The sequence below is a fragment of the Acidicapsa dinghuensis genome, from assembly GCF_025685685.1.
GTDB lineage: Bacteria > Acidobacteriota > Terriglobia > Terriglobales > Acidobacteriaceae > Acidicapsa > Acidicapsa dinghuensis.
This window is the reverse complement of record NZ_JAGSYH010000001.1, coordinates 230,687-461,372: the sequence shown is the minus strand read 5'-3', so window position 1 is coordinate 461,372 and position 230,686 is coordinate 230,687. Positions and strand designations below refer to the sequence as shown.

General features: G+C 56.1%; 186 protein-coding genes, 1 tRNA gene and 1 pseudogene (2 of these 188 cut by a window edge). 91 read left to right on the top strand and 97 right to left on the bottom strand.

Going from position 1 to position 230,686, the window contains the following annotated elements; translation table 11 throughout:
• The 3 genes from OHL22_RS01790 to OHL22_RS01780 all read left to right on the top strand — a co-directional run.
• Positions 1 to 325, top strand: partial view of a HEAT repeat domain-containing protein gene (locus OHL22_RS01790; RefSeq protein WP_263332575.1) — the final stretch only. The gene continues 737 nt to the left of window position 1, outside the view; the window shows 325 of its 1,062 coding nt (coding positions 738-1,062); the start codon falls outside the window, past its left edge; the stop codon is at positions 323 to 325.
• 74 nt (positions 326 to 399) lie between these two features.
• The gene (locus OHL22_RS01785) at positions 400 to 858 is read left to right on the top strand and encodes an RNA-binding protein (protein ID WP_263332573.1); all 459 of its coding nucleotides are present in this window, start codon (positions 400 to 402) and stop codon (positions 856 to 858) included.
• Between the two features lie 143 nt (positions 859 to 1,001).
• Positions 1,002 to 1,907 (top strand): DUF2076 domain-containing protein, encoded by a 906-nt coding sequence (locus OHL22_RS01780; RefSeq protein WP_263332571.1) that lies wholly within the window; start codon positions 1,002 to 1,004, stop codon positions 1,905 to 1,907.
• Positions 1,908 to 1,992: 85 nt separating this feature from the next.
• On the opposite strand, the gene OHL22_RS01775 is transcribed toward OHL22_RS01780, so the two are convergent.
• The gene (locus tag OHL22_RS01775; protein WP_263332569.1) at positions 1,993 to 2,895 is read right to left on the bottom strand and encodes a hypothetical protein; all 903 of its coding nucleotides are present in this window, start codon (positions 2,893 to 2,895) and stop codon (positions 1,993 to 1,995) included.
• A 339-nt stretch (positions 2,896 to 3,234) separates the two neighbouring features.
• Between OHL22_RS01775 and OHL22_RS01770 the strand changes: the two genes are divergently transcribed.
• The 3 genes from OHL22_RS01770 to OHL22_RS01760 all read left to right on the top strand — a co-directional run bounded on the left by OHL22_RS01770 (position 3,235) and on the right by OHL22_RS01760 (position 5,277).
• A complete protein-coding gene (locus OHL22_RS01770) occupies positions 3,235 to 3,633 on the top strand; it encodes a bactofilin family protein (protein WP_263332567.1) in 399 nt (132 codons plus the stop codon).
• Positions 3,634 to 3,949: 316 nt separating this feature from the next.
• Positions 3,950 to 4,498 (top strand): class I SAM-dependent methyltransferase, encoded by a 549-nt coding sequence (locus OHL22_RS01765; RefSeq protein WP_263332565.1) that lies wholly within the window; start codon positions 3,950 to 3,952, stop codon positions 4,496 to 4,498.
• Between the two features lie 74 nt (positions 4,499 to 4,572).
• Positions 4,573 to 5,277 carry a metal-dependent hydrolase gene (locus OHL22_RS01760; RefSeq protein ID WP_263332563.1) on the top strand — a complete coding sequence of 235 codons (705 nt, stop codon included), beginning with the start codon at positions 4,573 to 4,575 and terminating at the stop codon, positions 5,275 to 5,277.
• 182 nt (positions 5,278 to 5,459) lie between these two features.
• Here OHL22_RS01760 and OHL22_RS01755 read toward each other — a convergent pair whose 3' ends face one another.
• The 3 genes from OHL22_RS01755 to OHL22_RS01745 all read right to left on the bottom strand — a co-directional run bounded on the left by OHL22_RS01755 (position 5,460) and on the right by OHL22_RS01745 (position 8,758).
• A complete protein-coding gene (locus OHL22_RS01755) occupies positions 5,460 to 5,711 on the bottom strand; it encodes a hypothetical protein (RefSeq protein ID WP_263332561.1) in 252 nt (83 codons plus the stop codon).
• 319 nt (positions 5,712 to 6,030) lie between these two features.
• Positions 6,031 to 8,409, bottom strand: a complete 2,379-nt coding sequence (locus OHL22_RS01750) for an APC family permease (protein ID WP_263332559.1) — start codon at positions 8,407 to 8,409, stop codon at positions 6,031 to 6,033.
• 187 nt (positions 8,410 to 8,596) lie between these two features.
• Positions 8,597 to 8,758, bottom strand: a complete 162-nt coding sequence (locus OHL22_RS01745) for a hypothetical protein (RefSeq protein ID WP_263332557.1) — start codon at positions 8,756 to 8,758, stop codon at positions 8,597 to 8,599.
• Positions 8,759 to 8,911: 153 nt separating this feature from the next.
• Between OHL22_RS01745 and lnt the strand changes: the two genes are divergently transcribed.
• The 5 genes from lnt to OHL22_RS01720 all read left to right on the top strand — a co-directional run bounded on the left by lnt (position 8,912) and on the right by OHL22_RS01720 (position 15,203).
• Positions 8,912 to 10,612 carry an apolipoprotein N-acyltransferase gene (gene lnt / locus OHL22_RS01740; RefSeq protein ID WP_263332555.1) on the top strand — a complete coding sequence of 567 codons (1,701 nt, stop codon included), beginning with the start codon at positions 8,912 to 8,914 and terminating at the stop codon, positions 10,610 to 10,612.
• A gap of 53 nt (positions 10,613 to 10,665) precedes the next feature.
• A protein-coding gene (prfB, locus tag OHL22_RS01735; RefSeq protein ID WP_263332553.1) for a peptide chain release factor 2 occupies positions 10,666 to 11,812 on the top strand; the annotation gives its coding sequence in 2 pieces (ribosomal slippage) (positions 10,666 to 10,740 and positions 10,742 to 11,812; 1,146 coding nt in all).
• Between the two features lie 27 nt (positions 11,813 to 11,839).
• On the top strand, positions 11,840 to 12,286 hold the full coding sequence (locus tag OHL22_RS01730) for a CoA-binding protein (RefSeq protein WP_263332552.1): 447 nt from the start codon (positions 11,840 to 11,842) through the stop codon (positions 12,284 to 12,286).
• 93 nt (positions 12,287 to 12,379) lie between these two features.
• The gene (locus OHL22_RS01725) at positions 12,380 to 14,527 is read left to right on the top strand and encodes a protein-disulfide reductase DsbD family protein (RefSeq protein WP_263332550.1); all 2,148 of its coding nucleotides are present in this window, start codon (positions 12,380 to 12,382) and stop codon (positions 14,525 to 14,527) included.
• 40 nt (positions 14,528 to 14,567) lie between these two features.
• Positions 14,568 to 15,203: a redoxin domain-containing protein gene (locus OHL22_RS01720; protein WP_263332548.1), complete on the top strand. Its 636-nt coding sequence runs from the start codon at positions 14,568 to 14,570 to the stop codon at positions 15,201 to 15,203.
• A gap of 586 nt (positions 15,204 to 15,789) precedes the next feature.
• Here the strand turns inward: OHL22_RS01720 and OHL22_RS01715 are convergent.
• The 3 genes from OHL22_RS01715 to OHL22_RS01705 all read right to left on the bottom strand — a co-directional run bounded on the left by OHL22_RS01715 (position 15,790) and on the right by OHL22_RS01705 (position 18,866).
• Positions 15,790 to 16,380, bottom strand: a complete 591-nt coding sequence (locus OHL22_RS01715) for a GyrI-like domain-containing protein (protein WP_263332546.1) — start codon at positions 16,378 to 16,380, stop codon at positions 15,790 to 15,792.
• Positions 16,381 to 16,701: 321 nt separating this feature from the next.
• Positions 16,702 to 18,069, bottom strand: coding sequence for a replication-associated recombination protein A (locus OHL22_RS01710; protein ID WP_263332544.1), 1,368 nt, complete (start codon positions 18,067 to 18,069; stop codon positions 16,702 to 16,704).
• Complete coding sequence (locus tag OHL22_RS01705) at positions 18,066 to 18,866, bottom strand: TrmH family RNA methyltransferase (protein ID WP_377819799.1); 801 nt, start codon at positions 18,864 to 18,866, stop codon at positions 18,066 to 18,068. Before OHL22_RS01705 ends, OHL22_RS01710 begins: the two co-directional genes overlap by 4 nt.
• Before the next feature lie 180 nt (positions 18,867 to 19,046).
• On the opposite strand from OHL22_RS01705, the gene OHL22_RS01700 reads away from it, so the two are divergent.
• Genes OHL22_RS01700 through OHL22_RS01690 form a run of 3 tightly spaced genes read left to right on the top strand, consistent with a single transcriptional unit; the run spans position 19,047 to position 21,580 of the window.
• Complete coding sequence (locus tag OHL22_RS01700) at positions 19,047 to 19,691, top strand: L-threonylcarbamoyladenylate synthase (RefSeq protein ID WP_263332540.1); 645 nt, start codon at positions 19,047 to 19,049, stop codon at positions 19,689 to 19,691.
• Between the two features lie 20 nt (positions 19,692 to 19,711).
• Positions 19,712 to 20,353, top strand: a complete 642-nt coding sequence (locus OHL22_RS01695) for a YdcF family protein (RefSeq protein WP_263332538.1) — start codon at positions 19,712 to 19,714, stop codon at positions 20,351 to 20,353.
• Positions 20,354 to 20,362: 9 nt separating this feature from the next.
• The gene (locus OHL22_RS01690) at positions 20,363 to 21,580 is read left to right on the top strand and encodes an acyltransferase family protein (RefSeq protein ID WP_263332536.1); all 1,218 of its coding nucleotides are present in this window, start codon (positions 20,363 to 20,365) and stop codon (positions 21,578 to 21,580) included.
• A 95-nt stretch (positions 21,581 to 21,675) separates the two neighbouring features.
• Here the strand turns inward: OHL22_RS01690 and OHL22_RS01685 are convergent, their stop codons facing one another.
• Complete coding sequence (locus OHL22_RS01685) at positions 21,676 to 22,260, bottom strand: nucleotidyltransferase family protein (RefSeq protein ID WP_263332534.1); 585 nt, start codon at positions 22,258 to 22,260, stop codon at positions 21,676 to 21,678.
• 110 nt (positions 22,261 to 22,370) lie between these two features.
• On the opposite strand from OHL22_RS01685, the gene OHL22_RS01680 reads away from it, so the two are divergent.
• On the top strand, positions 22,371 to 23,807 hold the full coding sequence (locus OHL22_RS01680) for an APC family permease (RefSeq protein WP_263332532.1): 1,437 nt from the start codon (positions 22,371 to 22,373) through the stop codon (positions 23,805 to 23,807).
• Between the two features lie 14 nt (positions 23,808 to 23,821).
• Here the strand turns inward: OHL22_RS01680 and OHL22_RS24970 are convergent.
• Positions 23,822 to 23,923, bottom strand: a pseudogene (locus tag OHL22_RS24970) (DUF2165 family protein); the annotation flags it as partial.
• Between the two features lie 167 nt (positions 23,924 to 24,090).
• On the opposite strand from OHL22_RS24970, the gene OHL22_RS01675 reads away from it, so the two are divergent.
• Together OHL22_RS01675 and OHL22_RS01670 are read left to right on the top strand one after the other, a co-directional pair.
• Positions 24,091 to 24,573, top strand: a complete 483-nt coding sequence (locus tag OHL22_RS01675; protein ID WP_263332530.1) for a nuclear transport factor 2 family protein — start codon at positions 24,091 to 24,093, stop codon at positions 24,571 to 24,573.
• A 572-nt stretch (positions 24,574 to 25,145) separates the two neighbouring features.
• Entirely contained in the window at positions 25,146 to 29,096 is a 3,951-nt protein-coding gene (locus tag OHL22_RS01670; protein ID WP_263332528.1) for a TonB-dependent receptor domain-containing protein, read from the top strand.
• 83 nt (positions 29,097 to 29,179) lie between these two features.
• Here the strand turns inward: OHL22_RS01670 and OHL22_RS01665 are convergent, their stop codons facing one another.
• Complete coding sequence (locus OHL22_RS01665; RefSeq protein ID WP_263332526.1) at positions 29,180 to 30,013, bottom strand: DUF3891 family protein; 834 nt, start codon at positions 30,011 to 30,013, stop codon at positions 29,180 to 29,182.
• 253 nt (positions 30,014 to 30,266) lie between these two features.
• Here OHL22_RS01665 and OHL22_RS01660 point away from each other — a divergent pair, with 253 nt between their 5' ends.
• The 9 genes from OHL22_RS01660 (at position 30,267) to OHL22_RS01620 (ending at position 38,413) form a co-directional block, all read left to right on the top strand.
• A complete protein-coding gene (locus tag OHL22_RS01660) occupies positions 30,267 to 31,556 on the top strand; it encodes an amidase (protein WP_263332523.1) in 1,290 nt (429 codons plus the stop codon).
• 202 nt (positions 31,557 to 31,758) lie between these two features.
• Positions 31,759 to 32,367: an RNA polymerase sigma factor gene (locus tag OHL22_RS01655; RefSeq protein WP_317890876.1), complete on the top strand. Its 609-nt coding sequence runs from the start codon at positions 31,759 to 31,761 to the stop codon at positions 32,365 to 32,367.
• Complete coding sequence (locus OHL22_RS01650) at positions 32,364 to 32,603, top strand: anti-sigma factor family protein (protein WP_263332519.1); 240 nt, start codon at positions 32,364 to 32,366, stop codon at positions 32,601 to 32,603. The genes OHL22_RS01655 and OHL22_RS01650 overlap by 4 nt, the downstream gene beginning before the upstream one ends.
• 458 nt (positions 32,604 to 33,061) lie before the next feature.
• Positions 33,062 to 33,352: a hypothetical protein gene (locus OHL22_RS01645; protein ID WP_263332517.1), complete on the top strand. Its 291-nt coding sequence runs from the start codon at positions 33,062 to 33,064 to the stop codon at positions 33,350 to 33,352.
• 131 nt (positions 33,353 to 33,483) lie between these two features.
• Positions 33,484 to 34,374, top strand: coding sequence for an MNIO family bufferin maturase (gene bufB, locus OHL22_RS01640; RefSeq protein WP_263332515.1), 891 nt, complete (start codon positions 33,484 to 33,486; stop codon positions 34,372 to 34,374).
• The gene (locus OHL22_RS01635; protein ID WP_263332514.1) at positions 34,371 to 35,264 is read left to right on the top strand and encodes a DNA-binding domain-containing protein; all 894 of its coding nucleotides are present in this window, start codon (positions 34,371 to 34,373) and stop codon (positions 35,262 to 35,264) included. Before bufB ends, OHL22_RS01635 begins: the two co-directional genes overlap by 4 nt.
• A gap of 27 nt (positions 35,265 to 35,291) precedes the next feature.
• Complete coding sequence (locus OHL22_RS01630; protein ID WP_263332512.1) at positions 35,292 to 35,768, top strand: DoxX family protein; 477 nt, start codon at positions 35,292 to 35,294, stop codon at positions 35,766 to 35,768.
• Between the two features lie 96 nt (positions 35,769 to 35,864).
• The gene (locus OHL22_RS01625; RefSeq protein WP_263332510.1) at positions 35,865 to 36,971 is read left to right on the top strand and encodes a glycosyltransferase; all 1,107 of its coding nucleotides are present in this window, start codon (positions 35,865 to 35,867) and stop codon (positions 36,969 to 36,971) included.
• Entirely contained in the window at positions 36,968 to 38,413 is a 1,446-nt protein-coding gene (locus OHL22_RS01620) for a glycosyltransferase family 39 protein (protein ID WP_263332508.1), read from the top strand. Before OHL22_RS01625 ends, OHL22_RS01620 begins: the two co-directional genes overlap by 4 nt.
• Here the strand turns inward: OHL22_RS01620 and OHL22_RS01615 are convergent.
• The 6 genes from OHL22_RS01615 to mutS all read right to left on the bottom strand — a co-directional run bounded on the left by OHL22_RS01615 (position 38,410) and on the right by mutS (position 49,457).
• Positions 38,410 to 41,370: a TonB-dependent receptor gene (locus tag OHL22_RS01615; RefSeq protein ID WP_263332506.1), complete on the bottom strand. Its 2,961-nt coding sequence runs from the start codon at positions 41,368 to 41,370 to the stop codon at positions 38,410 to 38,412. The two genes, OHL22_RS01620 and OHL22_RS01615, sit on opposite strands and share 4 nt — an antisense overlap.
• A 37-nt stretch (positions 41,371 to 41,407) precedes the next feature.
• Entirely contained in the window at positions 41,408 to 42,640 is a 1,233-nt protein-coding gene (locus OHL22_RS01610; RefSeq protein ID WP_263332504.1) for a DUF5666 domain-containing protein, read from the bottom strand.
• Between the two features lie 275 nt (positions 42,641 to 42,915).
• Positions 42,916 to 44,463: an ABC transporter substrate-binding protein gene (locus tag OHL22_RS01605; protein WP_263332503.1), complete on the bottom strand. Its 1,548-nt coding sequence runs from the start codon at positions 44,461 to 44,463 to the stop codon at positions 42,916 to 42,918.
• Positions 44,456 to 45,595, bottom strand: a complete 1,140-nt coding sequence (locus tag OHL22_RS01600) for an anhydro-N-acetylmuramic acid kinase (RefSeq protein ID WP_263332501.1) — start codon at positions 45,593 to 45,595, stop codon at positions 44,456 to 44,458. The genes OHL22_RS01605 and OHL22_RS01600 overlap by 8 nt, the downstream gene beginning before the upstream one ends.
• 14 nt (positions 45,596 to 45,609) lie before the next feature.
• Entirely contained in the window at positions 45,610 to 46,701 is a 1,092-nt protein-coding gene (nagZ, locus tag OHL22_RS01595; RefSeq protein ID WP_263332499.1) for a beta-N-acetylhexosaminidase, read from the bottom strand.
• Complete coding sequence (mutS, locus tag OHL22_RS01590; protein WP_317890875.1) at positions 46,698 to 49,457, bottom strand: DNA mismatch repair protein MutS; 2,760 nt, start codon at positions 49,455 to 49,457, stop codon at positions 46,698 to 46,700. Before mutS ends, nagZ begins: the two co-directional genes overlap by 4 nt.
• A gap of 348 nt (positions 49,458 to 49,805) precedes the next feature.
• Between mutS and OHL22_RS01585 the strand changes: the two genes are divergently transcribed.
• Positions 49,806 to 50,207 carry a response regulator gene (locus OHL22_RS01585; RefSeq protein WP_263333296.1) on the top strand — a complete coding sequence of 134 codons (402 nt, stop codon included), beginning with the start codon at positions 49,806 to 49,808 and terminating at the stop codon, positions 50,205 to 50,207.
• Between the two features lie 48 nt (positions 50,208 to 50,255).
• On the opposite strand, the gene kduI is transcribed toward OHL22_RS01585, so the two are convergent.
• On the bottom strand, positions 50,256 to 51,086 hold the full coding sequence (kduI, locus tag OHL22_RS01580; protein WP_263332497.1) for a 5-dehydro-4-deoxy-D-glucuronate isomerase: 831 nt from the start codon (positions 51,084 to 51,086) through the stop codon (positions 50,256 to 50,258).
• 316 nt (positions 51,087 to 51,402) lie between these two features.
• Positions 51,403 to 52,458, bottom strand: coding sequence for a LacI family DNA-binding transcriptional regulator (locus tag OHL22_RS01575; RefSeq protein ID WP_263332496.1), 1,056 nt, complete (start codon positions 52,456 to 52,458; stop codon positions 51,403 to 51,405).
• 625 nt (positions 52,459 to 53,083) lie between these two features.
• Between OHL22_RS01575 and OHL22_RS01570 the strand changes: the two genes are divergently transcribed.
• Positions 53,084 to 56,680: a TonB-dependent receptor gene (locus OHL22_RS01570; RefSeq protein WP_263332494.1), complete on the top strand. Its 3,597-nt coding sequence runs from the start codon at positions 53,084 to 53,086 to the stop codon at positions 56,678 to 56,680.
• 139 nt (positions 56,681 to 56,819) lie between these two features.
• On the opposite strand, the gene OHL22_RS01565 is transcribed toward OHL22_RS01570, so the two are convergent.
• From OHL22_RS01565 to OHL22_RS01550, 4 genes are all read right to left on the bottom strand, one after another.
• Positions 56,820 to 57,134, bottom strand: coding sequence for a cupin domain-containing protein (locus tag OHL22_RS01565; RefSeq protein ID WP_263332492.1), 315 nt, complete (start codon positions 57,132 to 57,134; stop codon positions 56,820 to 56,822).
• Between the two features lie 103 nt (positions 57,135 to 57,237).
• Entirely contained in the window at positions 57,238 to 58,329 is a 1,092-nt protein-coding gene (locus OHL22_RS01560; RefSeq protein ID WP_263332490.1) for an alginate lyase family protein, read from the bottom strand.
• Positions 58,330 to 59,526, bottom strand: a complete 1,197-nt coding sequence (locus OHL22_RS01555) for a glycoside hydrolase family 88/105 protein (protein ID WP_263332488.1) — start codon at positions 59,524 to 59,526, stop codon at positions 58,330 to 58,332.
• 297 nt (positions 59,527 to 59,823) lie between these two features.
• Positions 59,824 to 60,543, bottom strand: coding sequence for a hypothetical protein (locus OHL22_RS01550; RefSeq protein ID WP_263332486.1), 720 nt, complete (start codon positions 60,541 to 60,543; stop codon positions 59,824 to 59,826).
• Positions 60,544 to 60,718: 175 nt separating this feature from the next.
• Here OHL22_RS01550 and OHL22_RS01545 point away from each other — a divergent pair, with 175 nt between their 5' ends.
• The 5 genes from OHL22_RS01545 (at position 60,719) to OHL22_RS01525 (ending at position 65,207) form a co-directional block, all read left to right on the top strand.
• A complete protein-coding gene (locus OHL22_RS01545) occupies positions 60,719 to 62,125 on the top strand; it encodes an FAD/NAD(P)-binding protein (RefSeq protein WP_263332484.1) in 1,407 nt (468 codons plus the stop codon).
• Positions 62,122 to 63,393 carry a chloride channel protein gene (locus OHL22_RS01540; protein ID WP_263332483.1) on the top strand — a complete coding sequence of 424 codons (1,272 nt, stop codon included), beginning with the start codon at positions 62,122 to 62,124 and terminating at the stop codon, positions 63,391 to 63,393. Before OHL22_RS01545 ends, OHL22_RS01540 begins: the two co-directional genes overlap by 4 nt.
• Before the next feature lie 66 nt (positions 63,394 to 63,459).
• A complete protein-coding gene (locus tag OHL22_RS01535) occupies positions 63,460 to 64,422 on the top strand; it encodes a LysR family transcriptional regulator (RefSeq protein WP_263332480.1) in 963 nt (320 codons plus the stop codon).
• 359 nt (positions 64,423 to 64,781) lie between these two features.
• The gene (locus OHL22_RS01530; protein ID WP_263332478.1) at positions 64,782 to 64,943 is read left to right on the top strand and encodes a hypothetical protein; all 162 of its coding nucleotides are present in this window, start codon (positions 64,782 to 64,784) and stop codon (positions 64,941 to 64,943) included.
• A 78-nt stretch (positions 64,944 to 65,021) separates the two neighbouring features.
• The gene (locus OHL22_RS01525) at positions 65,022 to 65,207 is read left to right on the top strand and encodes a hypothetical protein (protein ID WP_263332476.1); all 186 of its coding nucleotides are present in this window, start codon (positions 65,022 to 65,024) and stop codon (positions 65,205 to 65,207) included.
• Positions 65,208 to 65,303: 96 nt separating this feature from the next.
• Here the strand turns inward: OHL22_RS01525 and OHL22_RS01520 are convergent, their stop codons facing one another.
• On the bottom strand, positions 65,304 to 65,684 hold the full coding sequence (locus OHL22_RS01520; RefSeq protein WP_263332475.1) for a response regulator: 381 nt from the start codon (positions 65,682 to 65,684) through the stop codon (positions 65,304 to 65,306).
• A gap of 278 nt (positions 65,685 to 65,962) precedes the next feature.
• Here OHL22_RS01520 and OHL22_RS01515 point away from each other — a divergent pair, with 278 nt between their 5' ends.
• Positions 65,963 to 66,364 carry a response regulator gene (locus OHL22_RS01515; protein WP_263333294.1) on the top strand — a complete coding sequence of 134 codons (402 nt, stop codon included), beginning with the start codon at positions 65,963 to 65,965 and terminating at the stop codon, positions 66,362 to 66,364.
• A gap of 60 nt (positions 66,365 to 66,424) precedes the next feature.
• Here OHL22_RS01515 and OHL22_RS01510 read toward each other — a convergent pair whose 3' ends face one another.
• Entirely contained in the window at positions 66,425 to 67,189 is a 765-nt protein-coding gene (locus OHL22_RS01510) for a GAF domain-containing protein (protein ID WP_263332473.1), read from the bottom strand.
• 376 nt (positions 67,190 to 67,565) lie between these two features.
• Between OHL22_RS01510 and OHL22_RS01505 the strand changes: the two genes are divergently transcribed.
• Complete coding sequence (locus OHL22_RS01505) at positions 67,566 to 67,838, top strand: HigA family addiction module antitoxin (protein ID WP_263332471.1); 273 nt, start codon at positions 67,566 to 67,568, stop codon at positions 67,836 to 67,838.
• Here OHL22_RS01505 and OHL22_RS01500 read toward each other — a convergent pair.
• Together OHL22_RS01500 and OHL22_RS01495 are read right to left on the bottom strand one after the other, a co-directional pair.
• Entirely contained in the window at positions 67,812 to 68,738 is a 927-nt protein-coding gene (locus OHL22_RS01500; protein ID WP_263332469.1) for an STM4504/CBY_0614 family protein, read from the bottom strand. The two genes, OHL22_RS01505 and OHL22_RS01500, sit on opposite strands and share 27 nt — an antisense overlap.
• 242 nt (positions 68,739 to 68,980) lie before the next feature.
• Positions 68,981 to 69,070 (bottom strand) — tRNA-Ser (locus OHL22_RS01495).
• Between the two features lie 295 nt (positions 69,071 to 69,365).
• On the opposite strand from OHL22_RS01495, the gene galA reads away from it, so the two are divergent.
• From galA to OHL22_RS01470, 5 genes are all read left to right on the top strand, one after another.
• Positions 69,366 to 71,885 carry a beta-galactosidase GalA gene (galA, locus tag OHL22_RS01490; RefSeq protein WP_263332467.1) on the top strand — a complete coding sequence of 840 codons (2,520 nt, stop codon included), beginning with the start codon at positions 69,366 to 69,368 and terminating at the stop codon, positions 71,883 to 71,885.
• Positions 71,886 to 72,337: 452 nt separating this feature from the next.
• Entirely contained in the window at positions 72,338 to 73,651 is a 1,314-nt protein-coding gene (locus OHL22_RS01485; protein WP_263332465.1) for a multicopper oxidase family protein, read from the top strand.
• 246 nt (positions 73,652 to 73,897) lie between these two features.
• Positions 73,898 to 74,719, top strand: coding sequence for a hypothetical protein (locus OHL22_RS01480; protein ID WP_263332463.1), 822 nt, complete (start codon positions 73,898 to 73,900; stop codon positions 74,717 to 74,719).
• Positions 74,720 to 75,359: 640 nt separating this feature from the next.
• Positions 75,360 to 76,679, top strand: coding sequence for a hypothetical protein (locus OHL22_RS01475; protein WP_263332461.1), 1,320 nt, complete (start codon positions 75,360 to 75,362; stop codon positions 76,677 to 76,679).
• A 129-nt stretch (positions 76,680 to 76,808) separates the two neighbouring features.
• Positions 76,809 to 78,884, top strand: a complete 2,076-nt coding sequence (locus OHL22_RS01470) for a M3 family metallopeptidase (protein WP_263332459.1) — start codon at positions 76,809 to 76,811, stop codon at positions 78,882 to 78,884.
• Between the two features lie 20 nt (positions 78,885 to 78,904).
• Here OHL22_RS01470 and feoB read toward each other — a convergent pair whose 3' ends face one another.
• The 3 genes from feoB to OHL22_RS01455 all read right to left on the bottom strand — a co-directional run bounded on the left by feoB (position 78,905) and on the right by OHL22_RS01455 (position 84,756).
• The gene (feoB, locus tag OHL22_RS01465) at positions 78,905 to 80,812 is read right to left on the bottom strand and encodes a ferrous iron transport protein B (protein WP_263332457.1); all 1,908 of its coding nucleotides are present in this window, start codon (positions 80,810 to 80,812) and stop codon (positions 78,905 to 78,907) included.
• Positions 80,809 to 81,117, bottom strand: a complete 309-nt coding sequence (locus OHL22_RS01460) for a FeoA family protein (protein WP_263332456.1) — start codon at positions 81,115 to 81,117, stop codon at positions 80,809 to 80,811. The genes feoB and OHL22_RS01460 overlap by 4 nt, the downstream gene beginning before the upstream one ends.
• 630 nt (positions 81,118 to 81,747) lie before the next feature.
• Complete coding sequence (locus tag OHL22_RS01455) at positions 81,748 to 84,756, bottom strand: WD40 repeat domain-containing protein (protein ID WP_263332454.1); 3,009 nt, start codon at positions 84,754 to 84,756, stop codon at positions 81,748 to 81,750.
• Positions 84,757 to 85,106: 350 nt separating this feature from the next.
• Here OHL22_RS01455 and OHL22_RS01450 point away from each other — a divergent pair, with 350 nt between their 5' ends.
• A complete protein-coding gene (locus OHL22_RS01450; protein ID WP_263332452.1) occupies positions 85,107 to 85,397 on the top strand; it encodes a hypothetical protein in 291 nt (96 codons plus the stop codon).
• Between the two features lie 12 nt (positions 85,398 to 85,409).
• On the opposite strand, the gene OHL22_RS01445 is transcribed toward OHL22_RS01450, so the two are convergent.
• From OHL22_RS01445 to OHL22_RS01405, 9 genes are all read right to left on the bottom strand, one after another.
• Entirely contained in the window at positions 85,410 to 86,876 is a 1,467-nt protein-coding gene (locus tag OHL22_RS01445) for an ATP-binding protein (RefSeq protein ID WP_263332450.1), read from the bottom strand.
• Positions 86,877 to 87,065: 189 nt separating this feature from the next.
• Positions 87,066 to 87,584, bottom strand: a complete 519-nt coding sequence (locus OHL22_RS01440; RefSeq protein ID WP_263332448.1) for a GNAT family N-acetyltransferase — start codon at positions 87,582 to 87,584, stop codon at positions 87,066 to 87,068.
• Entirely contained in the window at positions 87,571 to 89,025 is a 1,455-nt protein-coding gene (gene argH, locus OHL22_RS01435; RefSeq protein ID WP_263332446.1) for an argininosuccinate lyase, read from the bottom strand. Before argH ends, OHL22_RS01440 begins: the two co-directional genes overlap by 14 nt.
• An 18-nt stretch (positions 89,026 to 89,043) precedes the next feature.
• Complete coding sequence (gene argG, locus OHL22_RS01430; protein ID WP_263332444.1) at positions 89,044 to 90,384, bottom strand: argininosuccinate synthase; 1,341 nt, start codon at positions 90,382 to 90,384, stop codon at positions 89,044 to 89,046.
• 51 nt (positions 90,385 to 90,435) lie between these two features.
• Positions 90,436 to 91,449 carry an ornithine carbamoyltransferase gene (argF, locus tag OHL22_RS01425; protein WP_377819801.1) on the bottom strand — a complete coding sequence of 338 codons (1,014 nt, stop codon included), beginning with the start codon at positions 91,447 to 91,449 and terminating at the stop codon, positions 90,436 to 90,438.
• On the bottom strand, positions 91,442 to 92,716 hold the full coding sequence (locus OHL22_RS01420) for an aspartate aminotransferase family protein (protein ID WP_263332442.1): 1,275 nt from the start codon (positions 92,714 to 92,716) through the stop codon (positions 91,442 to 91,444). The genes argF and OHL22_RS01420 overlap by 8 nt, the downstream gene beginning before the upstream one ends.
• 11 nt (positions 92,717 to 92,727) lie before the next feature.
• Positions 92,728 to 93,510, bottom strand: coding sequence for an acetylglutamate kinase (argB, locus tag OHL22_RS01415; RefSeq protein ID WP_263332440.1), 783 nt, complete (start codon positions 93,508 to 93,510; stop codon positions 92,728 to 92,730).
• Positions 93,507 to 94,574 (bottom strand): N-acetyl-gamma-glutamyl-phosphate reductase, encoded by a 1,068-nt coding sequence (gene argC, locus OHL22_RS01410; RefSeq protein WP_263332439.1) that lies wholly within the window; start codon positions 94,572 to 94,574, stop codon positions 93,507 to 93,509. Before argC ends, argB begins: the two co-directional genes overlap by 4 nt.
• 10 nt (positions 94,575 to 94,584) lie before the next feature.
• Positions 94,585 to 95,046 carry an arginine repressor gene (locus OHL22_RS01405; protein WP_263332437.1) on the bottom strand — a complete coding sequence of 154 codons (462 nt, stop codon included), beginning with the start codon at positions 95,044 to 95,046 and terminating at the stop codon, positions 94,585 to 94,587.
• Between the two features lie 310 nt (positions 95,047 to 95,356).
• On the opposite strand from OHL22_RS01405, the gene gltB reads away from it, so the two are divergent.
• On the top strand, positions 95,357 to 99,856 hold the full coding sequence (gene gltB, locus OHL22_RS01400; protein WP_263332435.1) for a glutamate synthase large subunit: 4,500 nt from the start codon (positions 95,357 to 95,359) through the stop codon (positions 99,854 to 99,856).
• Between the two features lie 109 nt (positions 99,857 to 99,965).
• Positions 99,966 to 100,376 carry a DUF302 domain-containing protein gene (locus OHL22_RS01395; RefSeq protein ID WP_263332433.1) on the top strand — a complete coding sequence of 137 codons (411 nt, stop codon included), beginning with the start codon at positions 99,966 to 99,968 and terminating at the stop codon, positions 100,374 to 100,376.
• A gap of 21 nt (positions 100,377 to 100,397) precedes the next feature.
• Here OHL22_RS01395 and OHL22_RS01390 read toward each other — a convergent pair whose 3' ends face one another.
• Complete coding sequence (locus tag OHL22_RS01390) at positions 100,398 to 103,091, bottom strand: ABC transporter permease (RefSeq protein ID WP_263332431.1); 2,694 nt, start codon at positions 103,089 to 103,091, stop codon at positions 100,398 to 100,400.
• A 14-nt stretch (positions 103,092 to 103,105) separates the two neighbouring features.
• The gene (locus tag OHL22_RS01385) at positions 103,106 to 103,450 is read right to left on the bottom strand and encodes a PadR family transcriptional regulator (protein WP_263332429.1); all 345 of its coding nucleotides are present in this window, start codon (positions 103,448 to 103,450) and stop codon (positions 103,106 to 103,108) included.
• A 225-nt stretch (positions 103,451 to 103,675) separates the two neighbouring features.
• Here OHL22_RS01385 and OHL22_RS01380 point away from each other — a divergent pair, with 225 nt between their 5' ends.
• The 7 genes from OHL22_RS01380 to OHL22_RS01350 all read left to right on the top strand — a co-directional run bounded on the left by OHL22_RS01380 (position 103,676) and on the right by OHL22_RS01350 (position 113,765).
• Entirely contained in the window at positions 103,676 to 104,332 is a 657-nt protein-coding gene (locus tag OHL22_RS01380) for a L,D-transpeptidase (protein ID WP_263332427.1), read from the top strand.
• Between the two features lie 179 nt (positions 104,333 to 104,511).
• Entirely contained in the window at positions 104,512 to 105,834 is a 1,323-nt protein-coding gene (locus OHL22_RS01375) for a prohibitin family protein (RefSeq protein ID WP_263332425.1), read from the top strand.
• Positions 105,835 to 105,984: 150 nt separating this feature from the next.
• Complete coding sequence (locus tag OHL22_RS01370) at positions 105,985 to 107,268, top strand: hypothetical protein (RefSeq protein ID WP_263332423.1); 1,284 nt, start codon at positions 105,985 to 105,987, stop codon at positions 107,266 to 107,268.
• Positions 107,246 to 108,583 (top strand): ABC transporter substrate-binding protein, encoded by a 1,338-nt coding sequence (locus OHL22_RS01365; protein WP_263332422.1) that lies wholly within the window; start codon positions 107,246 to 107,248, stop codon positions 108,581 to 108,583. Before OHL22_RS01370 ends, OHL22_RS01365 begins: the two co-directional genes overlap by 23 nt.
• Positions 108,580 to 110,430, top strand: coding sequence for an ATP-binding protein (locus tag OHL22_RS01360; protein WP_263332420.1), 1,851 nt, complete (start codon positions 108,580 to 108,582; stop codon positions 110,428 to 110,430). The genes OHL22_RS01365 and OHL22_RS01360 overlap by 4 nt, the downstream gene beginning before the upstream one ends.
• Positions 110,427 to 111,812, top strand: a complete 1,386-nt coding sequence (locus tag OHL22_RS01355) for a sigma-54-dependent transcriptional regulator (protein WP_263332418.1) — start codon at positions 110,427 to 110,429, stop codon at positions 111,810 to 111,812. The genes OHL22_RS01360 and OHL22_RS01355 overlap by 4 nt, the downstream gene beginning before the upstream one ends.
• Before the next feature lie 99 nt (positions 111,813 to 111,911).
• Positions 111,912 to 113,765: an AMP-dependent synthetase/ligase gene (locus OHL22_RS01350; protein WP_263332415.1), complete on the top strand. Its 1,854-nt coding sequence runs from the start codon at positions 111,912 to 111,914 to the stop codon at positions 113,763 to 113,765.
• Here the strand turns inward: OHL22_RS01350 and OHL22_RS01345 are convergent.
• On the bottom strand, positions 113,698 to 114,345 hold the full coding sequence (locus OHL22_RS01345) for a hypothetical protein (RefSeq protein WP_263332413.1): 648 nt from the start codon (positions 114,343 to 114,345) through the stop codon (positions 113,698 to 113,700). The genes OHL22_RS01350 and OHL22_RS01345 overlap by 68 nt on opposite strands.
• A gap of 134 nt (positions 114,346 to 114,479) precedes the next feature.
• On the opposite strand from OHL22_RS01345, the gene OHL22_RS01340 reads away from it, so the two are divergent.
• Positions 114,480 to 114,863, top strand: a complete 384-nt coding sequence (locus tag OHL22_RS01340) for a hypothetical protein (protein ID WP_263332411.1) — start codon at positions 114,480 to 114,482, stop codon at positions 114,861 to 114,863.
• An 81-nt stretch (positions 114,864 to 114,944) separates the two neighbouring features.
• Here the strand turns inward: OHL22_RS01340 and OHL22_RS01335 are convergent, their stop codons facing one another.
• The 4 genes from OHL22_RS01335 to OHL22_RS01320 form a co-directional block, all read right to left on the bottom strand.
• The gene (locus OHL22_RS01335; RefSeq protein WP_263332410.1) at positions 114,945 to 115,391 is read right to left on the bottom strand and encodes a recombinase family protein; all 447 of its coding nucleotides are present in this window, start codon (positions 115,389 to 115,391) and stop codon (positions 114,945 to 114,947) included.
• 177 nt (positions 115,392 to 115,568) lie between these two features.
• On the bottom strand, positions 115,569 to 116,066 hold the full coding sequence (locus OHL22_RS01330) for a heme-degrading domain-containing protein (protein WP_263332408.1): 498 nt from the start codon (positions 116,064 to 116,066) through the stop codon (positions 115,569 to 115,571).
• A 37-nt stretch (positions 116,067 to 116,103) separates the two neighbouring features.
• The gene (locus OHL22_RS01325) at positions 116,104 to 117,684 is read right to left on the bottom strand and encodes an acido-empty-quinoprotein group A (protein WP_263333290.1); all 1,581 of its coding nucleotides are present in this window, start codon (positions 117,682 to 117,684) and stop codon (positions 116,104 to 116,106) included.
• Positions 117,685 to 117,727: 43 nt separating this feature from the next.
• Positions 117,728 to 118,537 (bottom strand): c-type cytochrome, encoded by an 810-nt coding sequence (locus OHL22_RS01320; protein WP_263332406.1) that lies wholly within the window; start codon positions 118,535 to 118,537, stop codon positions 117,728 to 117,730.
• 243 nt (positions 118,538 to 118,780) lie between these two features.
• On the opposite strand from OHL22_RS01320, the gene OHL22_RS01315 reads away from it, so the two are divergent.
• Positions 118,781 to 119,869, top strand: coding sequence for a c-type cytochrome (locus OHL22_RS01315; protein ID WP_263332404.1), 1,089 nt, complete (start codon positions 118,781 to 118,783; stop codon positions 119,867 to 119,869).
• A 71-nt stretch (positions 119,870 to 119,940) separates the two neighbouring features.
• Here the strand turns inward: OHL22_RS01315 and OHL22_RS01310 are convergent, their stop codons facing one another.
• From OHL22_RS01310 to OHL22_RS01295, 4 genes are all read right to left on the bottom strand, one after another.
• Positions 119,941 to 120,900, bottom strand: a complete 960-nt coding sequence (locus OHL22_RS01310) for a sugar phosphate isomerase/epimerase family protein (protein ID WP_263332402.1) — start codon at positions 120,898 to 120,900, stop codon at positions 119,941 to 119,943.
• A gap of 28 nt (positions 120,901 to 120,928) precedes the next feature.
• Positions 120,929 to 122,101 (bottom strand): Gfo/Idh/MocA family protein, encoded by a 1,173-nt coding sequence (locus OHL22_RS01305; RefSeq protein WP_263332401.1) that lies wholly within the window; start codon positions 122,099 to 122,101, stop codon positions 120,929 to 120,931.
• Between the two features lie 27 nt (positions 122,102 to 122,128).
• Positions 122,129 to 123,013: a ThuA domain-containing protein gene (locus OHL22_RS01300; protein WP_263332399.1), complete on the bottom strand. Its 885-nt coding sequence runs from the start codon at positions 123,011 to 123,013 to the stop codon at positions 122,129 to 122,131.
• A gap of 216 nt (positions 123,014 to 123,229) precedes the next feature.
• Entirely contained in the window at positions 123,230 to 125,638 is a 2,409-nt protein-coding gene (locus OHL22_RS01295; protein ID WP_263332398.1) for a glycoside hydrolase family 31 protein, read from the bottom strand.
• 145 nt (positions 125,639 to 125,783) lie between these two features.
• On the opposite strand from OHL22_RS01295, the gene OHL22_RS01290 reads away from it, so the two are divergent.
• Positions 125,784 to 126,281, top strand: a complete 498-nt coding sequence (locus tag OHL22_RS01290) for a methylated-DNA--[protein]-cysteine S-methyltransferase (RefSeq protein WP_263332396.1) — start codon at positions 125,784 to 125,786, stop codon at positions 126,279 to 126,281.
• 103 nt (positions 126,282 to 126,384) lie between these two features.
• Entirely contained in the window at positions 126,385 to 126,924 is a 540-nt protein-coding gene (locus OHL22_RS01285) for a hypothetical protein (protein ID WP_263332394.1), read from the top strand.
• Between the two features lie 89 nt (positions 126,925 to 127,013).
• Here the strand turns inward: OHL22_RS01285 and OHL22_RS01280 are convergent, their stop codons facing one another.
• The 4 genes from OHL22_RS01280 to OHL22_RS01265 all read right to left on the bottom strand — a co-directional run bounded on the left by OHL22_RS01280 (position 127,014) and on the right by OHL22_RS01265 (position 132,555).
• Positions 127,014 to 130,361, bottom strand: coding sequence for a WD40/YVTN/BNR-like repeat-containing protein (locus tag OHL22_RS01280; protein WP_263332392.1), 3,348 nt, complete (start codon positions 130,359 to 130,361; stop codon positions 127,014 to 127,016).
• A gap of 151 nt (positions 130,362 to 130,512) precedes the next feature.
• Positions 130,513 to 131,091 carry a ferric reductase-like transmembrane domain-containing protein gene (locus OHL22_RS01275; protein WP_263332390.1) on the bottom strand — a complete coding sequence of 193 codons (579 nt, stop codon included), beginning with the start codon at positions 131,089 to 131,091 and terminating at the stop codon, positions 130,513 to 130,515.
• A gap of 49 nt (positions 131,092 to 131,140) precedes the next feature.
• A complete protein-coding gene (locus OHL22_RS01270; protein ID WP_263332388.1) occupies positions 131,141 to 131,959 on the bottom strand; it encodes a M48 family metalloprotease in 819 nt (272 codons plus the stop codon).
• A gap of 149 nt (positions 131,960 to 132,108) precedes the next feature.
• Positions 132,109 to 132,555 (bottom strand): BlaI/MecI/CopY family transcriptional regulator, encoded by a 447-nt coding sequence (locus tag OHL22_RS01265; protein ID WP_263332386.1) that lies wholly within the window; start codon positions 132,553 to 132,555, stop codon positions 132,109 to 132,111.
• Between the two features lie 331 nt (positions 132,556 to 132,886).
• Here OHL22_RS01265 and OHL22_RS01260 point away from each other — a divergent pair, with 331 nt between their 5' ends.
• From OHL22_RS01260 to OHL22_RS01215, 10 genes are all read left to right on the top strand, one after another.
• Complete coding sequence (locus OHL22_RS01260) at positions 132,887 to 136,087, top strand: beta propeller repeat protein (RefSeq protein WP_263332384.1); 3,201 nt, start codon at positions 132,887 to 132,889, stop codon at positions 136,085 to 136,087.
• 154 nt (positions 136,088 to 136,241) lie between these two features.
• On the top strand, positions 136,242 to 139,190 hold the full coding sequence (locus OHL22_RS01255; protein WP_263332382.1) for a carboxypeptidase regulatory-like domain-containing protein: 2,949 nt from the start codon (positions 136,242 to 136,244) through the stop codon (positions 139,188 to 139,190).
• Between the two features lie 116 nt (positions 139,191 to 139,306).
• On the top strand, positions 139,307 to 142,066 hold the full coding sequence (locus OHL22_RS01250; protein ID WP_263332380.1) for a TonB-dependent receptor: 2,760 nt from the start codon (positions 139,307 to 139,309) through the stop codon (positions 142,064 to 142,066).
• A 153-nt stretch (positions 142,067 to 142,219) separates the two neighbouring features.
• The gene (locus OHL22_RS01245; RefSeq protein WP_263332378.1) at positions 142,220 to 145,084 is read left to right on the top strand and encodes a WD40/YVTN/BNR-like repeat-containing protein; all 2,865 of its coding nucleotides are present in this window, start codon (positions 142,220 to 142,222) and stop codon (positions 145,082 to 145,084) included.
• A gap of 160 nt (positions 145,085 to 145,244) precedes the next feature.
• Positions 145,245 to 148,460: a WD40/YVTN/BNR-like repeat-containing protein gene (locus tag OHL22_RS01240; protein ID WP_263332376.1), complete on the top strand. Its 3,216-nt coding sequence runs from the start codon at positions 145,245 to 145,247 to the stop codon at positions 148,458 to 148,460.
• A 184-nt stretch (positions 148,461 to 148,644) separates the two neighbouring features.
• Positions 148,645 to 149,721 (top strand): metallophosphoesterase, encoded by a 1,077-nt coding sequence (locus tag OHL22_RS01235; RefSeq protein WP_263332374.1) that lies wholly within the window; start codon positions 148,645 to 148,647, stop codon positions 149,719 to 149,721.
• Between the two features lie 354 nt (positions 149,722 to 150,075).
• Positions 150,076 to 151,017, top strand: a complete 942-nt coding sequence (locus OHL22_RS01230) for a cytochrome C assembly family protein (RefSeq protein WP_263332371.1) — start codon at positions 150,076 to 150,078, stop codon at positions 151,015 to 151,017.
• Positions 151,014 to 152,387, top strand: a complete 1,374-nt coding sequence (hemA, locus tag OHL22_RS01225) for a glutamyl-tRNA reductase (protein ID WP_263332369.1) — start codon at positions 151,014 to 151,016, stop codon at positions 152,385 to 152,387. The genes OHL22_RS01230 and hemA overlap by 4 nt, the downstream gene beginning before the upstream one ends.
• Positions 152,387 to 153,313, top strand: a complete 927-nt coding sequence (gene hemC / locus OHL22_RS01220; RefSeq protein WP_263332368.1) for a hydroxymethylbilane synthase — start codon at positions 152,387 to 152,389, stop codon at positions 153,311 to 153,313. The genes hemA and hemC overlap by 1 nt, the downstream gene beginning before the upstream one ends.
• Positions 153,310 to 154,110 (top strand): uroporphyrinogen-III synthase, encoded by an 801-nt coding sequence (locus tag OHL22_RS01215; RefSeq protein ID WP_263332367.1) that lies wholly within the window; start codon positions 153,310 to 153,312, stop codon positions 154,108 to 154,110. The genes hemC and OHL22_RS01215 overlap by 4 nt, the downstream gene beginning before the upstream one ends.
• Before the next feature lie 94 nt (positions 154,111 to 154,204).
• On the opposite strand, the gene OHL22_RS01210 is transcribed toward OHL22_RS01215, so the two are convergent.
• The 6 genes from OHL22_RS01210 to hemQ form a co-directional block, all read right to left on the bottom strand.
• Positions 154,205 to 154,354, bottom strand: coding sequence for a hypothetical protein (locus OHL22_RS01210; protein WP_263332365.1), 150 nt, complete (start codon positions 154,352 to 154,354; stop codon positions 154,205 to 154,207).
• Between the two features lie 206 nt (positions 154,355 to 154,560).
• Positions 154,561 to 155,055 (bottom strand): nucleoside deaminase, encoded by a 495-nt coding sequence (locus OHL22_RS01205; protein ID WP_263332363.1) that lies wholly within the window; start codon positions 155,053 to 155,055, stop codon positions 154,561 to 154,563.
• 143 nt (positions 155,056 to 155,198) lie between these two features.
• A complete protein-coding gene (gene nth, locus OHL22_RS01200) occupies positions 155,199 to 156,026 on the bottom strand; it encodes an endonuclease III (protein ID WP_317890874.1) in 828 nt (275 codons plus the stop codon).
• Positions 156,027 to 156,109: 83 nt separating this feature from the next.
• The gene (locus OHL22_RS01195) at positions 156,110 to 157,267 is read right to left on the bottom strand and encodes an acyltransferase (protein ID WP_263332361.1); all 1,158 of its coding nucleotides are present in this window, start codon (positions 157,265 to 157,267) and stop codon (positions 156,110 to 156,112) included.
• 153 nt (positions 157,268 to 157,420) lie between these two features.
• Positions 157,421 to 158,194, bottom strand: a complete 774-nt coding sequence (locus OHL22_RS01190; protein WP_263332360.1) for a tetratricopeptide repeat protein — start codon at positions 158,192 to 158,194, stop codon at positions 157,421 to 157,423.
• Between the two features lie 123 nt (positions 158,195 to 158,317).
• Positions 158,318 to 159,148: a hydrogen peroxide-dependent heme synthase gene (gene hemQ / locus OHL22_RS01185; RefSeq protein ID WP_263332359.1), complete on the bottom strand. Its 831-nt coding sequence runs from the start codon at positions 159,146 to 159,148 to the stop codon at positions 158,318 to 158,320.
• Between the two features lie 223 nt (positions 159,149 to 159,371).
• Here hemQ and OHL22_RS01180 point away from each other — a divergent pair, with 223 nt between their 5' ends.
• From OHL22_RS01180 to OHL22_RS01170, 3 genes are read left to right on the top strand one after another with little or no spacing between them, the layout of a single operon-like run.
• Positions 159,372 to 160,295: a lysophospholipid acyltransferase family protein gene (locus OHL22_RS01180; protein ID WP_263332357.1), complete on the top strand. Its 924-nt coding sequence runs from the start codon at positions 159,372 to 159,374 to the stop codon at positions 160,293 to 160,295.
• Between the two features lie 33 nt (positions 160,296 to 160,328).
• Positions 160,329 to 161,327: a UDP-3-O-(3-hydroxymyristoyl)glucosamine N-acyltransferase gene (gene lpxD / locus OHL22_RS01175; RefSeq protein ID WP_263332355.1), complete on the top strand. Its 999-nt coding sequence runs from the start codon at positions 160,329 to 160,331 to the stop codon at positions 161,325 to 161,327.
• On the top strand, positions 161,327 to 161,893 hold the full coding sequence (locus OHL22_RS01170) for a P-loop NTPase family protein (protein WP_263332353.1): 567 nt from the start codon (positions 161,327 to 161,329) through the stop codon (positions 161,891 to 161,893). Before lpxD ends, OHL22_RS01170 begins: the two co-directional genes overlap by 1 nt.
• Positions 161,894 to 161,910: 17 nt before the next feature.
• Here OHL22_RS01170 and OHL22_RS01165 read toward each other — a convergent pair whose 3' ends face one another.
• Positions 161,911 to 163,593 (bottom strand): two-component system sensor histidine kinase NtrB, encoded by a 1,683-nt coding sequence (locus OHL22_RS01165; RefSeq protein ID WP_263332351.1) that lies wholly within the window; start codon positions 163,591 to 163,593, stop codon positions 161,911 to 161,913.
• A gap of 155 nt (positions 163,594 to 163,748) precedes the next feature.
• Positions 163,749 to 164,213, bottom strand: coding sequence for a GNAT family N-acetyltransferase (locus OHL22_RS01160; protein ID WP_263332349.1), 465 nt, complete (start codon positions 164,211 to 164,213; stop codon positions 163,749 to 163,751).
• Between the two features lie 62 nt (positions 164,214 to 164,275).
• On the opposite strand from OHL22_RS01160, the gene OHL22_RS01155 reads away from it, so the two are divergent.
• Both OHL22_RS01155 and OHL22_RS01150 read left to right on the top strand, forming a co-directional pair.
• On the top strand, positions 164,276 to 165,217 hold the full coding sequence (locus OHL22_RS01155; protein WP_263332347.1) for a hypothetical protein: 942 nt from the start codon (positions 164,276 to 164,278) through the stop codon (positions 165,215 to 165,217).
• Between the two features lie 61 nt (positions 165,218 to 165,278).
• Positions 165,279 to 166,439, top strand: coding sequence for an ATP-grasp domain-containing protein (locus OHL22_RS01150; protein WP_263332345.1), 1,161 nt, complete (start codon positions 165,279 to 165,281; stop codon positions 166,437 to 166,439).
• A 15-nt stretch (positions 166,440 to 166,454) separates the two neighbouring features.
• On the opposite strand, the gene OHL22_RS01145 is transcribed toward OHL22_RS01150, so the two are convergent.
• Both OHL22_RS01145 and OHL22_RS01140 read right to left on the bottom strand, forming a co-directional pair.
• On the bottom strand, positions 166,455 to 167,801 hold the full coding sequence (locus tag OHL22_RS01145) for a nucleotide sugar dehydrogenase (protein WP_263332344.1): 1,347 nt from the start codon (positions 167,799 to 167,801) through the stop codon (positions 166,455 to 166,457).
• A 33-nt stretch (positions 167,802 to 167,834) separates the two neighbouring features.
• Positions 167,835 to 168,308, bottom strand: coding sequence for a hypothetical protein (locus tag OHL22_RS01140; RefSeq protein ID WP_263332342.1), 474 nt, complete (start codon positions 168,306 to 168,308; stop codon positions 167,835 to 167,837).
• Positions 168,309 to 168,524: 216 nt separating this feature from the next.
• Between OHL22_RS01140 and OHL22_RS01135 the strand changes: the two genes are divergently transcribed.
• Positions 168,525 to 169,607: a hypothetical protein gene (locus OHL22_RS01135; protein WP_263332340.1), complete on the top strand. Its 1,083-nt coding sequence runs from the start codon at positions 168,525 to 168,527 to the stop codon at positions 169,605 to 169,607.
• A gap of 17 nt (positions 169,608 to 169,624) precedes the next feature.
• Here the strand turns inward: OHL22_RS01135 and OHL22_RS01130 are convergent, their stop codons facing one another.
• On the bottom strand, positions 169,625 to 170,161 hold the full coding sequence (locus OHL22_RS01130; protein ID WP_263332338.1) for an RNA polymerase sigma factor: 537 nt from the start codon (positions 170,159 to 170,161) through the stop codon (positions 169,625 to 169,627).
• A 296-nt stretch (positions 170,162 to 170,457) separates the two neighbouring features.
• Here OHL22_RS01130 and OHL22_RS01125 point away from each other — a divergent pair, with 296 nt between their 5' ends.
• The 5 genes from OHL22_RS01125 (at position 170,458) to OHL22_RS01105 (ending at position 177,696) form a co-directional block, all read left to right on the top strand.
• On the top strand, positions 170,458 to 171,411 hold the full coding sequence (locus OHL22_RS01125) for an SDR family oxidoreductase (RefSeq protein ID WP_396127101.1): 954 nt from the start codon (positions 170,458 to 170,460) through the stop codon (positions 171,409 to 171,411).
• 323 nt (positions 171,412 to 171,734) lie between these two features.
• Complete coding sequence (locus OHL22_RS01120) at positions 171,735 to 174,260, top strand: polysaccharide biosynthesis/export family protein (RefSeq protein WP_263332334.1); 2,526 nt, start codon at positions 171,735 to 171,737, stop codon at positions 174,258 to 174,260.
• Positions 174,261 to 174,293: 33 nt separating this feature from the next.
• Positions 174,294 to 175,526: an O-antigen ligase family protein gene (locus OHL22_RS01115; protein ID WP_263332333.1), complete on the top strand. Its 1,233-nt coding sequence runs from the start codon at positions 174,294 to 174,296 to the stop codon at positions 175,524 to 175,526.
• Positions 175,523 to 176,947 carry a murein biosynthesis integral membrane protein MurJ gene (murJ, locus tag OHL22_RS01110; RefSeq protein WP_263332331.1) on the top strand — a complete coding sequence of 475 codons (1,425 nt, stop codon included), beginning with the start codon at positions 175,523 to 175,525 and terminating at the stop codon, positions 176,945 to 176,947. Before OHL22_RS01115 ends, murJ begins: the two co-directional genes overlap by 4 nt.
• Positions 176,944 to 177,696 (top strand): DUF2334 domain-containing protein, encoded by a 753-nt coding sequence (locus OHL22_RS01105; protein ID WP_263332329.1) that lies wholly within the window; start codon positions 176,944 to 176,946, stop codon positions 177,694 to 177,696. The genes murJ and OHL22_RS01105 overlap by 4 nt, the downstream gene beginning before the upstream one ends.
• 4 nt (positions 177,697 to 177,700) lie before the next feature.
• On the opposite strand, the gene OHL22_RS01100 is transcribed toward OHL22_RS01105, so the two are convergent.
• Together OHL22_RS01100 and OHL22_RS01095 are read right to left on the bottom strand one after the other, a co-directional pair.
• Positions 177,701 to 178,804 (bottom strand): glycosyltransferase, encoded by a 1,104-nt coding sequence (locus OHL22_RS01100; RefSeq protein WP_263332327.1) that lies wholly within the window; start codon positions 178,802 to 178,804, stop codon positions 177,701 to 177,703.
• Positions 178,801 to 179,922: a glycosyltransferase gene (locus OHL22_RS01095; protein ID WP_263332325.1), complete on the bottom strand. Its 1,122-nt coding sequence runs from the start codon at positions 179,920 to 179,922 to the stop codon at positions 178,801 to 178,803. The genes OHL22_RS01100 and OHL22_RS01095 overlap by 4 nt, the downstream gene beginning before the upstream one ends.
• Positions 179,923 to 180,295: 373 nt before the next feature.
• Here OHL22_RS01095 and OHL22_RS01090 point away from each other — a divergent pair, with 373 nt between their 5' ends.
• Positions 180,296 to 181,492 (top strand): glycosyltransferase family 4 protein, encoded by a 1,197-nt coding sequence (locus tag OHL22_RS01090; RefSeq protein WP_263332323.1) that lies wholly within the window; start codon positions 180,296 to 180,298, stop codon positions 181,490 to 181,492.
• On the opposite strand, the gene OHL22_RS01085 is transcribed toward OHL22_RS01090, so the two are convergent.
• The 14 genes from OHL22_RS01085 to OHL22_RS01020 all read right to left on the bottom strand — a co-directional run bounded on the left by OHL22_RS01085 (position 181,448) and on the right by OHL22_RS01020 (position 196,134).
• Positions 181,448 to 182,974: an NADH-quinone oxidoreductase subunit N gene (locus OHL22_RS01085; protein WP_263332322.1), complete on the bottom strand. Its 1,527-nt coding sequence runs from the start codon at positions 182,972 to 182,974 to the stop codon at positions 181,448 to 181,450. The two genes, OHL22_RS01090 and OHL22_RS01085, sit on opposite strands and share 45 nt — an antisense overlap.
• Positions 182,971 to 184,530 carry a complex I subunit 4 family protein gene (locus OHL22_RS01080; protein ID WP_263332320.1) on the bottom strand — a complete coding sequence of 520 codons (1,560 nt, stop codon included), beginning with the start codon at positions 184,528 to 184,530 and terminating at the stop codon, positions 182,971 to 182,973. The genes OHL22_RS01085 and OHL22_RS01080 overlap by 4 nt, the downstream gene beginning before the upstream one ends.
• Before the next feature lie 3 nt (positions 184,531 to 184,533).
• Positions 184,534 to 186,519: an NADH-quinone oxidoreductase subunit L gene (nuoL, locus tag OHL22_RS01075; protein ID WP_263332318.1), complete on the bottom strand. Its 1,986-nt coding sequence runs from the start codon at positions 186,517 to 186,519 to the stop codon at positions 184,534 to 184,536.
• 8 nt (positions 186,520 to 186,527) lie between these two features.
• Complete coding sequence (gene nuoK / locus OHL22_RS01070) at positions 186,528 to 186,830, bottom strand: NADH-quinone oxidoreductase subunit NuoK (protein WP_263332316.1); 303 nt, start codon at positions 186,828 to 186,830, stop codon at positions 186,528 to 186,530.
• Positions 186,827 to 187,327, bottom strand: coding sequence for an NADH-quinone oxidoreductase subunit J family protein (locus OHL22_RS01065; RefSeq protein ID WP_263332314.1), 501 nt, complete (start codon positions 187,325 to 187,327; stop codon positions 186,827 to 186,829). The genes nuoK and OHL22_RS01065 overlap by 4 nt, the downstream gene beginning before the upstream one ends.
• 150 nt (positions 187,328 to 187,477) lie before the next feature.
• Positions 187,478 to 188,536, bottom strand: coding sequence for an NADH-quinone oxidoreductase subunit NuoH (gene nuoH / locus OHL22_RS01060; protein ID WP_263332312.1), 1,059 nt, complete (start codon positions 188,534 to 188,536; stop codon positions 187,478 to 187,480).
• Between the two features lie 20 nt (positions 188,537 to 188,556).
• Positions 188,557 to 191,010 carry an NADH-quinone oxidoreductase subunit NuoG gene (gene nuoG, locus OHL22_RS01055; RefSeq protein WP_263332310.1) on the bottom strand — a complete coding sequence of 818 codons (2,454 nt, stop codon included), beginning with the start codon at positions 191,008 to 191,010 and terminating at the stop codon, positions 188,557 to 188,559.
• A gap of 18 nt (positions 191,011 to 191,028) precedes the next feature.
• Entirely contained in the window at positions 191,029 to 192,339 is a 1,311-nt protein-coding gene (gene nuoF, locus OHL22_RS01050; RefSeq protein WP_263332308.1) for an NADH-quinone oxidoreductase subunit NuoF, read from the bottom strand.
• Positions 192,332 to 192,865: an NADH-quinone oxidoreductase subunit NuoE family protein gene (locus tag OHL22_RS01045; protein ID WP_263332306.1), complete on the bottom strand. Its 534-nt coding sequence runs from the start codon at positions 192,863 to 192,865 to the stop codon at positions 192,332 to 192,334. Before OHL22_RS01045 ends, nuoF begins: the two co-directional genes overlap by 8 nt.
• Positions 192,862 to 193,281 (bottom strand): hypothetical protein, encoded by a 420-nt coding sequence (locus OHL22_RS01040; protein ID WP_263332304.1) that lies wholly within the window; start codon positions 193,279 to 193,281, stop codon positions 192,862 to 192,864. The genes OHL22_RS01045 and OHL22_RS01040 overlap by 4 nt, the downstream gene beginning before the upstream one ends.
• The gene (locus OHL22_RS01035; RefSeq protein WP_263332302.1) at positions 193,268 to 193,717 is read right to left on the bottom strand and encodes a hypothetical protein; all 450 of its coding nucleotides are present in this window, start codon (positions 193,715 to 193,717) and stop codon (positions 193,268 to 193,270) included. Before OHL22_RS01035 ends, OHL22_RS01040 begins: the two co-directional genes overlap by 14 nt.
• The gene (gene nuoD, locus OHL22_RS01030) at positions 193,714 to 194,868 is read right to left on the bottom strand and encodes an NADH dehydrogenase (quinone) subunit D (RefSeq protein ID WP_263333286.1); all 1,155 of its coding nucleotides are present in this window, start codon (positions 194,866 to 194,868) and stop codon (positions 193,714 to 193,716) included. The genes OHL22_RS01035 and nuoD overlap by 4 nt, the downstream gene beginning before the upstream one ends.
• Before the next feature lie 346 nt (positions 194,869 to 195,214).
• Positions 195,215 to 195,715 (bottom strand): NADH-quinone oxidoreductase subunit C, encoded by a 501-nt coding sequence (locus OHL22_RS01025; RefSeq protein WP_263332301.1) that lies wholly within the window; start codon positions 195,713 to 195,715, stop codon positions 195,215 to 195,217.
• Entirely contained in the window at positions 195,715 to 196,134 is a 420-nt protein-coding gene (locus OHL22_RS01020) for an NADH-quinone oxidoreductase subunit A (RefSeq protein ID WP_263332299.1), read from the bottom strand. Before OHL22_RS01020 ends, OHL22_RS01025 begins: the two co-directional genes overlap by 1 nt.
• A 351-nt stretch (positions 196,135 to 196,485) precedes the next feature.
• On the opposite strand from OHL22_RS01020, the gene OHL22_RS01015 reads away from it, so the two are divergent.
• Both OHL22_RS01015 and OHL22_RS01010 read left to right on the top strand, forming a co-directional pair.
• Positions 196,486 to 196,830: a hypothetical protein gene (locus OHL22_RS01015; protein WP_263332296.1), complete on the top strand. Its 345-nt coding sequence runs from the start codon at positions 196,486 to 196,488 to the stop codon at positions 196,828 to 196,830.
• 161 nt (positions 196,831 to 196,991) lie between these two features.
• Positions 196,992 to 197,909: a metallophosphoesterase family protein gene (locus tag OHL22_RS01010; protein WP_263332293.1), complete on the top strand. Its 918-nt coding sequence runs from the start codon at positions 196,992 to 196,994 to the stop codon at positions 197,907 to 197,909.
• Between the two features lie 19 nt (positions 197,910 to 197,928).
• On the opposite strand, the gene OHL22_RS01005 is transcribed toward OHL22_RS01010, so the two are convergent.
• Together OHL22_RS01005 and pdxT are read right to left on the bottom strand one after the other, a co-directional pair.
• On the bottom strand, positions 197,929 to 198,693 hold the full coding sequence (locus tag OHL22_RS01005) for a cytochrome c oxidase subunit 3 (protein WP_263332291.1): 765 nt from the start codon (positions 198,691 to 198,693) through the stop codon (positions 197,929 to 197,931).
• A gap of 151 nt (positions 198,694 to 198,844) precedes the next feature.
• A complete protein-coding gene (pdxT, locus tag OHL22_RS01000; protein ID WP_263332289.1) occupies positions 198,845 to 199,453 on the bottom strand; it encodes a pyridoxal 5'-phosphate synthase glutaminase subunit PdxT in 609 nt (202 codons plus the stop codon).
• A 507-nt stretch (positions 199,454 to 199,960) separates the two neighbouring features.
• On the opposite strand from pdxT, the gene OHL22_RS00995 reads away from it, so the two are divergent.
• The 3 genes from OHL22_RS00995 (at position 199,961) to OHL22_RS00985 (ending at position 202,684) form a co-directional block, all read left to right on the top strand.
• On the top strand, positions 199,961 to 200,356 hold the full coding sequence (locus tag OHL22_RS00995) for an STAS domain-containing protein (protein ID WP_263332286.1): 396 nt from the start codon (positions 199,961 to 199,963) through the stop codon (positions 200,354 to 200,356).
• Between the two features lie 200 nt (positions 200,357 to 200,556).
• Positions 200,557 to 201,282, top strand: a complete 726-nt coding sequence (gene aqpZ / locus OHL22_RS00990) for an aquaporin Z (RefSeq protein WP_263332284.1) — start codon at positions 200,557 to 200,559, stop codon at positions 201,280 to 201,282.
• 634 nt (positions 201,283 to 201,916) lie between these two features.
• Positions 201,917 to 202,684, top strand: coding sequence for a class I SAM-dependent methyltransferase (locus tag OHL22_RS00985; protein ID WP_263332282.1), 768 nt, complete (start codon positions 201,917 to 201,919; stop codon positions 202,682 to 202,684).
• Positions 202,685 to 203,140: 456 nt separating this feature from the next.
• On the opposite strand, the gene OHL22_RS00980 is transcribed toward OHL22_RS00985, so the two are convergent.
• Positions 203,141 to 203,818, bottom strand: a complete 678-nt coding sequence (locus OHL22_RS00980) for a hypothetical protein (RefSeq protein ID WP_263332281.1) — start codon at positions 203,816 to 203,818, stop codon at positions 203,141 to 203,143.
• 328 nt (positions 203,819 to 204,146) lie between these two features.
• Between OHL22_RS00980 and OHL22_RS00975 the strand changes: the two genes are divergently transcribed.
• Positions 204,147 to 204,929 carry a TIGR03435 family protein gene (locus OHL22_RS00975; RefSeq protein ID WP_263332279.1) on the top strand — a complete coding sequence of 261 codons (783 nt, stop codon included), beginning with the start codon at positions 204,147 to 204,149 and terminating at the stop codon, positions 204,927 to 204,929.
• A gap of 139 nt (positions 204,930 to 205,068) precedes the next feature.
• Here OHL22_RS00975 and OHL22_RS00970 read toward each other — a convergent pair whose 3' ends face one another.
• Positions 205,069 to 205,479, bottom strand: a complete 411-nt coding sequence (locus OHL22_RS00970) for a type II toxin-antitoxin system VapC family toxin (RefSeq protein WP_263332277.1) — start codon at positions 205,477 to 205,479, stop codon at positions 205,069 to 205,071.
• Positions 205,476 to 205,757, bottom strand: a complete 282-nt coding sequence (locus OHL22_RS00965; RefSeq protein ID WP_263332275.1) for a type II toxin-antitoxin system prevent-host-death family antitoxin — start codon at positions 205,755 to 205,757, stop codon at positions 205,476 to 205,478. Before OHL22_RS00965 ends, OHL22_RS00970 begins: the two co-directional genes overlap by 4 nt.
• A 57-nt stretch (positions 205,758 to 205,814) precedes the next feature.
• Here OHL22_RS00965 and OHL22_RS00960 point away from each other — a divergent pair, with 57 nt between their 5' ends.
• A complete protein-coding gene (locus tag OHL22_RS00960) occupies positions 205,815 to 206,369 on the top strand; it encodes a hypothetical protein (RefSeq protein ID WP_263332273.1) in 555 nt (184 codons plus the stop codon).
• 58 nt (positions 206,370 to 206,427) lie between these two features.
• Here OHL22_RS00960 and pdxS read toward each other — a convergent pair whose 3' ends face one another.
• Both pdxS and pstS read right to left on the bottom strand, forming a co-directional pair.
• Complete coding sequence (pdxS, locus tag OHL22_RS00955; protein WP_263332271.1) at positions 206,428 to 207,381, bottom strand: pyridoxal 5'-phosphate synthase lyase subunit PdxS; 954 nt, start codon at positions 207,379 to 207,381, stop codon at positions 206,428 to 206,430.
• A 382-nt stretch (positions 207,382 to 207,763) separates the two neighbouring features.
• Positions 207,764 to 209,212 (bottom strand): phosphate ABC transporter substrate-binding protein PstS, encoded by a 1,449-nt coding sequence (gene pstS / locus OHL22_RS00950; protein ID WP_263332269.1) that lies wholly within the window; start codon positions 209,210 to 209,212, stop codon positions 207,764 to 207,766.
• A 345-nt stretch (positions 209,213 to 209,557) separates the two neighbouring features.
• On the opposite strand from pstS, the gene OHL22_RS00945 reads away from it, so the two are divergent.
• Positions 209,558 to 211,159 carry a GH35 family beta-galactosidase gene (locus OHL22_RS00945; RefSeq protein WP_263332267.1) on the top strand — a complete coding sequence of 534 codons (1,602 nt, stop codon included), beginning with the start codon at positions 209,558 to 209,560 and terminating at the stop codon, positions 211,157 to 211,159.
• Between the two features lie 126 nt (positions 211,160 to 211,285).
• On the opposite strand, the gene OHL22_RS00940 is transcribed toward OHL22_RS00945, so the two are convergent.
• Positions 211,286 to 212,629, bottom strand: coding sequence for an NHL domain-containing protein (locus tag OHL22_RS00940; RefSeq protein ID WP_263332266.1), 1,344 nt, complete (start codon positions 212,627 to 212,629; stop codon positions 211,286 to 211,288).
• Between the two features lie 219 nt (positions 212,630 to 212,848).
• Between OHL22_RS00940 and OHL22_RS00935 the strand changes: the two genes are divergently transcribed.
• Positions 212,849 to 215,296, top strand: coding sequence for an Orn/Lys/Arg family decarboxylase (locus OHL22_RS00935; protein WP_263332264.1), 2,448 nt, complete (start codon positions 212,849 to 212,851; stop codon positions 215,294 to 215,296).
• A gap of 22 nt (positions 215,297 to 215,318) precedes the next feature.
• Here the strand turns inward: OHL22_RS00935 and OHL22_RS00930 are convergent, their stop codons facing one another.
• Together OHL22_RS00930 and OHL22_RS00925 are read right to left on the bottom strand one after the other, a co-directional pair.
• Positions 215,319 to 216,062 (bottom strand): SDR family NAD(P)-dependent oxidoreductase, encoded by a 744-nt coding sequence (locus tag OHL22_RS00930; protein ID WP_263332262.1) that lies wholly within the window; start codon positions 216,060 to 216,062, stop codon positions 215,319 to 215,321.
• Positions 216,063 to 216,095: 33 nt separating this feature from the next.
• A complete protein-coding gene (locus OHL22_RS00925) occupies positions 216,096 to 216,725 on the bottom strand; it encodes a TetR/AcrR family transcriptional regulator (RefSeq protein WP_263332260.1) in 630 nt (209 codons plus the stop codon).
• A 118-nt stretch (positions 216,726 to 216,843) separates the two neighbouring features.
• Between OHL22_RS00925 and OHL22_RS00920 the strand changes: the two genes are divergently transcribed.
• From OHL22_RS00920 to OHL22_RS00900, 5 genes are all read left to right on the top strand, one after another.
• A complete protein-coding gene (locus tag OHL22_RS00920) occupies positions 216,844 to 217,470 on the top strand; it encodes an FMN-dependent NADH-azoreductase (RefSeq protein WP_263332258.1) in 627 nt (208 codons plus the stop codon).
• Between the two features lie 157 nt (positions 217,471 to 217,627).
• A complete protein-coding gene (locus tag OHL22_RS00915; protein WP_263332256.1) occupies positions 217,628 to 217,975 on the top strand; it encodes a PadR family transcriptional regulator in 348 nt (115 codons plus the stop codon).
• On the top strand, positions 217,963 to 218,655 hold the full coding sequence (locus OHL22_RS00910; protein ID WP_263332254.1) for a hypothetical protein: 693 nt from the start codon (positions 217,963 to 217,965) through the stop codon (positions 218,653 to 218,655). Before OHL22_RS00915 ends, OHL22_RS00910 begins: the two co-directional genes overlap by 13 nt.
• A gap of 33 nt (positions 218,656 to 218,688) precedes the next feature.
• Positions 218,689 to 219,783, top strand: coding sequence for an alpha/beta hydrolase (locus OHL22_RS00905; protein ID WP_263332252.1), 1,095 nt, complete (start codon positions 218,689 to 218,691; stop codon positions 219,781 to 219,783).
• Positions 219,784 to 219,869: 86 nt separating this feature from the next.
• The gene (locus OHL22_RS00900) at positions 219,870 to 221,948 is read left to right on the top strand and encodes a glycosyl hydrolase family 18 protein (RefSeq protein WP_263332250.1); all 2,079 of its coding nucleotides are present in this window, start codon (positions 219,870 to 219,872) and stop codon (positions 221,946 to 221,948) included.
• A gap of 43 nt (positions 221,949 to 221,991) precedes the next feature.
• Here OHL22_RS00900 and OHL22_RS00895 read toward each other — a convergent pair whose 3' ends face one another.
• The 6 genes from OHL22_RS00895 to OHL22_RS00870 all read right to left on the bottom strand — a co-directional run bounded on the left by OHL22_RS00895 (position 221,992) and on the right by OHL22_RS00870 (position 229,047).
• Entirely contained in the window at positions 221,992 to 222,663 is a 672-nt protein-coding gene (locus tag OHL22_RS00895; protein WP_263332248.1) for a hypothetical protein, read from the bottom strand.
• Between the two features lie 98 nt (positions 222,664 to 222,761).
• The gene (locus OHL22_RS00890; RefSeq protein WP_263332246.1) at positions 222,762 to 224,909 is read right to left on the bottom strand and encodes a RecQ family ATP-dependent DNA helicase; all 2,148 of its coding nucleotides are present in this window, start codon (positions 224,907 to 224,909) and stop codon (positions 222,762 to 222,764) included.
• Between the two features lie 110 nt (positions 224,910 to 225,019).
• Positions 225,020 to 226,714 carry an exosortase E/protease, VPEID-CTERM system gene (gene xrtE / locus OHL22_RS00885; protein ID WP_263332244.1) on the bottom strand — a complete coding sequence of 565 codons (1,695 nt, stop codon included), beginning with the start codon at positions 226,712 to 226,714 and terminating at the stop codon, positions 225,020 to 225,022.
• A 108-nt stretch (positions 226,715 to 226,822) separates the two neighbouring features.
• Positions 226,823 to 227,104 (bottom strand): LPXTG cell wall anchor domain-containing protein, encoded by a 282-nt coding sequence (locus OHL22_RS00880; RefSeq protein ID WP_263332242.1) that lies wholly within the window; start codon positions 227,102 to 227,104, stop codon positions 226,823 to 226,825.
• A 462-nt stretch (positions 227,105 to 227,566) separates the two neighbouring features.
• Positions 227,567 to 228,049 (bottom strand): PaaI family thioesterase, encoded by a 483-nt coding sequence (locus tag OHL22_RS00875; RefSeq protein ID WP_263332240.1) that lies wholly within the window; start codon positions 228,047 to 228,049, stop codon positions 227,567 to 227,569.
• Complete coding sequence (locus OHL22_RS00870; RefSeq protein ID WP_263332238.1) at positions 228,046 to 229,047, bottom strand: threonine dehydratase; 1,002 nt, start codon at positions 229,045 to 229,047, stop codon at positions 228,046 to 228,048. Before OHL22_RS00870 ends, OHL22_RS00875 begins: the two co-directional genes overlap by 4 nt.
• A 139-nt stretch (positions 229,048 to 229,186) precedes the next feature.
• On the opposite strand from OHL22_RS00870, the gene OHL22_RS00865 reads away from it, so the two are divergent.
• Positions 229,187 to 229,945 carry a superoxide dismutase gene (locus OHL22_RS00865; RefSeq protein WP_449489622.1) on the top strand — a complete coding sequence of 253 codons (759 nt, stop codon included), beginning with the start codon at positions 229,187 to 229,189 and terminating at the stop codon, positions 229,943 to 229,945.
• Here the strand turns inward: OHL22_RS00865 and OHL22_RS25185 are convergent.
• Positions 229,923 to 230,686, bottom strand: the 3' portion of a protein-coding gene (locus OHL22_RS25185; protein ID WP_263332236.1) for a hypothetical protein. It continues 307 nt past the right edge of the window; only the last 764 of its 1,071 coding nucleotides appear in the window; its start codon lies off the right edge, out of view; it ends in the stop codon at positions 229,923 to 229,925. The genes OHL22_RS00865 and OHL22_RS25185 overlap by 23 nt on opposite strands.

Sequence of the window (230,686 nt, the reverse complement as noted above, 5' to 3'; positions counted from 1 at the left end):
GGCGGAAGATGAGCTGATGTCGATGGCGAAGAACGACAGCGATACCAAAGTGAGAGAGCAGGCTATTTTCTGGATCGCGCAGAAGGCAGGGAAGAAGGCAGTGGGCGCAATCTCCGACGCCATCGAAAACGATCCCGAGACAGAGGTGAAGAAGCGTGCGGTATTTGCCTTGAGCCAGTTGCCGAAGGAAGAAGGCGTACCGCAATTGATCCACGTTGCCGATACAAACCGGAATCCAGTGGTGCGAAAGGATGCTATCTTCTGGCTGGGCCAGTCACATGATCCGCGTGCCCTGGCATATCTTGAAGCGATACTGAAGCGCTAGAAGCATCGATTGAGATAGCTTCTGGTCGAAGCCGAGGCCGGTGCATTATATTCAGCACTGGCCAGGTTACGAAGATGAAGTTCAAGAGCTGCCGTAAGCTTGCCGCTTCGATGCTCCCGTTGCTGGCGATCTTGTGTGGCTGCCGGGGCCATGGGCGGCAGGATACGGTGTTATCAACTGCATCCAATCTCAGCCAGACATGGCGTGCAACGGTAATTCTGCGCGGGTATTTTGTCGATGGAAAGCTGGATAAGAGTCCGGCTACGTTTGTGTTACTCGACAAAGACTCAGGCAAACCGAATTACGAAAATGGCCAGGATTTTCTCGATTCTCAGACTGTGATCAAGGCGAGTGATTGTGGACCGCTCGCCGTTCAGTGGATCGATGACAGCACCCTTAAGGTGATTTGCAACCGGTGTGGCCTCGCGCTTTCTGCTGTTGGTCAGCATCCAAGCCTTATGGGTGCGGTTCGTGTCCAGTACGACGGTTTTCCAGCTGTTTCATCCTGGGAGGGCGGATCGAGCTCCAATTGAGAGCGCGCGGCTTGCACCAGCAATACCCGGAACCTGGGCTGGGCGGTTGGCGTAGTATTGGCAGCGGAGCAACTTCACGCGACAGTTTGCGTCTTAGTGTTGAGCGTGGCTGAGTCCGTTTGAAGCCGCTGGAGGATCTTTCCGTGACACCTCAGGAAGAACAAATGTTGAATTCGCTCGTGGAAAAAGTCAATTCCACGCAACTGAGCGAAAAGGATATGACAGCCGAGGCGCTGCTGGCGCGTGGGTTTGCCAACAATCCAGATGCGGTTTACATTCTGGCGCAAAGCGTATTGGTGCAGAACATCGCACTGGAGCAGGCACGCGCCCAACTCTCTCAGGCACAGGAGCAGGTGCAGCAGCTTCAACAGCAGGCGCAACAACCGGCACATTCCACGAGTTTTCTTGGAGGTCTGCTGGGCCACCGCGATCCCCAACCTCCGCCCCCGCCCCCACCGCAGTCAGGCTACCAGCAGGTATATGCACCGCAGCAGCCCGATTACCAGACGCCGTATAACCCTCCTTATCAGGGGCAGCCATATGGCGGTCAGCAGTATGGTGGACCCCAATACGCGGCTGCTCCGCCACAATATGTTGCGGCGCCGTCATCACAGCCTAGCTTTTTGCGCGGGGCAGCGCAGACCGCGGCTGGTGTAGCAGCAGGTGCGCTCGCTTTCGAGGGCGTGGAGTCATTGCTGCATGGTGGATTCGGCCATCCTGGTATGGGAATGGGGATGGGCGGCTGGGGTATGCCAGGCGTCGGGTTCGGCATGGGGCCCGGCGTCGGATTCGAGCGGCCGGTAGAAGAGAATGTGGTCAATAATTACTACGATTCGCCGGCTCCGGAACACCACATGGAACAGGGCAACTATGGTCAGGACTTTGACCGGGGTGGTGAAGAGCACGGGCGGAACCAGGGCTGGGATGATTCTGGGTCGGGAGTGGACGATAACTCCGGAAGCAGCTCGGATTTCAACGAGAACAGTGACTTCGATAGCGGTGGTGGTGACTTCGGCGGCGGAGGTTCGGACGATAGCGGCAATTTTTGAAATGCAATCACATCTCCGAAAAGGGCGGGCTCTTGAGTCCGCCCTTTTCGTTGCTTTAACTGATCTGGTGAAAAAGGCAGGCTCTTTAATATCCGATAGCGGTGGTGGTATGCGAAATCGCTTCCGCCGCAGCAACCGGATGAACTTCCAAAAGTTTGATGGCTTGTTGATAGCTCATACCGGGTGTAACGGGAATGTACTCTGTCATGCCGAGTGTTGTGTCGAGTTTGACTGTCTTGAAGAGGACGCGGGCGTTCATGACCAACACCATGCGTGTTGTGCGCCATTCGTGATCGCCAACATCGGCTTGTTCCAGCAAAAGCGTGCCGCCCTGATCGAGCTTGCCTAGAAGTCCGAAGCCGTAATCGACATCGCGAAGCCGCTTGCACTCCAGGCGTGTTACGCGCTCCTGAGCCACATCGATCCAGAGTTCTCCAGCCATGCCTTTCAGGACCTGTGCTTCGATGTCCTGTGGATCGAAATTCGGGTTTGGCTGGAAGGAGAGACGGTAGCTTGGGCCTTGCGGAGTATTGACCGTACCGGCGTAGGAATAGAGGAAAGCGTCAGGCAAGGCCTGCATGACCTTGCGTGCTCGTTCTGCGTCCCCTTGTTCGCGCTGCTGCCGGTGGCGCTGTTGATCCGGGTTATTTTGCAGCGCTTCCAGCCGGTTCTCCTCGTTTTGTTCTTCCTGTTGGCTGAGAGGGGCGTCGTTGATGGCGATCAGGCGCGCTACGTCTCCATCCTTGGTCTCAACAATCAGTTTGGTAGTAGTGAGCCGGGGACTCTGCTTCCGGAGCCTGTATCGCATGGGATGGGTAGTATCAGCAGCGGCGGCAGCCTCGGTCCGTAATACACGTTTGACCAGTGCCTGTGCTTCATCGCCGGTCAGGGCATGTGTCGTGATCTGATCTGCAGCATGAGCCGCGAGAGCGCCGGCCAGGAGCGCGAAAGCCGCCAACCAGAGCATCTTCAGGAGCGATAGGCTCACTCCGTTGAAAGAAGCTTTTCGTGAGCATGGTTCGGATAATGTTGTCATTCTTGCGCGCAGGCTATTCACGGCTCCTAGTTTTAGACGCTCTCTGCCCCGTCGGGTTGCGGATGTTTCTCTTGGGTTTGGGCTCGAAACAGCATGCCTTCCTGCATCTCAGGACAGCACTTGCAGGCATGGAGGGAGAGCAGCCCTGATCGATGAAACCCGGTTGGGATTACTCAGAAGATTCCGTCTACGCACGCAAATTGAGAGTGTTTCTGCCAGACACCAACGGTTTGCGTGCGGGATGCTATATTGCGGGCAGGGTTCGCAAAGCGACCTTTAAGGACATAGCCCATGGCAATGGAAAATACGCCGGCCCGGATAGGGAAATCAGTCATTATTCGAGGCGAAGTAAAGGGTAGTGAAGATTTGTATATCGATGGCCGTGTCGAAGGCACGATCAGTCTCACTGAGAGCCGTCTGACCGTCGGCCCAAATGCCATACTAGCCGCCGATCTGACCGCGCGGGATGTTCTAGTGCAGGGACAGGTGCAGGGCAACATCGTTGCAACGGGACGGGTAGAGTTACGTGCAGGATGCCAGGTGAATGGCGATGTTCATGCTTTGAGGCTCGCAATCGAGGATAATGCTGTCTTTCGCGGCAAGGTAGATCTTACTCAAGGGCCGGCCAAAGCTTCGGAGGGGACCGCAACCGGCGGAAACGAACCGGCAACCTCAGGAGCGTTGTCCTAGCTGCCGGCGCTTCTCAGCCGCGTTGTACTGCCCGTGTAGATCGTATTTTGCGGCAACCTCGTGGATCAGTCGATCGTACAAATTTGAAGTAATTTCCTCATTTGGGTATTCGAGGCATTTGCCGGTATCCTTCCGGTGAGAGACCGCATCGCATTCGGACGGCATAGTGGCGGCGTTTGCGGGCAGGCTGCGAGGATAACCGCAGAGGGCATAGTTCATGCTGGGCAAGCTGTTTGATCGTCAGTCGGGGACGGGAGTCTCCAATCATGGGGTTGGAGGACCTCGCACTGCGCGTCATTCGGGTAGTTGGGCGGCGATGCGCAAGAAGCTGATGACAGAAGAAGGGCTTCGTGTGCTGGATGTGGGAAGCACTTCCCCTAACAACATCAACTATCTGACGAGTCTTGGACACAGTGTCTACATGGCCGATCTGGTAGACGATGCTTGCTCTCCAGAGTGGGTGACGGGCAGCGATGAGGACGGCAAGCCGGTCTGGAATATCGAGGGATTCGTAAAACAAAACCTGCAATTTTCGGGGCGTATCTTTGATGTAGTCCTTTTATGGACCACGCTGGACTACCTTCCCGAACCACTGGTTGCGCCTATTATTGATGCGCTGCATACCTCGATGGCCCCCAAAGGGCAACTGCTGGCGCTGTTCCACACAAAACTGATTCCCGATCAAGCACCCTATCAGCGGTTTCATGTTACTGCCACTGACGAGATCGAAATGCAGCGAGCAGGGGGCGCGAACCAGCAGCGCGCCCTGACAAATAGAAATATCGAACGGCTTTTCACTGCGTGGGCGGGACTCAAGCAGTTTCTCGCAAAAGATGGGGTATCTGAGGCCATCATTTCACGTTGAGCGCCTTTCCCTGAAAATGTCTGTTTGTCATGACAAATTCGGAACAGGCAAGAGTAGCTTTCATGGAGTGAAGCATGAGTTTTTTGAAAGGCACAAAGATTACCTGGCTTGGGCATGCAACCGTCCTGGTTGAGACGCCAAAGGGAACCAATATCCTGATCGATCCGTTTATCGAACACAATCCCAAATATCCGAAGGGATATCAGTTACCAGAAAAGATCGACTATGTTTTGCTGACTCACGGGCACATGGATCACATTGCCGATGCCACACCGGTTGCGAAAAAGCACAATGCTACTGTGGTTGCCATTGTTGAGCTTGCTGGATATATCGCCAGTCAGGGCGTGAAGTCCACCATTGGCTTCAACTTCGGAGGAACGGTTCAGTTGCCTGGGGTGAGCGTGACACTGGTAGAAGCAAAGCACTCATCCAGCGTTGAGAAAGATGGCGCGCCGTTGTATTTAGGGGAGGCTAGTGGGTTTGTCCTAACCATTGCGGATGGCCCTGTGCTTTACCATGCTGGCGACACCACGGTATTTCGCGATATGGAGCTCATCCATGAGCTGTATGCGCCGGACCTTGTCATGCTCCCGATCGGCGATCACTACACTATGGGGCCGAAAGAAGCGGCGCTTGCAGTGAAGTATCTCAAGCCGAAAGAGGTTCTACCGATTCATTGGGGCACGTTTCCACCGCTGACCGGCAGACCTGCGCAATTGGCAGAGCTGGTTGGAGATAGTGTAAAAATCGCGATGGTGGAACCCGGACAAAGTCTCTAAGTTTGGAGACACGAATTTGCACTGTTTAGGATCAATAATTTTTAGTCACGGAGGCGCTTTTGGGCCTCGATTTCTTCTTGATCCGCATTCGCTGCTTAGTCGCAGGATTTTGTAACGGAAAAATAGAATATGGGCTGGAGAATCTCCAGCCCCCCGGACGAGGTGGCCGCTCGTGTATGAAGCTACTTCGCCGATGCAGCTTTTTTCTGTAACTCCCAGCGCCGCCGGACAGCTTCGGCAATTCTCTTGCGGCCTTCCGGTGACAGGTTCCTCTTTTTCTTGCGCTTTGCAGGACCTTCGGAAGCTACCGCAGATGAGGGGCCACGACGTGAAGATTTTGCGCTCGAAACGCCTTCTCCTGCGAGGATCTTCCGTGCCTGCTCCAGACGGGAAATCTCTGAATCTATCTCAGCCAAAATTTGTGAAAGTTGCATACTTCCTCCTGATAATGCCGACTCTGCGTTCTGGGGGCTTGTGTTGGCAGAAGGCGGTTCGTATTTACTTTTTTATGAAAGAAAGCAGGGACTTGTAAAGGAAAAGCTGTTTCTTTTACGTTTCCACCCCAGATTGTTATCGATTGAGTTAATAGCTGGCTCCGGATTGCCAGATCTAAGATGGATTTTTTGCCTCGAATATGAAAGCTGAGCTGGCGTAGCTACACGGAAGCAGTCGCGGCTACCGCACGCGCGGCACCAAGCTTTCACGAAGCAGCCAATCGGAGGCTGCTGATTCATATTTAGAAACTGGTAAAAACTACTCTTTACCCGCGCTACCTGACCTAAACGGTTTACCGGTGGCGGCCGCCAGCGCAGGAACATTGACCATCGAGTCACTTCCGGAAAGCTTAAGCCCAGCGGGCTGATCGGACGCCTTATAGCATCGCAAGTCCTTGAGGATCTCTTGCTTTTCTCTGGCGTATTGGCTTGCCAGGCGTGTCAAAGCATAGGTGATGATGTCCCGATGGTGCAGATCCTGCATGGAAGGATCACGCCGCATGTTGAGCCATAGACGGTGGACCAATTGCACATCGTCCGGTCCGAGAGATGGAGCGTGTGGTCCTAGATAGTAGACCTTAGATTCACCGTTCGGATTGATAACGTAAAAATTGAGTTGACGCTTAGGCTCGGGAAGAGATTCCCATGCCTGCCCAATGTGAAAAGCCTGCTCCTCTGGGCTCATCTTTGTAGATAGGCCCGAGACAACAGAATCGACTTCGAGCGAATTGGCAGTCTGCATCAAAGCGGCGAAGATATCGCCTGCCGGAACAACCAGCAGGGAGACTTTTTTCCCGAAACTCTCTGCTACGGAGATAGCTTTCGTGAAAACCATCTGCTCATGCTCAGAGAAGATCTGATCTTCAGGTCCCAGAAACTCAGGACCGCCGGCCCCCATCATTCGAACGGTCAGAACGACGACATCCTGTTCGTCTGTATCGGTCCGCGACAAAGCCCACTTGAGTGCGAACGGATTTGCAGCATCTCGCATCGTCACCATCACGCCGCCCGGGCGTACTCCGACTGTATTGCGAGCGACCACGTCCTGATGATCGAGCTGGAAATGCTCCTTCATCTGGCGATTGGCCAATGCGTGCAGTTTCTGATTGTGCTTTTCTGAGTAGCTAAAAATGACAAAAAACGCCGCGGCGAAAATGATGCCGCTGACCGTCGCGACAGATTTGGTAAAGAGGTTAACGATCGCTGTCGTCAGCAGAACGAGGAAAACGGAAATAAGCCCAACAGGAATCTCCGTCTTGCCGATCGTGATATTCGGAGGCACTTTCCAACCGCGTTCGCCCTTGTACTTCCAGCGCAGCACAAGCATGGCAAGGCTGTTGAAGGTAAAGGACCAGATAACACCAAAAGCGTAAGCCTCGCCGAGCATGATGACATTGCCACGGCTGGCGATAATGGTGAACATCTGCATGGCGAAAACGAGATTCACGATCCGGTGGCTGGTGCCGAACCGTTTGTGAGGTTTTCGGAACCAATCGGTGAGGACGCCGTCTTCGGCAACGCGCATCAGAACGCCAGTTGAACCGATGATCGAGGTGTTGATGGCTCCTGAAAGTATCAGAAAGCCGACGATCACCACAAAAATCCGGAAGCCAATCTTGAGCATTACAGGGCCGGTCATGTACATGGCCAGACCGGCGATGAGATTGTCCTGATAGATGTGCGTGCGCGGGCCATCGGGGATAAGCATCGACGCCAGCAGCGTTGCTCCGCCGGTAAAGACAAAGCTATAAATAGCTATGACAATCGCGGCGCGCTTGAGATTTTTGAGCTTTGGGTGCTCGATCTCACGGTTGACCTGGGCCAGCGATTCCTCACCGCTCATTGCAAGGACAGAGTGACCAAAGGCCATAAGGATGCCGAAGAGGCCGAGGACTGGTGCAAAAGATGTGCCGCGCAGGAAACCCAAGGCATCTTTGCTGAAAACGAGATTGTTCGCTGTCGGGGGAGGAGGCAGGTGAGCACCCTGCGCAAAGACCGAATAGAGACCCCAGATGAGCAGAATCACGACCATGACGGAGGTGATCTGCATAACCCGCAGAGCTTTATCGCTCGATTCCTCGATGCCTTTGACGTTCTCCCACCAGTAGTAGATGGTAACCGCGGCAGCAAAGACAGCCGAGGTGTAGTCCATATTGAACTGGAAGGACGCGTGTCCCATCCCGTCAGTAAGGACCAGTGGCAACCAGCCGTGTGTCGCGCAGACGGTGAGGAGCTCATTTAACAGGCCGGTGATGTACTGACCGGCCGACACACCCGAAATTGGCCCAGTCAGGATGTAATCGAACATCAGGGCCGAGACGCTCAGCTTGGCGAAGGTGCCGCCAAGAGCTTCCTTGACTACGCGATAAACGCCGCCGCGCGTAAACATCGAGCAGCTTTCCACGTAGACCGCGCGCACGGCGAAGGAAAAGAGCATGACGCCGAGAATGAACCACGGAGCTGCCTTGCCTACCGCTTCTTCCGCAATGCCTCCGGCATAAAATGCCGACGAGCCCAGGTCGCAGAGCACAATAGCTGCCGCGCGCCAGAAGGAAATGAAGGTGAGCATTACGGATGAGGCCACAACCAGCCGGACGCGGTCGGGCACAGGGGCGTAAGTAGTTTTGGAAGATGCCATGAATTAAAGTGCCCGCCACATGGGGGCTGTCATTCCGTCTTGCCGGCGAGCGTTTTCGTTCCGGCTTCCATGGGCGCCAAAATGGACACGCCCAGCGGTGAGTCTAGTGCGGAGCGGGCAGCCCGTCAACCGTAAGTTTGGTTTCTCGTCGGGAAAGAGATGCAGACAAATAGGCATTTGGGATGAGCTAGTCTTCTCCAAAGAGCTCGTGAATGTCTTCGACGAAACTAATGGCGACCACCACGGCGGAGCCTGCCAGACCGACGAAGAAGAGCACTTCCAAAACGTGCATTGCGAAGAGACCGAAGGCCATGTAAACGATTCTAATCTGAAATTGTTTCCGCTGCATGGAAGGGTTTCAGATAGGGACTCAGGAGATCCCGGCTGCTCAGTCTTTGGTTGGTAAATACTTGTGGAACAACCACTTAAATATTATTCTCGATCGCTGACCTCACGGCTGTGAAGCCCGCTGTATCGGTGCAGCTCTGCTAAACTCAGGCCCATGCGCGCCAACCAATGGAGGCCCATCGTTGCAGGTATGCTGACGGCGGTCCTGCTGGATTTGTCGTTCCCTGTCGCTGGACCACTGCCGCCGTGGCGGTCCCTATTCGCTTGGTTCGCCCTGACGCCTTTTCTGCTCTCGGTGCTTGGCCTGGCGTCCTCGCCCCACAACCGCCCACTGCGGCGGTCCTTTTTTCAAGGGTGGCTCACGGGCGCTCTCTGGTACGGACTCAGTGATTATTGGGTTTACCAGACAATGCATCTCTACGGAAACATGAACGAGGCTATGGCTGCCCTGTGTTTGGTCTTGTTCAGCATCTACCTCGGCTTCTGGTTTGGTGTTTTTGCTCTGATACTGGCGATTGTGCGCAGGGCGACGATAGGGAAGCGATGCTCATGGCTCGGCTTTGTGGCGATTCCGTTCTTATGGATCACCATGGAATTCGTAATTGCGCGAATTCCTCAATTTCCCTGGGACCAGCTTGGTTACTCGCAGATTGATAACGCATTACTGACGGGGCTTGCTCCCTGGACCGGCGTCTACGGCATCAGCTTTGTGCTTGCGAGCGTAAATGCATTGATTGCTGCGGCGGTAACGCTAGGTAGGAACAGTCAAAAAAGCGCAGGCATTCGATTCCCGATAGCCATATATTGCGGCGCACTGGCTGTCATCCTTGGGTGCACGGAAGGATTGCTGATTGCGCCGCCGAAACCACAATCGCAGGCGACTGCGGTTCTGGTACAGCCCAATCTCGATGTCTCCTCCGACGATGCCTGGTTGGGCAAGGAATGGGACCAACACATGGCTCAGTTTGCTGCTTTGGCAAAGAGCTACTGTGGTCACGATTATTTAATTGGTCTGCCCGAGACGTCTTCTCTCAAAGGACAGATCCAATGCAGTCCGTCGCCTATCCCACCGGCACTGGTCGTTTGGCCGGAGTCACCGGCTCCATTTCGTGACGCCGATACCCGGTTCCGCCAAAGTGTTTCGAGTATCGCGCGCGAAACTAACGCCCCGATGATTGTCGGTGACATCGGCATGGACCCAGAATCCGGTCAGGACACGGGGAGTCAGCAATATCACTTCTACAATTCCGCCTCGGTAATTACGGCGGGGGGGCAGTTTTCTGGCAGGTACGACAAGATTCATCTTGTGCCGTTTGGAGAGTACGTTCCATTCCGCAGGCTATTTTTCTTTGTCCATCAATTGACGGATCAACTCTCCGATACGGGCAGTGGCAGCAACCGGCGTAGCTTTGTCATTACGTCTGCAGATGGGCGAACGCATCGCTACGGCATCTTTATTTGTTACGAATCTGTCTTTGCCGATGAAGTCCGGCAGTTTGTACGCGCTGGTGCAGAAGTGCTTGTCAATATTTCGGATGATGGCTGGTACGGCGACACAAGCGCACCGTGGCAGCACCTGAATATGGCGCGCATGCGAGCCATCGAAAACCGCCGCTGGATCCTGCGCGATACCAACAGCGGCGTAACGGCAGTGATCGATCCCTACGGCACGGTGCGCCAAAGCATTCCGAGGCATGTCGTGGACGCGCTGCCAGCTGAGTTCGGTTATCGCTCCGATCTGACCTTCTACACAGTTCACGGAGATGTGCTGCCGGTGATCTGTGCCATACTGAGCTTGGCGCTACTGCTCTGGTCGGTGCGTATTCTGCTTTGGGCAAATAGTCCAAAGCTATGATTCCGGCTTAGATTTGCGCATGGATTCCAATTAAGTCAGGTCCCCGAAGCGAAATGTCGTCTCTGAACGATCTCGAATTTGCATTCGCTCCTCTCCGCGATACCGTACGCGACCTGCGGGAGTATCTTTGACCCCGCCCGTCTCCGCCGCGAACTAACGGAAATCGAAACCAAACTTGCCGATCCAGCGATGTGGTCCAACCCGGCTGCCAGCCAGCCGCTGATGCGCGACCGCAAGCGCCTCGAACAGCTCATCGGTGACGATGACGATCTTGTCCGGCGTACAAGCGATATCGAAGCGTACTTCGAACTGGCTCGCGAAGGCGCCGAGGAAGTACTGCCCGATCTCGAGCGGGAAATGAACACGCTGCGCGAGTTCTGCGAGCAGCTCGAAGCGAAGACCATGCTTTCCGGCGAGACCGATCCGCTGAATGCGATCGTGACGGTACACCCAGGTGCAGGCGGCACGGAAAGCCAGGATTGGGCTGAGATGCTGATGCGCATGTATTTGCGCTGGGCCGAGCAGCAGGGTTTCAAAACCGAAATGAATGACTATCAGGATGGTGATGAAGCCGGAATCAAATCGGCGACCTTTACCATCCAGGGCGAGTTTGCCTTTGGTTTGCTCGCAGGCGAGAGCGGCGTTCACCGTCTCGTGCGCATCTCTCCTTTTGACTCGGCCAAGCGGCGTCATACCTCATTCGCCAGCGTTTATGTTTCCCCCGAGATCGACGACACAATCGAAGTCAACATCCGCTCTGAGGATCTCCGCATTGATACCTATCGCTCAGGCGGCAAGGGCGGCCAGCATGTGAATACTACCGATTCCGCTGTGCGCATGACGCATATCCCGACAGGAATCGTAGTGACCTGCCAGAATGAACGCTCGCAGATCAAGAATCGCGACAAAGCAATGAAGATGCTGCGTTCGCGCCTGTACGAGTACGAGCTGGCCAAAAAGAAAGCCATCACCAAGGACATTGAAGACGCCAAGCTCGACATTAATTTTGGTTCGCAGATTCGCTCTTATGTGCTGCAGCCATATCGCATTGCAAAAGATCATCGGACCAAGGTTGAGGTGGGCGATGTAGACAAGGTGCTCGATGGTTATCTTGAACCTTTTTTGCGTGGCTACCTTCTAATGAAACGTCGTGGCACGGCTGTAACAACGGGTGGCTCAGACGATGATCTGGATGTTTAAGCGCACGGTTGGCAGAGGAAGGTGCGTATGAGCAATGCGAACAAGAGTGATCTGATCGACGAAATGCTGCGCACCGCGAAGACCATTGCGGTTGTTGGGATGAGCAATAAGCCATGGCGCGCCAGCTTTAACATCGGCGGATATCTTGCAAAGCACGGCTATCGCGTAGTCGCGGTCAATCCTACGTTGAGTGAAATCGCCGTCGATGGCAAAGTGCTGACGAGCTATTCCACGTTAGAGGACGCGCAGGTCGCCCTGGCAATTGAAGGCGTAAAAATCGATCTGGTCGATGTCTTTCGTGCTCCCGAGCATGTTCCTGCCATTGTGGAGGATGTCATTCGGCTGCACATTCCTTATCTCTGGCTGCAGGATGAAGTGATCCACGACGAGGCTGTTGAAAAGGCTGAGGCTGCCGGTGTGAAAGCGATCCAGAACGACTGTATCTTTCGTGAGCACGCTGCTCGCGGCTGGTAATTTGGACCTTCTGAAACCTCTGGGTGCTTTTTTCCGTCAGATGGTTGCCCGGTATCCAGCAGTTCCTGTCCGGATTACTCGAATCGAGAAATAATGTCTGTAATGCGAATATTCCGCTGCATTGTCGCTGCGATCTTTGCCCTGGCTGGGAGTTCGGTTGCCTTTGCGGCCACTTCGTCAACGAGTAAGCTGAGCTCGTCGGCAGATGCAGCTCATGTGCATGTGCAGCTTGTGATGCCGCAGTCCATTCTCAACCGTGGCGAAAGCGCCGATATCGGCCTCTACTTCAAGCTTGAGCCAGGCTGGCATGTCTACTGGAAAAACGCAGGCGACTCGGGTGAGCCTCCTCGGATTCGGTGGACATTGCCGGATGGAATAACTGCCGGGGAGATACAATTTCCCGCGCCGAAACGTCTTCCTCTCGGTCCGCTCATGGACTTTGGGTACGAAGACGAAGTGTTATTTCCGATGACTCTGACGGTAGCCAACACGGTCAAGCCGGGACCTGCAGTTTTGGATGCGAAGGTTTCGTGGCTTGTCTGCCGTGAGGTCTGTATACCAGAAAAAGCTGAGCTTGCGCTGACTGAATCGATTCCAGTGCAGCCGATTCGACCGACAGCTTCCGGAGCCGATGAAGATCTCTACAAGCGGCTGTTGAGCCGGCTGCCTGAGCCCACTCCGGCGAATGCCAAAGTTGTCTTCCAACCAACTGCCGACGGTTTCCGTCTTGCCTGGCAGGGCGGCCAACGCGAAGCTTCCGCGCAGTTCTTCCCGGCAGAACAAAACATTCTCAACAATCCCGCTCCACAGGCAGCCACACCACTGGCCAACGGCGTTGTACTCGATCTCAAGAAAGATCCAAACCTGTCTGCCGCGCCTGCCCAGCTCAAGGGGATACTTGAGCTGGCGGATGGGCACGCATACGAAATTGCAGCGGTTCCAGGAACAATCCCTGCGGCTGCTCCTGGCGCAAATGCCAGCGGATTGGTCAAGGCCGCAGGTCTCGCGTTTCTCGGCGGCATCATCCTCAATCTGATGCCCTGCGTCTTTCCAGTGCTCTTCCTGAAAGGGCTCTCGCTGGTCAATTCACATCGGCAGGAGCGAGCGCACCAACGTACGCATGGGCTGGTTTATACGGCAGGCATTGTCGTTTCCTTCTGGTTGCTCGTCGGAGCGTTGCTGGCTTTGCGCGCTGCAGGCGCCACACTTGGCTGGGGATTCCAGTTCCAGTCGCCGATTTTTGTCGCGCTGATGGCGGGGCTTCTGTTCTTCCTCGGGCTTTCGCTGGCCGGGCAGTTTGAAATCGGGCTCACCTTGACCAGCGCTGGCGGATCTCTCGCACAGAAACAGGGGTACGCAGGTAGCTTCTTCACCGGAGTGTTGGCCGTCGTCGTCGCCACCCCTTGTACAGCGCCGTTCATGGGCGCTGCCGTAGGCTATGCCCTGGCGCAGAGTGCGGTCGTCACATTTGCCATCTTTACCGCGCTTGCTCTCGGATTGGCTGCTCCCTATCTACTCCTCACACTGCAGCCCGCGTGGACGCGCCTGCTGCCGAAGCCCGGCGCATGGATGGAAATCTTGAAGCAGGCTACTGCGGTGCCAATCTTCGGCTTCGTGATCTGGCTCACATGGGTGCTTGCTTCCACACGCGGCGCATTCGCGGTGTTGGTACTGCTGAGCCTGTTTTTGTTGCTCGCCATCGCCGGTTGGATTCTCGGACGTTGGCCGGCTAAGCGAGTGCCATCGTTCGCTGTCGGTGTTGTGATCGTTACAGCGATCGGAATTTGCATTTACGGCTTGCAGAAGTTTACTGCGCCGGTCAGCACGGAAGAAAACAGCACAGCATCGGCTACAAACAGCGGAGCACAATGGGAGCCTTGGTCACAGGCAGCCGTAGATAAATATCGTGCTGCAGGCAGACCGGTCTTCGTGGACTTCACCGCAAGCTGGTGCCTAAGCTGCCAGGTCAACGAGCGCGTGGCTCTGCGTACCCCGCAAGTCGAGGCTGCTTTCAAAAAGGCTAATGTAGCCCTGCTCAAGGCTGACTGGACGGAACGCGACGATGCCATCGCGCAGGCACTGGCAGGATTTGGTCGCAGCGGGGTACCTGCTTACGCTCTGTACACGTCCAACTCTTCGGATGGTCCGACGCTGCTGCCGGAGGCGCTTACTCCGGGCATTGTGGTCGATGCACTGAATAAGCTACCCGCTGCTACAGCAGCTTCGACGGCAACCCCTTAGCAGCATTCTTCATCGCAAATCGAAATAAGGGAGATTCGATATGGTTCATAACAGTCATCTTTCGACACTCTCCTCATGGACGGCAGCGTTATTGCTGAGTGCTGCCGGACTATCCCTTCTTGCTTCGGCTCAGGTAAAAGTCGGCGCCCCCGCGCCCGACTTTCAAGCGACGGCTTCGAATGGAAAAACCGAATCGCTCGATCAGTTCAAAGGCAAGTACGTCGTGCTGGAGTGGCATAACCAGGGCTGCCCCTACACCCGCAAGCACTACACCAGCGGCAATATGCAGGCGCTGCAAAAGGAGTGGACCGCTAAGGGAGTCGTCTGGTTCACCGTCATCTCTTCCGCTCCGGGTGAGCAGGGCTATGTGACCGCCAGCCAGGAAAACAGCTATCTCAACCAGATGCACGCCGATCCGACGGCAGCATTGCTCGATTTCCAGGGAAAAATCGGGCATCTCTACAGCGCAAAAACAACACCGCAGATGATCGTGATCGATCCGGCGGGCAAGGTAATTTACGACGGCGCCATCGACAACCGGCCCACTTCAGACGTGGAAGATATTAAAGGCGCGAAGAATTACGTGAATGAAGCGCTGACAGAGGCTATGGCCGGGAAACCCGTAACCACGTCTTATACTCGCCCGTATGGGTGTTCAGTCAAGTATGCAGATTAGTGTGTGACGACAATCTCATATCTCGGCGATATTTCGCCATCGTTCCCAGAACTAGAAAGGCACCTATAAGCATTCCCGAGACCTGCTCCAAGATTAAGGAGCTTCGAAGCATTCCTTCCTGCTGTGCGTTGGTGGAATAGAAACGGGCCTCAATCAACTCATTGGTATCGCCTCGATACTGGATGTGTGTGCGTTCGCCAACTCGTAGGAGTGGACTACGATCGGATACGTGGATGGTAATGTTCTCTCCCTGATCGGTGTGTATCTTCAGATAGGCGCTATAGTGTCTGCTGTCGGAACGCAGAATTTGTAAAGATTCGATTGTCCCGTTGAATTCGAAAACAGGTCGGGTTTTGTCATACACGAACCACGCCAAAGTCAAAAGGAAGAACCAGAGACTGAAAATCATTCTCGCTACGAAACTTGCTTTGATTTTGCGCGATCCTTCGCTATCGGTTGCGGCGACGCATCCGAACCAGATTACAAGCACTCCAGCCAAGACTATCGCTGTCAGGAAAATATCGCGAACGACGGAATTCACAGTCGGAGTATATCCGACGCATAGCATCGCGAATGCAGCGCGGCTTCAGTCGGAATTGGCAGAACGTAATGCCAGATGGATCTCCACCCGCGCATTCTTCGGGTCGGCGCTACGCTGATCATAGACCTCATAATCTTCGGTGAAAGCCCGTCGGCCACCTAGCTCTTCAGGAGTCATTGCCCAGATGCGCCGCCATGCCCCCGGCACAATCTGCGTCACATCTCCTTTGTCCATTTCGATCACGGCATACGTCCCAGGCTGGATGTGGCGATATGTCAGTCCTGCAGGTGGAGCATCCACGCTCGAAACAGGCGCGCCAAGCAAGTAACTGTAGTCTCCCTTCTCGTCACTCGCGTAATCGGAATAGACCACGATCAGCGTCTGGCCCACGCGGTTGGGAATATGAGCCGCGAGGTTCTGCTGCATGAACCGGCCCCATAGCTTACCGATTTCGCCCTGACCGCTCATCTCGCGGGCGTTATTCGTTCGCACCTGGTATCCAGCGACATAGATGGGATTGGACAGTGTGATCTTCGCGGCTGGGGTCATCGCAGTCTTCGATTCCTCCCGAAAGAAAGAAATATGGCCGGTAATCATCGCAAGCATGCCGGCAATGACAACGCGGGAAGCGAACATGCGAATCCAGCCTGTGTTCTTTTGCGCCTATGCTAGCAGCAATCACATTAAGAGCTTTGACAAGTGAGTTTCAACGCCAGACGCCTTGCGTAAAATTAGCCCCGAATCATGCATACTGGCGTTGGGCCGAGTTCACATAGATGTTTTCACGAGGTTGAAGACCAGCACAAAGGTTATTTGTACATTCAAAATATGCACCAAAAGCCCACGAAAAGACTGCTTAAATGCACTCTAAAACAGCATTAAATCATTTACAATCTGCAATATGAAGCCACTTTGCATGTGATGCCCCCGGTTGGTGGCGCACGTAAAGGGCCATTTCTACCCGCCGTGCTTTCGCCGGCGGATCTCGCGAATCTCTTCCAGCCGTTGCGCGAGTTGTTTTTCGCGTCCTTCCTGTGTGGGTAGGTAGTATTGACGGCCAAGCAAAGACGGCGGCAGGCATTCCATGTCGGCGACTTTGTCTTCCTCGTCATGGGCATATTTGTAGCCCTTGGCGTAGTCGAGTTCCTTCATCAGCCGCGTGGGCGCATTACGCAGATGCAGCGGAACAGGCTCCTGGCGGGTATGTTCGATGTCGGCAAGTGCTGCCCCATAGGCGGTGTACAAGGAGTTCGATTTAGGAGCAAGGCACAGATAGACGACTGCCTCGGCCAGTGCAAGATCGCCTTCCGGCGAACCGAGAAACTCCATCGTCTGCCGGGCGCTAAGGCATAGATTGAGCGCTTCCGGTGCGGCCAGACCGATATCTTCAACTGCCATGCGGATAACGCGACGAGCCAGGTACATCGGATCTTCTCCAGCCTGGAACATACGGCCGAGCCAGTAAAGCGCGGCATCCGGATCGCTGTTGCGTACGCTTTTATGCAGCGCGGAGATGAGGTTGTAGTGCTCCTCACCGCTCTTGTCGTAGAGCAGCACGCGCTGCTGCAGTGCCTCTTCCGCAATTGCGCGTGCAATGCGGCGCTCAGGCCCTGCGGGCTGTTCGGCGGCCAATTGTGCGGCCACCTCAAGGGCGTTGTAGGCATTGCGGCAGTCGCCGCTGGAATATCCGGCAAGCATCTCGAGCGCTTCGTCGTCGGCTTGCAGTTCGAGTGAGCCAAGGCCGCGCTCGCGGTCGGCAAGCGCGCGATACAGTAACGCAACGATCTGCTCCTCGGTGAGAGCCTTGAGCACATAAACACGGCAGCGGGACAGCAGCGCGCCAATGACTTCAAACGATGGGTTCTCTGTCGTGGCGCCGATAAGACGGATGGTTCCACGCTCTACATAGGGCAGAAAAGCATCCTGCTGAGCTTTATTGAAGCGATGAATCTCATCAACGAACAGGATCGTGCGCGAGCCCATCTGCGCAGCCTGTTCACTGGCCGCCATCACCTGCTTGATCTCCTTGATGCCCGAGAGAACCGCAGAGAACTCCAGAAATGAAGCGCGCGTAGTTTCGGCAATAATCTTTGCCAGACTGGTCTTACCGACGCCCGGAGGACCCCAGAAAATCATCGACGCAGGATCGTCCCGCTCGATCTGGACGCGCAGCGGTTTTCCAGGGCCAATCAGATGCTCCTGGCCAACATATTCGTCGAGATTGCGCGGCCGCATGCGCTCGGCCAGCGGAGCCGTCCGGCTGATCCGGCGCGCATTGCCGGTCTCCGGAGAACTATCGAAGAGACCGCGTTCAGAAGAACTCATGCCTTAACTCCTCCGCGCAAGCCTCGCTGGCGCGAGGCTTCATATAAAAGTACGCTCGCAGCTACCGCAGCATTGAGACTTTCGACCGGCCCAGGGCAGGGAATCGTGACGCGCGCATCGCACTGGTCCGCGATCTCCGGCTTAAGGCCGCTGCCCTCCGATCCGATGACAAAGGCCGCGCCAGCGGACAGGTCGATCGAGCTACCGGGCTTAGCTTCGTGCGCCATGGCAGCGAGCGTACGTATGCCGGCAGACCGGAGCAAGCCGAAGCAGTCTTCTGGATTCAAATCCAGAACTGGGATGCGGAAGACGCTGCCCGCCGAGGCACGCATGGCTTTTGCATTCCAAATATTGACTGTGCCCGGCAGGCTGATGACACCCGTCGCGCCAAAGGCCTCTGCGGAGCGCAACATGGTACCGAGATTGCCGGGGTCCTGTACTGCGTCAAGGACAAGGATCAGGACCCCAGATGAAAATAGGGAAGAAGGATTCCAGGAGGGGCGGAGCGCAAGCGCCGCAACCGGTTGGGGAGACTCGGTGGAAACGGAAGAATTCAGGATCGTCTGTGGCAGTGAGAGGATTTCCACATCGTTCGGAATATTGAGGTCGTCCAGCAGACGATGGCTGTTGTTTGCGATAAAAACAGTAGCTAGTCGGATACCGCTGCGAAGCGCTTCCTGGATAAGGTGCACACCCTCCAGCCCGATCGGTGCCTGTGAACCGGTGGAGGGGCGTGAAAGAGTCATTCGTAGCTCTTTTACACGCGTATTCTGTTTGCTCTCAATGCTGCGGATCATTATGTTCAGCCGAACCGAACGGCCTTACGCGATTGTAGCTGTGATAAGAGGTCATCTGTCGTGGGTGGGCATTACCCGAAGAAACCGGTATATTACGGAAGACGGCATCCTTTATTGCCTGGGACCGGGGGTAACTGTCCGGGCGGCCCCAATCGAGATTCGGCAGCCGAGGTAGATCATTTGTCCGCGGAAATTCTGCGCGTCCATCCCGACGAACCACAGCAGGAGCGCATCGAGTACATCGTAAGCTGCCTACGTCAAGGCGACGTTGTGGCAATGCCTACGGACACTTTTTATGGATTGGCAGTCGATCCGGTGAACCTGCATGCAGTGGAGCAGATTTACCAGATCAAGTCGCGATTGAAGCATAAGCCTCTTTCGCTTCTGATAGCCTCGGTCGCACAAGCTTATGAACTTGCGCGGGACATCGATGACCGCTTTGATCGGTTAGCGGAAAAGTTTTGGCCTGGGCCACTGACGATCATTGTGCGCGCCGGCAGCAAGCTGCCACTGCGTTCAACCGCAAACACCGGAAACGTAGCGTTGCGCTTACCCCATGCTCCGATTTCACGAGCGGTCGTCGAGTGTTTTGGTCTGCCCATTACAGCAACATCGGCGAATCTCGCTGGAGCAGCCGAGTGTACACACGCCGCTTGCGTCCGAGACCAGATTGGAGACCGCATTCCCTTGATCGTCGATGGAGGACCGTCGGGCCGATCTCTGCCTACTACCATCGTTGATCTTTCGGCAAACGGCAGGCATTGGCAGATATTGCGCGAAGGGGCGATCTCGACCCATGAGATCGCACTTGCTTTGCAACGCTGATGAAAGCGCGGGACGACTCCATGGCCAAAGAAAATGGCGTCCAGGGAACGCGATCTGGCTGGTTCGAGTCTGCGCTTCGTTTTGTCATTTTGTTTGTATTAGCGGTTGGGGTGTCTTTTTCCATCGCCTGGTGTATCTGGGTGTACGTTCACATCGAACGCTATGCCTATCTAGACGAAGCAGCGCCCGCTGATGTGATTTGTGTGTTCGGAGCAGCCGAATACGGCGGTCGTCCTTCACCAATCTTACGCGCGCGGCTCGATCATGCCCTGGCACTTTACGAACACAAGATTGCCCCAACCATCATTACATTAGGCGGGGGTGCTCCTGGCGATACCTACTCCGAAGGCGAAGTAGGGCAGGCTTACCTAATGGCCAACGGAGTACCGGAGAAGGCCATCATCGCCGAAACGCATAGCCGCAATACCGAAGAGCAGGCCATGCGTGTTGTTTCGATTGCGCGAGCCAATGGTTATAAGCATGTTGTGATCGTTAGCGACCCTACGCATCTCTTCCGTATCCGGTCAATCTGCGAAAGGGAAGGATTGCCTGTGCTGACTTCACCTCGACCGCAGATTACCGCGGTGGGTAGTTCAAGCGAATGGCAGCAGGTATGGCATGAAATCGTGACATACACGCTCTGGCGGCTGCACTTGCATTAGAAGTATCAATTGGCGGCTGCGCAATCTCAACGCCAGATTGTGATGACGGGAGAGCACACACTGTTGCCTCGAAGCAAGAGCTCATCAAGTGGCCAGCGAAACTTTCGAATTGATCTGCTGCGCGGGGTGGCGATTCTCTCGGTGCTGGTCTTGCACTTCAACATTGCCTATAGGCTGCTGCAAGGGCCTTTAGGGCGGCTGCTACGTGGCCCATATTTGAGTAATCTCGTCTGGAACGGCAACTACGGCGTCATAATTTTCTTTGTTATTTCCGGCTATCTCATTACCTCAACCTCCTTGCGGAGATTTGGAAGTCTGGGGAACGTTTCTCTTCGCGATTTCTATGCCTTTCGTTTTGCGCGTATATTGCCTTGTCTAGTGCTGGCGCTTGCTGCAATCAACCTGCTTGCCTGGATGGGAATAGAGATCTTCCGGGGAAAAGAAAATCCGCCGTTGTGGCTAAGCGATCTTTCGGTGTTAACGTTTTGGCACAACATTTTGATGGCTAAGTTCGGGTATTTCAACTATTGCCTGAATATCTATTGGTCATTGTCGGTTGAAGAGGTCTTTTACATAACATTTCCGTTGCTTTGTCTTCTGCTGAGGAGAGAGAGATGGATTCTGCCCGTATGGCTTCTGGCAATCGCGATTGGGCCCGTATACCGGCACTATCACAGCCATAACGAGATCCTCTTTCTCTATGGAAACTTCGCCTGTTTTGATGCCATCGCCATGGGATGCTGCGTTGCAGTGCTTGCGCGAAAGCAAGTCATTTCCATAGGACAATGGACGCGCAGAGCGATACAGATTGCAGCGCTGGCCTGGATGCTGTTTGTTTTTCTGCACGCAGGTATCGATTCCGTTCCAGTATGGGGACCTACTCTGATGGCTGGTGGCACGGCAATATTCCTTCTTGCGGAAGGTCCCTCCGCTGACGTCAAAGGAACTGAAGCCTCTGGCGATCTATCACTGCTAACAAGACTCTTATCCCCAATCGCGTGGCTGGGCCAGCACAGCTATGAGTTATATCTTTTCCATATTCTGTTGCTGGCAGGTTTGATGACGAATCTTCCCAGGAGCTTGATGGCTCCCGGCACGCGGTTGGGCTGGTTAGTGCTATTCGTCGCCGTATCTTCTCTGCTTAGTTGGGCTATTGCGCGCTTTTATTCCGAGCCGTTGAATCGTGTATTGCGTAGAAAGCTGGCTCCGGCGGTCGCTGCAAGCTAAGATTCTTGATTGTATTCAGACTTGGGGAGTGATTATCTTATTCTCGTCGGGTTGCTCTGGAAGATTTATGTTTCTGCTCCTGCGGTTTTGACGCACTACGTGTCAAGCAATCGTCTTAGATCCTCAGGGGTATCAATGTCGATTTCGCCATTCGGAAAAGGAACAGCAACGACTTGAAGATCACTTGTGCGTAGAAGCTGACGTGCCCCGTTGTCTCCGGAGAGAGCTTGGAGATCGGCGAAGAGTGCCGCCGGAAAGATCGCGGGGATACCTTCAGTTCCTCCGTAGTGCGAAGCGACGATAGTTTGTCCGTCGCCCGCATCATAAGCAGCCGTGAGCTGCTGCAAGTGTTGCGATGAAAGATTGGGCTGATCGCATACCAGCATCAGAACTGCTCGCGATCGAGGTTCAGTCTTGACTAATGCGCTCACACCAGCCCGGATCGAGGTAGAGATCCCACGCCCCCATTCTGGATTTGAAATAACACGAGCCGCCGATAGGTCGAGAGTTGAAGCGATCGATTCCGAGTTCGCGCCGAGCACGACAAAGATGGGATCGGCTCCGGCCTCCTGGACGATTCGCAGCGTACGTCCGAGCAGTGTCTCTCCACGGGTGGAAAGAAGCTGTTTGGGTTGGCCCAGGCGACGGCTGGCTCCGGCTGCGAGTATGATCGTGGGCATTCCCATCGCATCCAGTGTAGATGTATCGCTCCATGACGCTGCTTGACCTGGAGGACAGCGAGGCTCGACACTAGGATTTCCAGAGCAAACTTTTGCGATTGAGGGAGTGCGTGACCAAGCCAGACGCAGCTGCGAAAGTGTACTCATCGCTTGATCCGGACAGCGAAGGGGAAGACCGGCTGGACAAAGACTATGGGTTGCACAAAGGCGTGCTCTCTGCCGCGGAAACGCTTGCTCAATCCATCTCGGCTATCGCTCCATCGACAACGCCCTCGCTTACCATTCCTCTCGTCTTCAGTCTGGCGGGCAATGGAACATGGTTCGTCTATTTCCTGACAATGCTGGCTATGCTGCTGGTGGGTTATTGCGTCAGCAAGTTTGCACGCATGTCTGCCTCGCCTGGATCGCTGTACACATACACGGCTGATACGCTGTGGCCATCGTTGGGCGCGGTATCCGCCTGGGCATTATTGCTGGCGTATCTTGCAACGGGAGCTTCCGTAGCTGGTGGCGCACTTTATTACTGCAATGTTCTCCTCAACGAGTTTGCCCACTGGACGCCGCCTTCCGTGTTGGTGCTTGCAGTGATTATGATCGCGACCGGAGCTGTGGCATATCGCGATGTAAAGCTTTCTGCCGAGGCAATGCTCTGGATCGAAATTGTCTCCGTGAGCCTTATCGCAATCGTCTTGATCCTCTTGCCGTCCCATTCTGGCTGGCACTTGGACGTGGATCAACTCCGGTTGAAGGGTGTGAAAATTGGAGCACTTGGCCCTGCTCTCGTGCTCGCAACCTTTAGCTTTGTCGGTTTCGAATCAGCAACCACTCTTGGTGCGGAAGCTCGCGAGCCGCTCAAAACAATTCCACGCGTCGTTCTGCAATGTGCCCTTTTGGTGGGGCTGTTCTTTATGCTCTGCTCGTATGCAGAGGTGCTCGGTTTTCAGGGTGAGATTGGAAAGCTGAGTGAGTCAACCAGCCCATTTCATGTTCTTGCACGTAAGGCGGGCCTTTCGGTGTTGGGAACTGCGATTGACATCGGAGTGCTCATAAGCATGTCGGCATGCACGCTTGCTTGCACTACCGCTGCATCCAGAGTGATGTTGCGCATGGCGCACAGCGGCTTGCTTCCGGATGTATTTGGCAGGGGACACAAACGTTTCGGAACGCCTCGAGCCGGAGTGATTCTTTGCTCCGCTGCGATGCTTGCAGTGACGGGCGCCTTGGCTATTTGCGGAGTGAGCGGCAGCAATATATACGAGTGGCTCGGTTCGATATCTGTATTCGGATTTTTGACCGCTTATGCGCTCGTAGCAATCGCACTCCCTTTCGCTCGTAAAGCGTTGGGACAGCATTCACACTTTATCGCAGCGGTGAGCTGGTTTGCTGCATTGGTTATGGCAGCAACGACATTTGGCAGCGTCTATCCAGTACCTGCTGCGCCTGCTCTGTGGTTCCCTTACATCTATCTGAGCTACATGGCCCTTGGCATGGCATGGTATCTCGCACGGCGCAGTGAAATACGCAAACGGCGCACAGCGATTTCTTAGTCTCTAGGATTTGTTCAGGCGTCAGGCCGTGCTATCAAGGTTAATGTGACGACGGCAACCGCGAACATTCTCAATGTGGCGTCCTGACCGTTCCACGTATGAGATTGCCATTTCTCGTATGATCGACCTGTTCAGCAATGTTGGAGAATCGATCCTGTACATGCCAGTATCCTATGTAGTGTCGCGCTGAACCTGTCGATGAGCGAGGCAGTGAACATGCCAATGCTCACTATCAGCGCAGCAGTCAGAAAACAGATACCTCATCCGTTGGAGTAGTTTCCATATGAGCGAACGAGCCGAATCTGCACGCCCTCCCTTACCTCCTTTTACGCATGACTCAGCAATCAAGAAGGTAAGAGCTGCTGAAGATGCCTGGAACTCCCGGGACCCGCAGAGGGTTTCACTCGCGTATACAGTCGATTCGCGATGGAGGAACAGGTCGGAGTTCATCTTTGGCCGCGAGGAGATCATCGAGTTTTTAACGCGCAAATGGCAGGCAGAGTTGGAGTACCGCCTCATCAAGGAATTGTGGGCGTTCACAGAGAACCGTATCGCCGTTCGCTTTGCTTATGAATTTCATAACGATGCGGGCAAATGGTTTCGCGCCTATGGCAATGAGAACTGGGAATTCGATGAACTGGGATTGATGCGGGTCAGGCACGCAAGCATCAACGATCTGGCAATTGCAGACGGAGACCGGAAATTTCATTGGCCACAGGGGCGGCGTCCTGATGACCATCCTGGTTTGAGCGATCTAAGGCTCTAGCTCTGCTTTGGGGCGACAGAAAATCTTTATGGGCCCAATAAATTAAATGAATTTCGAAAAACAAGATTAGCCATGAATCTGACCTGCGACCCCCAAACGATTCGACATCGTGTCCTTTGGACGCGATCATGGAAGCATCGCTCTGGAGTTTGAACGCGATACCCCGACGGGAAGATTGCAAAGACATCCGGGTCAGGCTTGAGCACGATTTTTGCAGGAATGGCGCATCGTTTCATCACATGAGTTCGTCTCTCGCGCGATTCGATCTACGCTCAATCGATATCGGAAGTGATCTCTTCAATGGTTGTTTCACATCTGCGGCACAGCTCATACATCGCTAGGATTCGGCACCGGGGTCGTGTAAATTTTCGATTGAAATTTTTGAGCACTCGGGTATTGTAGTGATAACCCTCAAGTCTTTTAGAGCGGTTTAAGCTGCGAGTTTCACTCGTTTTAACCCTTCCTTTCTTTCATTTGGCCTGCCGCTACGGGCTCGCCATTACATCGACACAAGGCCTCAAAAAATAGATTTTGAGGCCACGGGAAAGCTTTATTTTCGTGAGGTTGTGCCTTTGATTAGTACACGCCGCAATATCTCTATATCGATTTTCCGGCTGCTTGCAATTCTGGCATCCGTCGCGCTTTGTAGTTCGTCTCTGCCGGCTCAGCAAACTCTCGGTGGCATCACGGGTACGGTTACTGACGCCACAGGAAGCGTCATCCCCAACACCGACGTGACAGCAGTAGGAGAGCAGACAGGGCTCACGCGTTCAGTGAAATCAAATGGATCTGGAGAATATCTTTTCGTCAATTTGCCGATTGGCAGCTACACCATTACCTATTCCGCGGAAGGGTTTGAAGTACAGAGTACTCCGCATATTGCTGTGCAGGCCGATAGAACCGCTACTGTAAACGCGGCCCTCAAAGCAGGTTCGAAGGCGCAGACAGTCGAAGTGGATGCTACGCCGCTGATGAACGCTGTCGACACAACCAACGGATATGTTCTCGACTCCGCGCAGATTCAAACAACGCCGCTTCCTACCGGAAGTTTCACCGGCTTGGCAACCCAGTCGACCGGCGTAGATGCGGAATTACCCGGCGGTACCGGAGCCCTTTCCGGTCTTGGCAATCAGCCGATTTGGGCAAATGGTCAACGCGACACGAGCAATAGTTTCTCATTGAACGGTGTAGATGCAACGAATCTCTTCAACGGTAAGAGCACAAGCCAGGTCGGCTCGGCGCGAGTAATCAACAGCTCCGGCACATCGTCCAGCACAGGAGCCGGAGGCGTCATTCACTCTGAAGCGTCTATTTACCTTTCGATCGGCAACGCCATTCCGACACCGGCGCCGGAAACGATCGAGGAAGTGCGAGTCAACGCATCGATGTATGACGCGAGCCAGGGTTCAACCTCGGGCGCACATATCGATCTCAGCACCTCGTCAGGAACAAATAACCTGCATGGAACCACATATTTTCGCCGCGGTACGGATTGGCTAAATGCGGCGCCGTTCTTCTTCAATCAGGATCCAGATGTCATAGAAAAGGTGCCTCAGCTACATCGGTATACATTAGGCGGTGCGGCTGGTGGACCAATTATCAAAGACAAGCTTTTTGCATATCTTGCCTATCAGCATGTCCATGTTTCCGATGATGAAATAGGATCTTCTTTCTTGGATGTTCCCGTCGGGCTAACCGATGATCGCTCTGCATCTGCTTTAGCTAACCTTACAAACACTAACTTCGGCACGAGCATTTCGGCGGCAAATATTGATCCCACTGCTCTGGCGTTATTTAATGCGCCAGCGATAGCAGGCGAGCCTGGAAAATGGCTGATCCCCAACGATCAATATGGATGGCCAAACGCTTACCACACAACGAATGCCTACCTTCCAGGAACAGGCCGTTTCATAGCTGATCTTGGTGTGGCCAATCTCGACTACAACGTCAACGCGAAAGATACCTTAGCGCTCAAGTACTATTACCAGCATGATCCGACGCTTTCACCTTACGCCTATTCGAGCGTGCCTGGCTTCACAGAGCATCTCGACTCGGGTGCGCAGGTGGCGTCTATCATCAACAGTTATCTGATCAAACCCAATCTAAGCACCACGCAAACCTTCGGCTTTATGCGCGAAAAAATCTGGGGAGACAATGAACAGCCTTTTGGGCCATCGTCAATTCCTGGTGGTTCCGTTGCAAACGGGTCAATCAATATGTTCGGCTCGTCCTACTTCCCCGGTATATCCGTGTATAACGTTCTGGGTTCTAATCCGAACGGCGACTATACTCCGACAGGTATTTTGAATATTGGCCCTAATGCAGAGGGGCAATCTGCCCTCACCGGCGTTTTTCAGAACCGCTTCGCACCCTCATCAAACGCGATCTGGACCTTGGGGCATCACACAGTCAGCTTTGGCGGAGCCTATAGCTATACGCAGTTTAACACGATCGATAAGCGTACGGGCATCGGCACCGTCGCTACCGATGATTTCAGCCAGATGATTCAGGGCTATGTAACGCCTGGAAGCTCATCGACAGGTTTTTATGTCAGCTCGTTCCTGCAAGGCGATGCCAGCCGCTACTATCGCGCCAATCAGGTAGGACTTTACCTGCAGGATAAGTATCAGATCACGCCACGACTCTCGCTGACGGCTGGTGTCCGATACGACTGGGATGGAGGCCTTACGGAAAAATATGGCCGCATCTTTAACTTTGATCCCAGCTTGTATAGCTATGATGCTGGCTCGGATACCATCACCAACCCGGGCCTTATCATCGCAGGCAATAACGCTAATGGAACAAAAGGAGTAAGCCCCACTACATTGACTGGCCGTCAATGGGGTTTTAGTCCGCGTCTCGGCGCAGCATGGCAGCCCGCCATGTTTCATGACAAAGTTGTGGTGCGAAGCGGCTTTGGCATGTACTACGACCGTGGCGAGTTGTTCAGCTACTTCTCGCCTGGATACGCGATTGGAACCGTTACTGGTGGTCCTTTCGGCGTGAATCAGCAGCTTCCGTTTGTGAACGCCTCTTCATGTCCATCATCGACGCGGTCATTTTACGAGGACTATATCGTAACTTGCGGCGGCCAAAATGGTGCGCCTCCTACTGCGGAGACCGGAAATCTTTCGAATCCTTACGGAATCGCCTTGTCGCCGCCTCCGAGCAATCCCAAGGCTTCAGATCTGAGCAAGTATCTTCCGAATGCTTACAGCATCGTGAATCAAGGGTCAGGGCTTCCGGACGTTATCAACAACGGTCAGCCGATTTCACTCGGCGTATATGACCGCGATAACACGCTACCCTACACCTTCAACTACACACTCGATATTCAATGGCAACCGCGCAGCGATCTTGCTATCGAAATTGGCTACGTTGGCAATGTAGGCCGTCATCAGGTAATTCCTGTTCCGTTCAACCAGCCTAATATCGCCTCTCCTTCCAACCCATCGCTCGCGAGCGGTCCCTACGCACAGAAGTACAGCTACGGCTATACCGTTGGCGGAGCGACGCTCGACGATGGCACGCCTTATCTGTACAACTTTGAAGGCGGCAACGTCGATCTTCGCGTTCCGTACATCGGCTACGCTGCTGAATCAATCGGCTACAAAGCCGCTGGCGTCGACGCTTACAACGCGCTCCAGTTGCATGTGGATAAGCGGATGAGCAAAGGCGTTCAGCTTGGCTTCTCCTACACGTACTCGCACGCGCTCGACGAGCAGAGCGGTCTGGGTCTCTTCTACAACGGCAACAATGCTCTCGATCTTCGCAGCGGCTATGGCTCGGCCGACTTCGATCGTACTCATGTCATCAACTTCAACTATGTATTCCAGCTTCCGGATACGGTTAACAATCACACGTTGATGGGCAAGGTAGTCAATGGGTGGTCGCTCGTCGGGCAAACAGTGCTGCAAAGCGGTCAGCCCTACAGCGTGATCGACTTCTCGGGTGCGATTGGTTCTATCTACTACTCAACGGCAGACGGCATTACCAACCCCATTGTTCCACTTGCTTCTGGTTGTACTCCCAAGTCTGCGCTGACGAAGCACTCCGGAGCTTTCTTCCCAGTGAATGGTTATGCTGCGCTGGACCCGGCTTGCTTCACGCTGCCATTGCTCCCAGCCGGCGGGCTGGGCGGAGCTATCCCAAGCACGGACACCTTCGAAACTGGCTTCACAACCGGACAGCGCAACATCTTCCGCCAGGCTTTTCAAAAACGAGCCGACGCTTCACTCGTGAAGGTGCTCAATTTGAACGAGCGGTATGGGCTCAAGTACACGTTCGATGTGTACAACCTTACCAACACACCGAGCTTCGATGTTCCAGGAAACGAAGTTTCGCAAAACCAGTACTATGATGCTTTCCCCAATGTAGGAACTACTCCTTTACCTACGGGATGCGCTGCAGATGGCAGTCAGACGAACTCCAGTTTCTATAACTGTCCTGCCGGTCTGGGTATCGTGACGCATAGTATCGGTAGCCCGCGGCAGATCCAGATGTCATTGAGCTTTACTTTCTAACTGAAGAATCACTCGATAATGAAGGGGCAACCTCAATGGGGTTGCTCTTTGTTGTTGCGCTATTTCGCTTTTATGTCAAACCATCAACATTGCGATGGAGCACTGAGGGTGACGGAAAGCATCTCCACAGGTGATGCATCAAATGTGGCTTCTAACGAGGCGTCATCGGGAAAAACATGACCGGATACATGCCGCGCCCGGAAGGAAAACGAAAGTTCAGGGACCAGAAATGGCCATGGAGCAAGCTGAAACCGACGTACTCCAATTGGAGTCACATGAACTTCTCGTTTGCTTCCGTCAGTCAGAGGCAATGGATGCAATAAGGTTGAAGGCGCTTCATGCTCTACGCATGCGAGCAGTGAAAGGGCATCGCATGCCTGCAGAAGGCAGAAGTGCTCCCGTATCGTCAACGCTTCTTTCGCCTTCGCATCCAGCATAGGATGGTTTTGTATCCAGTTGATCAGTTGTGCCCGCCATGCTTCTTGTTTGGCGAGGAAATAATCGAGTAAAGGAAGCTGGTCAGGTGCAATCGTGGAGCGATCAGTGCGGTTTACAAGCAGATCTCGTGTATGCAAGGCAACCAGCAACCCTGCATAAGGGTCTTGCTCGGCGACCACTCGGACTGCCTGTTCTCGGAGAGCGATATAGTCGGCTAGATCGATTTTTTCAACCGCAGAATATTTATCCACCAGCTCTTTTGAAAATGCGGAAGGCTTGCCTTCCCGCGTGATAGTGGGATGAGCATCTCTCGACGCCCATCCGTCATCGTGGGAGGCAATCGCAAAGAGCACGCGGTCACGAGGCTCAGGCCTGCGAAACTGATCGTTACCCCATGCCGCGGCAAATTCGCCAGCCAGACGCGCGTGATCCTGATGCGTGATCAGCCGCCAGCCGGTTTCGGTCTTCATGCAAAGCATGATGCTCTACTCCTGTTCATTACACGTAGTTATTCAGATACATCTGATCAACGGGACTCGTGTCGGTTGTACAAATGAACCAGCCGACCGCTCTTGGAAGGCATTTCCATACCGAACTTAGCATGCCAGGTAGATGCTTTCGCAAGACAGGAATTTGCTCGTAATCGAATCCCGCTGAAGCCATCGCCACCGATAGAATCAAGGCATGCAAGCGTGCGCAGGTACGATTACACGAGCCAGAAGGGAACTGGCCGTGGCACATGATAAGAAGGCGGCGATCGAGGATCTTGTGAACACCGCTTTCTCGCTGTCCAACGGCGGAGCCAACCGCAATACATATCTTTGGCAAGAACAGTCGTGGACTTTTTCGGAAGTGCGCCGCATTGCTTCCATGCCGGCAGACACGTCGACCATCTTTGCGGATGGCCATGAGCCACTGTGGGGAATCCCGGTGTCCGTAAAAGATTGCTTCGATCTTGCGGGTGCGCCAACGACCTGTGGAACGCGATTCTACGAAGCATTGCACGGTTCTGCTGCAGCCGATTCCTGGCTGGTCGAAAAACTGCGCGCTGCCGGAGCTGTGATTATCGGCAAGACTCATCTGCATCCGCTTGCGTACGGAATCACAGGAGAAAATGCAGAATTTGGAGATTGCGTGCAGCCCGGCGATCCGGACAATCTGACTGGAGGTTCTTCCAGCGGAGCTGCAGCCAGCGTCCTCGAAGGCTCTGCCATGGCCGCAATCGGCACCGATACAGGCGGTTCAGTGCGTGTGCCGGCTGCGCTTTGCGGACTGGCGGGGTATCGCGCCTCTTTAGGACGCGGTGACTGGCGCGGAGGCGCTCATCTCGCCCAATCGTTCGATACCATGGGGTGGCTGTTCGCCGATCTTGAAGACGCGCCTCTGCTTGGATCCTTCTTTGCTCCACAGTCTGAAACGACGACAGCGGAACAGGATTCTTTACCAAAACGCTTCGCCATCGTCCACGATGAATTCTTCTCCGATTGCGATCCCGAAGTATTGGAAGGCCTTCGTCTCTGCCGCGCCGAACTGGAATTCCTTGGACTCCGTGCTGAAACCGTTAACGTCCCGTGGTGGAACGACTCGTGCGAGATATACAGCACAATTCAGGCGTGGGAGGCTGCCCGTATCCACGCCGGTTATTATGCCGAATTCGGGCCGGCTATCCAGCAGCGGCTTGAGTGGGGCGCCTCCATAAGCGATGACGAAATTACCAGGCTTCGCAAACGCCATACAGAGTTCCGTGAACGCATGGATATGCTGCTGGCAGATCACGAATTGCTCTTGATGCCGGCGGCTCCGGTAGCAAAACTCACCGTCGGAGCCGACCACAGCCAGACACGCGCACGGCTGTTGCGCTACACCACACCTGTCAGTCTCGCAGGTATGCCTGCAATCACAATTCCATTTAGCAAGGAACACTGTAAAACTGGAGGAATGCAACTGGCCGCGGCACGGGAAGATGACTCGCGCCTGTTGCAGCTTGCCGCGCGCATGGGCTCTGCAAGAAAGGCTCAATAAGGTTCCTCAACGTCATCCTTTAAAGCCGGAGACTCAAAGCAAAGGATCTGTAACCTGCAGAGCAATTGCTCCATCTATAGTTCCAGGAAACCGTAAACCCGATTCGGTATCAGAAGTTCAGCCAAGGAAAGGTTACGCACGCTTCGGCGGTATGACAGGCGAGATCACAGCCAGATTCCAAAACGCGGAAGAGGCTACAGTCATGATCGGGCGCATTCTGGCGGGGGAAAAGCAGCTTTTCCACGACCTGATCCGTCCTCTTGAACGCGCTGTCTTCGTCATGTTATTTAGCCTCCTGCGCAGTGAGACAGACGCGGAAGATGCGGCTCAGGAGGCTTTTATCAAGATTTACCGGAATCTTTCGAGCTTTCGAGGTGAAGCCAAATTTTCGACCTGGGCCCTTTCCATAGCCCGCAATGAGGGTTTGGCCTGGCTCAGGAAACGATCCGCGAGGCCGGAGGAGCCGATCGAGCCGGTCCTTGATGAAGGCAGCGGGGACTTTACTCCGGCTTTGCTTACCGACTGGCGTGAAATCCCGGCGGAGGCTCTGGAACGAAGCGAATTGCGGGAGTGTTTGCGGCAGGCAATCCTCAAGTTGCCGCCGATTTATCGAGATGTGGTGCAACTGAGGGATGTTCAGGAACTCGATATTCAGGAAGCAGCCGGGGTTCTCGGTATCAGTCCTGGCGCCGTCAAAGTCAGGTTGCACCGCGCGAGAGTTATGCTGCAAAAAGAGCTGGTTCCAATCCTCAAAGCATATGTTTCACCTGCAAAGGGAAAAATGCGCTTCTGGTTTGGGAGGCGCGTATGAAGATTGACTGCAAGCACGTATGGCATCACATCTCGGCCTACATTGATGGGGACGTGGATGCGTTGCTGCGCGCTGAGATCGATCGGCATTTGGAGCACTGCGAGATCTGCTCGGCCATACTCGATTCAACCCGGAATATCGTCGTCCTGGTGGCAGATGGACGCATTTTTGAGATTCCGACCGGGTACAGTGAGCGGCTGCATGAGCGTCTCGATGCAGCCATGGCCGAAGGCTGATTCATACGGTTCTTTTTCCCTATGCGTAGCCCTCGCGCCGGGTAAGGCGTTTGTAAAAATCTGACTCCTGGGAGCAGCAAGGAACTTTTCGATGTTCAATCCATTAGCATCCAATCCATTTTTGTTGCAAGTGCGTACTCTCTGTGTGTAAGAAGTGGAACGAACAGTATGGCGCGCGCTGCATCATACACAGGTAAAGTGCTACCGTACTGTCCGGAGTGGAACTATTTCTCGATGGATTCAACTCGATGCAATATTCCTTGTAAGGAAAAACTCTCATCGAGTCTGTTACTTGCCGATCTTGCGCATTTTCTTCTTGCACACTGTAACCTTTGCCTCGTAGCGTCACTCACACGGGGCGAATGCACCTCCTGCGGACGCACTCGGAGCTACCGATGCCTCTGTCAAGTTTCTTCCCCGCGGGTTACTCCGCGACAACTCAAGCGAGGACAAAACCGATGAAGAATTCTTTGAATGCACTGCTGCTCAGCGCCGCTCTGACTGGTCTGGTCGGTGGAACCGCTGCTTCGGCACAGACCACTGGTACTCATCAGAACAGCGTGAATGCAGCGACTGCCGGCGTTCGTCTGGTAGGTCAGAGCACCGACAAGCACTCTTGTAAAGGCAAAAATGATTGCAAGGGCAAGGGCGGCTGCAAGAGCAGCGACAACGGTTGCAAAGGCAAGAACAGCTGCAAGGGTAAGGGTGGATGCGCCACTGACGGATCCAAGATGCCCAAGGCTGTCTAAGCCGCTTGCAAGAGTGGATATGTCGTTTGAGCTGAAACGACTGACCGATCAAAACTGTACGGGGATGGTTTCGCAGCCATCCCCATCCTGATTCAGGTAACTCCAGGGAAAAATCATCAGGGGTGGTAAAGATGTCCGGCAACCGGTTCAACGCATTTAAGGATTACGGAGTCGGCATCGGACTGCGCATCCCTCACTACGAGCACATCTTTGCTCACAAACCAGGCGTCGATTGGTTTGAAATCATCTCAGAAAATTACATGGTTGACGGTGGCCGTCCGCTGCAGATGCTCGATCGCATCATGGAAAATTACCGGGTTGTACAGCACGGTGTTTCCATGTACTTCGGCTCTGCGCAGGCACCAGATCGGGAACATCTGCGCCGCCTCAATTCGCTCGTCAAGCGTACCAATACACCCTGGCTCTCCGACCATCTCTGCTGGGGATCAGTGGATGGTACTTACAGTCACGATCTTCTTCCGTTGCCATATACCTGGGAGGCAGTAGAAAAAACCGCGGCGCGTATCCGCGAAGTACGTGATTTCGTTGAAATTCCCGTCGCAGTTGAAAATGTCAGCAGCTATGCCGAATTCGTAGACTCCGAAATGACTGAGTGGGAATTCCTGAACGAAGTTGTCGAGCGCGCGGACTGCGGCATCTTGCTTGACGTGAACAACATCTACGTTTCGTCAGTCAATCATGACTTCACTCCGATGGACTACGTGAACGCAATTCCAGCAGAACGCGTTGCCCAGATTCACATAGCCGGCCACACGCGCTACGAAAAATACATCCTCGATACACATGACCATCCAGTGATTGATCCCGTGTGGCAGCTTTATGCGCGCGCCATTGAACGCTGCGGGCCTACGCCCACCCTGCTCGAGTGGGATGATCGCATTCCTTCCTTTGAAGAGGTCTGGGCGGAAGCGCGCAAGGCGGAAAGGTATCTGGAGCCCGTAAAGAAGCACAAGGCGGTCGAGCACGAGGAAGAAAAGCAGCTCGCGGAGGTGGCCCAATGACCATGCCTCTCGAAGAGCTGCAGAGAACTATGTGTGCCGCTGTCATGCAGCCTCTTACCGCTGATGAAGACATGCAGCCGCGTGACACGACAGGTCGCTGGAGCGGCCGGGCAATGGATGAAGTAGCCTCCGGATTCATCGCTCCCAATGATCGGCTGACTGCTTTTGAAAGGCTGGAAATCTACAATCGCCAGTACTGGTTCCGTATCCAGTCGGCTTTTCACGAAGATTTTCCTGCTTTGCGTGCTGTCGTTGGTTCTGACCGGTTTGAAGCATTGATGAACGCGTATCTGGCACAACATCCCAGCCGGTCTTTTACCCTGCGCAATCTAGGATCGAAGCTCTGCGATTGGCTCGCGGAAAACCCCGGATACGCTGGACGTCGCCTTACGCTTGCACTTGATGTTGCCAGAGTCGAATGGGCTTATATCGAAGCCTTCGACAGCGCCGAACGCAGGTCCTTGAATGACGAAGAAGTAGCAGCCGTTAACGGCGATTCACGCCTGGCGCTACAACCTCATCTGCAATTGCTTGCCCTAAGCTATCCAGCCGACGATCTGGTGCTTGATATGCACCAGCGGGAGCAGCGTGAGACCAGCGAAGCCGGCACACGGCCAGAGCTTGAAGATGAAGAGGAGAGTACTCCGATTCGCCTGCGCAAGCGTCCTACGTGGTTGGCCGTGCATCGCTCCGATTTCTCCGTCTACTACAAACGTTTGTCAGCTCCTGAATATCGAGTGCTTACTACGTTGCGCGAAGGCAAAACTCTGGCCGAGGCGCTCGATGCTGGTTTCACCGGATCACGCCTCTCCGCAACCACGCAGCTAAGCCGCGTGCGTGAATGGTTTGCCGCATGGGCGCAACTGGGCTGGATCTGCATACCTGAATAGCAATACCCCTTAGAAAGAGGAATCATCATGTCACTGTTTCGCCGCCTCTGCGGCCTGCACGATCTTGTCGCGGGTGCTCTCAACCGATTGCAAAGCCCGCTTCTTCTTGCGATACGGCTCTATTGGGGATATCAACTGGTTCAGACCGGTTGGGGCAAACTGCATAACCTCGACCATGTCACAGACTTCTTCACATCGCTCAATTTACCTCAACCTCATTTCACGGCAATCTTCGTCTCCCTGGTCGAGTTTGTCGGAGGCATCTTGTTCGCACTCGGCTTTGGTGCGCGCATGGTCTCGCTGGTGCTCTTCATCAACCTGACCGTTGCTTATTGGACCGCCGATCGTGAAGCCTTCGGCCACATTTTCGATGATCCAGGAAAATTCTATGCGGCCGATCCATACACCTTCTGGTTCGCCGCACTGATCATTCTTATATTTGGCCCGGGATACCTGGCAGTTGAGACGCTTCTGCGTCGCTTCACGCAGACACAAAATCGCTAAACACTGTCCTGGCGTAATCTTCGCCAATGCTGCAGTGAAGCGGTAAGATGGCTTCATCGCCAGTCGATATATGTCTCTTACGCGGATGTGGTGCGGGTGCGTATTCTCTATGTTTTAACGTCGCTCGGCATCGGCGGGGCAGAAAAGCAGGTCATCGACCTCGCAGCCCGCATGTCTGAGCAAGGACACAAAGTTTCCTTCCTCATCTTGAAGCACTCAGTAGAAGAATGGCCCGTCAAGGGTCCAGTTCTTCGCCTGAACCTGGCAAAAACCGCAGCCTCACTCCTGCGTGGTCTGCGTTTTGCGCGGAGCTTTCTGGCTCTCATCCGTCCCGATATAGTTCATAGCCACACATATCCCGCCAATCTTTTCGCGCGGCTCTTGCTGATAAAGCGATTCAAAGAATTCAGCCGTCCTGGGCTCGTAAACACCATTCACAACGTATACGAAGGCGGTTGGCATCGCATGCTGTTGTATCGGCTAACCAATCGATGGGTCGATAGGATCACAGCCGTCAGTACAGCAGCAGCGGAGAGATTTATCCATCTACATGCTGTTCCTGCGGTAAAGATTACGGTTCTAACGAATGGCATTGATACAGATCACTTCAATCCTGATCGAGCACAACGTCGCCGTGTGCGAAATCAAATGTTGGTCGACAAAGAGTTTGTCTGGATCGCAGTAGGCAGGATTGCACCAGCCAAGGACTATCCAAACCTGCTTCGCGCATTCCATTTACTGCAACAGGCAAAACCTGAAACGCAACTATGGATCGCAGGCGAGGGTAATCCAGCAAGCCTCGCAATCGATTCAGACTTGCAGAACAACCCAGCGATCCGCTGGTTAGGGCTTCGTTATGATATCGCTGAGTTGCTCGACGCGGCAGATGGCTTTGTTCTTTCCTCTGCATGGGAGGGCCTTCCCATCGCTCTCGCTGAAGCTATGGCAATGGCGAAGACCGTTGTAGCTACCGATGTCGGAGGGGTTCGCGAACTGGTCGGTGACGCCGGTTTTCTCGTTCCTCCCCGGAATAGCGAAGCACTTAAAGATACGATGCAGAAAGCCATGTCCACACCTGTCGAGCGAAGACGATTTCTGGAAGCGGCAGCTCGCAGCCGCATTCGCCAGTCTTTTTCATTGCAGTCTAAAGTGAGCGAATGGGAGAAGCTCTACGGGCAAATACTGGAGGGCCGGCACGCTTGAGCCTTATCGCACCATCTTTGCCTTCTACGCCCAAAAAGTTTTCTGCGCCGCAAAGCGAGAAGTCCTGGACTCCAATTCGTTTTCTCATCTGGCCTCTTAGTGCGGCTTTGTTGTTTCGAGTCGGACTGATGCTGGCCGCATATTTCCGCACCGGAACGCAGGTCATGACACAAGGCGATAGCTGGAGCTACCTGATCCCTGGTCGCAATCTGCTTCTGCATGGCTCTTTCGCTAATAACGGACTGCCGGAGATCGACCGCACACCCGGTTATCCGATTTTTGCCGAGCTCAGTGGAATGATAGTCGGAAACGTATTGCTCACCATCGGTGTGCAGATTCTTCTATCCCTTATCTCGATATGGCTCGCCGCATCCATCACAGAAAGACTATTTATCGATTGCCGCGCTGCTGCCATCACCGCGTGGCTTTTGGCGTGCGATCCTCTCTCGATTACGTCTTCCGTAAGGATCATGCCGGAGACACTCTTTGTCTTCCTTCTATTGCTGTGCCTTGAACGCATGATCAGCTTTGCTGCAGATAAAAAGCTCACGCAACTGGCACAAGCCGGAGCGCTTCTTGCGCTGGCAACCTTTGTTCGTCCTGTCAGTTATTATCTGGTGTTGCCATTCGCAGTTGTCGCCGTAGCATGCTCTCCGCAGTGCAAAGGAATGAAATGGAAAGCTCCATTCATCCTTCTTATTGCGTTCATCCCATTCATTGCAGCCTGGCAGCTTCGCAACTATGTTGAGACCGGCTACAACGGCTTTTCCAGCATCGTTGAAAAGAATCTCTATTTCTACCAATCTGCTGAGATACGCGCCGAATTGGATCACTTGTCCCTTGTAGAGGAACAGAAAAAGCTCGGTTACTCAGACAATGCGAGCTATCTCGTGGCGCATCCGGAACAACGCGCCTGGAATCGTATAAAGCAATTGCAATTCATGAAATCCGAAGCCGTAAAAGTTCTCCGACAGCACCCACTGATGTATTTACGGTCGCACTTCATTGGAGTTGCAATCGTCGCGTTCTCGCCCGGATCTACGGAGTTGCTTCAACTTATCAATGCTTATCCTTCCGCAGGCAAGATGCCGAAACGCCTCGTAAGCGATGGAATCAAAGAGCCGTTGAAGCAATTGGTGTTGCGACACTTTACTCTGGTGACGGTAATGTGTCTGTTCTCTGGCTTCACCCTTGCGCTATATCTCGCTGCGTGTACCGGTTTGTTTACGGCAAGACTGGCACCTGAGACCGTCTGGATTCTGGCAGGCACCGCGATCTACTTCCTGCTCATATCCGGTGGCGCGCAAGCTGTGGCACGTTACAGGCTGCCTGCAATCCCTGAGCTGTGCATCCTCGCGTCAGGCGGCATCTGCATTCTTTATGACAAAACAAAACGGAGCCGCCGAAGCAGCTCCGTTCAGGTTGTGGTTTCTGCCGGCTAAAAGCTGAATGAGGCCTGCAAAAAGATGCGCCGCACAGCAGATCCAGAGGAGAAGATCTGCCCCTGAAGGCCTCTTGAATGCCCGAAAGGATTCTCTTCGCCATCCTGCAATGTTCCAGGAGGTGTAATCGTTCCCGAAGGCGTTCCATAGTCCACGTTGTTGAAGAGGTTCAACGCCTGCGCGCTGAAAGTCAGGCTGTACTTGCGCACGTTGACCGGCCCGTTCATACCCGGAGGACGGCCACCGCCGCCTCCGAATCCACCGGGACCAAAACCTCCGCCCGGTCCGCCACCGCCACGACGACCACCACCGCCACCGCCGCCCGGAGGTCCGCCCTCGCCGTTATTTCCTCCGGTGTTGCCGATCTTTGGACCGACGCCGAATGTCTTGCTCAGCCGTAGATTCAATGCGACTGCCGCCGGCCCGAGTCCTTTATCGAAACTCAGAATCGGCTCACCCGCAACCGGCTTGGCGTCGAGACATCCGTATTGTGTCATCTGGTATTGGGTCGAGCTGGCAGTGCAATTCGACGGATCAACAATGCCCGGGCGATCGTTGAGAACCTCATCGCCATTCACATCATCCGGGCTGGTGATGTTGAATGGCCTGCCCGCGTTAGCAACGAGGAAAGGATTGAATCGTATGCCCCATGGGCCGTTGTAGTTGCCCATGATAAAGAGCTGATTTCTGGAAACAAACGATGCAGGACCGTAATCCTGGTGCAGATTTAGCGAATTGGATGCCAGCGTTCCACCCGCTCCATCCGTATGTGCCCAGCTTATTGTGTAAAAGCCAAAGACATTAAAGTTTTTGGAAATGCGCGCATTGGTATTGAGGATCAGTTGGTCCTGTTTGTAAATGCCCTCAGGAAAATACTGGAACACAGGCCCCACACTCGAATTGTAAGTAGGGAAGTAAGGAGCATTCGCGTTGATCTGGGTAAGCTGATGAACGCCCTGAGAGTGCAGATAGGTCAGCGTTGCGGTCTCCGTCTTTGTGATCTGACGTTCTAGACTTGTGCCAAACTGCTGCGCATAAGGAGAACGATAGTTGGGGGAAACTTGATACACAGTTCGGCCATTCGCCGTACCTACCCCGCAAGCTCCGGGATCGAAAGTCGTCACGCTCGCCGCAAAACACGCAGATGTCGGGTTAGAGAGGGTATATTGTTGCTGAATTGTCGAACGGTTAATCGTTAGAAAGTTACCGATTCCCAAGCGATCGTAGAAGATACCATAACCGGCGCGGAAGACCGTCTTTGTCGGCTTACCCTTGCCACCGTCCAGACCGTAGGCCATCGCAAAGCGCGGAGCCCAGTCGCTGTGGTCCGCAACATGGTTCTGCGATTCCCAGCGAAGACCTCCCGAAAGCGTCAGGCGAGGATTAACCTTCCAATCGTCCTGAATATAGAGCGCGGAGTCGAACACATTCGCCAGGGCGCTCTGTTGTCCCGTTGAGTACGACAGCAAGATAGGGGCTGCTGAGGCCGGATTCTGTACTGCCTGGCTGTAGCTCGTGGTCGTATTGAAGGTGAATGTGCCGTTGAATCCTGAGTCAGCGTAGTTGGCATCGCGGCTGTCTCGAACACGCATGCCAAACTTCAATGCGTGGCTGCCAAGCGACAAAGTCGAGAGATTCTGCATCTCCCAGCGATCCGTATGATCGCGTACGCTTTGGGTATTCGATCCGCCGGACGAGAAACCAGCCACCTGAACCTGAAGTGTCGGCGCGGTGCTCACCGAGCTGTCGCTGGACTTGATGCGATTGTATTGAAAGCGTGTCTCATTGACGAAATGATCATTGACGACCTGCGTGTCGCTGATCTGGATATTGTTGTCGTCGGTTGAGGAACTTGTCGCCTCAGTCGGCAGCTGAGTACCACCCAGACTGCCTGTTTCTGAGTCGTGGTAGTACTGATAGCGCACCGTCAGCGTGTTCTTTGCCCCAATCTGGATATCGATGCGCGGGGATACATTGGTTCGTGAATGAGGATTGTCGATCGATCCTGTAATGTCAGCAGAGCAATCGCCGGTCGCATCGCAGGCGGCGTTATATACGCTCAAGTTGTCAATGGAACGATGTTCGGCGGAAACAAAGAACGACATGGATTTGTTCAGTGAACCGTTCAGGGTGCCGTTGTACTGGTAGGTGTGATACGGCGGAACATTCGGCTGTGCCGCGCTTACAGCAAACGGGTTCACGGTGTTGAAGGAACTGTCATTGCCCATGGCAAAAAACTGGCCGTGCAATTTATCCGTACCGGGCTTGGTTAAAATCTCGATGCGGCCAAAACCCAGCCGGTCAAACTCCGCTGAATAAGGATTCTGGTTGACGCGGATTTCACGAATCGAGGATTTCGGCGGAAGCTCTCCGCCAGTGAAGCCATCAATGTAAATTTGTCCGCCGTTCGGTCCTGCGGACGGACCTGCAAGAGCCGACAGTTCATTCGAAAGCTCATCCGGATCGTCCGACAGCGCGTCAAGGTCCTTCCCCTTGATCACCATGCTGTTGGCATTTGAATCCGCTTCAACACTCACAGTAGGCGTATCGTCGCTCACAACCACGTTTTGCTGGGCAGCCTCAATCGCCATGGCGACGTCGACACGCTTCACCTGGCCCCGCTCCAGCAGCAATCCCTGCGAGACATACGGCGCAAATCCTTGAAACGTAATGGTGATTGTGTAGGTGCCAGGAGCAACATGTACATCATAGTTTCCGCTGGCATCCGCGGTCGCTGTCGCAACAGTCTGGGCATTGCTGTTACTGACCGTCACTGTAGCGCCCGGAATCAAGGCGCCCGTCGGATCGGTAACTTTGCCGTGAATGGTTGCCTGTCCTGTTGCCGGAGCCGTCGCGCCCGCAGGCGTGCTTTGCGGCGTTGTTTGCGCCGGTGCGCTCCCTGCCGCAAGTACCAGGGCAAGAGGAAAAATCCATAGGGAACGTAAATTTGCGTACACCTATCCTCATCTCCTAAGAAAGCAAAAAGTATGTGTCTTACTGAGCTGCTTCAGCGCTGCCGGAGCTCATGCTCCAGTTAGAAAGCAGCATGTTTTGTGTTTCAGCAGGCGCTTCAAGCAAGGGTTCTACGCCCGCAAGCAAAGTAATGGCCTGAACGTCATGCGTGCCAACTGTCGACACCAGCATGACGGCGTCGCCTTTCTTCAAATCGGCAATGTGAATGGCAGGAGCACGATTGAGCATGGTCTGCAGATCGCCGCGTCGACCAGAGCCACCCTCACCACCACCAAACGGAGGTCGCGCCCCACCGGGAGGAGGTCCACCTGACGGAGGTCCACCGGCGCTTCTTGGCGATCCCTCCGATCCGCCACCACTCGGCGGGCCATTCGGTGCACCGGATGCCCCCTTCGTCAACGTGGCCAGCATTTTTGCCATGTTCTCGGGCAATTGGTGCATCTGCGTATCCTTACCGACATGCACCGTCACATTCTGTTTCGTAATCAGATCCTTTAGAGTGATCGTCTGGTCCGATGCGTTTACTGCGCTAAGTACGCCGGATATATTGCGGAAGCTTCCAGAGACAACCTCCTGAGCAGTAAGTTCCGTTCCATCGGCGCTCTTTGTGCCGCGGGCGCGCAACTGATCGCCTGCCTGAATCGTTTCGATCGGAGCCGGCTTTGCCTGGTTGTAATCCGTGGAATCTGCGGCATAGCGTTTCAACACCGTTGTAGGGCTGGTATGCACCGCAATGGTCTTTTGCGTCGGTCCCGCTCCGGAGACAACGGTGATGACACCCGTTCCCGCATCTACGCTCTTAACCAGGCCACCGACGCCATTTCTCTGCCAGTCTTCCTGCTCTTGTTGCTGCTTCTGCGCCAGTTCCGCTTTCCCGATCGCGACGATTGACGCAGCCGTAACGGGATCACTCGATGAGTCCGGCGTCAACCGGACCAGCACACGATCGCCCATCGAAAGATCGCTGAACTGAATCGTCTCTGCGCTGCTCAAATCCTTCGCGCCGGGTGGTACCCGTTGAATTTTGACGCCGTCTGGAACAGTAACTTTGTGTTCAACGCCAGCGTCGGTTTTCACCGTCATGGAGCCGGTGCCCAATTCAGAAATGGTGCCGAGGATTCGGCTTGCGGATGCCGCCTGCCCAAACGCCGAGGTCGCGCTCACCGCCGCTATTCCAAACACGCTCGCCACAGCTACGAGAACTGCACAGCTGATGGTCGCGCACCAATTCGCTCTCTTACTTCCTGCTTGCATCGTCTTTCTCCGTAGAACAAAGAGATCCTGGATTTCGAATCTCGTCTTGATTCAGCCATCTTAGACTGCCAAGCTAACATCACAATGATTGAAACTGCAGAAAATAAATGGCTTAGTTGATGGTTGGCTGGAAATCAGGAAGAAGAGCGGAAACGATTCCAGACCATCCATTTCTGCCTGCGGTTCGTATCCGCGGCTGCACAGGTAGACGATGTAAGGAAAAAGAAAGTTTAGGGAAGTCTTTGTAACGAATTGTTGCGAGGCGCAATAGGTGACTACATTTGCACGTGCGCCGACCGGAGAAAATCGAAACTCCCGGAAGGGCTGACGGAAATCCCGGAAATTCGTCGGTTATGAACAACAATCGAATCCTTATACCAGAGATTGAACGCAGGCAAATCCCGCGCTAGGATCTGCTGTACTTGGACATAATCCTTTCTCCTCCGCTCCTGATCAGTTGAACTGCTTGCATCGGCAAGCAGCGCATCCAATTCCGGATTTCGATATCGCCCACGATTCGCGCCTTTCGGAGGAATGCGCGCAGACGAGAACGCATAAGCGAAGATGTCCGGCTGCTCGTTTCCGCCCACCCATCGCAGGGCATATATCTGGAACGAGCCACGGTTCAGATCCTGAATATATGTCGCTGCTTCGTAGCTGCGAATATCCAGATCAATCCCAACTGCGGCAAGCTGTTGCTGCAGTGTGGCTGCGAGTTGCCGGGTTCCCTCGTCCGTGCTGGTCTTCAGAGTCAAGTGCAACCTCACTCCGCCGGCCTTGCGTGGATAACCTGCTTCCTCTAGCAGGCGCTCAGCACGCGAGGGATCAAAATCGTAACGATCCACATCGCCAGTCCACGCCCAATGAGTCGCCGGTAACAGGCTTACCGTCGGCTGCGCGCGGCCGGCCTGTAGCGTTTTCAGGATCAGCGGAATATCGATAGCGCATGCAATCGCCTGACGTACCCGCGCATCCCGCAAAACCGGATCGACTGTATTGAAAGCCAGGTATTGCACCTGTGTTCCAGCCTTGCTGTCGATGGCGAGATCTTTTTCGCGCGCCAGTTCAGGCAGCATATCCGGCGTCAAAGAGTTGCTTTCGAGATCAGCCGAACCCTTGCGCAGTTCAAGTGCCCGCGTCACCGGCTCTGGCACCACAGCAAATCGAACTCGTTCGATGTTGCCATTGCCCTCGGTATTCCAGCTTTGTGGATTGCGTTCGACAATCACTTCCTTGTCGATTTCCTGGCTTACAAATCGGAACGGCCCCGACCCAATCGGATGCCGCCAGAAATCCCGTCCGCTTCCGTAAGGAACGATACCCATTGCGCCGGCAGAAAGATTCGTCAGCAAAAAATTGTCGGGTTCCTTCAAGTGCAAAACGACAGTGAGTGGATCAGGCGCTGCCATGCTCGCCACCGAAGCGTAGCTGGCGCCTTTAGCGGTGATCACTGTTCCATCGCGCATAGACCGGATCGTCCACAATACATCGCGCGAAGTCAGCGGACGTCCATCGCTGAAGTGTACATTCGGGTGCAGATGAAAGATCACCGTTAATGGATCGGGCTGCTCCCAACTGTCCGCCAATCCCGGCTTCACACGGAAGCTCGCGTCTCGCTCCACGAGACCATCGAAGAGCAGTTCGTCGATATGCTCCGACTGCGCATCCGTTCCCACGCGCGGATCGAGGCTTGTAGGGCTGCTCTCAATAAGAAAGACAACTGTTCCCCGATCGGAGCGTTGCCGATGACAGCTCGTGATAGCCAATACTCCAAAGCAGAGAAGAACAAGACAGGAGATGCGCGGGATCAAGAGCCTAGGCATAGCTCACCTGGCCCAGAATTACAGGCCGTGTCGCCCCTGTAGCTGAGGGCAAATTACCGGGACGTTGATGCCATGTCTGCCACGCAAGCAAGGCAAACGCGGCAGCCTCTTTTGCCTGCGCGGGCATACCGAAGCTGTCAATGGTAGCGATGCGGCAGCCATGACCCTGCAGCCTCTCGGCAAGCTGGCGCATTAGCGTGCGATTCCGGGCGCCGCCGCCAGACACAATGTAGTCAACCTTCGCACCACCCATCTTCTTCGCGGAGAAGCGGATATATGCCTCGGCGATAGAGGTCGAGGTCAACGCAGTAGCGGTAGCGACTGCATCCGCTGGGCGTTTGCTTATCTTGCGGCAATCCGCGAGAAACTTCGCTGCGTATTCACGGCCAAATTCCTCGCGTCCCGCGCTCTTGGGCGGCGCTTTGCGGAAGAAAGGATGCTTCAAAGCCGCTTTGAGCACCGGTGCGATCACCGCGCCGGAGGCCGCGATACGGCCATTCCTGTCCATTGTCTTGCTGTAAAGCTTCAGTGTCAGTGCGTCGATCAACATATTGCCAGGGCCGGAATCGAACGCCAGCGTGTCCTGCGGATTTGCTCCAGGCGGAATGGCTGTGAAATTCGCGATGCCCCCGATATTTTGCAACACGCGGCCTCGCGTAGCGTGACGGAAAAGCACATAGTCGAGCAACGGCACCAGCGGCGCTCCCTGGCCTCCAACGGCAAGATCGGCAGGACGAAAATTGGAAACAACCGGAATGCCAAGCTCGGCAGCAATGAGTGAAGCTTCGCCTGCCTGCCATGTACACGCGAAGCGCTCGCCCGCATACAACTGTGTCGTCGCCTGATGATAGAGCGTCTGCCCATGACAGCCAACGAGAGCTGCTTTAAGCTGATGCCGCTCCTGTGCAACGCGCACTGCCTTGGCATAGGCGAGGCCTAGGCGCCAGTTGAGCCGCGCAAGCTCTGCCGTGGACGTTGCGCTGGCATTCATCGCTGCGAGCACCGCTCTGCGCAGCCCCGCCGGATATGGAAATGCTTCATGGGCCAGAAGCCGCAGCTTCGAAAAACCATCTTCCCCGTCGCGAATACGGACTAGCGCAACATCGATGCCATCGGCTGATGTCCCGCTCATAATGCCTGCAACAATCATGCTGCGCCGCCTTGCGATGACTCAACTTTGGCAGCGAACGCACGAATGCTCTCCGCGAGCTTACTTAATTGAGATGAGGACAGAGCAGCGGATTGCGGTGTAGAGAATCGAGCAGCACGAAGTCTGGCGCAGGATCTAGCTCTTTCGATCAAAAGCTTGCGGAATGCAGCAGACTTCTCAGCTTCGCCGATCAGTGCTTCATACGCGCGCAGAATCAACTCCGGGCCGTGGCCTATCTCGATCAGATGCATACCTGCGCGAATAGCCGCAATCGATGCTTCCTCAATCGGCATGTAATTAAGAATGCCGCCCATCTCCAGGTCGTCCGAAAAGATCAGCCCACGATAACCAATCTTTTCCATGAGGACGGTTGTGATCCAGTAGCGCGAAACACTGGCTGGATCGTTATGCCCCGGCGTCTTCGGATAGCGCGCATGATTCACCATCACCATCGGCAGTTCGTTTTTCAATTGCCGATAGGGAACTAGGTCGTCCCGCCAAAGCTCTGCCGTTGATCGATCGATCGCAGGCGTCTCCAGATGAGAATCGAGCGTTCCGCCGCCTAGTCCCGGAAAGTGCTTGCCACATCCGGCGACACTGTGCACTTTGAGCCCGTTAAGAAAAGCGCGAACGTAAAGAACCACCGTTTCCGGATCAGCAGAAGCGGTTCGTGTGCCCATGACTTTGGCAGACTCAGGCAGCGCCAGATCGAGCACTGGAGCAAGCGTTGCATTAAAACCAAACGCAGACGCTTCGCGAGCGATGAGTTCGCCGTGCTTTTGCATCAACGCTGGCTTACCGGTCGCTGCTACGGTCTGCGCCGAAGGCATTGGAGCAACAGCGTCGCGTAGCCGGTCAACTGTTCCGCCTTCGATATCGATGCAGCGCAGATGCGCCGTGGTGCAGTAGTGGGTGGCCTCTTTTAGCACCGCGCGAGTCTGCTTTGCATCGATGATGTTGCGGCGAAAGAGAATGATACCCGCGGGGCGAATCAGCTTAAGCCATGCGCGTTCCAGACCACTCAGTTCTGCAGTCGAAAGGCCAACCACCATGACACTTCCTGCAGCGTGACGCAGATTATCAGTCATGGCTTGGCCAGCTCCTGCTTCAATTCTTCCAGCAGATTCAGAGCCTGCAACGGAGTGAGCGAATTCACATCTGTTGCGTTGAGCCGGTCCACGATGCGTTGCGATAACGGAGTAAAGATCGTCATCTGCATTGGCTCCGCTGTTTCTGATTCAGCCTGTACGCTGCGCCGCTCCTGTCTTTCATGCTGCCGCAGCACATGACGCGCGCGCTCCAGAACTGCCTTGGGCAATCCAGCAAGCCTGGCTACTTCGATACCGTAACTCTTGTTGGCCGCTCCGGGCTCAATCGAATGCAGGAACACAATGCCGGATGGAGACTCTTTCACTCCGACTCGCAGATTGACTACGCGCGGCAGTTTCTCGGCCAGCATCGTCAGCTCATGATAGTGAGTCGCGAACAGTGTGCGTGCGCCAATCTCAGCATGAAGGAACTCAACCGTAGCCCAGGCAAGCGACAGGCCATCGAATGTCGCCGTGCCGCGGCCCATCTCATCCAGCAGTACCAGTGATTTGTTGGTTGCGGTATTGAGAATTGTCGCCGTCTCGGTCATTTCGACCATAAAGGTGGAGCGGCCGCGAGCCACGTTGTCACTTGCGCCAATACGAGTGTAGATGCGGTCCACCAACCCATAGCGCATGCGCGCCGCTGGAACATAGCTGCCCATCTGGGCCATGAGCACCAGCATCGCCGCCTGACGTAGATAGGTGCTCTTGCCGCCCATGTTAGGTCCGGTGATCAGCAGTAGGCTTGGCTGCGTGTTCTCCGTAGTCTCAGGATCATTCTGCGTCTGTCCGCAAAGATAAAGGCTGTTAGGAATAAAGCGGCCTTCATTCGTCGCAGACATCCAGTCTTCGATCACCGGATGCCGTGCTGCAACTGCTTCCAGCACCGGTTCATCAACCAGCTCCGGCCGAGTGTAATTGCGGATCGTTGCGAGATGCGCAAAGCCCGCGAGCATATCCGCTTCTGCGACGACGGCGGAGATTCGCCGAATACGCCCGGCAGCTTCAAGCACGCTGCGGCGAAGCTGCGCAAAAAGTTGCTTCTCGATCTCGATGGCACGGTCATGCGCTGTCAGCACGCGTACTTCATAATCTTTGAGCTCAGGAGTGGTGAAGCGCTCGGCATTCACCAGTGTCTGCTTACGCTCGTAGTCTGCCGGAGCGAGCGCAAGATTAGACTTACTAATCTCGATGTAATAACCGAAGACCGAGTTGTAACGCACCTTGAGCGATGCAATTCCGGTGCGCGCCCGCTCACGCTCTTCGATAGTTGAGATGGATTGGCGTCCATCACGGCTAATGCGCCGCAGATCGTCCAGTTCCGCGGAGACACCCTCGGCAATAACGCCGCCATCAGCCAGCGTTAGCGGAGGCTGCTCCACAAGAGTTTTTGTGATGATGGTTGTAACGTCAGCCAGCGGATCCAGGCGATCCGTCAGATCCCGCCAGAGCGGCGCCGTGAACGCTGTGAGCGTCTTGTGTAACTCCGGCAATTTTGCAAGACTCGCGGCCAGCGCTGCAACGTCGCGCGGACCTGCGCTATCAAGCGAGAGCCGCGCAAGCAGACGTTCAAGATCGAGGATTCCGTTGAAGGCGCGGCGCAGGCCTTCGCGGCACATCAAATCGCCGTGAGCTTCAGCAACCGCTTCATAGCGCGCATTGATCACTGCCGCGTCGTAGAGCGGACGGAGAATCGTCGCGCGCAGCAAACGCTTGCCCATTGGCGTCTGGCTGCAGTCGAGCGTGCTGAAAAGCGTAGTGCGTGTGTCCTGACCCGCAATCAAAGACTCGACGAGTTCAAGGTTGCGAACCGTGACAGGATCAAGCTGCAGCTCATTCGATCGCTCCAAAAAGCGGAGTGAATCGATATGAATTGCGTCGAGCTTTTGCGTGCTCTGGACGTAATGAAGAATAACGCCAGCCGCAATCGCCGCGCAGGGATGGCCATTCAGGCCGAAGCCTTCGAGTGATTTCACGCCCAGCTTGCGCTCAACCAAAGGAACAGCGTAATCACGCGTCCAGACCCAGTCATCCACGCGCGTTCGAGCAGCGACGCGATCCGTATTACGCGTAAGGTCAGCGGCTAGATCGGCAGGAGCATTCGAAGAGAGCAGGATCTCGCTGGGCTGAGCTTTAGCGAGCTCGTCGATAGCCTGTTTATGCGCCGCAGGCCCATGGAACTCGGCAGCACGAAAGTCGCCTGTTGAAAGGTCAAGCAGAGCAATCGCAGAAATACCGTCGGATTCATGCAGCGCCGCAAGAAAGTTATTCTGCGCCTGATCGAGACTGGCGTCGAACGCAGTGCCTGGCGTGAGAACGCGGGTGACCTCGCGGCGGACAATTTTCTTTGTCAGCTTCGGGTCTTCCATCTGCTCACAAATCGCGATGCGGAAGCCTTTGCGAAGGAGTCGCTGGAGATAATTTTCGGCAGCGTGATAAGGCACGCCAGCCATCGGAATGGCGCGCTCACGGTCGCGGGCCGTCAGCGTCAGTTGCAGCTCGCGAGCAGCGATGACAGCGTCGTCATAAAACAGCTCATAGAAGTCGCCCATGCGGAAGAAGAGCAGCGTATCTGGGTGCTCGTTCTTGGCTGCGGTCCACTGGCGCATGAAGGGCGTGAGATTGTCGTCTGAGGCTGATTTTGCTGGACTTTTCACGTCTGGAGCGGAGGACGGCAATTTCTTTTCCGTGTCGGCAGAGCCGGACAGGAGGGTTTCAGGTAGAGGCTCGGCTTGGGTTCCAGGGCTGGGCACGCTTGGAATTCAGATTACCTTGTGTGGCAGGGCTGCGGGTAGATGGGCACTTGTGGAGAATCTGGTCCACACTTTTTGATCATTGGCGAGGAGTAACCAGTTGAACCGCTGATGACAGGCTAGCTTGTTCGACTAATCGCACAAACGCTTACAGAAAGCTCTCACATTCGCGAGATTGATGAAATCAGCGTTGCGATCACCTAAGTCCGCCACTGTCTCATTTGGGACAGATTGGCCGGCCTTGCGCCCAAGATACTCATCTGGTCTCTGCAACAGAAACAAGCCTGTTGACTTCCCCCATCACCTCTGACGTTCGTCTAGCTCGCAGGAGGCGTAACCGTGGCTGAAATGAGAGTTTTAATTGTCGATGACCACAAGGCCCATGCCGAAGGTCTTGCCGAATTGTTATCGATACGGGGCTGTACAGCATGGCATGTGCCGGATGCGGAAACGGCATTAGCGGACCTGGAGTTAGTCGGCGTTGAAGCCATACTTTCTGACGTTCACCTTCCCGGTATGGATGGTTATGAGCTTTGCGAACGTATAAGGGCAATGCAGAAGTTCGATTGTGTGGCGTTCATTTATCACACTGCATCCGACGAAATTTGCGGCAGGCGACACGGAGGGGATGCGTTTCTAACGTACCCAGTTGGAATCGATCACCTAATGAGCGTGATCAGTGGCTGCATTGCACGCAGAGTTCCCGAGAAAAGGTTGGAAGCGGTCGGCCTTTTTGTTGATGTTGCCTGAAACCGGCCCCAGAGCGGCGGTGTTATTGCGATTGAACTGCTCTTTCCACTACCACAGCTCCGCGGTGGCGAGCTTGTCCATGTCGTCGTAGACCTGATTCTCGCCACCCATGCCCCAGCAGAAGGTGTAGTTGGCCGTGCCGACTCCCGCGTGGATCGACCAACCCGGCGAAATCACCACTTGCTTGTTGGCAATCATCAAGTGGCGTGTTTCATGTGCTGGTCCCATCAGATGGACTACCCGCTCCTGCGCAGGAAGGTTGAAGTAGAGGTACACTTCGGAGCGCCGCATGTGTGTATGCGCGGGCATAGTGTTCCACACGCTTCCGGAAGCCAGTTGCGTAAAGCCCATAACCAGTTGGCAGCTTTGCACACCATCCAGATAGACCAGCTTAGTAATCTCGCGCTGGTTGGCTGACTCCGGCGTACCAAGCTTCACTCGCTCTTGTGTTGCCGAGCGAATGACGGAGGTTGGGTAGACCGCATGGGCTGGGTAGCTGAGGAGGTAAAACTCGGCGGGTGTTACGGCATCTTCGCTCTCGAAGCTGACATGCTCGTTACCTCGGCCCACGTAGAGGGCATCGAGATTGCCCAGCGCAAAGCGGGAGCCGTTGACGGTGACCACACCCGGAGCGCCGATGTTCAGAATGCCCAGCTCCCTCCGCTCAGTGAAGTAAGCGGCCTTCAGCGGATCGGCCGTAGGAAGGACAAGCTTTTCGCGGGCAGGAACTGCGGAGCCAATCACCGTCCTGTCGAGATCGACATAGATCAGATCGAGCGCACCCACACGGAAGAGTTCTTCCAGCAAAAAGGTGCTACGCAACTCTTCAGTGGTCATTGTGCGATAGCGGATGATGTCCGCCATTTGCAATATCCTCATCGTCTCTCCACGCTTATCTTTCGGATCGTCCGCGCAGCCTTGGTTGTACCGGAGAATGCGCACGGGGTAGCACACTTGCTGCACTCCAGCGAGTGAATCAACGCAACGCAGTCAAAAGTTATAGATAACGATACCACAGCAATATCGCCATCCTTCTTGTTGCAAATGACGTCTTGAAGCTCTTATAAGTTTCGGTTTGAACAAATCGATTTTGTAGAACGGCCGGTCGACTATGGCTCTTCATTTTAATGGATAACGTTATTCGCTTTGAATAACCTGCGATCCGACGATGATGAAGCCTTGGCAGGATGACCTGCTAAGCCTTGGGGCTGCATCCACAGGAAGCACGGAGAATCAGCCGCGTAGGAAAGATGATCTTCGCCGGGTGATGCTCTGTCCCCGATTCCTGCTGCGCTTGTTCAATTTGCTTGAACAATAACTCCGCTGCCGACTGTGCAAGTGAGGTAGGAGACTGCGAGACCACGGTAAGAGGCGTACCCAGGACATCCGCAAGTTCGAAATCGTCAAAGCCAACGACCGCGATATCTTGCGGAACGCGCAAACCAACTCGATGCAATGCCTGGATGAGCCGGATCGAAGAGATTCGCTGAGCAGCGAATATGGCAGAGGGCTTCTTCTTAGTGTTTGACCATCTCCCGACCAGTTCTTCCATCCGCTCCAGAGATTGAATGTCGGCGAACACTTGTGGCTCCAGGCCGGCCGCGCGCATGGCCTGCTTGTAGCCCTCGATCCGTTCCCGCACGGTAAAAACATCTCCGTCAAAGCCAACGCACGCAATCGACTTATGGCCGTGCTCGATGAGGTGCCGCACACCCTGCTCGGCGCCCTCACGGTTTTCAACCAACACTGCATCGGCATCCAGACCTGCGACAGGCCTGTCCAAAGCGACAACAGGAATACCGCTCTCCTGCAGATGTTTAAGCCGTTGGCCATCGCCTCCGGAGGTGACAATGAGCAGACCCGAGATGCGGTGGTTTCCAAGCGAATCCAATTGCCGGTTCTCCACAGCTGCGCTGCGGCCCGTGGCCACAACCATGGTCTGGTAATCATGCTGCATCGCAACTTTTTGCGCGGCGTGGAAGCAACTCGAGAAAAAGTCGGAGAGGTCCGGCACGATAAAGCCGATCATCCGCGCGCGCATCCCTTTGAGCATGCGCGCGGCATCATTGGGCCGATATCCAACCCTGGCGATGGCGCTCATCACCTTGGCGCGCGTCACCGGCTTCACGGTGTCGTAATTATTGATGACGCGCGAAACGGTCATCACGCCCACATGGGCTTCGCGCGCGACATCAATAATGGTTGGCTGGCGGCCTGGTCTGCCGGCCCCGGCGCTCTTCATGGTTGCCATCCCGTCTCTGACATCTTTTCGCCCATTATAGGGTGGCTGGTCTGGCCATCAGGCACAGCTGCAGCGGCTATCCCTGATGAAGACCCGTCTTCAGGTATCTCGTTGTGCATCGACTGTAGCTCCGTAGGGAGTAGTGCCCCTTTCGTAAGATTCAACGGCCAGTGAGAACAATTAACGTTATCATCATTTTTCATTTCTGAGCATCGTGCCCCAATTTTCTTTACCGGTGCCACCGGAGCAGTAATAAATCATCGGACGACTCTCGGCAGCATCTCAAGTCAATCGATTTTATCTATCTTAATTATCAATAATTTAAGAAAATAAAAGCGATCTTTCTTGCGACCCAAAAGCTCGCCTGGTATGCCGTCGGGGAAAGCCTCTACCACCTCAGAGCCAGAGCCCAGGATAGGAGGGCCGCCGAAAGAAATCTTGACAATCGAATCAAATCGAGGCTAAAGTGGTCGCCGCTAAAGAGAACGTTATTTACTTCGCCACCTTCACCGCCAGCGCTTTCAGTCCCAGCGAATCGCTGGCGATTCGTGTATTCGGCGGGGAATCAATTGCGTTCGCCCAACACGACGGCAGAAGCCGCGATCAAGCACTAAATACAAGCACGGAGCGAAAGATGAACAGGATGAATTTGAGGCCGAAAAGCAACTCAGGGAGGCAAAGAAGACTCAGCTTCATTGCCGCCTTGGCGACAATGTCCATCTGCATGCTGGTAGCATCGCTGCCGGCAGCCGCACAGCAGATCACAGGCACCTTTGAGGGGACGGTGAAAGACGCGCAGGGAGCGGTCATCGCCGGAGCCCAGGTAAGAGCTATCAATGTCGAAACCAACCTTTCCCGCGTGGAGACAACCAACAGTCAGGGCGTCTACATCATCGAAAACCTGCCCGTTGGCCACTACAACGTGGAGGTTGAGTCGCCCGGATTCCAGAAATTCCTCCAGGAGAATCTTCTCCTCACTGTTGAACAGACCCAGACGTTGAACGTCACCCTTACAGTAGGCGCGGCGAGCCAGACCGTCACCGTTACTGAGGCTCCCCCGCTCATCAATACGTCGGACGCAGTGTTGGGCAGAACCATCGAGCCGGACGAGATCGTTGGCCTGCCTCTGGTCAACCGCAACATCTACAGCGAGGTCACCCTTACGCCGGGTGTGATGGCCAATGGCAACAGCCCCTCCTCGAACCCCAGTGGAAACCCCACTCTCGCCACTGGACTCTATATCGAGGATGTGCAGATCAACGGCTCCATGGACGGCGGCAGTGCAGCGGTAGCTTTTTACCTCGATGGCGGAAACAACATCACGGGCATGCGCAACTACGGCAACCCGTCGCCTAACCCCGACGCAGTCGAGGAGTTTCGCGTGGAGACCAGCGCATTCGGCGCGCAATACGGCCAGTTCTCAGCCGCTGTGGTCTCAGTAGTCACAAAATCGGGAACCAACCAGTTTCATGGCGGGTTGTTCGAATTCAACCGCAATACCGACTTCAACGCTAACAGCTGGGCCCCAGCGCACAACGCCCAAGGCCAGATCATCGTTACGCCCTACCACCGCAACCAATTTGGCGGTGACGTCGGCGGCCCGGTGAAGAAGGACAAGTCCTTCTTCTTCTTCAGCTATGGCGGTGTGCGCCAGGTAACTGACACAGTGTTTACAGGCGCCATCACGCCTACGGCCAACGAGCGCTTGGGTGACTTTACGGGGGACACCTTCACGGTCTACACGCCGGGTGCAGCTCATACGGCCGCCAACCAGGTGGATGGGACTAACTCGTCGCCCAACTGCCAGGTGGCCGCGCCCAATTGCATACCCCAAGCCCTGCTGGACACGACCATTGCAAACTTCGACAACGTAAACAACAAAATCGGCTCCTCCATCCCGCTGCCCAATGGCGCTCTCAACCCGTCGAAGGGCGGCGGGGCTTACGCGGGTCTCTTCCCCACCCCGACAACGGAAGACGAATATCTGGGCAAGTATGACCAGAACCTCGGCGACAAGGACCATGTAGCGGCGACATTCTTCTGGTCGAGGAACGTGCTCGGCGCCTCCCCAGGAGGTAACGTCCCCTGGACCATCAATCAGAGCGCCTCGGATAGCACCAATATCAACCTCAGCGAGGTCCACACCTTCAGCCCCGCCACGGCCAATCAAGCCTGGCTCTCGTACACCCGGGCAGCGGGCGGACGCGTCAACCTGCCGTTTTCCGGCCCAGCATCGCAGACCCTTACATCGTACGGCTCGAACTTTCTCATCCAGGGCCCCCCGGCGTTGCCCAGCTTCTCAGAAACCAACTTCTCAGCGACCACGACCAATGCTGGTCCATTCACAGGTTCTGACAACTACGAGCTGCGCGACATGATCAGCATCACCAAGGGCAAACATAACCTGTTCATTGGCGGCGAATTCGCCCTCGACAAAACCATGTTCTTTGCCGACCTGCTGAACTTTGCCAGCATCAGCTTTGCCACCTCGGCACCGACATCCACAGGCAATGTGACTTCGGACTGGGTTACCGGTCAGGCCTCCTCCGCGGAACAGGACTCACCGTATGTCACGCATCTGAGCACGTGGCACGTCGCGGCGTTTGTGCAGGACAACTACCGCTTCACGCCCCGGTTTACGGCCAACCTCGGAGTCCGGTGGGACATCGATACGCCTCCCGTCGATGCCCATAACAGGACAGAGTCGTTCATTCCCGGCCAGCAATCCACGGTCGCTCCGCTCGCGCCCGAGGGCTTGTTGTTCCCAGGTGACGCGGGCATCGGACGCGGCATCATTTCCACGAAGTACTACCACCTTTCGCCACGCGTCGGCTTCGCGTATGACCCGTTTGGAGACGGCAAGACCTCTATTCGCGGTGCAGCCGGCATCTTCTTCGGCACGGTCGCCGGCAACGAGTGGAACCAGCCCGGCAACGCCATTCCATTCGCCCTGCGGCCGCAGACCGGCGAGGGCCCGCTGAACTCCATCACCAATTTCTATTCCTATCCGGGAGACTTCCCCTCGACCGCCTCGGGTGGTGGCCTGTTTCCGTATACCTACACGTCGAGTTCGCCCACATTCATTTCCGGGCCAGGCGGCGCCACTGAAGCCATCTCGCCGAAGTTCAAGTATCCCTACGTGTATCAGTTCAATCTGTCCGTGCAGCGGCAGTTGCCCGGCCGGGTAACCCTGACGGCTGCGTATGTGGGCGCGCTCTCGCACCAGTTGCCCAACTTTATCGACGTTAACTATGCGCCGTATTCGACCGCCTTCGGCACGCCAAGCACATCGGCAACCAGCATTGCCGACCGGCGTCAGTTCGATCCCTGCGTCGGAGCTTGTCCGAAAGGTGCGGCCGCTATCAACAATGGCACCGGTATCCTGGGAGCACAGATTGTCGACCTGCTGTCAAACCTGACAGCCAATTACAACTCCCTTCAAATCTCGGCGTCCAAGCAGCTCTTCCATAACTTCAGCGCCAGCGGCTTTTATGTCTGGAGTCACGCGCTGGATAGCTTCGAGCCGGATGCGGATGGACTTTCGTCACCCCAGGATTCCGGCTACTTTGGCGCTCCCTTTACATCCCAAAATAACTCGTTGGGTGCCGTCGGAGGCGGAATCCAAGAGGAATACGGCAGCATGAATGCCGACGTGCGCCACAACGCAGCGATCTCCGGCACATGGAACCTCGACTACTTCCACGGCGATAACAAGATCGTCAAGGAAGTGGTCAACGGCTGGCAGATCTCGCCGATTGTCTATCTGCACAGCGGTGGTGTGTTCACGGTGACTACAGGGGCTAACAAGAGCTTTGACAGCACGAACAATCAGCGCCCGGATGCCGTTTCCGGGCAAAACCCAGTGCTCAGTCCTCACCGCTGCCGGGTTTGCGCTACCAACAGTGAGACGAGTGAATGGTTCAATACGGCAGCTTTCACCGCGAACGGGCCCGGCGTGACAGGCGGCATCGGCCCCGGTGGCGCGGATGGCAACGTTGCCCGCAACAGCCTCTTTGGACCCGGGTTCAAAGATATCGACATGGGGCTCTTCCGCAACATTAAGTTCGAGCGCGGAATCGTGTTTCAGCTCCGCGGCGAGGCCACCAATGTCTTCAACCTGGTGAGTCTCGCCAACCCCACCGCAAGCCTAGCGTCCGGTAACTATGGCAAGATCACCTCGGCGGCAGGCACCCAGCGCATCATCCAGGTGGGCGGACGGCTCACGTTCTAACCGACATCACAGCAAAGCCCGCTCACACTGTGTGAGCGGGCTTTCTTGTTTCGCTTCGAGTGAGCATCGGCGTCTCGCTGCCGCACTTGTCGCTGACTCTCGTCTGCGTAAGTTGCGCAGTGTAAGCGAGACTCAAAAGTTACGGCGTCGCGTAATCCTCTCGGAACGGTGAGAAGACGTCCAGCACTTCTGATTCTTCAAGCGCCTTTGCCTGGTGCTCCACGGTGCCGGGCACAAGAAAACTGTCACCGGGCAGAGTTTCGAACTCCACATCGCCAACCGTAAAAAGCAGCCTTCCGCGGACGATGTATACAAGCTGATCGTACGGATGGCTGTGGCGCGCGCCTACCCATCCGGGCTGCATCTGGTGGCGCACCAGCATCATGCGCTCATTCGAAGCCAGCACCTGGCGCTCCAGCCCTGGCTCCGGAGACGATGCCGGAACGTCGCTCAACCTCAATGGACATCGATTCACAGCATTCATAATTCGCTCTTATTTAACTCGCTCTTATCAGTGAATTCGTAACCCCTATCGAGAAAATTCACAGCGCAATTTCCTACTTCGTTGCAATCGGCGCATACGGTGGCTCGCCGCCCAGGTACATATACGAAAGGGAAGGCGCTTTGGCAATCAAAGCCGACATGGAAGGCGAGGGAAAATGATGCACGTAGACCGTCGCCCATCCGATCTCTTCTGCGGTCGGGGGCCCGTTCGGTGCATCCTGCTTGATGCCCGTCGCCTTGTCGAAGAAGCCGCTACCCGTCAGGCCGTTCGTGGACTGATCCACGAGCCGCTTGAGTGCTCCGCCATTCTCCGCGTAAAGGTCGATGCCATTGTCTTCGCCAAACTCTGCCAGATAGACGAGTGGCGCGGCAGCGTAGAGATGATAGTGCAATGCGCGCTGGCCGCGGCGCATCTCCAGTGGCATGGTGCCATCCGGGCCAATCTGCTTAACCCCGTTTCTGTATGTTGCAACGGCCCAGTCGAAGAGAGCATGATCGTTGGCGGCAACAGCAATCGCCGCAATCTCGACGCCCGCCCAGTACAGGTGATTGTTCTGCAGCTCGCCGCCTGGCTTCTTCATTCTGGCGTCGTAGTAGTCCATCGTCTGCCGACCGACCGACTTCATCCACGGAATCAGTGCTGCCGTTTCATCCGCGTGCACCAGGCCGCTGTCGCGTACCTTCAGATAGGCGATGGCCAGCGCTCCGATCACCCAGCCTTGGACAAAGTAGGCCTGGTCCGAAGACATCTTGCCGGTGAAGACACCATCTGCTGCGGCAGTATCGAGAAGATGCAGAACGCATTCGGCGGCAGTGCGGCTACCCGTTGACTGGTATGCATCCGCTGCCGTAACCGCATCCTGGCCGAGTTTCTTATATGGGCCGGACGACTCCTGGTACGCCTTCCACTTCTCTGGGTCAATAATCGAACTCTTGCTGTCGGAGTAGAAGCCGATCGTCGTCAGGTCACGCGAGAGATGAACCGGCGCAGGACACGCGTACGGCGCATTGGTCAACGTAACCCTATGCGAATCCCAGGGCGACCGAAGAGGCGCTTCTGCGCGGCAAACCGAAGAGACTGCCATGCCAGCGAGGAATACCCAAAGACAGTTGGTTTTCACCATCAAGCCTCTCTTCGTTGCCATTCAATTCCGGACATGCAAACTGCGCACCTCAGAGCCGGCGAGGAGAAATGCGCCCACTCCGTAGACATAGCTGGAGTCCGCCTGAAACGCACCAGGCGCGGCGCCCACAGGCTGGATGCAGCCCAGGCGCCCATCTGCGTAAATGTGGGCTATCAGCCCTTTCCATCCCTTCTCGATTGCAGGCATATAGGTGGTGCGGTCGAGGATGCCGTGGTTTACGCCCCAGGCCAGCGCATAGACCAAGAAGGCCGAGCCCGAAACCTCCGGCAATGGATACGCGCCGGGATCGAGCAGACCTGGACGCCATAAGCCGTCCGTCTGCTGCAGTTGGATCACGCGCGCCGACATCTCTTTGAACTGTTGTACGAACTTGCTCCGGTCTGGATAATCCTGCGGCATCGCAGCCAGCACTCGCGCGAGACCAGCCATCACCCATCCATTGCCGCGCGACCAGAAGATCTTCGCGCCATTCTTCTCGCGCTTATCAAAATAGGTGGCGTCGCGGAAGTAGAGATGCTCCGCCGGATCATAGAGCAACTTGGAAGTGATCCACCACTCATGATCCATGTAATCCAGATAACGTTTCTCGCCCGTTGCCTGATACAGGCGAGCCCAAACAGGAGGCGCCATAAAGAGCGCGTCGCACCACCACCAAAAGGGCTTGGCAGGGTCATCCGGCAGGGTCATCACCTGGTCGAACTGCTGCCGCAGAGGCGTGATGATACGGGCATCATGTGTCTTTAGGCCCATATAGATTTCAAGATAGGATTGCCCAATGGCCTGGTCGTCGGCGTGAGTCTGCCTGGGTCCGAGCCGCCATTGAAAATTCTCTCCCACCGCGCGCACGTAGTTCTCGTAACTCGGCTCTTTTAGGGATTTGGAAGCCACCATGAAACCCGCATCCATGGCTGCAAATGTCCAGTCCTCGTTAAAATGGCCCTGCACGCGCTGCAACTGCCAGTTGGCCACTTTGCGCATGGCCCGGTCGACGTCTTTCACCTTCAGATTGGCCGAAAGATCAGTCGCCAGCGGAGGTGGATTATCAGGGCTGTCTCCAATGAAATTCCAACGATCCGGCGGCGGCTGCGGCGAAGCTGCCTGCGGTGCAGTCTGCCCGGCAGCAGTTTGCTGAGAACTCAAAAGAAGGAGCGCAAAGAGGGAGCACAGCGTCCCCGTTGAAAATTTGAATAATGGCATCATTTCCTGCTTAAGATTCATAAGGCAAATTCGGTATGCTGGGCGGCAACGCCGGTAATGATGAACGTTATTCACTGTCGGGCGTATGCATGAGGCTTGTCAAGGACAAATCCGCCAGAGCATGCTTGGAGTCGTCCCGCGGACTGGATCGCACACCAAGATTACAACTGCCGGAAGCCCAGCCAGGAAGGACGCAGCCATCTTAAGGACACTGGAAGAAGCCGCACGCCAGATCGGCAGTGCGGCCTCTCTTCTTGCCTCTGTCCTCGATTGGAGGATCGCTTCTGAGCCATCGATTCAGTTTCCCTCTGTTTGATACTGTCGCTCTTTGTAGTCGTTCTCGACACTGAGTCGTCTCACAACGGTAAGTCCATCACTGCCTAGCAGGAAAGTCGTCCCTGTGTAATCGTTAGTCACTCGATGCTTCACGTCTTTAACAGTGGCGAGTTGAGTAGGAATAGAGCCGGCGACGTCCATCACCTGGTAGTTACGCGCAACAGCAGGAGTGTACCGGTGGGCCTGGGTGGTGACCAGAAAACCACTCTCTCCCAGGGGCTCAGACATATCGAAATCTGTCTCAGCCGAGATCATCCGCAGCACAGGCTTCTTGGCCTTATGTAGATCGAGCATACCTTCCTTTTGACTGTCACGGAAGTACACGAGTTCAGCAGAGTAGCCGACTGGACGAACGAAATCAAAAGCACCCAGTGCCGTAGTGCCCGGTCCCGCCAACGGCATGCTCACGACCAGCTTGATGCGAGCCGGATCTGTAACATCAAACACCGATAGACGAGCGCCTTGCTGCTGCTCCACATAAAGGTAGAAGTCTCCTCCATTGTCTGAGTGAAGAAATAATGAGTTGCCCGGTGTCTGCGCCTGCTCCGGAAGATCACGTGCCTCCATGACTACAAGTTCCTTCGACTTCGAGTGGATCTCTGCCTCTGCCGACGATGTGGCCAGTACCGCTGCTGTGACAACCAGACCAAGTGCGAGTGCTGATTTGATGTTGTTGTTCATGGTGTTTCTCCTTTTCGATACCCAGCTTTGATCCACACGAGCTGTCATGTCCAAGCAATAAAAGTGATGCCGTATAAGCGAAGCACTCCTACGATCGATCTCATTCAAGGGCTTGCTTATAAGGCATAAGAATTTGCGAATTCCGCTAGCCGAGGTTTCACCCTAATGTCGAATCATGACTACACGGAATGGAAAAATCGCGACAATCGCAATCATCGGTGGAGGGGTGAGTGGAACCCTCACTGCTTTTCACCTGATTCGGCAGAGAACGCCAGCGCGTGTGATTCTTATCGATCAGCGGCCTGATTTCGGACTTGGTCTGGCGTATTCAACTCCGAGCTTTCGCCACCTGTTGAATGTTCCTGCGGGAAAGATCAGCGCACTGCCCGATCAGCCAAACCACTTCCTCAATTGGCTTCGCAGGAATCATGACCCGGCTGCAACAGAGAAGACCTTCGCTCCACGAGCGATATTTGGACAGTACATTCAATCTCTGCTGAAATCGACAAGCGAGCTCGAACAGGAGATCGCAACAGTCGTTGATGTCCGTCAGCATGACGCAGGAGCTGTACTTACGCTGGATAACGGATGCGAGCTACGGGCCGATCTGGTGGTGCTGGCAACAGGAAACTTCGATCCAGCTCCTCTGCCGGGAATCTCGAAGGTCGCTTCCGATCTGGGCTTGTATCGCCACAATGCATGGGCGGAGGAAACGTATGAGGGATTGGATCCCGATGCGCCAGTTGCTCTTATCGGAACGGGTCTGACAGGGGTCGATGTGGTGCTGAGGCTGCGTGAGCTCGGACATCGTGGAAAGATCATTGCCGTGTCTCGTCACGGTGTCTTTCCGAATCGTCATGCCGATTACACGCCATTGAGCTCAAGCGCAATTCCACAAGATACACCGGCCACCTGTGTGGCGTATCTCCGCGCGCTGCGCGCTGTAATTGGCGGAGGTACGGAGTGGAGAGCCGCTATCGACAGCCTTCGTGACACAATCAACGACTTGTGGCTCCGGCTGCCCATCGAAGAGAAGAAGCGTTTTCGCCGCCACCTGCAGCGGAGATGGGATGTTGTACGCCACCGCATGGCTCCGCCGATTGCCGATGTTATCGAATCCGAGCTTCGAAGCGGCACGCTGGAGATCCGCGAAGGGCGCCTGAAAACAGTCGATGCCTCTCCTGCTGGCGCGCGCATAGTTTTTCGCACGCATGCCGGCGATGAGAGCTTCCATGCAGATCGAGTCATCAACTGCACTGGACCCAGCATGAACTATCGCCGCGTCCCTTCAGCTCTTCTCCAAAACATGTTCAGCAGAGGACTCGTAACCGCCGGCCCTCTAGGCACAGGCTTTCATTGCTCGCCGAATGGAGCGGTCATCGGTGCCGATGGTCACGCTTCAGAAATCATCTTTAACCTTGGTCCAGGCCGCCTCGGCGACCTCATTGAGTCCATCGCGGTTCCTGAGATCCGTCAGCAGGCTGTTGAGCTTGCCTCGACACTCGCTGATCGCGTCAGGTCGCAATACATGATTCCTGAAGCGACAGTGATGGAATCCGCACCAAAGCTGGTAGCAGCATGAGCACCGCAACGGTCACCAACGTCAAAGGCACTAAGCGGGCCGCAACATCGTGGCTGGCATCCGCTGGTTGGGCTATTGTTCTCGGAGCAGCCAGTGGTCTGGCGTGTGTCGCGGTACGGCTCTTCTTCCGCCTTCTTCAGTGGGTCTTCGTTCAGAAGACGGGCATGTTGCCTGCCGCTGCGGCATCGCTGCCGCCATTGCGTCGTATCCTGACCCCAATCATCGGAGCAGCATTGGCGACCCTCGTGATCTGGTTGATGCGGAGGCGGGCGCCGGATTTGCATTTTGAAGGATATGTGGAAGCCGTTCGCCTCAAGAATGGCCAGATCCCTCTTCTTTCGACAGTTTGGCGGACGGTCTCCTCAGGCTTTTCCGTGGCCACCGGCGCGGCGATCGGACGGGAAGGATCGATGATCCAATTCGCAGCCGCAATCTCCTCATGGGTAGGAGAGCGATCTCCGCTGCGAAATCTGCCGTTGTCGCGGCAGGTAGCCTATGGCGCGGCAGCCGCAGTCGCGGCAGCCTATCAGGCGCCGATCGCCGGAGTATTCTTCGCCGTCGAGATTGTTTTGGGTGAGTGGGCATGGAGCGATCTTCCTCAGTTGTTCCTGGCCTCAAGCACCGGTTGGCTCATGAGCCGTCTTTTGCTGGGCGCCGGTCCGCTCTTCCCAGTGAGGGAGTCGTTGCCCATAACGCAGGACCTGCTTTGGGTTCTCCCGCTAGCTCTTGTTCTGGGCGCAGTCGGTCCGGCCTATCAGAGACTTCTTCATCTCTCCAAAGCCGCGAAGCGTCTCCCTTTCGCGCTGCTGTGGAGCGGCCTGGCCGTCGGTGCTCTCGCTCTGATAGAGCCCAAGGTCTGGGGAAATGGCGACTTCGCGCTTGTAGGAATTTTGCAGGATAAAACGATGCTCCTCGGTATCGTCAGTGTGCTTGCATGTCGCCTGATCGCTACAACCTTCTGCGTGGGAACCGGCACCGTCGGAGGAGTCTTCACTCCTACACTCTTCACAGGTGCTGCGCTCGGTCTTGCGGCGGGCCACTTACTGCATAATCCTGAGCCGTTGATACTGGCTATCTGCGGCATGGCGCTGCTGATGGCCGCTGTCACCCACGCTCCATGGATGGCGGCCCTGATGGCGGTAGAGCTTACCGGACAATGGCATCTTCTGCCGATCATTCTGCCATGCAGTCTGCTCGCTTCGTTTATTGCTCGTACAATCTCGCGTGAGTCCCTGTACGCCATCGCCAGCCCGGAGCCAGCACAATAAGAGATGGGCCTTGGCAAAGAGATGAGTCTCGACAAAGAAATGGGCCTGACATAAGCCGGGCAGGAAGTGAAAAAGACACAGGAGGCGGATAACGTCGTGATAGAAAATTTCCGCATACGGGTATTCCGGGCGGTGGCACAGCACCTGAATTTCAGCCGGGCCGCAGAAGAACTGTTGCTCACGCAACCCGCCGTCACCCAGCAGATCAAGGCGCTTGAAGACGAGCTTGGTCTACCGCTATTTGATCGCGGCGGTGGACACATCGTGCTGACAGCCGGCGGCAAGGCGCTGCTTCCGTTTGCAGAGAAGATGAAAGAGCTTTCCGATGAAGCCTTCGCCGCAGTGGCGGAGGCATTTGGGCAAAGCGCCGGTGAACTCGCTTTGGGAGCGTCTCAAACCATTGGACAATACCTCCTGCCAACGTTCGTGGCCGCATTTCGGCGGGCAAACCCTAAAGTCAAAGTCACAGCTCGCAGCGGCAATACAGACGAGATGCTTGAGGCTCTCCTCTCACGAGCGGTTCAACTCGCGCTCATCGAGGGCCCGGAACGGCGGAAAGACCTCCATATCGAACCGTTCATGGAAGATCACATGGTCCTTGTCGTGCCCGCAACTCATGGATGGGCCGATCACGAGATCAAGGTTGAGGATCTGAAGAGCGAACCTCTGCTCATGCGCGAATTTGGCTCCGGCTCAAGAAGAGTGGTGGAGCAGGCGCTTTCAAAGGTCGGAGTGAAGGCGAAGGATCTGACCATCAGCATGGAGCTCGACTCCACCGAAGGGCTGCTGAGTGCCGTGGAAGCCGGGCTTGGAATCACCTTCGTCTCCAGGTGGGCAGTCCGCAATCAGCTTTCGCTTGGAACGCTGAAGATCGCCAGAGTACAGGGGTTGAAACTGTCGAGGCGATTCTCGATGGCATATCCTGCCGGACCAGAACCAACAGGCACTGTCGGCATTTTCCGGAGATTCCTGCTCTCTCAGGCAATGGAAATCGCACCAAAACGAACAGGCAGGATAGCCGTACCTTAAGACGCGAGCTGTTCTCAATTGCCAAATTTCTCGTATCAGATTGCACAGATTTGTTCTGCAAAGTGAGCGCATGATGCCCGTCAGTGGGCACAACAGCCCACAGAGTCCCATTGATTCTCTTTCAATCCTTGGAACTCTCAGCGAGGTCTGCCTTAATCCAGTGTGATCGAGGCAGCACCTCGCTCACGCGGCTCGCTGCTTTGACACACCGCATTATTTCAACGCGTCGATAATAGTAAATGTTTGCCGATCTACGCTTCGCCTTTGGCATCAATTGCTGTTCACTGTTCGATGTCGAACCTAACTCGGGACAAACTCTTTCCTATCATCGCGGCATCTGAGTCAGCGAGGAGAGACAAATGGAGCAATATCCCGAGCATGATGAAACTTTCGCTGAACTCGCCGCCGCGCAACTTGTGGAACAAGTCAAGAACAAGAAGACAGGGGAGTTTCAAATCCCGATTAAAGACAATTCGGGAGAGTGGATCGTTACGGTGAAACTCATCAAGAAATCTCAGTAATAAGAGCGTTGAGATAGCCGCCGTCGTAGCCCTTTGTCTATCCTGATCACTTCGCATCCAACCAGCGAGGAGAACACAATGGCCACCGCAGACAATCCTTTTGTACCGAGTCCAGACGCAACTCCAGAGGACCATACTGTCCATGAGCACAATGTTCCGATTGTCAACATCGGTGACGAGGGTGAGATCGAAGACGATGATGAACTACCGGAAGATAAGGTGCCGGAGGAAGATCCAGATGATGAACCGCTCCGCGAGCCATAGTATCCCCATCAAAGAGCATGCGCTGTAGATAATCTTGACCGCCACTGGGATCAACCATGCGCGGCCTGTTACATCAGAAGAAGAAATGAAGGCAGCCTAATCGGAATGATTTGGGCAAAGAGAATTCAGCATTCTGATTAATTCAGGCGGGCTAATTGGTTTTTGGAGAACGTCAAAATCATGACCTCGGGCTTGATCTAGTTCGCCGGCATTCATAAGCGCCGTTAAAATCAAGACTTTTGTAGAGGGCGATAGAGTCTTTGTGCGCAAGGCTAATTGGATGCCACTCATCTTTGGCATGAGAGCATCTGCGATTAACACATCAGGCGCATTCGATTCAATCGCCTGAAGAGCTTTCAGCGGGTCCGAAAATCCTACGCATTCAAATCCCGATACGTTCAGAATCTCTGTCAGCGTCGAGGCTATTACATCGTGGTCATCGACAATAAAGATAAGCGATCTGCGATTTGAAGACACCGCGTAATTATAGTTCAGCCTCTTCCAACAACCTTAAGGTCTGTTGCGCGAGTCGCATGGATGCCAAGGCTGCGTTACGGATGCGATTCGAACACTTATAAGAGCCTAATCTGACGGTTGGTTAAACCCACAACTGTTTCATTTGGGACAGATTGACTGACCTTCTGCGCACGATACTCAATTCGCGGTACTATGACCATCTTCCCGTTAACCTTCTCCATTCCCCCATTCCCTTGGCGTTCGATTTATCTATTGCAGGAGTCGTTGCCGTGACTGAAATGAGAATCTTGGTTGTCGATGACCATAAGGCACATGCCGAAGGTCTCGCTGAATTGCTATCGATCCGTGGCTATGCAGCATGGTATGTAGCGGATGCTGAAACGGCGTTGGCCGATTTGGACAAGCTCCATGTTGACGTGATCCTTTCAGACGTAAATCTATCCGGTATGAGTGGCTATGAGCTTTGTAGACGCGTAAGGGCAACACCGAAATTCGACCACGTCGCATTCATCTTCCACACAGCGTCGGAGGATATTTCTGGCAAGCTGCACGGAGGCGATGCGTTTCTCACATATCCAATCGGTATAGGTGATTTGACCACCGTAATCACCGGCTGCGTTGCGCGTAGAACTCCCGAAAGGATGTTAGATACAGTCTGCCTTTTTGCTGGTGCTGCCTGAATCGGGTTGCGATTCGAGGATATTGAATTGAGAGTTGATCCTTTTCTAACGACTCTAAGGTCAGTCTTCGCCGTATCGAAGCGCAAGAAGTTTTCTAACTCGGTCAGATAAGGCTGCCAAATCTATAGCTGCTTGTTTTATATGCCTGGCTGTATCCGGACCACCCTGACTTGCGAGAAAAATTGTGTTTGTCAGGCATTGAAGAGGATTGTTGATCTGGTGCGCCATTTTGTGGGCTCGGGCCGCAGATGCTTCAGCTTGAGCGGTGAGCTTGGCCTTTTCTTCTGCGGCCTGCTGGCGAAGGATGATGGCAACGAAGTCCGCGAGACTGCGAAGTAATTTATAATCTTGCGGTTCGAATGCCCGATCTGAATAGTGAGCCACAGCCCATATCGTCCCACGGATTTCATCTGTCTCCCACGGGATAAGCATGCCATCCAAAATCGGATCGGCTGTCACCCCCAGGAAATCGTAATAAGGCTTCGTGACGCTGTACAGTTGAGCGCGGCCACGGTCGAGGCAAGTTCCACATGGGCTGAAAAACCTTGGCGTTCTAGCGCCAAGGTACTGTTCAAAGCTGCCAGCGATTGCGATCCATCGAAATGTAGGTTCACCAGCTTCATTGGGTTCCGCAAGGCTGATTCCGGCGCTGTCAGCTCCACAGCAGCTCACGGCAATATTCATGAGTTCCTGCAAAACGTCCTGAGGACGTTCAGCGAAAACCTGAGTCAACTGCCGCAGTGCATCGAACGGCTGGTGGTAATCACGCTTCTTACCTACGCGTGCAGCGAACTCCGGATCATCCAGGAGATCATGCAATTCCATGCCAGGATCGCGTAGGCCAGCCTCCAACTTGGATCTCCTTCGGGTCGTGTGGCAATCTTACGCTTACACGGTAGGGACGCCTAAGCAAATCGGTGGTCTGTGCTGATTAACCGGCTCGGTGTTTCAAAGGCGTGCTAGCCAGTCTGCGCATCTCGCGCAACACCATGCCGAGCCGGTCTCATTGCAGCAATGGATTCAGACTCCGTATGTGACGGTTATCACTCGACTATGACACCATACGCGGCCCGCTACATTGGCAGGCCACGCTCTTACGGCGCTCGATCTGGGGAACGTCTGCATATAGGCTACGTGGACCGCTTTGGGAATTGAGGTGGTCAATGGTAATCGTTACCGCGCCTGAGTCATAATGTGGTGCATGGCTTCGAGAATGTTCAATCCCTGTCATCCAGGCGAGATACTGCGCAACGAATTTGATGGCAAGTCGGATGCAGACACTGCCGCATTGTTGAGCATCTCTGCCAATGAATTGCGGGCGATATATGAGGGCAGGGAAGACATCACGGTAGAGATGGCTGGGAAGTTAGATGAGGTGACTCACACGTCAGAGGGCTTCTGGCTGCGATTGCAGAGGCTGCGTGATGAGTGGTTGCGTGATCCACGGTCAAAGAGCTTTGAACGCATTCACTAAGAACACAATCGTTACAGCCGTTTCATGGAGAAGATACTCAGCAAAGAATTCGGGTGCTTCGTTGACGTCATGACCTTGGCCATGACCGCCAAGTTTATTTCGGACTGTCGGAATGGCACTTTCCAAAGAAGATCGAACTGCCGCAAGGTGCGACTCCATGAACTTAGGAAGTAAGCCGTTCTTCAGGCAGACATCGATCAATTTCTTTGCAGTATCACCCTTTTCGAACACCCAATTTTTGCGAATACATATCGCCTTCATCGTGCTTTCAAACGCCTTCAGACATTCGTTTAGGCATTCCTTTATCCGATCGTGGCGGTAGTGCTCATGCGCCTTTCGGTATTCGTCGTTGGCTCCAGCGAATCCAGTTTCAGCTAGTAAAGTCAGTGCCGGGATTACCGCTTCTTTGTGCAAGTGCTCACTGTCTCTGCGTATCAGTTGAAGTTCGGGACCGATGAACGCAAGACCAATTCCATGTTGCAGAAGCCGCTGATTTACTTCATTGACCGCATTGTTGAATGCTTTTTCTGCCGGTTCGCGATAAAAGTGTACGGTGACTTGGGAGAGTCCATCTAATACGCGTGCAAACATAATTTCGAGCGCATCGATAGCATCTTCTGATTTCGCATTGATAAAGTAATCGACTACCGAAGCTGTTGAATCATGGTCGTAATTTGTGAGACCGAAAATACCGCGCTCCATTAAGATTGTCTCTCGGACCAATCCGGCAAACACTGACATTCGCTCACCGGTAGCGCGTTGGATGCTTAAGAGCAGATTCTCCCAAATTTTTGAAATTTGCACACGCAGCGGCGGCGGCAATTCGTCATAGACAAAAACGTCCGGTTTAGTTTGATTTAACCTTTTTTGCCGTCGTGAGTATGTGTCATAAATTGCCATGCGCAGGTTCTCCCGTTGTAGACCAGGAATCGTGCGTCCTTGTGATTTCTTACCACCAAGTATAGCTATCTTACGTACTCAAATTTTGAGTGAGTACACGGTGGTGTTGTCATGGTGTGCAACAAAAGGTGCATCAATACAGACGATTCGGCTATTTAGTCCCAAATAGTCCTGTAAATTGGATGGGTTAACGTCAGGAAGTTGTTTCTAAGTTCTTTATATTCAAAAACTTAAAGGATTTATGGCGGAGAGAGTGGGATTCGAACCCACGTTAGAGTTTCCCCTAAACACGCTTTCCAAGCGTGCGCCTTCAGCCACTCGGCCATCTCTCCATCGGCAAAACTGACTACGTAAGTGTAGCAGAATTGCCACGTCTCCACCCCTCCGCTCCCACCCCGCCAGGCTATCCAGAGATCCCGTTTCCGCACTGGTCTATCACCCATATCAGGCGCCACATGTCGGCTCTCAAACCGCGACGCCACAATATGAAAGCGTTTACCGCAGATGCTTCAATCCTGTATATTCGCCGTGCCGAAGCACGCCGAAATTTGCGGGACGCGCCCCTGGATAACCCTGGCCCGGCCTCGTCCCGATTGTGTCCGTTGCCCGTCGGTAAAGGAGCCTCCTATGTCCAGCATTTCTCGCCGCGAACTCATTCGCAATACGATGGTTTCTGGTCTCGCCATCTCTGCAGGCACACTGTTGTCGCGTTCAGCATGGGCGCGCGCCGAGGCCGCCGCAGACATCTCCGATAGGGCGCTTGCGGCAATCGCTCCGCGCGAGCGATACCTCTTCGATTTCGGCTGGAAATTTCAGTTCGGCAACGGCGTCGATCCCGCCAAAGACCTGGGCTTCGGCGTCGGCCAGGGAGACTTCGCCAAGACCGGCGAATTTGAATTTGCCAAGGTAAAGTACGACGACTCCAAATGGCGCGAGCTAAACCTGCCGCACGATTGGGCCGTAGAGCTTCCATTCGTCCACGACGATGTACAAATGTCGCACGGCTATAAACCCTTAGGTCGCCGCTATCCCGAGTCAAGCGTCGGCTGGTATCGGAAGAACTTCAATGTTCCCGCAAGCGATGCAGACAAGCGCATCTATCTCGATTTCGATGGTGTCTTTCGTGATGTGTTCGTCTGGGTAAATGGTTGCTTCATCGGCCGCAATGACAACGGCTACGTCCCATTCCGCTTCGACCTCACCGACTTTCTCGCCATAGGTGCAGAGAACTGCGTGACGGCTCGCGTCGATGCCAGCTTCGGCGACGGATGGTTCTACGAGGGTGCAGGCATCTACCGCCACGTCTGGATCACCAAGACCGCTCCCGTGCACCTTGGCCGGTACGAGAGCTACGTCCGCGCCGCCTATCAGCCCGGCGCAAACAGCTCCTCATTGGAGCTTGCAACAGTAGTCGAAAACCACAGTGCCAACGCCGTCTCCGGCCGCGTCACATGGAAAGTCCTCGACCCATCCGGCAAAACCGTAGCAACAGCGGAAGCTGCGTCGCAATCGATTGCGCCAGATGGGTCGGCATCCTACACAACAACCGCTACATTAAGCGATCCAATGCTCTGGTCCACAGACACACCCAACCTGTACTCAGCAATCGTCATAGTGGAATCCGATGGAAAATCACTCGACGCAGAGAAGCTGAACTTCGGCATACGCAGCGCGGTCTTCGATGCAGACAAAGGCTTCTTCCTCAACGGAAAATCAATCAAAATTCAAGGCACCTGCAATCACCAGGACCATGCAGGTGTAGGCGCGGCGCTGCCTGATCGTTTGCAGTATTTTCGCGTAGCAGTGCTGCAGCAGATGGGCGGCAACGCAGTGCGCACATCGCACAACATGCCCACTCCAGAGTGGGTAGAAGCATGCGAGCGCATGGGCATGTTGATGATGTGCGAGACCCGCCAGATGAGCTCAAATCCAGAGGGCATGGCGCAGCTAGGCACCATGATCAAGCGCTTCCGCAACTCGCCTTCCATCATCATCTGGTCAGTCGGCAACGAAGAGTGGGAGATGCAGTCGGAGATGGCCGAGCAAGGCGCAAAGGTCGGCGAATCGATGGTGCGCCTATGCCATGAGCTTGACCCAACGCGCGTAGTCTCCGCCGCAGTGAATGGCAACAACGAAAAAGGTGTCTCAACCGCTTTCGACATCATCGGATTCAACTACAACCTCGCATTTCCTGATGACTACCACAAGAAGAATCCAAAGAAAGCGGTCTACGGCTCTGAGACATCAAGCGCAATCGGTACGCGTGGCGAGTACTCCAGCGATCCATTGCGCAACACGGTGAACGCATACGATGGCGTTGTTCCATGGGGAGAAACGGCGGAAGAGTGGTGGAAGTTTTACGGCACGCGCGACTGGTTAGCTGGTGGCTTTGCATGGACCGGCTTCGACTATCGCGGCGAGCCAACGCCGTATGGGTGGCCCTCGATCAATTCGCAATTCGGCATCGTTGATATGTGCGGATTTCCGAAGGACATCTTCTACTACTACAAAGCATGGTGGGGCAAGGAGCCGTCTTTGCATCTCTTTCCTCACTGGAACTGGACTGGCAGGGAAGGCGACCAGATCAAAGTCTGGGTGTACTCGAACCTTGATGAAGTCGAGTTGTTCGTGAATGGCGCAAGCGCGGGAAGCCAGAAGGTGCCGCATCTGGGCCACGTGGAATGGTCGGTGAAGTATGAGCCAGGCATGATCGAAGCGCGTGGCAGCAAAGGCGGTCAGGTAGTGCTGACAGAGAAGCGCGAAACGACAGGTCCGGCAGCGGCGATCAAACTGTCGGCAGATCGCATGGAGATCGATGCGGATGGCGAGGATGTGGCCGTGATTCGCGTGGAGGGATTGGATAAGGAAGGACGCATCGACCCGCTGGCGCATAATCTGTTGCGATTTAAGGTTTCCGGGCAAGGCACGTTGATGGGTGTTGGTAATGGAGACCCGAATTGCCAGGAGTCGGACAAGGAACCGGTGCGGAGTTTGTTTAACGGGCTGGCGCAGGTGATTGTGCAATCGACGAAGGAGCCGGGCGAGATCCGGATTGAAGCGGTGAAGGAAGGTTGGGATGGGCCGGAGCTGACGCCGTTCAAGCTGGCGATCCAGACGAAGCGGGTGGCGCTGAGGCGGCAGATCTGAGGCTGTTTCCAAATTGCTCCACGTGGAACATTTTGACTCTGATTTTGCTCCACGTGGAACACTCGAGATCGCAAATTGCTCTACGTGGAACATTCTGGAATTGCTGCTGGGCGCGCCGCTGAATGCCAAATTGCTCCACGTGGAACATTTGCGCGGTCCCCAGGAAAAGTGGCTCCAAATGTTTTTGTTGGAAGTGGATTTGTTTTGTTGAGCTTCGGTTTGCGCAGAATTTTGGTGTTTTGTGAATGGGGCCAAAGGGTGCGAGCTGCTTCGATAGATGGCGGCTGAACTAGATCAAATCATGGCTCCCAATTCATGGGGTTCCAATGCCAACTGGTTGACATCGCCTGCGAATCACGCTTCGGAATTCAGCAAATGATTGCGGTGCATTGGGGTGGGCTAGTAAGTTTTGAGATGTGCTTACCCGTCGCGGTTTTATGAGGCTCGGAGGCATGGCCGCTGCATCGATAGCGTTCGATGAGCAAGCCTGGGGCCAGCAGCCCGCCGATTACAAGCTAGAGATTGCTCCTTATACCCTTGAGCTTTCGCCGAAGCATAGCGTGCGAACTATTGCATATAACCAGCAAGTTCCGGGGCCGTTGCTGCGGTTGAAGGAAGGACGCACCGTCACGATCGAAGTGACGAATCGTTCCGCCGACGCGGAGGTGGTGCACTGGCATGGGCTTTTTCTGCCTCCCGCCGTCGATGGCGCGATGGAAGAAGGCACGCCGATGATTCCACCGGGAGCGACGGCGCGATATACCTTTGAGCCACGACCTGCGGGATTCCGCTGGTACCACACACATACGACAGCCGGATCGGATTTAAAGAAGGCGCAGTATACCGGGCTGCATGGGTTCCTGATGATCGATCCAACAGAGGAGCCGGGCCGTTACGATCAGGAGTTTTTTCTGGCTATTCATGATTGGGATGGAGAGATGGCCGGAAGCGCGGATGGATCGATGAATCCGGAGTACCGGTATACGACGATCAATGGGCGGATGTATGGCGCCGGCGACCCGCTGCGCGTGAAGCGTGGGCAGCGTGTGTTGTTTCACATGCTTAACTCAAGTGCGACCGAGGTTCACTGGTTATCGTTGAGTGGCCATGAGTTTCAAGTGATTGCACTGGATGGAAATCCGGTTCCTCGACCTCAGAGTGTTTCGATGATTCGGCTTGCGCCAGCGGAACGTGTCTGCGCCATTGTCGAAATGAATCATGCGGGCAAGTGGGTGCTGGGGGAAGTGCGCAAGCATGTGCAGGCTGCGGGCGCGGCGATGGTAGTGGAGTACGAGAACGCGACTGGCGAGGCAGTGTGGCAACAGCCGGAAGAGTTGGTGTGGGATTACAGCAGATTTGCAGCATTGGCGCAGGCTTCGGCTGTGCATGGGAGTGTTATCGATATACCGCTGGAGTTTACCTCGAAGTTTGTGGGGCATGGCGCGCCGGATCACTGGATGATTAATGGCAAGTCTTATCCGGAGACGAGTGCACCGCTGCTGCATGAGGGACAGCGTTATCGGTTGATCTTCAAGAATCCGACGATGGACGACCATCCGGTGCATCTGCACCGGCACAGTTTTGAATTACGCAGTTTACCCGGAACAGGTGCGACACAGGGCATTATGAAAGATGTGGTGTTGGCGCCCTCGAAGTCGGAGTTGGTGGTGGAGTTTGTCGCCGATCATCCAGGCGATACATTGTTTCACTGTCATCAACAGAACCACATGGATTATGGGTTCATGCTGCTGTTTCACTACGCCTGATTGCGATTGTTGTGTCGAGTTCGACAAGGAGATCGAGGAATGAGTCGAGTATTGGAGCGGAGGATGCAAGAACATCCCTCAGGGGCTAAAGCCCCATCAATCTGATTAGATTTAGCGGCACGGCTGAAGCCGTGCCCTTTCAAAACAAGACTTTTGTTTGAGTTTTTCACAAGGCTTTATTTGAGTTTTTCGCAACCCGTTCGATGCGCTGTTTTGAGAGGAATTTATTTGCTGAGGCGATCATGGATGGCGGAGTGTAAGCGGCGCGGGCGTAGTAAGGTTCTGTGCTTCCTGACGCTGTTGTGCGTAATGGCTGCAGTGCGCAATCTGCACGCACAGGGGAATTATGAGATTCAGGTATATGGAGCGGATACAGAGCCGCCGAAGAGCACGATGGTGGAGCTGCACTCGAACTTTACTGCAGTGGGACAGAAGCAGGTGATCGATGGCGTGTATCCGACGAATCATCAGGAGCACGAAACGATCGAGATCACGCAGGGGCTGACGTCGTGGTCGGAGGTAGGTTTTTATATCTTCACCAGCGAGCAGGATGGGCACGGAGTGCAGTGGGTTGGCGATCATATTCGCCCACGTGTGCGCGTGCCGGACTCGTGGCACTGGCCTGTTGGGGTGAGCCTGTCCACGGAGGTTGGCTACCAGCGGGCGGTGTATTCGCCGGATACATGGACATGGGAGATTCGTCCGATTGTGGATAAGGCGATTGGACGATGGTATTTTGCGGTGAATCCTGCGCTGGAGAGAACGTGGCATGGGCCGGATGTGAGTCAGGGGATTGGTTTTTCGCCTGGTGCGAAGATCAGCTTTGACTTCACAAAGGTAGTGAGCGGCGGCGTGGAGTATTACGCCGACTATGGCCGCATTACTTCGCCGGATACGCTGCATAATCAGCAGCAGCAGATATTTCTTGTGACGGATTTGAATGTGTCGCCCAAGTGGGAGATCAATATGGGCGTCGGCATTGGGCCTACCTCGGCGACTGACCGCTGGATTATCAAAGGGATTCTTGGACGGCATTTCTCCTGGACGAAGACTTCGGTGGTGGATTAAGCGCTGTGATGGGGTTTGATGCTTTTGCATGAGAAACAGATCCCCTGCGGGGATGACAGACAAAAAGCAAAAGCAAGTACAACAGCAACTGCAAAAACAAAAGCAGATCCTTCACTGCGTTCAGGATGACAAGCATTCAGGGTGATCAGCGCTCAGGATGATTGGCGTTCAGGATGACAAACGTTGAAGATGACAAGTTTGTGGGAGGTTGCGTCGAATACACTGGAGCTATGCGGCGTGCGATGCAGATTTGCCTGGCGGTCCTGTTATCGGTTGTATTGATAGCACCGGCCGGTGCATGGTGTGCGCCTACGAGTTCAACGGCGAATGCGCATGCCTGCTGCACGCATGCGGCGTCATTGCAAACGCCTGATTGCTGCCGCTCGTTGTCTGGTTCAGATTCGAGAGCGGTTTCTTCTGTCGATTCGCTGCGTGTAGTTGAAGCGGCGTTTGTAGTGACTGTTCAGCAAGAGACTATGGATGGATACGCATCCATCCATAGTCGAGCAGCCAGCATGGTCCCACCTATCTTTTCTCCACCAACTGTACTTCGGACCTGATGGAGAGCATTTGAGCTTTTGATGCCGCGCGTCACGGTAATGCGCGCGACCCTGCTCATGCTTTCCAAAGGAGAACCGTTGTGTTTTGTCGAATACTGACGCTGCTGTGCGTCACAGGTATGTCTTTCCCTTTCGCCTTGGCGCAGTCGCAACCCTCTCAAGAGCAACCGGTATCTCAGGGCGATGCCATGGATTCCGCCATGCAGATGGGCGGCCCAGCAACAACGCTGAAGGATAATGTGTTGCGTCACACGGCGTCGGGCACGAGTCTTGAGCCGGATGCGGTTGCCCCACCGATGCTGATGACGATGCATGGAAACTGGATGCTGATGCTGCATGGGCAGGCGATGATTGCCGAGCAACAACAGACAGGTCCGCGCGGACATGACAAGCTGTTTTCCGCGAACTGGTTTATGCCGATGGCGCAACGTGAGATTGGACGTGGACAGTTGACGCTGCGCACGATGTTGAGCCTGGAGCCTGCGACGATTTCAGGGCGGTATTACCCGGAGCTTTTTCAGCAGGGCGAGACGGCGTTTGGCAAGCCGATTGTCGATGGGCAGCATCCGCACAATCTGTTTATGGAGATTGCGGGCATCTATGACTATCACGCGAGCGACGGGCTGCTGCTCTCGATCTACGCTGCTCCGGTAGGCGATCCGTCGCTGGGGCCGGTTGCGTTTCCGCACCGAATATCGGCTTCGGAGGATCCACTCGCGCCACTGGGGCATCATCTGGAGGACTCGACGCATATCGCGTATGAGGTGGTGACGGCCGGCGCGACGTATGGGCGGGTGCACTGGGAGGCTTCTGGATTTCATGGGCGCGAACCGGGCGAGAATCGCTGGACGATTGCGGTTGGCGGGCTGGATTCGTGGTCGACGAGGCTGACGGTTACGCCGACGCGCACATTTGCGATGCAGTATTCCGTGGGGCATCTGCACTCGCCGGAAGCGTTACATCCTGAAGAGGACGTGCTGCGGCAGACGGCTTCGATTGCTTATCACCATGGATGGGGGAGCGGCGATGAGGCGAGCACGCTGGATGGATTGTTGCTATGGGGTCGCAATCACACGATCGGCACGCCTACAAATGCGAATGGATATCTGCTGGAGGCGACGGCACAGATACGAAAGCGCGACTCGCTGTGGACTCGCATGGAGAACGTAGACCGGACTACGGATCTGCTAGGAGCGGCGGCACCAGCGGAAGAGACGGTTGTGGGGCGAGTGCAGGCTTATACGGCTGGCTATACGCACCGCATATACAGAAATGGATGGAGCTGGTACAACCTGGGCGCGCAGACGACGTTTTACGATACGCCTGGAACGCTTCGGAGTCTGTATGGCGATCATCCAGTGGGTGTAGCTGTGGTGTTGAATATTCATCTGGGGCGTTAGCGCGCGGAGAAGCATGTTGACGATTCCGTGAGGTAATTTCGAGACCGGTACGTTACGATTGCAGGTGCGGAAACACTGTATGTTGATGTGCCGGTTTCTGCCCACTCCTCGGCAGCGCAAGGACTGAACATGTTGAGAGCCGTTCCCCGTGTTGCAGCGCTATGCCTGTGTCTGTGCGCTGCTGCATGCGCACAGGTAGCTGCTTACGGGCAAGATAAGGTTGCGGGGGTTGCAGCGCCGTGGAGTGGGGAGTTTTCCAGGCAAGCGGTTAAAACCGCGGTTGCGACGCATCTGGAGCAAGCGCAACAAGCTTTATCTGCTGTGGGCGCAGGCGATGGAGCGGAGACGATTCAGAATACGCTTGTTCCTTATGACGAGGCATTGCGGCATATCAACGATGCGGTGGATCTGGCGAGGCTGGCGGCATATTCCGGGGTTGCTGGATCGAAAGATGACACGGATGCGGAGTTGCAGGAAGCGACGACCGCGAAGAGTGCGCTGCGCTTGAATCCGAAGATGTATGCTGCGCTATCGCATCTGGATGTGTCGGCGGCGAATGAGACGACACAGTACTATGTGCAGCGGCAGACGCAACAGATGCAGCTTGCGGGAGTGGAGAGAGACGAAGGGCTGCGCAAGCGGCTATTGGAGTTGTATGAATGGCTGGCGAAGGATGAGGCGGCGTTTGAGCGGAATGCGGCTGCCGATCCGCGTCATGTGACGGTGATCGATCCGGCGGATCTGGATGGATTGCCGCAGGATTTTTTGAAGGCGCATCCTGCGCTACCCGATGGGCGGATCTTTATCGACGCGGATGAGACGACTTATCCCGTAGTGATGAAGTATGCGGAGAGAGCGGATTTTCGTGTGCGGTTTTCGGAGACTTACTATGACCGCGCCTATCCGAAGAATCGCGATGTGTTGCAGGACATGCTGGAAACGCGATATCAGATTGCGCGGCTGCTGAACTATGACTCTTGGGTGGATTTGAGAGCACAGGACAGCATGATTGGCAGCGTGCGGAATATCGATATCTTTCTGAATGGCATCGATACGGGGGATCGTCCCGTGGTGGATGCGGAATGGGCGATGCTGCTGGATGAGAAGCGGAAGGAAGATCCGGATGCGAACGATATTTATGCGTATGACTTTGCGCGGCTGGCGACGTTGATTCGGAAAGATCAGTTCGATCTGGATGAAGAATCGATACGGGATTATTTTCCATATGAGGCGGTGAAACAGCGTGTTCTGCAGTCGATGGCGGCTGTGTTTCGCGTGGAGCTTGTGCAGAGCAAGGATGCTCCGGTGTGGGATGCTGCTGTGGAAGCGTGGGATGTGCTGGAGGGTGGCAAGCCGATTGGGCGGATTTATCTGGATATGCATCCGAGGGCGGGGAAGTTTACGGGGAATCGGATGCTGCCGGTGGCTGAGGGTGTGAAAGATAAGGAGATTCCGCAGGCGGCGCTGCTATGTAATTTTCCTGGGCCGCACGGGGACGATCCGGGATTGATGGAGCATGAGGAAGTGGTAGCGTTTGTGCACCAGATGGCGCATGCGCTGCACTTTATCTTTGCCGGGCAACAGAGCTGGGCGGGTGTGAGCGGGATCAGTGTGCAATCGGATTTTGCGGAAGTGCCTGCGCTGATGATGGAGGATTGGCTGCGGAATCCGAAAGTGCTGGCTGGGATTGGGCATAACTACAAGACTGGCGCGGCGCTTAGTCCAGAGCAGATAGCGCATATCAACAATGCGTTTACGTTTGGGCGCGCGATTGATGGGGCGGCTTTGCCGGCGGCGTTTGCGTATATCTCAAATGATCTGCACAGGAACAATCCGAAAGGGTTCGATCTGAACCGGATGACGCTTTACGATCTGCGGCAGTATGGCAGGCTGATGCCGCTGGTGGCGGAGGGACGCATGTATTCGAGCATGTACATGTTGATGGACCGGTCATCGGAGGGTTATGCGCGGGTATGGGATAAGGTGATCGCGGAGGATTTCTATCAACAGTTTGTGCGCCAGGGATTGCTGGAGGGGGATGCCGGGCCGCATTTTCGCGCGGCTGTGCTGGAGCCTGGTGGAGCAAGGCCGGCGAGTGAGCTGGTGAAGGAATATCTAGGACGGAAACAGGAGATGACGGCGTTTGAGAGCTGGATGGGGGCGGAGTTCCATGAGCAGCCGACCCGCCCGCATCGTGCTTACTGAGGATTAGGGCTTCGCCTCGATCAGCCCCAGATTGCGGTGACGATGTGGTTGGTTAGGAAGGCCGCTCCATAGGCCAGTAAGAGCATGTAGAGGAACTGGATCGCTGGCCACTTCCAGCCGTTGGTTTCGCGTCGCACGACTGCGATGGTTGAGGTGCACTGGAGCGCGAAGGCGAAGAAGACCATGAGAGCGATGGCTCCGCCGAGGGGCAGATCGTGATGAAGAGCGGTTTGCAGGCTGAGCGATTGGGTGGCTGGGTCAGCACCGTAGAGCGTGCCCATGGTGCCGACCATGACTTCGCGAGCGAGGACGCTGGAGAGCAGGCCGATGCCGATCTTCCAGTTGAAGCCGAGCGGAGCGATGACGGGCTCGATTGAGTGACCGAGGCTGCCGATGAAGCTGGCTTCGAGATCAGGACGGTGCCCACCATGAACTGGCAGATTGGCCAGCACCCAGAGAGCCAGGGTTACGCAGAGAATGACGGTTCCGGCCTGTTGCACGAAAACGCGTCCGCGGTCGTAGAGGCGTATGCCGATGGAGCGCAGGGTGGGCATGCGGTATTGCGGCAGCTCGAGAATGAATGGCGTCGCACTGGATTTGAGAACGGAGCTTTTGAGCAACCGGGCCGTGATCAGCGCGGCCAGGAAGCCGATGACGTAAAGCCCCAGCATGACGAGGGTTTTCAGGCCGATCAGTCCCCAGGCGAACGCGATGTTGGGGACGAAGGCGGCAATTAAAAGCATATAGACTGGCAGGCGCGCCGAGCAGGTCATGAACGGCGTGACGAGGATGGTCGCCAGGCGGTCACGCTTGTTTTCAATAGTGCGTGTCGCCATGATGGCGGGTACCGCGCAGGCATAGGCCGAGAGCAGGGGAATGAATGCCTTGCCGTTCAGTCCGATCGAGCGCATGACGCGGTCCGCAATGAGAGCTGCGCGGGCGAGATAGCCACTATCTTCGAGCAGGCCGATGAAAAGAAAGAGGAGCAAGATCTGGGGGAGGAAAACCAGAACGGAGGTTACACCCTTCCATCCGCCATCGAGCACGAGCGAACGAATCCAGCCATCGGGCAGAAGGGCAGCGCCCATCGTACCGAATTTCCCAAGCCAATCCTGAAGTCCATCGCTAAGCGGCTGACCGATGGAGAAGACTACTTCGAAGACAGAGAAAACGACGACCAGAAAGAAGAGAGGTCCCCATACGGGATGAAGCAGTACGCGATCGACACGCCGCGTCGCATTGGCCGACAAAGGCGCGCGATATCCAGTGCGAGAACTGACCTGGGCTGCCCAGCGGTGCGTGCTTTGCGCGTTGCCGATTACAGGCAGCATGAGTTTGGGAAGTTCCTCTTTTTTGCCCTGGCGGTTGAGGAACATGGTGACGGCCTGCAATCCCGTGCCTTTGGTGGCGCTGACGAGAGCCACGGGAGCCTGCAGCTCCTGCGCGAGTTTGAGAGGATCGATGGCCCCTCCGCGCGACTCCATCAGATCGCTCATGTTGAGCAGAACGATGGTCGGAAGGCCCAGTGCCAGGACAGGCGCCGCCAACATGAGCTGGCGCGTAAGGTGCAGAGAATCGAGGACAAGCAGGATGGCGTCCGGCTTCGGTGTGCCGGGCATGTGGCCTTCCAGCACATTCACGGAAACACGGGCGTCTTCAGAAAATGGATCGAGCGAATAGATGCCGGGCAGGTCGATCAGGACCAGGTCTTCGCGGCCGACGCCGGCCATGCGGCCCATGCGCTGCTCAACGGTAACGCCGGGATAGTTTGCGACTTTCTGGCGGAGACCGGTCAGGCGATTGAAGAGCGTGGATTTTCCAGAGTTTGGAGGGCCGACCAGCGCAATTGTGTGCAGCTCACCCGCTGCTTTTGTTCCGGTTGGCGGGGGAGGAAGTTCAATCGCGACAGGACCACAGCAATCACTCATCGAGCAGCACCATACAGCGAAGTCAGCTCTTCCATGGAATCCTCAGAAACCGAGGGCGCAGAGCTTGGAACGGGCATTTCGGTGCGAACAGGCTCAACCCGGATTGATTTTGCTGTCTCGCGGCGTATTGCGACTTCGATTCCGTCGACTGCGTAGACCGTGGGATCACCTGCCGGAGCGCGATGGAGAGCCTTGACGCGAGCCTCGGGGACGAAACCCATATACATCAGATGGTTCTGCACGCCGGCGGGCAGATCCAGGGCCACCAGAATTCCGCTCTCGCCGACTTCGAGTTCGCTTAACACACGCAACCGCCGCACCCCAGGTTAAACCCGGTTATGGAGGGAACCTTCCAAACCGGATGCCGTATAGAATTGCGACTACTTCAGTCGCACTTTAGTATACGACCGAAACGGTCTGGGTTGCAATTGACTCGATTCCCGACCGTCCTGCATTGCAGTTTATGGAGCCAGAAGACGCAAGATGTGTCTGGCATCACAATGATTGTGATCGGGATGGGGATTCGCGTATCTCCCACTTGGCGAACATTTGGATGACGCTCGGGTAACACGGCGGAGTGCAAAGAGTACCCTCGCATGGAGCAGGCTTTGTAGGTTTGAATTTCGAATTACGGATTCCGTTACTTCGGGTGAGTTAGCACTTCCTAGAAGCGGACTTGTCATTACCGATCTCCTCAATGAGCGCATTGGCGATTTAGCGCCAATGCGCTCATCACTTCTGAGAATGATGTTTATGAGAACTTATGCGGTGCATGTGCCTACAAAAATCTAGAGATCAATCGGGCTTATCTCTGTCTTCGATACTAGTTCCTACTCTGCTGCGAACTCCGCGTTGCTCCCTATTCGTAACGAATGCCGGTTCTTTTTGATTATGAAATTGCCCGTTCAATGAACTTTTGGTGCTTCTAAAGACTGTTACTGCCGCGTAATACCTTTACCAGGAGGGAAGTTGCGACATGTTACCTGATAGCTTCTATCGCTGAAGAACTGCCGCCACTCCCTAGCAGAGAGATTCCGATTTGCAATTGCACACAGCGGGCCTATCCATGAGGGGCTATCGATATTCCACAGCCATGTCGTTCCGTCTGAATTTGCAACGGCTAGGAGCTTATCGTCTGGGCTAAAAGCCGCGCTCGTTGCCTCGTCGTTGGGGTCTCCAAGGAACGGCTTGCCTAAGGGCAATCGCTTTGCGAGGTCCCATAGCTGTACTCCGTCCCCTCCCGAGCTTACCGCCGCAAGAAGTATGCCATCGTGGCTGAAAGCAACACTCTTAATTTCAGAATTGAAATCGCCCTTCAGAGGTTCTCCGATTTCTTCATGAGTCATAGCGTCCCAGAGCCTCACAGTTCCATCTGAGTAACCAACCGCTAACAGTTTATTGTCGGGACTGAAAGATATGGCGAATCCACGGTCGTTCTTGCACAACAATGGTTTTCCCTCGGACATGTACTTGGCAGTACTCCACACACGCACATCACCTTCCGCGCCGACCGACGCAAAAAGCTTGCCATTCGGACTGAAGGCCATGCTCTCAACACTGTCGGTATGGCAGCAGAGGGGTGTTAGCCATTTGTTTCTGCTCAAGTCCTTAATCCTGATACTGCCGTCGTATTCCCCAAGAGCCAATTGTTGACTGTCGGGACTGAAGGCCACGCTCTTTGAACTGTCGAGATTCTCGGGCAAAGTTTGTCCGATAGGTTTATGCCATAGTCGTGCCTCATTGCGATCAAGGGAAGCTAACCAGTTGCCGTCTGCGCTAAAGGCAACCCCGGAGGCTTCCCAGATAGAGGATGAGGTTTGTGGACCTAAAAAGCGCCCGAATGGTACCCCCAAATGCTTGCGGGTTTCCGGATTCCACAGTCGAATCGTACCGTCTGAGCCAGATGAAGCGAGGGTTTTTCCGTCAGCGCTGAAGCCTACAGTGAATACCGCATCTCCCTCGCCTGCAAGCAAGTACCCCAAGCGAGGCACTTGGTGCTGAGCGTCCCATAATCTAACAGTTCCGTCAGAACCGGCGGAAGTGATGAACTTACCGTCGAGACTGAATGCGACCCCTGAAACCGTTCCCGAATGGCCTGTCAGGTCTGCGATCTGTTCTATCTTCGCTAGATCTCTCGCATCATTTGACAGTCGCCACAACCGCACGAGTCCGTTTGAATCCGCAGCTACAAGGCTACGACCGTCAGAGCTAAACGCTAAATCGCTCACATTATCCGTATCTGGAATTTCTTTTATCAAACGATGCGTTGCCATATTCCAGATGCGGAGATTCGTGTTCAATCCGCCAGATGCCAATAGCTGGTCGTCGGCATCAAGCGCCACGGTTAGTAGATCTCCCCCACCATCCATCGGATCGCCTATAGGTCCGTGAGTTTCGACACTCCATAGTTCCACCGTCCCGTCAACGCTTGCTGAGGCCAGCATTCGACCGTCGTGACTAAATGCAATGCTCCGGACCGTACCGGGCAAAAGGATTGGATTTCCAACCTTGTGATGTGTCCGGGTATCCAAAAACGAAACTTCGCCGCCGAAGCCGCCATAGGCCAGAATCCTGCCATCTGGGCTGAAGGCTATGCTATAGATGACTGCACCCGGACCGCGCTCAATAATGGGATCACCCAAGGGGTGACGCTTGGCGAGGTCCCATAGTTGAATTGCCCAATCTCCTTGATGGTCTGGCATGTATCCTCCTGTGGCAAGGGTCTTGCCGTCCGGGCTCACTGCTAAACCGACGATAGGTGCGTAAGGGGTCACCATTAACGGTCCTAGTGTTTTACGAGTTATCAGGTTCCAGATCTCTATAGTTCCGTCCTCGTTACCTGCGACGAGCATTCCACTTTTGGGATCTACTGCCAGCTGATACCAAGCCGTTTGTGAACGGTCTAGTATCGCCAGCAGTCCCTGATCCGCCTGAAGAGCGTGTAGCATTGAATTTCTGGTGTCGAACGTGCTCTTAGTCAGATATGCGTTAACGCTTAGAAGTGCGGACACATCAATATTGTTGGCACTATTGAGCATTGCCACGCCTGCCAAGCGCCCGGAATCGGCCAGTGTTGCCTCATATTCGACCTTTTTTAAAACCTCAGAAACTCGGGCTTGGGCCGTCTGTGAATCATGCAACGCGGCTCTCGCTTGTTCTTCCGCCCTATTGGCCTGGTTACGTAATAGGAAAAAATAGAGGGCAAGAAGTAACGGGATTGACATCCACAACATGACCTTCAAGACATCTGCATTGTTAATCAGGAAAAGCATCGCCCCTTTGGCGTTACTCAGTGCAGTGGGATACGGCCTCGGTGACATCGGCGCGTTATCAGTCAGCAAGGGCAACCACTCTCGTCTCATGTAAGCGTCATCATTATCGAAATATCCTCCGTGCCCAAAATTGTTGAACCGGTTCTGAAACCTCTCGCCTTGGAAACCCACGATTCCGCTTCGTCCGGCCATACCTGTTCCAATAGAAGCAACTTGACTGAGCACAAGCACGGAGTCTTGAATACCACACTCATTGGCGATGCGCCTGACGCGACTCTCAAGCAGACGCTCGATGGGAAAGTTGGCCTTCAGCACAGACCCGGCCAGGATGAGCGTATGCACACGGATCCTTTTGTCCAACTTTCGGCCCAACAAAGCATTGGCAACTATGTAGGTTCCAAAGCTATGGGCAACGATATCGATCCGCTGCCAAGTGCGCCCCTTGCAATATGAATTTAGGGCCCTGGTGAACCTGCCTACGACCAAATCCCGCACGAACGGAATTAGAAAAGCTATGGCGGAGAAATAGCCGTATTGGTAATGCAGGGACTCAGTTCCTGGATCCTCATATTTCACCATCTTACCGAGCCGCTCTTGCCAGTGACCAAAGGTTCGAATGCCGTGTATTGTCACGAGTAGCCGGTCTTTGGTCGTCTGCGACCCTGCTTCCATGAGTCAACCTCGCGCGTATCTGAGTGCATTTTGTGCTGGCGAGTATAGCATCGGAAGGTTTAGCTCACATTGGGACGATTTCGAATTTGCACTAGATTGCCAAACGTAGTGATACAGTCCGGATTAAAAACGACACGTCGGCTTATCGGAAGCAATCCGTGTTCGCGGCAAACAGTCAATTATTGCCAACAGGCCAATGCACTCAGCGAACTTTGTCGGACAGACAGGATCGGTCTCCATAAACGCCATTGCGTCCCTTCATTCCCGAACGGGTGCCATAATCAAAGCGGCAGATTCAGATTGACCGCTACTGCTCGGTGCAAACGTGGCGCAAATCGATGGAGCATGCTATGACCGAAGAGGAATTCGAACAGACCCTTGCAGCAGGCTCGCCGCCTGAAGGGCTCACTGTGCCGCTTGAGGCGTTGTGGTGGGACGGAAAGGGCGACTGGGCCAAGGCGCATTCGCTGGTGGATGAGTTGGAGACGCGAGAGGGGATGGCGGTACACGCGTACCTGCATCGCAAAGAAGGCGAGGAGTGGAATGCCGATTACTGGTACCAGAGGGCCGGCAAACAATTTCATCGCGCGGCGCTTGAAGAGGAGTGGGCTGCGCTGGTGAGCGGGTTTCTGGATAAGTGAAGCGCTCCGGCTTCAGACCTTTGCGCTCGTGACCTTGTTGCTGTTGCCGCTGCGGCGAACGCGCAGGTTGTCGAGAGCGTATTCGATGTAGCGCGGCTCAAAGTGGGTGGGTTGACCCAGGAATTTGCAGGTAGCGACCACCTGATCGACGATGAATTTGGGCTGGTAGGCGGCGAGTTCCAGACCTTTATCCTGCGTGAGCTTATAGACGATGTATTCGAGTATTTCCGGAGGCAGCGTCATGCCTTGCTTTTCGCATTCGCGATTGAATATCTCGCGGTAGATATCGATACTTGGCCCGGAAACCTCAATCTTGTAGGGCAGACGGCGGAGGAAAGCCGGGTCCATGAGATCTTCAGGATCGAGATTGGTGGAGAAGATAACCATCTCTTCGAATGGGATGGTAAAGCTCTTGCCGGTGTGCAGCTTGAGGAAATCGACGCGGCTTTCGAGCGGCACGATCCAGCGATTGAGGAGATTGGTGGGCGTGACGAGCTGGCGGCCGAAGTCGTCGATGACGAAGCAGCCGCCGAGAGCTTTGACGTGCAGAGGAGCTTCGTAAAAGTTTGCCTGCGTGTCGTAGCGGAGATCGAGCATTTCGAGCGTGAGTTCGCCGCCAGTGAGGACGAATGGGCGGCGGCAGGGAATCCAGCGCGCGTCGTAGACTTCGCGGCGCACGAAGGAAAGGATGCCATGATCGACGAGTTCGTCGCTCTTGAGTGGTACGTGCAGGCTGGGGTCGAAGACGCGCATGATCTGGCCCTCGACATAAACGGCATAGGGAACGTAGATCACGTCGTTGAATGCGTTAGCAAAACTGAGAGCGACGGTGGTTTTGCCGTTGCCCGGAGGCCCGTAGAGGAGCATGGCGCGGCCTGAATTGAGCGCTGGGCCTGCCTGCTCGACGATGCGCTCTTCGACGACGAGCTTGCCGAAGGCCTTGCGTATGCGTTCGACGGTGATGAGCTCATTGGTGATCTTTTGCAGGTTGACCTGCTGACTGAATTCGTCGAGCGTGACAGGCGCGGGGCCGGCATAGCGCATTTGTTTGAGCGCATCGATGACCCAGCGCTGGCCGCCATCGGTGAAGGCGTAGCAGAGATCGAGAGGACTGTCGGAGCGCTGGCCGAGTGTGCGCAGAAGCTGGCGATCGATGCCCATCTGAACCAGATCGACGATGATGTTGTACGGCAGCTTGATGGCTTCGATGAATTGCCGGACAGACTCGAGATGATCCACGTATATGTTCTTGAGCAGGATGCTCATGAGCTCTGCCGGATCGATGTTGGTGGAGAGGAGATTGGCTGGCTCCGCGGGAATGCGATGGAGGAAGGATTCGAGCCTTTCGTGGTCGATGGCTCCGGAGGCAACGAGGTGATCGCCGAGGCGGCCGCCTTTGGTGGCCTGGGCTTCAAGAGCGCGCGCTACCTGTTCAGGGCTGACCAGTTTGGCCTGGATCAGCAGATCTCCCAATCGCATGCGGGGTTGAATGGCGTCCTCCACGCTGCGCTGTGGACGCAGCTCAGATCATCTTTTTTCCGGCGCGACGAAGCTGGTCAAGCGTTGGCGCTCGGCATGAGCTTGACGAGGGATTGCGGCGATCTCCGGATGGATGCAACTGTATCAGCTTGGAGAATGGGCGCTCAATGCCCCAAGAGGAGCAGACCGTTAGCCGAGGCGGACGAGTTCGCGGGCCTCTTCGCGTGGGCCGAGGATGGACATCTTGGGGATCTTGCCGCGGACCATGGCTACTTCGTCGCAGCGATGCAGGCGAGGACAGTTCTGGCAGTCTTTGAAGACTTTGTCGGGCAGGTCAGCTTTGTCTTCGACGACGCGGAAGCCGTATTTGAAAAAGAAATCGGGAATGCGCGTGAAGAGACAGACGGACTGGATGCCGTGGTCTTCGGCCTCTTCGATGAGGGCCTTGAGAACGCGGCCACCCGCACCCTGACCCTTGGCGCCGGGACGCATGACGATGGAGCGCACCTCGGCGAGATGCGGGCCATAGAGATGAAGCGCCCCGCAGCCGAGGAAGACTTCAGTGTCGGATACGGCTACGGTGAAGTCGCGGATGTTCTCGCAGATCTCGGCGAAGTTGCGTTTGAGCAAGGTGCCATCGCCGCTGAGGCTGTTGACGAGTTCGAAGATGTTGGAGGCGTCTTGAAGGCGCGCTTTACGCACGACCATGAACTGCCTCCGGTTGCTCGGTTGATGCCACGTCTAAAACTGCGCGGATTTTTTCTTCTGTCGCGGCGAGCGCCTGCTTAACGCGATTGCGGGCTGTGCCGCCGATGACGTCGTGGCAGTCGAGCGTGGCTTCGAGGGTGATGGCTGAGAAGAAGTCCTGCTGGAACTCTTCGCCGAATTGACGAAGCTCTTCGAGCGAGAGAGCGTTGAGCTCAACGCCTTTTTCCAGACCGAAACGCACGGCGTTACCGATTTTCTCGTGAGCCTTACGGAAGGGAATTCCCTTGTGGACGAGGTAGGTGGCGGCGGCCATGGCGTTGAGGTAGCCGGATTCGGCGGCTTCGCGCATACGGCTGGTGTTGAACTGGAGGGCTGCGGTGAAGCGGGCCAGCAACTGCAGCGTCTGCGCGGTTCCGCGCACGGCAAAGGCTGGCTCCTGAGTCTCCTGCATGTCTTTATTGTAGGCGAGCGGCAGGCCTTTGATCTGGAGCGTTACGGCCTCGGCAGCGCCATGGATGCGGCCCACCTTGGCGCGGACGAGCTCGGTGAGATCGGGGTTTTTCTTCTGCGGCATGGCGCTGGAGCCGGTAGAGAAGGCTTCAGGAAGCTGGACGAAGCCGAACTCGGCTGTGGCGAAGAGAGTGACCTCTTCAGCAAAGCGGCTCATGTGGAGACCGACGAAGGTTAGCGACTGCAGGTATTCGAGGACGAAATCGCGGTCGCTGGTGGCGTCCATGCTGTTAGGCGTGGGAGCGGTGAAGCTGAGCTCGCGGGCAGCGATTGTGCGGTCGAGAGCCAGGGTTGCGCCGGCGATGGCGCCTGAACCGAGCGGGCAGTAATTGAGACGAGCTGAGCAGTCCTGCAAACGCGAGATATCACGCAAGAGCATCTCGGCATAGGCGAGCAGCCAATGTGCGATAAGAACGGGCTCGGCGCGCTGCAGATGCGTGTAGCTGGGCATGATTGCGTCGCCGGCGGATTTTGCTTTTTCGACGAGCGCGAGCGCCCATGCTGCGAGCGTCTGTATGGTGAACCCGATCTGTTTGCGAACGTAGAGGCGGAGGTCGGTGGCGATCTGTTCGTTGCGACTGCGGCCGGTGTGCAGCTTGAGCGCGAGCGAGCCGAGCTTTTCGGTGAGGGCCAGCTCTACGAAGTGATGGATATCTTCGGCGATGGCATGATCGCGGACCTTCGCGGCGTTTTCGGGAGTGCTGTATTCAGCAGCGATGTCGTCAAGGGCGGCGCGCAGGTGGAAGAGCTCATCGCTGCTGAGGATGCCGGCGGCGGCGATGGCTGAGGCGTGCGCCTTGCTGGCTGCGGCTTCTTCCTGCAAGAGCTGCCAGTCGAAGACGATAGATTTCTGCCAGGCTTCGAACTCGGCATCGAGAGGTTCGCGGAAACGGCCTGACCACATCTTGCCGGATTGTTGTTCATTGGACATTGTTTTGGCCTACCTCGGTTATTCCGTCTCTTTACTGCTGTTGAGCCGGGGCATTTCGCTGCCTTTGCTGAGCGTCAGCAGGCCGGTCTGAGCGTAGATGAGGAGTTTGTCGCGGGTGTCGGTGATGTCGAGGTTGCGCATGGTGAGTTGGCCTATGCGGTCGCGCGGGGAGAAGATGGATGCGGTTTTCTCCATACTGAGGCGCTCGGGATGGAAGGTGAGATTAGGTGACTCGGTGTTGAGGATGGAGTAGTCGTTGCCGCGGCGCAACTCGACTGTGACCTCGCCTGTAATGGGCTTGGCGACCCAGCGCTGGGCGGACTCGCGAAGCATGATGGCCTGGGAGTCGAACCAGCGGCCCTGATAGAGGAGACGGCCCAGCTTGCGGCCATTCTCGCGGTACTGTTCGATGGTGTCTTCGTTATGGATGCCGGTGATTAGGCGCTCGTAAGCGATGAACAGCAGGGCAAGGCCTGGAGCTTCATAGATGCCGCGGGATTTGGCTTCGATGATGCGGTTCTCGATCTGGTCGGACATGCCGAGGCCGTGGCGGCCGCCGATGCGGTTGGCTTCGAGTAAGAGCTCTACCTGATCGTCGAATTGCTTGCCGTTGAGGGCGACAGGGAAGCCCTCTTCGAAGCGGATGGTGATCTCTTCGCGCTTGACTTCGATATCGTCACGCCACGAGGCGACGCCCATGATGGGAGCGACGATGCGGATGGACGAGGAGAGATGCTCGAGGTCCTTGGCTTCGTGGGTTGCACCGAGGATGTTGGAGTCGGTGGAGTAGGCCTTCTCGGCAGACATCTTGTAGGCGAAGCCGGAGCGCTGCATGAAGGCAGACATCTCGGCGCGTCCGCCTAGCTCGTCAATAAAAGTGGCGTCGAGCCAGGGCTTATAGACCTGCAGGTTTGGATTGACGAGCAGTCCGTAGCGATAGAAACGCTCGATGTCATTGCCTTTGAATGTAGAACCGTCGCCCCAGATATTGACGTCATCTTCTTTCATGGCGGCAACGAGCATGGTTCCGGTTACGGCGCGGCCGATCGGGGTGGTGTTGAAGTAGTGAACACCGGCAGTGCTGACATGGAAGGCTCCGGACTGAAGCGCAGCGATACCTTCGCGGACGAGCTGGGCGCGGCAGTCGATGAGGCGAGCCTTTTCTGCACCGTATTCGAGAGCGGCGCGCGGGATGGCTTCGTAATCGGTTTCGTCGGGCTGGCCAAGATTGGCAGTGTATGCGTAGGGGATGGCGCCCTTTTGTTTCATCCAGTGCAGGGCAGCGGAAGTGTCCAGGCCGCCGGAGAAGGCGATGCCGACCTTCTGGCCGAGGGGCAGGGATTCAAGAATGACAGACATGCGCGAAAAACCTCAAGAAAAATGAAAGCAGTCCGCTTCAATGGAAGCGGGTTAAAGAGAAAGTCCACCAAGCAAGAGAAGCAGCAGTGCTTTCTGCGCGTGCATGCGATTTTCTGCCTGATCGAAGACGATGGACTGCGGGCCGTCGAGCACTGCGTCACTTACCTCTGCGTTGCGGTGCGCAGGCAGGCAGTGCATGAAGACGGCGCCAGAGCTGGCGCGTGACATGAGTGCTTCGTTGACCTGGAAGGGACGGAAGATCGGTGCGCGCTTGGTAGCTTCGTGCTCAAAGCCCATGCTGACGCATACATCGGTGTAGACCGCGTCTGCGCCTTCGACTCCGGCTTGCGGGTCCTGCGTGAGGCGAATTTCGCAGCCGTTTTCTTCTGCCTTGGCGCGGGCGAGTGTGACGATTTCGATGTCGGGCGAGTAGCCGCGTGGTGTAGCTACAGTGACGTTGGCTCCGAGCTGTGCGCCGGCGAGCATCAGTGAATGGCAGACGTTGTTGCCGTCGCCTACGTAGGTGAAGTTGAGTCCCTTGACCGAGCCGAAGTGCTCTTCGAGCGACATGAAGTCGGCGAGGGCCTGGCATGGGTGCTCGAAGTCGGAGAGCGCATTGACGACAGGCACGCGCGAGTTTGCGGCCATTTCGGTGATGGTGTCGTGGGCGTAAGTGCGCAGGATGATGATGTCGACCCAGCGCTCGACGTTGCGGGCTACATCGGAGATGGATTCGCGCTCGCCGAGTGGTGAGCTGGTGTGATCGACAAAGATGGCGTTGCCGCCCATGGTGTTGATGCCGGTCTCGAAGCTGAGGCGGGTGCGCAGGCTGGCTTTTTCAAACATCAGCACCATCTGCTTCGCATCGAGCGCGTGGCGGTAAGCGCGCGGATTGCACTTGACGTCGTGGCCGAGCTTGAGAATGGCGCGCACCTCGGCGCTGGAGAGATCGCTGATGGAGCAGAGATCTTCGCCAGCCATACGGGCTGCCGCAGCGAGCACATCCGGGTCTTGATTTACGGGAATTGCGGCTGCCTGCCGCTCCATGAATGCTTTGCTAGCCACGAATCTCTCCTCCCTGAATTGATGCAGCCTGATGCGCAGCGGCTGCTGTCGCATGATCCTTGCCGTGTTCGGCGAGGATTTCGTCGAGCGCTGCGATCGCCGTGTCTACATGCTCTTTCTGCAGAATGTAGGGCGGCAGGAAGCGCAGCGCTGTATCGCTGGTGCAGTTGATGATGATCCTGCGACGCAGCATTTCCTTCACGATGAGCTTGCCGAGATCGGCAGAGTTCACTTCCGCGGCGAGCATTAACCCTTTGCCACGGACATCTACGATGGAGTCATGCCTTGTCGCCAAAGCCTTGAGTCGATCCTGGAAGTAGTCGCCGACTTCAGTGACGTGATTGAGCAGGCCCTCACGTTCAATGGTGTCGATCACAGCGATGGCAACGGCGCAGGCAAGAGGCCCTCCGCCAAAAGTGGTGCCGTGCATGCCTGCATGAATGGCGCGAGCCACCTCTTCGGTGCAGAGCATCGCGCCAAGAGGGATGCCTCCGGCGAGAGGCTTTGCCAGAGTTGTCACATCAGGCTGAATGCCATAGTGCTGATAAGAGAACCACTTGCCGGTGCGCCCCAGGCCGGCCTGAATTTCATCGGCGACGAGCAGCGCTCCTGTGGAGCGGGTTAGCTCACGAGCTGCTGCGAAGAACTCCTGCGTAACAGGACGAATGCCGCCCTCGCCTTGAATCGGCTCGATGAGCATGGCGCAGACTTCGTTGGAGAACTTGGCATTTAGGTCGTCGATGTCATTGAAACGCACGAACTCAACGCCAGGAACGACGGGGCCAAAGGGCTCACGATATTTGGCCTTGTGAGTTGTGGAGACAGCACCAAAGGTGCGCCCGTGGAAGCTTTGCTCAAGCGCGAGAAACTTTGTTCCGATGTTTCTGCCCTCGGAGCGGAGCAACCCTGCATAGGCGCGCGAAATCTTCAGCGCGGCTTCCCAAGCCTCGGTGCCTGTGTTGGCGAAGAAGACGCGATCGAGACCGGAGCGCTCGGTGAGACGCAGTGCAAGCTCAGCCTGGCCCTCATGAAAGAAGAGGTTCGAGGTGTGGATCAGCCGCTTGCTCTGCCGCGCGATGGTCTCTTCGATGACCGGATTGCCATAGCCAAGGGCGTTGACGCCGATGCCGCTGAGCAGATCGAGATAGCGGTCGCCGTTCTCGTCGATGAGATAAACGCCTTCGCCGCGCTCAAAGAGCAGGGGATTGCGTTCATAGGTTGATAGCAGAAGACGGGCTTCTGCGGCACGAATTGTTTCCAGCTTCATCTCTCCCATCCTTAAGCAACCATCACTTCCGTGCCTTCGGCAATGCGCGAAGAACTGAAATCAGGCAAAACATGCGCGGCTTCCGCAGGAAGAATGCGCACACGCTTGACGCCGCGTAACAGAGCTTCGCGGCAGGCGCTGAGCTTGGGCAACATACCTCCGGAGATGACGGCGCTCTTGGCCATCTCTGCGATCTGGTCGATGCTGAGCCAGCGCATCACCTCTCCATTGGAACCCCTGACGCCGGGAACGTCTGTTAAAAATACGAGAGCATCCGCGCGGCAGGCGGTTGCGCAGGCGGAAGCCATTTCGTCGGCGTTGATGTTGTAGTATTCGCCATCGAAGCCGAGCGCCATGGAGCAGATAACAGGAACGCCGCCGAGGGCCCAGATGCTCTCGATCCAGCGCGGATCGGTGGCGGCGATTTCACCAACAAAACCCAAGTCAGGGTCAGTGCGTTTTTTGCGCGCGCGAAACATCAACCCGTCGCCACCAGAGACCCCCATCGCAGGCTGGCCTACCGCGCCGAGAGCAGCCACGAGGCTTTTATTGACGCGGCCAGCGAAAACCATAAGCGCTACGTCGCGCGTTTCCTTATCGGTGACGCGAAGGCCGTTTACGAACTGGCTTTGTTTGCCGAGGTCGGCGAGGGTTCGCGTTAACTGCATGCCGCCGCCGTGTACGACCGCGACCTGATTGCCGTCGCGTGCGAGGTCGGCGATGGCTCGCACACAGCCTTGCAGCAGCGTCGGATTTTCGAGGCCTGCGCCGCCCAGCTTAATTACATATTTCATTCCAAACCCTCCGCCTCACCCCAGCCGTGCATCACGTTGAGATTTTGCACAGCCTGGCCAGAGGCGCCTTTCAGAAGGTTGTCGAGGCAGCTTACGATGACTCCGCGCTGCCCATCTTTGGATAACTGGAATCCGATGTCTGCGTAGCAGGTGCGGACAGAGTATTGAATCTGCGGCAGGTTTGCGCCGTACAAGCGCACCATCGGGCTGCCGTGATAGAAGTCGCGATAGCAGGCCTCGATGGCGCTGCTGGTCTGCGCGCCATTGAAGCGCACATACACCGTAGACAGAATGCCGCGTGGAATGGGCAGCAGATGCGGCGCGAAGGTGATGGACGACGCATCGAGACTAAGTTGCTCCAGCAGCTCACCGGTGTGGCGATGCGAGAAGATGCCGTATGCGGAGAGATTGTCGGCTGCATACATGAAGTGCGTGCGCGCGGTGGGAGCCTTGCCCGCACCGCTGACGCCGCTCTTGGAGTCGCAGATGATGCCGCAGTCAATATTGACCAGGCCTGCGGCGAGAATCGGCTTGAGCGCGAGAATCACCGAGGTTGCATAACAGCCGGGATTGGCGACAAGCCCCGCACCGGCGATCTCTTTGCGATGCAATTCGGGGAGTCCATAGACCGCCTGGGATTGCATGAAGAGCGCATCGGCAGAGCCTTCGTCTTCAAATTTGTAGACGGCGCGATTGGCGGCTTCTTCAAGACGCCAGGCGCCGCTGAGATCGATGACGCGAAAACCGCGCTTACGAGCCTCGGGAACCATCTCGCGCGAGGCTTCATGCGGCGTTGCGAGGAAGACGGTATCGACGCCCAGATCTTCGAATAGCTCCCACGAAAAAGGCTGTACGCGGATGTCGCCGGCGCCATGGCTGTCGATGAGCTGCGGATGGATCTCACGCAAGGGAATGCCGCCCTGCTTCTGATGCTGCTCGTCGACGCGCCCTGCGAAGATGGGCGGTTTGCCCTTGAGGCGCGGATGACGCACGAGGAGACGAGCTAATTCAGCCCCGGAATAACCGGTGACACCGATGACTGCTGTTTGTACTGCCTGACTCATCTTTACCGCTTTACCCTTCCAGCAATTCGAGCATTCTTGTCTGTATTGCGTTTGCCTGGCGAATATCGGCGCAGATCACGAGTACCGTGTCGTCACCCGCGATGGTGCCAACCACGCCGGGCCACTGTTCATAATCAAGGGACGCAGCTACTGGCTGCGCTCCACCCATGACCGTTGTGATGACAACCTGATTCAGAGCGCGCTGGCTGCGCAAGCCAAAGGTGTTTAGTACCTGCGCGGCACTGGGCTGGCGGTCTTCGTCTTCATTGCGTACAGGACCGTTTCCATTGCCATTGGACAGCATATAACCACTGGGGCCCTTGAGGAGATGTAGCTCATGCAGGTCACGGGAAAGCGTGGCCTGGGTTACTGCAAATCCGCGCCGCCGCAGCTTTCGCCGCAGATCGTCCTGGTTCTGAATGGCCGCGCTCGAAACGAGCTCCCGGATCGCATTGTGACGTTCTGCTTTCATTGACCCAAATTCCTCTTTTACACTGCATTCATACGCGCAGTAAGCAAAGCGAAAGCGCGGCTCCCAAACGGAACCGCGCTTGCATAAATATACGGCACTTTGTATAAATATGCAAAGCGGTTGTTGTAAATTTACTTCGCCTTTTCTGGGCAGTGAACCACGCCGTTCACTTTTACTCCTGTCGAAGCGATTGCCCGATTTCCAGTGCATTCTCGCGTGGGGACGCGAAATTTCCTGGCGTTGGGAGTCTTCTATCGCCTCACTTGTTGCAAAACTGGATTTCCCAATTCAAGAGGTCGTATAGTAACGTATGGACCGTCATCGCCTTCATTCGGATATTCCAAGCCTTGCATCTCACGATGCGGGCCGATCGCGTTTTTCCAGCCAGCGTCTGTCTCAGTCCAAATCTTTAGTTGATCCTCGATTTGACCACGATTCCTGTGGAGTCGGATTTGTTGCACAGCTTTCTGGTGAACCTTCGCACGCGATTTTGCAGCATGCGCTGACGGCGCTGGCGCGTCTGGAGCATCGTGGAGCTGTCGCGGCTGATGGCAAGTCGAGCGATGGCGTCGGTGTCATGACGGCGATTCCACGCGATCTGCTGCTGGGGCCGCTGGGAATATCTCTGGACCGCGAAAAGCCGCTGGGTGTGGCTGTGGTGTTTCTGGAAGGCGAGTCGCTGGCTTCGCGTGAAGAGCTGGAATCGGCGTTGAAGGCGCAGCAGATCGAGGTGCTGGCGTGGCGTCCTGTGCCGATCTGTCCGCAGATACTTGGCTCGATTGCTGCTTCGACGCTGCCGAATATCTGGCATGTGCTGATGACGACGGAAGATTCCGCGGATTTTGATCGCCGCTTATATCTTGCGCGCAAACAGTTTGAGCGCTCGGCACTGCCGGGATATGTGGCTTCGATCTCTTCTTCGACGATCATTTATAAGTCGCTCTGCGCAGGGCGGTTGTTTCCGCAGTTTTATCCAGACCTGGCAAATCCGGAATTCGTGACGCCGTTTGCAATCTTTCATCAGCGTTATGCGACGAATGTGCTGCCAAGCTGGGATCGCGCACAGCCTTGTCGTACGTTGGCTCACAACGGCGAGATCAATACGATATGGGGCAACCGTTCGCGGATGGATGCTCGCGCGGCTACGCTGTCGCTGGATCTGCATCCGGTGCTGACGGTTGGGGGGTCGGATTCTACTTCGCTGGATGAAGTGGTCGAGCTGCTTTCGCAGAATGGCCGCACGACCGCGGAAGCGCTGCGCATGCTGGTGCCGCCGGCGAATCATGGCAACACCTCGTCATTTCTGCAATATACGGGTGATTGTGTAGAGCCGTGGGATGGGCCTGCAGCGCTGGCGTTTGCCGATGGACGGCAGGTCGGTGCAATTCTGGATCGGAATGGACTGCGGCCCTGCCGGTTTGCGTTGGATTCGGATGGCTTGGTGGTGGTGGGCTCCGAAGCTGGCCTTGTCGATATGGATCCGGAGCGGGTGACTCACTCTGGCCGTCTTGGACCGGGGCAGATGATTCTGGTGGATCTGGAGACGCACGAGTTTCTTGAGAACGAGGAGCTGCTGGAGCGTTTTGACCGGCAGGGACATTATCAAGATCTGGTTCGAGGCGATACGCCGCTGATCATTGCCGATGAGCATGTGCCGGCGCTCGATCCGGTAGAGATGAACCGGCTGCAGCATGGTTTTGGATTTACGCGCGAAGAGGTGCGGATGATTCTCGCGCCGATGGCCGGCGAAGGGAAGGAAGCTGTGTGGTCGATGGGCGACGATACGGCGCTTGCTCCGTTGGCGCGTGTGCCGCGGTCGGTATATGCCTTCTTCCGCCAGCGCTTTGCGCAAGTGACGAATCCGCCGATCGATCCGCTGCGTGAGGCAGTTGTGTTGCAGATGCATACGCGTCTGGGGCCATGGCCGCATATCTTTGAGCCGCGTGAGCCGCTGCCCGGGTTGTCGTTGCGTTCGCCGATTCTTTCTCTGGCGCAGATGCAGGCGCTCAAGACGAAGGAGCATCCGCTGGCGCAGGATCTGCCGCTTGAGGTGTTGGACTGTGTGTTCTCTCCGGAAGAGTCTTTGGAGAGCGCGCTGGATCGCATCTGTGATCAGGCAAAGGATCTGGTGGGTGATCACGCAAAGGTGCTGCTGCTCTCGGATCGCACGGCTTCACCGCAGACGCTGCCGATTCCGATGGCGATGGCTTTGGGCGCAGTTCATCGCACACTGATCGATGCCGGTGTACGCGCGGAGGTTGGTCTAGCTGTGGAAGCGGGCGATTGCCGTGATGTGCATCATATCGCTGTGCTTCTTGGCATGGGTGCGGGGGCGATTTGTCCGTGGCTGGCGCTTGAGACAGCGCGATCGCAGAATGCCGATCATGGCGAAGTCAACATGATTCATGCCATGGAACTGGGGTTGGCCAAGATCATGTCGAAGATGGGTATCAGCGTGGTGGATAGCTACCGCGGCGCGCATCTTTTCGACGCAATTGGTTTGGCTGACGAGGTGATCGACAAGTGCTTTGTAGGCACACCGTCGCCGTTGAGCGGCGTGGGTTTTGCCGGCATTGAGAAGCTCGTGCGTCAGTCGTGGAGCAATCTGCCATCGTACAGCGAAGGGGGCGATCAACCGGAAGACGGTGGCGCAATGGTGACGGCCATCGCTCCGGCGGCGATCAAGGATCTCCCGGACTATGGTTTTGTTCGCTTCCGCAAGGCAGATGAGTCCGAGTCTCATGCCTGGCAGCCGCAGACGGTGCGTGCTCTGCAGGCTGTGATGGGATCGACGAAACAAGGTGCAGCGTTGGCGCTTGCTCCCTGGTCCAGCTTTGCAACACAGGCCAGCGAAGATCATCCGGCGCATTTGCGTGACTTGCTGGAAATCCGGCCTGCGGGTGCTGAGCTCGCGGTCGAAAATGTGGAGCCTACGGAAAATCTCTGCAAGAGGTTTATCGCTTCGGCGATGAGCTTTGGGTCTCTCTCGCCCGAGGCTCATCAGACGATTACGCAGGCGATGAATCTGCTTGGCGCCCGCTCCAACACGGGCGAGGGTGGCGAAGATCCTGCGGTTTACTCGTTGGTGGACGGTGCGCCGTCGCTGCTGAACAACAAGATCAAGCAGGTAGCCAGTGGACGCTTTGGCGTAACTGCGGAATACCTGATCCATGCGGAAGAGATCGAGATCAAGATTGCGCAGGGTGCAAAGCCCGGTGAAGGTGGACAGCTTCCTGGACACAAGGTGACGGAGCTAATCGCTCGTCTGCGTCATGCGCAGCCGGGCATGCAGTTGATCAGCCCTCCACCTCATCACGATATCTACTCGATTGAAGATCTGGCTCAGCTGATTTATGACCTGAAGCGCGTGAATCCGAAGGCATGCGTGGGCGTGAAGCTGGTTTCCGAGTGCGGCGTGGGGACTGTGGCTGCGGGTGTCGCGAAGGCTTATGCCGACTATATCGTCATTGCCGGGCACGCCGGTGGTACGGGAGCTTCCCCGCTTTCGAGCATCAAGTACGCAGGCGATCCTTGGGAGCTTGGCCTCGCCGAAGCGCAGCAGGTGCTTATCCACAACGGCTTGCGCGGGCGTGTGCGTTTGCGTACCGATGGCGGTTTGCGTACGGCTCGGGACATCCTGATCGCTGCATTGCTGGGCGCGGATGAGTTTGCGTTTGGCACTTCGGTGCTGGTCGCGCTTGGCTGCGATATGGCGCGGCAGTGTCATCTAAATACCTGTCCAACCGGCATTGCGACACAGAAGCCGGAGCTGCGGGCCAAGTTCCGCGGCAAGCCGGAGCATGTAGTTCGCTTCTTTGAAGAGCTAGCCAGTGAGCTGCAGCAACTGCTCGCGTCTCTGGGACTGCCTTCACTACAGGCCGCAACAGGACGTACCGATCTTTTAGAGCAGGTTCGCTTTGAAGCCAATCTGGATCTGAAGCCGGTGCTTGGCGCGGGCGTGATGGTTTCGGAACCTGGTACCGAAATTCGGTGGATGGGGGGACGTAATGATCGTCCTGATCCGGAACCACCATTGGATGACGCGTGGGTTGAGCCTGCTTTGGCCGCGTACAGATCGAACCAGCCTTATTCTGTGACAACGACGGTACACAATGGGCACCGTACGTTGGGAGCAAAGCTGGCGGGACAGATTGCGCTTTTCCGCAACAATAATCCCACGGCTTCAGGCTCGTCGCTGACCTTCGACATGAAGGGAACGGCAGGTCAGTCTTTTGGCGCTTTTGCCGCGCCGGGTATGACGCTGAAGCTGCTTGGCCTTGCCAACGATTTTGTTGGTAAGGGGTTGTGCGGTGGTGAGCTGATTCTGCGCGCAGAGGGACGCGCTGCGCGCGAAAGCACGAAGCACACGATCCTCGGCAACGTGGCTCTGTATGGAGCAACCTCTGGTGCTCTCTACGCCGCGGGTCGCGCGGGTGAACGCTTTGCTGTGCGCAACTCAGGCGCGCTGGCGATTGTAGAAGGTGTTGGCGACCATGGCTGCGAATACATGACCGGTGGACTGGTGGTGGTTCTCGGCGATACTGGCATCAACTTTGGCGCGGGCATGACGGGTGGCCTTGCATGGGTCTATGACGACAAGGCGGCTTTCATCGAGAAGGGGTTGTATCACGAGGACTTCCTGATTGCCGAGCGGTTTGATGATCTGGACCAGTTGGCGCAACGCTCGATCTATGAGCTGGTGGAGCTGCATCATGCGAAGACCACAAGCTCCTGCGCCAAGGTACTGCTGACGCAGTGGGATAAGCTGGCGAAGAATCTGATCAGGCTTACACCGAAGGTTCAGGTGTAGGCGGCGCTGACATAACTGCTCCTATTAACCTTGAGCGAGGCCGGTGAATTTCGAATCACCGGCCTTTCTTGTATCATCCAACTCGCGGCAGTGATAGATGAGGTTTGAGATGGCTGATTTTCCGGATCATGGCATGGTGCATTGCGGCAGTCCCTATAGTGTGGACGAGACGCTTGAGCGCCTCGGAGCAATCCTTCAGAAGCTGGGAATCCCGGTGCTGGCGCGGATCGATCATAGCGGCGGCGCAGCGGCTATGGGGCTGGAGATGAAGCCTACCAAGCTGGTGATCTTTGGTAATGCGAAGGCAGGAACTCCTCTGATGCTAGCGGCACCCACGCTGGCGCTTGATCTGCCGTTGAAAGCGCTGGTATGGGAAGACGCAGACGGCAAGGTCTGGGTCTCTTACAACACGCCGGAATACCTGCAACAGCGGCATGGATTTCCGGAAGAGCTGAAGGGGAATATCGCCGGAATCCGGCTGATTGTAGATGAGGCCGTGCGGCCAACGCAGCAGGCATGAGCTGTATTGGCCGGGCACATCCTACTCAGCGCGCAAGGCTTCGACAGGATCAATGGATGCCGCTCTTCTAGCCGGAAGATAGCTTGCGGCCATTGCGGCGATCGTGAGTATAAGCGGGATGGTCACGTACGTCACAGGATCTGTCGGGCTCACTTCAAACAGAAGCGTTTTCATGAGCCGGGTGAGAGCGATTGCCGCCGCGAGACCGAAGACGACGCCTGTTGCGGTAAGTACGAGAGCTGAGCGCACGAACATCCACCGCAACTCGCGTTTCCGTGCGCCTAGCGCAAGGCGTATTCCAATCTCGCGGGTTCGCTGCGAGACTGCATAGGAAATGATTCCGTAAATGCCGATGATACCGAGCAGCAGCGCCATCGATCCGGCAATGGATAGCATGACAAGCGTAAACGAAGTACGGGCCATCGCCTGACTGGTTAGGTCATCCATCGTTTGTATTCCAGCTAACGGCAGGCTGCCGTTGACTGACCAGACCGCCTGCTGCACCTGGGTCAGAAAATTTTCCATTCCAGCACGGTTGCTACGGATGGTAAAGGTTACTCCGCGCACTCCATAAATGGTTGGAGTTCGCGTGTACGGGTTCGTTATCATCGCCGGCCAGTAGATGATCATCGGAGCCTTCTCATCTACGCCATGCTGCCGCACGTCCTCGACCACTCCTACGACCTCGAGCCGGGGGGATTTCGAGAACTGATGCACGCTCTTGCCGATGGCCGCAGCGGCCGAGCCCCAGGAGTCGCGGGCAAAGTTTTCCGAGACTATTACTACCGGATGCAGAGCATACAGGTCCGACCAGCTGAAATCGCGGCCCGCAACCAAACGCGTACCCATAGCACGAAAATATCCAGGTGAGACATAGTTGAACAGCCGCAGTGGCGGCTCGCCGCTCTCATAGACCTTGCCGTCGACAGCCAGCTCGTCCCAGTTGGGGTCATCGCCATCCATGGGTACGGCGCTGGCAAAGCCTACCGAAGTAACTCCGGGAATACCTGCAATCTTATCCGCGATGCTGTTTTGCAGATGCATCACCGCAACTTGATCAGGTACCAACAGATCAGGAATCGAAATGCTCACCAGTTGCACATGCGCCGGGTCAGAAAATCCAGGCTCTACATTGCGCAGCGCGGCAAATGTACGAATCATCAGCAGTGCGCACACCAGCAGCACCAACGCCATCGCCACCTGGGCCACCACCAGCAAATTGCGCATTCGTTGGCGAGGACGCCCCGCGCTCGTCGTGCGCGTCGCACCGCCCATCATCAAGGCATGCTTGCTCCAGGCATATTTAATTGCGGGAATCGCTCCAAAGAGCACTCCAGAGAAGACTGAAAGCAGGAAGGTAAACAGCAGTGACCACCCATCCAGGGAAAGCTCACTCAAGCGAGGCAGATCAACTGGGCCAATTTGAACCAACAGCCGCAATCCCGCATAAGCCACAAAGACGCCTAGCACCCCGCCCATCATTCCAAGCGTCACGCTTTCGATCATCAGTTCGCGAATGATACGCCCACGGCTTGCACCCAAGGCGGCCCGTACCGATAGCTCCTGATGGCGCGCCTCTGCCCTTACCAGCAGAAGATTTGCCACATTGGTGCAGGCAATCAGCATGACCAGGCCCACTGTCGCCATCACTACCCAGAGCACATTACCGATGTTGCCGATCACCTGTTTCTTCAACGACCGGAAATTCGGCGTTATCCTCCAGATCTTGTAGTAATGAGGATTCGTTCCTGGACCATTACTCCATGAGTCCATCCACACACCGATCAGGCTTTTGATGTCGGAGTCTGCCTGCGCAATCGATACGCCGGGCTTAAGCCGCCCGATGCCGAACCAGCCAAAGCCGGCCAGGATTTGTTTTGCACGGTCGAGTTGCAGGGGCAGGATTAGATCGAAGTCCCGATCCTCCACACGAAAACCGCGTGGCATCACGCCGACGATCTCCCGCGACTGAGAATCTACCTGGATCGTGCGGCCAATGACCGAGCGGTCCCCGCCAAAATGGCGCTGCCAGTACCCGTAACTCAGCATTACTGTCTTTGTGCTATGCGGGTCTTGATCTGTGGCCGAAAACCATCGCCCTGCTGCGGCAGGGACATCGAGCGCCTCCAGTACGCCTCCACTCACCAGGATCGTCCGCACCTGTTCCGGCTCCGCTAGTCCGGTGACATTGGCGGTGTTCCTGTTCCAGATTCCCATCGCCTCGAAGCTTCTGTTGTGGTCCGAGAACGTGAGATACATCGACGTCGAGAGCTGCAGCCCGTTCATGAAGTTTGCGAGCCCGCCAGCTCCCGGAGCATCGAGCCACAGCGCCACTAAACGATCTGAGTCCGGATAGGGCAGGGGCTTGAGCAGGATACCGTTCACCACGCTGAATACAGCTGTGTTTGCACCAATGCCGATTGCGAGCGTGAGCAGAACTGTGATTGCAAAACCGGGCGTCTTGCGCAGTCTGCGGAAGACGAGGGTGAGATCACGCAGCAATGATTCAAAGGCTACCCACTGCCATGCTTCGCGACCGCGTTCCTCAATCAGAGCGACGTTGCCAAAGGCGCGGCGGGCTTCGCGCTCAGCATCCTGGCGCGTCATGCCTTCCTGCATTAACTCGTCGACACGCTCGTGGATATGTTCCTGAATTGAGACGGAGAGATCGTCATAACGTCGTTTGCGCTGAAAAAGGGAAGTGAACCAGCTCATGATGGATCCTCCGTTCAGGCCTGTGCGGTGGATAGGACTCGGGTGATGCCGGCGAACATCTTATCGAAGCTGGATCGCTCATCTTCGAGGCGGCGCAGTCCGGCAGCAGTGAGCCGGTAGATGCGAGTGGGGCGTCCTTTTGCCGATACGCCGGCTTCAGAGTCGAGCAGGCCTTCGCGCAACATGCGCTGCAGGGCGGGATAGAGCGAACCTTCTTCAATCTGGAGCAGCTCGCCGGAAACCTGCTGGATGTGCTTGACGAGGGCGTAGCCGTGCATCGGCTTGAGCCGCAGCGAGTGCAGCACCATGAGTTCGAGCGCGCCTGAAAAGAGATCGCGTTGTTCGTTGGTCTTCGCCATGATGACTGAGTCTATGCTGCGTATACCTATTTTGTAAATAGTATTTCAACGTTCACCGTTGAAGACTGTAGGCCCGGACCAAAGGGGTGTGTCAGTGCGGGCACGTTTGTGTGCCGGGTGACACGAGAGCTGTTTTGATGCGCGCGTATATCTCTTGTTTTTTCAATCGCTTGTGTTTGGCACGGACTATGCAATATGTCAGGGCGCAGGCGATTGGAGAGAGCAATGAAAAGCACAAAGGGCAAGAGCTGGTTGGTGGTTGCAGGGTTGGCAGCGGCATTCATTACGCCGGTCCTGGGGCAGCAAATTGTGATTCCGGCTGCGACGGTTACGGCCAGCGATGCGACGAAGCAGGAACGGGTCATTGTGGTGAGCCTAGAAGATCACAAGCTTGCGCTGGTGGAAGGCGGGCAGGTCAAGAAGGTCTACACCGTGGCTGTGGGTAAACCATCGACGCCTAGCCCAGAGGGAAACTTCACCATTGCGCGGCGAGTAAAGAACCCGGTCTACCAGCATGACGGCAAAACCATTCAGCCCGGGCCGAGAAATCCGGTGGGGACGCGTTGGATGGGCCTCAGCGTTCACGGGTATGGCATTCATGGCACGAATGAGCCGAAATCGATTGGCAAGGCTGCCTCACATGGATGCATCCGCATGGCAAAAGCCGATCTCGAAGAGCTTTACGAAATGGTCGAAGTTGGCGACAAGGTGGAGTTGGTTGGACATCGCGATGAGCAGACCCTCGCGCTCTTTGGACCGGCTCCTGCGATCAATCAGCCCAATAGCACCGGTGCAGTGCAAACGGCCAAGGCAGAGCCGGCAGCGGATGCTGCTTCGAAGGTAGAAGCTCAAATCGCCAGCATTGCGAACGGAACCCGCTAGGAGGCCGCTATGCACTGGGTGTTTGAAGCGGCTAGTGCTGTGGGTGCAGGTCTGCTGCAACTTGCTCTGGGGCTGCTAATCGAAGAACTCACGTTTGGAGGACTGGTCCGGCTGATTCTGGCTCATCGGCCGGGAACCAGAAAATCAAATGAGCCCAATCACCGGAAAGGGAACGGATCATGCTTGCGCTGAAGTGGTTGTTGACCGTCGCGGGAGCGTTGTTATTCGCTGTCGCATTGGCTATTCCGATCTACAAACTGGTGTTTCATATTCTGGAGCGCCGTAAAAAGGGCAGTGAGGAAGCTGCCGAAGATGTTTTTGAAATTCCGTGGCGCGTACCTCTGGCGTTTGTGGTGACCGCATTGGTTCCGCTATTGCTGGCGGCGAGCATTGTGGTCGTGCCCAGCGGCATGGGAGCTGTACGCATTAGTCAGATCGGCGGAACGGAGCCCGGCACGTTATATCCGGGATTGCACTTTATCCGTCCGCTGATTGAATCGGTGCAGATGTTCGATCTTCGCGAACACCTGTTCAGCACCATGGCCATGGACGATGGTTCGAAGACTGCCGGGCCGAAGAACATTCTGAGCGTGCAGTCGAGGGAAGGGCTGAATATCGGGCTGGCGGTTACGGTGCGATACAGGCTTGATCCTGCGAAGCTGTCGTCTGTGCAGGCGCATCTGCCGCAGCCGGCGGACAAGCAGATGGTTCCGCCCGTCGTGGCAAGCGCGTGGCATGAGATTGCGCCGCAATATACGGTGCGCGAGATCTTCAGCAGCAAGCGGGAAGAGGTGAGGCAGAGGGCTGCGGAGATGATTGGACGCAAGCTCGCACAGGATGGCATTGCTGTCGAAGAAGTGATGCTCTCCGATGTTCAGTTGCCGCAAGAATACGCACAGGGCTTGCAGAGCCTGCTGTTGAAGGAGCAGGAAGACGATCAACTCGGCGTGCAAACAGAGATTCAACAAAAGCAGATAAAGATATCGGAATTGCAGGCCGAGGCTGAAGCCGCGCAGAAGGAACAGGAGGCAGTCGGCGAAGCGAAGTCGAAGGTAATTGAAGCCAAGGGCGAAGCCGATGCGATGCAGTACACGCTGCCGCTGAAAGAAAAGCAGATTGAGCAAAGCAAGCTTGAAGCAGAGGCTCGTAAGGAGGCAACGATTCAAAATGCCGAGGCCGATGCACAGGCCAAGGTGATTGATAGCAAGGCCGAGCAGCAACGTCGTGATCTGCTTGCCGAGTCTGAGGCGAACCGCGTGCGCGTTTTGGCAGCGGCGAACGCCGAGCGTATGACGAGCGAGGCGACGCTGCTGAACAAATCGCCCCTGCTGATTAACAAGATCATCGCCGAGCGGCTATCGGACAAGATTCAGGTAGTGATGGTTCCTTCCGATGGCAAGTTTTTCTTCGCAAATGATGTCTTCAAGAGCATGGCCAATACTCCGGTCATGAAGCAGGAGATGGACAGCGAATCTGACGCGGATACAAAGAACTCTCATTGAAATCGTTGTTTACTGGGAGCACCCGAGGGACTGGATTGCAACACCAGCCCCTCGGCTGCACAGTCTAATGAAAGCATCGGCTCAAACGGACCGCATTGGCCTCGAACGATATAATCCGCGCAAGCGGCAAACCTTGGAAAGTAGGAGCAAGTGAAGCGGATCACTCGTATGCTGGCGCTGCTGTGTGCGCTTGCCGGGCGTAGCCTGACGGCTCAAGAACCGCCCAATGCGCCTGTTACAGCAAGCGGCTGGGATCAGCCTGCCATGACTCTGGCTATGCAAGTCGCGGCGATCCTCGGTCCGGGGCAGGCGTCCTTTTCTTTACGTAATAACTCTTCTCTTTCCTCCGCCGATCTTCCGGCTATTCGCCGACTATTTGAGCAGGATTTGAAGATGCACGGTGTCACGGTGGGTGGGCAGGACAGCGCGAATGCAATACACCTGACTCTAAGCGAAGATACGCGCGAACGATTATGGGTCGCCGAAATTGCGGAGGGAAACGAAACCCGTGTCACGATGGTGAAGTTGCCCTTGGGTGATACTCCGCTTTCCTCATCTGCAACGGGAATCGTCTTACATCGTCAATCGATCTATCAGAGCAATACTGCAGTTATTGCTGCGCTGGCCTTGACCAATGACCTGGTTCTCGCAGAACCGGGGCGGATCGTTGCACTGCATAGAACAGCCCAAGGGTGGAGGCAGACTGGAGCTGCACCGATTGGAGAGCTGCGCGTTTCTTCCCGTGACGCTCGCGCGGTGCTGCTTTCCTCGCCTGATGGGCATGGGTTTGATGCATGGCTGCCCGGTGTTGTTTGCAACGGTTCTCTATCGCCCTCTGACGAGACGGCCTGGGAGATTCATTGCAGACAGGCCGATGATCCATGGCCTATTACGGGCGGACCAGTGAAGCCTGCTCTTGCGACGAACCCAGCAGGGAATGGCCAGGACGTTGCGTCTGCCGATGCACGGTTCAAGGCCTTCTATAACGCATCGCGCGATTACTTCACCGGGATCGTAACGCCCAGCCCAGGGCCTGATTTGCCTGCTTTCTACGCAGGAGTGAATGTGCCGCTTGCCGGTTCGCAAACGGGCTTGCTTATCGAGGGTCTTGATGGCAGGATTCAGCTTGTAAGCAATAACATGCTTGCGAGCGTGCAGGGCACACGCGACTGGGGCAGCGATTTCACCGTTGTTCATACGGGCTGTGGATCTGGAATTCAGGTGATTGCCAGCTCCTCCGGTAACACGAACAACGATAGTCTTCGCGCTTATGAACTAGTTGGGCTGCAGATGACTCCATCCGGATCGACTCTTGCCGTGGAAGGGTCTGTAACGGCTCTCTCAACAGCGCAGGATGGAACAGCTGCATTGGTCATTGTGCGTACGCAGCAGAATCGTTATGAGGTGGAACGTGTTACGGCGTCTTGTAATTAGCATGCTGCTGGCGGCTGCTTCCATGTGCGCTGTGGCACGCACAAGGCCGCATTATGGTGGAACATTGCGTGTTGAGACGACGGGTGACGCATGGCAGCCTCCTAACGGGTTGGCGCGACGGCTTGTGTTTGACGGGCTGATGCAATTGGACGCGAATGGCATTGCTGAGCCTGCGCTTGCTATCGATGCTGAATCGGAAAACAGGAGCCATCGCTGGGAATTTCATTTGCGATCTGGAGTCCACTTTCACGACGGTACGGCGCTGACGGCTGGAAGTGTAGTGGCCTCACTGAACGCAGTATGCTCATCCAATTGTCCATGGACTTCTGTGCATGCGGTGGGGACGAGCGTGATATTCCTGAGCGATTCGCCGATGCCAAATCTGCCGCAGTTGCTGGCGCTCGATGAATATCGCATCGCGCTTGTGACTAGCGATACAACCGGAGCATCGAATGTCGGGACGGGCCCATTTCAATTTGCCGGGGCTGCCAATGGTGTCATCACGCTGACAGCGAACGAGAGTCATTGGCAAGGAAGGCCCTTTGTCGACAAGATTGAGCTTCGCGATCATCGTGCTGTGCGCGATCAATGGCTCGACCTGAGCCTTGGACGAGCGGATGTGGTTGATGTGCCTCCGGAACTGTTGCGTCTGGCCCGCGAGCAGAGGCTGAGTGTAATCACTTCGCAGCCCGCAGTGCTGCTTGCGATTGAGATGAATGATGCAGGGCCGCTTGCGAATGCAAGCCTTCGCGCATCGCTCGGATTCGCGGTCGATCGGGCCTCTTTAAGTAATGTGATTTTTCAACATCAGGGTGAATCGGCAGCGAGCCTGCTGCCGCAGGAGATGACGGGCTACTCGTTTCTTTTTCCTGTTGTGCGCGATCTGAATAAAGCGCATGAGCTTAAGGGCGGGCTGAATGTGTCGCCGCTGATTCTTGGCGCGGACAATGACAGCACGATGCAACTTGCAGCACAGCGGCTCGCCCTGAATATGCAGGAGGCAGGCTTTCGAGTGCAGGTGACAACGCCGCTGCACCACCTCGACATGATCCTCCGCAAAGTGGATGTGCCGGATATGGACACAGGTGCTGCGCTGGAAGCAACGATCCGCCGGCTGGGTGAAACGCCTGTCTCAACGGAACAGACGGCTATAGCACAATATCAGGCAGAACATGATTTTCTTGATAAGCACTCCGTATTGCCGCTGCTGTTTCTTCCACGCGGGTTCGCAACCAGTTCGCGTATTCTGAACCTTCGACTGGATAGTGATGGAATGCCTATGCTGGCAGATGCTTCTCTGGAGGATGCGCATTGAGCCTCCGGCAGAAGCTGCTGTTGCTGTTTTCGCTGACCGTTGCGGCGGCTGTGGCAGCCGTAGCCTATACGGTGCTGCTGCGCATTCGCGATGTGTTTGAAGAACACGACCGGCAGGAGACAGCGCTTTTTGTCAGTCAATTTCAGAGAGCTTTTCAGCATCGCTCTGCTGACGTAGAGGCTGCAGTGCAGCATCTGGCGGCAGAAGAGCGTGTGCGCTCGATGGCCGCGGAGCTTGCGCAGACCGGGGATGGATCGCCCTATGTGACGGCGGCTGGCACATTGGCCCAGGATGCACAATTGGATTTTCTTGAGATCATTGGGGCCGACGGCAAAATCGTCAGCTCGGCGCAATGGCCAGCGCGGTTTGGATATCCAGAACCTGCGGTGCTGCAACCAGCACAACACGCGTTTCTTAAGCAGGAAGAGATGCCGGATGGTTCTACCCAGCTTGGACTGTTTGCAATTCGTGGTGTACACGGGCCCGAGCCAGCAGTTCATCTCATTGGAGGAATTCATCTCAATCGCGATTTTCTTGCAGACCTGCCGGTAGCGGAGGGCATGCAGATTGCTTTGTATACGCCATCGGTAGCGAACGACGATGCAGGAACTGTGGCCTCCTCGACAGCGTTTGACGCAGCCAATCTGGTTACTCTTGCAGGACCGCTGCCTTATGGAACGCGCTATCATTCGATTGTTTTATCTGCACTCACAACAGGGCAGCAGACAGGGAGTGTGCTGTATCTCACCAGCCGCCGCGAGGATAGCGTCAATGCTACCGCCATTCCTCTACGCAATGAATCAGGCAAGGCGCTGGCGGTACTGGTTGTCGCAGTTTCGCGCGCAGGTATGGTACAGGCGCAGTTGCACATTCGCGCGATTGCATATGGGATCGCCGCGGCGGGAATTCTACTGGCTATTGTTTTCAGCTTATGGATTGCCGCGCGCGTATCTCGTCCGATCGAACAGTTGGCCAGTGCTGCAGAAGAGGTGGCAGCCGGTCGATGGGATGTGCGTGTTCCAGAGCGCGGGCGTGATGAAGTGAGCGTGCTGGCTCGCAGCTTTAATCACATGACTGAAGAACTGATGAGCCAGCGCGAACGGTTGGTCCAAAGCGAGCGTGTTGCGGCCTGGCGAGAGCTGGCGCGGAGGCTTGCGCACGAGTTGAAGAACCCGCTTTTTCCATTACAGCTTACGGTAGAGAACATGGTCCGTGCTCGCAGGTTGCCGGAAGCTGAATTTGATGAAGTATTTCGTGAGAGCGCAACGACACTGAGCATGGAGATTGCGAACCTGAAGGCAATTATTGGACGCTTCAGCGACTTCAGCAAGATGCCGCAACCGGAGCTGTGTCGCATTGATGTTTCCGATTGCATCTGGCGTGTTGCGCTACTGCACTTTCCTGGGCTTGTACGTTCCGATAGCCGGGCTATGATCGAGTCGACATCAGGAAGCAACATTAAATGCACCGTACAAGTTGATACACAGCCTTTGCCCATTGATGCTGATCCGGAACTGTTGCATCGAGCGCTTTCTAATCTTGTGCTCAACGCAATCGACGCCATGCCGGAAGGCGGAAGCCTGGAGCTTTCGGTTCAACGGCGTGAGGGACAGGTAGAGATCCGCGTTTCCGATTCAGGCGAGGGGCTGACGCCGGAAGAGTGTGAGCGTCTGTTTACGCCGTACTACACCACAAAAGAACACGGGACGGGGTTGGGTCTCGCCATCGTGCAATCGGTGGTGGCCGATCATAAGGGGACAATTTCAGTTGAGAGCAGCAATGGCGATCAAAAGACCGGCGCAACATTTATCATCAAGCTTCCTCTGGCGGAGGGCGAAGGGGCATGAGTGCGAAAGCGAAGATACTGATTGTCGATGACGACGCTAATACGCTGGCGTCTCTTTCGCGTGCGTTTCGCCTTGTCGGCCATGAGGCAATTGTCTGCGACAATGCGGCGCGCGCTCTGGAACTCGCGCTCAGTCAGCCGTTCGATCTAATCCTGAGCGACGTTGTGATGCCACGTCGCGATGGGTTGTTGCTGTTGGAAGATCTCAAGTCTGCCGGAGTGAGTGCACCGGTAGTGATGATGAGCGGGCAAGCTCATATTGAAATGGCAATACGCGCCACGCGTCTTGGTGCGCTGGATTTTTTGGAGAAGCCGCTATCAACGGATAAACTCCTCGTTACGGTTGAGAATGCGTTGAAGATTACGCGCCTCGAAACTGAAAATCGTGATCTGCGCAATCGTGTTGGTAAGCACACGCTGGTCTTTGGTGGAGAGATGATGCGGCGCGTGATGGCGCAGATAGAGCGCGTAGCTGCAAGCGAGTCGCGTGTGTGCATCTATGGCGAAACCGGCACCGGCAAAGAACTGGTTGCGCGCACGCTGCATGAGAAGAGCCAGCGCTGCAACGGGCCATTTGTCACTTTAAATTGCGCAGCGGTTCCGGCCGAATTGATCGAGAGCGAGCTTTTCGGACACGAAAAAGGTTCGTTCACTGGGGCGGCGCAGCGGCATATCGGCAAGTTTGAGCAGGCGCATCGCGGCACGCTGTTTCTCGACGAGATTGGCGATATGCCGACCGCCATGCAGGCCAAGCTGCTGCGTGTGTTGGAGGAAGGCGAGGTAGAACGGATAGGAGCGGGCAAGCCGACTTCCGTGGATGTGCGCGTGATCGTTGCAACGCACAGGAATCTCGAAGAGCTCGTTGATGCGGGGGCCTTTCGCCGCGATCTGTATCACCGTGTTGTCGTGTTCCCGGTTCAGTTGCCGCCGCTTCGTCAGCGCCGGGAGGATCTTCCGCTGCTGGTCGAGCATTTTGCCCGACAGGTTAGCGTGCAGAACGGGTGGAAGCCTGTTCCATTCTCGACTGCGGCAATCGAGGCGCTTCAGGAATATGCGTGGCCAGGAAATATACGTGAACTGCGCAATGTCGTTGAACGACTGCTGCTGTTGGCTGATTCCGAAGTAGATGTGGATGCAGTTCGGATGGCTCTGCCTGCTTCGCGACCGGTGACCAAGGGACAAGAAGCGGGAATGGAAGCTGCAAGTATCACCGGCGAAACTCCGCTTGCGCAGCGAGTAACCGCGTTTGAGCGCGCGACTGTGCTGGCGGAACTTGAAAGACATCATCGCCATGTCACGCAGACAGCCAAAGCGCTTGGACTGGAGCGCAGCCATCTCTATAAGAAATGTCAGCAACTGGGCATCGATCTCCAGAATCTTTGAGCGTAAATGAGGCTCCCCGTAAGCTGTTAAGCTGGCATTGCCGCTGCTACACTTTTCAGGTTGCGGAATCGTTTTTGAGCGAGCGGAATCGCGGTGTCTATGAGTGTTGAGATTCAAACCTCCGGAGCCAGCCAGGGCTCGGGGTTGCCGGATGTGCAAACAGTCAACGATCTGTTTTTGCGCATAGCCTCGTCCAATCAGCCCAAAGCCATGCAGTACCAGGATGAGGCAGGGAACTGGCAGGCTCTGACAGCGAATGAGGTATACCAGCGGGTATATGCGCTTGGCTCGACTTTTCTCGATTGGGGCATTCTGCGCGGCGACCGGATTGCGATTCTCAGTGAAAATCGCTGGGAGTGGGCGGTCACGGATTTTGCGACGCTCGCCATCGGTGCGGTGGATGTACCGATCTATCCCACATTGACCTCGGAACAGATTGGTGAACTGCTGCGGGACTCCGGTTCGCGCATCATCGTCGTTTCCACTCGGACGCAATACGACAAGGTGGAAGCGGTAAGGGCAGATACGCCGCTCGAACATGTGATCCTGATGGATTCCGCTGGGTTGTTTGAAGCCACGTGGCCGGCGGATGCGATTAAGTTCTCTGCACTGATGGAAAATGCATCAGGAAAGAAAGACCGTGATCCTGAGTTTGACGCACGAGCCCAATCGGTAAAGCCTGCTGATCTCGCCACCATCATCTACACCTCGGGAACGACAGGCGAGCCGAAAGGCGTGATGCTGACGCACGGCAATATTGCTTCGAATACAAGTTTTGCGACGCGGGAATTTGGGTTTGGACCGGACGATGGGTGTATTTCTTTTCTGCCGTTATCGCACATCACAGCGCGTGCGCTCGACTACGCCATGTTCTTTTACGGAGCATCGGTTGCGTATTGTCCCAAGTTCGACAATCTGCCGGCAGTGATGAAGCAGGTAAGACCGACGGTTTTCGTTGGCGTGCCGCGAGTCTATGAAAAGATTCGCCAGGGCGTGGAGCAGAAGGCCGCCGCTTCGTCGATGAAGGCTCGTCTGTTGGCGTGGGCCGTGGGGCTTGGCGCTGGATATCGCGACATGGTACATGACGGTCAGCGGCCTTCTTCGCCATTTTGGAGGCTTGCGGAGAAACTCATCTACAGTAAAGTTCGCGAGGCCTTTGGCGGGCGTGTGACGACATTTATTTCCGGCGGAGCGCCGCTAGGCATCGATACGGGTAACTGGTTTGCTTCCATCGGGATTTCGGTTCTTGAAGGCTACGGACTCACCGAGACATCTCCAGTGATCGCCATCAATACGCCTAAGGTTCATCGCATGGGATCTGTCGGCAGGCAGCTTCCGAACGTCGAATGCAAGCTGGCTCCGGATGATGAGCTGCTTGTGCGCGGGCCTGGAATCTTTCAGGGTTACTGGCAGAAACTTGTTGCGACACATGAAAGCTTCGATGAAGAGAGTTGGTTCAAGACAGGCGATATTGCAAGGATCGACGGCGACGGCTTTCTGTACATCACCGACCGTAAGAAGGAGTTGCTGAAGACTTCAGGAGGCAAGCTCATTGCTCCGCAGCCGATTGAAGGGAAGTTGAAGACGAATCTGCTGGTGGGGCAGGCGGCATTAGTAGGCGACAAACACAAATTTATATCGGTGCTGATTTCACCGAACTTTGCAGCGCTCGAAGACTGGGCACGGCAGCAGGGTATTACTGCGCTCACGCGCCGGGATCTGGTGGGAGAGCCAAAGGTCCTCGCCATCTACAACGATATTGTCGCGAAGGTGAACAGCACGTTGGCGAACTTCGAGACGATGAAGCGATTCCGGCTCGTTCCCGATGAGTGGGCAATCGATACGGGAGAGTTGACGCCTTCGATGAAGCTCAAACGCAGAGTCATCAATCAACGCTACGCGTCATTGATCGAGGACCTTTACGCCGACGAGGCCACCGCACACGGCGAATAGGGCGGCCAACTCTGGTCCGCAGCATTCCACCTTTGGTCCACAGACGCTGGAGACCCTGAAAGAAAGGTGCGCCCCACGCACCGATCATGAGCACCGATCCGAAGAGAACGACGACATCGATGCTCAGACGCCCGGCGCGCGCCCAGTAAAGGTCGGGGTCGAGGTTGAGCCAGAGCGTGAACTCGTCCAGCGTCAGAGCCGCCCCCACGCCATAGGCGATGCACATGATGCGGCTCAACAGAATTGAGAGGGGCGAGTGAGCGCGCCCCAAATCGAGGAGCCACCCATAGCCGACAAAGAGCAGAATTAAAATACCCCAGACCAGATGATGAATGTGCCTGCCGCCCATCGTTACCCAGTGGAAGGGGCCACGGCCTCTCACCACGAAGTAGACAACTAAGCGAACGGATAGAAAACTGACGAAGAATGCGACCGATGCAAGAAAGAGCCGGCGGCGCGGGCGATCCGGGATCGTCGTTCGAACAAGATATCCAAGCCGCGTAAGCTGCAGCAGCACCAGAAGTACTGCTGCCACCAGGAGTAGAAAAATGAGCAAAACGTACGTTCCCGTTTGCGGCATATCTCATTGAAACATGAGCACCCTCAACCCGGAATGTGTTCGATTGGGCACTTTCTTTCCAAAGGATCTTGAGAGTTTGGCTAGATGGGCAACACTTTTGTCTCACCTTGCCTCCAATCAGGGCGAGGTGAAATATGCGCACCTGGAAGTTATTGAGTGCTGTACCTATCGCAGCAGTTCTAATGCTGGCGCCTGCACGATCTGTGCCAGCGCAGGTGGCGGTCCAAATTGGCCCTGCACCTGATTGTCCGTATGGGTATTACGAAGTGCCGCCGTATAACTGCGCGCCGTATGGCTACTACGGCCCGGAGTGGTTTAGCGGTGGTGTCTTCATTGGCGCGGGACCATGGTTTCACGGGGCTCGCGACTTCCACGGTCGGGTAGATCACCACCTCGACTATCGTCACGGGTATCATGGCCCACTTCCGCAACGCGGCGAGCATCCGGCCGACCACCACGAGGCATTCCGGGGCCATGCCATGCACGATCCGCACGGACACGAATACCGTCCTCGCTAATAATGTCTGATGACAGATAACTGACGGCGAGCCTCTTACGATAGACTCGCCGTTCGTTTTTTGGCCTAAAAGGGTTAGGCCTTAAGGATGTTGGATTCCGGCGCGCGCCCCTTGTTGCGATCGCCATTCTTCGGAAGCAAACATCCTGGGACCGACCTCAATCAGCCGCGGCATCATGTTAAAAACGGCGACACGGGTCCATGGTTTGCCGTCTCGCGTGCGGAATCCGGCTTCATTGAGACTGCTGACGATGGCCGAGTAAGAGAAATCTTGCCCGAGCAGTTCCATCATCAGCATCAATGAGTGATTCTCCACCGAATCAACTTCGAGGCGAAGTCCATCCTCTGAGATGCGAAGACCGTAGGGAATATCCTCTCCCCATGCTCCTTCTGAAGGAGTCTCGGAATCCGGCAATTCGCGTCGCCATTCAATAGAGACCATGCGCCAACCAGCGGAGGCGCGTTGCTGGATAATGTCGAGACTGAAGGGACCGGAGACTACATCGCGGATACGTTCAAAGTGTGGCATGCCTAGCCCTCCTGAAAATGCGTGCTGACCGCTCGGGATGCAATTGTGAGGCCACGAGAAGGAATTGGCAAGAAAATGAAAATCGAAAGCCATGAATGAGTTGCACACGGCAAGGCCATCCAGGCAAATACGAAGGATGTCCGGTTTTGAAAAAGATTGTTCGTCTTTGGACGGCCTTCAGCTGACCGGCAACGAGAATTCGCGATAATCGTAGCCAAGAACAGCGCAAAGTCCTTCGATAGCCAACTCGTGATCGGCACGCATAGGCAGACCGGAAACCGTTACTAGACCGATAAAACCGGCTCCATGCACGCGAACAGGGAAGCTGCCGCCGTGCCCCGCATAGTCGGCGATTGGCAGTCCGTAGCGCTCGTGGAGGGTGGATTTTTTCTCTTCCATCTCAAGAGCGATTGCATACGAGCTGCGATGAAAGCGCAGCGTTACATTGCTCTTGCGCCGCACCCACTCGGCGTTGTCGGGCGTGGTACCGGGCAGGGCTGCATAGAAGAGCGGCTGACCCGTGCGGCGCACATCGACTACAATCCTTAGCTTGCGCGCCGTTCCGAGCTGATGGATCGCGCTGCCAAGTTCCCATGCGGCTTGTTCGTCAAAACTGGTGAACTGGAGCTGCTGTTCCTGAAGAGCGATGCGAGCGAGATCGTCGGGAATCGACATAGCCGTCACTACCAATCTAGCACCGGACGAAAGAACGCTATCTCGAAGCTGTCCTGGCGCTGCTGGCGGAAGACTCAGGCAAAGCCCAGGCAAAAAGCAGCCCCCCGCTGCTGGTTACGATATATTCGCGTCCGTCGAGTTCGTAGGCTATAGGCGAGCTTTCGATCGATCCGCCGGTTTCGGCGTGCCAGAGCGTCTTGCCGTCGCGGCTGTCGAGAATGAGCATGTTTCCCGTTGCGTCGCCTGTAACTGTAAGCCCGGAATCGGTGGTCAGCACGCCCGCGCCAGACCCACCTGCGCCTGCATCGTGTGTCCAGCGAATTTTGCCGGTCTGGTAGTCGATGGCCTCAATCTGAGCCTTACCCCAGACACCGTAGTCTGCTCCGGCCCAGCCGTAGTCACCATCGGCCGGTTTCGCAAAATAAAGGCTCCAGCTTGGATGTGCGTCGACGATGAAGAGACCGGTTTTAGGGTCGAAGCTGGGAGCGCGGTAGTTTGTCATGCCGCCCTCATCCGGAGCGATCAGCCTTCCGTCGGGTGCGGGTTCTTTCTGCGGATTAGGAATCGGCTCACCTTTGGCATCGACTCCCTGCGACCAATTTACTGGTCCAAATGGCGCTGTAAGCAGACTCTGACCATTGGTCCGGTCGAGCACAAAGAAATAGCCGTTGCGCGAAGCCTGCATCAGCATCTTGCGCGGCTTGCCGTGGAAGTCTCCGTCGACCAGGACGGGCGTTTCGACAGCATCCCAATCATGGGTGTCGTGGGGAGATGGCTGGAATCCCCAGACAAATTTGCCCGTATCTGGATTCAAGGCGACGATGCTGCAAGTCCACTGGTCATTACCAGGACGGGGTTTGCCATTCAGCACAGGCGTAGGATTTCCTGTTCCCCAGTAGATCAGGTTCAGATCCGGATCGTAGGTGCCGGTCATCCATGTCATGCCGCCGGTGGTGCTGTTTGGTGTGCCTGCAGGGGATGTGCTCTCCCATTGCCATTGCACATCTCCTGTCTCCGGATCGAATGAACGTAGATAGCCCTGCAGATTGTCGAAGTCACCCGAGACACCGACGATCACATGGTTATGCACGATGAGCGGAGCGAGCGTCGTCCAGTATCCCTTTTTAACGTCGGCAATCTGTTTCTTCCAGCGTACCGAGCCGTCTTTCGTGTCGAGGGAGACCAGATAGGCGTCTGGCGTGACGAAATACAGCCAGGATTTGAAAACGGCCACGCCGCGATGGCCGATGTGCAGGCCCTCGGTTGTCGGATGGTTGTAATGCCAGATCACGTGTCCCGATCGCGCATCGACGGCCCAGACCTGATCCGGGACTGTGAAATAAAGAATTCCATCGACAAGCAGCGGAGATGACTTGATCTCAGAACGCTGACGGGTCTGAAAAACCCATGCGAGCGAAAGCTTATTGACGTTAGCGGGAGTGATCTGAGTAAGCGCGCTATGCCGGCGGCCCGAATAGTCACCGTGGTAAAGTGGCCAACTATCCGCGCTTGGATGCGCGATCTGATCGAGTGTGAGACTCTGTGCCGCGGCGCCTGATACAAACGTAGACGCCGCTCCGCAGACGAGAAAAATTGAGGCAGCCTTCAGCAGCTTCATGGGAAACAAGACCCTTTCCGATTCCGGGCCGCAGTGGCTGGGCTTACTTCAGCGTCTGCAGATAAGCCATCAGATTATGAATGTCATCATCGGTATACTTCGGGAACTGCTCCACGTGAGCTTCAACGGGAGCGTCGATCTTGAAGTGAACCTTTTCGACAGGCCAGGAGTGGTAGACACCATCGCTATCCTTGAGGCCTATGGTGAATTCATCCTGATACTCAAGAATGCCCGAGATGGTCTTTCCATCCGGCTGCGTAACCGTGACCTTGTCTTTGGTTCCCCATGGATAAAGCATGCGCATCTCAAGACGCAGGCCTTCGTAGCGGCTGGCAATGCCGGCCAGATCACCCGTGGGTGAGTGGCACTTGGCGCATCCGCCGGCTCCATCGAAGTAGGCTTTGCCCGCAGCGACATTGCCGGTCTGCAGGTCTTCCACGGCAACTCCGCGGCGTCCGCCCTTCATCTTCTCGGCGGCCTTGACGCGTTCGTGAATGAAGGCGGCAAGCGCTGTTATCTGCGCATCCGACATTTGAAACGCCGGCATTTTCTTCTCAGTGGTCAGCCTTCCATTGCGGACAACATCTCCGATCTGGGAACCACCGACGTCCGAAAGAACCAGCTTCGAGCGGGTCAAGTCCGGGCCGGTTTCGCCGCCCATGGCGTCACGGCCATGGCAAAAGGCGCAGTTCTGCTGAAAGAGCGTCTGTCCAGCCTGTGCCGGTGTGGGAGTTGCCGCTTCCTGTCCTGAGGCCTGAACCTCGGGATTGTGCAGTGCGAGGGCAAGAATTCCAGCAAAGGCAGCGCATGCCGTTGCAACGAGGAACCGGGGCGCAAACGATAAGGACTTCATCCGAAAAGAAGTGCTCCACAAATGAGGATACGCACGACAAGGTCTGCTGAAATGGCAACCTTTGATCGGGGCAATTATACCTGCCGAGGTCAGACATCCACTATAGGCCAACTATATCGAATTAGTTTTGTAAATTGCCGCAGGCCAGAGTAGGCCGCGGCCCACTATAATCAGGTAGGGTTTGCGTTCCTTGTTGACTCCGAGCAGCCCTGCTCGATTCATATACAACGTTCGAGGAAAAGCATGAAGTTACGCTTTCAGCGCTTGTGGTCTGCAAGCGCATGCGTGCTGCTGGCGATTGGTGTCGCTGGCTGCAGGCAGGATATGCATAACCAACCAAAGATGATTCCGCAGCGTCACTCGGCGTTCTTCGACGATGGCCGGTCGGTGCGGCAGCAGGTACCCGGCACGGTAGACCGCGGGCAGGTGATCGAAGCCAGCTATCTGACCACCGGACTTGTAAATGGAGCGGAAGGCGATACGATGCCGTTCCCGGTGACCATGACGGTGCTCGCCCGGGGACAGGAGCGTTTCAATATTTACTGCTCACCCTGCCATTCGCGCGTCGGTAACGGCAAAGGGGCCATCGTTGGCCGGGGATATTACACTGCCGGCAACTTTCAGAGCGCACGGCTGCGCCAGGCTCCGATTGGGCATTTTTTCTGGGTCATGACGCACGGTTATGGCGCCATGCCGAACTACTCGGTTGAGATTGAACCGGCGGATCGCTGGGCTATTGCCGCTTACATTCGCGCTTTGCAACTCAGTCAGAACGCGGCACGGACTGATCTACCGGCGGGCGCTCACGTTGACCATATGCGCGATTTACTGGTACGTGCCAGCCTGCCGATCAACTATTTGAATGCCTGGGACGTCGATCTTGACGATGATGCACCCGTGCCGGGCGCTGCCGCTGCGCCTATAGTTGCGAATCCTAACCCCGCGACATCGCCGACCAGCGAATCCGGTAAAGCGGCGTCTCCGGGAGCCGCAAAGACAGTTGCGACACCTTCAGCTTCCGGAAAATCTGCTGTACCCGCTGGTGGTGAAGCGCCTGTTACCCAGGAACCCGCAAAACCAGCGGCCACGGGAGACCCGGATCATGGCAAGGTTCTCTACATGAACAATTGCTCGGTGTGCCATCAGCCGACACGTGCGGGTCTGCCGCCGGTTTTCCCGTCGCTGATTGGCATAGTGGACAAGGATGGAGAGGCGAAGGTGCGCAGAGTTGCAAAGGAAGGAATTCCTGATGCCAAGCCGCCGATGCCTCCGCATCCGGATCTGACCGATAAGGATATCGATGACCTCATCGCGTTCCTGAAAACCAGGTAAGCACAGTGCAGAAAACAAGACAGGCGGCTGATTAGCCGCCTGTCTTGTTTGGCTGGGTAGTAATTGTGCGCTTAGATCCACCAGGCAGCGCCCGGCGTTTCCTTGAGAATGATCTCGTTGAGGAAGTTTGCGGCGCGCGTCAGGCCTTCTTCTGGCGAGAGCAGGCTGTCTTCGTGCTCGATCGAGAGCACATTGTCGTAGCCGAACATCCGGAGCGTTGAAACAAACTCTTTCCACCACTCAGCGCCGTGCCCGTAACCGCAGGTGCGGAAGATCCAGCCGCGGTTGCGCTCGTCGGTGTAGGGCTTGGTGTCGAGCACGCCCGTCTTTGGCAAGTTCGCCGAGTACATCTGCGTGTCTTTTGCGTGGACATGGAAAATAGCGTCGCCGAGCACACGAATGGCGGCGATAGGATCGATGCCTTGCCAGAACATGTGGCTCGGATCGTAGTTGCAGCCGATGGCTGGTCCAGCGATGGAGCGTAGCCTGAGCAGCGTCTCGGGACTATAGACCACAAAGCCCGGGTGCATCTCGATTGCCACGCGTACGCCATGATCGGAAGCGAATTTTGCTCGCTCAACCCAGTACGGCGTTACCACTTTGTCCCATTGCCACGCGAGTACGTCAAGATATTCAGGCGGCCATGGGCAAGTCACCCAGTTCGGATTCTTTGCTTGGGGTGAATCGCCGGGGCAACCTGAGAAATCGACAATCTCTGTCACGCCTAGCTTTTCCGCAAGCAGGATCGTTTTGCGGTTAATTTCCTGAGCGGCTTTCGATTGCGCCGGATCAGGGTGAAGCGGATTGCCGTGGCAACTCAACGCGCTGATCTTGAAGCCATGCTCCTCGATCAGCCCCTTGAAGCGATCGAGAGCCGCGGAGTCTTCGAGCATGCCTAGATCACAATGTGCATTGCCCGGATAGTTACCCGTTCCTAATTCAACCGTGTGAATATCAAATGTCTTCAGCTTGACCAGCACATCGGCCAGCGGCAACTTCGACAACAGAGGGGTAAATACTCCCAATCTCATTGTTTAATGCTCCTCGCGCAATCTCGCGTTACCGAATTTCTGCTTGAAACACTACCGATTGCCACACGCCGCCCGCCGCGCTGCTTTTGAGCATGGCGTCAACCAGGCAGTTCGACCGATAGCCGTCGTTGAATGTAGGCAGCATTACGGGCTTGGCTTCAGGTGCACCACCCTCAGCTATCCATGCGTAAGCATCGCGCATCAGGTTAAAGAAAGCATCGGCCCATGACTCCTGATGGCCACCCGGCAGATGCACATAAGAGCGCACATCGGGCGAAACCAGCGCTGGATCCTTTGCCATGATTTCGTTCGGACGATTGTGCCGCCCGATCCACAAGTCGTTCTGCTCTTCCTGTTTCCACTTGAGTGAAAGCGCCTTGCCGTTGACCTCAAGCACTAGATCATTCTTGTGTCCCGGCAGTACTTGTCCAACAGAAAATGACCCCTTGGCGCCACCTTCAAATCGCAGCAGCACGCTGGCAAGATCCTCCGAAGTCACATTAACCGGGGTACGCTCACCGCTGCTTTTGGTTGAGAAAGCTTCTGCTGAAGCTCCAGCCGAATAGCGCACCGGGATCACGGTTGTAGTCTCAGCAAGCACCGATGCGATCTTCAGTCCCGATACATGCTCTGCCACGTCGCACCAATGTGAGCCGATATCGCCCAGAGCGGATGTAGAGCCGCCCTTCGCCGGGTCGGAACGCCATGAGTACACGTTCGGATCAGTCATCCAGTCCTGGAGATAATGGCCGTGAACGAAGCTGACATCGCCGCATTCACCACGTGCGATCATGCCGCGAGCCTGCTGCACTAATGGATTGCCACGATAGTTGAAGGTGACCACATGAGCCACCTTCGCCTTCACAGCGGCATCGCGCATCGTCCGCGCTTCCTCTGGATTAAGCGCCAGCGGCTTGTCGGAGATGACATGTTTGCCTGCCGCGAGAGCCGCCATCGTTACCGGCAGGTGCAGATAGTTGGGAGTCGTGTTGTGGATGACGGAGATATTCGGATCGGCGATAAGGTCGTGATAGTTGCCGTAGGCCTTATCTACCTTGTACTCGCGAGCCTTCTTCTCCGCTGATTGCTGCGAAGAACCGGCAATCGCCACTACGTCCACATCGCCAAGACGGCGCACCGCGTCAATATGATGCGCCGCTACAAACCCCGGACCTACCAGGCCCATGCCTATCTTCTTCATAATCTTCCTTGATCTGTTGGCTGTGATCTACTGTGCCGCAGGTTTCGGATGCGAAGCAGTGGAACCATCCGTCATGCCCAGGACGAATTTGATCGCCTCAAAGTACATCTTGCGGATATCCGGATCGTGCCAGGCTTCTTCCGTGTGCCCTAAGGTTGAGTAGAACACGCGACCCTTGCCGTACATTTTGCTCCACGCAACTGCAAAGTCATGATCCTGGCGATGAATGCGCGGATTGTTGTTGTAGTCCAGCTTGCTGGCATCCAGGCTCAGCAGCACGTTAACCTTGTCGCGCGACCAGTCTTTCGGCTGATAAATTTCGTCATACTTCACGAACTCATGAGGGAAGTGACGGACGGCCGGAAAGTCAGGCGCTTCGTTGATGATGGGAGCGTTGAAGGTCATCCATGGATGCTGATCGAACCATCCGCCGATCATCTCGCCATATTCAGGCCACTTGTAGTTGGTATCGAGCGCAGCGTGAATGCCAACAAAACCCTTGCCGTCGTCATGAATAAACGACATCATGTCGGCTTTCTGACTGTCGTCCATGTCAAGCTCGCCGGTGGTGCTGGTAAACACAATCGCGTCGAAGTAATTTAGGTTTTTGGCGTTGCGGCCAAGATCTTTCTTCGTCAACAGCTCGGTATCTGTGCGCATCTCCGTATCCCACAGGCCGCTCTGTTCGCCCATGTTGTAGATGGCCGCCATGGCCGCCGAGACGGAGTCATGTTCGAAGCCTTTGGTCTGGCCGATGACGAGAACATGTTTCAGGTGAATCTGCTTAGCGTGCGGTGGCGGCGGAGGCATCTCGCCCGTAGCGGCCTGCGCGCGCAGACGCGAAGCAGGGAAGGTCAGGGTCAGGGCAACCGCAGCAAGCGAAAGACAGAAGCGATTCCGAGGAGTATGCAAGGTGTCTCCTTTGGGTTCAATCAGTGCGTTTGGGGTTCACGGTGCGAGTCGTGCCGCAATCTCATAGGCGCCGCGGTGAATTCGATGCAGTTAATTTCCAAACATTCTCAGATCAGAAGCTCTCCTCGGCAGAATGAGAGCGTGGGCAATTTTTTGCCCGGGGAGAAGTCTATCCGGCTCTCCCGGCGGGACGCAACTGCGGACTTAAGCGATTTTCTAAGGCTGCTGGACCACATCCGCTCCCTGCTTATCCAAATCGCCCAGCGAACTGATTCCTTCATGCGTCAGCTTCTTCGCGGCATCATCCCAGTGCAGGCGGATGAGAGTGCTTTGGCCTTTTTCGTAGGCATAAGTTTTGCCATCATCCTGATACAGGATGAAGTCGCCGTTTGCTCCCGGATATACGCGGATGTGAGCAATAATTTGGGGATCGTTCGTGCTCAGTACCGGCGATCCGAGAGGGACGATGGAGCCTGCGCGCACAAAGAGCGGAATCGTATCGATGGGCGCGCTTACCTTTACGGTCTGTCCGCCCTGCAGACGCTCTTTGGTCCAGTAGTTGTACCACTCTGTGCCTGCCGGCAGGTACACCTCTTTTGAAGTGGAACCCTGATCGGTCACAGGGGCCACCAGGAACGCAGGCCCGAACATGTATTCGTCAGAGACCTCAGCCGCTTTCGCGTCGTTCGGGAAATCCATGAACAAGGCCCGCATGAAAGGCGCGCCTGTTTTGTAGGTGGCATATCCGAGCGAATAGATGTAGGGCATCAATTCGTAACGCAGCTTGAGATATTTCTCGAGGATCGGCTCGGCCTGCTTGCCGTAGCTCCAGACCTCGTTGTAGTTGCGGCTGCCGTGCGTTCGCATGATGGGAAGGAAGGTCGCGTACTCAAACCAGCGCGTGTACAGCTCGGGATAATCGTCGTATCCACCGACATTGTCGCGCGCGTCGGAGGGATCGAGCAGCGGCGGATGGACCGGATGATGCACCGCAGGCAGGTATCCCCATCCGCCAGTATCGTTGCTCCAATATGCAAGGCCGGAAGCGGCCACGTCCAGACCGGTTGGCACCTGACGCTTGAGCGTGTCCCATGTTGGTGAAATATCGGAAGACCAGACGATGGTTCCTTTGCTTTGCACGCCGAGATATGCGTCGCGCGAGAGAATCAAGGCTCTGCGATTGGTGTCGCGCCGGAAGCCATCATAGAGCGCACCAGTGTGAAAGAGCGGATACACATTGAAGTAACGAGTGCCCGGCCCGATATGAAAATAGCTGCCATTGGGAGGAAGATCTGGCTCTGTCTCATCGGCCCACAGTGAATCGAAACCCTTGCTCAGGATGTTGTCGCGGATCGTGTCCCAGTACCATTTTGCCGCAGCAGGATTTGTTGTATCGATATCGGAGCCCGCGCGGTCGTACGGAAGTCCATTTGTCGGCGTGCCGTCGGCCAAATGTTCGAACCAGCCGTTTTTCTTGATCGTCGCGTAGAAGCGATCATCGGGAACAAAACGCGGCCACACGCTGATCATGGTCTGGAAGCCCATCTTGTGCAGTTCTTCGTTCATCGCTTTTGGATCAGGCCATGCCTGTGGATCGAAGTCCATCTGTCCCATCTTGGTGTAGTAGAACCAGTCCACGACCAACACATCTGCAGGCAATTGCCGGTCGCGATAGCCCTTCGCAACGCCCAGCAGTTCATCTTGTGACATATAGCGCTGCTTGCACTGAATGTATCCATACGCTGCCTTGGGCAGTAGCGGTGTTGCACCTGTTAATAGCCGGTAGCCTTCGTAGATTTCATCCGTGGTCTTGCCAGCAATCACGAAATACGAAACCCGGTTGCCAACCTGCGATTGCCAGCGCGTCTGTTCATTGAATCCCGGCATGATGGTTGTCTGCGATGGGTTATCCCATAGAAGGCCGTAGCCTTTGTTCGTCACAGCAAATGGAATGCACCAGGTTGGTCCACCGGTGGAAACATAGTTGTTCCAGCACTCGACCGTGTGACCGCGATGATCTAGATAGCCTTCCTGATTCTGGCCGAGCCCCCAATAATGCTCATCGGCAGGTGAAGCAAAAGTTGCGCCTACCTGATAGAACGGCTTGTCCGATGGTCTGCGGTCATGTTCCAGACCTGCGTCGCCGTCTTTGTAATTAAGCACAGCCATCTCCCAGCCATTCATTTCGAGCAGTTGCTGGCCTTCAGGTGTCTTGAATTGAATATCCGCCCAGGGCGCTGAGCCGTTGAAGAACTTCCCGATAGATGCCTGCGTTTTCTGAACGTTGGTTAGTGGAGCATCGCTATGCGTTTCGGTGTGGCGCTTTCCTGTTCCGCCCAGAAGAGTCACTACTATGCGTGAAGACTGATAAACCGCTCCGGCATCCGTCTCGTCGTAGGACCAGCCATCGGGTGCAGGTTGGGTAGTGATGCCATAGCCGGGAGCTGCCAAGGCCTCATTCTTATCGAGGCTCAGAGTAACGCGGATAATATTCGGAGCGTATGGCTCAAGTACGATTGTGCTGTTGTCTCGTTGAATAACGACCCGGTTCGTTGAGGCTTGTGCATACAGCGTGAACGAACTGGCGAAACACATTCCTGCTGCCAAGAGTGATCTAAGACGCATTCAGATGTCTTCTCGAATAGAAAATCGATGCAAAAGCAGTGTACGCTCTCACGCTTCAGGTGGAGCAATATGTGTGGTAAATCGATTGGGTGAATGACAACATGGATGAGAATCTGCGAGATTTTACGGCGCAAGGATGGTCTATATGAGCCTTTACTGCAGCTTCCTGACATCTCCCGTCGGCAGGCTCAAACTAGTCGCGAGCGATCAGGGTGTTGTGGCCATCCTGTGGCAGAACGACAAGCCTCATCGTGTCCCGCTGGGCGACCTTGTTGAGGATAATTCTCACCCGATGCTTCAGAAGGCTGAGCAGCAACTGCAGGAGTATTTTGCAGGTCAGCGCAAGTCTTTTTCTTTGTCTCTCGATATGCGGGGTACACCCTTTCAGAAGCAGGTGTGGGAGGCTCTTCTTGGCATTCCCTTTGGTGAAACTCGAAGCTATGGAGAGTTGGCAAAACAGCTTGGGCATCCCACCGCCAGCAGGGCCGTTGGAGCCGCTAACGGTCGCAATCCAATTTCGATCGTTGTTCCTTGTCATCGTGTGATTGGCGCTTCCGGAAGTCTCACCGGCTTCGCAGGAGGGATCGAAATAAAAGCCAAACTGCTCGCATTGGAAAGAGGGGAAAGGAGTCTATTCGATTGACCTGACTCACAACTACAGGCTTCACAAACTCGTCCTGCCCGGTTACATTTATCTGTCTCCAGAAAAAATCATTTGAATACCCCGCCAACGGGGCAGGAGCGATATGCCGATTAACGAGAACACAACCTGGTCAGACGTGGGTAACATCAGCACCGGAGGCGATGCTCACGTCAAGGATGCCTTCAAGAATGGAATAGCGAAGAAGGTACTGCTTTCACCGACGTTCAAAATGTACAAGTTCAACGAATTCCGGACGCTTTCCGCTCCCAATTCGAATTGGGTGAGCCCATGGTGGAGTCCTTACGAACCGTATGAATGGGATGGAGGATGGCAGCAACGCAAGAGCCTAGCCAGTCATCTCAAGGTCAGCATGCGTGAGTTCGGGCGCGTAACCTCAGCTATCAAAGAGAACTGGAATTCGCTTTCTTACCTTCTCGTTGTGGAGGTCAGGAATTCGATGTATGGATACTTTGGCGGCTTTGCGCAGATGGCTCGTATCGACGCTGGCCAGGCTTCCAAGCGAAATACCGGCATTGAAGCGAAAGGCAGCACAAAGAATCTTCCCGGCGGCGGAACTCAGTTTTACATCCCGAATCTGACCACCGACGATGTGACCCTGGTCAGTGTCGAAATGCTTAGCTAAATTCCGGCAGATCTCGAGCTGATTGCACCGTTTTTGTGTCTGAAGCAGTCGGGGTTGAGATGCGCTATTTGCCTTGTATGCGAGGAGCCTCAGTAGTCCGAGGCTCCTCCGGTGTCGTCGGAATCTTCCGTATCATCGGAGCCGTCGGCCTTATTCTCTTTTGCCGGAACTACCGTCGTAATTAACCCTATTCCTGCTTTTTGCATAGTGCTGTTGTATGTGGAAACAGCCTGGGTGTCGATTCCGTTCAGTGTGGATTGCACGGAATGCAACTGACCATCGAGCAGTGCGAACACCTGCTTCTCTGGCTCAGTTGGTGCATCGTCAGAGTTACCGGCAACATCGCCGCCTCCCGTGCCAACCTCAGCACCGAGCCAGACGAATTTCAGATACAAGCCTAGCGGTCCACGGAAAGACTTTTCGTCTTCTTCGGCGATGGTCGGGTGAAGCAGCTGATCTTCCTGCGCAAGGAATTTCTTGTTCAACTCGTCGGTTGCGTCCAGAAGAGACTTATCAGCGTGCCGCGCAACGAGTAGCGCGCGCGTATCTTCCAGTTGCTTGCGGCTCCATTCAATCTGGTTAATCAGATCGACAGATAGGTTTGTATCTTCATAGATGCGATAGGAAAGCTTCGAAGAGGCAATCGCATCATCAACTGTTGCCGGGGTTCGAGGGTCTTTGATTACGGTGATCGGTTGGCTTTCACTCTTGCCGTTTACGGTGAGCTTTGCGGTGTATTTTCCCGGCGGAACGAGCGGACCATCTGTGGATTCACCGCCGACGCCGTAGTAAAAGACCGGCCGCGTCAGCTTTCCTGCGAAGCGCTTTTCGCTCCAGATATGCGGATTCCCCGGCGGCGTTGTACGAAGAGCAACATTGTGCGTCGGCTCATAACGAAGGTTCCACCAGACACGATTAATGCCGGGATGAGTTGAAGGATGGATCTGTTGCACGAGCTTGCCTTCACCGTCGAGGATATCGAGAGAAGCTTTCACCTTTTCCGATTTAACAAAGAAATTGATGGAAACTCCATCTGGAGGATTCTGCCCAACGGATGCGCCGGCAGGAGCCATATCGCGCTTGAACCCCGCGCGGAACCGGTAAGCGTGGCGGATCGGATAGAGAGTCGCATCGGCCTCGTCCTGGCTCGGCTTATAGTTCTCCAGCGCCGTAATATCGTCCATGATCCAGAAGCCGCGGCCATACGTGCCGACAACCAGATCCTTGAATTCAGACTGAACCGTCATCCAATAGACAGGCGCATGCGGCAGATTCTGCTGGAAAGCTTGCCAGTGCGCGCCATCGTCGAAGGAGATGTAAAGTCCGTTCTCCGTACCCGAATACAGCAGTCCCTTGCGTACAGGATCTTCACGGACGACATGTGTGTAGCTCAACTGCGATGAGGGAATACCGTCCGTAATCTTCGTCCATGTCTTGCCGTAATCAGTGGTCTTGTAAAGATACGGATCGCGGATATCGACTTGGTGCCCATCGAAGGCCACATAGCATGTTCCCGCGGCGTACTTTGAGGGCTCGATGCTATCCACCGTCATCTTGGGCGGCAGGCCCGGGATGTTCGCAGTGAGGTTCGTCCAGTGAGTGCCGCCGTCGCGGGTCATTTGCACCTGGCCGTCGTTCGTTCCGGCCCAGATCTGTCCTTTTTCAACAGGAGACTCTGCGATGGCGTAAACAACGCCTGCATATTCGACGCTCAAGTTGTCCACCGTCAGGCCGCCTGAGTCCCCGTGCATGGATGGATCATTGAGCGTAAGGTCTGGACTGATCTGCGTCCAAGTCTGGCCGCCATCGGTCGTCTTATGCACATACTGGCTGCCGACGTAGACCGTGTTGTGATCGTGCGGCGAGATGGCGATGGGATAGGTCCAGTTCATGCGGATCTTTACTTCGCCCGCGTTAGCCCCCATCGTCCGATCAGGCCATACACTGACCGATCGTGAGAAGCCGGATTTGGCGTCAAATCGCTCCGTCACGCCCGCATAGCATCCGCCCCAAACGACGTTGTCGTCCACTGGATCAGGAATCTGCCAGCCCGTCTCGCAGCCTGCTCCGGTCGTCCATTCGCTGGCGCTGATGCGTCCTTCACCTGGAACGTTGCTGGGGCCATGCAGCGGTGAGCCATCCTGCATCTGTCCATAGACCATGTACGGAATGCGATTATCCGTGGCAACGTGATACATCTGTGCGATCGGCAGCCGGGTGAGGTTCCAGGACCGGCCGCGCTCCGTGCTGATAAGTACGCCGCCATCAGAGCCAATCATCATGCGGCTCGGATTCGTTGGGTCGGCCCACATGTCATGGTTGTCGCCGCCGCAATTGCCCTGACGTCGCGTGGCTGTCGCTTCTGCCGCGGGATTGTCACCGGGGCAGTGCATGTGGTCTGAAGTCTCACCGCCATCAAAGGTTACGCTGATTCCGTTCGATGGAAAGTAGACCTCGTTCTCGTTGTCAGGCATGACCAGCATGCGCGTGTAATAGTGCGGACGCTCGTTGAGCAGCCGGCTGTAGTTCACCAGAGTCCAGTCGGAACCACCGCTGTCAGAGCGCCAGAGCGTGCCTCCTTGCCCTGTTTCAATGAGTGCGTAAACACGGCGTGCATCGCTTGGCGCAAAGCTCACGGCAATCTTGCCTAGCGGGGACGCCGGCAGGCCGTGTCCCGTGATGCGCTTCCAGTTGTCGCCGCCATCGGCAGTTACAAACAAGCCACTTCCGGGACCTCCGCTGTTTCGCCCCCACGTCTTGATATCGATCTGCCACGAAGCCGCAATCAGTTTGCTTGAGTCTGCAGGATCTATCGTCAGATCGTAAACACCGGTGTTCTCATCGACGAACAGAACGCGCTTCCATGTTTTGCCGCCGTCGGTAGTGCGATAAACGCCACGCTCCTGTTGCGGGCCATAACAGGTGCCGAGCGCGGCGGCATACACAATATCCGGGTTGTGAGGATCGATGACGATGCGTCCGATACGGCCTGTCTTCTCAAGGCCCATGTGCTGCCAGGTGCGGCCACCATCGATTGATTTGTAAATACCGTTGCCAAGCGAAACATTGCTGCGGATAAACGGCTCTCCCGTACCGACCCACACGACGCTGTGATTGGAGGGCGCAATGGCGATGGAGCCGATAGACTGCGCATCTTCCTTGTCGAAGATTGGGTACCAGTGAATGCCCGCGTCAAAAGACTTCCACACTCCGCCCGATGCCGCGCCAGCGTAGTAGACATTCATATCGCCAGGCACGCCGACAACCGAGGTCACGCGATTTCCCGGAGGGCCAATGTAGCGATAGCGGAGCGTGCTGAACGGATCCTCCGATTTATGTGCTGTCGAATCGGAAGATTGTGCCATTGCGGCATTAGTGAGTGGAAGCAGGGAAGCGAGAACGGCAACAGACAGGAAGCGGAGACATCGCGAGGTCAACGGGTTCCTCCAGGATTTGTTGTGAACTGCCGAAGCGATCTTCCCTTGCAACTTCAGCGTCGTCAAAGTAAGTGTGCAATGAGTGTAGCAGTGTGAGAGCAGATAACAAGCACTGAATAAAAAGGTTCTTTCATGCCGTTGCTGGCTGGCTTTATCGAGCCGAAGCGCTTGATGCTGGACGCAATCCTTTGCCGCGCATTCGTACTCGTATTACTATTGCCGCAAAACAAACCAGGATCAAAATCTCCACAAAGACTTTGCCGCCATCCAGCAGATCTGGATGACCATCCTTCAGATCAGGATCGGTCAGAATGCTGTGGATGAAGAGCAGGATAGCCGCAGGAAAGACAAGATAATGGAGCTTGCGCCATAGCGGCCTGCCGATTCTGCTGCGGAGAAGAGAAGTAATAAAGACGAGCAGCAGCAGGTACATTGCTCCGGCGCCCGCGACGTTGATCCATGGCTGCAAAGGCGATTGAATGGGCAGAAGAATATCAAATAGACGGAAATGCGGCTTATCCAGAAAGAGCAGAACCGCGGGATGGCTGAGCAGCAGAACGACGGTTGCGTAAGCAGTCCACTGATGAAGCGCAAAAAGATTGATCTGCCGATGAGGCCAGTAACGCACTGGGCTGTAGCGCAGAGAGATCAACAGGCCAAGCAGCAGGTTTATACCGGCCGCTCCTGTTGCGGCAAGGCCGAGATACGCGCATAGATCCAGTAGAGTCATGCCTGTTCCTGAATATTCGGAAGATCCAGAAGCTTATATCAAAGACACCTTAACCGAGATGCAAAACCACCTCTGCGGCCGCGCTGAGCCATGGTTCAATGGCAAAGACAAAGGCAAACACAGTGAGGACTGCAATTACTGTAAATAGCAAAAACTTCTTGTTGGCCGAGCCTGGGGTACATGGAGGTGTTTGCAGTAGCCTGTCGATGCGCGATTGCAGTTCCTCTTCATGCGTCGCGAGACCTGTAAAGAGATAGTTGGGCTTCTCGACCGGAATGAGCCGCGCACATGAGACAAGGCTTTCAGCCAGAGTAAGAGCCCGCGATTTGCTTCCACGGGCAGCCTCATCGTCTGCGGCCCAGTCGCTATACCGCAACCACAATCGCATTGGCGTTGGATGCGATTGCGTCTGGAACCCGAGGCTCGGAAGGCAGTGGAGCAATAAGAGCTTCCAATTGTCTTTGTGCTCAAGATGAGCGCGTTCGTGGTCAAGCGCCACGGCTAGAGCTTCAGCGCGTAGCCCGGAGGGGCCGAGAAGGGTTTCTGCAATCAGGATGGTGGGATTTGTGAGCCCGATAACCGCAAGCGGGGGATACGATTTGCTGGAGCGAAGAAGTGTTGCCGGTGTGGCCGAATGCTCAAAGCTATTCGCACTGGTGAGTGCAGCTCGAAGCCGGATCGAGCGCAGATACATGCATAACCCGTTGCAGAAGGCCCATAAATAACGCCAGGCTGCAAAGGCGGCTATGCCAACACTCAGGCCTCCGATCCGCTCCGAAAGGTGATTAACTTCTGTTGTCAGATAATGCGGCAGCAACAGTAAAACCGCGAACAGAAAGGCCGCAGCGTGTGTGGTAATCTGCCCCATCAGCAGAATTTTTTCCTGCCTTCTGGCGTTCCCGTCGAATATGCGAAGCAGCCTTGGCAGGCATAGCCAGAGAACAAATTCCGTGAGTGCCTGTAAAACGCCGAATCCAATTAAGGCCAGGCAGACAAAGCGCCATGTGTAGGAGAGCATCATCGCGAGTGCCCGCTTTCCCCGGCGGTCTCGCCAGATTCCTTGCGCGCCTGTCTAATCTTTTCTTCAAGAGTTGACAGCAGTTCCTTGTCGTACTCCTGGACAGCATCTACAAAGCATGAAAGCAGCACGTCCTTGCCCGCGAAGGAGGTTGAGAACAGCTGTCGTACCCAGTCACTGGTACGCCCTTGCTCGAGGGTCGAAGCACTGATTCCCGCCGAATAAACAAAGGCTCGATCCTGCTTTTCACGAACCACCAGCCGCTTCTTGTACAGGCGATCAAGGATTGTCATGACTGTGGTGTAAGCGAGCGGATCGCTGAGTTTTCCGGCGACCTCATGCACGGTCGCGCGGCCGCTGTGCCAGAGGACTTCGAGAACTTCGCGCTCCCTATCCCCAAGCCTACCGATGGCTCGGTTCTCGGCCGGGCTGTCGATTTCGCGCAAATCGTCTCCTTGCGGTGGTATCGATTGGAAACAGGAAGCCGTTGCGATCAAGACGGCCATCTTTGGCGAAGAGTTTCAGCTTTCTGCCGCCAATAGGTTATTTCGGGCAAAGCCGACCTGTGCAGCCCAGTATACAAAGTCAGTGCCAACACGCGACGTTGATATCGTGTTGCTAAAAATGCAGAGTCGAAACAAAAAACACGGCAAGACTCTGACGAAGCGGTATCTTGTCCAAGAGACCTTCGCACATAGATAGTCCTAGCGAACCTCGCTCCTGGCGGAACGACAGCCATGGGATCAGGCCCATTTCCAAATCAGACTGAGGAGTTCCATGAAGAATCCCAGACATTACTTATCCTTGTTTGCGTTTGCAATTCTTGCCTTGCCCGTGACCTCGTACACACAATCCGGTCCGGTCAATGTGAGCCTCTTTTCCGATATGCGCTGGCGCGAGATTGGCCCTATGCGCGCCGGACGCACCCGGGCACTGGCGGGAGTAGCCAGCGAACCTGCGACCTTCTATCTTGGAGCGGTCGGTGGCGGAGTGTTTAAGACGACGGATGCCGGTGCGACCTGGCACAGCGTCTGGGATAAGGAACCGACAGGTTCTATCGGTTCGATCGCGGTTGCGGAATCCGATCCGAAGATTGTCTATGTGGCCAGTGGCGAAGGTCTGGCGCGGCCCGATCTCTCGACCGGCGATGGAGTGTACAAATCCACCGACGGTGGCGAAACCTGGGAGCATCTTGGACTACGCGAGGGGCAGCAGATCGGTGAGATCGCTGTAGACCCTACCAATGCCGATCGTGTCTTCGTCGCTGTTACAGGTCATCCCTACGGACCGAACAATGAGCGTGGCCTGTATCGCTCCACCGATGGCGGAAAGAACTTCAAGCGGGTCTTGTTTGTGAATGATGAAACAGGCGCCTCCGAGGTGGCGATCGACCCGAAGAACCCAAACATCGTTTTTGCCGGCATGTGGCAGCGTCGCGAAGGGCCCTGGGAAAATGGTGCATGGTCCGGCGCGGATGGCGGCCTCTTCCGCTCAGACAATGGCGGCGATACATGGACCAAGCTGACCGGCCACGGTCTGCCCGAGAACATTGTGCAGGTAAATATCACGATTTCTCCAACCGACTCGCAGCGTATCTACACGGCTATCGCTTCGCAGGATGGCAAGGTCGGTCTCTATCGCTCAGATGATGGCGGCGCAAACTGGATCCACGCAGCGGCAAACGACTCTCGTCCTGAAGAACGCATCGGCGGCGGCGATCTGCCTGTTCCCAGAGTCGATCCCAAAGATCCAGACACGGTTTACGTCGCATCGATCGTGACCTGGAAGTCGACAGACAAGGGCGTGACATGGACAGGTTTGCGCGGATCGCCGGGCGGTGACGACTATCAGAACGTCTATATCAATCCGAATAATACGAAAATCATCGCTCTCGCCAGCGATCAGGGCGCCATCATTACACAGAACGGCGGCGAAAGCTGGACGCAGTGGTATAACCAGCCCACGGCGCAGGTCTATCACGTTACGGCAGACAATGCGTTCCCGTATCGCGTGTGTGGCGGACAGCAGGATAGCGGCAGCGCGTGCGTATCAAGCCGCAGCAACGACGGCCGCATCACTTTCCATGACTGGCACCCGGCGGGCATCGAGGAATACGGCTACGCTGCGCCCGACCCTCTCGATCCCGACATCGTCTACGGCGGTAAGGTCACGCGCTATGACCGCCGTACCGGCCAGGTAGAGAACATCGAACCCAGCCCGCTGCGTAGCTATCGCGTGCTGAGGACAGAGCCGCTGATGTTCTCCCCTGTTGATCCGCATCGCTTGTACTTCGCGACCAATACGCTCTGGCTTACGACGGATTACGGCAAGAACTGGAAAGAGATCAGTCCCGATCTTAGCCGCGAGTCGTATGAACTACCGCCGACGTTAGATTTCTACAAAGATTCGCCAACAGCAAAACCGATTCGCCGCGGCGTTATATACTCGCTGGCTTTGTCTCCGCTCGACATCAATCGTTTATGGGCCGGCACCGATGATGGTCTCATCTGGACTACCACCGATGGTGGCGGGCACTGGCAGAACGTAACACCGCCGGAGTTGAAGCCTTTCTGGAAGGTCTTCAACATGGACCCAGGCCACTTCGACAAGCTCACGGCTTACGCGGCAATCAACACAATGCGCCTCGATGATATGCGGCCGCATCTCTTCCGCACGCATGACGGCGGCAAGACATGGCAGGAGATCAACAACGGCATCCCTGACGGAGCCGCAACCAGCACCATCCGCGAAGACCCCAAGCGCAAAGGCCTGCTCTATGCCGGTACGGAAACACAGGTGTACGTCTCCTTTGACGATGGAGATCACTGGCAATCCCTGCGTCTCAACATGCCCGCCAGTTCAGTTCGTGATTTGCAGATCAAAGGCGACGATCTGATCGTCGGCACGCATGGGCGCGGCTTCCTCATCCTTGACGATGTGACACCGCTGCGCCAGATATCCGAGGCTGTTGAGCAGAAGAAGGCATATCTCTACAAGCCACAGACCGCGCTGCGCATTCGCAATAACATGAACCCGCCGACTCCGTGGCCTCCGGATATGGCCACCGGCGAAAACCCTCCTGATGGAGCCATAGTCGACTACTATCTCAGCCCTGATTTTACTGGTGATGTTACGCTCGAGATTCTCGACAGCAAGGGCGAGGTCGTAAGCCGCTTCAAGAGCACTGATCCAGTTCCTCAACTCGATCCTCGTTATCCCGATCCAACAATCTGGGCGCGCCCGCCGCGTGTGTTGTATGCGACACCCGGCCATCATCGCTTTCTGTGGGACATGCAGTATCCCCAGGTACCCGGCATGTCGACCGAGCCAGATGCGGAGACGGCGGTTCCACACGACACGCCACCTGTCTCAACCGCTCCGTGGGTGATGCCGGGAAGCTACTCAATCCGTCTCATTGCCAGTGGAGAGACCATGACCGAGCCGTTGAAGGTAGTCATGGACCCGCGTGTTAAAACCTCAGAGGCCGATCTTGCCGAACAGTTCAAGGTCTCGAAGTCGGCTTACGATCAGATGCTTCAGGCTACGGAAGCCCTGCATCAGATCACAGTTCTACGTGAGCAGTTGAAGGCGCGGTCGACACAGGCTCCGATTGCAGGATCTGGCCCTTCTCTCGAAGAGAAACTGGAGAAAATTGCCGGAGGAGAACGCGGTGAACGCAGGATGCGTGGAGGCGCGGGACGACCGGCAAATCTGAATTCTGTCCGCATGCAACTTGCTCGCCTGGAGCATTCGATCGAGAGCGCCGATATGGCTCCAACCACAGCGCAGATCGAAGCGGTGGAGGCCACAAGCCAGCCCTTGCCCGAACTGCTGCACCAGTGGGAGCAGATTAAGCAAACCGATCTGAAGGCTTTGAACGCCACGCTCAAACAGCAACATCTGGCAGCTTTACGGCTCGATACCTCAAAGCTCGATCATGGCGTCATCGACCAGGTGGAAATGGGAGACGAAGAGTAGTAGCAAACCTCCACAATCGAAGGAACTTGACTGAAATGAGCCATGGCCCGTTACTACATATGGTAGTAACGGGCCTGCTGCTTTACTTATGGATCAGGCAGCTCGATCTTCTGCTGCTTTCTGCTCCCAAGTTCTCATATTCGTCGGAGGCGCATTGCGTCTTATTGCCGCATTTCTCATCCTTGTCTGTTCATTCGCCGCAGCCGCCCAGACTACTGACACGGCTACCCTGCAGGGTACGGTGACTGACCAGACAAACGCTGCTGTGCCTCATGCGGCTGTTACGGTAGAGAACGCTCTCACCGGCCTGCATCGCGAAGCTACAGCTGATACAAATGGTTACTTCGTTGTTGCCGGCTTGCCAGTCGCGGGTGCATATAAGGTGACCGTTACAGGCCCGGGTTTTGCCGCCGCCGAGGTAGATCATGTCGTGCTTGCAGCGGGCAGTGCCGCGCAAGTTTCCGTGAGATTGAATGTCGCAGTTGCGAGCGCCAATGTCATCGTGACGGGCGCGGCGAACGATGTTCGCATAGACCAGCCGCAGCTTGGCATACGGCTCAGCGAGCAACAGATTGAAGAGACGCCTCTATACAGCCGCCGCATTACGTATTTGCCTCTTCTCAGCGCTGCGAATCGACCTGCCATCAATCAGGGCGACGTCTTCATGAATGAAGACCTCTTCACGACCAACGGGGCGGGGCGCAGACAAACCTGGTTTGAGATTGACGGCAGTACGGGCAACGATAGCTGGGGCAGACAAACGCTATTCACCAACGTTCCGCAAATGGCTGTCGATGAGATGTCGGTGTTGACCAACGCATTTACCGCACAATATGGCGGCGGCACAGGAAGCGTAGTCAACATCGTAACTCGCAGTGGTGGAAACAGCCTTCATGGTCAGGTGCTTGAATTGTGGCGCCCATCCGGTCCTGAAGCATCTCTCTCTGGATTCACTACAGCGAATGCATCGAGCGGCAATGATTTGACCAACGATGCACTGGGACAGACAGCGGCATCGATCGGCGGAGCTTTCGGCAAAGATCAGCTCAATCATTTCTTTTTGGCAGGAGAGTTCAATCGCCAGGATCGTGCCTCGCCTGTCATCTCGCCGCTTGATCCCGGCCCGTATATCGGTCACTATCGAGGCTGGCTGGGATTTCTTCGTCTCGACCGCCAGTTCAATGCGCACAACAACGGTTTTCTGCGCGTGAATATGGATCACTTCTATGACACCAACCCCAACGGCATTGTCGGCGGCAATTCGCTGCCGAACGTAGCGCGCATCTTCCGGCGCTATACCTACGCCGGCGAACTCGGCGAAACATCTGTCTTAACGCCGCACATGGTCAACAATGCGCGCTTGCAATTCCAACTCGCTTCACCCATTACGGAATTCGATCCTGTTGTCTTCAGCACTCAATTCGTTGTGCCCATTACCAGTTCCTGCGGATCGACTGCTTGCGGTACGTTCACTTCCGGCACTTCGCAATCCGCGCTGCTGATGAACCGTCAATATGTGGCTAACGAAACCCTGGCAATCGCCTATGGTCATCACGACATCACGTTCGGCGGCAGCGTGATTGATGCTCATACCGGCGGCAACAGCAAAGAGTTTGGCGGCCCAATTTATCTTGGATCGTTCACTTATTTTCCGTGCCCGCAGCCAGTCTCTGTCTGCGAAAGCTCTGATTACCTGAATAGCATCGCCAATGTGCAGAGCTACCAGCAGAGCTACGGCAATGCGAACTACACGGTAGACGATCAGCTCTGGGCGCTCTTTGCTCAGGATGATTACCGCGTGAGCCATCGGCTCACCCTTAATGCCGGACTGCGTTATGAGCGGCAAACCTTCACAGATGCTGCTTTGAGCTTCGCACCACGTGTAGGTTTCGTCTTCGATATGACGGGTTCAGGCTCACTGGTTGCCCGTGGCGGCTTCGGCATCTACTACTCGCAAATTGTCGATAACGAAGAAGCAAGCTATGCACTCGGCGGACCGCAAGGTGTATTCAACTACACGGCCACTCCTGGTCAGGCTGGTTTTCCAGCAGCGGTTTCTGATGCGCCGCTTCCGGCGTTCCCCGCTGGGGCCAATGCTCCGGTACGGAGCCTCTATGTTCGTCCCGGAGATAGTAAATATCTCGACACGTTTTTCCCGACCTCTGCACTGAATGGCTATCCCGACCAACTTCTGAATCCTTACTCCGAGCAGTGGACATTGGGAATCGAGCATCGCTTTGCTACGCAATGGCTACTGAGCATCGACTACGTAGGCACGCATACGCTGCGTATCGTGCGTCCGCTAGATGTTGACAGCCCTTCGTACTTTGCCCGAACCGAGCCAGGACAAGTACGCACCGCGCAGGCCGCGAACTGCACCCGTCCATACTGGATCTACTGGTATCAGCAGAATGGAGCTACTTGCAATACGGCAAAAGCCACGAACCCTCAACCGCCGTACAGCGTAATCCAGACAGACGTCAATGATGGATATCTCCACTACGACGCGCTCGACGTGAATCTTTCGCATGCTTTCAGTAAGCGATTCGAAATGCTGACCAGCTATACCTGGTCGCACACGCTCGACAATGTCGATCCCGATACGACCAGCCAGAATCCAAACGACGCTAATGTAACCGGCGAAGCCGAATACGGAAACGCCATCTACGATCAGCGGCACAGGTTTGTATTAAGCGGCCTCTATGTTGCTCCGCTAAAGGTGCACATCGGTGGCGTAACCACGCTCGCAAGCGGGCTACCGTATAACCTGACCACCGGCGTAGTAAACAATGGCGATACTGGCGCAACGACAGCGCGCCCGGTCATCAATGGCGCAGTCGTCGGCCGCGACACCGGCAGAGGCAATCCGATCTACTCTGTTGGTCCCTTTGTGTCGCGATCCTTCCCACTTTATAGAGATTTGGTGCATCTCGATCTGCGGGCAGAGGCGTCAAACGTACTCAACCACGCAAACTTTGTTGGCTATAACGGAACCTACGGCAACGGGGCGACGCGGGCCGCAGGGTTTGGTCAACCTTTAGTGGGCATCATAAATCAGCTACCGGCGAGAGAATTGCAGTTCTCCGCGAAGTTTCTTTTCTGATGCGTCTCCCTACCATTGATCGATCGTTAATTCGAACTGCCCTGCAGATCAGATGGCTGATTGTGATCCTCATCGCAGGTTGTGCTGCTTCGCGTACATTGTGTGCGCAGTCGAATATGGCATCGATCACCGGTGATGTTGTCGATGCACAAGGCAAGCCTGTAGCTGGTGCTGAGATTACGATTACGAGCACTGACCTATCTGCAAAACGCGTTCTGCGCTCCAGTGATAGCGGCGGCTTTCGTGTGCAGGGGCTGGTCCCCGGAGCGTACGAGATCAAAGCTGAGGCGAAGCTATTGGGGCTGATTTTGAAACGCCCTCTGCGTCTTACGCTTACTCTCGGCAGCAACACTGAAGTCTCCGTTCGTCTTGCCCCAACAGCCGTGCATCAAAGCACAACGGTTCATGCGCGAGCGGGCACGTCAGAGGGAAACACGCTTGCCCCCGCAATCAATAAGACAGAGGTATCGCAAAACAGCTTTCTCGCCGGCATGACGGTGACGTATCTGCCTAACCGCGATCGCGACTTCTCGCAATTCGCGCAACTGGCTGCGGGCACGCATGAAGATAGTACCGGCAGTGGTGTCATTATCTCCGGGCAACGCGCTTCTTCGGTTGTGACGCAGGTAGACGGCACGAATTTCGACAATCCACTCACCGGCTCAAGACGCGGCGCAGAAGATGGCAGCTTCTTTCTTCCGCAGACAGTCGTGCGTGAATTCGAGATCGTTCGTTCCGGTGTGACTGCGCAGACCGGCAATACTAATGCCGGATTCATCAACGTCGCGACGAAAGAAGGATCGAATAAATTTCACGGCGAAGCCTTTTACACAGGCCGCCCCGCAACACTGACTGCAGCAGACGCCTTTGATCGCTCTCTCGATAATCAGCAGAACACCTTCGGCGGTTCCTTTGGTGGACCAATCCATCACGATCGCAGCTTCTTTTATGCAGGCACAGAGCAGGATTTTTTGCACGCGCCTTATTATGCTCAATTTGAACCGCAGGCTTCTGGTGTCGATCTTCCCGAGCAACTCGCAAGCATGCAGGGCCAGATCACGGAGCGTAATACACCCACGGCTGGATTCGCGCGTTTTGATTTCCTTCTCAATTCTGCGAATACGCTGAACCTCGAATTCAGCGCTAATCGCGTGCGTGCCACCAATATTAGCGACGGATCAACCCGCACCATCGGTACAGAAGATTTTGCTTCTTCACTTGGCGGTCAGAGTTTCTGGGTGCGCGGTGGACTTACGACAGTCGTCAGCAGTCAAAGCGTGAATCAGTTTGTCACAGCGTGGTCATCGGATCACCGGCATCTCTCGCCTAATTCCAACGGGCCTGAGTTCTATATCAACGGCTTCGGCATTCTCGGCGGAGATGCCCTGGGAGAGCATCTCTACAGCGCACGCCGGTTTGAATTAGCAGATACGTTTTCGGTTGAGGCGGGTAAAACATCGGTCGATATCGGCAGCGTGTACTCTTATGACCCAATGTATGAGCAACGCGAAGAGAATCTCAATGGACGTTTTGATTACAACTCCCTCGACGATTTTCTGGCAAACAATCCGCGGCGCTTTCAGCAGACCTTCGCAGTTGGCAACACGCGCTTCTCCGGATCGATCAACGAACTTGCTCTCTTTATCAATGCCAAGCGGGATCTTACGAAGCACATCGTTCTGACCGCGGGCCTTCGCTGGGCAGGCCAGTGGAATCCGCAGTCGGCGCAGAAGATTCCAAATGACCTGATGCAGTGGCAGCCACGCCTTGGTCTCGCATGGAATCCTACAGAAAAGACGGTGGTGCGCATCTCGGCTGGCATCTATGATGCAGCAACGCCCGGCGCAGTCTTTCATCGTGTTATCTCTGACAGCGGCACAAACACAATCGTCGCCGATAGCTACTTCGACCCGGAACTGCTGGCTCTGACGGATGCGAATACGAATGCACCGCATGCTCTTGCCACCCCGCCAACGCTGATCCAGTCGCATGCGCTTGTTGTCAATATCGACCCAGGGTTCCGCAATCCATCATCAGCCCAGGTTGCGTTCAGCGTCGATCAGCAGTTTCTAACCAAGCTGGAGATCAATGCAGGCTATCTTCATAGCGCAACCTGGCGCCTGCAGCGGCGTCTCGACGAAAATCTAAATCCGCCAACGGTGAATGCCGATGGTATTCCCATATTCCCGTCAGTTCGGCCAAATTCTGCGGTTGGCCGTGACCTGGTGAACCAATCATCCGCGCACTCAAGCTATAACGCGTTTCTTCTCACAGCTACTTCGCAAATTTCTCGCCGCACGCAACTGGTTGCCAACTACACGCTCTCGCAAACGCGCGACGATGATTCAAGCAATGATCCATACGGCATCGATTCAGCGGTGAATCCATTCGAGCTTCAGCAAGAGCGCGCCTTTTCTTCGCTCGACGAGCGGCAGACGCTCAATCTTGAGGCTATCTTCAATCTGCCTCTTGGTTTCAAGTGCAACCCGCTTTTCGTTACCCACTCTGGCCAACCGTACAATCCGATCATTGGCTTCGACACACAAAATGATGCGAATGACTGGAATGACCGCGCCGTCATCAACGGCGTCATGTCGGCACGCAACAGCATGCGTCAACCAGCATTCTCAGATCTTGACCTGCGCGTCGTGAAAGATTTCACGCTCAAGGGCGAAGGGCATCATCTTGATCTTTTCCTTGACGTCTTCAATCTGGCCGGAGCAGAGAACCGCAACTTTGGTGCGGATGCGATCAGCCTCTTCGGCCTGCCGTCACAACCTGTATTTACTGCTGGGCAACCACAATATGCACCTGGAGTCACACGGATAGGAGGTCCGCGAGAGGTCCAATTCACTGCCCGGCTGGTGGCTTTTTGATCTGGATGTAGCCTGCAAGACAAGAAATGAGGTATGACCAATCTCGATCCCGCCTGTTCCTGAAACAGGAACGGGATTTTTTGTGCTTGCGCTTCTGCCTGCCTGTTGTATCCTTCCTTTTCATCAGGTATTCAATCTACGCAGGAGCTACACGTGCTCTGTAGGCCTCGTTTGGGTTTGCTGGCGGTTTTACTCCTCGCAGGTGCAGCAGCAAGAGCGCAACAGTATCCTGCCAACTTTCTTTCCGGTCTCACGTGGCGCGATGTCGGCCCAATGCGCGGCGGTCGCACATTTGCTGTCGCTGGTAACGCGAATCAGCCTGACATCTTCTATTTCGGCTCGGTCGGTGGCGGCGTCTGGAAGACGGAAAACAGCGGGCGAACCTGGTTTCCTATCTCTGATCAGGGCATCCCAATTGGCTCCATCGGAGCCATCGCGGTAGCGCCCTCCGATCCCAACATTGTGTATGTTGGCACCGGCGAACCCGACATTCGCAGTCAGCACTCTTACGGTATCGGCGTCTTCAAATCGACGGACGCAGGCAAAACATGGACCCATATCGGACTGGAAGGCACACGGCAGATCGGCCGCATCGTTGTCGATCCCGAAAATCCGGATCTGGTCTATGTGGCGGCGCTTGGACACGTTTACGATGCCAATCCAGACCGCGGCGTCTATCGCTCGACCGATGGTGGTGCGCACTGGAAGAAGATTCTCTGGAATCACGAGCGCTCCAACGATGTGGGTGCTATCGATATCGCTATTGACCCGAATCATCCGAAGGTGCTCTACGCGTCACTGTGGGCCTCGCGCCGTCCACCATGGTCTGTCTATGCGCCGTCGTATATGCCCGGCAGTGGGCTTTATAAATCAACGGATGGCGGAGATACCTGGAAACCACTCACCAACGGCTTGCCCAACGACGATCATGTAGGCAAAATCGGCATTGCCGTCGCACCCAGCAATTCCAATCGTCTATATGCAGTTGTCGACGACATCGGCAGCAGCGTAGCAGAGCCTATTGGCCGGGGCGGCGCAACTCCGAAGCCATCCACGCCCCCTCCGGGTGGACTCTACATCTCCGATGACTCAGGCGAGACATGGCGGCTGGTCAACAATGAAACTCGTCTCTGGGGTCGCGGCTGGTATTTCGAATCTGTCGCCGTCGATCCCACGAATCCTGACCGCGCCTACGTCATTAACACCGCTACCTACATGACGCTCGATGCGGGCAAAACTTTTGTGCCGGTGAAAGGCGCGCCCGGCGGCGATGACTATCACCAGCTCTGGATCAATCCCAAAGACGGCAACCGCATGGTGCTCAGCAGTGATCAGGGCACTGTGGTCAGTGTCGATGGAGCAAAGACCTGGAGCACCTGGTACAACCAGCCCACGGCTCAGATTTATCACGTTGCCGCAGACAATCGCTTTCCATACTGGCTCTACGGCGCACAGCAGGACAGCGGCGGAGTTGGCGTCAGCACGTGGTCGCGTGAGGGTGTTCTTTCGTTCCGCAACTGGGAGCCGACCTGCCTCGCAGGTGAAAGCAATACCGTCATACCTGACCCTAAAGACGGCAATCTGCTCTATGGCGGTGGTGAAGGCCCCTGCGATCAGGCATTGAACCTGATGACCGACCGCGGCGGCGAACTGCCGAAGCCAGATCCCAACGATCCGAACCGCAAGACCTGGACATTGCCGGAGGTTTTCTCGCCTGCCGATGATGCGCTCTATTTCTCGAATCAGTTTGTCATGCGCTCCCGCGACCGCGGCCATACATGGGAGAAGATCAGCCCCGATCTGGCTCGCGTGAGTCCAGAAGTGCCAAAGACGCTGGACCCCGTAACAGCCAAAGATATCGACGAGCAGATGACGGATCGCTTCGGCGTCGTTTACACCATCAGCCCCTCGCCACTGGATGAGAAGACTGTCTGGGCTGGCACCGATGACGGCTTGATTCACGTCACGCACGACGATGGCAAAAGCTGGCAAAATGTAACACCACCGGCATTGACAGCCTGGAGCAAGGTCTCTCAGGTTGAGGCAGGTCATTTCGATCTCGGCACTGCTTACGCCTCAGTTGACCGTCATCGCCTTGCGGACAACAAGCCCTACATCTATCGAACGCACGACGGCGGCAAAACCTGGCAGAACATCACCACGGGCATTCCCGATGGAGCCTTCGTCAACTCTGTCAAGGAAGATACTAGTGTGAAAGGCTTGCTCTTCGCAGCCACCGAGCTTCGCGTCTATGTCTCCTTTAACGACGGCGATCGCTGGTATCCGCTCCAGAACAATATGCCAGTCACGTCGGTTCGTGATGTTGTCGTGCATGGTGAGGATATTGCCGTCGCCACCTACGGACGCGGTTTCTGGGTACTCGATCAGGTTGCTCCTCTACGGCAGATTGCGGAGAAGGGAAGTCAGATCGATTCGGGGAACAATGCCTATCTCTACCAGCCAGGCGAGAGCATCGCGGTTCACAATGGCGGGATGGACGGGACGCCGTTACCGCATGAAGAGCCGCAAGAGCAGAATCCTCCCGCCGGCGTTGTCGCCTATTACTGGCTGCCTAGCTCAGCGACTACTCCACTCAAAATCGAGCTCGTAGACCCGGAGGGCAAAGTACGTGCCTGCCTCGCCAGCGACACGCCTGTTCAACCTGTTGATACAGAGAAGATCAACGTGCAGGCCGTCTGGGAAGAACCACCGCAACCTCCATCCGCAGCTGCAGGCATGCACCGTGCCGTGCTCGATCTTCCGGCACGTCGAGGTTTCGGCCGCACCGCCGCTGAGCAGCCCGTGGACGCATGTCATCCCGCCGGTTCACATACCGAAGCCGAACAATCAAGACCAACGCGTGGACGGCGCGGCCAGGAGTTCTTATCGCCCGGTAATTACACAGTCCGTCTGACAGTCGATGGGCATACTTATACGCAGTCAGCCGTCGTGAAGCCCGATCCTCGCGGACTGACCCAGAGTGCCGCTCCCAGCGATAACGGGAACGACGACGAATAAACAGCGCTGTGGCCGTTGTAGGTGTTTGCCGCAGGCTTCACACAAGATCCTTCGCTTAAGCCGGTTGCTGCTTTCTGCCCTTGAAGCTTCTGTATTTTTAGTTTCCTATTTTTGCGCTGTGCCATGCTCGTTGAACTCTTCACTCTTTGGAGATATCGCCGTGCCACATGCTTTCCGGAACACCGTCCCGTTTCTTTCTAAAACTGCGCTCTTCACCGTGTTTGCGCTGACTTTTGCGTACACAACAGCGACAGCCCAGCAGGCCGCGCCATCGAAAAGTACCGGTCCCGCTGCCGACTTTTCTGCGCTCAAGTTACGCCAGATCGGCCCTTTCCGTGGAGGCCGCGTAGGCGCAGTAACCGGCGTTCCGGGTGAACCATTTGTCTACTACTTCGGGGGCACCGGCGGCGGTGTTTTTAAGACCACGACTGGCGGTCATACCTGGGAGCCTGTAACCGACGGCCAAATCAATTTCGGCTCTATCGGCTCCATTGCCGTTGCTAACTCCGACCACAACGTCATCTACGTCGGCACCGGCGAGAGCACGATTCGTGGCAATGCCTCGCATGGCGATGGTGTTTACAAATCCATGGATGCGGGCAAGACCTGGGCTCACGTAGGCCTCGAGGACACGCAACAGATCGGCCAGATCCGCATCGACCCAAACAACCCTGATCTCGTCTATGTAGCCGCCATGGGCCACATGGCTGGAGCGAACGCGGAACGCGGCGTCTTTCGCTCCAAAGACGGCGGCAAAACCTGGCAAAAGGTTCTCTTCAAGAGCGACAAAGCAGGCGCGGTCGATCTGGCCATGGACCCCACCAATCCGCGCGTGCTCTATGCATCTCTCTGGCAGGTCGTTCGCAAACCGTGGACATTCGAGAGCGGCGGCCCCGATAGCAGCATCTGGAAGTCCACCGACGGCGGCGACACATGGAAGGAACTGACGCACAACCCCGGCATGCCCAAAGGCGTGCTTGGACGCATCGGCCTTACCGTGTCTCCCGCGAATCCCGAGCGCGTGTGGGCTCTAATTGAAGCGCAGGAAGGTGGCATCTTCCGCTCCGATGATGCCGGAGCTACATGGACCAAGCTCAATGGCGACAACTCCATCAAACAGCGCGCGTGGTATTACTCGCAGGTCTTTGCTGATCCCAAGAGCGAAGACGTTGTCTATGCGGTAAATACGGCGTTCTTTAAGTCCACCGATGGTGGCAAGACATTCACTCGCATCCGTAATCAACACGGTGACAACCACGATCTATGGATTGCTCCTGAAGATCCCAACCGCTTCATCGAATCCAGCGACGGCGGAGCGCAGATTAGCTTCGATGGCGGCAAGAGCTGGAGCACCGAAGATAACCAGCCCACAGGCCAGTTCTATCGTGTTGCTCTCGACAACGATTTCCCGTACCACATTTACGGCGCGCAGCAGGACAACACAACCGTCGAAACCGCCAGCCGCAGTAACAGTGGCTCTATCACCGAGCGCGACTGGCATGAAGTGGGTGGCGGCGAAAGCGGTTGGATCGCTCCAGACCCGCTCAACTCTAACTTTGTCTATGCCGGTTCTTATGATGGTCTCTTGACTCGCTATGACAACCAGACAGGTTCTCTGCGTGACGTCAACGCATGGCCCGACAATCCCATGGGTTCCGGCGTGGAAGCCATGAAGTATCGCTTCCAATGGAGTTTCCCGCTGCTCTTTTCGCCGCACAATCCCAAGCGCCTATACGCTGGCAGCAATGTCTTGCTCGCCACCACGGATGAAGGACAGCACTGGACCGTGATGAGCCCAGACCTAACGCGCAACGACAAGACAAAGCAGGGACCATCTGGCGGCCCGATCACCAAGGACAATACTGCGGTTGAGTATTATGACACTATCTTCACTGTCGATGAGTCACCTGTGAAGGCGGGCGTCATCTGGGCCGGCTCCGATGACGGCCTCATCCACGTCACCACTGACGATGGCAAGAACTGGCAGAATGTCACGCCAAAAGATATGCCGGAGTGGATACGCATCAACTGCATCGCCGCTTCGCCGTTCGATCCCGCCACAGCTTATGTCGCGGCCACCATGTATCTCTCCGACGATTTCCATCCATTCCTGTACAAAACCTCCGACTACGGTAAGACCTGGAAGAAGATCGTTAACGGCATTCCTGATGATGACTTCACTCGCGCCATAAGACCTGACCCCAACCAAAAAGGTCTACTCTTCGCGGGCACCGAGTCGCACCTCTACATCTCCTATGACGATGGAGAGAAATGGCTGCCCTTCCAGCTCAATCTGCCCGCCGTGCCGGTAACTGACATCGCTTTTCAGAAGCGCGATGATGACATGGTTCTTGCCACGGAAGGCCGTGGCTTCTACGTTCTCGATGACATGCCTTTCGTTCGCGCACTCGATCCTGCAAAGTTCGAACGTAAAGACGAGGTCAAACTCTTTCCGGTAAAGAAGGTCATTCGCATCGCCGGAGGCGGAGGCTTTGGCGGTGGACGCGGAAACTTGACTGCAGGCCAGAATCCCGCGAGCGGCGCCGTCATCTACTACTTCCTCAAAGACAAGCCAAAGGACGAAGTAAAGCTCCGATTTCTGGACGACTCCGGCAAGCTTATCCGCGAAATCTCCAGCAAGCCACCCGCGCATGGCGATGAAGAAGAGCCAGACGAAGAACGTGGACCGCGTAACACCCTTGCACCTGCCAAGGAAGGGCTAAACCGCTACGTCTGGGATCTTCGCTATGAAAAAGCTGTCGGCTTCCCAGGTCTGCTCATGTGGGATGGATCCCTAGAAGGCCCTGAAGCTATACCTGGCGAATACAAGGTTGAGTTGGTAGTCGATGGAAAGACAGAAAGGCAAAACTTCTCCATCGTCAAAGACCCGCGCACTCCGACCACTCCTCAACAATTCCAGGAAGAGCTGGCGCTCAGCCTCAAGATCCGGGATCGAGTCTCCGATGCGAACAATGCCGTCATTCACATTCGCGCCATGAAAGATCAGCTAAAGCCCTATGACGCGAGTAGCGATGAGCAGGTGAAAGCAAGCGCAAAGAAGTTGACCGAAGAGCTGACGGCGATCGAAGAGAACATCTATCAGACCAAGCTCCACGCCGATGAAGATGCGCTCAACTATCCCATCCGGCTCAACAACAAGATCGCTTCCGTAGGCGGCGTAGCGGAATTGTCCGATGTAGCCCCAACCGCGCAGGCAGTCGAGGTCTTCAACGAGCTATCTGCCAAGCTGCAGACCGAACTCGATCATCTGCATCAGGTCGAAACTTCAGGTGTCTCTGATTTCAACAAGCTAGTGCGGGAACGCAATATTCCCGCAGTCAACCCAGAAGCCAAGCCAACCGCAAAAAAGGAGTAGTCAGAGCGTAATCAACAGAAAGCAAAGTATCTGGCCTTTGAGACCGATACGCAATCACGATTGATCCCAAAGGCCTTTCTATTTCCACCAATTTCGAGACCTAAATAACGAATTGTTTGCTTGTCATGAACTAATCTCACTGCTATTTGCCGGATCTTGATCAAAGCTTGCTAGAAATAGCTATATGGTTGATCCGTCCTCTTTCACTCGCCGCCGCTTCCTGCGTCAAAGTCTGGCCTGGAGCGCTCTTGCCGCTGTTTCACCCAGTCTTCTTGCGAAGAAGGAGCCAATAGCCAATCACGAAGCTGCCCACGCTCTCATGATCGGCGACTGGGGCTGGCAGTCCAAACCATCCAAGGACGATCTGAGTGCCGGCAGCTCTTACGCGGCTCAATCGCAGGTAGCGCAGGGCATGAAGCAATATGCAGGAAAGCACAATCTGCGTACCGACGCCTTGTTTCTGTTGGGCGATAACTGGTATGGCGACCTGCCTGACGGCGCCAGGTCATCGCGCTGGGTCGACCAGTTTGAAGCCATGTATCCAGCCGATGTCTTTCCTGGCTCCGCCTACACCATGCTCGGGAATCATGACTATCAGACTCTGCCCGCCACGGTGAATAAAGTAGAGGCGGAATTGGAATACGCCAGGAGCGGCCGCGGCGTCGACGGCAAACCCACGCGATGGACGCTGCCCGCGCGCTGGTATACCTTTGATTTTCCGCAACATAATCCGCTGATGCACTGCATCGTGCTTGACAGCAATATGCCTGCGGCCAATGGAAGCTGGCAGCATGGCCAGAACTTTACGCTTAAGCCGGAAGAGCAGGCGGAGCAGTTGCGCTGGCTTGAGGAGCAGTTGCAAAAGCCTCGCACGGAGCCCTTTCTTGTCGTCATGGGGCATCATCCCGTGTATTCAAATGGTCCGCACGGCGATCATCCGGTGCTGGTGCGTGACTGGAGCCCGCTTTTCAAGAAGTACAAAGTCGATTTCTACCTCGCTGGACACGATCACGATTTGCAAGTGCTTCATTTTGAGGATCATCCGACGACGCACTTTCTTTCCGGAGGCGGCGGAGCCGATCTGTATGTGCTCAAAATTGACGATGAGATGCGCGGGCCATACGCGCAAGAGGTCCATGGTTTCAGCCACCTCTCGGTGACGAAGCACGAATTGCAACTGCGCCATCTGGATAGCGGAGGCCGTTTTCTATTCGGAGCCGCGAAGACGCCGGAAGGGAAGCTGCGCGTTCTCGAAGTCTGATTGAAGCAGCGGTTCTGGGCGAATTCTGAAGCCCTGGGGAAGACAATGCGCAATATCTGTGCTGCACTGTGCAATCGGCGGCGAGCGATGCGCAATCCATGTACAGCACTGTGCAATCGACGTCTTGCAAAGTGCAATCGCTGTGAGACAAAGTCCAATCGGTGTGCGCACAAGTCGGCAAGTCAGCTCTGCACGCGGTTCGTTGTGGCTGGTCCAGACGTAGATGTTTTGATTCCGCAATCGGAATAGGCAGCGCCGACCGACAGCATATGAATGCTGTGCTTGGCGATTGCGTGGCCCCGCGCGATTAGCGCCACAGTATACTGAAGCATTGGGCTTCAGTTTGGGAGTGGCATGTTCCTTGTGTGGCTTAGAGTGGCGGCGGTGCTGTATGCGGTGGCTAGTTTAACCGCATTGCCTGCTGTGCTTTATGCCTATACGCGATGGCGTAGCGTATACCTGCCGGCGGCGGGGCTGGCGTTTCTGTTTCACCTGGTTTCGGTGACGGAGATGCTGGGGATTGCGCACCGTTTGTATCCGGTGGGATATGCGGAGCTGGAGTCGCTGCTCGGGCTGGTCATAGCCGGAATTTTCCTTGCCATCAGTGGTATCTACCGGACGGATTCGTTTGGCGTGTTTGCGCTGCCGGCCTCGTTCTTTCTGGTGTTTGTGCCTGCGATTGGGGCGCAGCGGTATGTGTTTCCGTCGAGCGGGGTACGGACTGGGTGGCTGGTGGTGCATATCGTGTTTCTGCTGGCGGCGTATGCTTCGCTGGCGTTCAGCATGGTGGCTAGTTTTCTGTACCTGGTGCAGGAGCGAAAGCTGAAGAGCCATCTGGTGCTGGCTGGACACTCCATTCCCACATCTCAAAATCGAGATGCGGGGTACCCGAAATCATTGTCGAAGATACGAAAGATGGAATATCCATATTCCAATCCCACATCTCAGAATCGAGACATGGGGCACCCGATCTTTAGTGATTTTCTGCCTCCGCTGGACACGCTGGAACGGATTGCGCATGCGACGCTGCTGTTTGGGTTTCCGTGCATGACGCTGGGATTGCTGGTGGGCAGTCTGCTGGCGCAGGAGAGCGTGGGGCCGGCGTACTTTTCCGATCCTAAGGTATTGCTGTCGTTTGCGATGTGGGCGTTGTATGTGGTGCTGCTGTATATCCGGCGAAGCGCTGGATTGCGGGGGCGGCGGGCGGCTTATTTATCGACAGGCGTGTTTGTTGTGATCCTGTTGGTGTGGGTGGCGAATCAATTTAGTCAGGTACACAGGTTTCCCGGACCATGACGCTGATACTGCTTGGCATTAATCACAAGACGGCTCCTATTGCGCTGCGCGAGCAGGCGGCGATTTCGCGCGAGCGGCTGACGGAGGCTCTGCAGGCGGCGGCGGAGATTGCTGGCGTGCGGGAGGCGATGATTCTTTCTACCTGCAATCGGGTGGAGGTGCTGGCGACGCTGGAGAATCCGCAGGCCAATGTAGAGGGATTGTTTTATCAGCATCTGGGTATGGATGCGATGGAGCTGAGGCCGCATCTGTATGAGTATCGCGACAGGGAAGCGGTGCGGCATCTGTTTCGTGTAGCGGCGAGTCTGGATTCGATGGTGGTGGGTGAGCCGCAGATTCTCGGGCAGGTGAAGGACGCGTATACGGCGGCGCGTGAGGCGGGGACGATAGCCGCGGGGCTGGAGCCGCTGCTGCAGAGCGCCTTTGCTGCGGCTAAGAAGGTCAGGACCGAGACGGAGATTGGGAGTACGTCGGTCTCGATTGCTTCGGTGGCGGTGGAGCTGGCGCAGAAGATCTTCGGTTCACTGCATGGGCGGACGGTGTTTCTGGTGGGCGCGGGGAAGATGAGCGAGTTGGCGGCGCGGCACTTGGTGCAGCATGGCGCGGGGCGGATTCTGGTGGCGAACCGAACTCTGGAACGCACGGAACGTATGGCTCGGCGATTTGCAGATGCTGGGACCGGAAAGATGAGTCCGCAGGTGGTGCCGTGGGAGGAGATGCGAACGACTGCGGCTCTGGCGGACATTGTGATCACGTCGACAGGGGCGAAGGAGCCGATTTTTCGCAAGGCGGATGGGCAGGCTTTTCTGCATAAGCGGAAAAACCGTCCGATGTTTTTTATCGATATTGCGGTGCCTCGGGATGTCGATCCGGAGATGAACCGGCTGGAAGGCATCTTTCTCTACGACATCGATGATCTGCAGGCGGTAGCCGCGGCGCACATGGAGGAGCGGACTCGCGAGGCGAAGGATGCTGAGGCGCTGATTGCGGCTGAGGTGGAACGGTTTGAGCTGAAGCGGAAGACAGTGGATGTGGCTCCCTCGATTGTGGGTCTGCAGCAGCGGGCTGAGGAGATGCGACAGGCTGAGCTGAGGAGAGCGCAAGCGCGGCTGGCTGGGTTGTCGAAGGAGCAAATGGCTGCTGTGGAGGCGCTGACGCGTGGGCTAGTGAACAAGTTCCTGCACCCGCCGATGCAGGCTTTGAAGCAGGCCGCGCGCGAAGGAGATGCGGAAACAGTGGAGGCGATCCAGGAGATGTATGTGCTTGGGGCGCCGCATGGGTATCGCGGGGACGCTCCGGTGCCGGAGTCAATGGAGGATTCGGTGACAGCGGAAGAGGTGGCTGAACTGTTGCGGAAAGGGCGCCTGTAATGCAGCGGGTAAGGATCGGATCGCGAGGATCGCTGTTGGCGCTTTGGCAGGCGGAGCATATTGCCGAGCTGCTGCGTGGGCGGGGGCACGAAGTCGAGATTGAAATCATTAAGACGACCGGGGACCGGCTGCAGGGGGTGACGTTCGCGCAGGTGGTGGCAATTGGATCTAAGGGAATGTTCACCAAGGAGATTGAGGATGCGCTGGCTGCGGGGCGCGTGGATCTTGCGGTGCATAGCCTGAAGGATTTGCCGACGGAGCTGCCGGAGGGGTTTGTGCTGGGGGCAACGCCGAAGAGGGTCGATCCTCGGGATGTTTTTGTGTCGCAGCGGTACGCGGGCTTTGATGAACTGCCGGCGGGCGCGCAGGTTGGGACTAGCAGTTTGCGGAGGCGAGCGCAGTTGCGGCATCGGCGACCGGACCTGGAGTTTGTGGAGTTTCGCGGGAATGTGGATACACGGCTGCGAAAGCTTGCTGAGGGGCGGGCGGATGCGATCATTCTGGCTGCAGCGGGGTTGGATCGTCTGGAGAAGACGGAGTGGGTGCGGGAGCGGCTTGAGCCGGAGATTGTCTGTCCGGCTGCGGGGCAGGGCGCGTTGGGGATTGAGATTCGAGCGCATGATGTCCGGATGAGCGAGGTTGTGGCGTTTCTGGATGATGCGGAGACACGGTTTGCGGTGACTGCGGAGCGGGTGGCGCTCGCGGGGCTTGGCGGGGGTTGCCAGGTGCCGGTTGGGGTGCATTGCAGGGCGGTTGCGGCTTCGGGGCAGTACGAGATTCTGGGTGTGGTGGCTGACCCTACAGGTGGGCGTCTGGTGCGAAGTGAGTCGCTTGGGAGCGATGCTCACGAGCTTGGGCAGGAGCTGGCGGAGCATCTGCTGGAGTTGGGCGCGGCGGAGCTGATTGAGGGGATTGGGGTGCGTTGAGCGACTCGGCGAACGCTTCGGGTTCGGAAGGACTGCCGCTATCGGGAAAGCGTGTGCTGGTGACGCGAGCGGCACATCAGGCCGGGAAGCTGAGCGAGGGGTTGCGGGCGCTGGGTGCGGAGCCGGTGGAGGTTCCGGTGCTGGAGATGCTGCCGCCTGAATCGTATGAGCCGCTGGATGATGCGTTGCGTCAGCTGGACAGCTTCGATTGGCTGATTCTAACGAGCGGGAATGCTGTTGATGCGGTTGCGGCTCGGTGCTCCCATCTACAAGTGAAAATGGATGGTCCGCGAGTGGCGGCGGTGGGCCGGGCTACGGCAGAGGCGGCGCGCAAGGCTGGCTTTCGTGTTGCTGTCGTACCGGAGAGTTATCACTCCGAGGGACTGGTCGCCGCGCTTGGAGATGCTGCGAAGGGGACGCGCGTTTTGCTGGCGCGAGCGGCGGTGGCACGGGATGTAATTCCGGAAGCGCTTGCTGCTGGCGGGGCCAATATCACGGTGGTGGATGCTTATAGGACGGTGATTCCGGAAAGCGCAGCGGAGCGGCTACGTGAGGCGATGCTTGGGAGAATCGATGTGGCGGCTTTTACGAGTTCGTCGAGCGTAAAGCACTTGGCGGCGCTGACGCGGGAGGCGGGAATTGCTTTTCCGCTTGCGGGAGTGAAGGCGGTATCGATTGGGCCGGTGACTTCTGGGACTCTGCGGGAGTTGGGGTGGCAGCCTGCGGCGGAGGCTGCTGTTTCAGATGTTGCAGGGTTATTGGATGCCGTGGCACAGGGAATACGGAATAGGCAGTAGGGAATACTGGTCTGTGCTGCGCACGAATCAGGTCTTAGCGATCCTTACGGCAGATTCATTGAGTCACTACCGCGGCGCGATGTCATTCGAATCGCTAGCGGACGCGTGTGCTCTTGGGATTTGGTTCGCCGTGGGCCGGCTGTACGACTACGGCACGAGGGCGTTCTGCATCTGTTGCATAAGCGTAGATGCAAAGGACGAGAACGAAGGCAACGGTAAGAGCGGCCGAAAGAAACTCGGGCATGGTGAACTCCTTAAAACCGAAAGCGGCGCGATTGAGCGGATATGTTCACCCTATCGACGCGGCCAGACGTTTCTACAAGAAAAGTGATGGAAACATGTCGGACGTTTCAGGGAACGCATCGATAGTACGACGCAAATAGCCGGCTTGAAATGACCAGATAGATGTAGACGCAAGGGGTCGGCAAACGATTGGAAACGCGGTGCCGATTAGCGGGTCCAGAAATCTTTGTGGACTTCGGCGGCTTCGTCTTCGATGAACGGGCCTTCGACGATGGTAGGGCGCTGACCTCGGGCGAAGACTTCGCGACAGGGCAGATCTAACGTGGGGTTTTGTTCGGGGCTGCCGGTTAGTTTATGCAGACTCTCTTGCGAGAGGGCGTAGACTACTCGGCCTAGGCCGGTCCAGTAGATGGCTCCGGCACACATGGCACAGGGCTCGGTGCTGGTGTAGAGAGTGCAGGTTGCGAGCTTTGCAGGGTGATATCTGCGTCCGGCTAGAGAGCAGGCGAGGCGCTCGGCGTGCTGCGTGGGGTCGCCTTTGGGCGGGATGGCGTTGTTGCGCGCGGTGACGAGGACATTGCCTTCGGCATCGACGATGAGAGCGCCGAAGGGGTGGGCGCCGTGTTCGCGAGCGGCTCGGGCGAGGTCGATGGACTGGCGGAGGAAAGTCAAGTCCTGACCGGTCGAGAATTCCTGAGACATCGTAGATTCATCCTAATCTGCATCGGGCGATACTTCGGAGATTGGGATGGGCGGGCTTTCAGCCCTTTCATTGCTGAATGGACTCGAACCCAGGGCGTTGCCCTGGGCTGGGATGACGACGCGCCATTGGCGCTGAGTGTTGCTTACGAACTCCAGGTTTTGTCGGGGGCGTGGCAGATCTGTTCCAGTGGGCACTCGGAGCATTTGGGTTTGCGGGCTTCGCAGATCTGGCGGCCGTGGTGGATTAGTTCGTGGGAGAACTGGATCCAGTGGTCGTGGGGAATGATTTTCATCAGGTCCTGCTCGACTTTGGCCGCGGTGTCGCTTTTGGTGAAGCCGAGGCGTCGCGAGAGGCGGAAGACGTGGGTGTCGACGACGATGCCTTCGGCTTTGCCATAGGAGACGCCTAAGACGACACTGGCGGTCTTGCGGGCTGCACCGGGGACGGTGAGGAGCTCGGCCATGGTCTCGGGAACCTTGTCTCGGAACTGCTCATGGATGACGCGGCCTGCGCCCTGAATGGATTTGGCCTTGTTGTGGTAGAAGCCGGTGGTGCGGATAAGTTGTTCGATGGCTTCGATGGGGGCTTCACTCATAGCCTTCGGAGTCGGATAGGTTTCGAAGAGCTTGGGTGTGACCATGTTGACGCGGGCGTCGGTGCATTGCGCGGAGAGGATGGTGGCGACAAGGAGCTCCCATGGAGAGCGGTGGGTTAGAGCGCACTCGGCGTCGGCGTAGGTTTCGGCGAGGATCTTGAGGATGGCTGCTACGCGGTCGGGTTTGATTTCCAGCTTGGCGGCGGGGCGTTCCTTGTCGGCTGCTGAAGGCTTTGCTACGGCTGGCTTTCGGTTGGCAGGGAGTGGGTGCTTTGCGGCTTGCTTGCGGGCTGAGGCGGATTTGGCGGCTACGGTCTTCTTTGGAGCTTTCTTCGCGGCTTTTTTCGGGGACTTCTTTGCGGGTTTCGCGGGCATAGAGATGATTGTGGCATGGCTGGCGAGTGCTTCGCACGAAAGTGCTTCCGTTACCCAGGCTTATCCATACACCCCCAGGTGACTTAGCCGACCAGCCATTTGCCCTTTGGAAGGAAGGAAAGCAGCTTGATCAGCAGGAAGGTGGACACAAATGTCAACGAGGCAAACAGGGGCAGTTTGATTTCAGCACCGGTTATGCGGTTATTGAGCAGAGAATAAACCGCATTTAACAGGATGATGTGCGCCAGATACATTCCGTAGGTCATCAGAGAGACAGACGCGATGAGTCGCCCGAAGCGGGAGTTTGTGTTGATCTGAGTGACGTTTTTGAAGAGCAGGAAGAATCCAGTAGCGACCATGGCCTGGTTGATGGTCTCGAAGCCCCAGGTTAGTTCGAGCGACTCCAGCGATAGGTTAAGCGGCAGTCTGTGGAGAAATCCGAAGGCAGTGATGGAGTAGCCAACGGCGATCAAGAGAACGGCGAGGCCATTCTGCAGTGAGCTCGGCTGCATGTGGAATCGGCGAATGTAGGCAGCCATCACTGCATAGCCCATGAAGCCCGAAAAGTAATAGAGCATTGGTGTGTGATTCCATCCGCATTCTCCCCAAATCGCAGGGAAGATGAGATGGATATACGGGATGGTCAGTGAAACCGCCCACAGCACAAGAAAGAGTTCCATGCTTCGGCGGCTTGCTGATGTTACCCAGGGAGAGATAACCGGGGCGAAAAGGTAAATGCCCATCAGCATGTAAACGAACCAAAGATGGCCGACCTCGGTGCCGTAATTCACTGGAATATGAAGAACATTGATGAATGCAGTGTGGAGCGAGACGTCGCCGCGGAAATAGTAATAAAACGCAAAAATGGCGCACCAGATTAAGAAGGGTGAAAGGATGCGTCCAAAGCGTTTGCGATAGAAGGTTCGCTCATCGACCGGGAAGAGGAAGAATCCAGAAATCATGATAAAGAGCGGTACGCAGCAGCGGAACAGCGAATTGAGCCAGCCCACCCAATGAGAGTCGCTGTTGTTGATCACGCTTCCGCCGGGGCCGATGTAGAAGAATTCGCCGGAATGAATCTGCATGACCATGTAGGTGGCGAAGATACGCAGCAGGTCGAGGCCGAGATTGCGCGGTGGCTTGACGCCGGCAGATGCAGAAGGGGTTTTCAGAACGCCGGCCTCATCGGTGTAATTTGCGCCGGAAATGTTTTGATTGTCGTAAGAGGTCGGTGCGTTCATGGGAGCGTACCATGATAGCGCACGATGAAGGGCTCTTGATTGAGAGGCCGCTTGCTGGCCATTATTTCTCTAAATAACGTAGAAACTGCGATATGGATTTCAGCTGGTTTCGTGTGAAGAGCACGCAGTCGAGCGCTTGCAGCGCTCTTAGATTCACATCATTCTGGCGAGCGCCTTTCGGGACGCGATTGCCATTGCGCCTGTCGGCAAGATATCGATCGACAGCTGAAACGCCCTTCGCGCCTCCTCGAATTCGCCTAGAGCGTCCCATGCTTCACCAAGAGAGTATTGGAGACGTGCTATTTCCCAGTAGTGTAATGTTGGCAACCTTTTCAGAGCCTCTTCAATCTCTGCGCGAGCCTCTGAAGATCTTCCACAGGCGGCAAGGGCACGAGCGTATAACGAAAGACGACTGGCAGCAATCGCGGGGTAGCGTTCGTCAGTAAGTTTTTCCGGCTGCTCTTTGAGGACATACTCAATCAATTCGCAGGCGCGCCCGGGATCTGTTCCTTGATCCAGCAAGCACGAGACGAGCAGGCGCCTGAATTCGAGGGCTGGCCGACATTGACGTATGGCTTCTTCAAGGAGAGGCTGAGCCATTTCTGGTGAGCCGTCGTTGATGAGCGCAACCATGTACCAACGAAACTCAGGTGTAAGAAACAAAGGTTTCCCATGCCGGTCGAAGGCGCGAGGTTTGAGGAATGCACGAGCATATGCGTAGCGACCTTCCAAGACCACAATCAACCCTCTGAGTGAGGCGCCGTAGAACGGAAAACGGGAAAAGAACTCGTCCATCTTGAGGGCTCGTTCGAATTGGCCTTTATGGGAAGTTCTCGCGATATAAAGACGGAATTTGGGAATTGCCAAGAGGTAAACGACCAGAGCCAGACCTAGCACTCCGGCGACAAGATCCTCTGACCACAGCATCTGGTTGTCTCCGATGAACTCATTGTATGAGCTACGCCAGAGTGGCTAAAGCCTCATTCGATAACCGATAAACTTTCGGGGCCTGAAGACCCCTGCACCTCTGGCATCGGACTAAGTGCCGGATCATCCAAGGGTTCCACCGAGCCAGTGGGAGAGCTTTTCTACTGGCAGGCGGATGCCTACGTAGAAGCTGCCGAATAAGGCGTACTTGGCGCTGACTTCGTCAAAGCGCATCTCGTAGATGAGTTTCTTGAAGACGAGGGGGTTGTTGGAGAAGAGGTCGACGCCCCATTCCCAGTCGTCGAGGCCGATGGAGCCGGTGATGATCTGCTTGACTTCGTCGGCGTAGCGGCGGCCGATCATGCCGTGTTCGTGCATCATGCGCTGGCGCTCGGCCATGGGCTCGGTGTACCAGTTGACCTCTTCGCCACGCTTGCGGTCCATGGGGTAGAAGCAGGCGTATTTGGCGTCGGGAACAGTGGGGTAGAGGCGCGTGGCCATGGCTCCGGCCTGGCGGTCGACTGTCTCCTGAATAGCCTTGTTCCACTCGGGTGAGTGGGGCTGGATATCGCGGGCAGTGAGGGCGGTGTAGGTCTTGGCGGAGGATTCGTAAAGACCGAGTTCGACGATAGAGAGATAGGAATAGACAGGTTCTAGGAAGTCGAAAAATTCGAGTTGGGCGAGTTGAAGCTCGATCTCGTTGAGAGCTTCGACGGACTCACGCATGTGGAGGAACATGAGGTCGCCCTTGTGGCCGACTTCAGAAAAGAGGGCGGAGTGCGGGCCGTTGCCGGTGTCTGCTGTGATTTCTGCGAGTTTGGGGCCTGCGGCAGCGGCGATGCGTTCGCGCTCGGCGGCGGATAAGGCACGCCAGGTCTTCCAGTTAAAGCGGAAAAGTTGATGCAGGACGTAGGAGCCTTCGAGAGTAATCGGAACTGCTGGAGATTCAGGCACGAAAATGACCTCTTGGTTCTTAGAGTAAAGGATTGAGATGAGTGGACGGTGAACAGCAGAGATCAGAGACCAGGGGGCAGGGATCAGTTGACAGGTTAGAAAGCTGAATCGTGTTGACTGCGGGTCATTGCTGACTGTCTACATGGGCACGCAGTTACACTTGGGGTTGGCGTTGCCGGTGCGAGGCGAACGCCCATGCGAGGGGAATGCCCATTCGATGGGGATGAAGGAACGCCTGGAATTTTGGCTGGTCTGGTGCGTGGCGTGCGGGCTGGGCTTGCTGCCGCGTAGCGTGGCGCGAGGTGTTGGCGCGGGCATTGGGCGGTTGGCGTATCTAGTCGCCGGAAGGCTGCGCAAGACTGGTTTGCGCAACCTGGAGCTAGCTTATCCAGAGATGGATGAGGGTGAGCAGGAACGGATACTGAAGGGGCTGTATCGTTCGCTAGGGTGGCAACTGGCCGAATTTTGCCGGATGGAGCGGTACACGCCGGAGAATACGCGAGGGCTGATCCGGTATGAGGGGCTGGAGCGGTTTCTGGAGGCTGAGGCGCGCGGCAAGGGCGTGCTGATTGTGACGGGGCACCTGGGAGCCTGGGAGCTATCGAGCTTCTATCACTCGCTGATGGGGCATCCGATGGGAATGGTGATTCGGCGGCTGGATAACCGCGTGCTGGATGCGTTTGTGAACCGAATTCGATGTCTGCATGGGAACAAGGTGCTGCACAAGGATGACTTTGCGCGGGGGCTGATCTCGGCGATGCGCGCGGGTGAGACGGTGGGGATTTTGATGGATACAAATATGACGCCGCCGCAGGGTGTGTTTGTGGAGTATTTTGGGGTGCCGGCTTGTACGGCTTCTGGGCTGGCGCGGATTGCGTTACGGACGGGAGCGGCCGTGTTGCCGGGGTTTCTGGTATGGGAAGCGCGAGAGAAGCAGTATGTGCTGCACTTTGGCGAGGAGGTTTCCGTTGAGCCGACCGGGGAGACTGAGGCGGATGTACTGGCGCTGACGCAACGATGTACCTGGGCGATCGAGAGCTGGGTTAGGCACTATCCGGAGCAGTGGTTGTGGATTCACCGGCGGTGGAAGACGCGGCCGGATGGGACGCGAGACGAAGGGCCTGAGGGACCAGGGACTGGGGACTAAAAAACTAGAACCGGATGTATGTGGAGTGGTTGTGTGACGGTTGCTGAGTTGATTGAACGGTTGGGTGGGGAGTTGGTGTGTGGCGACGCCAAGACGATGTTGACTGGCGTTGACGATACACGGCGCGCTAACGAGACGGATCTGGTGTTTGGAGAGAGTGAGGCTGCGGCTGGGGAAGCGGTGCGCTGCGGTGCGGGAGCTGCTGTGGTTTCGCTGGGGTCTGTGCCGGGGGCTGAATGCAGAATGACGGTGATTGCGGCGAAGCAGCCTCGGCTTTGGTTTGCGCGAGCGGCGAAATTGTTAGCGCTGAATTTGCCGGTCACGGGAGTAGACGCGAGCTCGGAAGTTTCGGCGGATGCTGTGCTTGGCGAGGGAGTCACGGTTGGGCCGTGCGCGGTGATCGGTGCGAATGCGGTGATCGGCAAGTTCACGCGCGTTGAGGCTGGGGTGGTGATTGGCGAAGGCGTGATTGTCGGAGAGCATTGCCTGATTTATCCGAGAGCGGTTGTGTATGCGGGTAGTGCCATTGGCAATCGCGTTGTTGTGCATGCGGGAGTGGTGCTTGGTGCAGATGGGTTTGGGTATGTGCGGGATCGGGAGACTGGGGCATATACACAGTTTCCGCAGCAAGGGCGGTTGGTGATCGAGGACGATGTTGAGATTGGCGCGAACTCGACGATCGATCGCGGGGCGTTGGCGGAGACTCGGATACGACGTGGCGTGAAGATCGATAACCTGGTGCACATCGGACACAACTGCGATATTGGCGAGGATGTGGTGATTGCAGCGTTGACGGGGATTTCAGGCTCGTCGAGCGTGGGCAACGGAGCGGTGATTGCGGGGCAGGTGGGGATTGGCGATCATGCGCATGTGGGGCCGGGCGTGATTCTTGGCGGACAGGCGGGCATTCTGTCTGGCAAGAGCGAGACCCGCACAGGAACTGTGCTGTGGGGCACGCCGGCCAAGCCGGTGAAGGAGTATCTGCGTGAGCTGGCCTCAGTGGCTCAGCTGGCGAAGCGGAAGAAGGACTGATGGCAGTGCTGTGCATTGCCGGCTCGGGCAGTGGAGCGGGAAAGACGGCTGTCGGTTGTGAACTGATTCGGGCGATGCCGGAGTTGCGATGGCTGGCGGTAAAGATAACAGCGCATGAGCACAGCGGTTTTGAAGGCATAACCGAAGAGACAGATGCTGGCTCTGCAAAGGACACGGGACGCTATCGGGCTGCTGGAGCGGTGCGAGCATTTCTTGTTACAACCAAAAGCGATGCGCCTGCGTTTATAGAGCGGGTTCGGGCGCGTGCACCGGAATGCGATGCTGTGTTGATCGAAACTGGCAAACTCAATGCGGCGGAAATTGCGGAGGCAGGTGAGGAGAATCTCACGCTCGCGGTGCTGACAGCGGACGTTTCGAAATGGAAGTCTGAGACGCATATGCGCGCCGGAAATGCAGATGCACTGGTGCTGACGAATGGGATGACGCAGGGCTCGTTGCCAGATGAACTGCGTTGGATGGTTGCATTTGCGCTGCCCAAAGGGGAATGGCAAAGCGCAGCGTTGGTGGATTTTGCGCGGAAGCGATTGAAACCGGCACATTTGTAGCCGAACAGATATTTGCGCTATTGCTTCGAGCTGTCATTTTCTGCAGGCAGAAAGACGGTAATGCAAGTGCCGTGATTTTGGGGTTCGGTGCTGCTGGAGACGGTAATCTTGCCGCCGTGCCCCTCGATGAACTGGCGAGCGACAAAAAGGCCAATACCTGTGCCGATGTTTGTGCGGGTAGTAAAGAAGGCTTCAAAGATGCGTGGAAGGAGTTCGGCGGGAATGCCGATGCCTGTGTCCTCAACTGTGAGAGAGACGCCTTCTTTTTCGTCAACCGTGACATCAGCGGTGCAGAGTGCCAGCGTACCGCCCTCGGGCATTGCGTATATAGAGTTTGCAATGAGGTTGGAGATGACCTGAAGAATCTCTCCTTTGCGGACATGGACGAATCGTGTTGACGAGAGCTGGGTATGAATCGATATGCCGGCAGTGTCACAGCGGGGCTCGTAGATTCGGCACGCATCCTCTATGAGTTCAGGTATAGAGACTGGATGCGGTAAGGCGTTTTCGCGATAGAAACCGAGTGTTTGTCTGGCGATATGTGAGACGCGCGAAATTTCACTCTCCGCAGCACGAAGGTAGTTTCGAGCAAGATCGGAATCGTCAAAGTTGGTTTGTGCGAGGTAGATGAGATTCATCACTGCTTCGAGCGGGTTATTCACTTCATGGGCGATGGTTGCCGCCATGCGGCCCGCAGCGGCGATCTTTTCGGCCTGGAGGAGCGACGCCTCGACACGCTTGCGATCCGAAATGTCCCGGAGGATCTTGGAAGCGCCTATGATTACGCCGGTTCTATCGCGTAAGGGCGAGATGGTGAGAGATACATTGATCCTGTGGCCACTCTTGGTGACGCGGATGGTTTCATAGTGCTCGATACGCTCTCCTGAGCGGATTTTCTGCAGGATGGAGACTTCCTCCTGATGTAGTTCCTGAGGAAGAAGCATGAGAATGGACTTGCCAATGGCTTCTTCCGGCGTGTAGCCGAGTATATGGGTAGCTCCTCTGTTCCAACTCGTAATGATGCCATTGAGGTCCTTGCTTATGATGGCGTCGTCTGAAGATTCGACAATGGCGGCCAGTTCGGCGAGGTGTTTCGATGAATCGTGCTGTGCGCGATCGGCTTTTTCAAGAGTGGCAATCTTGTCGTTGAGCTGGTCGCGCAACCGGAAGTTTTCAATGGCCGCCGCGGCCTGCGCTGCGATAAAGGCAACGAGAGATTCATGCTCGGCCCGAAAAACTTCCACGTCTTCGTGACCGTAGAATAGGCCGCCGAGGACTTCACCAGAGAGAGCTTTGACCGGAACCGCCAAATAGCTGCGGACGGGAATATGGCTGGTCTGTTTGCCGAGATAGGACGGATTTTTCCCGTAGCGAGGATCCTGTGTGATGTCATCTGAGCGAACAATCGCGATGCCTTCGAATGGGGGAGCTAAAACGGCACTATTGCCCGGCAAGAGAAATTCCTGAAATTGCTTCGGATCCGCGCCGGAAAAAGTGTACGGCAGATAACGCAGTGCCCCGGCATCAACAATGTTGTAGAAAAAAGCTCCAAACTGCGCCCCGCATAGAGCCAGCCCCGCGTCCGTTGCAGATTGAACGAGACTTTTGAGATCCGTGCCCTGAGCCAGCGAGAGACCTACCTTGACTACGAGCTCAAGGCTGCGTTGAAGATCGGTCTTATTGAGGGGATGATGTGCCATGTGATGAATCTTTACCGGGGCAGGAGATACACAAATGTGCGGGCTATCCGATTCAGAACAGGTGTGATTCTGAGCTCACGTGACGCTGATGATATCAGCGATTCCGCGGCGCGAAAGTTTCGGAGTGGTCACTTTTCCACTTAGGTGGAAGAACCTTATTCGAGTGGTCTGCGATAAACGACAAACCCGGAATTCTCTGCAACCTGATCGTAAAGCCGTCGCGCGGTGGCGTTGGTGTGGTGTGTGAGCCAATAGACGCGTGCCGAGCCTGCTTCGCGGGCGCGTTCGTAGACGGATTCGATGAGCTTACGGCCGATGCCGCGACCACGCATGGAATCGAGGGTGAATAGATCCTGAAGATAGCAGGTTGGCTGAATAGCGATTGTGCTGCGGTGAAAGAGATAGTGCGCCAGGCCGACCAGCTCGCCTTCCATTTCGGCGACGAGGGCGAACACAGGCTCGGCCGCGTCGAAGAAGCGCGACCATGTGGTCTGCGTTACATCTGCGGGCAGAGCGGTAGCTCCGTGACGACCGTAGAACTGGTTATATCCGTTCCACAAAGGGAGCCAATGGCTAAAGTCGTCTTGCTGTACAGGGCGGATGATGAGATCAGTTGCCATGCAATCGTTTGCTGTGCGCGAGTAACATGCTACAATTTCGCCTTTCCAAGACAGGAGGCCTGGTGTTCAACTCTAACATTCTGGATGTAGCCATCGGGCTTGTGTTCTTGTTTCTTATGTTGAGCCTGATCTGCTCGGCCGCCAATGAGATTCTGGAAATTGCCTGGAAGCAGCGATCGAAGCAACTGGAGCGGGGCATCAAGGAGTTATTAGGGGACAATGACAATGCCCTGGTGAGTGCAATTTACAGCCACGGGCTGATCAATGGCCTGTTTCGCGGAACATATCAAACCGCTTCGAGGAATGGCACGCTGCCTTCTTATATCCCAGCGAAGAATTTTGCGATGGCTTTGATCGATCTGATGCGAACGGGAACCGTGGAGCTCTCGCCGAATGTGAAGGAGGCCGTTCGCGCATTTGGGCAGGTATCGGATTCAGACCTAGTTGGCCTGCAACAGCATCTGGAAGATTGGTACAACTGTGCGATGGATCGTGTATCTGGCTGGTATAAGCGACGCAGCCAGACTGTCATTGTTGTGCTCGCGATTCTGGTGACAGTGCTGCTGAATGCCGATTGTGTGCAGGTGGCGAAGCGTCTATCTACCGATCCGAACCTGAGGCAGACCGCTGTGCAACTGGCTGTTGGAGCCGACAAGAATCACCTGGCAGCTACTACGGATGAGGCGGCAACGACTCAGCAATCGGCTTTGGCGGCGATTGGAAATATCCAGAAGAATATCGGGGCGCTGGATGGTATTGGTTTGCCGATTGGGTGGCAGCCGAGCAGCGACCGGTCCATTGCGGGCTTCTTTCCAGAGGCTGGACAGCATTGGTTGGGATGGCTGCTGACGGTGCTGGCTATCTCTTTGGGAGCGCCGTTCTGGTTCGATGTGCTGAACAAGATCATTGTGGTTCGTTCGACGGTGAAGCCGACGGAAAAGAGCAAGGAAGAGGGCTCAAAAGATGTAACCGGCAAAAGTGCTGTTTCTGCCGATAACCAGTGAAAGGCAGTGTGGACGGCGCTGGCTTAGAGATGAGCTTTTGACGGACAAGGGGCGGGGGGAAATGCAAGCACTGATAGTGGGCAAGGCGCCCACGCTTATGTGGGCGATGCCACATTTGTTGAGTCGTAGCGGCTTTGAGGTCGATGCCGTCACAACGAGTAGTCTGTTGTGCGCGAGCCGGTTTGTCAGAGATACGTGCGTAACGGAGACGCCGGAAGCAATGCTCGCTCGGGCTTTCGAGTGGATTGCTCGACGCGAAACACCTTACGACTGGGTGATTGCGTGCGACGATGAAACACTTCGATCGATGAGCGAGATGGCGTGGCCTGCCGGGCGCGAACCAGCGCATTTTCCGCTGCGGGTGATGGGTATATCGCATATCTATTCGAAGATCGGGTTATCGCGCGTTCTGGCGGCAGAGGGGCTGAGAACACCTCCGTTTCGTGTTGCTCCTGGATGTGTGGAGGCCATTGCTGCCGCCAATGAGCTGGGATATCCGGTCTATCTGAAGATGGATTCATCGAATGGCGGAAAGGGAGTATTTCTCTGTCATTGCGAGGAAGATGTTCGACAACTGGCAGAGTGTTTCAACCTTGGGCCGATGCTTGTGCAGAAGAAGATCGACGGGCAAGAGCTAGATCTTTCGGCGGTCTATCTCAATGGCGAACTGGTGCATTTCGCGCATGCGTCGATTCTGCGGGCGTTGCCGTCCAGTGGCCTGTCGATCTTGCGAAGATACTCGCCTCTTGCGATGGTCGAAGCGAATGTTGTGTCTGAGTTGCAGGCGCTTGGGAGAGCCTTGCAGACAGATGGCTTCGTGAACATCGCGTGCATGGAAGCTGCGGATGGCAGTGGCCGGTATTACTTTGAAGCCGATATACGGCCGAATGCCTGGGTTGATTTTTCACGGTTTTACGGAGAGGACGCCGCGACGCGCATTCGTGAATGGTTTGCAACGGGCACGACACTCAAGAAAGATACGAACGCAAAGCTGGAAACATGCACGCCGATGGTGATTTCGTATTTTATGCGCATGGCGCTTTGGGAGTTGATGGTGAATCGTTATGGGGTGTGGCGCTTTATTCCCTGGGCAGACAGACGGGTTGTTCTGAGCCTGCTGTGGTCGCGGATGGTGATGCCGGGCACGCGCACATTTGTGCCGAAACCTATACGTCATGCGGTGAAACGCGGAATGCTCGCGCTGCGGATTGCGTTTCCGTAAGAAACAAAGAGGCCATCAGCAGCGGAGGATTTTATCGCTGATGATGCCTTTGGTGGCGTTGCGGGTGTCGATGACTAGCCTGGATTGCTCGACGATCTGCTTGTAGTCATAGGTGGTGTGGTCGGTAACGATGACTACGGCGTCGTATTGGCTCAGGTCGTCCAGCGGGGTGTTAGTCATGTTGAGGTCGTAATGACGGCCACGGCCGACGGTGGGGAAGTAGGGGTCGTTGTAGGAGACTTTCGCGCCCTTGTCGCGCAGCAGCTCAAGGATGGTAAGCGAGGGTGATTCGCGCAGGTCGTCGATGTCACGCTTGTAGGCAAGGCCTAGGACGAGGATCTTTGAGCCTTTGATGGCCTTGGCGTGTTCGTTGAGGCCGTTGGCGATCTGGTCGATGACGAAGTAGGGCATGGCGGTGTTGACTTCACCTGCGAGCTCGATGAAGCGGGTGTGGAAGTCGAACTGCTTTGCTTTCCAGGAAAGATAGAAGGGATCGATGGGGATGCAATGGCCGCCGAGGCCCGGGCCTGGATAGAAAGCCTGGAAACCGAAGGGTTTGGTTTTGGCTGCATCGATGACTTCGTGAATGTCGATGCCCATGCGCATGCAGAGTTGCTTTAGCTCATTGACCAGGGCGATGTTGACGCAGCGGTAGATGTTTTCGAGCAGCTTGGTCATCTCGGCTACTGACGGTGAGCTGACGGGGATGACGCGGCGGAAGATGCTGCCGTACATGGCGCTGGCCAACTCAAGGGCGACGGGTCCGCAACCGCCGACAACTTTTGGGATGTCGTGGCGGGCCACGGTGTCGTTGCCGGGGTCTTCGCGCTCGGGACTGAAGGCTACGTGGATGCCGCTGTCGTCGGCAGAGCGAGCGACTTTGAGACCTTGACGGTTGCCTGATTCGAGACGGGGGACGACTAGTTCTTCGGTGGTGCCGGGGTAGGTGGTGCTTTCGAGGACGACTAGCTGGCCTTCGTGAAGGAAGGGCGCGAGGGACTCGATGGTGCCGGTGACGTAGCTGAGGTCGGGCTCGTGGTACTCGTTGAGCGGCGTGGGGACGCAGACGATGATGGCGTCCATCTCGGCGGCGTGCGCGTAGTTTGCGGTGGCGCAGAAGCCGGATTTTTGCGCGGCCTGAATCTGTTCGGGCAGAATGCGGACGATATAACTGCGGCCGGAGTTGAGGGTCTCGACTTTTTCCTCCGCGATATCGAAGCCGGTGACGCGGAAGCCTTCGCCGCTGAAAAGCAAAGCGAGAGGGAGGCCGACGTAGCCCATGCCGACGATGCCGATGCGGGCTTCTCTGGTCTGGAATTTTTGTTTGAGGGAATCTAGCGTGGCGGGTGCGGCTTTGGACATGGCTCCATTGATTGTAAATGTGCTTGGAACGGGCTAGTTGAGGTGGAAACTCACACCGATTCCATCCTGCCGCTCGTATTGAGGAAACTTGTGGTAGATGGCCTCAGCAACAGCGATGGCATCTTTGCGATCCAGATCCGGGAGTAGGCAGGTGTTGCGCCATGAACGTCGTGCATACAGACCCGATGGCTCACTATCGTCCCCTATTTCGTAGCCAAGGCTTTTTACCTCCGATGCCGGCACGACGATCTCAGTCCGAAAACTGCGATCGAGATTGCCTCGCGCGACTAATTCTGAAGCCGAAACATTCAAATTCGTGACCGGACCATGGCTGTACCAAAGAACGAACGATCCAAGGCCGAAAACTCCCATCAGAACAAGAATCCAAACATGGCCCAGGATACCGATTCCGATCAGGACGATCATGGTGGCGGGTGGAAGAGTGAGTGCCACCATGCCAAATTTTCGCGTAACGACAATCTGCAGGTGGTCAGGGAATTCGCTCATTTCGATTTTGACACTGCCGATTAGCTTCATCTCAGTCATTGTACGAAGAGAGAGCCCTTGCTCAGTCACACCACATACAGTCAAGACCAACGCGCATTTGCCAAACCGTTGCGATATATTCACGCTGAAATTCTCTTTGCATGATTTTGAGCGGATGAGACCGCGCTTTACGCACTCCATAGTAACGACAGGGCGTCGATTATAACGGAGGGTGCGATGGCGCAGGGGTCGATGTTTCCGGATTTGAATACAGCGTATGCAGGCGGCGGGGTTTATGAGCCCGAGGTGAAGTACAAGCTCTATGACTCAGGTGCAGTGTCTGTGGCGACGTTTCTCGGTGGTCCAATTGCAGGCGCTGCACTAATGGCGATGAATTATCGCAAGCTGGGTAAGACCGGTGCGGCGATGGGTGCGCTTGGGGTTGGCGTGATCGGCATGGCTCTGGGGATTGCTGTGGGTTATCTGCTGCCGTCCGGTGCATCGTACGCGGTCCCGATTGCGCTGATCTACGGGATGCGGCAGTTTGCAGAGAAAACGCAGGGAGACCTGATTGAAGAGCATACGGAGCGCGGCGGCCAGTTGGGTTCGATGGTAATTCCTGTTGCGTTGGGGCTCGCGATTTTGATTCCAGTGCTGGCGGCGATCTTTTTGCCGGTCATGATGCAGCCGCATAACCAGGTACGTGTCGGCACGAAGGACATGGTGGTGTACACGGGGCAGGCTAGCCGTCAGGATGCCGATGATCTGGGGCAGGAGCTTAAGCGGGTGGGCTATTTTCAGGACCAGGGTGCGGAAGTGTTCTTGGACAAAGATGCAAAGGGCGCGACGATTTCATTGGTAGTAAAAGATGGCTGGTGGGATAAGCCGGGCGCGATGGACGCTGCGGACGAAGTGGCTCGACAGGTGGCGAAAAGTGTAGGCGGATTTCCTGTGCGCGTAAGGCTGGTCGATATTCACAAACAGGTGAAAAAGAGTGGTTCTGTAGGGCACTCGTATGCGGGACCGGACGACATTTACTTCTACGACGATGCAACGCAGGAGAATGCGTCCGCGTTGATGGAAGCGATGCGGCGAAATGGCGATCTCCGAGGCAGCGGCGACACTACGCTGTTGCGCAAGCGTGATGGCGTGACACAGATTTCTTATGTGCTCGGGATGCCGTATTGGAATGAAGCCGCACGGGTAAGGGGATTTGAGCAGAGCACGCGGGCCGTGGCGTATTCCGTTGGCGGACTACCGGTGACGATGCGTCTGACCGACAACTCACTGAATTCAGAATTTGAGGAAGTGGTGCGATAGACGTGCGGCGACACGGGTCAGGAGCGGCAGGTGCATTCGACGCAGGCGTGTTCTGCACAGATGCCGCAGGTTTCGATGAGATGTTTGCGAAGCGCAGTGCGGGCCCGATGTGCGCGGACAGCTGCGTTGGCGGGGGAGATGTTTTGCTGGGTCGCAAATTCCTGTAAAGGCTGTTCGCCCAGGTCAACGGTACGCAGAAGTTCGGCGTAGTTGGGATGTATGGTGTCGAGAACGCGAGAGAGGCAGGCACAGACTTCGCGTTTCATCTCTGGAGGCGGGACGGTCTGGCCTTCCAGTTCTTTGCCCCACTTTTCGATGGCCTGATCTTCTGTGGTACGGCGGCGGTACTGATCGATGACGGCGTTGCGCAGAACACGATAGAACCAGCCGACGATGGATTCGTGGGAATCGAGTTCGCCCTCGCGTTCGAGGGCGCGCAGGTAGGCGGCCTGAAGGATATCCTCGGCGATGGCTGGATCGGGGACACGACGCTGCACAAAGCCGAGGAATTGGCGTCGGTGGTCGAGGAGCGTGTTGAAGGACGAAGTTGCCATGGCGGTGAAGCGGGGGATTGATCATCCCCCGGATAAGTTTAGTTGCGGGTTGAGCAGGTGCAGAGGATGCAGGTGCAGCTCGATCCGCAGGGGCAGGTTTCGCATTTCGATCGCATGAGTAATCTCCTTTATGAGCGCCATATTGGACGTTCGCTATAGACACGCATGAACGGCGCTTACATTACACCTGCCGTATTAGTGGATGCTCTGAGTGGGTGCCGGGGTTCGGATTGCGGTGATGGCTGGCCGCTGCTTGAGCTGAGTCCGGTATCCTGAAGAGTCGGATTTTCAAGGAGATGGCGTTGGCGAAGTATCTGGTGACGGGGGCGGCGGGGTTTATCGGGCGGTCGATTGCGGCGGCATTGCTGGGGCGCGGAGATTCGGTGCGCGGGGTCGATAACTTTGCCACGGGCAAGCGTGAGAACCTGTTTGGGCTTGAGGCGATGGAGTTCGTCGAGGGTGATCTGGCTGATCCGGCGGTTTGCGCGGCGGCCTGCGCCGGTGTGGAAGTGATCTTTCACGAGGCTGCGCTACCTTCTGTGCCGCGGTCAGTTACTGATCCCGTGGGGACGAATGTGGCCTGCGTCGATGCGACGCTGAATCTATTGGTGGCAGCGAAAGAGGCAGGTGTGCGTCGGGTGGTGTATGCGGCGTCATCCTCAGCTTATGGTGATACGCCTACCTTGCCGAAGCATGAGGAGATGCTGCCGAATCCGATCTCTCCCTATGCGGTGGCGAAGCTGGCTTGCGAGTATTACATGAAGTCGTTTTCGCGGGTATATGGGCTGGAGACGGTTTCGTTGCGCTACTTCAATGTCTTTGGGCCGCATCAGGATCCAACGAGTGCGTATTCGGGAGTGATGGCGGTGTTCTGCCGGAAGATGCTCGCGGGAGAGCAACCAACGATTTATGGCGATGGAGAAACGAGCCGGGATTTTACATTCATTGAAAATACGGTACTAGGGAACCTGCTGGCGGCGGAGGCTCCGGCGGAGCGGGTCAGCGGGCAGGTGATGAATGTGGCGACGGGAGTGCGCGTGACGCTGAACCAGGTTGTCGAAGAGTTGCGGCCGTTGACAGGATATACAGGTCCGGTGGCATATGCGCCGGAGCGAGCAGGCGACATCAAGCACTCGCTCGCGGATATTTCGCTGGCGACTGAGTTGCTGGGTTATAAGCCGACGGTCGATTTTCGCGAGGGGTTGCGGCGAACGGTGGAGTGGTATCGAACGACAGGGACCAGGGACTAGGGAACAGCCTGCGGGCTAAACGTAACAGTCGGGAAGCATCGCGAAACGGTGGCAACATTGGTGTAAATCAATGCTCTTACAAAGTTGTGTTTGACGGATTGAGCGGAATGCTTGAAACTGCAATTACTTTTCCCCGGCTGTACGTGATAACCAAGACCTGATTTCAAAAGCGTAAAGATAGATAAAAAACAGGAGCGAGCAGGCGTTGGCGATATGTGCCGACCGACGTGGACTCGCAAGATACCAAGGCGCGATTGAATCTGGAAGAGGCAGAGCAGGCTGATGTCTGCACATGCCGTCGCATGCGCTGAGGTTGAGGTTCCGTGACGGATTCTTCCGTTTCTGATGTGAGCCGTCGTTCCGCAGAACAGGGGAACAGGCAAGAACGATATTCCATTCGCGAATTTATTGCGCTGTGCAGGCGCAGACGCTGGGTTTTGTCTGGCGTGGTTGGATTTTTTCTGACTGCATGCCTGCTTTACTGCCTGATTGCTCCGAAGAAGTATGACGCGACAGCCGTGGTTGCGCTGCGGATGCAGCCAGCTTCGACGCTCTCGGTGGAGGGTGCAGAGACGATGGCTTCGGCTTCAATTTTAAGCACGCCGCTGGAACTGGAGACGCTGGTGAATGTGCTGCGCAGCGAAGATCTGCGCTGGCGTGTGATTCGAGGAGAGCGGTTGTATGCCGCTGCAGGCTTCGATCCGGCATTCGTGAAACGGTTTCCGAAGTTCGATGTGAACCATCCCGAACCAGCGGCGCAGGAGCGATTGCTGGACCGGTTTGACAAGCTGCTGCGTGTGCGGGTGATGCCGAGAACGCTGCTGGTGGAGGTCCGGTTTCGCAGCCGCGATCCGGAGTTGTCGGCGCGGGTAGCGAACGCGCTGGTAACGGCCTATCAGGCACGGGAAGTGGAGATGCGGAGGTTGGCGACGCAGACGGCATCTTCGTGGCTGCAGGGGCAACTGGATGCGCTGACGGCAACGCTGCACGGGAAAGAGAAAGAGCTGGCTGCGTTTGAGAGCAGCCATGGGTTTCTGACGACAGAGCAGAGCCAGCCTGGCGGACAGCCGATGGAGACGCTGCGCAATCCTGCGGTGCAGCAGGTAGATGAGACAGAGCGGCTGTGGTCGCAGGCAAGTGGGGACCGAATACTGCGGCAGGCGCTATATGTGCAAGCGCAGCAGGGCGATCCAGAAGCGGTGCTGGCGGCGAATCCTGATTTACAGGCAGAGATGGGTCCGGGCGGGGCGGCGATGGCGCAGCAGCTTCGCGGGCATCTGAGCGAAGTGCAGGTGGAGCTGGCGCAGTTGAGGCTGGAGCATGGGCCGAATTATCCGCATGTGCAGGAACTGGAGCGTGCAGCGCAGGAGATAACTGCCGAATTGAAAGCGGAGGATGCAAAGCTGCTCGATGGATTCGAGCGGAGCTGGAAGGCGGCTGCCGGGAGAGAAGAAATGCTGCGGAAACAGCTCGACGAGGAGATGGCGCAAGGGGTGAAAGAGAATGACGCGACGATCCGGTATGCCTCGCTGCTGCAGGAGGTGGAGTCGGGTCAGGAGCTTTGCACGCGGCTGCGGAGAAGGATTGAAGAGGCAGGCATGTCTGCGGGAGTGCGTGGATCGAGCATCTCGGTGGTGGATGAAGCACGGGTTCCGTTTAAGGCGGCGACTCCGGATGTACCGCTGTATCTGGCTATTGCGCTGTTTGTTGGTGGCTGGGTTGCCGTGGCGATGGCGCTGTTGCTGGATGCGATGCGGCCTATGGCAAAAGTAGGAGCCGTGGTGCTGGTTGCGTTCACGTTGTTTGGAGGATGGAATGGACGCGCGCAGGCTCCTACACCGAATACGCAGGGTTTGCCGACCGGAGTGGTGAGACTGCCGGAGGATGCACCGGTGCGGAATCCACCGAATCCGAAAACGGCACCGCAGGTTTGGAGCGCGGGTGAGGCAGTGATACCGCAGCCAGTGCAGAATCACAGTGAGCAATCTGGCGCAGCGATGGCGCTGCCGATTGCTGCCGGAGATTTTCTGGAGGTGAGCGAGTTTCATTTGCAGGAGTTTCACGCGCAGGTGCGGGTGGCTGCGGACGGAACTGTGGAGTTGCCGCTGGTGGGCGCTGTGCAGGTGCGCGGGATGAGCGAGCATGAGGCGGCGCGGGCGATCGAGAAGGTGCTGCTGGACAAAGGAATGCTGGTGCATCCGCAGGTCGCGGTGATGGTAACGAATGCGGCGGGGCAGGATGTGAGCGTGATGGGCGAAGTTGCGCGGCCCGGAGTGTATGCCTACACAGTGCATCATCGTCTGCTCGATGTGATTGCTGCCGCGCAGGGACTTACGCCGAATGCCGGGCGGCTGGTGAATGTCTTTCATCGGGACGATCCGAAGACGCCGCATCCGGTGGTGTTGGAGCCAACAGGAGCGGTGAGTGCAGCGGATGCAAAGGTGGATCACGATCCGGAGCTAGAGCCGGGAGACACGGTGCTGGTGAGCCGCGCAGGCCTGGCATATGTAATTGGTGACGTAGTGAGGCCGGGCGGCTTCGCTGTCGATCCGGTGCAAGGGCTGACGGTGGTGCAGGCGCTGTCGCTGGCATGGGGCGCGACGCCGAACGCAGCGACGGGCAAGGCGATCCTGATTCGCGATCAGCCGGGCGGGAGGATGCTGACGAGGCTGAACTTGAAACGCATGATCCGGGGGCAGGATCCCGATGAGCCGGTGCGGGATAGGGACATTCTTTTTGTGCCGGACAGCACAGCGAAGAATCTGGCGAACAAGAGCATCGAGGCAGCGATTCAGTCGGCGATTGGCGTATCGATTTATGCGGGGCTGGTGTATTCGCAGAGGTTCTAGTGGCTGGTAGCCGAAAGGCGATTGGAGAGAGTCGTGAGGCGTCTGCCGCTTCTATTGCTGATGCTGTACGTGTTTGCCGTGCCGTGGGAATACTCGCTGGATGTGGGCGAGCCGTTGGGGAATGCGGCACGAATTGTGGGAATGGCGCTGCTGGCTGTGGTTGTTCCTCTGGTGCTGCGGCATGGCGGACCACGGCGGCTGGGTGCGCTGCAATGGTGTGTGCTGGCGCTCTATCTGTTTTTCGCATGCAGCTATTTCTGGACCGTGGATGGCGACGCTACAGCGGAAAAGATACGCGCTTATGCGCAGGTGATGATGGCCGTCTGGTTGATATGGGAAGTTGCTAAGACTCCTGAGGATCTGCATGGGCTGATGCGTGCATGGGTTGCCGGGTGCTGGGTGTTGGCAGGTCTGACGATGCTGAGCTATTTCACAATGGGCGCGGCGGCAGGGCAGGTGCGCTTTGCAGCCGAGGGGCAGGACCCGAATGATGTGGCCCGTTTCCTTGATTTCGGATTTGCGATTGCGACGCTTGAGTTTGCGACAGAACAGCGATGGTGGCTACGCGTGATGGCGATGGCCTATATCCCTGTGGGATTACTGGCGGTGCTGTTGACCGCGTCGCGGGGAGGTTTTGCTGGCGCGTTCGTCGCGATGGTAGGAGTAGCGGCGTTGCTTGTGATGTGGCGTCCACAAGCCGCGGCGGGGGTGTTCGGTGGATTGGCGGTAACGGTAACAGCGCTGTGGCTGTATGTGCCTGCGGGTACGCTGGAGCGGCTGGCGACGATCACTACTGAAGTTCAGGGGGGTGACTGGAACGATCGAACAAGTTTATGGGCTGCGGGGTTGCGAGCGTTTGAGCGAGCGCCGTGGCTAGGGTATGGGGCCGGGACGTTTGCTTCCGCTTCGCATCTGACAGCGACCGATACGGCGCACAACACTTTGCTGGCGGTGCTGGTGACGGGCGGATTGATTGGGTTGGCGCTGTTTATGTGTGTTCTGGTGTCGGTTGCGGTATCGATCGTGCGTACCCAGGGCCTGATGCGTGTGGCGCTGGTTACAACGTTTGCGGTGTGGATGATTACTTCGATGGTGGGTTCGGTGGAGGAGAACCGGGCTACGTGGGTGTTGTTTGGCATGATGGCGCTTGCGGGCCGGCTAACGAGAGAGTCACCAAAAGCAATGCGGTTGTGCTTTGATACGGAAGCGAAACAGTCACAGAAGCGGCGTGGGCTGGCTGCGGCCTGGCACGGAAGCGTCGGATGATGGAAACAACGCTGATTCCTGCGGAGCTTGACACCATCGAAGCGGCTGCGACAAACCCGGCGCCGATCACCACAACCGCGACGAATCGAAAGATTCTGCATGCTGCGTTTGGTGTAGCTCTGGCAGGCGTGACTGTGAAGCTGTTGGCGACGGCGAAGGAATTGGTGGTTGCCGCACAGTTTGGCCGGACGGATGCGATGGATGCGTTCCTGATGGCCTTTCTGGCGCCTGGCTTGCTGGTGAATCTGTTTTCCGAGTCGATGAACCAGGCGCTGATTCCAACGCTGGTGCGTGTGCGTGAAGTGGATGGACGAGATGAAGCACAGCGATTGCTGACGAGCGCGCTTGGATGGACATGCCTATTGCTTGCCAGTGGCGCAGCGATGATGGGTTTATTGGCGCATGTTTTCTTTCCGGTGATTGCTCCGCATTTTGCCGCAACAAAGTTGGCGCTGACGGAGCATCTGTTATACGGGTTGCTGCCCGTGGTGCTGTTGGCCGGTTTGGCGTCGACAGGAACGGCGGTGCTGAATACAGAAGGGCGATTCGCTGGACCGGCGCTTTATCCAATGGCAGTGCCGCTCGGAATCATGGTGGCTGCGGCATGGGGTGCACCGCAATGGGGAATCTGGACACTGGAGTATGGATGCGTGGCGGGAACACTGACACAGGCTTTGCTGGTGATCTGGGCGATGGAGCGCCATGGATTTCGATTCCGGCTGGATTTGGCGCGGCGCGGAGAAGCGCTGCGTGAGGTTGCAGGGCAATACGGTCCTGTGCTGCTGAGCGGGCTGGTGGCTTCGGGTGGATTGCTGGTGGATCAGGCTATGGCGGCGTGGCTGGGGCCTGGCAGTGTGTCGACGCTGGTCTATGGCAATCGTTTTGTGAGCGCGGCGATGAATCTGCTGGCCGGGGCTATTGCGACTGCCGCAACGCCATATCTTTCGGAGATGGTGGCGCGACGCGACTGGGCTGCTTGCCGCAACACGGTGCACACGTATGTCTGGCTGACAGCGGCTGTCTCAGTTCCTGTCGCGCTGGCGATGATCTTTGGTTCACGGGCATTGATAGCGCTGACGCTGCAACATGGCGCTTTTCACAGTGCGGACACCAATGCAGTGGCTCCGGTGCAGGCGATGTATGCGATTCAGTTGCCGTTTTATGTGGTGAGCCGTGTTTATTACCGATATTTGGTTGCCATTCGGCGAACGACACTCATTTTGTACTGCGGCGCGATCAATCTTGCCTTGGATATAGTGCTCAACCTGATCTGTATGCGATGGATGGGGATTGCGGGCATTGCGCTGGCAACTTCGCTTTGGACAGTCAGCACGTTTGTCTTCCTTGGTTACTGGACGTATCGGCTGTTGCCGCCCGAATTGAGTTCTCGTGAAGGAAGCGACTTGCGAGGTTACGCATGAATGGAAAGCGATTGGGCGCGCAATACCTGCTACGGCTTGACGATTTGTGTCCGACGATGGACCGTATGCGCTGGAGCTGGTTTGCCGACTTGATTGCGCGTTACGAATTGAAGCCGATACTCGCGGTGGTGCCGGAGAATCGCGACCCGGAGCTTATGCGCGATCGTCCCGATCCCGAGTTCTGGCGCACAATGCAGCAAATGGAAGGCATGGGCGCAACGATCGGACTGCATGGTTTGCGTCATCAATGTTCCTCGGAGAGCAGAAGCCTCATTCCACTGCATGGGCAGATCGAGTTTGCAGGTGTAGCCTATGCGGTGCAGCGGGAATGGATCGGTGCGGGATTGCAGATTCTGCGTAGTCACTGGCTGGAGCCGCGCGTATGGGTAGCTCCGCGGCATGGGTTTGATGGCGCTACTTGCCGTGCGCTCCGGGAAAACGGGTTGGAAATTATTTCGGATGGATGGGCGCGGCAACCGTTTCGAAGGCATGGTCTGACGTGGATACCGCAGCAGCTATGGGAGCCGGTTGCGAAGACGGACGGAGTGTGGACGATCTGTGTGCATCCGAATACGGCAACCGAGCGCGACGTGGACAGGCTGCGCGGATTTCTGGACCGGTATGCAGTGCAGTTTGTAGGTGTCAGCGAAGTGCTGCGGACATGGGTACCGAGCAAGAGGACCGTTGGCGACCGGTATTTTCATTGGAGTGCCGCAGTGCGCCAGAAGGCGAAGCTCTGGCTGACGTGACGCCTTACCTGCGCGTACTGTGTTTTTCGAGCAAACTCAAGTAGAGGTTGGTCCAGCGATCAGCTATTACCGGCAGTGCGTATTGTTCCAGTGCTGTTTTGCGATTTTGATTGCTGATTTCGCTTCTTTCGGCAGGAGATAGGATCATGACCGCAGCCATGGCTTCGGCGAGAGCGAGATGGTCGCCTATGGGTACGAGCCATTTCGCATCGCACGTGCGCAATGCTTCTGTTGCGCCTTCAGTTTGAGTGGCGACGACGGGAAGACCGGCGGCGGAGGCCTCTAAAATGCTGACGGGAAGCCCCTCCCACAAGGATGTGAGCACGAAAGCATCGGAGGCTGCCAGTAGTGGCCAGACATTTGCGATGAAACCGGCAAAGTGTACGCGGTCTTCGATACCGAGGGAATGAGCAAGGTCAACGAGCCGCGTTTGATCAGGGCCGGCACCGGCGATTGTAAGACGCGGCTCTCCCGGCAGCAGGGCGAAAGCGCGTAGGAGCGTTGGGTAGTCCTTGACTGTATGAAGGCGACCTACTGCGACCCACAGGAAGGGATGTGGAGTGCTCTCGGGTGAGTTGCGCACTGCGGGTAGCTGTCGTATGTCGATGGCGTTTGGAATAACGCTCATACTATGGTGTGGCAGAAGTCCTGCTGCGTTGTAGGCATCGGCAACTGAGTTTGCAACGCATGTCACGTGGCTTGAGAGCCGGCAGGTTTGCCGCATAAGAAAACGGCGCAAACGCGAGCCGGTATGGATGGTGTGAATGGTATCGATCAGCACTGGAACGGGTGCGATGATACGCGCGAATCGCGCGAAGAAACTTGCGTGATCGAGATGGGCATGCACGATATCGGGCTTGTGAATGGAGCGCCATGCCTGATAGCGAATCCAGCCGAGCGGGTCGAGCCAGGCTTTACGCATATACAGCGAGTAGAAGAAGACATCTGCATTTCTAAGCTCGTGAGCAGCGTCGCTGCCGTTGCCGGATAGAGCGATCACGGAAACATGCCATCCGCGAGACGCAAAGGCCTTGGCGAGCAGCAGAAGCTGGCGTTCTGCGCCGCCAATTCGATCAAGCGTAGGAATGATGTAGACGATTCGAGTCATTGTTGGACTTGCGGAAGTGCCTGTTCGAAGCAGGCTGCATATGCTGCTATCGATCGGGAGACTTCGAATGGAGCAAGGAATGTGTGATCGAAATGAGGGGTATTTAGGCCGGGCGACGATTGAAGCTCTGCAATGGCTGCGAGCAGGGTTTCTGCTATGGATTTTGGGGTGGTCGATTGTGTGAGCCAGACGCCGGGCTGGGAATGAAGTAAGTCAATCAGGCCTTGAGATGCAGGCGTGGCGACGATGGGAATCTCGGCGGCGGCAGCTTCGAGAAGCGCGTTGGGCATGCCTTCATAACGCGAGGGAAGAACGAAGAGGGTGGATTGCGCGTAGTGATGCGCGAGGTCACTTTGGAAGCCTGGAAAGCTGACGGCATGATGAACATTGAGATAGCAAGCGAGATTTTGCAGGTCTGCCAGAAGTGGTCCATTGCCGAGAACGGTCAAGAAGGCTGAGGGATGCACGCGAAGAACGCTTGCGAAGGCTTGCAGGAGAAGATCAATTCCTTTTTCATGCGATAGCCGGGCGATACACAAAACCCTGGGGAATGCCGATTGTGTGACCGATCTGCGCGCCTGTCGGATTGCACTGCGGATGGAGCCAATATCGATTGGATTGGGGCAGACGGATAGCTTGTGTGGAGAAATCGAAAAATGCTGTATAAGATCGTCGGCCATGGCTTGGGACTGGCAAAAAATGGTGTCAGCCAGTGGATAAAGAGTGCGGTAGGCGAGGCGATGCCTGCGCGTCGTTGCAGCCGCAGAGGCGGTGGTATTTTGTCGAACGAGAATCCTTGTGTGTCTTGGCAGCAGAGGCCGAAGAGCAAGTATGAGAAAGCTCAGGTGAGCCATGCCGGAGAAGACCACATCGGGTTTGAGACGATGGATCAGGCTAAGGATCGGCTGCCACGCACTGCGGACTCGCTCACAGCTGAGGCGGTGTAAGGTGACGTGTGACGGGAGCTGTGGTGCTCCTGGGCGATCTTCGGAGATGGTGGCCAAATGTATTGCGAAACGGCTCGGATCGAGGTGTATGGCAAGCTGGGCTGTCACTCGTTCAGCGCCTCCACCGCCAAGATGGGGGATAAGTAGAAGTAACTTGATGCGATAAGACATTTAGAAGGGGTGAATGGGCATTAGGTTAATGTAGCGGAGACTTATATTCCAACGTTACTTTAGGCCATAGATGTGTAGAGCTTCGGAAGGTGTCAGGCGGGCTATATTTCGTAGCAAGTGAATCGTGAAATTAATGACGTATAACTGCTTACCATGACTGGACTGCTTTCGCAGAACTCTATAGGATTAACTCTGCATCTCAGCTGACACAACTAAGTTCAAACTATCTGCGGTCTTAGCTATTTTCCCCAGTAAGGCGATTTTGGGAGACGGGAAAGCTATGTCCGCGTGTGCACAGGATGAAGCAGCATCGGTCTGTTTACAGGGAGAGGCAACTTCTTCTACTGACGCTCGCCCCCGGATGCTAATTGGAGTGACGAGCGATCAGACCTGTGTGGTGTTGCGCGGCAGATTGCGCGCGTTGATGGAAGCCGGGTTTGACGTGATCGTGGTGTCGTCGCCTGGGCACTGGTTAACGTCTGTGGCTGAGACCGAGGGCGTGAGTGTAGTGCCGATTCCTATGCGTCGAGCGGTGTCTCCGTGGAGGGATGCGATTGCGTTTTTCCGGTTGTGCCGTTTGATCGCGAGATTGCGGCCAGAGATTACAGATTTCAGCACGCCGAAATGCGGATTGCTCGGAACCATTGCGGCATGGTTGATGCGAGTTCCAAGGCGGGTTTATACGCTGCGCGGGTTGCGGCTGGAATCGTCACATGGATTAGAGCGCTGGGTGTTGTGGTGGGCTGAGAGGATTTCGTGCTGGTGCTCCAATGTTGTGCTTTGCAACAGTCTGAGCTTAAAAGATGCGGCGATTGTGTGTGGGATTGCTCCTGCAGAGAAGCTTGTTGTGCTGGGGCGTGGCAGCACCAGCGGGGTGGATACGGAGCGGTTTTCTCCGGGAGAAAGCGATGTGCGGAAGCAATTTGGGATTCCGGTAGATACGCCGGTTGTCGGCTTTGTGGGACGGATCACAGGGCATAAGGGAATCCCTGAACTAATGGAGGCGTTTCACGAGGTTCAGAGGCGAAGGCCGGGGTGCTGGTTGTTATTGACGGGGTGGTTCGATCGCTCGGAAGACGCTTTGGATGAGCGATTGCGCCGCGAGATTGAGAGCCATCCGAGAGTGCTGGTAACTGGCAGCGTGGATGATCCTCCTCCGTACTATCGGGCGATGGATGTGTTTGTGCTGCCGACGCATCGAGAGGGTTTTCCCAATGCCGCACTGGAGGCCGCAGCGTGCGGCTTGCCGGTAATTACGACATGCGCGACTGGCGCAAGGAATGCTGTGATCGATGGAGAGACGGGGTACCTGATACCTGTGAGATCTTCAGCGGCAATTGCGGAAGCTATTCTGCGATTGATCTCAGATGAGGGGCTGAGGAAGAAGCTGGGGCGCGGAGCACGAGCCTGGGCTGTGGAGCATTACGAGCGGCGGAACGTTCTGAAGAGAGTGGTTGGCTTTTACCGGCTGTTGTTGACACCGGAATGGAAGATCGAGATGGAGGGGATGCGGGTTCGCGCTACGTCAGCGAACCCAGCGGACTTTGGAGAGGTCGGGGACGTCGGTTGAAGGCTTTACCGAATCTGAGATAACCGGGGGCAGAAAACTGGTGGCTCCCGACTGGGCGGCGCTCAGGAATCGCGTTGGCGCAATGCCGAGAACCAAGGTTGCGGTGGTGGCGAGTGCTAAAGAGAGTCCCACCGCCACTCCGAGCTCTGGAGCAGGAAGTTTTGCGGACCCTGCTGCCGGGGGTTGGGCGACCTTAACTGCAAAGCCAAGATAGTATGCAGCGGCTACACCTGAGTTGAGCAGGCCGATGATGCCTAGCCAGACTGCTCCGCCATGGATAGCCGTCGCGAAGGAATAGAACTTGCCGAAGAAGCCCGCTGTAAAGGGAATGCCGATGAGCGAGGCAAGGAAGAAGATGAGCAGGGTGCCGAGCAGAGGTGCGCGGAAGAGAAATCCGCGGAAATCTTCGATGACAGAGAGCTTTTCGTCGGGACCAGCGGCGATGGAGAGCACGGCGAAGATGCCGACGTTCATGGCGGCGTAGGCCGCAACGTAAAAGCTGGCCGAGGCGATGGCGTTGATGCCGAGCCCTGCGAAGGCGGCCAACAGATAGCCGGCGTGTGCGATGGACGAGTAGGCCAGCATCCGCTTGACGTTCTTCTGGCGCAACGCGGCGAGATTACCGACGGTCATGGAGAGGACCGCGACGATCCAAAGCATCGGCTGCCAGACAGGCTGGAGGACCGGGAAGCTCGAATAAAGAAGCCGGATGAGCAGCGCGAATGCTGCTGCTTTTGGAGCTGTGGACATGAGGGCGACGACAGGCGATGGCGCACCCTGGTAGACATCGGGGGTCCAGACGTGGAATGGAGCGGCGGAAACTTTGAAGAGAACGCCAACCATCAGCAATGCAAAAGCCGCGAGAACAAGCTGCGAAGATGCTGCCGGAATATGGGCTGCGATGTCGTTGATCTGAGTGGTGCCGGTAGCTCCGAAGGTGAGGGCAACGCCATAGAGCAGAAAGCCGGTGGCGAAGGAGCCGAGCAGGAAGTATTTGATGGCTGCTTCGGGACCGGTGCCGGTGTGTTTGCGGAAGCCCGCGAGGATGTAGGTGGAGATGGAGGAGATTTCGAGGGCGATGAAGACGACCAGCAACTCGACGGCGGAGGTCATCAGGCACATACCTACGGCGCCGAGAACCATGAGCGCGAAGTATTCACCGCGATGGTGCTGATTGGCGGGAAGCGCATCTAGCGAAAGCAGGATCGACGCCAGTACGATGCCGCAGATGAGCACGTGGAAGAAGACGCTGAATGGGTCGGTTTGAACGGTGCGATAGAAGGCTGTGCCCGGAGGCAGATTGAGTTGGATCAGGCTTGACCACAGGGCGGCTGTGACGCCAACAGCTCCAAGCCAGCCGAGGCTGCGCCGGTTGTTGGTGGCTGGCAGCGCGGCGTCGAAGAGCATGATGAGGACGCCGGTGATAGTAAGAACGACTTCGGGAAGAATGCGGATGAGGTCAGGCATGTTTTGTGGGTTCATTGCTGGCCTCCGCGAACCGGAAATGTGGCTTGGACACCGCACGTGGCTCCGGGGCGAGCACACAAAGAGACGGCGCGATAAGCTAGGCCGCCTGAGGTTTGGCGCAGTCCGGATTCGATGCCGGTGAGGAAGAGGTTCGGGAAGACACCCATAATAAGCATGAGTGTGACCAGCGGATAGAGGATGAACTTTTCGCGCAGATCCAGGTCTCGCGGCGCGTGGGCTATGGCGAGATTGGATTGCTGGCCATAGAAGACACGTTGGACGAGCGTGAGCATGTAGGCGGCGGAGAGGATGACGCCTACGGTTGCAGTGATGGCCCAGGCCTGGCTGGTTCCGGTGAAGGTGCTGGAGAGGACGAGGAACTCTCCTATAAAGCCGTTGAGCATCGGCAAGCCGATCATGGCGAGGCTGGCGATGACGAAGATGGTCGCGAGCATTGGGGTACGGGTTGCGAAGCCGCCGTACTGGCTGATCTGGCTGGTGGAGGCGCGGTCGTAGAGGACGCCAAGAAGGACGAAGAGCGCGGCTCCGATGATGCCTTCGTTGAGGGTCTGGTAGACGGCGCCGTCGAGACCACTGAGTGTCGCTCCGTAGATGCCGAGAGTACAGAAGCTGAGGCTGGAGATGGTGCCGTAGGCCAGGAGCTTCCAGAAATCTTTCTGTACGAGAGCCTGCAGCGCGCCGTAGATGACTCCGATTGCCCCGAGAGCAATCATCCAGGGAGCGGCTTTGACTGCCTGCTGCGGGAAGAGGCCGACGTGGAAGCGGATGAGTGAGTAGAGGCCGAGCTTGCCGGCAACGACCATGGCCCCGGCGATGGGAGCTTCCTGGAAGACATCGGGCAGCCAACCGTGGAGGCCTAGCACGGGAACCTTGACGGCAAAGGCAATCAGGAAAGCGAGCGAGGCCCAGAGGAGCGCGCCAGCAGGGAACGTGCCATTCGAGATTGCGTCCTGGAGAGCGACAAAGTCAAAGCTGTGCGTCTTGGCGTAAAGCCAGAGGATGGCGACCAACAGAGGCGCGGACGGTATGAATGTGTAAAGGAAGAAGCGCAGGGAAGCATTCGGGCCGCCGTTTTCGCTTAGCGTGCGGCCGTACATGGCGATGAGGATTGCCATAGGGAGAAGCGACAGCTCCCAGAAGCCGTAGTAGAGCATCAGGTCGAGCGAAACGAAGACGCCGAGCATGGCTGTCTGCTGCACGAGGAAGAGAGAGTAGAAGACTTTGGGGCGGTCTTTGATCGTGTTCCAGCTTGCGAGGACGCCAATGGGAGCAAGCAGACCGGTGAGAACAATGAGCCAGAGTGAGAGGCCATCGACGCCGACATGATAGTGAATATTCGGGCTGGCGATCCAGGGAATGTCCTGCACGAATTGAAAGCCGAGCTTTGCGTTGTCGAAGTGCGCAGGCAGATGCAGGGTAAAGGCGAAGGTCAAAAGCGCGAAGACGAGAGCGACGCCTGCGGAAAGCGTGCGGCGGTCGGGCAGCAGGGCGATGAGAAGGGCACCGATGAGCGGAGTGACGAGAATCAAAGAAAGGATGATATTGTCCATGTTCTAGTGCCCCGCCGCGTTCGGGTTGATGCTGATGGGAAGAACCTTGGAGGGATCGAAATGGATCCAGATTCCCAAATGATTCGCATAGATCGCGGCGAATAAGAGCAGTGCCGCTGCTCCAGCGACGAGCCAGCCGGAGTAGCTGCGGAGATTGCCGGACTGCCAGCGGCGCAGGAGTTCGCCGGTCAACGAAGCGATGCCTGCCAGAACCCAGGCCGAGCCGCGAATGAGAACGCCTTCGCCGATCCAGCCGAGGATGTACTGGCTGATGAACTTGAGCGGCGCCACGAATATCGCGTGATAGAGCTCGTCGATCCAATACTTATGCAGAAGCAGGCTGTAGATGCCCCTTGCAGAGGTTGCGAGCTTCTGCGCGCGATCGTTTGGCTTGAAGTATAAGAGATGCGCTACAAACCAACCGAGCGCTGCAACGGCCACTGCAACGATAGAGAGGATGAGCTCGAGTGAGCCCGAAGATGCTTCCGTTGGGGAAACGATATCGGAGCCGATGACGGGTGAGAGCAGATGGCTGAAGCGTCCATAGCCGATCCAGCCGCCGCATACGGAGAGGATAGCGAGGATCACCAGCGGCAGGAGCATCGACCAGGGGCTCTCGTGCGGATGATGGTCATGGTCTTCGCTGCGCGACTCACCAAGGAAGGTCAGATACCACAGGCGGAACATATAGAAGCTGGTAAGGCCTGCTGTGGCGAGTCCGACGAAATAAAGGATCTTGCCGAGTGAACCCGCTTGAAATGCTTCGGCCAGGATCGCATCTTTGGAGAAGAAACCAGCGAAGGGCGGGATGCCGGAGATGGCGAGAACTGCAGCAAACATTGTCCAGCAAGTGACCGGCAGACATTTGCGCAGGCCGCCCATCTTGCGCATGTCCTGCTCATTGGACATGCCGTGAATAACGGAGCCCGCACCGAGGAAGAGTAGCGCCTTGAAGAAGGCGTGCGTCATGAGGTGGAAGACCCCTGCTGAGTAAGCCATGACGCCGCAGGCGAGGAACATGTAGCCGAGCTGCGAGATGGTGGAGTAGGCAAGGACACGCTTGATATCAGTCTGAACGAGGCCTACGGTAGCGGCGAAGAATGCTGTGGCCGCGCCAATGATGGCGATGGTGGCGAGGGCGATGGGCGCACGGTCGAAGATCGAGTGGGTACGGGCAATCATGTAGACGCCGGCAGTGACCATGGTGGCCGCGTGGATGAGCGCGGAGACCGGCGTCGGGCCTTCCATGGCGTCTGGCAGCCAGACATAGAGCGGAATCTGCGCCGACTTACCGCAGGCCCCGACGATGAGGCAGAGGCCGATGGCAGTAAAGGTAGCGGTCGAGATGCCGGAGTTGGAATGAATGATGTTGTTGATCGCGAAGAAATCGAGCGAATGAAAGTTCGCCAGCACCAGGAAGATGCCGACGAGAAATCCGAAGTCACCGATGCGGTTGACGACAAAGGCCTTTTTGCCCGCGTTCGCTGCCGAATCGCGGTCTAAATAGAAGCCGATCAGCAGGTAGCTCGCGAGACCAACGCCTTCCCATCCGACAAACATGAGCAGGAAGTTGCCAGCGAGTACCAGCACGGTCATGAAGAAGAGGAAGAGGTTCAGATAGCTGAAATAACGCCAGTAGCCCTCTTCATGGCCCATGTAGCCGACGGAGTAGAGGTGAATCAGAAATCCGACGCCGGTGATGATGCTCAGCATGAGGATTGTGAGCTGATCGAGAGCGAGCGTGAACTGAATGTGAAGCGGACCGGCGTTGATCCAGTCGGAATAGTTGATAAGCCAGGGCAGTATCTGCGGCTTGACTTGAATGAAGATAAGCGCAGCGCGGGCGACAACCGCAAAGGACGCCAGCGGAAAGGCCAGGGCGATCGTCGAAACGACCGCTTTGGGCAGACGGCGCCCGAGCATGCCGTTGAGCAAAAAGCCTACGAAGGGCAGGATCGGGATGAGCCAGAGATGGAGATGCTGGGTCACGGGTCTTCCTAGAGCTTCATGAGGTCGACCTGGTCGACGTTGAGTGTGGCGCGAGCGCGGAAGATAGCGATGATGATGGCGAGGCCGACAGCGGCCTCCGCTGCGGCGACCATCATGACGAAGAAGACGAAGATCTGTCCCTTGACCGAATGCCACTGGTGAGCAAAGGTAACGAAGGACAAGTTGACGGCATTGAGCATCAGCTCAATCGACATAAAGACTGTAATGAGGCTGCGCTTGATGAGGAAACCGATAACGCCGAGGCTGAAGAGCACGGCGGAGAGAATCAGGTACCAGGAGGCAGGAATCATCGATGGCCTTCCTTTCGCGCCAGGGCGACTGCTCCGAGGATGGCGACTAGGATGAGAACGCTGGTGAGCTCGAAGGGCAGCAACATGTCACGGAAGAGGACGGTGCTGAGTTCGGTCATGGGTGTGACACCGTCGGAGAGCTTGACTCCGCCAAGCTTATTCTGGATGGCCAGGATCACGGTGGTGAGAACGCTGAACGCAGCAACAATAGCAGGGAAGCCAATGATCTTCGCGGCTTTGCTACCATGAGTCTTTTCTTCTTCGCCGACGTTGAGCAGCATGACGACGAAGGTGAAGAGCACCATGACCGCGCCGGCGTAGACGATGATCTGGGCAATGGCGAGGAACTCGGCGCCAAGTAGCAGATAGAGAACAGCGAGCGAGCTCATGACGACGATGAGCGAGAGCGCGCTGTTGATGGGGTGCGTCTGCAGCAGGAGATTGATGGCTCCAGCCAGACAGAAACCCGCGAAAATAATGAAGAGAATCAGATGCATGGGCGTTCTTGGGTGCTACGTTGCAGAAGCGCGTCCGTTGCTGTTTCGCCACGGCATTTTGGAATTCTTGTTGCCGTGATCCCCGATTGACTCAGGACGATTGCTGCTGGTTTCGAACCAATTCAGGCCCGGGCCAAAGGCGATTGTAAATTACGAGTTCGCCATGAGCGCCGAGAGAACGAGGCTTGTGCCGACAATGTTGAGCATGGCGATGGGCAGCAGATAACGCCAGCCGAATCCCATGAGTTGGTCATAGCGGAAGCGCGGAAGTGTACCGCGCACCCAGATGTAAAGAAAGAGGAAGAAGAAAACCTTGATGATGAACCAGAAGAGCGCAAGGAGTGCCTGAATGACAATGTTCTGCGGCTCGGGAAACAGATGACCGAAGGGGCTGTTCCATCCGCCAAAGAAGAGCAGCGTGGCAACGCAGCTTACAGTGATCATGTTGCCGTATTCGGCCATGAAAAACATGGCGAACTTCATGGAGCTGTACTCAGTGTGATAGCCGGCGACGAGTTCGGTTTCCGCCTCAGGCAGATCGAAGGGAGCGCGGTTGGTTTCGGCATAGGCCGCGGTGATGTAGATGAGGAACGCGATGATCTGACCGCCGCCGAGAATGTTCCAGGACAACGCGCCGTGTGCCGACTGGGCTTTGACGATGTCTGCCAGTGAGAACGAGCCGGTGCGAAGAACGACGCCGACGAGCGAAAGACCAAGTGCGAGCTCGTAGCTGATCATTTGCGCCGAAGAGCGAAGCGAACCGAGCAGGGAGTATTTGTTGTTCGAAGACCAGCCTGCGAGAGCGATGCCGTAGATGCTCATCGAGGTGACGCCGAGCAGAACGAGCAGTCCAATGTTGAGGTCGGCGAGCTCGAAGACTTTGACACCGTGAACGGTAATATCCTGCGAACCAAAGGGCACGACGGCGATGGAAAGCAGCGAACAGCCGAGGGCGATCAGCGGCGCGGTGAGGTAGAGCGGCCTGTAGACGCCGGCAGGGATGAAGTCTTCTTTGAGGAAGAGCTTGAGGCCATCGACCATGGGCTGCCAGAGGCCAAAGGGACCGACGCGGCTGGGGCCCCAGCGGTTCTGGATACGGCCGACGACCTTGCGCTCGAGCAGGACCGTATAGGCCACCCCGCCGAGAAAGATGGCGGTAACGACGGCGACCTTCAAAATGCTGAATAACAAAAACAGCCAGATGCTCAAGGCTTACCCTTTCCTGCGGTTTAGTCTGCGGCAGCTTCGGCTACGGGTTGCGAGATGGATTCCTGATAGCTGTTCAGTTCCACCAGAGCTTTGGTGTGATCGCCCAGGACGCCCGAGGTAAAGAGGCCATCATGAGCGGGAAGAATGAGCTCGGCTGCCGTAGGAGCGGTAAGGCTGGCAACGGGAACGAAGCCGGGCTCGGAATGAACATCGTTACCTGCGAAGAGATTGAGCCGGTCGAGCTTGTAGCTGGGAACGAGGCGCTCGATTTCGTCGAGTGCCGCTAGTGGATCAAACGGGCTTAAGCGCAATTCGAGACCGCGAGCGGCAAGCCATACGGCGTGACGGTCGGCTTCACCCGAATGTGCGCCGCGGCTCTGACCAAGGTCACCGTGGATTCCGCGCAGTGACGGAATCGGCCTTGGCGTAGGAACGAAGTCGACGCTGAGTGCGGGAGCAGTGACGGCCGGAACCGTTATTGAGCCACGGCCAAATGGAACAAGCTTCTTGACGTCAGCGCCCATACCTCCGGCGATGCGGACCAGAATCTCGAAGTCGGGTTTGACACCAGCCTTGTCGGCTGCTTTCTTGACGAGCTGAATGTCGCCAAAGGTATTGGTAACCGTGCCTGCCTTTTCGTAGAGGCTTGCAGCGGGCAGAACTACATCAGCGAGCGCTGCCGTACCGGTCAGGAAAATATCCTGAACGACGACGAAAGCTCTCTTGAGAGCGGCCGGATCGGTGCCATAAGCAGTCACAGGATCGGAGCCGACAATATAAAGCGCCGCCAGTTCGCCGCGACATCCTGCATCAAGCATCTCGGGGGCAGTCATGCCCGGCTGAGTCGAAAGGTTCGGGTACTCCTCCGCGAAGGCTCCGGGAGTGGTGACTGGGATATAACCAGGGAGCAGATCGGGACTGAGACCCATATCCGCCGCACCGCGGGAGTTGGCATAGTCGCCGAGATAGGCGAACTTGACGTTCTCTTTGGCGAGTCCCCATTTGACGAGGGATTCGATAGCCGCACCGCGGAATTCCTGGCCGAAGATGACGAGAAGCGATTCCTCGGCATTCACAGCTTCGCGGAAGGTTTTGGCATTTTCGATCTCGCCGAGTGCAGAGTCGTCGCCAGAGAGGAATGCTGTGAGGGATTCGTATCCTTCTACTGGAAGGGACAATGTCTGACGCGCCTGGCGTTCGAGCTTAATGGGACTGTCGGTGGCGATGTAGAGCCGCGCTGTGTTGTGGCGGAAGTTGGTGCGGATGTTCCAGGCCAGCAACGGGTGTTCTTCAGTGGGGTTGCCGCCGATGAGTAGGATCGCCTTGGCTGTCTCAGTGTCACGAAGACTTGCGGCGCGATGCTCGTGACCAGCCATGGCGCGCACGAAGGCAGCGTAGTCCGTAGTGCGGATGTGATCGATGTTGTTGGTGCCGAGGACCGTGCGCGCGAACTTCTGCAGCAGGTAGTTTTCTTCGTTGGTCCCTGTGTTGGAACCGATGACGCCGATGGAGCTGCCGCCCCCATTTTCAGTTTTGCTGTCGCGAATCTCCTTGAGCTTGTTGGAGACAACGCGGATGGCGTGTTCCCAGGTGACAGGCTCAAGAGTGCCGGCGGCGTTGCGGACCAGCGGCTTGGTAAGGCGGTCTTTGGAATCGACAAAATCGAAGCCGAAGCGGCCTTTGGCACAGAGAAAGTCGCCGTTGATACCGGATTTGTCGCGGTTGTCACCACGGACAATCTCGGCTCCGTCATCTACCTGGCGAACGCCAAGAGTGACCTTGCAGCCGTCGCCGCAATGCGTGCAGACGGTGGAAACGTGATTCATCTCCCATGGGCGGGTCTTGTAACGATAAGTATCGGATGTGAGTGCGCCGACTGGGCAGGCGTCGATGCACATGCCGCACTGTTCGCAGTCGAGATGATCGCCGCCGTTAGGCGCGATGATGGCCGACGAGCCACGGTTAGCGATGCCGAGAGCCCAGACATCCATGCCTTCGCCGCACATGCGAACGCAACGGTAGCAGAGGATGCAGCGCGGGCGGTCAAAGTACACAGCGGGAGACCATTTCTGCTCTTCGCGATGATTCTTGGCCTCGGTGTAGAGGCTTTCACCGGCACCATAGCGGAAGGTCATGTCCTGCAATTCGCACTCGCCGCCAGCGTCGCATACCGGGCAGTCGAGCGGATGATTGCCGAGGAGCAATTCGATGGTCGCTTTACGGGCCTGCGTGATCTCGGGAGACTCGGTGGTAAAGACCTGGCCTTCAGCGACGGTCGTGGTGCAGGCGGTCTGGAGTTTCGGCACCTTCTCCTGGCGGACGACGCACATGCGGCACGCGGCCTGGAGCGAAAGACCGGGGTAGTAACAGAAGGCGGGGATCTCGATGCCGGCCTTGCGGCAGGCCTCGATGAGCAGCGTGCCCGCGGGAGCGGTGAGCTTCTTTCCGTCGACGGTGAATGTTACGTCAGGCATTCTTCTCTCGTTTGCTCGTTACACCAGTGCGACTTCAACGTGCTTGGCGTAGGGACAGGGTTTCCCGTCCAGGTGATCTTCAAACTCTTTGCGGAACTTCTTGACGAAACCTAGTGTGGGCATTGCTGCTGCGTCGCCGAGCGGGCAGAAGGTGCGGCCCATCATGTTCTCGGCGAGATACTGAATGTTGTCGATATCTTTCTTTGTGCCGAAGCCGGCGTGAAAACGTGTCAGCGACTTCTTGAGCCAGTCGGTGCCTTCGCGACATGGGATGCACCAGCCACAGCTCTCGTGCTGATAGAAGCTGATGGTGCGCAATGCGAATTCGACGATACATGTTTGATCGTCGATAACGACGACGCCGCCAGAGCCAAGCATCGAACCGGCTTTGCCGACTTGATCGAAGTCCATGCCGAGGGTTTCGATCTCCTCGGGCAGCAGAACAGGCGTTGACGATCCGCCGGGAACGACGGCCTTGAGCTTGCGTCCGCCACGAACGCCGCCGGCAACTTCATAAATCATCTTCTTGAGGTTGTAGCCCATCGGCAGTTCATAGATGCCGGGGCGTTCGACGTGACCGCTGATGCCGAAGAGGCGCGTGCCGCCATTGCGCTCACTGCCAACCGCTGCATAAGCCGCGCCGCCCATGGTGATGATGTGCGGGACTGATGCGATCGTCTCGGCGTTGTTGATGACGGTGGGGCCGCCGTAAAGTCCGACAACGGCAGGGAAGGGCGGCTTGATGCGGGGAACACCGCGCTTGCCTTCGAGCGATTCCATGAGAGCCGATTCTTCGCCGACTTCGTAGGCTCCGGCGCCAGTTTGCACTACTGCCTGAAATTCGGTCTCGGTGCCGAAGATGTTCTTGCCGAGGAAGCCTTTTGCATAGGCGTCGGCAACGGCCTTCTCCATGATCTCGATGAGATAGCGATACTCGCCGCGCAGGTAGATAAAGCCCATCTTTGCGCCGATGGCGAGACCAGCGATGATGGTGCCCTCGATGATCGCATGCGGATCGTGCAGGAAGATCAGGTGATCCTTGCAGGTTCCGGGCTCCGATTCATCGCCGTTGACGAGAACATACTTGGGCTTGGCCGACTGTTTGGGAACGAAGGACCACTTGAGACCAGTTGGGAAACCTGCGCCGCCGCGCCCGCGAAGGCCGGATGCCTTCATCTCATTGATGATCCATTCAGAGCCTTCAGCAAGACACTTGCGCGTGGCTTCATAGCCGCCGAGTTCGATATAGCGGTCGATATTGGCTGCGCCCATGCCGAAACGCTTGGAGATGATCTTGACTTCATCGGGATGGGAGGTGAGCTTAGGCATTCGCTGATTCTCCCTTGGCGTCTGCGCGACCTGCTTTGGCGCGATACGCTGCGATCACTTCATCAACTTTGTCGTTGGTGAGGTCGTCGTGGAAGTCGTAGTTTACCTGAATGGCAGGAGCCCAGCAGCAGACACCGATGCACTCCACTTCTTCAAGCGAGAAAACGCCGTCAGCGGTAATGCCCTTGTGGCCGATGCCAAGTTTTTCTTCGAGGTGCTCGAAGATGTCGTACGCGCCGCGCAGCATGCAGCTGATGTTGGTGCAGACCTGCACGTTGTATTTGCCGACGGGCTTGAAGCGCAGCATGGAGTAGTAGCTGGCGACGTTGCGAACATCAAGCATGGTGAGGTCGAGGCGTTGCGCAATCTCTTCGATGACCGCGTCTGAAAGATAGCCGACCTCATCCTGCGCATAAAGCATCATGGGAATGAGCGCAGAGCGCTTGACGGGGTATTTCAAAACGAGCGCGTCGAAGCGGGCTGAGAGTGCCGGCGAAAAGATCGACATGGTTTCAGCACTGCTCATTGCATCAGCTCCCGTGCCCAGAGTTCGGCTTGCAGGTCCATCTCTTCCTCGCGGTCTTCGTTCTCTTTGTCGCCTACGTGGGTGAGCAATCTACCTTCTATGGTAAAACGCATGAGTCCACGGCTTCCATCTTCGCGGTTCCAGACGATATCTGCATTCAACCGATCGAGACTCAGCCAACGATCGCTGATGCGCACCGTGATGCGGTCTTCACCGAGTTCGACAGTTGCTTGTTCTTTGCGGTTCAGTCCATGGGCAGCGGTGTAGCTGCGCAGCAGGGAAGCAAGGGACGTCCAGAACTCGATCCATAGTTGCTCACTCGCCTGTCCGGCGTGCGTGGAGACGCGGTCGATGATGGCCTGCGTATTCAGTGTCTGGTTCCTCAGGGCTAGTACCGTACTATTAGTTTTCTGCAAGCAGCCAACTACGATGTTCCTGTGCGATTTCAGTCAAAGGTTTCACGTTGGAGTTTTCTTCGACCAATACGAGTTCCACTTCAGGAGAAGGTTCATAGGAGATCACTCCGCAGTCTCCCAACAATGAATCCCTTCTGCTCGCGAGAATCTTGTGTCTTTCGTGAAGCGTAAACCATATCTGGCGCTTCAAATCGCCCGTTGCCGGGGAGAAAATCCTAAATCCGTCTTTCGTGCTAGGCCGAATCGCAAGTGCAAATCTGTCCACGGTTGCATTAGCGTCATCTGCCTGCTTTTCGACAACTTCTCTTAAGCGATCAAATATCCATCCACGCTTCTGTTCGAGAATTTCGTACAAGTAATCACCGCGATCCTGTTCGATCGTGCCTGCGGGAAGCGGTTTGGTCCAGTCAAACAAAGGTTGCGCCGATTCTGTCATCGATCGATCTCGCCGAGAACAACATCGATCGATCCGATGACTGCCACTACATCCGCAAGCAGGCGGCCTTTGCACATGGTTTCAAGCGCCTGCAGCGATGCAAAACTTGGGTTGCGCATGTGAACGCGGTAGGGCTTCGGGGTACCGTCGGAAACGACGTAATAACCCATCTGTCCACGCGAGGATTCAATGCCCTGATAGACTTCGCCAGCCGGAACGGTGAAGCCCTCGGTAACGATCTTGAAGTGATGAATGAGCGACTCCATCTGGGTCTTCATCTTTTCGCGATCAGGAAGAACGATCTTTGGCGCATCCGCCTTGATGGGACCCTCGGGCATGCCGTCCAGCGCCTGGTTAATGATGCGAACACTCTGGCGCATTTCTTCGAGGCGAACGAGATAGCGGCCCCAAACATCGCAGCGCTGCGAGACCGGCACATCGAACTGGAACTTCTCGTAACCGGAATAAGGCATGTCGCGGCGTAGATCGAAATCGACACCGGAGGCGCGCAGTGGAGGTCCGGTAACGCCCAGCGCGATGGCATCGGCTGCTGAGAGGTGACCAACGTTCTGCAAGCGGCCTGTAAAAATAGGGTTGCCAGTGAGCAGGTTCGAGTATTCGTCGATCTTCTCGGGGAAGGTTTTGATGAACTTGCGCACGCGATCGAAGAAATCGAGCGGAGCCTCCATTGAGAGGCCGCCGATGCGAAAGTAGCTGGTCATCATGCGCTGGCCTGCTACATGCTCAAAGATGCGGAGAATATCTTCGCGCTCTCGGAAGGTATACAGAAAGACTGTCAGCGCGCCGATGTCCATGGCGTGCGTGCCGAGCCAGACCAGGTGCGAGTTCAGACGAGTCAACTCGCTTAGCAGCACGCGCATCCACTGCGCTTTCTCGGGAATCGGCAACTCAAGCAGCTTTTCGACCGCGAGACAGTAGCAGAGGTTGTTGTGCATCGGACTGAGGTAGTCGATGCGGTCGGTCATGGGTACAACTTGCTGGTAAAACTTGGCTTCGCAAGTCTTCTCAATGCCGGTGTGCAGATAACCGATTTCCGGATAGAGACGGATGACTATTTCGCCGTCGATTTCCAACACGAGACGCAACACGCCATGCGTGGAGGGATGCTGGGGGCCCATGTTGATGACCATGGTCTGGTCACTGGAGCCCTCGGCGACGGGTGCGCTCAGAATTGGCTGTCCCGGCAACGTTTCGGTTGTTTGGGGCATGGACGCTGGTCTCCCGCTTTGACTACCGATAGTTAGAAAGTAAAAAGATCGCCTGAAAGAGTTCCGACAATGATTACGATGACTTTTCAGGATACATCGTTTCACCGGAATTCGGACCGCGTTGCGGTAGAGGAACCTTAGTTGAATTTCATGAAAGCGGCGCTGGCCACTTTGGTAAATGCGATTCGTGAAATACCGATCAATTCAGCCTGCATGGAAAAGGCGCTGGCTTCGCAGCGCCCCTGGGATTGCGTGGCGGCTCCGAACGCTAGCGATAACCTTCGACGGGATAATCCTTGCGCAGAGGATGTCCTTCCCAGTCATCGGGCATCATGATGCGACGCATGTTGGGATGGCCGCCAAAGCGAATGCCGAAGAGATCGAAGACTTCACGTTCGTAGTAGTCGGCAGAGGGCCATACACCGGTGATGGTGTCGACAACCGGCATCTCTTCTTCAAGAAGAACACGCAGGCGGATACGTTCTTTGAGCTTGTGCGAAACAATGTGGTAGCTGACCTGGAAGCGCGGCTCGGAAGGGAACCAATCGACCGCGGTCACGTCTTCGAGGAAGTTGTATCCGGCCTGCTGCACGATCTGCCCTGCGCGCACAATGTGCTCGGGCGCAATCGTCAGGGTCATTTCGCTGCGGTCCCATTTGGCATCAGCAAGTGCTTCGGGAAGCACTGCTGTGATGGCCGCGACAGCGGGATGAGACGGCATTTCGCGGAGGACGGATTCCTTATCGGCTAAAGTAGCGGAGCCGCTCATCAGAGATCTCCCTTGTCGGTGGACCAGTCGAGGATGCCCTTCTTCACGATGTAGAAGAGGGCGACGGCAATGAAGCCGAGATAGACGATCATCTCCCAAAAGCCAAACCACTGCGAGCCGGTGATTTTGGGCAACTGGCGGTAGATGACTGCCCAGGGCATCATGAAGACAACTTCCACATCGAACAGGATGAAGAGCATGGCGACCATGTAGAAGCGCACGCTGAAGCGCCCGCGGGCGTCGCCTACCGCCTCGATGCCGCACTCGTAGACCTCAAGCTTGGTCTTGGTGTTGCGGTGACGGCCTATGAACCACGAGGCCACGACCATGCCGATTCCGAGGCCGAAGGCGGCCAGGACCTGCAGCAGCAGCGGCAAATACTGCCAGATGTATTGAATCTGTGACGATTGAGAGTTCATGAGCTTCCTCGCCGGTTAACTGCACCATCGCACGTTTTTACGATGTGGAGACGCGGACAGATGATGCGGGAGAAAACCGGTCGCTAGCTTGAGCTTAGGGAGCCTGGCTCGCCTCGTCAAGCAGGGGTGGTAACGCGGATGCCACGAAAGTTTCCTCTCCACCCGTTACGAGGTATGTATCAGCGTGATGTTCGTCACAGAGAATTCACACTGCAAGGAGCAGGATCGTTGAGGTGTAGACGTCCTGTTCGCGTGCATAGAGATAAAGAGAATTTGATGACACCTGCCCGGTACCTTTGTCATCTGAAGGTATTGAGGCGGTTGCCGATGGACAGGCAGAGGTGAAGACGAATGTTGCCGATCACAGGTATCGCTGAAATTGATGAGGGGCGTGGGCGGAGCCGGAAGGTATCCCGTGAGGCGGGGCGTGGTCTGGAAATTCTGGGACACGCGATCGGGTATCTTTCAGACGAATTTGCATTGGAGTGCATGGCCGGCAAGACCGGGAAAAACGCTTTGCATTCCCATGTCGCCGCGATTGATCTTTTGAAGATGCTCAATCGCGAAGTGTATTTTAGCTGCCCAATAGAGATAACACTTGAAGAACGGATACAGGGCTGGATCAGCCGATTGAGCGCGCCGCGACACACGATGCGCCCTGCCTTGTTGCCGGTAAAGCAGCGGACAAGATGGTAGTCTTGGCGTAAATGACGCCAGACGCAGTTGCGTGCATATTTTCACGATTTAGGCTCTCGAAACTCAGTCAAGGAAAGCTGAGCACTGCCTGGCTGCTCTTTTGCTTCGTATTGGGTCATGGGGTCTGCCGTATCGCTCACGCGCAGCAGGCCTCAAAAGACGTGATTCGCTCCCGCGTCGATTCCAATCCGACCTTTGTGCTGAAACAATTTGCGCCCGACAAGCCGTTGCGGTTGATTGTCTATGGCGATATGCGGTTTACCGATCCCAACATAACCAGCGGTACGAATCCAAAAGTGCGGAGCTGGCTGGCGGCCCGAATTGGTGAAGAGAAACCTCAGGCGCTCTTGCTGACAGGAGACATGCCGTTTGTCGGTTCGCGTAACGAGGACTGGGCGGAGTACCGCAAGGAAACGGCTTCCTGGACAGCGGCTGGATTTCCCGTTTTTCCGACGATAGGGAACCACGAAATCAAAGGTGATCCGGTCAAAGGCGCGGCCAACTATCTGGCCAATTTTCCGCAGATTCAGGGGCATCGGTTTTATTCGGCTGTGCTGGGACCGGTGGAGGTGATCGGGCTGGACATGATCCTTCCAGGGAGTCCGCGGTCGGAGCAGTACCGGTGGTTTGCAGCGCAACTTGCGCATATTCCGGCCTCGGTGCAGTTTCTGTTCATCCTGTACCACACGCCATGGGTGGCGGATACGCAATCACAGATGATTGCCGGGCTGCCGACCAAGGATGGACTGGCTTTGCGCACCTTGTTGGAAAGCTATGTGCCGAAGCTGCACGCCAAGGTGGTGATGTTCAGCGGTCATATTCATAACTACGAGCGATTTGAACGGCATGGCGTAGAGTATGTCGTTACAGGCGGTGGGGGTGCGCAGCCGTATCCGCTGCTGTACCGGGGAGAGCATGACTTGTACCGTGATCCCGGATTTCCGGTCTTTAACTATGTGACAGTTGAGGTCGAGAATCACGCACTGCATGCGGAGATGTGGAAGGTGACTGATCCGGACGCCACCCCGCTCAGCGTGGAAAAGAAAGACAGCTTCGCCATCGAAGCGGTCAAGCCGTAGCTGGTGCTTGCTGTTTGATCTAGCCCATGGCCAGGAGAGCGAAGAGTCCGATCCAGGCGATGCCCATGGCATGCCAGTACCAACTGAGGCAGTCGATGGCAATCTGGCGGGTTTCGACTTTCCGCAGTAAGGCAAGTCCACCGAGCGCCGACGTGAGCGCGAGGATGCCGAACACGAGATGGACAACGTGTACGCCGGTGATCAGGTAGAAGAAATAGACGGCGGGCGTAGCCCAATGGTCGAAGGCGAAGCCCTGAGCCGTCAGTTGTTTCCACGCAGTCCATTGTCCGGCGACGAAAAGCAGGCCAAGCACGAGGGTTACGGCCAGCCAGGGAAGCGCACGCCGGAGCGCGGGGCGTCCCAGGCCCAGCCATTCTTCAACGACATCGAGTTCGCGAAAGATATTGCGGCGGGCGATTTCGATGGTGAGGCTGCTCAAAACGAGGACGGCGGTGTTGAGGAAAAGGATGGGCGGAAGCTGAACCGGGTGCCAGTCGCCGATGAATTCCTGGGTGCGGACGTCGATATGGCCGGTGCCCTGATGAGCGAAGAACAGGACGGCGAGGCCGAGGAAGAAGACCATGTCTCCGCTGAGGATGAAGAAGGTGGCGAACCGCACCCGCTTTAGTCGCTCGCCGGGGCCGCTGCGGCCCAGGCGTTTCCACTCATCGTCGTCACCACTGCCCCCGCCTCCTGTGGGACGTCGATCGACTGGTGGCTTACCGCCAATGCCGGGATCTTTTCGTTCGGTTTCGACCGGATAGCGGGTGAATGTGGTGGGCATGGCCAGCCTCGGGGAGGATTAATGCCAGAAAGCTTACACCGACATTGGGAAGGATGCACCGGATATCGGTGAGGTTGTTTTTACGACATGCATCTACAGCAAGGAAGCTTCCTGTTTATGAGACGAAAGAAACAGCGACAGCGAATCAACTTTATTGCGATATTTTTGCAGACTTAACCAAAGAAACAAAACGGTTGTGGATGCGCCTGTCAGCGGACAGCTCGGGGTGAAAGGTGGCGGCCATTGTATGACCTTGTTCAATGAGGACCGGGAAGCCGTCGCGACTGGCCAGCACTTTGACGTCCGAGCCGACGGACGCGATGCGGGGGGCGCGGATGAAGACGCATTCGACCGGCTCCGGGCCTGTCGCTGGAGGTATTTCTGCATCGAGGGTAAGGATGGCGGAGTCGCGCTGGTCGCCATAGGCGTTGCGCTCGACGGCGATGTCGAGGATGCCCAGGCTGCGCTGTGCGGGGTGGCTGACCTGGCGGGCGAGGAGGATGGCTCCGGCGCAGGTGCCGAAGACGGGCTTGTGACGGGTGAAGCCCTGGAGCGCGTCGAACAGGCTATTGCGATCGAGGAATTTGAGCATAGTGGTGGATTCGCCACCCGGGAGGATCAGACCATCGAGATCCGTGAGAGCTTCGGCGGTTTTCACCAGGGAGGGATGGGCGCCGGCCTCTTCTAGGGCTGTGGCGTGGCGTTCGTAATCGCCCTGGAGGGCGAGGACGCCGATGCGTGGGGAGCTAAGATCGGTCAAATGGGCTTCCTGTTGGAGGGTAGCGATAACCAGTGTCTCTTCTTTATTCTAGAGTGCCAGGCACGCGTCAGGATTCAGGGCTGAGTCGCCCGAATAGGGGAGGGGGTACTTGTTTTCTCCTCTATTGTTCTTCATAAGTCATTTAGAATCAGATAGATGAAATTAATCTTCGCGTCCCGCGATGGCGCGTTTTGCGCGGTTTTTGAGGTGCATTTAAGCTACTGCGCGCATCCTGGCTTTTGAGGCTCAGAGCTAATGCTGTCCGCCTCTATACTGCAATTTTTCTGAGTAATTCCATGCAAAGCCGAGATATGAATCGGGCATAGGTGCGGGCATACGCAATTCCGGGCGGTGTTACACGCCTGGAGCAAGCCTGATACACTGGCGACCTTGCTCCAGAAGTATTGAGACTTTGCCGTTAGAGTTCGCGTGTGCAATCCATGCCGCGCGCCGGGGACTCTACCTGCATTCGAGAAGATCTAATTTCAAACACAGGGATATTCGCCAATGACCTTAGTACAGACAGGGAAACGTGCGCCTTTTACAGTGCAACGCCGGCCGGGGAAGAGGCCGGATACTGTGATTTTCCACTTCAGCGGACCTTTTACGGCTCGGGATATGTACGAGTCTCTGCCTCCGGCGGCTTTGCATGACATGCTGACCTTTCAATCGACTCAGGACGAGCGGCCGCCGATGCTGAACATTCTCGACCTGACGGATGTGCTCTACGTGGACTCCAGCGGTCTTGGCATGATCGTCCGGCATTACGCGCACTGTAAGGGCAAAGGTGTGCGGTTTGTGGCTGCAGGATTGAACGAGAAGGTTCTTGAGCTATTCCGATTGACCAAGATGGATGCGATCGTTCCGCTTGCTGCCACGGTGGAGGACGTGGACAGAGCATGAATTCGGTGCTGTGTGGCAAGGCTGTGGCGGCTGCATCACTGATTTATTCAGCAGAAATTAAGAGTGCTTGCTTTTTTGGCGACTCATCCATGAGAATGCCGGAACGATTCATGAAGCGAAAATTCACGGGCGATTTTGTGGATTACACTTCAAAATCGAATAGGCTGTTCCACTCAATAGATCCATAGAAAGGATTCTCCATGGCGAAGCGATTCTTTGCAGAGTTTTTCGGAACATTCTGGCTGGTGCTGGGCGGGTGCGGTAGCGCAGTGCTGGCGGCGGCGTTTCCCAGCCTTGGCATCGGGTTTGCCGGGGTGGCGCTGGCGTTTGGATTGACGGTGCTGACGATGGCTTATGCCGTCGGACATATCTCGGGAGCCCATTTCAATCCGGCGGTGAGCTTTGGCTTGGCGAGCGCGAACCGCTTCAAGTGGTCAGAGCTGCCGGCGTATGTGATTGCGCAGGTGATTGGCGGAACGGCGGGGGCCGCGGTGCTGTATGTGATTGCTTCGGGTAAGGTGGGTTTCGACGCGCAGGCTTCGGGATTTGCTTCGAACGGCTATGGGCTGCATTCGCCGGGCGGATTCAATTTGACGGCGTGCTTTACCTGCGAGGTGGTGCTGACGGCGTTCTTTCTACTGATTATTCTGGGATCGACGCATACGAAGGCGCCGGTTGGGTTTGCCCCGGTTGCGATCGGATTGGGGTTGACGCTGATTCACCTGATCAGCATTCCGGTGACGAATACGTCGGTCAATCCGGCTCGCTCGACGGCTGTGGCGATCTTTCAGGGAGGATGGGCGCTGGGACAGTTGTGGCTGTTCTGGGTGGCTCCGATTATCGGCGGAATATTGGGTGGGGTGATCCACCGGATGCTGTTTGAGACGATGCCACCTGAGCCGCAGATTAGCGGGGTGAAGTCGTAACTGACGGAAGCGGCAGATTCTATTTGCGTTTTGCGCAAATCTGACATCGATTTCGTGGTGATGCTGCGGTAGTGGTGCTCCAGGTTTCAGAAGCGAAACCTGGAGCACCCTTATATGTGCCGGAACGAGCTTCTCAAGATCTGGCCCCAATCCATTTGGGCGGCGCTGCGAGCCAGTGCGACCTCATCGCTCTCGTCGGAGATCAGATGCTGATCGAGAGGCGCCCATGGTTGGACAGGGAGTTTTCTCGGCTCGGGTTCTGGACTGGCCAGGCAGAAAAATTAGAACAACCAACAGTAGAGCTATGACTCCGATAGTGTTTTCCGCCTTCAGCCCTACTGTGTGTTTGCCGATATATGAGGAAGTCGGAGTTGTGGGAACTTGGTTCGTGTTGCGCACGGGTTGTGCTCCGGACGTCAGAAGCGAGACCCTGTCCCTGGGCGGATGCGGCTATCGCAACATGATAGTCTTTGCTAAGAACGTTAGGCTCAACAAGATGATGCCTAAGCAGTGACCATAGATAGGCGAAGAGGGATGTTGTATTGGCGTCGATCTTACTATGAGTTAAGCGCTTAGGCGCATCAAATACAACACTTTGGAACTTCACATACATCAGGGCCAAGGAGGTCCGGTTATGCCGGAACTGGTTGAGAGAGTTGCCCATGAAAAAGAGGCATACGACGACGGCACGGTGCATAAGGAAAGCGCCGCGCTGCAGGCTCGCTTTATTCACGTCTTCCAGTGCCCAAATTCGACACGCGGAGAGCGATTCTTTTCCGAGACTGTGGCTGAATATGCAAGAGGCAAGGACATCCTGGATTATGGTTGCTATGACGGATGGATGGTGCCCCGCTATCACGAAATGCGACCGCGCAGTATTACTGGCATAGATATCTCCGAGACTGCCATCGCAGCGGCTGAGGCCCAATATGGTGGTATCGCCGAATTTCATGCCGGGGATGCGCACGCGATGCCTTTTCGTAGCGAATCTTTTGACTTAGTGGTAGGCAGGGGGATACTGCATCATCTCGATTTCGATGTGGCGCTCAGAGAGATTCACCGTGTTCTCCGCCCTGGAGGAGGTGCAGTTTTTGTTGAGCCACTGGGCGATAACCCCGGGGCGAAATTAATCCGCGCCATGACACCCAAAGCTCGAACTAAAGATGAGAGAGCTTTAAGCCAAGCCACGATCCAGCGAACGGATGCGTTTTTCGGCGGCTCCTCTCACTTTTTCTACAATCTAGCTTCCGTTCCTGTAGGCATGTTGACTTCGCTTACTCCACTCAATGCGGACAATGTACTGCTCCGCATGACAGACGCTGTCGATCAGATGCTGGCCCGCTCCCCGATGAGGTACTGGATGAGACAAGTGGTTCTTGTTTGGCACAAGGCCAAATCGTGAGACGGGCAGCTAATTATCTGACTCCGGAAAACTTCAGATTCCGATGGCTTGCCTGTTTCTGGGCATTCTTTCGTCTGGGTGCAGGTTTGTCGGTTCGTCAGCTTTAGATGAGACTTCAGTTCGCATTGATCAGAAGGTGTGGCGTTAGTCATTGCGACTTGGAATTGTTCTACGTAGAACAGTTTTGGGTGAATGGGACGGCTTTGGCGAGACATGTTGGAAGGCTCTTGTTTTGAGGCGCTTGTAATTGCCGACAATTTAGGGGTTTTGTGCCTTGTTACAGCGAACGGTAAATAGGGCGTGTGGAACATAGATTTGCTCCACAGATTTCTGGTTCTCAGGTCTCAGAAGCGACGCATGGGGCAACCGGCGAAGAACGCGGAGAGGATGTACTATCCGGCATCTCGACTGCACTTTGGGTTAGTGGTTCATTGGCGGCCCTGGGGTTCCGTCGGATCACTTGGTGGCCAATATGAAGAAAGTGGTCAACCGTTGTTCGGCGTCGTACCCGGCCATCACTGGCGAGCCGGGAAGATTGGCTCCGGAGCTTTTTCCGGCGTCACCTGAGGCGTAGAACATGACATGTGGGTGCCAGTTCTTGCCTTCGTCGTTTAGATATTGCTGCTTTGACATCATGTAGACCACTGTCCCGGTCGCAAGCGCTGGCAGTTCCTTGTCTTCGAACGCCGATGTGAGAGCCGAGACGATCTCGGCTTTCGATTTTCCTGCCAGTACCAATTTGGTCTTCATCAGAAAGATGGGCAGAACGGTCTCTGCGGCGGGCGCATTGAAGCAGTGGGGTGCGCGTATGTTGGGATTCCAGAACTGCGCATCGTCAGTCGTGGTCGCCCAGGATCGCTCGACGATACAGACGAAGCCATTCGAGCCTTTCGCGGCGGTTGTGTAGCCGTCGCGATGGAGGACCATTACTTCGGCGGCATCGGAAACGGAGGGTGGGGCGGCGCTGCGAGCCAGTGCGATCTCTACGCTCTCGTCGGGGATCAAGTATTGGTCGAGAGGGGCCATGGTTGGGTAGGAAGTTTTCCCGGCCTGTGCTCTTGCGCTTTGCTGGCATGAGAGAAACATCAGAACAGCCAGTGCTGAGGCTACGACTTTGATTGCGGTTTTCCGCATTTGATCCTCCTGAACCGATGGCGCGTTTCCATTTGGGGACAAGGATCGCGAGATTTGCGATTACCGGGCATCGTAGAGCACGGTTGCGCCAACTGCAAGTGGAGAGAGCAGGGAATAGGGTTCGTGCTGCGCACGAATGTAGTCTGGCAGTGCTAGCATCCGCTATCCCACCCTTTCTACAAAAAACGTAGAAAGGATGGGGCACCCCGAGAGTTCTGGTCCATTCAGCGGAAGAAGGAAGAGGGTGGATACCCGGCACTTGCCCTGTAGAATCTCGGGGGTGAGAGTTAAGGGTCCAATCGGCAGAACGAAGTGTCAAGCAACGTTGTTGGCGCTCTTCGCTATAGTGCCGCTCGCCTTCGCGCAAAAAGCTTCACCGATCAACTCTTCCACCATACCTGCCAAGCCCCTCGAATTCGACGTTGTCTCGATCAAACCCAATCACACCGGCTCGCTCGCCATGATCAACCGCACGTCGCTCGACAGCTATTCTGTCGAAAACATGTCTCCGCGCCTCATCCTCGCCGACGCCTTCGGCATTCGTGCCGATCTCATCTCAGGTGGACCCGACTGGCTCAACACCGACCACTATGACCTTATCGCCAAAGTCGCCGGTGACGATCTCCCCGCATACAAGGCGCTCTCCAAAGACCAGCGAGGTCAGATGCTTCGGGCCGTCCTCGCCGACCGCTTTCGGCTCGCCGTCCACGCCAGCATCAAACAACTTCCCGGCTACACCGTTGCCATCGCCAAAAGCGGTTTCAAACTACAGCCGGTGTCGACTGACCAAGGTGCTGGCTGGGGCGCTGGCTTCGGTGACATCAACGCCACTGGAATCTCCATCTCAGCCCTGTGCGATTTGCTCTCGCAACTGCTCAAGCAGACCGTCGTCGACCAGACGGGCCTCACCGGCCTCTATAGCTTCCATCTACAGTGGGAAGAAGACCATTCACACGTCTCAGCCTCCCCGGATGCCGGTGCACCCGAACCTTCCGGTCTGCCCGCACTGCCCACCGCGCTTGAAGAACAACTCGGGCTCAAGCTCAGATCCGCCAAGCTTCCCACGACCACTCTCGTTATCGACCATATCGAGAGGCCTTCGGAGAACTAGCCTCTCGCGAGAGGCGGTCAAGCAGGCGCTTAGGACGGCGCATCGCTGAATCCCAGGTCTCAGAGGCGAGACCTGGGGTATCCGGCGGAGGTTTTGCTCTGCAAATTTCTCGTTTCCGAAGCAGGCTGAGAGCAACCGATCAGAGGAGTGCTACACCGGATGCCTTGCAGGCTGCAATCAACTCGTGGTCGAGCGTAGCCAGAGGCAGTGCGCGACGGATGGCGAGTTCAAGGTAGGCTGCGTCGTAGGAGGTGAGCCGATAAGCGATGGCAGTCCTGTGAACATCATTAAGAATGTGGTCTGGCCCATCAAGATCAACTGCGATGTTCAGCGAATTCAGGGTGGCGAGGAAGGCGTCGGCCGCTGCTGGCGTTAGTATTCCGTCCTTCAGGGATTTGGCCAGCACGGCGCTGACCTCGTAGCGCCATAGCACTGGCACGACAGCCGCACCGATCGCTAGTTGTTGCAATACGCCATCGGCATAGGGATGCGCTGCATTTTGAAAGCACCATCGCATCGTAACGGAATTGTCGAGAACAAAAGCCGTCAAGCGCGACCTTCACGGATTAGATCTTGAATAGTTACGCCTTCGGGAAGGAGGTTCCCCCGTCGCAATTCCAGCATCCGAGCCACACTTTCCTGTCCATGAGTATTGTGTTGCGGAACAGCGTTGGTGACGGCCTTAGGATTCAAGTGTTTCCACTCTTCGATGGAGACGAGCACGGCTGTCTCTACACCGTTTTTAGTCACAACTTGAGGACCTTCCTTGAGCGTGGTTTCTACTAGATCGCTTAAGGGAGAAGTGATGTCGAAGGCTGGCGAGGGCATGATCTGCTCCGAATACTCTTCTTTATCTTACATCTGGCTTGATTTCGGGATGAGGAAATGGGATTCGTGCTACGCACGAATTTGGACCCAGGTACCGGACGGATGAGTGGATCTAGCAATTTAATTTCAAGAATTTTCGTCATCTTAGTCTGGTTGGGCTATCTTGAATTCACTGTGAGATTCCGAGAGAAAATTAATCAGAGTATGTGGCGGGCGATTGCCTTTTGGGGAGTATTTCTGGCTCTTCAATTTCTGCCTTCAAAAAGCTTCATCGCGAAAGCTGGTGTGATTACTTTTCTTCTTGTGAGCGTCGCCGCCATCGAGGCAGATCGATTTATCTACTGGGAACTCGGTCCCCAGTGTCTTCTCATCCGCAAGCTTTGGAAGAAAAAAGAAATTCCGTGGGATGACGTTACTAACGTCGGATGGTTGGGAAACATGTCGGGCACATTCTGTATTAGCGTTGGGCATTGCGTTGAAAACTACGATCGGCTTTACATCGAACCGAGCAATTCGCCAGAATTTGTCGCCGCACTTCGAAAGTTCGGCCCGCACATTAATTTCGAGCTTGAAAGAGTAGGTTTTATTGACGGAACAGCGGGAAATGCCTGAAGTATTTCCCGCCGCTTGTTCTCGCGCCCGAAGGGCGCGGCTGCCTGCATGGCAAATGCTACCAGCCGCGGGTTTGTAGGAGTTCTTTTTCTTCTATTGCGGCGGCGGCTAAGCCTTTCATGGTGCCGGTGACTTGTTCGCTGACTTCGGCTAAGACTTTGGGATCGTTGTAGTGGGTGGTGGCTATGACGATGGCTTTGGCGCGGGAGACGGCTTCTTCGCGCTCCTTCTGGTTGTTTTCGACGTCGAGCGGGGTGGCGCGCTCTTTCATGAAGATGCCTGAGCCTACGAATACGGTCTCTGCGCCGAGCTGCATCATTAGAGCTGCGTCGGCGGGGGTGGCGATGCCACCAGCGCTGAAGTTGGGGACGGGGAGTTTGCCGTTTTTGGCGACCATGCGGACGAGTTCGTAGGGAGCGCCGTGCTCCTTGGCGAGGTTGTAGAGCTCTTCTTCGCGGGCAACGGTGAGCTGGCGCATCTCCTTGGTGATCTGGCGCATGTGCTGCACGGCGTGGACGACGTCTCCGGTGCCGGCTTCGCCCTTGGTGCGGATCATGGCTGCGCCCTCGGCGATGCGGCGGAGGGCTTCGCCCAGGTTACGCGCGCCGCAGACGAAGGGAATTTTGAAGGCGTGCTTGTCGATGTGGTGAGCTTCGTCGGCGGGGGTGAGGACTTCGGACTCGTCGATGAAGTCGACGCCGATGGCTTCGAGAATCTGGGCTTCGGCGAAGTGGCCGATGCGGGCCTTGGCCATGACGGGGATGGAGACGGCAGCCTTGATTTCCTTGATGAGCTTGGGATTGGCCATGCGGGCGACGCCGCCTTCGGCGCGGATCATGGCGGGAACGCGCTCGAGCGCCATGACGGAGACGGCACCGGACTCTTCAGCGATGCGGGCCTGCTCGACGTTCATGACGTCCATGATGACGCCGCCTTTGAGCATTTCGGCGAGGCCTACTTTGAGGCGAAGGCTGGTGCTGGTGAAGGTGCCGTTCTGGTTGGCGTCTGCCATGGGGGTTCCTCGCTTCCTGTATCTCGACTTTTATGATTTTTGGCCTGCCGGATCACCCGATTTGTGGGGAAGGCAATGGCGCTTTTCGTCGATAGGATCAACTCTTTAGTGTAGCAGCGATCCGGTAGCGGAATTGACGGTAATGCCTCAGTTTGGGCGCTCCGCGCTTCGAGGCTAAAGATGTTGCAGCAAAATTTGGGTCTTGAGTGGAGATGAAAAAAATCATCCCCGGAGCTAAAGCCCCCCAGATTTTAGCGGGTTTTGCGGCACGGCTGAAGCCGTGCCCTTTCAAAACAAATGCTGGCTGAGGCGACGGCAAATGAATGCAGAATCCGTCGCTCTTGAATTGCGATGAGGATGGAGCGGTGGGAGGTGAAGCGTATTACGGAAGGGAACTCAGCCGTTGAAGTTGGGAGTCAACGATTGATTTGGGAAGCGGGTCGTATCCGAGAGCTGAGCACTCTCTTTGGCCGGTGGTGAGAATCCAGCGCAGCAACTCTTTCAGAGCGGCTTTTCTGGCGGGATCTTCTGTTTTTTCTGGAAGCAGCAGCCAGGTGTAGGCAGCGATGGGGTAGGCATTTTTGCCGGATGGATCGGTGATGTCGGCTGCGGTATTGCCGGTGGTGCGGGAAGCGGCAGCTGCTTCGGCGAGGCTGTCGAGATCGGCGTGGACGTACGCTCCGGAGCGGTTGCGGACGGCGGCGAAGCTGAGCTGATGCTGAATGGCATAGGCGAGCTCGACGTAGCCGATGGAGTTGGGGGTTTTCTGTACGGCTTCGGCTATGCCTTCGCTGCCTTGTGCTCCGGTTCCGGTGGGCCATTGGAGAGTTGCGCCGCGCCCGAGCTTCGAGGACCATTCAGGGCTGACTTTGGAGAGGTAATCGCTCCAGACCCAGGTGGTGCCGCTGCCATCCGAGCGGTGAATTACATGGATTTCGGCGGCGGGCAGGGCTGCGCCTTTGTTGGAGCGGCGAATCTCGGGATCATCCCAGCGGCGAATGCGTCCGAGATAAATACCGGCCAGGGCTTCGGGGGTGAAGTGGAGATCCTGAACGGAGCCGTTGAGGTGGTAGACCGGCACGACTGCTCCTAGGACGGAAGCGATGCGAAGCAGATGCGAACCGGGGGCGCTGGGGTTGAAGACTTCGGGGGCCGTATCCGATCCGGCGAAATCGATCTTGCCGGCGAGCAGGTTATCTACGCCGATTTGAGAGCCGACGGGGGAGTAGCGTACGTGCACTCCCTTGTGGATCTGCTCGAAATCTTCGAACCACTTTTGATACAGCGGAGCGGGGAAGGTCGCGCCTGCGCCGGTGATGTCGGTGTGCGCGAGGGCGTTGACGGCGGCTGGGGTCGAGGATGCGGTCGAGGGAGAGTTTTCGGCTTCGAGGAGTTTTTCGACGGCCCTGCCTGCGAGGTCGTCTGCGATGCCACTCCACGCGTGCCGGTCGGGTGTCGCCAGCCAGGACCATAGAGGCTGACCATTTGCGTCGGTGAGCTGCAGGGATAGATAGCCGCCGTAAACGGCCTGGCGGTCATTGCCTGGGTTTCGGGCGTTGGCGCTGACGTAGCCGCGAATCCAGATTTGTGAGGCGCCTTTTACGATGGCGTCGGCGTTGGAGGCGGATGAGACTAGCTGGAAGCGATGGCTTCGGGAGAGATGACGAATGACGCTGTCGCGAAGGCTGGCGGAGTCGTTTCCGGCGTTGAAGGTATCAACGTACAGGGTTTTTACCTGGGAAAGCTGCATGCCGGACTGGCTTAGAAGAGATGCGGGTAATCCTGCGATGAGCAGGAGCACTATCGGATGGAGTCGAAGGAGTCTCTTCACTACTGATTTAAATGGGACGGGTTTGCCAGTTCGGCGTGAAGGCGAAGCGATTCCACAAGCATCGGTCTGAGTCATCATAGGGCGCTGCAATCAAGAACATTGAAGCATCTGGCAACGAAGGTATCAACTGCAGCGAGCCTGGAGATGAATGCGGTGTGAATGCGAGAAGGCTGAATGGATGTGGATGTCGTATGCCCACTGCGTGATGAGGTGTATTGAAAGTCGAATTAGGTCTGGGTGTGGTTTCGAGAAAATCGGTTTAGCCATGGCTGCTGTGCTGCTTTATGCTACAGGCCTATGCGATTCGGTCTTTGGTCTAACCGGCTAATGCTCAGGAATGTGCCGTTGGCATTGCTTCTCTGCGTTGCTTGCTATGAGCTGTTTTGCCAGGAACTGCCTGCGGTACGGGTGAAGAATGGCGCTTCGCAGTTGATTGTGCAGGGGAAGCCGTTTCTGGTGCTGGGTGGGGAGCTGGGGAATTCTTCTGCTGGGACGGCGGAACAGGCGGATACGATTTTGCCGCGGTTGGCGGCGCTGCATTTCAACACCGTGTTGATGCCGGTGGCGTGGGATGAGATTGAGCCGGAGGAAGGGAAGTGGGACTTCTCGGTTCCGGATCACTGGATTGAGGTGGCGCGGCGGGAGAAGCTGCGGCTGGTGATTTTGTGGTTTGGGAGCTGGAAGAACTCGATGTCGGAGTATGCGCCGGCTTGGGTGCTGAGCGACACGAAGCGGTTTCCGCGGGAGATTACATCGGAGGGCGTACCGGTGGAGATTCTTTCTCCGCTGGGCGAGGAGACGGCGCGGTGCGATGCGAAGGCCTTTGCGGCGCTGATGCGCCATTTGCGCGAGGTGGATGAGGCGCAGCAGACGGTGCTGATGGTGCAGGTGGAGAACGAGCTTGGATTTCTGGGTCCGGGGGGACGGGACCGGTCGGCGCGGGCGAATGAGCTGTTTGTGCAGGCTGTTCCGGAGAAGCTGGTGAAGGCTTTGACGGCGAAGGATGCGCGACTTACCGGGAGGGTGGCAGAGGACTTTCATGCTTCCGGGAAGACATGGGCGGAGATGTTCGGCGGTCAAGCTGACGAAGTGTTCATGGCTTGGCACTATGGGCTGTTTGCGAACCAGGTGGCTGAGGCGGGGAAGAAGGAATATGCGCTGCCGATGTATATGAATGCGCAGTTGCCTGTTCCGTTTGAGCGGAGTGGAGAGTATCCGGGTGGTGGGCCTCATCCGGAGATGCAGACGATTTATCGAGCGGCTGCGCCCGGGGTTGATTTTTATGCGCCGGATATTTACTGGCCGGATTTTGAGCACTGGGTGGACTGGTATCGTGCGCAGGGGAATGCGGCATTTGTGCCGGAGGCGCGAATGGATGTGGCGCCGTACAACGCGCTGTATCTGTATGGCGAGGCGCGGGGATTTGGGTTTTCGCCGTTTGCGGTGGATTCGCTGCCTGAGAAAGACGCTACGGGGAAGGCTCCGGCGCTGAGTGAGGAGTACGCGGCGCTGGATGCTATGAGTGGCATGTTGCTGGATGCTCAGGCGAAGGATGCTACACGGGCGCTGGTGCTACATAAGGCGAGCTTGCGGGGGACGCGGACGGTGGCGCTGGGGGGATTTTTATTCAAGGCGAGCCTGCTGCGGACCTGGCCTGGGCGGGAGTTGGCTACGGACGATGGGGCGATGCTGATTGTGCAGACACGGCCGAAGGAATTTTATGTTCTGGGCAGTGGATTGACGGTGTCGATGACCCGTGATCCGGATGTGGATGGGCAGATGGCGGGGATTGCTGGGATTGCGGAGATGAAGTTCGCGGACGGCAAATGGAGCCCTGTGCGGGTGCTGAATGGGGATCAGAATAATCAGGGGCGGGAGCTATCGATGGATGCGCATGGGTTTCGGGTTTATCGGGTGCGGTTGTATACCTATTCGACAAGAAACTAAGGCGAGCGGGAAATGGATTGGGTGCCGAGCGATGGTGTGATTCGAGCGCTGTCTACCCGCCCGCATTGCTATCCTTACATACCGAAAAATCGGTAAGAATGGAAAGTAACGCGATCGTGCTTCCCGTTAGAACGTCACTTTGCGGACGTGATAGCTTTGGGATTCTGTAATATACAAATTTCCAACGCTATCGACCGCCACCCCGGTGGGACCTGAGAGTTCCGCTTTCTCGGAATCACTACCATCTTCAGCCTCGCCGTCGCCGGCAACGGTGGAATAAACTCCGTCTGGAGTCCTTACCAGCACACGATTCAGGTAGTTGTCGGCGATGTAAAGCAGGCCGCCCAGATTATCCACCGCAATCCCGATCGGGTGTTCGATACCGTCGTACGGTTGCGATATGGTTGAGATAATTCCGGCAGTATTCACCATGCGAATGCAAACGTTACCTAAATCCGAAATATAAAGATTGCCTGCGTTATCAATGGCAACTCCAACTGGACCATTTATCTGCGCACTGGTAGCAGGGCCGCCATCGCCGCTGTATCCGGCCATGTTGCCTCCGGCAACGGTGGTTATTACTCCTGCTGGAGTTACCTTGCGAATGTTGGAATTGTTAAAGTCTGCGATGTAAAGATTACCGCTGCCGTCGACAGCGACCGCGCTTGGAGTTCCAATGCCAGCGTCGATGGCCTGTCCGCCGTCGCCGTCATAGGAGAATTGTCCATCGCCTGCAACGGTAGAGATGACTCCATCCGGCGTAACTTTGCGGATGCGGTTGTTGCTGAAGTCAGCAATGTACAGATCGCCGCCTGCATCCACAGCCACGCCAGAAGGCTCGTTTAGCTCGGCGTCGGTCGCCGGTCCTCCATCTCCGCTGAAGCTGGCGTTCCCGTTGCCTGCAACCGTCGTGATCGCGCCGGAGGTGTCAACCATCCGGATTCGTTCATTCTCGGCGTCCACAATGTAGAAGTTGCCCTTCGCGTCCGCCGCAGCGCCTATAGGAACCATCCCTGCAGCGATAGCCTTAATGCCGTCGCCATTGTAGGCTGTGTGACCATCGCCAGCCACGGTGCTGATGATTCCTGTAATTGTGTTAATGGTAAAGAACTGATTGACTACGCCGCTGCTAACGCCTCCCGAAACTGCTATAGCGTTCAAATTCAGCGTAGTCGAAACGCTGACCGGCGCGGTATATTTCGTGGACGCAGCTGTCGGTGTAGAGCCGTCCAACGTGTAATAGATCGTCGCGCCAGAGGTGATATCTGTCATGGTGACGGTCTGGGCGTATTTGAAAGTACCACCAGCAGGTGCGACGGATGGAGCCGCAACGACCTGCTGCTGCGGGTTTGAGACATTTCCACCTCCGCCTCCGCCGCAACCACAGAGAGAAATCGTCAGGGCAAGCAGCAAAACTACGACGGGAACAATCCAATTGCGCGACAAGATAGAGCTATGTTTAGCGAACACAAGTCCTCAAAGCGGATGGTTTTGCGCCAGTATAACTCGCATTTTTAAGTCACTTCTCTGAACTGGCTTCCGAAGCCGATTTTGCAATGAGATGAATTTGGCGATCTCGGGTACTCATATCCGAACAGGGCGGCGAAACGGTTGTAGGATAGAGAGCGGTCCGTCAAAAAGACGTGACCGTTTTTCTTTGGGCAGAATATGAGTTTCAGGCGAGGTGGAATGGACGAAGGCAACTGGGTGCTGCTGATTGCCAGCGAAGTGGGCGGTACGGATTCGGTTTCGGACCGGGCTATGGGACGGCTGGTAGATGCAATCAGCAAAGAGGGGTATGAGGTGGTTCGCACAGCGACGCCGGAGGATGGCTTGTCGCTGGTGAAGAGCGACCCTTCGCACTCGGCGATACTGCTGGACTGGGATCTGGAAGGGGAGAGCCAGTTTGATGAGCGCGCGGCGCTGACGATCATCCGCGAGGTGCGCCACCGGAACAAGAAGGTGCCGATCTTCCTGATTGCCGACCGCACGCTTGTGAGTGAGTTGCCGCTGGAGGTGGTGCGGCAGGTGCATGAGTACATTCACCTGTTTGGCGATACGCCGGAGTTTATTGCCAACCGCGTGGACTTTGCCGTAGAGCGGTATGAGGCGCAGTTGCTGCCTCCGTACTTTAAGGCGTTGAAAGAGTACAACGACGAGGGCGCTTACAGTTGGGATGCGCCGGGGCACATGGGCGGCGTGGCGTATCTGAAGCATCCGGTGGGTATGGAGTTTCACCGGTTTTTTGGTGAAAACATCATGCGGTCGGATTTGGGTATTTCGACTTCGCCGCTGGGGTCGTGGCTGGATCATGTGGGGCCGCCGGGAGAGAGTGAGCGAAATGCTGCACGCATCTTCGGGGCTGACTGGACGTTTTATGTGCTTGGTGGGTCTTCGACTTCGAACCAGATCGTGGGTCATGGGGTGATCGGGCAGGACGACCTGGTGATTGTGGATGCGAATTGCCACAAATCGATCTGCCACTCGCTGACGGTGACGGGGGCGAGGCCGGTGTATCTGACGCCGACGCGCAATGGATACGGGATGATTGGGCTGGTGCCGCTGAAGCGGTTCAGCAAGGAAGCGATTGCGGAGCTGATTGCGAAGAGCCCGTTTACGGCGGGGGCGATGTCACAGGAGCCACAGTATGCGGCAGTGACCAACTCGACGTATGACGGGTTGTGCTACGACGTGAACAAGGTGGTGACGGCACTCGCGCCGAGCGTGTCGCGCATTCATTTCGATGAGGCGTGGTATGCGTATGCGAAGTTTCATCCGATGTATCGCGGGCGGTTTGCGATGGATGTGCCGGATGAGATGCCGGAGCGGCCTGCGATCTTTTCGACGCAGTCGACGCACAAGATGCTGGCGGCATTTTCGATGGCTTCGATGGTGCATGTGAAGCTGAGTCCGAGGGCGCCGCTGGATTTTGACCAGTTCAATGAAGCGTTCATGATGCATGGGACGACTTCGCCGTTTTATCCGCTGATTGCTTCACTGGATGTGGCGGCGGCGATGATGGATGAACCCGCTGGGCCGACTTTGATGGAAGAGACGATCTCTGACGCGATCAGCTTCCGCAAGGCGATGTCGTCGATTGCGCACCGGCTGAGGATTTATGACGAGGGCGATGGCTGGTTCTTCCGGTTATTCCAGCCGGACCGGGTGATTGATCCGTCGGATGGTGAGACGTACATTTTTGAGAATGCTCCAGATGAGTTGCTGGCGAATACACCGAGCTGCTGGACGCTGAAACCGGGCGAGGACTGGCACGGGTACAACGACGAGGATGTGGCGGACGAGTATTGCATGCTCGATCCGACGAAGGTCACGATCCTGACTCCGGGTGTGAATGCGCAGGGCGTGATTACGGATTGGGGTATTCCGGCGGCGATTCTTACGGAGTTTTTGGATGCGCGGCGCGTGGAGATTGCGCGCACCGGCGATTACACGGTGCTGGTGCTGTTTTCGGTGGGAACTTCGAAGGGCAAGTGGGGTTCGCTGCTGGAGAATTTGTTCGAGTTCAAGCGGCTCTATGACACTGAGGCGACGTTGAGCGAGGCGCTGCCGGATCTGGTGGCGAAGTATCCGTCGCGATACAGAAACATGACGCTGAAGGAGCTGAGCGACGAGATGCATGCGGCGATGGTGGAGCTGCGGTTGTCGGCGCTGGAAGCTGCGGCTTGTGAGCTGAATACCGAGGAGATACTGACTCCGGCACAGACGTACCAGAAGCTGCTGCGCAATGGCACGGAGAAGGTGAAGTTCACGGAGATGGCAGGGCGCATTGCGGGTGTAATGCTGGTGCCATATCCACCGGGGATTCCGGTGTGCATGCCGGGTGAGCGATTGGGTGGGCCGGATTCGCCGGTGATCAAGCTGATTCTGGCGCTGGAGGAGTTTGGCAAGCGCTTCCCTGGGTTCGAGCGCGAGGTGCATGGCATTGAGGTTGACTCCAATGGCGAGTACTGGATGCGTGGGGTGATTGAAGCGAACGGGAATGGGAACGGAAAGCGCGCGAATGGGAAGAAGAATCCGCCGAGCTCTGCGCCGCCGGTGAAGCGAAAGCGGAAGGCTGGAGTGAAGAGTGCTCCGACGCTACATCCTGTCGATTCGCCGTTGGACAATCAGCGATAGCGGAAAAATAGCGCACGATTGTTTATACGGAGTTGAGGCCGCCGTCTACAGGCAAGTCTATTCCGGAGATGTAGCGGCTCTCGTCGGAAGCGAGGAATAACGCTGCGTCGGCGATCTCTTCAGGTTGTCCGATGCGGTGCATGGGGATCATCTGCAGAAGCTGGTCGTTGTGAGCTGGGTGACGCTCTGGCGGAAAAACGCCGTGAATCGGCGTATCTATGGGACCGGGGCTGATGATGTTGGATCGAATGCCTCGCGGGGCAAGTTCAGCGGTCCAGGTGCGGACGAAGGAGCGCAGGGCTGCCTTGGTTGCGGCGTAAGTGCTGTAGATGGGGATGCCGCGTGTCCATGCGCCGGAGCCGTTGACGATGATGGATGCGTTGTCCCGCAGCAACGGCAATGCTTTCTGTACCGTGAAATAAACGCCGCGCGCGTTGATATCGAAGACGCGGTCATAGTGTTCGGGTGTGACATGGGCCGTAGGAATCGGCTCGAGGATGCCGGCGTTGGCGAAGAGGATGTCGATGCCGCCCTTGGTCTCTTTCACGGTTGCATAGAGACGGTCTAGATCCTGGAGGTCGGAGACGTCGCCCCGGACCGCAGTAATGTTGTTTCCAATCTCGGCTGCGGCTTTATCGAGTTCGGATTGACGGCGGCCAGTAATGAAGACGAATGCGCCTTCTGCGACGAAGCGTTTTGCGGTGGCGAGGCCGATACCGCTGTTGCCTCCGGTGATGACGGCTATTTTGCCTTCAAGGCGACCCATGCCGGCTACTTCCTGTGCTTGAGATTTTTGATTTCAGGCTATGGTGGAGTTCTGTGATGCGCTGATTGGACCAGTGGCACAAGGCTCGTTCTCCAATTGCTGCAACATCGAGGAAACCAGTTCGAGAATACGGGGCACTATTGCGGCGACCGGCATCCTGTTGAGAGTGATGGACCACTCGCGGGCGGCGCCGTAGATTGCCCAGCTTGCGGCAGTAATGGCCATCTCGGAAAGAGGCGCTGCCTGTTTTTGTGATCTTCCTCGCAGAACGCGGCGAATGGCTGAGGTGATCGCGGCATCCATGAGAGGCTCGAAGGCGTTTTTTCCAGTGCAATCGGGATGTTCTTCGCGAATCTGAGCGAGGTAGTCGCAGGTGGCCTGGATGACGGCATGGGCTGCCGAGGGGCAACTGCCATCGAAGGTAACGTTGCGGCTGAAGAGAAGCTGGTGGAATCCGCCAGCTATCAGAGCATCGAAAAGCGCAAATTTGTCGGTGTAGTGGTCGTAGAAGGTGGCACGGTTAACGGTGGCGGCTTCAGCGATGTCCTGCACTGAAATGTCTTCGAAGCTCTTTGTTTGCAGTAAAGTGCGAAGCGCTCCTTGAAGGAGCTGACGGGTACGGCGGATGCGCGGGTCGCGGACTTCGCAATCGGAAACAGGCATGACTTTCTTTAGATGAGGGTAGCAGAGAAAAATCTGCATCCTTAAACGACATCCGTTGTCTAACGGATGTACGACGATTGTTGCTTAAGCAACTTTCATCGGTTAAGGAGATTCTGCTATGGCTACGCTTCTGCATGTTGACTCAAGTCCTTTGGAAACCTCGATAACCCGCGAACTTGGGCGTGAGTTCGTGAAGACCTGGACGGCGGCGCACCCGGATGGTGAGGTGATCTATCGGGATCTGGCGGCGACCGAATTGAAGCCGCTGGATGCTTCGTGGATATTTTCTTCGTTTACACCGGAGGGCTCACGCAGCGCAGAACAGACGGCGACACTGGCGGTTTCAGATGAACTGATTCGCGAACTTGAGCAGGCAGACGAATATGTCATTGGCGTGGCGATGCATAACTTCACGATCCCCGGCACATTGAAGCTTTGGATCGATCAGGTGTTGCGCTCCGGAAGCACATTTTCCTATGGCGCGGCGGGGCCGGTTGGGTTGTTACGGGGGAAGAAGGCGGTAGTTCTGATAGCGACCGGTGGTGTGTACGACGCGGGTTCGTCGATGAGCACATACAATTTCGTTGAGCCGTACCTGAAGACTATTCTTGGTTTTATTGGCGTGACAGATGTGAAGTTCTTAACTGCCGGAGGAACGGCAAAGTTGATGACTGGCGCGATTGACCGCGAGACGCTGCTGAAGCCCGTGCTTGAGCAGGTAAGGGATGCGGTGATTGCTGCATAAGCTTCGTTAGAAGATGTGATGGAGAAGGCCTGCCCCGATGGGGTGGGCCTTTTACTTTTGCAGGCGCTGAGGAGGCGTTTCTGTCGGGGAATTCAAAAGAGGATTGACAGATCTTCTCATTATTATCACAATGTAGTTCTAATGGGATTGGGTAGAGATGATCGGCGAATTTGAATATCTGATTTTGACGGCGGCTGCGAGTCTGGGTGAGGAAGCGTATGGGGCGGCGATCCGCGCCGGAATTGAAGAGGCGACGGGACGGGTCTGCTCTATTGGCGCTCTTTATACGACGATTGACCGGCTCGAAGGCAAGGGGCTCATTACGAGCTGGATGGGCGAGGCGACGGCCGAACGCGGTGGACGTGCGAAGCGAATGGTTCGGCTGACCGCGGCAGGTGAGACGGCGGCGAAGGAGTTCTACGAGACAGTGACACGGATCAGCCGTGGGGCGTCGTGGGTTTCGAACCGGACTGTGGTGCGGGAGGCGATTGCATGGCTACGGTGATTGTGGACCCCATGTGGAGCGCGGCGGAGGCTGCGGCTTTGCTCCTTCCTGCTTCGGAGCGCGAGGCTGTATTGGGCGATCTGATGGAGACCGATGCCAGTGGATGGAAGGCCCTGCGCGCGGTGATCTGGCTGAGAGTCAGGCGCGAGGTTGAGTTGTGGCGACGGTGGCAGCCGTGGGCGGTGGGATTGGGGCTGGCGCTGCCCTCGAGCTTTGTTTTGTTGGGCGCTTCAGTGAGTGTGGCTTGGGCATTTCGCGGAGTATTGCATGGCGGAGGCTTACATCCGGATCTGGTTGGTGGTGTTCTTACGTTTCTGGAGCAAGCGCTTTTAATGGCAGGCGTGGCGTGGTGCGGCGGGCAAACGGTGGCGCTGCTTTCGCGAAGAACGTTGTGGACGAGTGCGCTGCTGTGTTTGATTCCGTGCTGCTTTTGTCTTTCGCGGTTCAGGACCGAGGTTCTTTCGCCGTGGTGTCTGCTGCTCTTTCTTGTACCTGCGATGTGCGGAATAGCGGTTGGATTGCGGAGGGGGCATGGCGGCTGGAAGGTGCAAACAGGAATAGCGGTATTCCTGACTGCGCTGGCCTTGGCGCAATGGCGGATAACGTTACTCACTCTTTGCGTGCTGTTGTGGCCAGCGTGGTATCTGGCGACGAGTGCGCGTAAAACAGACTTGCAATAAAGCAAAAGACAAATGGAGGTGAGAAGCATGCGCATGGCGTGGACAGGATTGGTGTGTCTAGCGGTAGCGACTGGTGTTCTGCAGGTGCAGGGGCAAAATGCGGGGCATGAAACCGAGCAGGGAACTGTAGTCGACCGCGAGATTCACTCAATCCACTTTGCGGGAAACAAGATTGGGACGAGTCCGGATCGGCGCTTTGCCGTGTATCTGCCGCCGGGCTATGCAGCGGGCGATGCACGCTATCCCGTGATTTATTACCTGCCGGCTCCGTTTGGAAGCTATCGGGCTGTGTTTGACCATGAACATGCCGCGCAGTTGTTTGACAAGGCGATTGCGGCGGGGGAAATAGGGAAGTTCATCGTGGTAGTGCCGGATATGGCTACTCCGCTGGGATGCTCCTGGTATGTGAACTCGCCGGTGACAGGGAACTGGGAAGACTTCATGGTGAAGGAGCTGGTGCCGTATGTGGACGCAAATTTCCGCACGTTGGCGAATCGTGATTCACGGGGCATTGTGGGCGATTTCATGGGAGGATATGGGGCGATTCGCTTCGCCATGATTTATCCGAAGATCTTTGGGACGGTGTATGCGCTGCATCCGGTGGGGACAGGATGGGGATTGCTGCCGATGTATACCCGTCCCGATTGGGATGCTCTGGCCAATGCTAAGTCGCTGGACGATGTGCGCAAGGGCGGCTTCAATCAGATATTCATTGGCATTTATCAGGCGCATTTGCCGGATGTGAATAAGCCGCCGCTTTATATCGATCTGCAGGCACGTAAGGACGGGGACAAGTATGTGGTGGATGCCGCAATGACACAGCGTTTACGGGAGCACTTCTTTCTGGAGGCGATGATTCCGCGCTATGCGGAGAACCTGAAATCACTGCGTGGCTTCAAGTTCGATTGGGATCGGAATGATGGACTTCAGGACCATGTCTATGCTGCCCAGGACTACAGCCGCAAGCTCAATGAATACGGCATTGCGCATGAGGCAGAGGAGTACGACGGGTTGTGGGGATCGGGTAACTGGGGTGCGGATGGGCGTGTTTATACCGAGGTGCTGCCTTTTCTCGCTCGGCACATGGTGTTTGCCGCTGAGGCAGGCGAAGGGCATGCCGGTCACTGAGGAACGGCGTTGGATTATCGACTCCCTGAGTGGACGTGAAAGAATGCGATACGAACTGTTTTGATTCCACTTTAGGTTGCGTGACTTTGGCGACGAAGATTCGACTGCTCTGGTTTTGTGTTTTGCTGCTGCTTGTGCCGCGTGTGTGGGCGCAGGGAACGGTTCCTACCTTTCAACGGACGCTGGGCGGGAATGCTTACACGATGGCGGGGCATGATCCGGCGGTGGCGGGGACGACGACGGTTCCGGTGCTGCTGGTGCCTATCACGCTCACGTTTGAAGGGCACAGCGAGCGGATGAGTGCCGAGGCGGATGTGGCGCGCGTGCTCGAGTCGCCGATCTTCAAGCCTGTTGCTCTGGGCGGTAGCGCGCCGATGCAATATGGCGATGCGCTGCTGCATGCGACGTTTCCGCAGGGAGCGGTTGGGCACACGGTGCTGGAGAAGCCGGAGGTACAGCCGATCACCATCGATATTCCGGCGGGGAATGGGTATCTGCTGCATTCGCGGAAGAATGGCGGGGCGTTTGCGGTGGTGGATTCGGAGTATGTGCAGAAGGATCTCTTCCGGCAGATTCCGTGGACGGCGGGCAAGCTGATCGTCGCGTTCACACATAACACGACGTACTTTGCGGATGCGGATGCGACGGTGTGCTGCACGTGGGGCACGCATGGGATTGACTGGGCGACGGGCGATTCATTTGTGCTGGGGACGTATATTGCAAATGCTCCGGCGATTGTGACGGACCGCGATGTACAGCCGTTGACGCAGCAGTTAGGCGAGTATTTCAACGATCCGAAGCATGATCCGCGGTATTACTTCAAGACGCAGGATGCGCCGGGAAATTTCTTTCCGCCGTGGCGTATGGGGGAGCAGGACGAGAAGTGTGGCGGCTCAGGTGTGGGGACGAACTACTTTCTGCTTGAGCCGACGAATACGAATGCGAAGAACGGGTTTCCGGCTTCGCCGGCTTTCACGGTAAAAGCAGGAGGGTTTGCATATCATCTGCAGAACGTGGCTCTCTTGCACTGGTATCTGAATGGGGTGGTTGTCTCGGGGACATTCAGTTTTCCTGATACGGCGGCGCTGAAATCTCCCGCGGAGCCGTGCATGAATCGGCGAGAGCGAGAGGCGACAAGAGCTGAGACTGCGAGCGCGCTGCCCCAGAGCGGGGCGGGGAACGAGCATAAGCTGATCGGGTATTGGACTGGGTCGCGATTTGGCGAAGGGTCGGAGCCGTTCCGGTTGAAGGATGTTTCGCCGCAGTGGGATGTGATTCTGGCGGCGTTTGCTTCGCCTGATCCGCATGCGCCGGATGGGGTGCTGCGCTATGAGCCGCCGCCGGGGATTGCTCCGGATGAGCTGAAGGCGGATATTGCGCTGCTCAAGAGCCAGGGCAAGACGGTGATGATTTCGCTGGGCGGCGGGGGGCAGTATTTCAAGCTCAACAAGGCGAGCGAGATTCCGGGATTTGTGTCGTCGGTGGCGGCGGTGATTTCAGAGTATGGGTTTGAGGGTGTGGATATCGACTTTGAGACACCGTCACTGGCGCTCGATCCGGGGGACACGGATTTCAAGCATCCGACTACGCCGTCGGTGGTGAACCTGATTGCCGGGTTGCGGGAGTTGCGTGAGAAGTTTGGGCCGGGGTTCAAGATCAGCCTGGTGCCGGAGGGTTCGCAGATTCCGGGGGGGTATGCGACGTATGGCGGGCAGTTCGGGTCGTATCTGCCGCTGATCTGGGGATTGAAGGACATACTCACGTTTGTGGATGTGCAGGACTACAACACGCCTCCGATGGATGGGCTGGATGGGGAGATTTATGAGTCGAACTCGGTGGATTATCACGCAGCTATGACGGAGCTTTTGCTGCGCGGGTTCTATCCGGGTGGGAAGAAGGGCGAGTTCTTTCCGGGGCTTCCGGCGGATAAGGTGGCGGTTGGATTTCTGACAGACTACAACACGCCTGAGGTGGTGGATGAGGCGATGCGATATCTGGTGACGGGCAAGATGCCCGCAGATGCTAAGTACAGATTGCGTGAGCCACGCGGATATCCAGCACTGATCGGCGCGATGTTCTGGACAATTGATGACGACCGACGTGAGGGCTTTCGTTATTCCAACCGGATAGGGCCGGAGTTGCAAAGCTCACCTGCGCAAAGATAGTGATCAGTTTCAACGAGGTGGCTATTTGATTGCGCAGCCACCTCTAACGAAACAGTGGATCAGGAAGATAGGTATCGGTAGTTTTGTTATCGGGCGGTTGCCCAAGCACGAGCTTTCCTTCAGAGAGAAAGAAGGAATATGCTACGTCCCGGCCTGATAGTTTAAATGCATGCGTGTCGGCATTCCACGTGCCATCGAGGGATGTGAAAGGGATCCGTACACTTTCGGTGCCATCAGCGTTGAAGCTATAGATACCCTTTGATTGAGCTTCCTCAAGTGCAGCCAGCCGTGCGTTGGGGCTAGGAACTTTAGGACGATCCAGCTTCCATTTGCCCAGGAGCGGGTCCGTTGCGGAAATTGCTGGCCCAATGCGAGTAAAACTCGACTCTGTTCCACTGGCGCTCAGCACCAGGGCATCGCCCTTTACCGTGAATTGAAGCTTGCTGGGTGGCGCACCGTTTGTGCCGGCCGGCAAAATCAGTGTGTCACCGGATCGAGTCACAGGGACTGTCACTATCGCTCCTACATATTCGGTCAAGGTGCCGTCAGGACGAAAATCCCACCAGGAACCGACACCTCCTTGAGAAGGATGCTCTGCAACCCAACGGCCTACCGGCGTACTACTGACGTGCGTCTGACAGAACATGGCAGTGGATAGCACGGCAAGGCAAACTTGGGGAGCAGATGTTCGAATGAAATGGAGTTTTCGCGGCATAAGACTCTCCTTTCCAACCAGCGGCACACGCTATCTCTAAACAAAGTGTTCGAGCTAGAAGAATCGTGTCAATGCAAGTTGGGAGGAGAGCCAGCCATCTAGGCTTCGCGGCAAAGACTGAGAATCTGATGGCCATACTTGTCTAGCTTGGTCGGCCCCATGCCGGGGATATCTTGCAGTTCATTGGGAGTGGTTGGGCATGCTTGGGCGATGGCGCGCAGAGTGCGGTCGTGAAGAACTACGAAGGGCGGCATGCCGAGTTTTTTTGCAACGGAGGTTCGCCAGGCTTTGAGGGCTTGCTCAAGCTGCTGAGCCGCGGGAGTCAGCTCGATAGATTCCGCGGAGTCTTGATCTGGTTTCTTCGAAGGTGCGCGTTTGGCTGGGCTTTCGGTAGCGAAGAGGCTGGAATCTTTCGATGATCTGCTTTTGCGGGTTGATTTTGCATCGGTAGCCAGGTTGCTGGCGGGGTTGCCGGGCATCAGGAGCTTGCATAGTTCCGCTTCGCCGGATTCTTCCCCGTAAGCGGTGAGTGCGGCTTTGCGGAAGAGGATGGTTTCGCCGTCCTTGATCCACTCTGCGTCTTCAACGGTGATGATGCCGGCGCGCGAAAGTACGGAGAGATAAACGTCCAGTTCCTTACGGGTGAGGTTGGCGGATAGTTCTTTCTGTAAGCGGCCTGTGGATTTGCCTTGCGTGCTGCGCAGGCTGTCGAGGATTTCGCGCAGGTTGCGGAGTTCAGAGGATGTCGCGGTGCGATGCTGCTGGAGCGATGTGGCCGAAGGGTTGCAAAAGTCGCAGATACCGCAGCGGGTGCGGCCATCGGCGGTGTCACCGAAGTGTTGGACGAGCGCGGCCATGCGGCACTCGTGGCCATCGACGTAGCGCTGGACGAGATCGAGCTGGCTGCGGCGGTGATCGGACTGGCGATTGTAGGGAGCGCTCCAGTTGGCGTGGCCGCGTGTGGCGTTGTTGTTGAAATCGACCTGCGCTCCGCCGTGGATGAAGAGCTTTTCGACGGCGATGGAGAAGGTTTCATCATCGACCTGGGCAGCGAGGGCGGCTCGCAGATCGTCGAGCGGCTGCGGCTCATTGCCGAGGGAGTTGAAGACTTTCTGCACGATGTCGATGGGAGGGTAGTCACGCTTGAGGAAGAAGTCGTGGGTACGGATGTCGGCGTAGCTGTGCATAAGGATGGCGCGACTTGGATTGCCGTCGCGACCTGCGCGGCCGATCTCCTGGTAGTAGCCTTCGATGGTTGAGGGCAACGCCGCGTGAATGACGGTGCGCACATTGGCCTTGTCGATACCCATGCCGAAGGCGATGGTGGCGACTACGCACTGGAGTTTGCCGGAGAGAAAGCTTTGTTGCACGCTGTCGCGGATCTCGGCTGGCAAGCCAGCGTGATATGCGGCGGTTGGGAAGAGATGGTTAAGTTGCGCAGCGAGTTCTTCTGCGCGCTTGCGAGCGGGGGCGTAGACGATGGCTGGGCGATGCGATGGATTGGTGAGCAGCTCCGCGATTTTGTCGCCGCGCATGGGTTGGGGAACTTCCGTGACTTCAATGGCGAGATTGCTGCGGCGAAAACCGTGGATGAATTTGCGGGCGTTCTGCAGGCCTAGCTGGGTGAGAATGTCGCGCTGCACTGTGGGTGTAGCGGTTGCTGTAAGAGCGAGGACGGGAGCGGGCCGCAGGGCAGGCAGGTATTGGCCCAGCATGCGGTAGTCAGGGCGGAAGTCGTGTCCCCATTGGCTGATGCAGTGTGCTTCATCGATGGCGATGAGCGAGGGCTTGCGTTTGGCGAGCATCTCAGGGAAGCCGGGGACGCGAAGGCGCTCGGGGGCGATGAAGAGGAACTGAATCCCACCGTTGAGGTAGTCAATGCAGGCCTGGCGGCTCACGGAGCGGTCGAGACCGGAGTGGATGCGCGCGACGCGGAAGCCCTGCGCAGTAAGTTTGGCGCACTGGTCTTCCATCAGGGCGATGAGCGGGCTGACGACAAGGGCGGTGCCTCCGCGGGCGATGGCGGGGAGTTGATAGCAGAGGGATTTGCCCGAGCCGGTGGGCATGACGAGCAGCAGATCGTGGCCGTCGATGGCGGCGCGGCAGACTGCTTCCTGATTCGCGCGGAATGAGGGGAATCCAAATGCCTGCAGCAAGAGAGCGGTGAGAGAGCCTCGGAATTCGGAGGGGTCAGAATCAGAGGAATCAGAACCGGAGGGATCGGGGAGTGTTGCCGCGGCAGACATCTCTTTGATTATCGAGGGTAGGGCTGAGGAAATTGGCTCCTGCCGGAACAGGCTTGCGGTGAGTGTTCCTGAAAAGCAAACGTAAGCGGCGCGGTTTCAGCGATGTTTGTCTACAGAAGGGACCAGTTGCCGGTGGCGAGAATCCAAAGAGCGAGCAGAAGACCGCTGGTTATGTGAGCAATCACTGCGTCGCCGAGCCTGGACTTCCATTTAGCGAGGACTGCGAAGACAACGCCGGAGAGCAGGCCAAGAGGCCAGAGGCGTCCGAACATGAGTCCGTATACAGCAGAGGAAAGAAGTATCGAGAGCGGCGTGATAGCGCTGAATGGTTTTTGGTCGAAGTCGGAATCGGAGAAGCGAATGAGGCGGCGCGTGAGGTAGCCACGGAATGCCAGTTCCTCCGCGACTGGAATCGTGATCACGGCAGCGGCTATGCGGAAGACAATCCATGTGATCCGTGCTTCGGGAGACAGCGTTGCGAGGGAATTAGCGAGTGGGGAAGGCCCGGCTGGTTGCAGGATATGCGAAGCAGCTAATCCAAGGGCGAAGACGACTACGCCAGCCAGAGGGGCAGTGAGGCTGAATCTCCAGTTGATCTGTTTCAGGTCGTTGCGATAGTGCCATAAGGCTAATGCGGCAGCTACAAATCGCAGAGGATAGAGCCACTCGAAGGAGCCCGACGCAGCGCGGGAGATGAATGAAGCCGCCAGGATCGCGAGAAAGGGCATCAGGTAGGCAGCGATGGCTGGCGACTCGCCGCTTTCATTGATTGAGGCGAGGGATTCAGAAGATGCTGAGCCGGAAGCAGAGATGGCGCCAGGGCGCTGGAACCAGCGGATTCTACGTGCCGAGACGGAAAAGGCAAGCGCGACAAGGGTAAAGGCTATCCATCCAGCTTGAGAATGGAAGCCTTCCATGGCGATTTCGGGATGCCCTGCATTTCCGATGACGACCAATGCGGCGATGCGGAAGATATTCAGTATCCAGACGCTGATGAGTGCGCAGGGGACGAGCAGGAGCGCACGCGGGAAGCGCATCTCCTTGCGAAAATACCAGAGCCACAGGGTGGTGAAGATGAGCACCAGGCCGAGGCCTTCGAGGCCGGAGCATTGTTCTGCGATGGTCACGGCGAAGCGGCCGGTTCCAACGATAAATTGCTGTGGATCGATGGTGACGCCGGGCAGCATGGCATTGAGCAACGGTGCAACGCTATGGAAGGTGAGCGCCTGAAGCAAGCGGCCGGGCAGGCTCGATTCCGGGCTCCAGAGTGACTGTGCGGGAAAGCGCAGGCACCAGGCAAGAACGCCGGCTACGAGTGCCTGAGCGCCCAGCCATCGTGTGCTGCGAAGTGTTTGAGTCCACGCGCTCAGAGGGATGCATGCCAGAGCGAGCATGGCAAGGCCCACGACAAGAACGACGCGGAGCGCCGCGAGCTGCAGTAGTGCATTGATGCTGGAGTGCGATGTCTGGGATGCATTGTAGTTTGCAGACGATACAGCAACAATGCAAGCGGCATGGACAGTGAAGAGCGAGATGGAGAAGGGAAGTGGAGTCTGCTGCTCTTTAAGCCAGGAGAAACCCAGTCCGACAAATGCTGCAAAAGCCACGATGCCTATGGGCGCGAGTGGGCCTAGTAGAGCGAAGTTGTGGGGAATGTATGCCAGGACGGCCACATCGAGCGCGACGCATGCTCCCAGAAGCATGAAACGGCTTAATAACGTGGAGAAGAATGATTGAGCAGGCGAGGAAAGCTCGGCAACAACAGCCGGATGTTGAGGCGACGTGTTGGCTGAGATCGATCTCAAAGAAACACGGATTCCATTCCGGATTCTGACAGCAAATCCCTGGGATGAGGCTTTCCTGAGTATGCCGCCAGAGAAGCGGGCGACCGAAGCCGCCCGTCAAAGGACCGCCTACAGGCTTGCAGCCTTCTTGCGACGGCTGCCCATAATTGCAAGGGAGCCAGCAAGCAGCGCTACACCGCTCCACGCCAAACCGGGATCGATCTCAGGAGCCACATTTGGAGTTCTTGGGCGTGGTCCTTCCGGGTCAGCGTTGTTGATGTGCGGAGTCTTCGGGGTCGGTGTCATCTGATGATATGAACCGCCGTTCAACGATGGATCAGCCTGAGCGTACCGATTTGCACCTGCGAGAAACGCCAAGGCCAGGACTGAAATTTTAATAAGGTTCTTCATGTTGTCCTTTCGGGTTACGGCAGCAGGGAAGCCGTATCACGCAGGTGCATCGGTAGCATCTTCTAATTTCACTATCGAGGCTCTTATTTCTAACTAATCCTGAGTGTAGCGGGTAAATGTTCACTTCCTGCAGTCGAGTTATCCAAGTTGACCCTAGGCGGTAGATTCTTGCCTTCGCTTTGGATGGACATTTTTACAGCAATGCCGATCGTAAAAACGAGTGGAAAGGACGCACCCTCCTAAAGTACGTGCCTGGCGCAGCTCTGGTATTTTCCGTATCCGGGCTGACGAAAGAGCAGAGGCTTACACTTTCCCCATCTACGGCTACCAAAGCGGCTCTTGCTGTAATGCCACCTCGTGATTAGATTCAATGATTTGCGCCTCAAGGGATATCCCGCAAGGGTTGCTGATACAGCCCGCATTTGGGGGATAGCCGATGGCTCGACCGTAAGCTGATGCTGATTACTCTTGAGAATTGAACGAGTTACCTGCCGGGAGGCTTTGACGGACAGCTATGAATAACGCTGAAGCGGCAGCGAGCTTTGTTCCATCACCGTTTTGAATGGAAGCCTCTGTCCAGTGCTTACGGCCTTCGCTGCGGATTACCCGGCCAGTGATGCGAATGGGGCTTTCAGACGGGACGGGGCGAAGATACTCAATTTGCATCTGACGGGTCATCGCAGTAACGCCACCGGCGCGATTGGCCTTGCTCATCGCTTCATCGAGCAGCGTTGCGATGATGCCGCCGTGCAGGCAGCCGGGAGGGCCCTCATAGTTGCTCGAGACAATAGCATCACAAAGAACGGCTCCATCGGGGGCTACGGAAAAAGTGAGGTGCAGTCCAACAGGATTGCCAGTGCCGCAGCCAAAACAGTGATTCTGCGCTCCATGATAGAGAGGCGTGGTTTCCTGCTGATTGTTCGAATGATTGGCTGTTTGCGTCATAGGGACGATCCCAAAATGCTGGTGAATAGATCGGAATCAATATTGGCGCCGGTGAGGACGATGCCGATGCGTTTGCCTGCGCTTTGCACGCCCTCGCGTAATGCACCGGCAAGAGCCGCGGCTGCAGCACCTTCGGCAAGATTATGAGTGTCGTGATAGCAAGCGCGCATCGCATGCGCAATTTCCTCGTCGCTGACCTCAATGATGCGGGCTACGTTGTCCCAAATAATCTCCATAGCGAGCCTGTTTGGGATGCGGCAGGCGAGGCCGTCTGCTATCTGAGTGCGGGAGGGAGCCTCAACGATCTGATGCTGCGCGAAGGAAAGTGCATACGAGGGAGATTGGCTGGCCACAACGCCGACGATCTCAGTTTTCAGGCCAAGCGCGTTGCGTACTGCAGAGACACCGCAAATAGAAGAGCCAAGGCCGATGGGGACATAGATGATGTCGAGCGGAGGAACACCACGGAAGAATTCGAGCGCGTACGTGGCTGTGCCCATAACTAGCCGAGGATGGAAGGATTCAACAAAGGCATGCGTGCCGGAATTTGCTGGGCTCGACGCGAGGTCGCGGGCGAACTCGAGCGAGGCCTGGAAGTCGCTGCCGTGTTCTATGAGCTCGGCGCCTTGAGCCTGCATTGCCAGGTTTTTCTCTTTGCTGTTGCCGTGGGGAACGACAATGACGGTGCGAAGGCCGTAGTTGTGCGCCGCGAAAGCCACACCCTGACCATGGTTGCCGCGAGTGGCTGCTACGACAGTAGTGAGATTGGGATGGTTTTCGCGAAGCCACGCCGCATATACCAAGGCGCCGCGAATCTTGAATGCGCCTACGGGTGAGTGATTTTCATGCTTGATCCATGCCTCGATAGGACCGTTGCCGGAAGCACCTGCGCTTAGACGCTGATTGAGCAGCGGCCAGGAATACTGCGGGGTGGGCGGCATGGCGCGATATACGATGGATTGCGCTGCCTCGATCTCGGGCAGGGTGGGCAACTGCATATTTTCAGCTTACGATAAGGTGCGTGTATTCCTGTTTATGACCCTCTGCAAATGAAGCGCGTGCAGTGCGCTCACTGTGCTGCGTGTGCGGCCTCATAGGAATCAGATTCCACTTACTACACCAGGAGATATTGGGGTGATGAATCGCAGATTGGCATTGAAAGAGATGATGGGCGCGATGAGCGTGTTGATTCTTGGCGCAAAGAACAGCTCCGCAATGACTAGCCGGCTGTCTGGTATGGAAGCTGAGGGACAGGCGACTCCTATGCCCGCTCCGTCCGGACCATTCACGCTGCCCGCGTTGCCGTATTCCTACGACGCTCTGGAGCCTTACTTCGACGCGGAGACAATGCATTTGCATCACGACAAGCACCATCAATCGTATGTGGACAAGTTGAATGCGGCTGTTGCGGGATATCCCGATCTGGCGAGCCGATCTGTATACGATCTGGTGGCAAATCTGGATGCGATGCCGATGGCGATTCTGAATGCTGTTCGCAACAACGGCGGAGGCCATGCCAATCATTCTTTCTGGTGGACGACGCTGGCGAAGAGTGGGAGCGCAGGTGCGGGTCCGAAGGGAGAGCTGGCGAAGGTGATTGATGCTAAGTTCGGCAGCTTTTCGAGCTTTCAGGAGAAACTGACGGCTGCAGCTACTGGAGTTTTCGGCAGTGGATGGGCGTGGCTGGTGCTGATGCCTGGTGGGGAATTGGAGATTCAGACTACTCCGAATCAGGATAGTCCGCTGACGGTAGGGCACAAGCCGGTGCTGGGCATCGACGTATGGGAACACTCATACTATCTGAAGTACAAGAACAAGAGGCCTGATTACGTGAAGGCTTATTTTTCAGTGATTGACTGGGATGGCGTGAGCGCTAAGTTTGCTGACGCAAAGTAAGTTTGCTGACACAAAAAAGGAAGCTTGAGCCTTGGGGTTTTTCCATACGGGAAGGGAATTGCGTTGGAGACGGGCAGCAGGACTCTCGATCTTTGCTGCCTTTGTACTTGTTGCGGTGGGTTGCCGCAGACAGCCTGAACTCACGCCGGAGCAGGCGGAAGGGCAGCATCTCTATGTGGTGCGATGCGCGCATTGTCATGAGGATAATGATCTGGGGCTGAAACCTCCTCCGCCGAAGCTGCAAGGAGTGATGCGCAAGGGGAAAATGCCGAGCCGGGCGGTTGCGACGGATCAGAGTGTGGCACAAACCGTGCTGGCGGGAAAAGGGAAGATGCCTAGCTTTGCCGGGAGATTTACTGAGGAGCAGATGCGGGCGTTGATTGCTTATCTGAGGACGGATATGCCGCTGCCGCAACAGTAGCGCATTGATTGCAACTGGCTCAGCTAAGAGCTTCGCGAAATCCGCCCGGATCTTCCAGCGCGGCACCGGAAGCGCAGTAGGGACAGGACGATGGGGCCAGATGTCGTTGGGGATCGCTGCGAGAGTTTCGAGAGGAATGCCTTTGGAGGCGGCGAAGTCGGACGCTGCAGAGCCCAGCACCACAAGGGAACCAATCGCAATGACTTGAGAGCCACAGGATTCAAGATGGTTGTATGTTCCGCGAACCGCAGAACCGGCGTTGGTGACATCGTTGATGATCGCAATTCGTTTATTTCGGACGCGCGCGCGTAACTGATCAG

Excerpts from the sequence above, each read along its gene's own strand:
- OHL22_RS01785 (WP_263332573.1), top strand. The coding sequence starts at position 400 with ATGAAGTTCAAGAGCTGCCGTAAGCTTGCCGCTTCGATGCTCCCGTTG.
- OHL22_RS01770 (WP_263332567.1), top strand. The coding sequence starts at position 3,235 with ATGGCAATGGAAAATACGCCGGCCCGGATAGGGAAATCAGTCATTATT.
- OHL22_RS01765 (WP_263332565.1), top strand. The coding sequence starts at position 3,950 with ATGCGCAAGAAGCTGATGACAGAAGAAGGGCTTCGTGTGCTGGATGTG.
- OHL22_RS01760 (WP_263332563.1), top strand. The coding sequence starts at position 4,573 with ATGAGTTTTTTGAAAGGCACAAAGATTACCTGGCTTGGGCATGCAACC.
- OHL22_RS01755 (WP_263332561.1), bottom strand. The coding sequence starts at position 5,711 with ATGCAACTTTCACAAATTTTGGCTGAGATAGATTCAGAGATTTCCCGT.
- OHL22_RS01750 (WP_263332559.1), bottom strand. The coding sequence starts at position 8,409 with ATGGCATCTTCCAAAACTACTTACGCCCCTGTGCCCGACCGCGTCCGG.
- OHL22_RS01745 (WP_263332557.1), bottom strand. The coding sequence starts at position 8,758 with ATGCAGCGGAAACAATTTCAGATTAGAATCGTTTACATGGCCTTCGGT.
- lnt (WP_263332555.1), top strand. The coding sequence starts at position 8,912 with ATGCGCGCCAACCAATGGAGGCCCATCGTTGCAGGTATGCTGACGGCG.
- OHL22_RS01730 (WP_263332552.1), top strand. The coding sequence starts at position 11,840 with ATGAGCAATGCGAACAAGAGTGATCTGATCGACGAAATGCTGCGCACC.
- OHL22_RS01725 (WP_263332550.1), top strand. The coding sequence starts at position 12,380 with ATGTCTGTAATGCGAATATTCCGCTGCATTGTCGCTGCGATCTTTGCC.
- OHL22_RS01720 (WP_263332548.1), top strand. The coding sequence starts at position 14,568 with ATGGTTCATAACAGTCATCTTTCGACACTCTCCTCATGGACGGCAGCG.
- OHL22_RS01715 (WP_263332546.1), bottom strand. The coding sequence starts at position 16,380 with ATGTTCGCTTCCCGCGTTGTCATTGCCGGCATGCTTGCGATGATTACC.
- OHL22_RS01710 (WP_263332544.1), bottom strand. The coding sequence starts at position 18,069 with ATGAGTTCTTCTGAACGCGGTCTCTTCGATAGTTCTCCGGAGACCGGC.
- OHL22_RS01705 (WP_377819799.1), bottom strand. The coding sequence starts at position 18,866 with ATGATCCGCAGCATTGAGAGCAAACAGAATACGCGTGTAAAAGAGCTA.
- OHL22_RS01695 (WP_263332538.1), top strand. The coding sequence starts at position 19,712 with ATGGCCAAAGAAAATGGCGTCCAGGGAACGCGATCTGGCTGGTTCGAG.
- OHL22_RS01685 (WP_263332534.1), bottom strand. The coding sequence starts at position 22,260 with ATGCCCACGATCATACTCGCAGCCGGAGCCAGCCGTCGCCTGGGCCAA.
- OHL22_RS01675 (WP_263332530.1), top strand. The coding sequence starts at position 24,091 with ATGAGCGAACGAGCCGAATCTGCACGCCCTCCCTTACCTCCTTTTACG.
- OHL22_RS01665 (WP_263332526.1), bottom strand. The coding sequence starts at position 30,013 with ATGCTTTGCATGAAGACCGAAACCGGCTGGCGGCTGATCACGCATCAG.
- OHL22_RS01655 (WP_317890876.1), top strand. The coding sequence starts at position 31,759 with ATGATCGGGCGCATTCTGGCGGGGGAAAAGCAGCTTTTCCACGACCTG.
- OHL22_RS01650 (WP_263332519.1), top strand. The coding sequence starts at position 32,364 with ATGAAGATTGACTGCAAGCACGTATGGCATCACATCTCGGCCTACATT.
- OHL22_RS01645 (WP_263332517.1), top strand. The coding sequence starts at position 33,062 with ATGAAGAATTCTTTGAATGCACTGCTGCTCAGCGCCGCTCTGACTGGT.
- bufB (WP_263332515.1), top strand. The coding sequence starts at position 33,484 with ATGTCCGGCAACCGGTTCAACGCATTTAAGGATTACGGAGTCGGCATC.
- OHL22_RS01635 (WP_263332514.1), top strand. The coding sequence starts at position 34,371 with ATGACCATGCCTCTCGAAGAGCTGCAGAGAACTATGTGTGCCGCTGTC.
- OHL22_RS01630 (WP_263332512.1), top strand. The coding sequence starts at position 35,292 with ATGTCACTGTTTCGCCGCCTCTGCGGCCTGCACGATCTTGTCGCGGGT.
- OHL22_RS01610 (WP_263332504.1), bottom strand. The coding sequence starts at position 42,640 with ATGCAAGCAGGAAGTAAGAGAGCGAATTGGTGCGCGACCATCAGCTGT.
- OHL22_RS01605 (WP_263332503.1), bottom strand. The coding sequence starts at position 44,463 with ATGCCTAGGCTCTTGATCCCGCGCATCTCCTGTCTTGTTCTTCTCTGC.
- OHL22_RS01600 (WP_263332501.1), bottom strand. The coding sequence starts at position 45,595 with ATGAGCGGGACATCAGCCGATGGCATCGATGTTGCGCTAGTCCGTATT.
- nagZ (WP_263332499.1), bottom strand. The coding sequence starts at position 46,701 with ATGACTGATAATCTGCGTCACGCTGCAGGAAGTGTCATGGTGGTTGGC.
- OHL22_RS01585 (WP_263333296.1), top strand. The coding sequence starts at position 49,806 with ATGAGAGTTTTAATTGTCGATGACCACAAGGCCCATGCCGAAGGTCTT.
- kduI (WP_263332497.1), bottom strand. The coding sequence starts at position 51,086 with ATGAGGATATTGCAAATGGCGGACATCATCCGCTATCGCACAATGACC.
- OHL22_RS01575 (WP_263332496.1), bottom strand. The coding sequence starts at position 52,458 with ATGGCAACCATGAAGAGCGCCGGGGCCGGCAGACCAGGCCGCCAGCCA.
- OHL22_RS01570 (WP_263332494.1), top strand. The coding sequence starts at position 53,084 with ATGAACAGGATGAATTTGAGGCCGAAAAGCAACTCAGGGAGGCAAAGA.
- OHL22_RS01560 (WP_263332490.1), bottom strand. The coding sequence starts at position 58,329 with ATGGCAACGAAGAGAGGCTTGATGGTGAAAACCAACTGTCTTTGGGTA.
- OHL22_RS01555 (WP_263332488.1), bottom strand. The coding sequence starts at position 59,526 with ATGCCATTATTCAAATTTTCAACGGGGACGCTGTGCTCCCTCTTTGCG.
- OHL22_RS01550 (WP_263332486.1), bottom strand. The coding sequence starts at position 60,543 with ATGAACAACAACATCAAATCAGCACTCGCACTTGGTCTGGTTGTCACA.
- OHL22_RS01545 (WP_263332484.1), top strand. The coding sequence starts at position 60,719 with ATGACTACACGGAATGGAAAAATCGCGACAATCGCAATCATCGGTGGA.
- OHL22_RS01540 (WP_263332483.1), top strand. The coding sequence starts at position 62,122 with ATGAGCACCGCAACGGTCACCAACGTCAAAGGCACTAAGCGGGCCGCA.
- OHL22_RS01530 (WP_263332478.1), top strand. The coding sequence starts at position 64,782 with ATGGAGCAATATCCCGAGCATGATGAAACTTTCGCTGAACTCGCCGCC.
- OHL22_RS01525 (WP_263332476.1), top strand. The coding sequence starts at position 65,022 with ATGGCCACCGCAGACAATCCTTTTGTACCGAGTCCAGACGCAACTCCA.
- OHL22_RS01515 (WP_263333294.1), top strand. The coding sequence starts at position 65,963 with ATGAGAATCTTGGTTGTCGATGACCATAAGGCACATGCCGAAGGTCTC.
- OHL22_RS01510 (WP_263332473.1), bottom strand. The coding sequence starts at position 67,189 with ATGGAATTGCATGATCTCCTGGATGATCCGGAGTTCGCTGCACGCGTA.
- OHL22_RS01505 (WP_263332471.1), top strand. The coding sequence starts at position 67,566 with ATGGCTTCGAGAATGTTCAATCCCTGTCATCCAGGCGAGATACTGCGC.
- OHL22_RS01500 (WP_263332469.1), bottom strand. The coding sequence starts at position 68,738 with ATGGCAATTTATGACACATACTCACGACGGCAAAAAAGGTTAAATCAA.
- galA (WP_263332467.1), top strand. The coding sequence starts at position 69,366 with ATGTCCAGCATTTCTCGCCGCGAACTCATTCGCAATACGATGGTTTCT.
- OHL22_RS01485 (WP_263332465.1), top strand. The coding sequence starts at position 72,338 with ATGGCCGCTGCATCGATAGCGTTCGATGAGCAAGCCTGGGGCCAGCAG.
- OHL22_RS01480 (WP_263332463.1), top strand. The coding sequence starts at position 73,898 with ATGGCGGAGTGTAAGCGGCGCGGGCGTAGTAAGGTTCTGTGCTTCCTG.
- OHL22_RS01470 (WP_263332459.1), top strand. The coding sequence starts at position 76,809 with ATGTTGAGAGCCGTTCCCCGTGTTGCAGCGCTATGCCTGTGTCTGTGC.
- feoB (WP_263332457.1), bottom strand. The coding sequence starts at position 80,812 with ATGAGTGATTGCTGTGGTCCTGTCGCGATTGAACTTCCTCCCCCGCCA.
- OHL22_RS01455 (WP_263332454.1), bottom strand. The coding sequence starts at position 84,756 with ATGGAAGCAGGGTCGCAGACGACCAAAGACCGGCTACTCGTGACAATA.
- OHL22_RS01450 (WP_263332452.1), top strand. The coding sequence starts at position 85,107 with ATGACCGAAGAGGAATTCGAACAGACCCTTGCAGCAGGCTCGCCGCCT.
- OHL22_RS01445 (WP_263332450.1), bottom strand. The coding sequence starts at position 86,876 with ATGCGATTGGGAGATCTGCTGATCCAGGCCAAACTGGTCAGCCCTGAA.
- OHL22_RS01440 (WP_263332448.1), bottom strand. The coding sequence starts at position 87,584 with ATGGTCGTGCGTAAAGCGCGCCTTCAAGACGCCTCCAACATCTTCGAA.
- argH (WP_263332446.1), bottom strand. The coding sequence starts at position 89,025 with ATGTCCAATGAACAACAATCCGGCAAGATGTGGTCAGGCCGTTTCCGC.
- argG (WP_263332444.1), bottom strand. The coding sequence starts at position 90,384 with ATGTCTGTCATTCTTGAATCCCTGCCCCTCGGCCAGAAGGTCGGCATC.
- OHL22_RS01420 (WP_263332442.1), bottom strand. The coding sequence starts at position 92,716 with ATGAAGCTGGAAACAATTCGTGCCGCAGAAGCCCGTCTTCTGCTATCA.
- argB (WP_263332440.1), bottom strand. The coding sequence starts at position 93,510 with ATGAAATATGTAATTAAGCTGGGCGGCGCAGGCCTCGAAAATCCGACG.
- argC (WP_263332439.1), bottom strand. The coding sequence starts at position 94,574 with ATGAGTCAGGCAGTACAAACAGCAGTCATCGGTGTCACCGGTTATTCC.
- OHL22_RS01405 (WP_263332437.1), bottom strand. The coding sequence starts at position 95,046 with ATGAAAGCAGAACGTCACAATGCGATCCGGGAGCTCGTTTCGAGCGCG.
- gltB (WP_263332435.1), top strand. The coding sequence starts at position 95,357 with ATGGACCGTCATCGCCTTCATTCGGATATTCCAAGCCTTGCATCTCAC.
- OHL22_RS01395 (WP_263332433.1), top strand. The coding sequence starts at position 99,966 with ATGGCTGATTTTCCGGATCATGGCATGGTGCATTGCGGCAGTCCCTAT.
- OHL22_RS01390 (WP_263332431.1), bottom strand. The coding sequence starts at position 103,091 with ATGAGCTGGTTCACTTCCCTTTTTCAGCGCAAACGACGTTATGACGAT.
- OHL22_RS01385 (WP_263332429.1), bottom strand. The coding sequence starts at position 103,450 with ATGGCGAAGACCAACGAACAACGCGATCTCTTTTCAGGCGCGCTCGAA.
- OHL22_RS01380 (WP_263332427.1), top strand. The coding sequence starts at position 103,676 with ATGAAAAGCACAAAGGGCAAGAGCTGGTTGGTGGTTGCAGGGTTGGCA.
- OHL22_RS01375 (WP_263332425.1), top strand. The coding sequence starts at position 104,512 with ATGCTTGCGCTGAAGTGGTTGTTGACCGTCGCGGGAGCGTTGTTATTC.
- OHL22_RS01355 (WP_263332418.1), top strand. The coding sequence starts at position 110,427 with ATGAGTGCGAAAGCGAAGATACTGATTGTCGATGACGACGCTAATACG.
- OHL22_RS01350 (WP_263332415.1), top strand. The coding sequence starts at position 111,912 with ATGAGTGTTGAGATTCAAACCTCCGGAGCCAGCCAGGGCTCGGGGTTG.
- OHL22_RS01345 (WP_263332413.1), bottom strand. The coding sequence starts at position 114,345 with ATGCCGCAAACGGGAACGTACGTTTTGCTCATTTTTCTACTCCTGGTG.
- OHL22_RS01340 (WP_263332411.1), top strand. The coding sequence starts at position 114,480 with ATGCGCACCTGGAAGTTATTGAGTGCTGTACCTATCGCAGCAGTTCTA.
- OHL22_RS01335 (WP_263332410.1), bottom strand. The coding sequence starts at position 115,391 with ATGCCACACTTTGAACGTATCCGCGATGTAGTCTCCGGTCCCTTCAGT.
- OHL22_RS01330 (WP_263332408.1), bottom strand. The coding sequence starts at position 116,066 with ATGTCGATTCCCGACGATCTCGCTCGCATCGCTCTTCAGGAACAGCAG.
- OHL22_RS01325 (WP_263333290.1), bottom strand. The coding sequence starts at position 117,684 with ATGAAGCTGCTGAAGGCTGCCTCAATTTTTCTCGTCTGCGGAGCGGCG.
- OHL22_RS01320 (WP_263332406.1), bottom strand. The coding sequence starts at position 118,537 with ATGAAGTCCTTATCGTTTGCGCCCCGGTTCCTCGTTGCAACGGCATGC.
- OHL22_RS01315 (WP_263332404.1), top strand. The coding sequence starts at position 118,781 with ATGAAGTTACGCTTTCAGCGCTTGTGGTCTGCAAGCGCATGCGTGCTG.
- OHL22_RS01310 (WP_263332402.1), bottom strand. The coding sequence starts at position 120,900 with ATGAGATTGGGAGTATTTACCCCTCTGTTGTCGAAGTTGCCGCTGGCC.
- OHL22_RS01305 (WP_263332401.1), bottom strand. The coding sequence starts at position 122,101 with ATGAAGAAGATAGGCATGGGCCTGGTAGGTCCGGGGTTTGTAGCGGCG.
- OHL22_RS01295 (WP_263332398.1), bottom strand. The coding sequence starts at position 125,638 with ATGCGTCTTAGATCACTCTTGGCAGCAGGAATGTGTTTCGCCAGTTCG.
- OHL22_RS01290 (WP_263332396.1), top strand. The coding sequence starts at position 125,784 with ATGAGCCTTTACTGCAGCTTCCTGACATCTCCCGTCGGCAGGCTCAAA.
- OHL22_RS01285 (WP_263332394.1), top strand. The coding sequence starts at position 126,385 with ATGCCGATTAACGAGAACACAACCTGGTCAGACGTGGGTAACATCAGC.
- OHL22_RS01275 (WP_263332390.1), bottom strand. The coding sequence starts at position 131,091 with ATGACTCTACTGGATCTATGCGCGTATCTCGGCCTTGCCGCAACAGGA.
- OHL22_RS01270 (WP_263332388.1), bottom strand. The coding sequence starts at position 131,959 with ATGGGGCAGATTACCACACACGCTGCGGCCTTTCTGTTCGCGGTTTTA.
- OHL22_RS01260 (WP_263332384.1), top strand. The coding sequence starts at position 132,887 with ATGAAGAATCCCAGACATTACTTATCCTTGTTTGCGTTTGCAATTCTT.
- OHL22_RS01250 (WP_263332380.1), top strand. The coding sequence starts at position 139,307 with ATGGCATCGATCACCGGTGATGTTGTCGATGCACAAGGCAAGCCTGTA.
- OHL22_RS01235 (WP_263332374.1), top strand. The coding sequence starts at position 148,645 with ATGGTTGATCCGTCCTCTTTCACTCGCCGCCGCTTCCTGCGTCAAAGT.
- OHL22_RS01230 (WP_263332371.1), top strand. The coding sequence starts at position 150,076 with ATGTTCCTTGTGTGGCTTAGAGTGGCGGCGGTGCTGTATGCGGTGGCT.
- hemA (WP_263332369.1), top strand. The coding sequence starts at position 151,014 with ATGACGCTGATACTGCTTGGCATTAATCACAAGACGGCTCCTATTGCG.
- hemC (WP_263332368.1), top strand. The coding sequence starts at position 152,387 with ATGCAGCGGGTAAGGATCGGATCGCGAGGATCGCTGTTGGCGCTTTGG.
- OHL22_RS01210 (WP_263332365.1), bottom strand. The coding sequence starts at position 154,354 with ATGCCCGAGTTTCTTTCGGCCGCTCTTACCGTTGCCTTCGTTCTCGTC.
- OHL22_RS01205 (WP_263332363.1), bottom strand. The coding sequence starts at position 155,055 with ATGTCTCAGGAATTCTCGACCGGTCAGGACTTGACTTTCCTCCGCCAG.
- nth (WP_317890874.1), bottom strand. The coding sequence starts at position 156,026 with ATGCCCGCGAAACCCGCAAAGAAGTCCCCGAAAAAAGCCGCGAAGAAA.
- OHL22_RS01195 (WP_263332361.1), bottom strand. The coding sequence starts at position 157,267 with ATGAACGCACCGACCTCTTACGACAATCAAAACATTTCCGGCGCAAAT.
- OHL22_RS01190 (WP_263332360.1), bottom strand. The coding sequence starts at position 158,194 with ATGCTGTGGTCAGAGGATCTTGTCGCCGGAGTGCTAGGTCTGGCTCTG.
- OHL22_RS01180 (WP_263332357.1), top strand. The coding sequence starts at position 159,372 with ATGAAGGAACGCCTGGAATTTTGGCTGGTCTGGTGCGTGGCGTGCGGG.
- OHL22_RS01170 (WP_263332353.1), top strand. The coding sequence starts at position 161,327 with ATGGCAGTGCTGTGCATTGCCGGCTCGGGCAGTGGAGCGGGAAAGACG.
- OHL22_RS01165 (WP_263332351.1), bottom strand. The coding sequence starts at position 163,593 with ATGGCACATCATCCCCTCAATAAGACCGATCTTCAACGCAGCCTTGAG.
- OHL22_RS01160 (WP_263332349.1), bottom strand. The coding sequence starts at position 164,213 with ATGGCAACTGATCTCATCATCCGCCCTGTACAGCAAGACGACTTTAGC.
- OHL22_RS01150 (WP_263332345.1), top strand. The coding sequence starts at position 165,279 with ATGCAAGCACTGATAGTGGGCAAGGCGCCCACGCTTATGTGGGCGATG.
- OHL22_RS01145 (WP_263332344.1), bottom strand. The coding sequence starts at position 167,801 with ATGTCCAAAGCCGCACCCGCCACGCTAGATTCCCTCAAACAAAAATTC.
- OHL22_RS01140 (WP_263332342.1), bottom strand. The coding sequence starts at position 168,308 with ATGAGCGAATTCCCTGACCACCTGCAGATTGTCGTTACGCGAAAATTT.
- OHL22_RS01135 (WP_263332340.1), top strand. The coding sequence starts at position 168,525 with ATGGCGCAGGGGTCGATGTTTCCGGATTTGAATACAGCGTATGCAGGC.
- OHL22_RS01130 (WP_263332338.1), bottom strand. The coding sequence starts at position 170,161 with ATGGCAACTTCGTCCTTCAACACGCTCCTCGACCACCGACGCCAATTC.
- OHL22_RS01125 (WP_396127101.1), top strand. The coding sequence starts at position 170,458 with ATGGCGTTGGCGAAGTATCTGGTGACGGGGGCGGCGGGGTTTATCGGG.
- murJ (WP_263332331.1), top strand. The coding sequence starts at position 175,523 with ATGATGGAAACAACGCTGATTCCTGCGGAGCTTGACACCATCGAAGCG.
- OHL22_RS01105 (WP_263332329.1), top strand. The coding sequence starts at position 176,944 with ATGAATGGAAAGCGATTGGGCGCGCAATACCTGCTACGGCTTGACGAT.
- OHL22_RS01100 (WP_263332327.1), bottom strand. The coding sequence starts at position 178,804 with ATGACTCGAATCGTCTACATCATTCCTACGCTTGATCGAATTGGCGGC.
- OHL22_RS01095 (WP_263332325.1), bottom strand. The coding sequence starts at position 179,922 with ATGTCTTATCGCATCAAGTTACTTCTACTTATCCCCCATCTTGGCGGT.
- OHL22_RS01085 (WP_263332322.1), bottom strand. The coding sequence starts at position 182,974 with ATGAACCCACAAAACATGCCTGACCTCATCCGCATTCTTCCCGAAGTC.
- OHL22_RS01080 (WP_263332320.1), bottom strand. The coding sequence starts at position 184,530 with ATGGACAATATCATCCTTTCTTTGATTCTCGTCACTCCGCTCATCGGT.
- nuoK (WP_263332316.1), bottom strand. The coding sequence starts at position 186,830 with ATGATTCCTGCCTCCTGGTACCTGATTCTCTCCGCCGTGCTCTTCAGC.
- OHL22_RS01065 (WP_263332314.1), bottom strand. The coding sequence starts at position 187,327 with ATGCATCTGATTCTCTTCATTATTTTCGCGGGTTTCTGTCTGGCTGGA.
- nuoG (WP_263332310.1), bottom strand. The coding sequence starts at position 191,010 with ATGCCTGACGTAACATTCACCGTCGACGGAAAGAAGCTCACCGCTCCC.
- nuoF (WP_263332308.1), bottom strand. The coding sequence starts at position 192,339 with ATGCCTAAGCTCACCTCCCATCCCGATGAAGTCAAGATCATCTCCAAG.
- OHL22_RS01045 (WP_263332306.1), bottom strand. The coding sequence starts at position 192,865 with ATGAGCAGTGCTGAAACCATGTCGATCTTTTCGCCGGCACTCTCAGCC.
- OHL22_RS01035 (WP_263332302.1), bottom strand. The coding sequence starts at position 193,717 with ATGACAGAATCGGCGCAACCTTTGTTTGACTGGACCAAACCGCTTCCC.
- nuoD (WP_263333286.1), bottom strand. The coding sequence starts at position 194,868 with ATGGTCATCAACATGGGCCCCCAGCATCCCTCCACGCATGGCGTGTTG.
- OHL22_RS01025 (WP_263332301.1), bottom strand. The coding sequence starts at position 195,715 with ATGAGCGGCTCCGCTACTTTAGCCGATAAGGAATCCGTCCTCCGCGAA.
- OHL22_RS01020 (WP_263332299.1), bottom strand. The coding sequence starts at position 196,134 with ATGAACTCTCAATCGTCACAGATTCAATACATCTGGCAGTATTTGCCG.
- OHL22_RS01015 (WP_263332296.1), top strand. The coding sequence starts at position 196,486 with ATGTTGCCGATCACAGGTATCGCTGAAATTGATGAGGGGCGTGGGCGG.
- OHL22_RS01005 (WP_263332291.1), bottom strand. The coding sequence starts at position 198,693 with ATGCCCACCACATTCACCCGCTATCCGGTCGAAACCGAACGAAAAGAT.
- OHL22_RS00995 (WP_263332286.1), top strand. The coding sequence starts at position 199,961 with ATGACCTTAGTACAGACAGGGAAACGTGCGCCTTTTACAGTGCAACGC.
- aqpZ (WP_263332284.1), top strand. The coding sequence starts at position 200,557 with ATGGCGAAGCGATTCTTTGCAGAGTTTTTCGGAACATTCTGGCTGGTG.
- OHL22_RS00985 (WP_263332282.1), top strand. The coding sequence starts at position 201,917 with ATGCCGGAACTGGTTGAGAGAGTTGCCCATGAAAAAGAGGCATACGAC.
- OHL22_RS00980 (WP_263332281.1), bottom strand. The coding sequence starts at position 203,818 with ATGCGGAAAACCGCAATCAAAGTCGTAGCCTCAGCACTGGCTGTTCTG.
- OHL22_RS00965 (WP_263332275.1), bottom strand. The coding sequence starts at position 205,757 with ATGCCCTCGCCAGCCTTCGACATCACTTCTCCCTTAAGCGATCTAGTA.
- OHL22_RS00960 (WP_263332273.1), top strand. The coding sequence starts at position 205,815 with ATGGGATTCGTGCTACGCACGAATTTGGACCCAGGTACCGGACGGATG.
- pdxS (WP_263332271.1), bottom strand. The coding sequence starts at position 207,381 with ATGGCAGACGCCAACCAGAACGGCACCTTCACCAGCACCAGCCTTCGC.
- OHL22_RS00935 (WP_263332264.1), top strand. The coding sequence starts at position 212,849 with ATGGACGAAGGCAACTGGGTGCTGCTGATTGCCAGCGAAGTGGGCGGT.
- OHL22_RS00930 (WP_263332262.1), bottom strand. The coding sequence starts at position 216,062 with ATGGGTCGCCTTGAAGGCAAAATAGCCGTCATCACCGGAGGCAACAGC.
- OHL22_RS00925 (WP_263332260.1), bottom strand. The coding sequence starts at position 216,725 with ATGCCTGTTTCCGATTGCGAAGTCCGCGACCCGCGCATCCGCCGTACC.
- OHL22_RS00920 (WP_263332258.1), top strand. The coding sequence starts at position 216,844 with ATGGCTACGCTTCTGCATGTTGACTCAAGTCCTTTGGAAACCTCGATA.
- OHL22_RS00915 (WP_263332256.1), top strand. The coding sequence starts at position 217,628 with ATGATCGGCGAATTTGAATATCTGATTTTGACGGCGGCTGCGAGTCTG.
- OHL22_RS00910 (WP_263332254.1), top strand. The coding sequence starts at position 217,963 with ATGGCTACGGTGATTGTGGACCCCATGTGGAGCGCGGCGGAGGCTGCG.
- OHL22_RS00905 (WP_263332252.1), top strand. The coding sequence starts at position 218,689 with ATGGCGTGGACAGGATTGGTGTGTCTAGCGGTAGCGACTGGTGTTCTG.
- OHL22_RS00895 (WP_263332248.1), bottom strand. The coding sequence starts at position 222,663 with ATGCCGCGAAAACTCCATTTCATTCGAACATCTGCTCCCCAAGTTTGC.
- OHL22_RS00890 (WP_263332246.1), bottom strand. The coding sequence starts at position 224,909 with ATGTCTGCCGCGGCAACACTCCCCGATCCCTCCGGTTCTGATTCCTCT.
- OHL22_RS00880 (WP_263332242.1), bottom strand. The coding sequence starts at position 227,104 with ATGAAGAACCTTATTAAAATTTCAGTCCTGGCCTTGGCGTTTCTCGCA.
- OHL22_RS00875 (WP_263332240.1), bottom strand. The coding sequence starts at position 228,049 with ATGACGCAAACAGCCAATCATTCGAACAATCAGCAGGAAACCACGCCT.
- OHL22_RS00870 (WP_263332238.1), bottom strand. The coding sequence starts at position 229,047 with ATGCAGTTGCCCACCCTGCCCGAGATCGAGGCAGCGCAATCCATCGTA.
- OHL22_RS00865 (WP_449489622.1), top strand. The coding sequence starts at position 229,187 with ATGAATCGCAGATTGGCATTGAAAGAGATGATGGGCGCGATGAGCGTG.